This is a genomic window from Streptomyces sp. NPDC048751 (genome assembly GCF_043198595.1).
Taxonomy (GTDB): Bacteria; Actinomycetota; Actinomycetes; order Streptomycetales; family Streptomycetaceae; genus Streptomyces.
This window is the reverse complement of sequence record NZ_JBICUX010000001.1, coordinates 1-224,705: the sequence shown is the minus strand read 5'-3', so window position 1 is coordinate 224,705 and position 224,705 is coordinate 1. Positions and strand designations below refer to the sequence as shown.

General features: G+C 71.9%; 197 protein-coding genes and 4 pseudogenes (1 of these 201 running past the window's edge). 69 read left to right on the top strand and 132 right to left on the bottom strand.

Annotated features, from left to right (window positions below):
• From ACGFNV_RS01005 to ACGFNV_RS00995, 3 genes are all read right to left on the bottom strand, one after another.
• Positions 1–254, bottom strand: the beginning of a protein-coding gene (locus tag ACGFNV_RS01005) for a class I SAM-dependent methyltransferase (protein ID WP_393618328.1). Its footprint begins 631 nt before the window's first position; only the first 254 of its 885 coding nucleotides appear in the window; its start codon is at positions 252–254; its stop codon lies off the left edge, out of view.
• Positions 255–426: 172 nt separating this feature from the next.
• On the bottom strand, positions 427–2,148 hold the full coding sequence (locus tag ACGFNV_RS01000) for a glycoside hydrolase family 6 protein (RefSeq protein ID WP_393618327.1): 1,722 nt from the start codon (positions 2,146–2,148) through the stop codon (positions 427–429).
• 88 nt (positions 2,149–2,236) lie between these two features.
• Positions 2,237–3,715, bottom strand: coding sequence for a cellulase family glycosylhydrolase (locus tag ACGFNV_RS00995; protein WP_393618325.1), 1,479 nt, complete (start codon positions 3,713–3,715; stop codon positions 2,237–2,239).
• 253 nt (positions 3,716–3,968) lie between these two features.
• Between ACGFNV_RS00995 and ACGFNV_RS00990 the strand changes: the two genes are divergently transcribed.
• Positions 3,969–6,884 carry a glycoside hydrolase family 48 protein gene (locus ACGFNV_RS00990; protein ID WP_393618323.1) on the top strand — a complete coding sequence of 972 codons (2,916 nt, stop codon included), beginning with the start codon at positions 3,969–3,971 and terminating at the stop codon, positions 6,882–6,884.
• Positions 6,885–7,085: 201 nt separating this feature from the next.
• Positions 7,086–9,755 (top strand): cellulose binding domain-containing protein, encoded by a 2,670-nt coding sequence (locus tag ACGFNV_RS00985; protein ID WP_393618321.1) that lies wholly within the window; start codon positions 7,086–7,088, stop codon positions 9,753–9,755.
• Between the two features lie 66 nt (positions 9,756–9,821).
• Here the strand turns inward: ACGFNV_RS00985 and ACGFNV_RS00980 are convergent, their stop codons facing one another.
• Complete coding sequence (locus ACGFNV_RS00980; RefSeq protein ID WP_393618319.1) at positions 9,822–11,702, bottom strand: rhamnogalacturonan lyase; 1,881 nt, start codon at positions 11,700–11,702, stop codon at positions 9,822–9,824.
• 38 nt (positions 11,703–11,740) lie between these two features.
• Positions 11,741–12,700, bottom strand: coding sequence for a helix-turn-helix transcriptional regulator (locus ACGFNV_RS00975; protein ID WP_393618317.1), 960 nt, complete (start codon positions 12,698–12,700; stop codon positions 11,741–11,743).
• Between the two features lie 39 nt (positions 12,701–12,739).
• On the opposite strand from ACGFNV_RS00975, the gene ACGFNV_RS00970 reads away from it, so the two are divergent.
• Both ACGFNV_RS00970 and ACGFNV_RS00965 read left to right on the top strand, forming a co-directional pair.
• Positions 12,740–13,246: a hypothetical protein gene (locus ACGFNV_RS00970; RefSeq protein WP_393618315.1), complete on the top strand. Its 507-nt coding sequence runs from the start codon at positions 12,740–12,742 to the stop codon at positions 13,244–13,246.
• Entirely contained in the window at positions 13,243–13,725 is a 483-nt protein-coding gene (locus tag ACGFNV_RS00965; RefSeq protein ID WP_393618313.1) for a hypothetical protein, read from the top strand. The genes ACGFNV_RS00970 and ACGFNV_RS00965 overlap by 4 nt, the downstream gene beginning before the upstream one ends.
• Here the strand turns inward: ACGFNV_RS00965 and ACGFNV_RS00960 are convergent.
• Both ACGFNV_RS00960 and ACGFNV_RS00955 read right to left on the bottom strand, forming a co-directional pair.
• Entirely contained in the window at positions 13,688–14,434 is a 747-nt protein-coding gene (locus ACGFNV_RS00960; protein ID WP_393618312.1) for a class I SAM-dependent methyltransferase, read from the bottom strand. The two genes, ACGFNV_RS00965 and ACGFNV_RS00960, sit on opposite strands and share 38 nt — an antisense overlap.
• 28 nt (positions 14,435–14,462) lie before the next feature.
• Complete coding sequence (locus ACGFNV_RS00955; RefSeq protein WP_133925881.1) at positions 14,463–14,768, bottom strand: 4a-hydroxytetrahydrobiopterin dehydratase; 306 nt, start codon at positions 14,766–14,768, stop codon at positions 14,463–14,465.
• 145 nt (positions 14,769–14,913) lie between these two features.
• Between ACGFNV_RS00955 and ACGFNV_RS00950 the strand changes: the two genes are divergently transcribed.
• Positions 14,914–15,771 (top strand): helix-turn-helix domain-containing protein, encoded by an 858-nt coding sequence (locus ACGFNV_RS00950; protein ID WP_393618309.1) that lies wholly within the window; start codon positions 14,914–14,916, stop codon positions 15,769–15,771.
• Here ACGFNV_RS00950 and ACGFNV_RS00945 read toward each other — a convergent pair.
• Positions 15,753–16,178, bottom strand: a complete 426-nt coding sequence (locus ACGFNV_RS00945) for a hypothetical protein (protein ID WP_393618308.1) — start codon at positions 16,176–16,178, stop codon at positions 15,753–15,755. The two genes, ACGFNV_RS00950 and ACGFNV_RS00945, sit on opposite strands and share 19 nt — an antisense overlap.
• Before the next feature lie 273 nt (positions 16,179–16,451).
• Here ACGFNV_RS00945 and ACGFNV_RS00940 point away from each other — a divergent pair, with 273 nt between their 5' ends.
• From ACGFNV_RS00940 to ACGFNV_RS00925, 4 genes are all read left to right on the top strand, one after another.
• The gene (locus tag ACGFNV_RS00940; protein WP_393618306.1) at positions 16,452–17,315 is read left to right on the top strand and encodes a helix-turn-helix domain-containing protein; all 864 of its coding nucleotides are present in this window, start codon (positions 16,452–16,454) and stop codon (positions 17,313–17,315) included.
• Positions 17,316–17,384: 69 nt separating this feature from the next.
• On the top strand, positions 17,385–18,200 hold the full coding sequence (locus ACGFNV_RS00935) for an SAM-dependent methyltransferase (RefSeq protein WP_393618304.1): 816 nt from the start codon (positions 17,385–17,387) through the stop codon (positions 18,198–18,200).
• 179 nt (positions 18,201–18,379) lie between these two features.
• On the top strand, positions 18,380–18,952 hold the full coding sequence (locus ACGFNV_RS00930) for a hypothetical protein (RefSeq protein ID WP_393618302.1): 573 nt from the start codon (positions 18,380–18,382) through the stop codon (positions 18,950–18,952).
• Positions 18,953–18,954: 2 nt separating this feature from the next.
• Positions 18,955–21,231, top strand: a complete 2,277-nt coding sequence (locus ACGFNV_RS00925; RefSeq protein WP_393618301.1) for a M48 family metalloprotease — start codon at positions 18,955–18,957, stop codon at positions 21,229–21,231.
• 51 nt (positions 21,232–21,282) lie between these two features.
• Here the strand turns inward: ACGFNV_RS00925 and dnaK are convergent, their stop codons facing one another.
• From dnaK to ACGFNV_RS00885, 8 genes are all read right to left on the bottom strand, one after another.
• Entirely contained in the window at positions 21,283–23,160 is a 1,878-nt protein-coding gene (dnaK, locus tag ACGFNV_RS00920) for a molecular chaperone DnaK (RefSeq protein WP_393618299.1), read from the bottom strand.
• A 60-nt stretch (positions 23,161–23,220) separates the two neighbouring features.
• On the bottom strand, positions 23,221–23,988 hold the full coding sequence (locus ACGFNV_RS00915; RefSeq protein WP_393618297.1) for a glycerophosphodiester phosphodiesterase family protein: 768 nt from the start codon (positions 23,986–23,988) through the stop codon (positions 23,221–23,223).
• A 3-nt stretch (positions 23,989–23,991) separates the two neighbouring features.
• Positions 23,992–25,380: a hypothetical protein gene (locus tag ACGFNV_RS00910; RefSeq protein WP_393618296.1), complete on the bottom strand. Its 1,389-nt coding sequence runs from the start codon at positions 25,378–25,380 to the stop codon at positions 23,992–23,994.
• Between the two features lie 132 nt (positions 25,381–25,512).
• Positions 25,513–25,938 carry an OsmC family protein gene (locus tag ACGFNV_RS00905; protein ID WP_010983301.1) on the bottom strand — a complete coding sequence of 142 codons (426 nt, stop codon included), beginning with the start codon at positions 25,936–25,938 and terminating at the stop codon, positions 25,513–25,515.
• A 66-nt stretch (positions 25,939–26,004) separates the two neighbouring features.
• A complete protein-coding gene (locus ACGFNV_RS00900) occupies positions 26,005–27,798 on the bottom strand; it encodes a hypothetical protein (RefSeq protein WP_393618294.1) in 1,794 nt (597 codons plus the stop codon).
• Positions 27,795–28,856 carry an ATP-binding protein gene (locus ACGFNV_RS00895; protein ID WP_393618292.1) on the bottom strand — a complete coding sequence of 354 codons (1,062 nt, stop codon included), beginning with the start codon at positions 28,854–28,856 and terminating at the stop codon, positions 27,795–27,797. Before ACGFNV_RS00895 ends, ACGFNV_RS00900 begins: the two co-directional genes overlap by 4 nt.
• 441 nt (positions 28,857–29,297) lie before the next feature.
• Positions 29,298–31,379: a phage holin family protein gene (locus tag ACGFNV_RS00890; protein ID WP_393618291.1), complete on the bottom strand. Its 2,082-nt coding sequence runs from the start codon at positions 31,377–31,379 to the stop codon at positions 29,298–29,300.
• 93 nt (positions 31,380–31,472) lie between these two features.
• Positions 31,473–31,874 carry a hypothetical protein gene (locus tag ACGFNV_RS00885; RefSeq protein ID WP_133925891.1) on the bottom strand — a complete coding sequence of 134 codons (402 nt, stop codon included), beginning with the start codon at positions 31,872–31,874 and terminating at the stop codon, positions 31,473–31,475.
• A gap of 83 nt (positions 31,875–31,957) precedes the next feature.
• Here ACGFNV_RS00885 and ACGFNV_RS00880 point away from each other — a divergent pair, with 83 nt between their 5' ends.
• Positions 31,958–32,731 carry an MBL fold metallo-hydrolase gene (locus ACGFNV_RS00880; protein ID WP_393618289.1) on the top strand — a complete coding sequence of 258 codons (774 nt, stop codon included), beginning with the start codon at positions 31,958–31,960 and terminating at the stop codon, positions 32,729–32,731.
• 35 nt (positions 32,732–32,766) lie between these two features.
• A complete protein-coding gene (locus ACGFNV_RS00875) occupies positions 32,767–33,357 on the top strand; it encodes a DedA family protein (RefSeq protein WP_393619952.1) in 591 nt (196 codons plus the stop codon).
• A 224-nt stretch (positions 33,358–33,581) separates the two neighbouring features.
• Here the strand turns inward: ACGFNV_RS00875 and ACGFNV_RS00870 are convergent, their stop codons facing one another.
• From ACGFNV_RS00870 to ACGFNV_RS00855, 4 genes are all read right to left on the bottom strand, one after another.
• Positions 33,582–34,700, bottom strand: coding sequence for an MBL fold metallo-hydrolase (locus tag ACGFNV_RS00870; protein WP_393618287.1), 1,119 nt, complete (start codon positions 34,698–34,700; stop codon positions 33,582–33,584).
• Positions 34,697–35,944, bottom strand: coding sequence for an aminotransferase class I/II-fold pyridoxal phosphate-dependent enzyme (locus tag ACGFNV_RS00865; protein ID WP_393618285.1), 1,248 nt, complete (start codon positions 35,942–35,944; stop codon positions 34,697–34,699). The genes ACGFNV_RS00870 and ACGFNV_RS00865 overlap by 4 nt, the downstream gene beginning before the upstream one ends.
• Positions 35,945–36,156: 212 nt before the next feature.
• On the bottom strand, positions 36,157–37,005 hold the full coding sequence (locus tag ACGFNV_RS00860) for a hypothetical protein (RefSeq protein WP_393618284.1): 849 nt from the start codon (positions 37,003–37,005) through the stop codon (positions 36,157–36,159).
• Positions 37,006–37,552: 547 nt separating this feature from the next.
• The gene (locus ACGFNV_RS00855) at positions 37,553–38,278 is read right to left on the bottom strand and encodes an ANTAR domain-containing response regulator (protein WP_393618282.1); all 726 of its coding nucleotides are present in this window, start codon (positions 38,276–38,278) and stop codon (positions 37,553–37,555) included.
• A 97-nt stretch (positions 38,279–38,375) separates the two neighbouring features.
• Here ACGFNV_RS00855 and ACGFNV_RS00850 point away from each other — a divergent pair, with 97 nt between their 5' ends.
• Positions 38,376–39,500, top strand: a complete 1,125-nt coding sequence (locus ACGFNV_RS00850; RefSeq protein ID WP_393618281.1) for a GAF domain-containing protein — start codon at positions 38,376–38,378, stop codon at positions 39,498–39,500.
• A gap of 9 nt (positions 39,501–39,509) precedes the next feature.
• Here the strand turns inward: ACGFNV_RS00850 and ACGFNV_RS00845 are convergent, their stop codons facing one another.
• A complete protein-coding gene (locus tag ACGFNV_RS00845) occupies positions 39,510–40,304 on the bottom strand; it encodes an RNA polymerase sigma factor SigF (RefSeq protein ID WP_393618280.1) in 795 nt (264 codons plus the stop codon).
• Positions 40,305–40,557: 253 nt separating this feature from the next.
• Here ACGFNV_RS00845 and ACGFNV_RS00840 point away from each other — a divergent pair, with 253 nt between their 5' ends.
• The gene (locus tag ACGFNV_RS00840; protein ID WP_393618278.1) at positions 40,558–42,360 is read left to right on the top strand and encodes a thiamine pyrophosphate-requiring protein; all 1,803 of its coding nucleotides are present in this window, start codon (positions 40,558–40,560) and stop codon (positions 42,358–42,360) included.
• A gap of 300 nt (positions 42,361–42,660) precedes the next feature.
• On the opposite strand, the gene ACGFNV_RS00835 is transcribed toward ACGFNV_RS00840, so the two are convergent.
• Positions 42,661–42,930, bottom strand: a complete 270-nt coding sequence (locus tag ACGFNV_RS00835) for a hypothetical protein (RefSeq protein ID WP_393618277.1) — start codon at positions 42,928–42,930, stop codon at positions 42,661–42,663.
• Between the two features lie 161 nt (positions 42,931–43,091).
• Positions 43,092–43,715, bottom strand: a complete 624-nt coding sequence (locus ACGFNV_RS00830; RefSeq protein ID WP_393618275.1) for a TetR/AcrR family transcriptional regulator — start codon at positions 43,713–43,715, stop codon at positions 43,092–43,094.
• Between the two features lie 417 nt (positions 43,716–44,132).
• Between ACGFNV_RS00830 and ACGFNV_RS00825 the strand changes: the two genes are divergently transcribed.
• Both ACGFNV_RS00825 and ACGFNV_RS00820 read left to right on the top strand, forming a co-directional pair.
• On the top strand, positions 44,133–45,152 hold the full coding sequence (locus tag ACGFNV_RS00825; protein WP_393619951.1) for an NAD(P)/FAD-dependent oxidoreductase: 1,020 nt from the start codon (positions 44,133–44,135) through the stop codon (positions 45,150–45,152).
• Between the two features lie 94 nt (positions 45,153–45,246).
• Complete coding sequence (locus ACGFNV_RS00820; RefSeq protein ID WP_393618273.1) at positions 45,247–46,878, top strand: MFS transporter; 1,632 nt, start codon at positions 45,247–45,249, stop codon at positions 46,876–46,878.
• A gap of 1,026 nt (positions 46,879–47,904) precedes the next feature.
• Here the strand turns inward: ACGFNV_RS00820 and ACGFNV_RS00815 are convergent.
• On the bottom strand, positions 47,905–48,468 hold the full coding sequence (locus ACGFNV_RS00815) for a hypothetical protein (RefSeq protein ID WP_393618271.1): 564 nt from the start codon (positions 48,466–48,468) through the stop codon (positions 47,905–47,907).
• Between ACGFNV_RS00815 and ACGFNV_RS00810 the strand changes: the two are divergent.
• Positions 48,460–48,714: pseudogene (locus ACGFNV_RS00810) on the top strand (transposase); the annotation flags it as partial. The gene ACGFNV_RS00815 and the pseudogene ACGFNV_RS00810 overlap by 9 nt on opposite strands.
• A gap of 181 nt (positions 48,715–48,895) precedes the next feature.
• Positions 48,896–49,181, top strand: a pseudogene (locus ACGFNV_RS00805) (NAD-binding protein); the annotation flags it as partial.
• A gap of 93 nt (positions 49,182–49,274) precedes the next feature.
• Here the strand turns inward: ACGFNV_RS00805 and ACGFNV_RS00800 are convergent.
• Positions 49,275–49,427, bottom strand: coding sequence for a hypothetical protein (locus tag ACGFNV_RS00800; protein ID WP_393618269.1), 153 nt, complete (start codon positions 49,425–49,427; stop codon positions 49,275–49,277).
• 179 nt (positions 49,428–49,606) lie between these two features.
• Here ACGFNV_RS00800 and ACGFNV_RS00795 point away from each other — a divergent pair, with 179 nt between their 5' ends.
• The 5 genes from ACGFNV_RS00795 to ACGFNV_RS00775 are packed head-to-tail and all read left to right on the top strand — an operon-like array spanning position 49,607 to position 53,762.
• Positions 49,607–50,008 (top strand): DUF2795 domain-containing protein, encoded by a 402-nt coding sequence (locus tag ACGFNV_RS00795; RefSeq protein WP_393618267.1) that lies wholly within the window; start codon positions 49,607–49,609, stop codon positions 50,006–50,008.
• Positions 50,009–50,031: 23 nt separating this feature from the next.
• Complete coding sequence (locus tag ACGFNV_RS00790; protein ID WP_393619949.1) at positions 50,032–50,439, top strand: CBS domain-containing protein; 408 nt, start codon at positions 50,032–50,034, stop codon at positions 50,437–50,439.
• On the top strand, positions 50,436–51,092 hold the full coding sequence (locus tag ACGFNV_RS00785) for a diguanylate cyclase (protein WP_393618265.1): 657 nt from the start codon (positions 50,436–50,438) through the stop codon (positions 51,090–51,092). Before ACGFNV_RS00790 ends, ACGFNV_RS00785 begins: the two co-directional genes overlap by 4 nt.
• Positions 51,093–51,111: 19 nt before the next feature.
• The gene (locus ACGFNV_RS00780) at positions 51,112–51,654 is read left to right on the top strand and encodes a type 1 glutamine amidotransferase domain-containing protein (RefSeq protein WP_393618263.1); all 543 of its coding nucleotides are present in this window, start codon (positions 51,112–51,114) and stop codon (positions 51,652–51,654) included.
• The gene (locus ACGFNV_RS00775) at positions 51,654–53,762 is read left to right on the top strand and encodes a catalase (RefSeq protein ID WP_393618261.1); all 2,109 of its coding nucleotides are present in this window, start codon (positions 51,654–51,656) and stop codon (positions 53,760–53,762) included. The genes ACGFNV_RS00780 and ACGFNV_RS00775 overlap by 1 nt, the downstream gene beginning before the upstream one ends.
• Positions 53,763–53,827: 65 nt before the next feature.
• Here ACGFNV_RS00775 and ACGFNV_RS00770 read toward each other — a convergent pair whose 3' ends face one another.
• On the bottom strand, positions 53,828–54,157 hold the full coding sequence (locus ACGFNV_RS00770) for a DUF6158 family protein (protein WP_393618260.1): 330 nt from the start codon (positions 54,155–54,157) through the stop codon (positions 53,828–53,830).
• A gap of 56 nt (positions 54,158–54,213) precedes the next feature.
• Between ACGFNV_RS00770 and ACGFNV_RS00765 the strand changes: the two genes are divergently transcribed.
• On the top strand, positions 54,214–55,317 hold the full coding sequence (locus ACGFNV_RS00765) for a Vms1/Ankzf1 family peptidyl-tRNA hydrolase (protein ID WP_393618258.1): 1,104 nt from the start codon (positions 54,214–54,216) through the stop codon (positions 55,315–55,317).
• A 117-nt stretch (positions 55,318–55,434) separates the two neighbouring features.
• On the opposite strand, the gene ACGFNV_RS00760 is transcribed toward ACGFNV_RS00765, so the two are convergent.
• Complete coding sequence (locus ACGFNV_RS00760; protein ID WP_393618257.1) at positions 55,435–57,054, bottom strand: ABC-F family ATP-binding cassette domain-containing protein; 1,620 nt, start codon at positions 57,052–57,054, stop codon at positions 55,435–55,437.
• 41 nt (positions 57,055–57,095) lie between these two features.
• Positions 57,096–57,752, bottom strand: a complete 657-nt coding sequence (locus ACGFNV_RS00755) for a histidine phosphatase family protein (RefSeq protein ID WP_393618255.1) — start codon at positions 57,750–57,752, stop codon at positions 57,096–57,098.
• A 92-nt stretch (positions 57,753–57,844) separates the two neighbouring features.
• Here ACGFNV_RS00755 and ACGFNV_RS00750 point away from each other — a divergent pair, with 92 nt between their 5' ends.
• Together ACGFNV_RS00750 and ACGFNV_RS00745 are read left to right on the top strand one after the other, a co-directional pair.
• Positions 57,845–59,338, top strand: a complete 1,494-nt coding sequence (locus ACGFNV_RS00750) for a bifunctional phosphatase PAP2/diacylglycerol kinase family protein (protein ID WP_393618253.1) — start codon at positions 57,845–57,847, stop codon at positions 59,336–59,338.
• A 121-nt stretch (positions 59,339–59,459) separates the two neighbouring features.
• Positions 59,460–60,275 (top strand): class I SAM-dependent methyltransferase, encoded by an 816-nt coding sequence (locus ACGFNV_RS00745; RefSeq protein ID WP_393618252.1) that lies wholly within the window; start codon positions 59,460–59,462, stop codon positions 60,273–60,275.
• Between the two features lie 12 nt (positions 60,276–60,287).
• On the opposite strand, the gene ACGFNV_RS00740 is transcribed toward ACGFNV_RS00745, so the two are convergent.
• The 13 genes from ACGFNV_RS00740 to ACGFNV_RS00680 form a co-directional block, all read right to left on the bottom strand.
• Positions 60,288–60,572, bottom strand: a complete 285-nt coding sequence (locus ACGFNV_RS00740; RefSeq protein ID WP_133925918.1) for a gas vesicle protein K — start codon at positions 60,570–60,572, stop codon at positions 60,288–60,290.
• Position 60,573: 1 nt separating this feature from the next.
• Positions 60,574–60,756, bottom strand: a complete 183-nt coding sequence (locus ACGFNV_RS00735) for a gas vesicle protein (RefSeq protein ID WP_133925919.1) — start codon at positions 60,754–60,756, stop codon at positions 60,574–60,576.
• A complete protein-coding gene (locus tag ACGFNV_RS00730) occupies positions 60,753–61,535 on the bottom strand; it encodes a GvpL/GvpF family gas vesicle protein (protein ID WP_393618250.1) in 783 nt (260 codons plus the stop codon). Before ACGFNV_RS00730 ends, ACGFNV_RS00735 begins: the two co-directional genes overlap by 4 nt.
• Positions 61,532–61,906, bottom strand: a complete 375-nt coding sequence (locus ACGFNV_RS00725) for a gas vesicle protein (RefSeq protein WP_393618248.1) — start codon at positions 61,904–61,906, stop codon at positions 61,532–61,534. The genes ACGFNV_RS00730 and ACGFNV_RS00725 overlap by 4 nt, the downstream gene beginning before the upstream one ends.
• Positions 61,903–63,057: an SRPBCC family protein gene (locus ACGFNV_RS00720; protein WP_393619947.1), complete on the bottom strand. Its 1,155-nt coding sequence runs from the start codon at positions 63,055–63,057 to the stop codon at positions 61,903–61,905. Before ACGFNV_RS00720 ends, ACGFNV_RS00725 begins: the two co-directional genes overlap by 4 nt.
• Positions 63,057–63,731 (bottom strand): DNA primase, encoded by a 675-nt coding sequence (locus ACGFNV_RS00715; RefSeq protein ID WP_393618246.1) that lies wholly within the window; start codon positions 63,729–63,731, stop codon positions 63,057–63,059. The genes ACGFNV_RS00720 and ACGFNV_RS00715 overlap by 1 nt, the downstream gene beginning before the upstream one ends.
• A complete protein-coding gene (locus ACGFNV_RS00710; protein ID WP_393618244.1) occupies positions 63,728–63,991 on the bottom strand; it encodes a gas vesicle protein GvpG in 264 nt (87 codons plus the stop codon). The genes ACGFNV_RS00715 and ACGFNV_RS00710 overlap by 4 nt, the downstream gene beginning before the upstream one ends.
• Positions 63,992–63,997: 6 nt before the next feature.
• On the bottom strand, positions 63,998–64,762 hold the full coding sequence (locus ACGFNV_RS00705; protein ID WP_393618242.1) for a GvpL/GvpF family gas vesicle protein: 765 nt from the start codon (positions 64,760–64,762) through the stop codon (positions 63,998–64,000).
• Positions 64,759–65,196, bottom strand: a complete 438-nt coding sequence (locus ACGFNV_RS00700; RefSeq protein ID WP_133925926.1) for a gas vesicle structural protein GvpA — start codon at positions 65,194–65,196, stop codon at positions 64,759–64,761. Before ACGFNV_RS00700 ends, ACGFNV_RS00705 begins: the two co-directional genes overlap by 4 nt.
• A gap of 58 nt (positions 65,197–65,254) precedes the next feature.
• Positions 65,255–65,653 carry a gas vesicle protein gene (locus ACGFNV_RS00695; RefSeq protein ID WP_393618240.1) on the bottom strand — a complete coding sequence of 133 codons (399 nt, stop codon included), beginning with the start codon at positions 65,651–65,653 and terminating at the stop codon, positions 65,255–65,257.
• A gap of 105 nt (positions 65,654–65,758) precedes the next feature.
• A complete protein-coding gene (gene ligD, locus ACGFNV_RS00690; RefSeq protein ID WP_393618238.1) occupies positions 65,759–66,721 on the bottom strand; it encodes a non-homologous end-joining DNA ligase in 963 nt (320 codons plus the stop codon).
• Positions 66,718–68,577 carry a transketolase gene (locus ACGFNV_RS00685; RefSeq protein ID WP_393618236.1) on the bottom strand — a complete coding sequence of 620 codons (1,860 nt, stop codon included), beginning with the start codon at positions 68,575–68,577 and terminating at the stop codon, positions 66,718–66,720. Before ACGFNV_RS00685 ends, ligD begins: the two co-directional genes overlap by 4 nt.
• Positions 68,574–70,268, bottom strand: coding sequence for an NAD(P)/FAD-dependent oxidoreductase (locus ACGFNV_RS00680; protein WP_393618234.1), 1,695 nt, complete (start codon positions 70,266–70,268; stop codon positions 68,574–68,576). Before ACGFNV_RS00680 ends, ACGFNV_RS00685 begins: the two co-directional genes overlap by 4 nt.
• A gap of 166 nt (positions 70,269–70,434) precedes the next feature.
• Between ACGFNV_RS00680 and ACGFNV_RS00675 the strand changes: the two genes are divergently transcribed.
• Both ACGFNV_RS00675 and ACGFNV_RS00670 read left to right on the top strand, forming a co-directional pair.
• Entirely contained in the window at positions 70,435–71,400 is a 966-nt protein-coding gene (locus ACGFNV_RS00675; RefSeq protein WP_393618233.1) for an LLM class F420-dependent oxidoreductase, read from the top strand.
• A 43-nt stretch (positions 71,401–71,443) separates the two neighbouring features.
• Positions 71,444–72,535: an enolase C-terminal domain-like protein gene (locus ACGFNV_RS00670; protein ID WP_393619945.1), complete on the top strand. Its 1,092-nt coding sequence runs from the start codon at positions 71,444–71,446 to the stop codon at positions 72,533–72,535.
• Positions 72,536–72,571: 36 nt separating this feature from the next.
• Here the strand turns inward: ACGFNV_RS00670 and ACGFNV_RS00665 are convergent, their stop codons facing one another.
• Both ACGFNV_RS00665 and ACGFNV_RS00660 read right to left on the bottom strand, forming a co-directional pair.
• Positions 72,572–73,627, bottom strand: a complete 1,056-nt coding sequence (locus ACGFNV_RS00665) for an SDR family oxidoreductase (protein ID WP_393618231.1) — start codon at positions 73,625–73,627, stop codon at positions 72,572–72,574.
• Between the two features lie 6 nt (positions 73,628–73,633).
• Positions 73,634–74,146, bottom strand: a complete 513-nt coding sequence (locus ACGFNV_RS00660) for a phage holin family protein (RefSeq protein WP_393618230.1) — start codon at positions 74,144–74,146, stop codon at positions 73,634–73,636.
• Positions 74,147–74,256: 110 nt separating this feature from the next.
• On the opposite strand from ACGFNV_RS00660, the gene ACGFNV_RS00655 reads away from it, so the two are divergent.
• Both ACGFNV_RS00655 and ACGFNV_RS00650 read left to right on the top strand, forming a co-directional pair.
• Complete coding sequence (locus ACGFNV_RS00655; RefSeq protein ID WP_393618229.1) at positions 74,257–74,607, top strand: VOC family protein; 351 nt, start codon at positions 74,257–74,259, stop codon at positions 74,605–74,607.
• Positions 74,608–74,745: 138 nt separating this feature from the next.
• Positions 74,746–75,093, top strand: a complete 348-nt coding sequence (locus ACGFNV_RS00650) for a DUF6204 family protein (protein ID WP_393618228.1) — start codon at positions 74,746–74,748, stop codon at positions 75,091–75,093.
• Here the strand turns inward: ACGFNV_RS00650 and ACGFNV_RS00645 are convergent.
• Genes ACGFNV_RS00645 through ACGFNV_RS00625 form a run of 5 tightly spaced genes read right to left on the bottom strand, consistent with a single transcriptional unit; the run spans position 75,071 to position 80,717 of the window.
• Positions 75,071–75,640, bottom strand: a complete 570-nt coding sequence (locus tag ACGFNV_RS00645; RefSeq protein WP_393618227.1) for a GNAT family N-acetyltransferase — start codon at positions 75,638–75,640, stop codon at positions 75,071–75,073. The two genes, ACGFNV_RS00650 and ACGFNV_RS00645, sit on opposite strands and share 23 nt — an antisense overlap.
• A gap of 38 nt (positions 75,641–75,678) precedes the next feature.
• Entirely contained in the window at positions 75,679–76,602 is a 924-nt protein-coding gene (locus ACGFNV_RS00640) for an LD-carboxypeptidase (protein WP_393618225.1), read from the bottom strand.
• Positions 76,603–76,612: 10 nt separating this feature from the next.
• Positions 76,613–78,568 (bottom strand): LpqB family beta-propeller domain-containing protein, encoded by a 1,956-nt coding sequence (locus ACGFNV_RS00635; RefSeq protein WP_393618224.1) that lies wholly within the window; start codon positions 78,566–78,568, stop codon positions 76,613–76,615.
• Between the two features lie 18 nt (positions 78,569–78,586).
• Positions 78,587–79,891 carry a M20/M25/M40 family metallo-hydrolase gene (locus tag ACGFNV_RS00630; protein WP_393618222.1) on the bottom strand — a complete coding sequence of 435 codons (1,305 nt, stop codon included), beginning with the start codon at positions 79,889–79,891 and terminating at the stop codon, positions 78,587–78,589.
• Complete coding sequence (locus tag ACGFNV_RS00625; protein ID WP_393618221.1) at positions 79,884–80,717, bottom strand: M55 family metallopeptidase; 834 nt, start codon at positions 80,715–80,717, stop codon at positions 79,884–79,886. Before ACGFNV_RS00625 ends, ACGFNV_RS00630 begins: the two co-directional genes overlap by 8 nt.
• A 305-nt stretch (positions 80,718–81,022) precedes the next feature.
• Between ACGFNV_RS00625 and ACGFNV_RS00620 the strand changes: the two genes are divergently transcribed.
• A complete protein-coding gene (locus ACGFNV_RS00620; protein ID WP_393618220.1) occupies positions 81,023–81,901 on the top strand; it encodes a sigma-70 family RNA polymerase sigma factor in 879 nt (292 codons plus the stop codon).
• 61 nt (positions 81,902–81,962) lie between these two features.
• Here ACGFNV_RS00620 and ACGFNV_RS00615 read toward each other — a convergent pair whose 3' ends face one another.
• The 5 genes from ACGFNV_RS00615 to ACGFNV_RS00595 all read right to left on the bottom strand — a co-directional run bounded on the left by ACGFNV_RS00615 (position 81,963) and on the right by ACGFNV_RS00595 (position 89,005).
• Positions 81,963–82,304, bottom strand: coding sequence for a DoxX family protein (locus tag ACGFNV_RS00615; protein WP_393618218.1), 342 nt, complete (start codon positions 82,302–82,304; stop codon positions 81,963–81,965).
• A gap of 132 nt (positions 82,305–82,436) precedes the next feature.
• Complete coding sequence (locus ACGFNV_RS00610; RefSeq protein WP_393618216.1) at positions 82,437–83,162, bottom strand: class I SAM-dependent methyltransferase; 726 nt, start codon at positions 83,160–83,162, stop codon at positions 82,437–82,439.
• Positions 83,163–83,351: 189 nt separating this feature from the next.
• Complete coding sequence (locus ACGFNV_RS00605) at positions 83,352–85,772, bottom strand: SpoIIE family protein phosphatase (RefSeq protein WP_393618215.1); 2,421 nt, start codon at positions 85,770–85,772, stop codon at positions 83,352–83,354.
• A 178-nt stretch (positions 85,773–85,950) separates the two neighbouring features.
• Positions 85,951–88,377, bottom strand: coding sequence for an MFS transporter (locus ACGFNV_RS00600; protein ID WP_393618213.1), 2,427 nt, complete (start codon positions 88,375–88,377; stop codon positions 85,951–85,953).
• Between the two features lie 184 nt (positions 88,378–88,561).
• Entirely contained in the window at positions 88,562–89,005 is a 444-nt protein-coding gene (locus ACGFNV_RS00595; protein ID WP_393618212.1) for an SRPBCC family protein, read from the bottom strand.
• A 180-nt stretch (positions 89,006–89,185) separates the two neighbouring features.
• Here ACGFNV_RS00595 and ACGFNV_RS00590 point away from each other — a divergent pair, with 180 nt between their 5' ends.
• From ACGFNV_RS00590 to ACGFNV_RS00575, 4 genes are all read left to right on the top strand, one after another.
• Entirely contained in the window at positions 89,186–90,226 is a 1,041-nt protein-coding gene (locus tag ACGFNV_RS00590) for an Rv2578c family radical SAM protein (RefSeq protein WP_393618210.1), read from the top strand.
• Between the two features lie 187 nt (positions 90,227–90,413).
• A complete protein-coding gene (locus tag ACGFNV_RS00585) occupies positions 90,414–91,994 on the top strand; it encodes an alpha/beta hydrolase (protein ID WP_393618208.1) in 1,581 nt (526 codons plus the stop codon).
• Positions 91,995–92,051: 57 nt separating this feature from the next.
• The gene (locus ACGFNV_RS00580; protein WP_393618207.1) at positions 92,052–92,450 is read left to right on the top strand and encodes a RidA family protein; all 399 of its coding nucleotides are present in this window, start codon (positions 92,052–92,054) and stop codon (positions 92,448–92,450) included.
• A gap of 35 nt (positions 92,451–92,485) precedes the next feature.
• Entirely contained in the window at positions 92,486–92,986 is a 501-nt protein-coding gene (locus ACGFNV_RS00575) for a GNAT family N-acetyltransferase (protein WP_393619943.1), read from the top strand.
• 4 nt (positions 92,987–92,990) lie between these two features.
• Here ACGFNV_RS00575 and ACGFNV_RS00570 read toward each other — a convergent pair whose 3' ends face one another.
• Entirely contained in the window at positions 92,991–93,566 is a 576-nt protein-coding gene (locus ACGFNV_RS00570) for an adenylosuccinate lyase (protein ID WP_393618205.1), read from the bottom strand.
• 401 nt (positions 93,567–93,967) lie between these two features.
• On the opposite strand from ACGFNV_RS00570, the gene ACGFNV_RS00565 reads away from it, so the two are divergent.
• The 9 genes from ACGFNV_RS00565 (at position 93,968) to pssA (ending at position 104,886) form a co-directional block, all read left to right on the top strand.
• The gene (locus tag ACGFNV_RS00565; protein ID WP_393618203.1) at positions 93,968–95,773 is read left to right on the top strand and encodes a 3-hydroxyacyl-CoA dehydrogenase family protein; all 1,806 of its coding nucleotides are present in this window, start codon (positions 93,968–93,970) and stop codon (positions 95,771–95,773) included.
• A gap of 136 nt (positions 95,774–95,909) precedes the next feature.
• Positions 95,910–96,722 (top strand): TetR family transcriptional regulator, encoded by an 813-nt coding sequence (locus tag ACGFNV_RS00560; protein ID WP_393618201.1) that lies wholly within the window; start codon positions 95,910–95,912, stop codon positions 96,720–96,722.
• Between the two features lie 426 nt (positions 96,723–97,148).
• Positions 97,149–98,492: a crotonyl-CoA carboxylase/reductase gene (gene ccrA / locus ACGFNV_RS00555; protein ID WP_393618200.1), complete on the top strand. Its 1,344-nt coding sequence runs from the start codon at positions 97,149–97,151 to the stop codon at positions 98,490–98,492.
• Between the two features lie 17 nt (positions 98,493–98,509).
• A complete protein-coding gene (locus ACGFNV_RS00550) occupies positions 98,510–100,537 on the top strand; it encodes a protein meaA (protein WP_393618198.1) in 2,028 nt (675 codons plus the stop codon).
• Entirely contained in the window at positions 100,534–101,496 is a 963-nt protein-coding gene (locus ACGFNV_RS00545; protein WP_133930709.1) for a CoA ester lyase, read from the top strand. The genes ACGFNV_RS00550 and ACGFNV_RS00545 overlap by 4 nt, the downstream gene beginning before the upstream one ends.
• A gap of 2 nt (positions 101,497–101,498) precedes the next feature.
• On the top strand, positions 101,499–102,011 hold the full coding sequence (locus ACGFNV_RS00540; RefSeq protein WP_393619941.1) for a MaoC family dehydratase: 513 nt from the start codon (positions 101,499–101,501) through the stop codon (positions 102,009–102,011).
• A 2-nt stretch (positions 102,012–102,013) separates the two neighbouring features.
• Positions 102,014–103,219: an acyl-CoA dehydrogenase family protein gene (locus tag ACGFNV_RS00535; protein ID WP_393618197.1), complete on the top strand. Its 1,206-nt coding sequence runs from the start codon at positions 102,014–102,016 to the stop codon at positions 103,217–103,219.
• A 169-nt stretch (positions 103,220–103,388) separates the two neighbouring features.
• Positions 103,389–104,045: a phosphatidylserine decarboxylase gene (locus ACGFNV_RS00530; protein ID WP_393618195.1), complete on the top strand. Its 657-nt coding sequence runs from the start codon at positions 103,389–103,391 to the stop codon at positions 104,043–104,045.
• Positions 104,046–104,067: 22 nt separating this feature from the next.
• Positions 104,068–104,886, top strand: coding sequence for a CDP-diacylglycerol--serine O-phosphatidyltransferase (gene pssA, locus ACGFNV_RS00525; RefSeq protein ID WP_393619939.1), 819 nt, complete (start codon positions 104,068–104,070; stop codon positions 104,884–104,886).
• Between the two features lie 291 nt (positions 104,887–105,177).
• On the opposite strand, the gene ACGFNV_RS00520 is transcribed toward pssA, so the two are convergent.
• Entirely contained in the window at positions 105,178–106,314 is a 1,137-nt protein-coding gene (locus ACGFNV_RS00520; protein WP_393619937.1) for a glycerate kinase, read from the bottom strand.
• 178 nt (positions 106,315–106,492) lie between these two features.
• Between ACGFNV_RS00520 and ACGFNV_RS00515 the strand changes: the two genes are divergently transcribed.
• Positions 106,493–107,566, top strand: coding sequence for an ADP-ribosylglycohydrolase family protein (locus ACGFNV_RS00515; RefSeq protein WP_393618193.1), 1,074 nt, complete (start codon positions 106,493–106,495; stop codon positions 107,564–107,566).
• A gap of 147 nt (positions 107,567–107,713) precedes the next feature.
• The gene (locus ACGFNV_RS00510) at positions 107,714–108,205 is read left to right on the top strand and encodes an NUDIX domain-containing protein (protein WP_393618191.1); all 492 of its coding nucleotides are present in this window, start codon (positions 107,714–107,716) and stop codon (positions 108,203–108,205) included.
• A gap of 33 nt (positions 108,206–108,238) precedes the next feature.
• On the opposite strand, the gene ACGFNV_RS00505 is transcribed toward ACGFNV_RS00510, so the two are convergent.
• Positions 108,239–108,439 (bottom strand): DUF2191 domain-containing protein, encoded by a 201-nt coding sequence (locus ACGFNV_RS00505; protein ID WP_393618190.1) that lies wholly within the window; start codon positions 108,437–108,439, stop codon positions 108,239–108,241.
• A gap of 77 nt (positions 108,440–108,516) precedes the next feature.
• Here ACGFNV_RS00505 and ACGFNV_RS00500 point away from each other — a divergent pair, with 77 nt between their 5' ends.
• A complete protein-coding gene (locus tag ACGFNV_RS00500; RefSeq protein ID WP_393618188.1) occupies positions 108,517–109,254 on the top strand; it encodes an NAD-dependent deacetylase in 738 nt (245 codons plus the stop codon).
• 66 nt (positions 109,255–109,320) lie between these two features.
• Here the strand turns inward: ACGFNV_RS00500 and ACGFNV_RS00495 are convergent, their stop codons facing one another.
• The 5 genes from ACGFNV_RS00495 to ACGFNV_RS00475 all read right to left on the bottom strand — a co-directional run bounded on the left by ACGFNV_RS00495 (position 109,321) and on the right by ACGFNV_RS00475 (position 118,926).
• Positions 109,321–110,901, bottom strand: coding sequence for a carbohydrate-binding protein (locus tag ACGFNV_RS00495; protein ID WP_393618186.1), 1,581 nt, complete (start codon positions 110,899–110,901; stop codon positions 109,321–109,323).
• A gap of 300 nt (positions 110,902–111,201) precedes the next feature.
• A complete protein-coding gene (locus ACGFNV_RS00490; RefSeq protein WP_393618184.1) occupies positions 111,202–111,687 on the bottom strand; it encodes a methylated-DNA--[protein]-cysteine S-methyltransferase in 486 nt (161 codons plus the stop codon).
• A 19-nt stretch (positions 111,688–111,706) separates the two neighbouring features.
• Positions 111,707–113,188: an AlkA N-terminal domain-containing protein gene (locus ACGFNV_RS00485; RefSeq protein WP_393619935.1), complete on the bottom strand. Its 1,482-nt coding sequence runs from the start codon at positions 113,186–113,188 to the stop codon at positions 111,707–111,709.
• A gap of 214 nt (positions 113,189–113,402) precedes the next feature.
• Positions 113,403–114,815: a dihydrolipoyl dehydrogenase gene (gene lpdA / locus ACGFNV_RS00480; RefSeq protein WP_393618182.1), complete on the bottom strand. Its 1,413-nt coding sequence runs from the start codon at positions 114,813–114,815 to the stop codon at positions 113,403–113,405.
• 85 nt (positions 114,816–114,900) lie between these two features.
• Positions 114,901–118,926: a molybdopterin-dependent oxidoreductase gene (locus tag ACGFNV_RS00475; protein ID WP_393619934.1), complete on the bottom strand. Its 4,026-nt coding sequence runs from the start codon at positions 118,924–118,926 to the stop codon at positions 114,901–114,903.
• Between the two features lie 384 nt (positions 118,927–119,310).
• On the opposite strand from ACGFNV_RS00475, the gene ACGFNV_RS00470 reads away from it, so the two are divergent.
• The gene (locus ACGFNV_RS00470) at positions 119,311–120,075 is read left to right on the top strand and encodes a BTAD domain-containing putative transcriptional regulator (RefSeq protein ID WP_393618180.1); all 765 of its coding nucleotides are present in this window, start codon (positions 119,311–119,313) and stop codon (positions 120,073–120,075) included.
• Here the strand turns inward: ACGFNV_RS00470 and ACGFNV_RS00465 are convergent.
• From ACGFNV_RS00465 to ACGFNV_RS00315, 31 genes are all read right to left on the bottom strand, one after another.
• The gene (locus ACGFNV_RS00465) at positions 120,059–121,954 is read right to left on the bottom strand and encodes a DUF4157 domain-containing protein (protein WP_393618178.1); all 1,896 of its coding nucleotides are present in this window, start codon (positions 121,952–121,954) and stop codon (positions 120,059–120,061) included. The genes ACGFNV_RS00470 and ACGFNV_RS00465 overlap by 17 nt on opposite strands.
• A gap of 3 nt (positions 121,955–121,957) precedes the next feature.
• Complete coding sequence (locus ACGFNV_RS00460; protein WP_393618176.1) at positions 121,958–123,268, bottom strand: DUF6519 domain-containing protein; 1,311 nt, start codon at positions 123,266–123,268, stop codon at positions 121,958–121,960.
• A gap of 11 nt (positions 123,269–123,279) precedes the next feature.
• Positions 123,280–125,421 carry a hypothetical protein gene (locus ACGFNV_RS00455; protein WP_393618175.1) on the bottom strand — a complete coding sequence of 714 codons (2,142 nt, stop codon included), beginning with the start codon at positions 125,419–125,421 and terminating at the stop codon, positions 123,280–123,282.
• Positions 125,418–127,997, bottom strand: coding sequence for a putative baseplate assembly protein (locus tag ACGFNV_RS00450; protein WP_393618173.1), 2,580 nt, complete (start codon positions 127,995–127,997; stop codon positions 125,418–125,420). Before ACGFNV_RS00450 ends, ACGFNV_RS00455 begins: the two co-directional genes overlap by 4 nt.
• Positions 127,998–128,003: 6 nt before the next feature.
• Positions 128,004–130,829, bottom strand: coding sequence for a putative baseplate assembly protein (locus ACGFNV_RS00445; protein ID WP_393618172.1), 2,826 nt, complete (start codon positions 130,827–130,829; stop codon positions 128,004–128,006).
• Positions 130,826–131,272 (bottom strand): GPW/gp25 family protein, encoded by a 447-nt coding sequence (locus ACGFNV_RS00440; RefSeq protein ID WP_393618170.1) that lies wholly within the window; start codon positions 131,270–131,272, stop codon positions 130,826–130,828. Before ACGFNV_RS00440 ends, ACGFNV_RS00445 begins: the two co-directional genes overlap by 4 nt.
• Positions 131,269–131,616 (bottom strand): hypothetical protein, encoded by a 348-nt coding sequence (locus ACGFNV_RS00435; protein ID WP_393618168.1) that lies wholly within the window; start codon positions 131,614–131,616, stop codon positions 131,269–131,271. The genes ACGFNV_RS00440 and ACGFNV_RS00435 overlap by 4 nt, the downstream gene beginning before the upstream one ends.
• Before the next feature lie 13 nt (positions 131,617–131,629).
• Entirely contained in the window at positions 131,630–132,220 is a 591-nt protein-coding gene (locus ACGFNV_RS00430) for a phage baseplate assembly protein V (RefSeq protein WP_393618166.1), read from the bottom strand.
• A gap of 31 nt (positions 132,221–132,251) precedes the next feature.
• Entirely contained in the window at positions 132,252–133,358 is a 1,107-nt protein-coding gene (locus ACGFNV_RS00425) for a hypothetical protein (protein WP_393618164.1), read from the bottom strand.
• Entirely contained in the window at positions 133,348–133,665 is a 318-nt protein-coding gene (locus ACGFNV_RS00420; RefSeq protein ID WP_393618163.1) for a LysM peptidoglycan-binding domain-containing protein, read from the bottom strand. The genes ACGFNV_RS00425 and ACGFNV_RS00420 overlap by 11 nt, the downstream gene beginning before the upstream one ends.
• A complete protein-coding gene (locus ACGFNV_RS00415; RefSeq protein ID WP_393618162.1) occupies positions 133,665–134,345 on the bottom strand; it encodes a hypothetical protein in 681 nt (226 codons plus the stop codon). Before ACGFNV_RS00415 ends, ACGFNV_RS00420 begins: the two co-directional genes overlap by 1 nt.
• Positions 134,342–134,683 carry a hypothetical protein gene (locus ACGFNV_RS00410; protein WP_393618160.1) on the bottom strand — a complete coding sequence of 114 codons (342 nt, stop codon included), beginning with the start codon at positions 134,681–134,683 and terminating at the stop codon, positions 134,342–134,344. Before ACGFNV_RS00410 ends, ACGFNV_RS00415 begins: the two co-directional genes overlap by 4 nt.
• Complete coding sequence (locus tag ACGFNV_RS00405; RefSeq protein ID WP_393618158.1) at positions 134,674–136,848, bottom strand: ATP-binding protein; 2,175 nt, start codon at positions 136,846–136,848, stop codon at positions 134,674–134,676. Before ACGFNV_RS00405 ends, ACGFNV_RS00410 begins: the two co-directional genes overlap by 10 nt.
• Positions 136,845–138,041, bottom strand: coding sequence for a DUF4255 domain-containing protein (locus ACGFNV_RS00400; RefSeq protein WP_393618156.1), 1,197 nt, complete (start codon positions 138,039–138,041; stop codon positions 136,845–136,847). The genes ACGFNV_RS00405 and ACGFNV_RS00400 overlap by 4 nt, the downstream gene beginning before the upstream one ends.
• Positions 138,038–138,751 (bottom strand): hypothetical protein, encoded by a 714-nt coding sequence (locus ACGFNV_RS00395; protein WP_393618154.1) that lies wholly within the window; start codon positions 138,749–138,751, stop codon positions 138,038–138,040. Before ACGFNV_RS00395 ends, ACGFNV_RS00400 begins: the two co-directional genes overlap by 4 nt.
• On the bottom strand, positions 138,748–139,446 hold the full coding sequence (locus tag ACGFNV_RS00390; RefSeq protein ID WP_393618152.1) for a hypothetical protein: 699 nt from the start codon (positions 139,444–139,446) through the stop codon (positions 138,748–138,750). Before ACGFNV_RS00390 ends, ACGFNV_RS00395 begins: the two co-directional genes overlap by 4 nt.
• A gap of 29 nt (positions 139,447–139,475) precedes the next feature.
• Entirely contained in the window at positions 139,476–140,006 is a 531-nt protein-coding gene (locus tag ACGFNV_RS00385; RefSeq protein WP_133930736.1) for a phage tail protein, read from the bottom strand.
• Position 140,007: 1 nt separating this feature from the next.
• Positions 140,008–141,504: a phage tail sheath C-terminal domain-containing protein gene (locus ACGFNV_RS00380; RefSeq protein ID WP_393618151.1), complete on the bottom strand. Its 1,497-nt coding sequence runs from the start codon at positions 141,502–141,504 to the stop codon at positions 140,008–140,010.
• 262 nt (positions 141,505–141,766) lie between these two features.
• Complete coding sequence (locus ACGFNV_RS00375; RefSeq protein WP_393618149.1) at positions 141,767–142,276, bottom strand: O-acetyl-ADP-ribose deacetylase; 510 nt, start codon at positions 142,274–142,276, stop codon at positions 141,767–141,769.
• A 27-nt stretch (positions 142,277–142,303) separates the two neighbouring features.
• On the bottom strand, positions 142,304–143,491 hold the full coding sequence (locus ACGFNV_RS00370) for a cytochrome P450 (protein WP_393618147.1): 1,188 nt from the start codon (positions 143,489–143,491) through the stop codon (positions 142,304–142,306).
• The gene (locus ACGFNV_RS00365) at positions 143,488–144,882 is read right to left on the bottom strand and encodes an alkaline phosphatase family protein (protein ID WP_393618145.1); all 1,395 of its coding nucleotides are present in this window, start codon (positions 144,880–144,882) and stop codon (positions 143,488–143,490) included. The genes ACGFNV_RS00370 and ACGFNV_RS00365 overlap by 4 nt, the downstream gene beginning before the upstream one ends.
• On the bottom strand, positions 144,879–146,039 hold the full coding sequence (eboE, locus tag ACGFNV_RS00360; RefSeq protein ID WP_393618143.1) for a metabolite traffic protein EboE: 1,161 nt from the start codon (positions 146,037–146,039) through the stop codon (positions 144,879–144,881). The genes ACGFNV_RS00365 and eboE overlap by 4 nt, the downstream gene beginning before the upstream one ends.
• Before the next feature lie 8 nt (positions 146,040–146,047).
• Positions 146,048–146,902 carry a TatD family hydrolase gene (locus tag ACGFNV_RS00355; RefSeq protein ID WP_393618141.1) on the bottom strand — a complete coding sequence of 285 codons (855 nt, stop codon included), beginning with the start codon at positions 146,900–146,902 and terminating at the stop codon, positions 146,048–146,050.
• A 1-nt stretch (position 146,903) separates the two neighbouring features.
• Positions 146,904–147,701 (bottom strand): EboA domain-containing protein, encoded by a 798-nt coding sequence (locus tag ACGFNV_RS00350; RefSeq protein ID WP_393618139.1) that lies wholly within the window; start codon positions 147,699–147,701, stop codon positions 146,904–146,906.
• A gap of 58 nt (positions 147,702–147,759) precedes the next feature.
• The gene (locus ACGFNV_RS00345) at positions 147,760–148,620 is read right to left on the bottom strand and encodes a sugar phosphate isomerase/epimerase family protein (RefSeq protein ID WP_393618137.1); all 861 of its coding nucleotides are present in this window, start codon (positions 148,618–148,620) and stop codon (positions 147,760–147,762) included.
• A gap of 33 nt (positions 148,621–148,653) precedes the next feature.
• Positions 148,654–149,598 (bottom strand): SCO3242 family prenyltransferase, encoded by a 945-nt coding sequence (locus tag ACGFNV_RS00340; RefSeq protein WP_393618135.1) that lies wholly within the window; start codon positions 149,596–149,598, stop codon positions 148,654–148,656.
• A gap of 125 nt (positions 149,599–149,723) precedes the next feature.
• Positions 149,724–151,136, bottom strand: coding sequence for a phytoene desaturase family protein (locus tag ACGFNV_RS00335; protein ID WP_393618134.1), 1,413 nt, complete (start codon positions 151,134–151,136; stop codon positions 149,724–149,726).
• Between the two features lie 119 nt (positions 151,137–151,255).
• Entirely contained in the window at positions 151,256–152,101 is an 846-nt protein-coding gene (locus ACGFNV_RS00330; RefSeq protein ID WP_393618132.1) for an inositol monophosphatase family protein, read from the bottom strand.
• A gap of 94 nt (positions 152,102–152,195) precedes the next feature.
• Positions 152,196–154,040 carry a gamma-glutamyltransferase family protein gene (locus ACGFNV_RS00325; RefSeq protein WP_393618131.1) on the bottom strand — a complete coding sequence of 615 codons (1,845 nt, stop codon included), beginning with the start codon at positions 154,038–154,040 and terminating at the stop codon, positions 152,196–152,198.
• Between the two features lie 420 nt (positions 154,041–154,460).
• Complete coding sequence (tal, locus tag ACGFNV_RS00320) at positions 154,461–155,576, bottom strand: transaldolase (protein ID WP_393618130.1); 1,116 nt, start codon at positions 155,574–155,576, stop codon at positions 154,461–154,463.
• Positions 155,577–155,672: 96 nt separating this feature from the next.
• Positions 155,673–156,110, bottom strand: a complete 438-nt coding sequence (locus ACGFNV_RS00315) for a hypothetical protein (RefSeq protein WP_393618129.1) — start codon at positions 156,108–156,110, stop codon at positions 155,673–155,675.
• An 84-nt stretch (positions 156,111–156,194) separates the two neighbouring features.
• Here ACGFNV_RS00315 and ACGFNV_RS00310 point away from each other — a divergent pair, with 84 nt between their 5' ends.
• On the top strand, positions 156,195–156,896 hold the full coding sequence (locus ACGFNV_RS00310; protein ID WP_393619932.1) for a helix-turn-helix transcriptional regulator: 702 nt from the start codon (positions 156,195–156,197) through the stop codon (positions 156,894–156,896).
• A 247-nt stretch (positions 156,897–157,143) separates the two neighbouring features.
• Positions 157,144–157,776, top strand: a complete 633-nt coding sequence (locus ACGFNV_RS00305) for an NADPH-dependent F420 reductase (protein ID WP_393618127.1) — start codon at positions 157,144–157,146, stop codon at positions 157,774–157,776.
• Positions 157,777–157,936: 160 nt separating this feature from the next.
• On the opposite strand, the gene ACGFNV_RS00300 is transcribed toward ACGFNV_RS00305, so the two are convergent.
• Both ACGFNV_RS00300 and ACGFNV_RS00295 read right to left on the bottom strand, forming a co-directional pair.
• The gene (locus tag ACGFNV_RS00300) at positions 157,937–159,046 is read right to left on the bottom strand and encodes a CapA family protein (RefSeq protein ID WP_393618126.1); all 1,110 of its coding nucleotides are present in this window, start codon (positions 159,044–159,046) and stop codon (positions 157,937–157,939) included.
• A gap of 14 nt (positions 159,047–159,060) precedes the next feature.
• Entirely contained in the window at positions 159,061–160,386 is a 1,326-nt protein-coding gene (locus tag ACGFNV_RS00295) for a phosphoribosyltransferase family protein (protein WP_393618125.1), read from the bottom strand.
• A 107-nt stretch (positions 160,387–160,493) separates the two neighbouring features.
• Between ACGFNV_RS00295 and polX the strand changes: the two genes are divergently transcribed.
• Together polX and ACGFNV_RS00285 are read left to right on the top strand one after the other, a co-directional pair.
• The gene (polX, locus tag ACGFNV_RS00290; RefSeq protein ID WP_393618124.1) at positions 160,494–162,221 is read left to right on the top strand and encodes a DNA polymerase/3'-5' exonuclease PolX; all 1,728 of its coding nucleotides are present in this window, start codon (positions 160,494–160,496) and stop codon (positions 162,219–162,221) included.
• A 182-nt stretch (positions 162,222–162,403) separates the two neighbouring features.
• Positions 162,404–163,075, top strand: coding sequence for a hypothetical protein (locus tag ACGFNV_RS00285; protein ID WP_393618122.1), 672 nt, complete (start codon positions 162,404–162,406; stop codon positions 163,073–163,075).
• 21 nt (positions 163,076–163,096) lie between these two features.
• Here the strand turns inward: ACGFNV_RS00285 and ACGFNV_RS00280 are convergent, their stop codons facing one another.
• From ACGFNV_RS00280 to ACGFNV_RS00240, 9 genes are all read right to left on the bottom strand, one after another.
• Positions 163,097–164,629, bottom strand: a complete 1,533-nt coding sequence (locus tag ACGFNV_RS00280; protein WP_393618120.1) for an NCS1 family nucleobase:cation symporter-1 — start codon at positions 164,627–164,629, stop codon at positions 163,097–163,099.
• Positions 164,630–164,758: 129 nt separating this feature from the next.
• The gene (locus ACGFNV_RS00275) at positions 164,759–165,778 is read right to left on the bottom strand and encodes a TIGR03842 family LLM class F420-dependent oxidoreductase (protein WP_393618118.1); all 1,020 of its coding nucleotides are present in this window, start codon (positions 165,776–165,778) and stop codon (positions 164,759–164,761) included.
• Positions 165,779–165,789: 11 nt separating this feature from the next.
• Positions 165,790–167,193 (bottom strand): dihydropyrimidinase, encoded by a 1,404-nt coding sequence (gene hydA, locus ACGFNV_RS00270; protein WP_393618116.1) that lies wholly within the window; start codon positions 167,191–167,193, stop codon positions 165,790–165,792.
• A gap of 31 nt (positions 167,194–167,224) precedes the next feature.
• Positions 167,225–168,067, bottom strand: a complete 843-nt coding sequence (locus ACGFNV_RS00265; RefSeq protein WP_393618114.1) for a nitrilase-related carbon-nitrogen hydrolase — start codon at positions 168,065–168,067, stop codon at positions 167,225–167,227.
• A gap of 155 nt (positions 168,068–168,222) precedes the next feature.
• On the bottom strand, positions 168,223–169,812 hold the full coding sequence (locus ACGFNV_RS00260) for a PucR family transcriptional regulator (RefSeq protein WP_393618112.1): 1,590 nt from the start codon (positions 169,810–169,812) through the stop codon (positions 168,223–168,225).
• A 28-nt stretch (positions 169,813–169,840) separates the two neighbouring features.
• Positions 169,841–171,124 (bottom strand): aspartate aminotransferase family protein, encoded by a 1,284-nt coding sequence (locus tag ACGFNV_RS00255; protein WP_393618110.1) that lies wholly within the window; start codon positions 171,122–171,124, stop codon positions 169,841–169,843.
• Positions 171,121–171,963: a nitrilase-related carbon-nitrogen hydrolase gene (locus tag ACGFNV_RS00250; protein WP_393618108.1), complete on the bottom strand. Its 843-nt coding sequence runs from the start codon at positions 171,961–171,963 to the stop codon at positions 171,121–171,123. Before ACGFNV_RS00250 ends, ACGFNV_RS00255 begins: the two co-directional genes overlap by 4 nt.
• Positions 171,964–172,147: 184 nt before the next feature.
• On the bottom strand, positions 172,148–173,683 hold the full coding sequence (locus tag ACGFNV_RS00245; RefSeq protein WP_393618107.1) for a hypothetical protein: 1,536 nt from the start codon (positions 173,681–173,683) through the stop codon (positions 172,148–172,150).
• Between the two features lie 148 nt (positions 173,684–173,831).
• Positions 173,832–174,083, bottom strand: a complete 252-nt coding sequence (locus ACGFNV_RS00240) for a helix-turn-helix domain-containing protein (protein ID WP_393618105.1) — start codon at positions 174,081–174,083, stop codon at positions 173,832–173,834.
• A gap of 32 nt (positions 174,084–174,115) precedes the next feature.
• Between ACGFNV_RS00240 and map the strand changes: the two genes are divergently transcribed.
• The gene (map, locus tag ACGFNV_RS00235) at positions 174,116–174,886 is read left to right on the top strand and encodes a type I methionyl aminopeptidase (protein ID WP_393618103.1); all 771 of its coding nucleotides are present in this window, start codon (positions 174,116–174,118) and stop codon (positions 174,884–174,886) included.
• A 31-nt stretch (positions 174,887–174,917) separates the two neighbouring features.
• On the opposite strand, the gene ACGFNV_RS00230 is transcribed toward map, so the two are convergent.
• Together ACGFNV_RS00230 and ACGFNV_RS00225 are read right to left on the bottom strand one after the other, a co-directional pair.
• Positions 174,918–175,487 carry a hypothetical protein gene (locus tag ACGFNV_RS00230; protein ID WP_393618101.1) on the bottom strand — a complete coding sequence of 190 codons (570 nt, stop codon included), beginning with the start codon at positions 175,485–175,487 and terminating at the stop codon, positions 174,918–174,920.
• A gap of 81 nt (positions 175,488–175,568) precedes the next feature.
• Positions 175,569–175,748, bottom strand: coding sequence for a hypothetical protein (locus ACGFNV_RS00225; RefSeq protein ID WP_393618099.1), 180 nt, complete (start codon positions 175,746–175,748; stop codon positions 175,569–175,571).
• Between the two features lie 236 nt (positions 175,749–175,984).
• On the opposite strand from ACGFNV_RS00225, the gene ACGFNV_RS00220 reads away from it, so the two are divergent.
• Positions 175,985–178,528, top strand: a complete 2,544-nt coding sequence (locus tag ACGFNV_RS00220; RefSeq protein WP_393618098.1) for an ATP-dependent Clp protease ATP-binding subunit — start codon at positions 175,985–175,987, stop codon at positions 178,526–178,528.
• 67 nt (positions 178,529–178,595) lie between these two features.
• Here ACGFNV_RS00220 and ggt read toward each other — a convergent pair whose 3' ends face one another.
• Entirely contained in the window at positions 178,596–180,395 is a 1,800-nt protein-coding gene (ggt, locus tag ACGFNV_RS00215) for a gamma-glutamyltransferase (protein WP_393618096.1), read from the bottom strand.
• 104 nt (positions 180,396–180,499) lie between these two features.
• Here ggt and ACGFNV_RS00210 point away from each other — a divergent pair, with 104 nt between their 5' ends.
• Together ACGFNV_RS00210 and ACGFNV_RS00205 are read left to right on the top strand one after the other, a co-directional pair.
• Complete coding sequence (locus ACGFNV_RS00210; protein ID WP_393618094.1) at positions 180,500–181,261, top strand: hypothetical protein; 762 nt, start codon at positions 180,500–180,502, stop codon at positions 181,259–181,261.
• A 117-nt stretch (positions 181,262–181,378) separates the two neighbouring features.
• A complete protein-coding gene (locus ACGFNV_RS00205; protein ID WP_393618093.1) occupies positions 181,379–182,950 on the top strand; it encodes a CocE/NonD family hydrolase in 1,572 nt (523 codons plus the stop codon).
• 324 nt (positions 182,951–183,274) lie between these two features.
• Here ACGFNV_RS00205 and ACGFNV_RS00200 read toward each other — a convergent pair.
• Positions 183,275–183,459, bottom strand: a pseudogene (locus ACGFNV_RS00200) (amino acid ABC transporter ATP-binding protein); the annotation flags it as partial.
• 129 nt (positions 183,460–183,588) lie between these two features.
• Positions 183,589–183,996 carry a DUF6278 family protein gene (locus tag ACGFNV_RS00195; RefSeq protein ID WP_393618091.1) on the bottom strand — a complete coding sequence of 136 codons (408 nt, stop codon included), beginning with the start codon at positions 183,994–183,996 and terminating at the stop codon, positions 183,589–183,591.
• 164 nt (positions 183,997–184,160) lie between these two features.
• Between ACGFNV_RS00195 and ACGFNV_RS00190 the strand changes: the two are divergent.
• A pseudogene (locus ACGFNV_RS00190) lies at positions 184,161–185,924 on the top strand (SGNH/GDSL hydrolase family protein).
• Between the two features lie 15 nt (positions 185,925–185,939).
• Here ACGFNV_RS00190 and ACGFNV_RS00185 read toward each other — a convergent pair.
• The 8 genes from ACGFNV_RS00185 to ACGFNV_RS00150 form a co-directional block, all read right to left on the bottom strand.
• Positions 185,940–186,719 (bottom strand): exodeoxyribonuclease III, encoded by a 780-nt coding sequence (locus ACGFNV_RS00185; protein ID WP_133930763.1) that lies wholly within the window; start codon positions 186,717–186,719, stop codon positions 185,940–185,942.
• 48 nt (positions 186,720–186,767) lie between these two features.
• Positions 186,768–187,403, bottom strand: coding sequence for an MBL fold metallo-hydrolase (locus ACGFNV_RS00180; protein ID WP_393618088.1), 636 nt, complete (start codon positions 187,401–187,403; stop codon positions 186,768–186,770).
• 72 nt (positions 187,404–187,475) lie between these two features.
• On the bottom strand, positions 187,476–188,777 hold the full coding sequence (pcaC, locus tag ACGFNV_RS00175; RefSeq protein WP_393618086.1) for a 4-carboxymuconolactone decarboxylase: 1,302 nt from the start codon (positions 188,775–188,777) through the stop codon (positions 187,476–187,478).
• A gap of 451 nt (positions 188,778–189,228) precedes the next feature.
• Positions 189,229–191,460: an SWIM zinc finger family protein gene (locus tag ACGFNV_RS00170; protein WP_393619931.1), complete on the bottom strand. Its 2,232-nt coding sequence runs from the start codon at positions 191,458–191,460 to the stop codon at positions 189,229–189,231.
• Between the two features lie 5 nt (positions 191,461–191,465).
• Positions 191,466–194,300, bottom strand: a complete 2,835-nt coding sequence (locus ACGFNV_RS00165; RefSeq protein WP_393618085.1) for a DEAD/DEAH box helicase — start codon at positions 194,298–194,300, stop codon at positions 191,466–191,468.
• Between the two features lie 120 nt (positions 194,301–194,420).
• Positions 194,421–195,002, bottom strand: coding sequence for a sugar kinase (locus ACGFNV_RS00160; protein WP_393618083.1), 582 nt, complete (start codon positions 195,000–195,002; stop codon positions 194,421–194,423).
• A complete protein-coding gene (locus ACGFNV_RS00155) occupies positions 194,999–196,147 on the bottom strand; it encodes an ROK family glucokinase (protein ID WP_393618081.1) in 1,149 nt (382 codons plus the stop codon). The genes ACGFNV_RS00160 and ACGFNV_RS00155 overlap by 4 nt, the downstream gene beginning before the upstream one ends.
• 223 nt (positions 196,148–196,370) lie before the next feature.
• Entirely contained in the window at positions 196,371–197,108 is a 738-nt protein-coding gene (locus tag ACGFNV_RS00150; protein WP_393619929.1) for a GntR family transcriptional regulator, read from the bottom strand.
• Between the two features lie 129 nt (positions 197,109–197,237).
• On the opposite strand from ACGFNV_RS00150, the gene ACGFNV_RS00145 reads away from it, so the two are divergent.
• Positions 197,238–198,242, top strand: coding sequence for a Gfo/Idh/MocA family oxidoreductase (locus ACGFNV_RS00145; RefSeq protein WP_393618080.1), 1,005 nt, complete (start codon positions 197,238–197,240; stop codon positions 198,240–198,242).
• A gap of 37 nt (positions 198,243–198,279) precedes the next feature.
• On the opposite strand, the gene ACGFNV_RS00140 is transcribed toward ACGFNV_RS00145, so the two are convergent.
• The 3 genes from ACGFNV_RS00140 to ACGFNV_RS00130 all read right to left on the bottom strand — a co-directional run bounded on the left by ACGFNV_RS00140 (position 198,280) and on the right by ACGFNV_RS00130 (position 201,520).
• A complete protein-coding gene (locus ACGFNV_RS00140; RefSeq protein WP_393618079.1) occupies positions 198,280–199,464 on the bottom strand; it encodes a cytochrome P450 in 1,185 nt (394 codons plus the stop codon).
• Positions 199,465–199,508: 44 nt separating this feature from the next.
• A complete protein-coding gene (locus tag ACGFNV_RS00135) occupies positions 199,509–200,180 on the bottom strand; it encodes a response regulator (protein ID WP_393618077.1) in 672 nt (223 codons plus the stop codon).
• Between the two features lie 95 nt (positions 200,181–200,275).
• A complete protein-coding gene (locus ACGFNV_RS00130; protein WP_393619928.1) occupies positions 200,276–201,520 on the bottom strand; it encodes a histidine kinase in 1,245 nt (414 codons plus the stop codon).
• A gap of 182 nt (positions 201,521–201,702) precedes the next feature.
• Between ACGFNV_RS00130 and ACGFNV_RS00125 the strand changes: the two genes are divergently transcribed.
• On the top strand, positions 201,703–201,903 hold the full coding sequence (locus tag ACGFNV_RS00125) for a hypothetical protein (protein WP_393618075.1): 201 nt from the start codon (positions 201,703–201,705) through the stop codon (positions 201,901–201,903).
• 64 nt (positions 201,904–201,967) lie between these two features.
• Here ACGFNV_RS00125 and ACGFNV_RS00120 read toward each other — a convergent pair whose 3' ends face one another.
• The 3 genes from ACGFNV_RS00120 to ACGFNV_RS00110 form a co-directional block, all read right to left on the bottom strand.
• Positions 201,968–202,363 carry a ribonuclease domain-containing protein gene (locus ACGFNV_RS00120; RefSeq protein ID WP_393618074.1) on the bottom strand — a complete coding sequence of 132 codons (396 nt, stop codon included), beginning with the start codon at positions 202,361–202,363 and terminating at the stop codon, positions 201,968–201,970.
• Between the two features lie 143 nt (positions 202,364–202,506).
• Entirely contained in the window at positions 202,507–203,133 is a 627-nt protein-coding gene (locus ACGFNV_RS00115) for a dihydrofolate reductase family protein (protein ID WP_393618072.1), read from the bottom strand.
• Between the two features lie 86 nt (positions 203,134–203,219).
• Entirely contained in the window at positions 203,220–204,047 is an 828-nt protein-coding gene (locus ACGFNV_RS00110; protein WP_133930961.1) for an AIM24 family protein, read from the bottom strand.
• A 107-nt stretch (positions 204,048–204,154) separates the two neighbouring features.
• Between ACGFNV_RS00110 and ACGFNV_RS00105 the strand changes: the two genes are divergently transcribed.
• Positions 204,155–204,901 carry an SDR family oxidoreductase gene (locus tag ACGFNV_RS00105; RefSeq protein ID WP_393618070.1) on the top strand — a complete coding sequence of 249 codons (747 nt, stop codon included), beginning with the start codon at positions 204,155–204,157 and terminating at the stop codon, positions 204,899–204,901.
• Between the two features lie 155 nt (positions 204,902–205,056).
• On the opposite strand, the gene alc is transcribed toward ACGFNV_RS00105, so the two are convergent.
• Together alc and allB are read right to left on the bottom strand one after the other, a co-directional pair.
• Entirely contained in the window at positions 205,057–206,172 is a 1,116-nt protein-coding gene (gene alc, locus ACGFNV_RS00100; RefSeq protein WP_393618068.1) for an allantoicase, read from the bottom strand.
• Positions 206,173–206,223: 51 nt separating this feature from the next.
• Positions 206,224–207,564, bottom strand: a complete 1,341-nt coding sequence (gene allB / locus ACGFNV_RS00095) for an allantoinase AllB (RefSeq protein ID WP_393618067.1) — start codon at positions 207,562–207,564, stop codon at positions 206,224–206,226.
• A gap of 257 nt (positions 207,565–207,821) precedes the next feature.
• On the opposite strand from allB, the gene ACGFNV_RS00090 reads away from it, so the two are divergent.
• Both ACGFNV_RS00090 and ACGFNV_RS00085 read left to right on the top strand, forming a co-directional pair.
• Positions 207,822–208,619: an IclR family transcriptional regulator gene (locus ACGFNV_RS00090; RefSeq protein ID WP_393618065.1), complete on the top strand. Its 798-nt coding sequence runs from the start codon at positions 207,822–207,824 to the stop codon at positions 208,617–208,619.
• A gap of 168 nt (positions 208,620–208,787) precedes the next feature.
• Complete coding sequence (locus ACGFNV_RS00085; protein ID WP_393618064.1) at positions 208,788–209,096, top strand: antibiotic biosynthesis monooxygenase family protein; 309 nt, start codon at positions 208,788–208,790, stop codon at positions 209,094–209,096.
• A 16-nt stretch (positions 209,097–209,112) separates the two neighbouring features.
• On the opposite strand, the gene ACGFNV_RS00080 is transcribed toward ACGFNV_RS00085, so the two are convergent.
• Positions 209,113–209,427 (bottom strand): DUF5955 family protein, encoded by a 315-nt coding sequence (locus tag ACGFNV_RS00080; RefSeq protein WP_393618062.1) that lies wholly within the window; start codon positions 209,425–209,427, stop codon positions 209,113–209,115.
• A 199-nt stretch (positions 209,428–209,626) separates the two neighbouring features.
• Here ACGFNV_RS00080 and ACGFNV_RS00075 point away from each other — a divergent pair, with 199 nt between their 5' ends.
• Complete coding sequence (locus ACGFNV_RS00075; protein ID WP_393618060.1) at positions 209,627–210,238, top strand: NTP transferase domain-containing protein; 612 nt, start codon at positions 209,627–209,629, stop codon at positions 210,236–210,238.
• A gap of 197 nt (positions 210,239–210,435) precedes the next feature.
• Positions 210,436–212,073: a malate synthase A gene (gene aceB, locus ACGFNV_RS00070; protein WP_393618058.1), complete on the top strand. Its 1,638-nt coding sequence runs from the start codon at positions 210,436–210,438 to the stop codon at positions 212,071–212,073.
• A gap of 4 nt (positions 212,074–212,077) precedes the next feature.
• On the opposite strand, the gene ACGFNV_RS00065 is transcribed toward aceB, so the two are convergent.
• A complete protein-coding gene (locus ACGFNV_RS00065) occupies positions 212,078–212,353 on the bottom strand; it encodes a SelT/SelW/SelH family protein (RefSeq protein ID WP_393618056.1) in 276 nt (91 codons plus the stop codon).
• Positions 212,350–213,264, bottom strand: a complete 915-nt coding sequence (locus ACGFNV_RS00060) for a HipA family kinase (RefSeq protein ID WP_393618054.1) — start codon at positions 213,262–213,264, stop codon at positions 212,350–212,352. The genes ACGFNV_RS00065 and ACGFNV_RS00060 overlap by 4 nt, the downstream gene beginning before the upstream one ends.
• 345 nt (positions 213,265–213,609) lie before the next feature.
• Here ACGFNV_RS00060 and ACGFNV_RS00055 point away from each other — a divergent pair, with 345 nt between their 5' ends.
• The 3 genes from ACGFNV_RS00055 (at position 213,610) to ACGFNV_RS00045 (ending at position 215,802) form a co-directional block, all read left to right on the top strand.
• Complete coding sequence (locus tag ACGFNV_RS00055; RefSeq protein ID WP_393618053.1) at positions 213,610–214,107, top strand: winged helix-turn-helix transcriptional regulator; 498 nt, start codon at positions 213,610–213,612, stop codon at positions 214,105–214,107.
• 115 nt (positions 214,108–214,222) lie between these two features.
• A complete protein-coding gene (locus ACGFNV_RS00050; RefSeq protein ID WP_393618051.1) occupies positions 214,223–214,747 on the top strand; it encodes an SRPBCC family protein in 525 nt (174 codons plus the stop codon).
• On the top strand, positions 214,747–215,802 hold the full coding sequence (locus tag ACGFNV_RS00045; RefSeq protein WP_393618049.1) for an LLM class flavin-dependent oxidoreductase: 1,056 nt from the start codon (positions 214,747–214,749) through the stop codon (positions 215,800–215,802). The genes ACGFNV_RS00050 and ACGFNV_RS00045 overlap by 1 nt, the downstream gene beginning before the upstream one ends.
• A 7-nt stretch (positions 215,803–215,809) precedes the next feature.
• On the opposite strand, the gene ACGFNV_RS00040 is transcribed toward ACGFNV_RS00045, so the two are convergent.
• The 3 genes from ACGFNV_RS00040 to ACGFNV_RS00030 all read right to left on the bottom strand — a co-directional run bounded on the left by ACGFNV_RS00040 (position 215,810) and on the right by ACGFNV_RS00030 (position 217,718).
• Positions 215,810–216,640 carry an alpha/beta fold hydrolase gene (locus ACGFNV_RS00040; protein ID WP_393618047.1) on the bottom strand — a complete coding sequence of 277 codons (831 nt, stop codon included), beginning with the start codon at positions 216,638–216,640 and terminating at the stop codon, positions 215,810–215,812.
• An 86-nt stretch (positions 216,641–216,726) separates the two neighbouring features.
• Positions 216,727–217,227, bottom strand: coding sequence for a TetR/AcrR family transcriptional regulator (locus ACGFNV_RS00035; RefSeq protein WP_393618045.1), 501 nt, complete (start codon positions 217,225–217,227; stop codon positions 216,727–216,729).
• A 50-nt stretch (positions 217,228–217,277) separates the two neighbouring features.
• Positions 217,278–217,718 carry a nuclear transport factor 2 family protein gene (locus ACGFNV_RS00030; protein WP_393618043.1) on the bottom strand — a complete coding sequence of 147 codons (441 nt, stop codon included), beginning with the start codon at positions 217,716–217,718 and terminating at the stop codon, positions 217,278–217,280.
• A gap of 114 nt (positions 217,719–217,832) precedes the next feature.
• Between ACGFNV_RS00030 and ACGFNV_RS00025 the strand changes: the two genes are divergently transcribed.
• Positions 217,833–218,723 carry a universal stress protein gene (locus ACGFNV_RS00025; RefSeq protein WP_393618041.1) on the top strand — a complete coding sequence of 297 codons (891 nt, stop codon included), beginning with the start codon at positions 217,833–217,835 and terminating at the stop codon, positions 218,721–218,723.
• An 18-nt stretch (positions 218,724–218,741) separates the two neighbouring features.
• Here ACGFNV_RS00025 and ACGFNV_RS00020 read toward each other — a convergent pair whose 3' ends face one another.
• Positions 218,742–219,767: a 6-phosphofructokinase gene (locus ACGFNV_RS00020; RefSeq protein ID WP_393618039.1), complete on the bottom strand. Its 1,026-nt coding sequence runs from the start codon at positions 219,765–219,767 to the stop codon at positions 218,742–218,744.
• 242 nt (positions 219,768–220,009) lie between these two features.
• Complete coding sequence (locus tag ACGFNV_RS00015; RefSeq protein WP_393618037.1) at positions 220,010–222,049, bottom strand: RICIN domain-containing protein; 2,040 nt, start codon at positions 222,047–222,049, stop codon at positions 220,010–220,012.
• A 552-nt stretch (positions 222,050–222,601) separates the two neighbouring features.
• Here ACGFNV_RS00015 and ACGFNV_RS00010 point away from each other — a divergent pair.
• Together ACGFNV_RS00010 and ACGFNV_RS00005 are read left to right on the top strand one after the other, a co-directional pair.
• On the top strand, positions 222,602–223,915 hold the full coding sequence (locus ACGFNV_RS00010; RefSeq protein WP_393618035.1) for an ABC transporter substrate-binding protein: 1,314 nt from the start codon (positions 222,602–222,604) through the stop codon (positions 223,913–223,915).
• Positions 223,912–224,705 (top strand): carbohydrate ABC transporter permease (locus ACGFNV_RS00005; protein ID WP_393618033.1); only part of this gene is annotated, 794 nt, incomplete at its 3' end. The genes ACGFNV_RS00010 and ACGFNV_RS00005, both read left to right, overlap by 4 nt.

Sequence of the window (224,705 nt, the reverse complement as noted above, 5' to 3'; positions counted from 1 at the left end):
GGCGCGGAGCCGTCCACGGCGACCACGCGGGCACCGGGGAAGACCTCGGCGAACAGACACGAGACGACGCCGGGTCCGCTGCCCGCGTCGACGATCAGTCCCGGCTCGGTCACCTCCTTGCCCAGCCATGCGAGGGCCCGTTCATAGAGGGGTGCGTAGAGCTCGGCCTGGGATTCCAGGTGCGGGGCCATCTCGGCCCAGTCGATGTCGGTGTGGTTGTGGTGGTGGTTGCCGTGGTGGTGGTCGTGCGCCATGGTGGACAGCCTCTCGCTGGGTGTGACGCCAGCCTGCGCCGACGCACCGTGCGAGAGCCACTGCTGTTGCCGGGGCGGCAAAAAACGCCATGGCCCGGGGACGCTGCGCGTGATCCGCCGGGGCCTCGGTCGAGGGGAGTGACCGAGGCCCCGGCGGACCGGGTTCAGCGGATCAGGACAGCGGGGGGTACGCGTTCTGCATCAGCTGCTGGAACTGGGCGGAGAACCATTTCCCGGACAGCGGCGCGTTCGGCAGGGCGCCGGACATGTTGTTGTTGTTGCGCGGGTTGCCCGTGTACGTCGGGTCGCACATGCGGTCGAAGCCCTTGCCCTCGTCGTTCGGGATCGCGCTGCTGGACCCGTCGGACTCCCCCGGGGGCTTCATCCACACATAGGCGTCGATCCCGGGCGCAGGGCTGGCCTTGGGCCTCTCTCCCAGGCCTGCACCGGCCTGGTTGCACCAGTTGCCCGTGTTGTAGCGGCGGTCGTAGCGGCCGCCGTCGACGTAGGTGTCGACGCTGGTCGTCGCCCCGGGGCCGGTGGGCCGGGCGGAGCCGCCCCAGCCGTTGCGGGAGGTGTCGATCAGCATGCCGATGCCGGAGTTGAAGCCGGCCGACACCAGCTGGCTGCGGAAGGCCTGGGCGAAGGACAGCTCGTCGACGTAGCGGTTCCAGTCGACCCACTTCGACTCGCGGACCGACTTGCCGGCCACGGAGTCGTTGATGGTGAAGTTGTTCTCCTTCAGGGCGCTGTAGTTGGCCGTGTTGGTGATGAAGCCGTGGACGTCGTTGACCGTGGCGCCCTCGGTGGTCGCGGCTTCCTTCATCAGGGCGGCAGTGGGGGCGAAGTTGTCGTCCCAGCCGATCCAGCCGTGGTGGCCCGCGTCGATGTAGTTGTAGACGTTGGGCACGTCACCGAGCTTGTTCAGGGCGTAGCCGATGCCCTTCTGGTAGTTGCCGTTGGCCTTCATCACGTCGCACTGCGGGGTGGCGGTGACGCGGCTGCCGGTGTTGGTGACGAGGTTGGGCAGCGAGTCGATCTCGACGGTGGTGACGATCCGCAGCGAGGCGTACTTCGAGTCCGCGAGGATGGCCTTGATCGGGTCGATGTACTGCGTCTTGTACTTGTCGATCTCCGTCGGGCCGAGCTCGCCGTTGGAGGCGAGGGCCGCGCAGTCGCGTCCGGGCAGGTCGTAGATGACCAGCTGGACGACCATCTCTCCGGAGCCCTTCTGCCGCAGGGCCTCGTCGAGGTGGGCGCGCAGACCCATCTTGCCGCCGGTGCCGTTGATCGCGGCGATCCGGTCCAGCCACACGCCGGTGGGCTGGTTGGAGATCCGGCTGCCGCCCGGCTCGGCCGCGGCGTTGGCGGACCACTCGGGGTTCACGTACACCTTGGCGCCGGCGTACGGGTTGTCGACCCGGCTACCGGGGGTGCCGGGGTCCGTCGGGCCCGGGTCGGTCGGGCCGCCGCCGCCGTCGACGTTGCAGGTCACGCCGTCGAGGGTGAAGGTGGCCGGGATGGCGTTGCTGCCGCTGTAGGTGCCCTGGAAGCCGAAGCTGACCGAACCGCCGGTGCCCAGCGTCCCGTTGTAGGTCTCATTGGCCGCGGTGACGGCGGCCCCGCTCTGGCTGATCTTGGAGTTCCAGAAGTTGGTGACCTTCTGGTTGCCGGCGTACGACCACTTCACCGCCCAACTGGACTTGGCGGCACCGTTGTTGGTGACGGTGACGGCGGCGGTGAAGCCGGTGTCCCACTGGTTCTGCACCTTGTAGTCGACGGTGCAGGGGACGGCGGCGATGCCGGTGTCCGAGGGCACGACGGCGAGCGCGGTGCCGGAGGCCCCGGCGACCAGCGCCATCGCGGCGAGCATCGCTGTTCTGGTACGGCTCATGAGTGGGGGTTTCCTTCTCCGTTGCGGGTGTTCATTGCGGGTGGTGAAGGTGGTGAGGGGTGGTACTGACGGTGAGCGTGGTGCGGGTTCATCCGTTCAGGGCGCGCAGGTGGTCGCGCAGCCCGATGCCGAACGACGTGGGGGTTCCGTCGTAGCCGGCGATGAGGGAGGGCCCGGAGGAGCAGTCCCAGGCGTTCCAGGTCCACCCCAGGTAGGACAGGCCGCGGTCGTCGAACCACTTCATGACCCGGTCGATGAAGGAGTGCGCGCAGGTGTTCTCGCCGATCTCCCCCGCGACCAGGGGGACCTGGGCGGCGACGGGCGCCAGCGTGGAGCTCCAACAGCTTTCGTTGGAGCAGGAGTTGAAGTTGTACACGTGCCAGGCGGCGGCGAGGTTGCCCGCCGGGTCGGTGGGCTTGTACGTCAGCCACTGGCTCAGGTCGTTGGAGTACGCGATCCCGCCCGCCAGGATCACGTTCCTGGAGCCGGTGGCCCGTACGGCGTCGACGAGATCCTGCATACCGGCGACCGCGTACCCGATGCCGGGGCAGGTCCCGCCGTCGCGCCAGCACTGCCACGCCTGGGTGGTCGTGGAGGTGGCACGGTCCGGGTAGGGCTCGTTGAACAGGTCGAACACCACGGCCGGGTCGCTCTTGAAGGTGTTGGCCACCGAGGTCCAGAACGACGGCGTGTACTGCATGTCCGGCATCGGCTTCTGGCAGCTGGCGTGCACGTCGGAGCAGCCTGCGGAGTTGCCGGTGTACTGGCCCCAGGTCCAGTGCAGTTCGACCACGGGGGTCATCCCGTGCGCCTTCACCTTCGCCACCAGGTCCTTGACGGCGTTGATGTAGTTCGCCCCGGCGTACTCGGGCTTGATGTTGGACAGCCCGAGCCAGCACTCCTCGTTCAGCGGAATGCGGACCGTGTTCGCCTTCCAGTCCGCGATCGCCTTGATCGCGGTGTCGTCGACCGGCCCGTCCCAGATGCCGCGCCCCTGGACGCACATGAACTCGCCGCCGGAGCGGTTGACGCCGAGCAGGCGACGGGCTTTCCCGCCCGCGTCCACGAGTTTGTTCCCGGAGACGTGCAGCGCGGGCGGCTTGTCACCGGTGTCCGGCGGGTCGGTCGGGGGAGGTGTGGGCGGCGGTTCGGTGTCGACGTTGCACGGGGTGCCGTTCAGTCGGAACGACGTCGGTACGGGGTTGGCGGTGGACTTGGACGCGACGAACCCGCCGCTGACGCTCGCGCCGGTGCCCAGCGAGCCGTTCCAGCTCTCGTTGGACGCGGTCACGGTGGTGCCGGACTGGGACCACTTGGCGCCCCAGCCCTGGGTGAGCTTCTGCCCGCCTGCGAAGTCGAAGCCGAGGCTCCAACCGCTCAGGGCCGCGGCGTTGTTGGTGATCTTCACGGCACCCTGGAAGCCGGTGTCCCACTGGCTGGTGACGGAGTACTCCACCGTGCAGGCGGGGGTGGCGCCCTGGGCCGTGACCACCGGAACGGTCACGCCTCCTATGAGGGCGGCCGCGCCGGCGACGACTGAAAGTACTGAACGCGGGGGGTGTCGCATGAGCGACTCCTTGCAGCTCAGCGCGTTGTGACCAACGCGTCGACTGATGGAATCGCTCCCACTGGTGTCTCGAAGCTAGCGCCAAGCGTCAGTAAAGAACAGGGGCGTCACTGACTTTCCCTCAACTGGTACAGGTCGAATCTTTTCGACTCTTCAAACATCTTGACCCCTCGCACCCTCATCCTCACTATGGGAGCGCTCCCACTGGTTCAAGCCTTGACTTCTCCCCCCCACCGCAAGGAGGAACCAGCACATGCATCCCAGACGCGGACGCCGTACCGCGCGGCGCCTGTGGACCGCCGTCGTGGCGGCCCTGGCCCTCCCGTTGACCATGCTGAGTACGGGATCGACTCCCGCCCGCGCGGCGGCGCTCCAGTGCAGTGTCGACTACAAGACCAATGACTGGGGTTCGGGCTTCACCGCGGACCTGACGCTCACCAACCGGGGCACGGATCCGATCAACGGCTGGACGCTGACGTACGCGTACGCGGGCAACCAGAAGCTGAGCAACGGCTGGAACGGCACCTGGTCGCAGTCCGGGCAGACGGTCACGGTGAAGAACGCGACCTACAACGCGAACATCGCGGCCGGGGCGGCGGTGAGCACGGGCGGGCAGTTCACCTACAGCGGCACCAACACCGCGCCCACCTCCTTCGCGGTCAACGGCACGCCCTGCACCGGCGCGCACCAGCCGCCGATCACCGTGCTGACCAGCCCCGCAGCCGGCGCCGTCTACTCGCAGGGCACCGCGGTCCCGCTCGCGGCCACCGCCGCGGCCGCGGACAGCGCGACCATCAGCAAGGTCGAGTTCTACGACAACACGACCCTGCTGGGCACGGACACGAGCGCGCCGTACACCCTGTCCGCAACCGGCTTGACCGTGGGCAGCCACTCGCTGCTGGCGAAGGCCTACGACAGTCTGGGCGCGTCCGCGGAGTCCACTCCGGTCGGCATCACCGTCGCCTCGGGTCCCGCCGTGGTGGCGTCGCCGACCCAACTGCCCGTGCAGCAGGGCAAGACGGCCACGTACGACGTGAAGCTGTCGACCCAGCCGTCCGCCAACGTGACCGTGACGACCACCCGCACGGGCGGCAACACGGGCCTCACGGTGACCGGCGGCGCGTCGCTCGTCTTCACCCCGTCGAACTGGAGCACCGCGCAGAAGGTGACCATCACCGGCAACGCCACCGGCACCGGCGCGGCGACCTTCGAGTCGACGGCCACCGGCCATGCCAAGGCCACGGTGACGGCGACCCAGATCGCGGCGACCAAGGAGTACGACGCCCGCTTCCTGGAGCTCTACGGCAAGATCACCAACCCGGCGAACGGCTACTTCTCACCCGAGGGAATCCCCTACCACTCGGTGGAGACGCTGATCGTCGAGGCTCCCGACCACGGCCACGAGACCACGTCGGAGGCCTACAGCTACCTGCTGTGGCTGCAGGCGATGTACGGCAAGGTGACGGGCGACTGGACCAAGTTCAACGGCGCCTGGGACATCATGGAGAAGTACATGATCCCCACCCACGCCGACCAGCCGACCAACTCCTTCTACAACGCCTCCAAGCCGGCGACCTACGCGCCCGAGCTGGACACCCCGAACGAGTACCCGGCGAAGCTGGACACCGGGGTCTCGGTCGGCTCGGACCCGATCGCCGGTGAGCTGAAGAGCGCCTACGGCACGGACGACATCTACGGCATGCACTGGCTGCAGGACGTCGACAACGTCTACGGCTACGGCAACGCGCCCGGCAAGTGCGAGGCGGGCCCGTCGGACACCGGCCCGTCGTACATCAACACCTTCCAGCGGGGTGCCGAGGAATCCGTCTGGGAGACGGTCCCGCAGCCGACCTGTGACGCCTTCAAGTACGGCGGCAAGAACGGCTACCTGGACCTGTTCACCGGTGACTCCTCCTACGCCAAGCAGTGGAAGTTCACCAACGCCCCGGACGCCGACGCGCGTGCCGTGCAGGCCGCGTACTGGGCGGACGTCTGGGCCAAGGAGCAGGGCAAGGGCTCCGAGGTCTCCGCGACCGTGGGCAAGGCCGCGAAGATGGGCGACTACCTGCGCTACGCCATGTACGACAAGTACTTCAAGAAGGTCGGCAACTGTGTCGGCCCGAGTGCCTGCCCGGCGGGCACCGGCAAGGACGCCTCGTTCTACCTGCTGTCCTGGTACTACGCCTGGGGCGGCGCGACCGACACCAACGCGGGCTGGGCCTGGCGCATCGGCTCCAGCCACGCCCACGGCGGCTACCAGAACCCGCTCGCCGCGTACGCGCTCAGCAGCTACGCCCCGCTGAAGCCCAAGTCGGCGACCGGACAGGCGGACTGGACCAAGTCCCTCCAGCGGCAGCTGGAGTTCTACCGCTGGCTGCAGTCCGACGAGGGCGCGATCGCGGGCGGCGCGACCAACAGCTGGGCGGGCCGGTACGCGACTCCGCCGGCCGGCAAGTCGACCTTCTACGGCATGTACTACGACCAGCAGCCCGTCTACCACGACCCGCCGTCCAACCAGTGGTTCGGCTTCCAGACGTGGTCGATGGAGCGGGTCGCCGAGTACTACCAGCAGACGGGGAACGCGGCTGCCAAGGCGGTCCTCGACAAGTGGGTCGACTGGGCGCTGTCCAAGACCACGATCAACCCGGACGGCTCCTACCGGATCCCCTCGACGCTGCAGTGGTCGGGCCAGCCCGACACCTGGAACGCCTCGAGTCCCGGCGCCAACAGCGGACTCCACGTCACCGTCGCCGACTACACCGACGACGTCGGTGTGGCCGCCTCGTTCGCCAAGACCCTGACGTACTACGCCGACCGGTCCGGTGACACGGAGGCGAAGACGACGGCGAAGGCGCTGCTGGACGGCATGTGGAAGAACAACCAGGACGCGCTCGGGATCGCCGTGCCGGAGACCCGCGCCGACTACAACCGCTTCGATGACGGCGTGTACGTCCCGAGCGGCTTCAGCGGGAAGATGCCGAACGGCGACACGATCAACTCCTCCTCGACCTTCACCTCGCTCAGGTCGTTCTACAAGAGCGACCCGGCCTGGTCGAAGATCGAGAGCTACCTCGCGGGCGGTGCCGCGCCCTCGTTCACGTACCACCGGTTCTGGGCCCAGGCGGACATCGCCCTGGCAATGGGTTCGTACGCGGAGCTCCTCGAATAGTCCCCGCCGAGCGCTCCGCGGGAACGCGGTGGCCCACTGCCGGCCACCGCGCTTCCCCGGAACCGCTTGAAAGCTCCGCGTGCGCGGCCCCGTCACCGGACGGCGGGGCCACCTGGCCGGGCGGTCCCCACCCGCACTGGGGGCCGCCCGGCCGTCGCACGTTCCGCTCCCCCACGAAGGCACCCAGGAAGGACCCCCACCGTGCGAAGAACCCGCGTCCTCACGGCCGTCCTCGCCCTCGCCGCCGGCCTGCTGGCCGGCACACCCCCCGCACTGGCCTCGGCCACCGACCAGGCGACGATCGCGGCCGAGTCGTACACCTGGAAGAACGCCCGCATCGACGGCGGCGGCTTCGTGCCCGGCATCGTCTTCAACCGCAAGGAGAAGAACCTCGCCTACGCCCGCACCGACATCGGTGGCGCGTACCGCTGGCAGGAGTCGAGCAGGACGTGGACGCCGCTGCTCGACTCGGTCGGCTGGGACGACTGGGGGCACACGGGGGTGGTGAGCCTCGCGTCCGACTCCGCCGACCCGAACAAGGTGTACGCGGCGGTCGGCACGTACACCAACAGCTGGGACCCGAAGAACGGCGCGGTGCTCAGGTCGTCGAACCGGGGCGCCAGCTGGCAGACGGCGAACCTGCCGTTCAAGCTGGGCGGCAACATGCCGGGGCGTGGCATGGGTGAGCGGCTCGCGGTCGACCCGAACAAGAACAGCGTGCTGTATCTGGGCGCGCCCAGCGGCAAGGGCCTGTGGCGGTCGACCGACTCGGGGGCCACCTGGTCGCAGGTGACCAACTTCCCCAACGTCGGCAACTACGTGCAGGATCCGAGCGACACCTCGGGCTACGCCAACGACAACCAGGGCATCGTCTGGGTCACCTTCGACGAGTCCACGGGCACGTCCGGCAACGCCACGAAGACGATCTACGTCGGGGTCGCCGACAAGGACAACGCGGTGTACCGCTCGACCGACGCGGGCGTCACCTGGACGCGGCTCGCCGGCCAGCCGACCGGTTACCTCGCGCACAAGGGCGTACTGGACACGGTCAACGGCTACCTGTACCTCGCGTACAGCGACAAGGGCGGCCCGTACGACGGCGGCAAGGGTCAGCTGTGGCGGTACGCGACCGCGACGGGCACGTGGACGAACATCAGCCCGGTCGCGGAGGCCGACACGTACTACGGCTTCAGCGGGCTGACGGTCGACCGGCAGAAGCCGGGCACGGTGATGGCGACGGCCTACAGCTCCTGGTGGCCGGACACGCAGATCTTCCGCTCGAAGGACAGCGGCGGCACCTGGACGAAGGCGTGGGACTACACGTCGTACCCGACCCGCGCGAACCGCTACACGATGGACGTGTCGTCGTCCCCGTGGCTGACATGGGGCGCGAACCCGTCGCCGCCCGAGCAGACGCCCAAACTGGGCTGGATGACCGAGGCGTTGGAGATCGACCCGTTCAACTCCAACCGGATGATGTACGGCACGGGCGCGACGATCTACGGCACGGAGAACCTCACGAACTGGGACAGCGGCAGCCAGTTCGCCATCAAGCCGATGGTGCAGGGGCTGGAGGAGACCGCGGTCAACGACCTCGCCTCTCCCCCGTCGGGCGCGCCGCTGCTGAGCGCGCTCGGTGACGTCGGCGGGTTCCGGCACACGGACCTGACGAAGGTCCCGTCGATGATGTTCACGTCGCCGAACTTCACCACGACCACGAGTCTGGACTTCGCCGAGACCAACCCCAACACCGTGGTGCGCGTGGGGAATCTGGACTCCGGCCCGCACATCGCGTTCTCCACGGACAACGGCGCCAACTGGTTCGCCGGGACGGACCCTTCGGGGGTCTCGGGCGGCGGGACGGTCGCGGCGGCGTCGGACGGCAGCCGCTTCGTGTGGAGCCCGGCGGGCACGGGGGTGCAGTACGCCACCGGCTTCGGTACGTCGTGGCAGACGTCGAGCGGGATCCCGGCCGGCGCGATCGTCGAGTCGGACCGCGTCGACCCCAAGACCTTCTACGGCTTCAAGTCCGGGAAGTTCTACGTCAGTACGGACGGCGGCGCCACCTTCACGGCGTCCTCGGCGACCGGCCTGCCCGGCGGCGACAGCGTGCGCTTCAAGGCGCTGCCCGGCGGGAAGGGCGACGTGTGGCTGGCGGGGGGTGCGACGGACGGGGCGTACGGGCTGTGGCACTCCACGAACGGCGGCACGTCCTGGACCAAGCTGTCAGGCGTCGAGCAGGCGGACGCGATCGGCTTCGGCAAGGCGGCCGCGGGGGCCGCGTACCAGACCCTCTACACCAGCGCGAAGATCGCCGGTGTCCGGGGGATCTTCCGCTCCACCGACAAGGGTGCGACCTGGATCCGTGTCAACGACGACGCCCACCAGTGGGGTTGGACGGGCGCGGCGATCACGGGTGACCCCCGGGTCTACGGTCGCGTCTACGTCTCGACCAACGGCCGCGGTGTCATCTACGGCGACACGTCGGACACGAGCGGTGGAGGCGACGGTGGCGGAGGCGGAGGCACCGACCCCACCCCGACCCCGACCGGCGCCTGCGCGGTGACGTACAAGATCACCAACCAGTGGTCGGGCGGCTTCCAGGCGGACGTCCAACTCTCCAACACCGGCACGAGCGCCTGGCCCAACTGGTCCCTCACCTGGACCTTCCCCAACGGTCAGACCGTCTCCCAGGCCTGGAACGCCGAAGCCACCCAGTCCGGCTCGACGGCCACCGCCAAGAACGTCGGCTGGAACGGCAACGTGGCCGCCGGCTCCTCGGTGAGCTTCGGCTTCACGGGAAGCTGGTCGGGCACGAACACGAAACCGACCGCGTTCAAGCTGGGCGACCAGAGCTGCACGGTGAGCTGACGGGCGCGTACACGAAGGGCGCGTGCCATGGGACGGCACGCGCCCTTCGCTGCTCCGGCTGGGCGATTACGGCGTGTACACCGTCGGCCTCGGGGCCGTCGGCATGTTGTTGCCGATGAAGAAGCTGGGGTGCGGGGGCTGGTTGTACGCCGTGTTCTGCCAGGCGATGCCGGTGCGGTACATCGTGTCGTGCAGGAGGGTCGTGATCCTGGTGGTGGTCTCGATCGGCGTGGAGTAGACGCGCAGGGCCGTGTTGTCCGACGTGGGCCAGACGACCTCCTCGCGCCAGTCGCCGAGGATGTCTCCGGAGAGGGACGGGGTGGCTTTGGTGCTGTTGTTGGAGTGGACGGAGGAGCCGGTCAGCAGGCGGGTGTCGGAGGACGTGCCGTACTTGTCGATGTGGGTGCCGTCGAGGAGTTCGCGGAGGGGGTCGGCGTCCCACCAGGAGAGGAAGTTGACGGAGGACGGTTCGCGGCCCTTCGTGGCCCCGGCCTCGTCGCGGACGGAGCTGTCGGAGGCGGACCACATCTCGGCGCCGTCGTTGCCCGCCCAGATGTCACCGGCGACACCGCGGCCGTTGTCGCAGCAGGCGGCCAGCTTCCAGTTCACGGCGCCGTTCGCGGGGTTGATGTACAGCTCCGCCGGCTGGGAGGACGACTCGGAGACCTTGAAGTACTCCAGACCCGCGTGCCCGGGGTCGAGGTCGCCGAGGTGCTGGGCGTCGCCGTGGCCGGTCCTGGTCGTCCACAGCCCGTTGCCGTTGTCGTCGACCGCCATCGCGCCGTAGACGATCTCGTCCTTGCCGTCGTTGTCGACGTCACCTACGGAGAGGCTGTGCGAGCCCTGACCGTCGTACCCCTTGCCGCTGTTCGTGGACGAGGTGGTGTCGAAGGTCCAGCGGCGGGTGAAGGAACCGTTCCGCCAGTCCCAGGCCGCGATCACCGTGCGCGTGTAGTAGCCGCGCGCCATGATCAGAGAGGGGCGCGCGCCGTCCAGGTACGCCGTTCCCGCCAGGAAGCGGTCCACCCGGTTGCCGTACGAGTCGCCCCAGGACGAGACCGTGCCGCGGGCCGGGACGTAGTCGACGCTCTGCATCGCCTTGCCGGTCTGGCCGTTGAACATCGTCAGGTACTCGGGGCCCGACAGCACGTAGCCGCTGGAGTTGCGGTAGTCGGCGGAGGAGCTGCCGATCACCGCGCCGGTGCCGTCCTTCGTGCCGTCGGCCGTCTTCATGGCGACCTCGGCCTTGCCGTCGCCGTCGTAGTCGTACACCTGGAACTGCGTGTAGTGCGCGCCGGAGCGGATGTTGCGGCCGAGGTCGATACGCCACAGCCGGGTGCCGTCGAGCTTGACGCCGTCGATGATGGTGCTGCCGGTGTAGCCGGACTGGGAGTTGTCCTTGGCGTTGGTGGGCTGCCACTTCAGGACGAAGTCGAGCGCGCCGTCGCCGTCGAGGTCGCCGACCGAGGCGTCGTTCGCCTCGTAGGTGTAGGCGACGCCGTCGGGGGTCGTACCGCCGGCGGGCGGGGTGAGGGGGACGTCCTTGTAGCCGGTGCGGAACTGGACCGCGTGGACGGAGTCGGCCTGCTCCACGCCGTTCACGATCGCGCGGACCGTGTAGTCGGCGGAGTTGGGCGCGCCGGAGTGGAAGTAGTTCGTGGAGCCGGTGATCGGCGTGGAGTTGACCTTCGTACCGGCCCGGTAGACGTTGAAGGACACGTTGTCGGGGTCGGTGCCGAGCCAGCGCCAGCTGACCAGGTTGCCGCTGTCGGTGTGCACGCTGACGACACCGCGGTCGAGCTTCTCCACCTGCCGGGCAGTGGCGGCCTCGGCCGTGCCGGTGCTCAGCGCGGTCAGGCCCGCGCCGGTCAGGGCCGCTACGGCGGTCAGGGCGGCGAGTACGGCGGGGCGGCGTCTGGGGTGCTTGTGGGGGTGCGGGTGCTGCACGGGACGAACCTCCTGGAGGACGGACGGGTTCCGCCCTCTCAGTCGTCGCCGGTGGCATCGGCGTTGCCGTAGATTCCGGCCAGTTCGGCGACCGTCCGGGCGATGCGCTCGCGGAGTTCGGAAGGTGCGAGGACCTCGATGTCCGAGCCCAGACGCAGGAATTCGGCGTGCGCGTGGTCCACGGACTCGATGGGGACGGTGGCCCGGATCCAGCCCTCGCCGTCCTCGGGGACATCCGCCTTCACCGCCCTCGCGAGCCGCACGCCCGGCGCCATCCGCACCAACGCCTCGCCACGGTGCAGGCGTTGGTGGAAGTCGCGCTGGTACGCCGTCCAGTACGCGGCCAGGTCGAAGTCGCTCGGGCGGGCGAACGTCTCGTCGCTGGTGGCGAGTTCGAGGATCTGGTCGACGCGGAAGGTCCGCGGTCCGGGGCCGGCGACCACGTACCAGCGGCCCGCCTTCAAGACCAGCCCGTACGGCTCCAGACGGCGTTCCACGTCGGTGGGCTCACGCCATCTGCGGTAGACGATGTTCAGGGCGCGGTTGTTCCATACGGCGTCGGCGACCGCCGACAGAAACCCCGGCGCCTCCCCGCCCTCGGCGTACCAGCCGGGCGCGTCCAGGTGGAAGCGTCCGCTGATCCGGTCGGCGTGGGCCCGCAGCTCGGGCGGCAGCGCGGCACGGACCTTGAGCTGGGCGGCGGCCAGGACCGAGCCCAGGCCGAGCTCGGCGGCCGCGCCGGGGGCACCGGCCAGGAACAGGGCCTCGGCCTCGTCGGCGGTGAGGCCGGTCAGACGGGTGCGGTAGCCGTCGAGCAGGCGGTAGCCACCGGAGTGGCCCGCGTCGCCGTACAGCGGGACGCCCGCCGCGCCGAGCGCCTCGACGTCCCGGTAGACCGTACGCACCGACACCTCCAGCTCCTCGGCGAGCTGGGCGGCGGTCATCCGGCCCCTGGTCTGGAGCAGGAGCAGGATCGAGACGAGTCGGCTGGACTTCACTGACACAGGATGTCAGTGGACCGCGCTTAGCGTCCCGCCATGACCTTCACGGCCTCCACGCCCTTCACGGCCTTCACAGAGAAACTGTTGACCGTGCCACCGCCCATCGAAGTCGCCGGTCGGCACATCAAGCGCTACCACGTCACCGCCGACCCCGACGGCATCGCTCCCGATGTACAGGATGCTGCCTACAAGATCCTTCCGACGCTGCTGCCGGAGCCGGACGGCACCCCACCGGCGACCTTCGTCGTCCTGCACCGGGGCAGCGACGACGGCGCCTACCTGAACGCGTACAGCTGGACGTGGGACAACGTCCTGCACTTCCGGTTCGCGGCGGCGGGCCAGCCGGTCCTCGGCTGCCCCGACCGCGACCCCACGCACTTCATCAGGCCGGACCGACCGTGGATCGGCTGCGTCTGGGAGCTGCCGCCGATCCTGCACGAGCGGGACGCCTGGGTGCGGCACATGCTCGCGCCCGAAGTCCCGGATTTGAACGCCTACTTGACCGATTCCCTGCCCGAGGGCACCACAGGAGACCGCGCATGAGCAGCCCGCACGACTTCGACTTCTTCCACGGCGACTGGGAGGTCCACCACCGTCGGCGCACCGACTTCCTCGACCCCGACAGCGACTGGGAGGAGTTCCCGTCCACGTCCCGCTGTTGGCCGCTGTTCGACGGGGCCGCGAACGTCGACGAGATCGACATGCCACATCTCGGGTCGAAGGGGCTGACGCTGCGCCTGTTCGACCAGGAGACCCGGCAGTGGTCCCTGAACTGGTCCTCCAGCCGAAGCGGCAGACTGTTCCCGCCGGTGGTCGGCGCCTTCGACGGCGACCGCGGCGAGTTCTACGGCGACGACAGCCACGACGGCAAGGATGTGCGGGCCAGGTTCGTGTGGTCGGGAGTGTCGGACACCTCCGCCCGCTGGGAGCAGGCGTTCTCGCTGGACGGCGGGGAGACCTGGCTGACCAACTGGGTCATGGAATTCACGCGTCCGGCGGCCTTCGGAACGCCCGCAGGGTGAACTCGGGGTCGGGGCGGGGCCGGTCCTGCTCGGGCAGGGCCTGGAGCCGGGCGGCGTACTCCTCGGCGAGGGGCTCGCCGGGTGGCAGGGTGACGAACCAGCCGCGCCGCAGGTCCGCGACGGCCCGGCGCGGGCTGCGACCCTGCCCGCGACCACGGAAGCGGGCCTGCCCGGACGGGACCAGCCCGCAGTCGAGGGCGTACGACTCGACGAGCTCGGACGCGTCGGAGGCCGGGCGGCGCGGGCGCGAGGCGAGCACGGCGTCGATGTCGCTGCCGACGTTGTGCGAGGCGCCCTTGTCGACCGTGGTGATGTACACCCCGCCCGGTCGCAGCACCCGGGCGCACTCGGCGACGACGCGTCGCACGTCCTCCGCCGGTGCCACGAGGTGCAGCAGCCACACGCTGGTCACGGCGTCGAACTCCCCGTCCCGGAAGGGCAGTCGGCGGCTGTCGGCGCGTACGACGGCACCGGGCAGACGGGCGGCGGCATGCCGGACCATCGTCTGCGCGAGGTCGACCCCGGTGACGCGCAGGCCGTCGCGGTCCGCGAGGCGGCGGGTGACGATGCCCGTGCCGCAGGCGATGTCGAGCAGGCTGCGCGCCCGGGGCGGTACGAGGCCCAGGACGGCCTCGGCGGCGGCCGCCGCCCTGGGCTCACCCCCGCGCGAGGCGTCGTAGCGCTCGGCTTCCTCGTCGTAGTCCAACACGTCCGCCCCCCGTCACCGTCTGCCCGTGTCACCGCACTCCGTGCCCGGGAGCCAGCGCCTCCACGCGTCGGGCCAGCTCGAAGTCCTGTTCGGTGACGGCTCCGCCCGCGCTGTGGGTGTTCACGGCGAGGGAGACCGTGTTGTAGCCGAGGGTCAGGTCGGAGTGGTGGCCGAGCTCCTCCTGGACCTGGGCGACATGGATGACCAGGGCGGTCGCCGCGAAGTGGTCGGCGAGACGGTAGGAGCGGGTGATGCGGTCCCCGTCGAGGGTCCAGCCGGGCAGCTCGGCCAGGCGGTCCTCGATCTCCTTCTGCGACAGCGGCTCGGGGGGCATGACGGTGGCTCCCTTCGTGGGTGTCACGTACCTGTCCAGCGTGCCACAGGAGCGGCACCGCGGTCCTGGTCAGGGCCGCCCGGGCCCTCGCGGGCGTACCTCATGCCGGGGCCCTGGCGGGCGTACCTCTTGTACGGTCGTGCGCATGACCACTGTCGCGCCCGTACTCGCTGCCACAGCCGCCACAGCCGCCTCCGCCGCCCCCGTCGACAAGCGCGTGGGCCCACTGCTGCGGGCGTGGCGGGAGCGGCGGCGGGTGAGTCAGCTGGAGCTGGCGCTGCGCGCCGACTCCTCCGCGCGGCACATCAGCTTCATCGAGACGGGCCGCTCCCGGCCGAGCGAGGAGATGGTGCTGCGGCTGGCCGAGCACCTGGACGTCCCCGTCCGGGAGCGCAACGCTCTGCTGCTGGCGGCCGGTTACGCCCCGCACTACCCGGAGACCCCGCTCGACGACCCGGCGCTGGACGCGCTGCGCGCGGGCATGGAGCGGCTGATCCAGGGCTACGAGCCCTACCCGGCGCTGGTGGTCGACGCGACGTACACCGTCGTCGCCGCCAACCGGGGCATCATGATGCTGCTGGACGGCGTACCGGAGTCGCTGCTCACGCCCCCGCTGAACGCGATGCGGCTGACGCTGCACCCGGAGGGGCTCGCGCCGCGCATCCGGAACCTGCGCGAGTGGCGGGGGCATCTGCTCGCCCAGATGGAGCGACAGATCGCCCTGTACCGGTCGGAGCCGCTGCGGGCCCTGTACGAGGAGGTGGCCGCCTATCCGATGCCGGAGCCCGGGCCAGGGGCGACGCCCGCGGACGAGCCTGCCGAGCCGGTCCCTTACTTCGCCCTGCCGATGCAGATCGAGCACGAGGGCCGGACGCTTTCCTTCATCTCGTCCATCTCCACCTTCAACACGCCGATGGACGTGACCGTCGCCGAGCTGGCCATCGAGACGTTCCTCCCGGCCGACCCGGCGACGGTCAAGTACCTTCACTCGCTGGCGACTTGACGTCCTTTCAGAGCGAGGTGCTGGAGCGCCGCGAACCCGGCGACGGTGAGCGCCTGGAGGACCGTCCACACCGCGCCGACCGCGGACGGCGACAGCCAGAACGCGAGCGCGACACAACTGAGCACTGTCCAGGCGATGTTGGCCTCGATCACCACTCGCACCGGCAGTGTGGCGGGGTGGGCGCGGGAGGCGAGCAGGCCGACACCGGCCGCGAACACCGCAAGGAACGCGCCGAGTTCGAGGAGGAGCGCGGAGTCGACGCCGAGGAGGCGGCCGAGGGGGCCGGAGGCGGCGAGGTAGGCGAGGCCGTTCGCGCCGGTCACGACGGCGTCCAGGGCGAGGAAGCGGCGCAGCATGGTCTGCGGCTCGGACGTGCGGGCGAGTGCGGTGAGCTGGGCTGCGGACATGACGAATCACCCTCCGTCGAGGTCGGATCGCTGGCGTCGGGGCCGGGCCCCGGGCCGGAGTGCGCCGGCTCGGAACCCGGTGCCTCTACGATCCCGCCCCGGGGCCGAAGGGTCGATTACCCGCGGGGTAATGCACGGCCGTGGCGGGTCCTACCCCAGGTAAGGGCGCATCTCCCGGCACGCGTGACAAGTTCTTCCCCGCCGTCCTCGTGAGTTGGCGGCCGGAACATGACACACTGGCCCGGATCCTTCGGCGCGTAGGGGAGACGTGGCGTGAGTGAGCGGCGACCGGCGCCCACCGTGGGCCAGGTGGTGCTCGGCAAACGGCTTCAGGAGCTGCGGGAGGCGGCCGGCCTCAAACGCGAGGAGGCGGCACGTGTCCTGCGCGTGGCCCCGGCGACCGTACGGCGGATGGAGATGGCCGAGGTCTCCCTGAAGATCCCGTACCTCCAGGTGCTCCTCGAGGCCTACGGGGTGTCCGAGGCCGAGGCAGCCGCCTTCGTGGCGCTGGCCGAGGACGCGAACAAGCCGGGCTGGTGGCAGCGGTTCCACGATGTGCTGCCGGACTGGTTCAGCCTGTTCGTGAGCCTGGAGGGCGCGGCGCGGATGATCCGCTCCTACGAGCCGCACTTCGTGCCCGGGCTGCTGCAGACGCAGGAGTACGCGCGTGCCGTGCTCGACTCCGGCACCATCGGGCAGACCACTCCGGAGTCGATCGAGCGGCATGTGTCGCTGCGCATCGCCCGGCAGCGGCTGCTGGACGGCCCGAACCCGCCCCACCTGTGGGTGATCATGGACGAGACGGTGCTGCGGCGCCCGGTGAGCATCCGGCCCGAGGTGATGCGGGACCAGTTGGACAAGCTCCTCGAGTACGCCGAGCGTGACCGGATCACTCTGCAGGTCGCCGAGTTCGCGAACGGGCCGCACCCGGGGACGTACGCCCCCTTCTCGCTGTTCCGCTTCGCCGAGCCGGAGCTGCCGGACCTGGTGGTCACCGAGTATCTGACCGGTGCCCTGTACCTGGACTCCCGCGCGGAGGTCTCCACGCACCTGGAGGTCCTGGACCACATGACGACGCACGCCGCGTCCGCCGAGCGCACCAAGAAGCTGCTGCGCGAGTGCCGCGAGACCTTCTGAGCACACGAGGACCTCTGGGGCACGCGAACCTCTGAGCACGCGAGACTTCTGAGCGGGAGACGACACCCCATGACCGGATCCGAGGCCGCGACTCCGCGCATCGACACCACCCGTCCGCATCCGGCCCGGGTGTACGACTGGTGGCTGGGCGGCAGGGACAACTACCCCGTCGACGAGGAACTGGCCCGCAGGATCCTCGCCGTGGACGGGACCGTGCTGCGTGGGGCGCGCGCGAACCGCCGGTTCATGCAGCGGGCCGTGCGGACGGCGGCCGAGGCGGGGATCCGCCAGTTCCTGGACATCGGCACCGGCATACCGACCGAGCCCAACCTGCACCAGGTGGCGCAGCGCGTCGCGCCCGAGTCCAGGGTGGTCTACGCCGACAACGACCCGATCGTGCTGCGACACGCGCAGGCGCTGCTGCACGGCTCGCCCGAGGGCAGCACGGCCTACGCGCACGCCGACATCCGTGACGTCGACACCCTGCTGGCCCGGGCCGCCGAGTCGCTCGACCTCGCCGAGCCGGTCGCGTTGTCGCTGGTGGCGCTGACCCACTACCTGGGCGACGAGCCCGACGGCGACGACGTGTACGGCCTCGTGGGGACGTACGTCGCCGCGCTCGCCCCGGGCAGTCATCTGATCCTGTCCCAGGTCACCCCGGACCTGAACCCGGAGGCCGTCGCGAAGGCGGCCGACCACTTCCGCCACAGCGGTACGCCGTTCCACCCGCGCTCCCTGACCGAGTTCGCGCGCTTCTTCGACGGCCTGGAGCTCCTCGGCCCGGGTCTCATCCCGGTGTCCGGGTGGCGCCCGGACCCGCAGGACGTGGCGCTGCAGGCGGAGGGCATCGTCCCCGTGTACGCGGGTGTGGCCCGCAAGACCTGACTCGCGCCGAACGCGGGACAGGGCGTGGCGCTCGGGTCCATACTCGGGACACGTGGCGACACATGTGCTGATGTCCGGCATGAGCGGAGTCGCGGCGGGGCATCGACACAGCGGGGGGCTGACGCACACTCATGACGACTCCTGAACCGTCCGGCACAGTCGTGTCCACGAGCCCGTTCATGCTCGGAGGCGAGCGTCGCCGGCTCGCACGGGCACTGGCGGAAGCCGTGGTGACCGAAGTGGCCGCCGGGGAACTCCCCCTGTTCGAGCGGCGGGCCCGGAGCCACTTCCGCCCCCGGCTGTGGAGCCGCAGGCCCTTGTCGGTCGACGTCTGGGGCCTGGCGACCGACTCGGTGACACCCGCGGCGCTGTCCGCGGCCGCCGGGGTGCTCGGGGTGATGTCGGCCGAGTTGGTGAGCCGGTTGACCTCGCGGGTCGTGGGCCGGGTGGCGCGCCGTGGTCGGCGGGCCGAGGTCGAGCCGGCCGAGCCCCAGGCGCCGCCGACGCCCGCGCCGTCCGCCGCGGAGCTGGCCCGTTTTCGTGCTGCTGCACTGGCGGGTGCCGAGCGCCATATGACCGGGCAACAGGCCGAGTTGGTCGCCGACTCCGTACTGGCGGCACTCGTGCGGATGCTGGCGAGTGACACGGCCGGCAACCCAGGCGGAGACTCAGGCGGAGACGCAGAGGCAGGCGCCGGCGGAGAGGGAGCCGGAGACGGAGACGGAGACGGTCCAGCGGCGATCGGGGGCTGAACGTGGTCGTACGAGCTCTCCTCTTCTGTGTCGCCCTGATGGCCGCCGCCGTCACGATCGCCTTTCCGGCCACCACCAGTCGGCAGAAGGCCAACTCCGATGCGTACAGCTTGTGTTGGCCGGGTGCGTTCAGGCAGTTCCAGTTGACCCTGCCGATGGCCCCGGTGGAGCGCGAGATCCTGCGCCAGGCGCCGGTCTGGCCTCCGCAACCGATAGCGGAGGAGTACAACCCTGCCCTGAAGCGGTACCTGCGGGAGCACTGCCCCCAGCCTCAGACGCGGCACGCTCCGCGCGTCGGGCTGGCTCTCGGGGTCCTGGGGGGCGGCGGTTTCGTCCTGTACTGGCTCAGCCCCTACCAGCAGATCCTCTTCCGCCGTCTGCTCCGTCTGCGTCCCACACCGCCCGCCGGAGCACCTCGCGGCTACCGGCCCGACCTCGCCGACGCCGTGCTCCGGCTGGCGGACGACGCGGGGGTGACCGTCCACGGTGTGTGGCTGAACGCCTCCGAGTACACCAAGAACGCCGTGGCCTTCGGGCACGTGGGGCGTCGGCACATCGAACTCGCGAGCGGCATGGAGAAGCTGTTCGACGAGGACCCGGACACCTTCCAGGTCGTCGTCCGTCATGAACTCGGCCACATCCGCCACCGCGACCTCGACGCCACCCATGGCGTCACCGCGCTGTGGGGGGCCTTCACCGTCCTGCTCGCGGCCACATTCTGCTTCGCCGTGTCCGGTTACGCCGGCGACGGTGCGTACCTGCTGCGGCTCTCCTTCCATCTCGCCCTGCTCGCCTGCACCTTGTACGCCGCCCGCAACGCCTTCCTCCAGTCACGGGAACTGCACGCCGACGCTTTCGCGGTGACCGCCCGCCCGAACGACAGCCGGCCACAGCAACGGCGCGAGAAACTGGACGCGTTCTTCGTCGATCTGTCCGTACGGCGTCGGCCCACATCCGGGAGGACCCGCGCCGTGTTCGCCAACGGCATGAAGCCTCCGACACCCGGTGCGGTCGAACGCGGGTCGTCCGGCTGGCCGTTCGCCACCCATCCCGCCCTCAGGCGGCGCCGGGCGGCCCTGCGCCACCCTGCCCTTGCCGGTGAACTCACCTTCTGGGAAGCCGCGTTGACCGGCTGCGTCGCCCTGCTGTCCGTCAACCTGCTGCTGGGAGACAGCTTCGACGTCATGCTGACCGGGCTGCAACTGGGCTCGGGGAAGATCGACACCCTCCGCCCCGTCTACACCTGGCTGGCGCTGCCCCTGCTCCTCCCGGCGGGTGCCGTACTGGGCTCCGGTATCCGGCACACGGTCGCCGCGTGGGGCGGTGCCCGGGGAGGGCGCGCCCTGGCGGGACGGCTCGCGCTGCTCGCCCTGGGACTGTGGGCCGGGCTGTGCGCCGGGTGCATGCTCGATCCGGCGCAGACGTTCGGGGACCGGTCCGTGCAGCTCCGCGCGATGTGGTGGAACGAGGTCACCGGCGCCCTCGGGCTCGGCCTCGCGCTGACGGCGGCGCTGACGGTCCTGGCGCTGTCGTTGTTCGCCCTGGTGTGCGACGCCGTGTGCGGGCCACGGGCTGCGTCCTGGTGGGCCGGCGCGTTCGGCCTGCTCACCACCGTGACCTGGTTCCCGACGGCCCTCCCCGGCGGGAACGCGCCGTACCTCCAGGGCGTGGTGGTCGGCGTCGCGCTGCTCAGCGGAGCGCTGCTGCCGCTCCTGCGGCGCCGGGCCGGACGTCCCGCTCCCCCGCCCCTCGGCCCGGACGAGCCGGTGACGCGGACCTCGGTGCCCGGCACGACGGGACCGCGGCTCCTGCTGGCCCACGCCGTCACCGCCGCGGTGACCGTCGGGGTGATCGTCAACGCCGGGGACCTCCTCGTCGACACGCCGGACACACCGCTCGCACTGGTGGTCCGCCTGGGGCTCGTCGGCTACGTCGCCGTCCTCGCCGGAGCGGCCGCCGCGCCGCACGACGCCGAGTTCCGGCTGCGGGTCCGGTACGCCGTCGTCTGCCTGGTCGTGAGTGCCGGGGCGGCCTGCCTGATGTATCTCGGGAGCGCGGTCCTGGGCGTCCTGCCGGTCGTGCTGATCGGCGGGGCGGCGGCCTGGGTGGCGATGGCCGGACGGATCTCGGCGGGCGCCCTGTACGCCTTCCGTCACCGGAAGAGCTCGGCGGCGGCCCCGCTTCCCGCCCCGTCCGACGACGCCTCACAGCCGAGCTCGGCCGGGCCCCGAGGCGAGCGTGGGAAGGGGCCCCGGCACGCCGTGGGCCGGCACCGCTGATCGGCGTCCGGCGGGCCGCGGGACGCGCACGGAGGGGACAGAGCAGACGGTCTACGCCGCCCCGCCCTTCGCCTCCCGGTCCTCGTCGTCGACGATCTCGGCGTCCACCACCGTCTCGTCGTCCTGCCCGCCCTCCTGGTCCTGGCGCGGCGGGGTGCCCTCGGCCGGGGTCTCCTGCTGGGCCTGGGCGTACATCGCCTGGCCCATCTTCTGGCTGACGCCGGCGAGTTTCTCGACGCCGTCGCGAAGGGCGGCCGTGTCGGCGTTCTGCTCCAGGAGCTGCTTGAGCTCGGCGACCGCGGACTCGACCTCCGTCCTGGTCTCGGCGGGGATCTTGTCGGTGTTGTCGCGGAGGAACTTCTCGGTCTGGTAGACGAGTTGCTCGGCCTGGTTGCGGGTCTCGGCGGCCTCCCGGCGCTGCCGGTCCTCCTCGGCGTACTGCTCGGCCTCCCGCATCATGCGGTCGATGTCGTCCTTGGGCAGCGCGGAGCCGCCGGTGACGGTCATCTTCTGTTCGCGGCCGGTCGCCAGATCCTTCGCCGAGACGTGCATGATCCCGTTGGCGTCGATGTCGAAGGCGACCTCGATCTGCGGGACACCGCGCGGGGCGGGCGGCAGGCCGGTGAGGTCGAAGACGCCGAGCTTCTTGTTGTAGGCGGCGATCTCGCGTTCGCCCTGGTAGACCTGGATGCCTACGGAGGGCTGGTTGTCGTCGGCCGTGGTGAAGATCTCCGAACGCCTGGTGGGGATCGTGGTGTTGCGTTCGATGAGCTTCGTCATGATGCCGCCCTTGGTCTCGATGCCGAGGGACAGCGGGGTGACGTCGAGGAGCAGGACGTCCTTGACGTCGCCGCGGATGACGCCCGCCTGGAGGGCCGCGCCGACGGCGACGACCTCGTCGGGGTTGACGCCCTTGTGCGGATCCTTGCCGGTCAACTCCCGTACCAGCTCGGTGACCGCGGGCATCCTGGTCGAGCCGCCGACGAGGATCACGTGGTCGATCGCGGACAGCTTGATGCCCGCGTCCTTGACGGCCTGGTGGAAGGGTGTCTTGCACCGGTCGAGGAGGTCCTCGGTGAGCTCCTGGAACTGGGCGCGCGTCATCTTCTCGTCGAGGTGCAGGGGGCCCTCGGCGGAGGCCGTGATGTAGGGGAGGTTGATGGTGGTCTCGGAGGACGACGACAGTTCGATCTTCGCCTTCTCGGCGCCCTCGCGCAGCCGCTGCAACGCCATCTTGTCGTTGCCGAGGTCGATGCCGTTCTGGCCCTTGAACTTCTTGACCAGGTACTCGACGATCCGCTGGTCCCAGTCGTCGCCGCCGAGGTGGGTGTCGCCGTTGGTGGCCTTGACCTCGATGACGCCGTCACCGATCTCCAGCAGGGACACGTCGAAGGTGCCGCCGCCGAGGTCGAAGACGAGGACGGTCTGCTCCTCGCCCCGGTCGAGGCCGTAGGCGAGGGCGGCGGCGGTCGGCTCGTTGATGATCCTGAGGACCTTCAGGCCGGCGATCTCACCGGCCTCCTTGGTGGCCTGCCGCTGGGTGTCGTCGAAGTAGGCGGGCACGGTGATCACGGCGTCCGTGACGTCCTCGCCGAGGTAGGACTCGGCGTCCCGCTTCAGCTTCTGCAGGACCCGCGCGGACAGCTCCTGGGCGCGGTAGCGGGTGCCGTCCACGTCTCCCTGGTCCGGGAAGCGCCAGTGCGCGTCGCCCATGTGGCGCTTGACCGAGCGGGCGGTGCGGTCGACGTTGGTGACCGCCTGCCGCTTGGCGACCTCGCCGACGAGCACCTCGCCGTTCTTGGCGAACGCCACGACCGACGGTGTGGTCCTGGCCCCCTCCGCGTTCGCGATGACCGTGGGTTCGCCGCCCTCCAGGACGGCCACCACCGAGTTCGTGGTTCCGAGATCGATCCCGACCGGACGTCCCATCGCTGTCCCCTTTGTGAGGAAGTCTCCCGCTCTCCAGCTCAGAACCTGAGTGGGCTCCTGTCAATGGGACACGTTCCCCGCCGCGGGGGTTCGATGCGGCTCGCCACGCAGCTGCACGGCCCGCCGGGGCCGATCGGTGACCAGTACGTCCACGCGCGGGTCGGTGAGGAAGGTCCGCATCGCGGTGTCGTCGTTGACCGTCCACACCATGGTGAACAGGCGGTGGCGGGCCGCCTCGCGCAGCACGTTGGCGCGGGCCAGACGCTGGTGCACGGCGACCCCGTGGGCCCCGCAGGCGCGCAGGCGCCGCACGGGGAACAGTTCGCTCGCCCGGGTGCGGGCCAGCCGGGCGGCCCCCACCTCCTGACGGTCGCGGCCCAGGGACAGGGCGGTGCGGACCTGGGGGAAGGCGCTGGTGATCTCGGCGATCGACCGGTCCTCCAGGGTGGTCGCGACGAACCCTTCGGGGCCGAGCAGGGCGATCGCCCGGTCGATCAGCTCGCGCTCGTGGCCGACCTCCTTCAGGTCGAGGTGGCCGACGAGCCTCCCGGCGATCAGCGCCATGACCTCGTCCACGGTGGGCACCGCGAAACCGGCGCGTTCGCTGAGCTCCGCGTGGGTGATCCGCGCCAGCTCGGGGCCGGTGCCGTTCACGCGGGGGTCGTGGTGGACGACGAAGACACCGTCCCCGGTGCGCCGGATGTCGAACTCGACGTACTCCGCGCCGGAGGCCATCGCGTCCTCGTAGGCCTCCCGGGTGGCCGGGCCGAAGCGTTCGGAGCCGCCGCGGTGGGCGGAGACGGCGGGGCCGTCGTCGCCTCGGGGCACGGGTCACCTCCCGGATGAGGGGCGTGGGGCGGGCACGGGTGCCCGGACGTCGTCGGGGGCTGCCAGGAGTGAGCCGGAGCGCCTGCCGACCCGCCTGAGCAGTATGTAGCCGATCAGGACCAGGACGACGAAGGGCAGCCAGGCCACGACATAGGCCGCGCCGTATTCTCGCAGGTCGAGGATGGAGCGGTGCTCGTCCACGTCGGTGCCGTTGACCCCGAAGAACGCCAGCAGCAGCGTCGGCGGCAGCGCGATCAGCGTGGCGGCGGCGACGAGACCCGAGATCGTACGGTCGCGGCGGTCGTCGCGCTCCGCGAGGGCGGCGTCGAGGGCCGCCGAGCGGGCGTTGATCACGGAGGTCAGTCGCTCGACCATGCGGGCGGAGTTGTCGAGGCTGTCGCGGACGCCGAGCGCGTCGCGCAGGGAGGACTGGAAGCCCTCCATGACCATCTCCGGGATCAGCAGGCTGTCGACGTAGGCCTCCACTCCGAAGGCGAGGTCGAGTTGCAGTTCGTTGACGCCGGCCGACAGCCGGGAGATGAGGGTGCGCACCTCGGACGGGGAGTCCGTCGGCGCCTGCTGGTTGGCGCGCATCATCCCGAACGCGGCCAGCCGGGTGCGCTGCAGGACGGCCAGGGCGGAGACCATGCCGAGCGCGACCAGGGCCAGGCCGTTCTCCACGTGCGGGGCCCAGCCCGCCTGGACGGAGACGCCCCGGCCGTGCGCGGAGACGGTCACGCCGTGGTTCCTCATGTGCGGCGGGACGATCACGCCGGCGTGGGGAGTGCCGTTGCTGGGCAGTCTGCCCCGGTAGATCATCTCGCTGAGCGGGGCGGACAGCCGGGGGTCGTCGTGGTCGCCCGCGCCGAGCAGGTCGCGCGCCAAGCGGCCGCCGGGGAAGACGACTTGGTGGACGTTCTGCCCGAACGCGAGCGGTTCCCGCAGGCCGAGCCGCTCGGTCAGCACCTCGAGCAATGGCCGGCCCGCGAGGGTGAGGTCGGCGCGGTGGAAGCAGGTGGCCGCGAGCCACGGGGCGAGGGCGTCGGACGGGGTCTCGTCGGCGAAGTCGCAGTCCACGAGCAGGGTCGCGTCGCCGCGCGGCGTGGTGACGACCAGGACCCGCGCCCCGGCCAGGTCCAGTCCGCGCGCGCCGCTCGGCAGCCCGAGCTCCTGCGGGGAGACCTGTTCGGTCAGGATCGGTACGGGCAACAGCGGTTCGCTGGAGCGCAGATGGGGGGTGAAGCGGCCGAAGTCGAAGCCGTCGACGAGGCGTCCGGGCGCTCCGGGTCCCGGTAGGACCCGGCCTGCCAGGCTGAACAGCAGCAGGATGCGGGTGCGTTCGCGGACGGCGGAGTCGAGCACCCGGCCGTTGTCGGAGGTTCCCGGCAGCATTCCCATCCTTCCGACGCCTGTTCCGCCGTATCGGCGCAGGGCGTTATACCCCGCCCCCCGTCGCCGAACCGGCGGGCACGCGGGCCGCCCCCGGGGGGCGGCCCGCAGTGGCGTGCGGTGGGTCGCGCCGGGTCAGGCGAGCTTGGCCGACAGGGTGATCGTGGTGCCGGTGAGGGCCTGGCTGACCGGGCAGTTCTTCTTGGCGTCCTCGGCGGCGGCGACGAACGCGTCGTTGTCGAGGCCGGGGACCGTGCCCTCCACGGTCAGGTGGATGCCGGTGATGCCCTCGCCCGGCTGGAAGGTGACGTCCGCGGACGTGACCAGCTTGGTGGGCGGGGTGCCGGCACCGGCGAGGCCGTGCGAGAGGGCCATGGAGAAGCAGCTGGAGTGGGCGGCGGCGATCAGCTCCTCGGGGCTGGTCTTGCCGTTCGCCTGCTCGGCGCGCGACGGCCACGACACCGGCTGCTGGCCGATGCCGGAGGAGTCGAAGGTGACGACGCCGTTGCCCTCGAGCAGGTTGCCTTCCCAGACGGTGTGTGCGGAGCGCGTGGTTGCCACGGTTCTTCCTTTCACGTGGGTTTCCCGTCGGACGGGTTTCCGTGCCCCATCCGATCACACTCCCGCTCACCGCACATGGAAGACCGGTCCCTGCGGGGTGAACGGCAGGCGACGGCCCTGCGGAATCAGGTAGGCGTGCTCGCGCCGCACCCGTAGGACGTCGCACCAGCCGTCCGTGATGATCAGGACGGGTGCGCCGGGCGGAAAGTCGTCCGCCCGGCGCAGCAGGTCGACCCCGGGCTGCAGGACCGTGCCGCCGCGGCCGTGCACCCGTACCCGGCCGGCGATCTCCGTGACCGGGACGTACCCGGCGTCGTACGGGGCGGCGTCGCAGAAGACGACCCGGGCGGCCGGTACGTCGCGGGCCTCGGCGTAGGAGGCGATGGCGCCCAGGGCCTTGCCCAGGAGGGTGCGGTCCATGGAGCCGGAGGTGTCGAGGACGACGCCGAAGGTGCAGCGGGCGATCTCCTCGGGCGGGAAGTGGCGGCCCGCGCGGGGGATGTCGGGGGTGGCGGACTGGCGGCGGGAGGGGCGGGCGTACGACCTGACGGGCTCGGGGCGGGGCACGAACTCGTCGAACCAGCGGGCGAGGCGGGCGTCCCAGTCCAGCGGCGGGTGGTTGAGGGCCCGGATCTCCTCGACGAGGCCGCCGGGGAGGAAGCCGCGGTCCTGCTGTTCATGCAGGTCCATGCCGTGGGCGAGGCCGCGGCGGTAGAACCCGTCGAGGTCCACGTAGTCGCAGGGCGGGCCGAGCGGGGCGCCCAGGACGTCTCCGACGCCCTTGCCGCGCAGGGTGGCCAGGCGGCGCATCCGACGCAGGTCGCCGACGATGCGGTCGTAGACCTCCTCCGCGGAGAGGTCCTTGAGGTCCGGGTCGTACAGCACTCCGTCGGGCATCGTGCCGATCTGCATCTCGCGCAGCCAGCCGTTGATGACGTAGTCGCAGGCGACGTTGAACAGGTACGGGTCGCGGGGGCCGCAGCGGTCGCCGTGGCGCAGGGCGGCGTGCAGCATCTCGTGGGCGAGGACGAAGCGCCACTCCTCGTCCTCGAACCCCCGCAGCGGGTTGATGTAGATCTCGCCGGCCTCCGCGTTGACGGCGGCGACGGCGATGCCGTGGGCGTGGGCGAGTTCGGCGTCGGCGACGAGCTTGATGCCGGCCGCGATGCCGCCGAGCAGCGGGTAGGAGGAGACGAACCAGCTCAGGGCCTTCTCCCAGGGGCGCTGAGCGGTCTCCTCGGCGTCGAGGGAGTCGCGCCGGCCGGCCGCCATGTCCATCGCCGCGGAGACGGTCCGGGTCAGGGCGGTGGCGAAGGCCAGCTGCCAGTCCTTGGGCTGCTGCCACCGGCTCAGCGTCAGAAGGAGCTGGTCGGCCTCCGCGCCCGCCGTACCGCAGTGCTCGTACGCCGCCGGCAGCCCGTCGCGTCGCCAGCGCGCGGCGAGCTGTTCCTCGTCGCCGTCGGGGTAGGACGGCGGCAGCCCGTCCGGGGCGCGGCCGACGGGGAAGGTCAGCAGGAAGCGGTTGACGACGACGCAGCGGGCGGCACGGTCGTAGCGGTCGGGCTGGACGCGCTCTCCCTTGACCTGCGGGACGTGCCCGAAGCCGAGGTGGAGCACGGCGTGGGCGAGGGACCAGGCCCAGACGGCGGGGTCGGCGAGGCGGGTGGGGTGGGCGTGCAGGTAGCCGTCGGAGTCGACGCGGACGAGTCCGTCGCGGGGCGCGGTCCCGCACTCCTCGCGGCAGGTGCCGAAGGCGACCGCGTCGAGGGCCGGGTTGGCGCGCACCAGCTTCAGCCCCGCTTGGAAGGCCTCGGTCGCCCTGTCCGGCTTCTTGGCTCCCTTGCCGCGGGTGCGGCTCATCGCCGCGCCTCGACCAGCCGGGGCATGTCCCGGGCCGCCTCGACCAGGAACCAGGCGGGCAGCACCGGGTTTCCGTCGGCGTCGGAGGCGATGACCGTCTGGGCGACCTCGACGGAGATCTCCGCGAGCTGCACCAGCAGGGACTTGGCGCGGTGCGCGGTCTGCCGTCCGTTCGCCGACATGTGGTTCTTGTCGGCGGGCAGTTCCTTGACGAGCCGGCCGCGGAAGGACTCGGCGAGGTAGTAGAGCAGGTCGCGGTCCTCGACACGGTGCGGCCAGCGGGCGTCGCCCCGGATGACGGCCTCGATGCCGTACTGGCTGCGCACGATCTTGACGTAGCCGCAGAAGGCGGTCGCGTGCGTGGGGGTCAGGGTGCCGTGTGCGAGGACCTTCAGGGTCTGCTCGTCGAGGTCCCGGCCGAAGGAGTGCAGGGCGTCGGAGAGCATGTGCCAGGAGCGGGGCGTGGAGAACGGCTCCTCGGTCTTGGGCGGCTTGGACCACAGGTGGTCGGGCCGGTCGGTGAGGTGGTCGACGATCCAGGGGTGGATGCCGTGGTCTGCGGCCCAGGCCAGCCAGTCCTTGGCGGAGGCCTCCAGGTGGACGTGGGTGAGGCGGTTGACCAGGGCGGAGGCGATCGGGCGGGCGAGGGCGTTGTCGGTGGCCCGGTTGCCCGCGCCGATGACGATGGAGCCCCTGGGCAGCTCGTAGGTGCCGATACGGCGGTCCAGGATCAGCGAGTAGAACGCCTTCTGCACGTCCGGCGCGGCCGCGTTGAGCTCGTCCAGGAACAGGCAGTACGGCTCGTCGCGGGCGATCGCCTCCGGCGGGCAGAACACCGACCGTCCGTCGCGGATCTGCGGGACGCCCATCAGGTCCTCGGGCGCGAGCTGCGTGCCGAGCAGACTCACGCACTCCAGTCCCAGCGACTCGGCGAACGCCCGCACCAGGGAGGACTTGCCGATGCCGGGGGCACCCCAGACGAACACCGGCCGCACGGTGGCGAGGCCGAGCAGCAGGTCGGGTATGCGGGAGGGCGTGACGGTGACGGCTGCCTGCACGCAGGGGCTCCTGGGGGTTCGAAAGGGACGCGCAGGGGCGCGGTGTCCGGTACGAACAGTGTGGGCGCGGTGATCTGCGGGCGCAGCCGAATTTCGGCGGGCCGGCGGGTCGGTCAAGTGGCCCGGCGGCGGTGGAGGCGCGGTGGTCCGTGGGCGCAGCCCGATCTCGGCGGGCCGGGCGGGCCTGTCACGTGGCCCGGCGGTGGTTCTCGCGGCCCCCTGGGCTCTGGCCGCCCGACAGTCCTCGCGGGCCCGAGCCCAGGCGGCCCGGCAGACCTCGCCGCGCGGAGGCCGGACCTCGCGGCCCCGAGACCAGACCACCCGCCAGACCCCGCCGCCCTCAGGCCGGGCCACCCACCAGACCCCGCCGCCCCAAGACCAGACCCACCAGACCTCCCCCGCTGACGCCAGACCACCCAGCAGACCTCGCGGGTCTTGTGCTCAGGCCGCCCGGCGGTCCTCGTGGGCCTTGAGTCGGGGTTCCGCGCCGTTGGACTCGTCCAGCCAGCGGCGCAGGACCTGGTGGACCTGTTCGGCGCCGACGAGGGGCTCGCCGTTCGGGTCGGGTGCGGACAGGGCGAGCGGGGACAGGAGGAACGGTCTGGCCTGGGGGCCGCCGAGGCCGCCGTGGGAGCCGATCTGCTCCTCGAAGGCGAGGACCTCGCCGTCGGCCGGGTCGTGGAAGGAGTTGACCATGATGTCGGCGGCGTGCGGGAAGGAATGGGTGCGGCGCACGGCGTCGGCGGCGCCGGGGCCGAAGTCGGCGAGCGGTCCGGGGTGTTCGTCGCTGAGTTCGTGCAGCGGTATCTCGGCGCCGCGCGCGCCGAGCACGATCCCGCCGTGTTCCTCGCTGCGCACGAGCAGGAACCCGATGCCGGGGTGGTTGGCGAGCGTGGTCAGCAGGGCGGGGTGGCGGGCGTCGATCTCCTCCTTGGTCATCCGGTGCGGCACGTCCGGGAAGGAGACCAGGCCGAGGTTGCCGGAGGCCAGCACGACCGGCTCGGAGTCGCGGCTCGCGGGGTGCTGGTGGGCCCGGCCCTCCTCGACGGGCCGGCGCAGCGCCGCGCGTACGGCGGCGCGGGCCTCGGCCCCGCTGCGGGTGCGGTCGGCCTTGCGGGGCACGGGCAGGCCACAGCCGGCCCGGACCAGGTCGCCGAGGGTGAGGCCGTAGCGGGCGCGGAAGGTCTCACCGGGGCTTTGTCCGTGATCGGACAGGACGACGATGCGGTAGCGGCGGGGTGCGTGCTCGGTGACGTTCTCGATGAGCGCGAGGGACCGGTCGAGGCGTTCGAGGACCTTCTCGGCGTCCCGGCTGCGCGGCCCGGAGTGGTGGGCGACCTCGTCGTAGGCGACGAGGTCGGCGTAGACGGCGGTCCGTCCGGCGAGCAGGTCGCCCATGACGGCGGCGACGACGACGTCACGTTCGACGACGGTCGCGAAGGCGCGGACGAAGGGGTAGAGCCCGCCGCGTCCGACGCGCGGGCGCTGTCGGCGCAGGCGGGCCCGGACGGACTGGCCCATCTCGCGGCAGACCTCGGCGATGAAGGACAGGGCGGTGCGCACGGCGTTGGCCGGATCGCTGAAGTAGGCGAAGTAGCCCGCCCGGGAGCGGTTCTCCCGGCTGCGTCTGCGGCCGGCTATGGACAGCACGAGGGCCTGTTCCCCGGCGCCGCCGCTGAAGAGGTTGCCGCGGCTGGCGCCGTCGACGGCGAGGAGTCCGTCGTCGCCGGTGCGTTCGACGGCGCGGCGCTGGAGTTCGGCGGCGCTGGTCGGGCGGTTGCTGACCATCACCTCACCGGTGTCCTTCTCGTACCAGCGGAAGGCGGGGATGTCGTGGTTGCTGCCGTGCAGTATGCCGAGCTGGCTGGCGCCGGTCTGGCTGGACCAGTCGGTGCGCCACGAGGTGAGCCGGTGTGTGGGGACGGGCGCGGTGCCGTCGCCGAGCCACCGGGCCACGGTGGGCATGAGTCCCTTGGCGACCGCGTCCAGGAGGACGTCGTGGCCGACGCCGTCGAGCTGCACGAAGACGGTGCCGGGGCAGCTGGGGCAGGGCGGCCCGCCCCTGCGGCGGCGGTCGGCGAGGCGGTAGAGCCGGCGGCGGTAGGCGTCGTCGTCACGGACGGCCAGCGCGGCACCGGTCGCGGAGGCGACGGCGGACATCACGGCGGCGACGATGACGGCGGTCTCGGGGGCGGCCTCGCTGTCGCCGGAGGGGTTGAGTCTCAGCGCGAGCAGGAGCAGCGAGCCGTTGAGGAAGAAGACCAGCGCACCGAGGACGAGGGCCGGAACGAGCAGCAGGAGCCGTACGAGGAGGGGCCAGACCAGCGCGGACAGCAGGCCGAAGACACCGGCGCCGATACCCGCGGTGACGGCCAGTTCGGTAGCGCTGTCGTCGGAGGCGGACTGGAGCTGGAAGTCGGGCAGGATGCCCGCGAGCACGAGCATCGTGACCGTGGAGACCGCCCACACCGCGATGCTCCGCCCCACCTGACTGACGGCCCGCCGCCAACGCCCCTCACGCACGCCCAGCACACCTCACGTCCCGGCCCCGCCGCCCGCGGGGGCTCGGTGTCCACCCTGTCACATGCTCGCGAACGGACCGGCGGGCGTTCGGCCCTATCTCCCGTCGTACCCGGCCGTCGGCATCGACAGCCTGCGGTGCACCCGTGCCTTCATCTGCGCGTCGTACGACGGTTCCGCGCGGCCCACGGTCTCGACGCGCACCCCGCGCCGGGCGCACTCGGCGGTGAACTCCTCGACGGAGGACAGGGCGCTCTCCAGGACGCGGCGGCTGGGGGCGACGAAGAGGTCGACGCCCGGCCGGATGCCGTCCCACAGCACGCAGTGGTCGGGGCGCAGCCCGCGCACCAGCAGTTCCCGGCTGACGACGTAGCCCCGCTCGGCGGCCCAGCGGGCGCACATCGCGTGCTGGCTGCGGGAGTCCACCAGGAAGGGGTCGTCGTCCAGCTCCTCCAGCGGCGTCAGACTCGCGATCGCCGTGACACGAACCGATCCCATGGCGTCCCCCTCACCTCCGGGTTTCGCCGCCGACCCTACTCCTGCCCGTAGGCTTCGGGGAGTCGCGCGAAGGAGGCAAAGAGGTGCCTGTGGAGGTCACGTGGTGGGGACACGCCACCTGCACCGTGCAGGATTCGAACATACGGGTCCTCACCGACCCTCTGTTCGTACGTCGGCTGGCCCACCTGCGGCGCCGCCGGGGCGCGCTGCCCCCGCCCCACGCCTGGAACGCGGACGTGGCGCTCGTCTCGCACCTGCACGCCGACCACCTCCATGTGCCCTCCCTTGCGCGCCTTGCGCCGGGTACGCGCCTCCTCGTGCCCCGGGGCGCACGGCGCGCCGTGCCGGGCCTGCGTCGACTCACGCGGCTGCACGTGACCGAGGTGGCTCCCGGGGACGTGACCCGGGTCGGCGATCTGGCCGTACGGGCCGTGCCCGCCCTGCACGACGGGCGGCGGCTGCCCGTCGGCCCGCACCGCTCCCCCGCCCTCGGGTACGTCATCGAGGGGGAGGCGCGGACGTACTTCGCCGGGGACACGGGTCTGTTCGACGACATGGCCGAGGCGGTCGGGCCGGTCGACGCGGCGCTGCTGCCGGTGGGTGGCTGGGGGCCGTACCTCGGCGAGGGGCATCTCGACGCGGGGCGCGCCGCACAGGCGCTGGCCCGGCTGGCGCCGCGCAGTGCGGTGCCGGTGCACTACGGCACGTACTGGCCGATCGGGATGGACGCCGTGCGCCCCCACGAGTTCCACGCGCCGGGCGAGGAGTTCGTGCGCCTGGCGGCCCAGCGCGCGCCGCGGGTCGAGGTGCACCGGCTCGGGCACGGGGAGAGCGTACGGCTGGAGGTCACGCGGTGACCTGGCTGGTCGCCGCCGTCCCGGCGGTCGTGCCGATGGAGTCGACCCAGCAGGCGTTCGGCTATCCGACGCTGTTCCTGCTGGTCTTGGCCGGGGCACTGGTGCCGGTGGTGCCGACGGGGGCGCTGGTGAGTTCGGCGGCCGTGGTCGCCTTCCACCAGACGGCGCCGTTCTCACTGCTGCTGGTGTTCCTGACGGCGTCGCTGGCCGCGTTCCTCGGGGACGCGGCGCTGTACTGGCTGGGGCGGCGCGGGATGGGGTCGAAGAACGGCTCGCGGTGGCTGGAGGCGATCCGGTCCCGGGCGCCGGAGGACCGGCTGACGCAGGCCCAGGAGAAGCTGGCCGGTCACGGCGTGGCGGTGCTGGTGCTGTCCCGGCTGGTACCGGCGGGACGCATCCCGGTGATGCTGGCCTGCCTGATGGCGAAGTGGCCGCTGCGCCGCTTCGCCCGCGGCAACCTGCCGGCCTGCCTGGCCTGGGCCGTGACGTACCAGCTGATCGGCATCCTCGGCGGCTCGCTGTTCAGCGAGCCGTGGGAGGGCGTGCTGGCCGCGATCGCCCTGACGCTCCTCATCAGCGCCATCCCGAGTGTGTGGCGGCGAGTACGGGGGACACGGGCCGCCTGAGGGCCGATTTGGCGCACGGGCGCGGTACGTCTATGATCGATCTTGAGCGCACCGCAGAACTCCTGCGAAAGCGCCTCGCGTTGGTGGTCCAAGGAAAGACGCCCCGCTTCCTGCGGGGAAATGCAGGTGCAAGGCCTGCCCGGCGCTCCAGTAAGGCCCCGCCCCGGTTCTCCGGGGCGGGGCCTCTTGCGTGCGCCCGCCAGGACCTGTCCGGCGGACCGGTCCTATTCCAGGACGCGGGAGCCGCCCACCGGCAGGTCCCAGAGGTTCTCGCGGGGCAGGCCCGCCGCTTCCCAGGCCGCTCGGACGCGGGTGAGGGGTTCGAGGACGGGTTCGGCGGACAGGACGAAGGTGCCCCAGTGCATGGGGGCCATACGGCGGGCGCCGAGGTCCTGGGCGGCGCGGACGGCCTCCTCCGGGTCGCAGTGCACGTCGCTGAGCCACCAGCGGGGGTCGTAGGCACCGATGGGGAGCAGGGCGAGGTCGATGCCGGGGTAGCGGCTGCCGATGCGGGAGAACCAGTGGCCGTAGCCCGTGTCGCCCGCGAAGTGGACGCGGTGGCCGTCGGGAGCGGTGAGCACCCAGCCGCCCCACAGGCTGCGACAGGTGTCGGTCAAGGACCGCTTGGACCAGTGGTGGGCGGGGACGAAGTCGAAGCGGACGCCGTCCAGTTCGGCCGCCTCCCACCAGTCCAGTTCCGTGACCCTGGTGAACCGGCGCCGACGGAACCAGCGGCCGAGGCCGGCCGGCACGAACACCGGGGTGTCACGCGGGAGTCGGCGCAGCGTGGGGGCGTCCAGGTGGTCGTAGTGGTTGTGACTGATGACGACCGCGTCGACCGGTGGCAGCGCGTCCCAGGGGACGCCGACGGGGGTGATGCGGGCCGGGGTGCCGAGGATGCGACGGGACCAGACCGGGTCGGTCAGGACGGTCAGGCCGCCGATCTGCACCACCCAACTGGCGTGCCCCGCCCAGCTGACGGCGAGGGTGTCCGCGTCGACACGTGGCACCGGGGCGGGTGCGACGGGCAGCCTCGGGATGTCGGCGAGGCCCTCCTTCCCGGGCCGGACGGCGCCCTCGCGGGCGAAGCGGGCGAGGGCCTTGAGGCCGGGCAGCGGGGCGGTCAGCCGGTCGTGGAACGACCGCGGCCACACCCGGCGTTCACCGAGCGCTCGGGGGGCGGCGAGGGGCGGGGCAGTGGGCTCGAAGAGTGACGTGGCCGGGTGGGGGCCGGGGTCGGCGCCGAGGGGGCTCGGGCCCGTGGTGGTCGGGCTCGCGGGGGTCGTAGTGGCCGGGGTCGTGGTGGTCGGGCTCGTGGTGGTCGACTCGGACTGCTGCGTCATCGAGGAGGCTCCCGTCGCTGAGCGTCGTCGCGGAGATCGTCGAAGACCGACCTCAGGGTGATCAACGCGCGTTGCACGTGTGGCAGTTCCAACGGTGAGGGGGAAGTGAGGCATTCCGCGCGCTCCTCGGGCGTGGCGCCCAGCAGCGGGCCGGTGGCCAGCCGGACGCGCAGCGCCTCGAGGTCGTCGCCGAAACGGTGGCCGCCCGGGGCCGGCATGCCGAGCCGGGCGGCGAGGTGGTCCTCCAGGTCCTGCGCGTCGCCCACGCCCCGCGCGGAGAGCGCGGCGCGCAGCGGGCCGAGGTCGACGTAGAGGTGGCGCCCGGCCCGAGGGGGCAGGGACAGGGCCCCGGCCGCGACCACCGCGTGGTGCGCGGCGGCGGCCACGCGCGCGTGCAGGCGTACGGCGGCGGCCACGCGCGCGGTGACGGGCTCGGGCTCGCCGAGGGCGTGTCCGGCCGCCACGGCCACCGGGGCGGCGACGCGGGCGCCGAGCGCGGTGAGCACGTCGAGCACACGCGCGTGCAGACCCGCGCCGGTGGGGCCGGTGGGAAAGCGCGCGACGGCGGCGGGCCAGCCGGAGGGGAGCAGCGCGCCGGCCAGGTCGGTGACGACGGTGACCTGGTCGGGCAGCATCTCGGCGGGGCTGAGCAGGACGGTGTCCTGCGGGGCGTGCACGGTGTCGCGCCAGGTCTCGTCGCTGACCAGGTGCAGGCCCTCCCCCGCGGCGGCCTCCACGGCCTCGTGCAACACCTCGGGGGGCGCCACGGTGGCCGTGGGGTCGTCGGCGACGGACAGCACGAGCAGCCGCGGGTCGCCCCCTTCGTCACGCACGCGGCGCACGGTCTCCAGGAGCGCGAACGGGTCGGGGACGCCGCCGCACTCCGCGGGTGTCGCCACGTGGAAGACGGGTCTGCCCAGCAGGCGCGCGTACGGCGCCCACCAGGCGGCGCAGGGGCGGGGCACCAGGACGTCGCCGCCGAGCGCGGCGGTCAGCGCGACGAGCAGGGCCGGGGCGCCGGGGGCGGCCGCGGCACGGTCGGGGCCGCAGGTCAGGCCGCGGCGCTCCCAGTAGCCGCACGCGGCCTCCAGCAGGGCGCGCCCGCCACCGACCGGCTCGCTCGCGGGACGGGCGGCGGCCGCGGCGAGGACCGCGGCGAGTTCGGGCAGGACCGGCAGTCCGTCCTCGGGGAGCGGTGGGCCGTAGCGGACGGGTCCGTGCCCCCCCGGGTCCGTCCGCCGCATGGGTACCTCCGCGTCGCTGGTGCCCGTGCCGTAGGCGTCGGGCGTGTGCTTTTGTGCCGCCTCTCCTGTGCCGCCGGTCGCCTGTTGGTGCGTATGACGCCGACGTGCCCTCGGCGTCTGAGTACCCCGGGTTCCCCCACCCCATGGCCACCCGCGCGGGTTGCGCTGATCACAGCGGCCGATGCTCCTTGTCCACCGCTGCCGGTAAGGGCTCAGCGGCCGGCGGGGTCCCGGTGGCGCACCCGGTGCACGGCGGCGCCGGCCGCTCCGGTGATCAGCAGCCCACCGAGGACCAGGGCGGGCATCGAGCCCCCGAGAGAGCCGCCTTCTCCGGCCCGCACACCGCGCTGGATGACCGCGGCGGCGCAGTCGCGGGGGGCCTTGGGGCCGTAGGACGGGGACTCGTGGGGCTGGGTGGCGCGGGGTGGGGGGCAGGGTTTCGCGGGGGCGGTGGGGCAGGTGGAGGCGGCGGGGTCGGTGCCGTGGGGTGGCGGGCAGGGCTTGGTGGTGGGGGTGAGGCATTCGAGGGCCGTGTCGGTCGCCTCGGTGGGCTCGGTGGTCTCTGTGGTCTCGGTCGTCCCGGTCGCCTCGCTGCCGTACGGCTCGGTGCAGGGCTTGACGGGGGCGGGGGTGGGGGCGGAGCCGATGGCTCCCCGGGACACGTCCAGCGTCGCGCTCCAGGGCTGGCCCTGTCCGCCGGGCGGCGCGGGGCAGGTGCCGTCGACGGTCCACGCGGGGTCCCCCTCGGTGCCCTCCTCGCCCTCCTCGGGAGCGATGCGGCCGGTACCGGTGTAGGCGGGCCCGGACAGCTCGTCGTCGTCACCCGGGACGTGCTTCAGCTCGATCGTGCCCCCGTCGAAGGCCCCCGAAGTGGCCTCCAGCGTTTCAGGAGCGGGCCCGCCGAGGGGGTCGCAAGAGAGCGAGACGCTGACGTCGCCGCCGGCGGAGACGGTGCTCGGGCTGACCTCCACGTCGGGGTCGGCGGACACGACCGGCGCGGCGGTCACCAGGGCCCCCACCACCAGGGCGGCGACGGACAGGGCGCGGGAGGTGCGGCGCATGAGACGAACTCCTTCGACCAACCATCACAGGACCCGAGCTTCGCGCCCCACAGCCATCACAGCCCGACCACCGCGACCCCGCGCGCGACCGGACACCATTCGCGGGACGAGGGCGGCCGAACGAGTGAGATCCGGGGAGCGCGGTGGTGAGCCATCAAGGCCGGCGGAGGGGGTGCGGATCCCGGGCGGGGCGCCCAGGAGCGTCGTCCCGGGCGCCCCACCGCACCGCGGGACACCGGGCGGCTAACGAGCGGGAGGGCCCGACCCGGCGCGGCCGCGCGATCGGCGCCGACCGCGGACGGCCAACCACCCCGCTCGGTGATCGCTGGGCAGCGTGGGCGTGGCGGGCCCGATAGGCGCCCTGGCCGCGACAAGCACAGGTGCGTGCCCTGCTGCGGCAAGCCCGGTGGGCCATGGGGGCACCCCGGCCGGTGGGTGCCGGGGGCACGCGGGTCCGGCGGACGCCGTGGGCTTCGCGAGTGCGGCAAACACTGTGGGCACGCGGGTCTGACGAGCGCCGTGAGCTGACCCACCACCCCGCCCCACCTCAGTTCAGCAACGCCGCCAAGTCCCGCTCCATCCCCCTCCCCCGTCTGCCCACCACCGCCGACGCGACGTCGAACAGTTTGCGGTTGGAGTCCTGCGACACGCGGCGCAGGACTCCGAAGGCGGTGTCGGGGTCGCAGCCGAGGGCGTGCATGACGATGCCGCAGGCCTGGTCGACGACGGGGCGGGAGCGGAGGGCCGTGCCGAGTTGGTCGAGCTCGGTGAGGGCGGCGCGGTAGGAGCGGTCGCGGATGAGGCAGGTCGCGGTGACGTCACCGAGCGCTCGCGCGGGCCCGTGCGGTACGTGCGTGAGCGCGCCGGGGCGGAAGCTGTAGAGGCTGAGGGTGATCGTGAGGTCCCGGCGCCGGAAGGGAAGCGTGACGCTCGAGCGGACCCCGGAGTCGAGCGCCACGGCGCGGTAGTCCGGCCAGCGCTCGTCGCGCAGCAGATCCTCGCTGTCGACGGGCGCCCCGCGGTCGAGCGCGGCCGGGATCGGCCCCTCGCCGCTGCGCAGTTGGACGGCGACGAGCGCGCCGAGGTCGGGATGGGTGACGGTGGCGTGCCGCTCTGGGCTGCCCTCGGCCACCATGCTGCTCGCCCCGCAGCACTCGGCGGTGCAGCGCACGGCCTGTTCGACGAGTTCCGACAACCGCCGCCCCGGCAGGGCCGACTCGGGGGACTCGGTCCTCTCGGTCCCCCACCGGCCAGGCCCTTCCCTGTCCGACATGCCGCGCCCCTCCTCTCCAGCGCTCTGCGCACCACCCCCGTCGCTCTTCCCGCGCCTTCCCGACACCCCTCGAAGGAAACCGGGTTAAGTTCGTCGCATGACGCAGACGGACGAATTCGGTGACGAACTCGCGGACTTCGTACGACGGGTCGCGGAACTGAAGGCGGCACGGTCGGTGCAGGCGGGTGACCTGCCGACCGTTCTCGACGCGGCGATCTTCGAACTCGACCACGTGGCGGGCCAGTTGTGGCCGCAGTACGAGCGGTTGTCCACGGTTGGCACGCGCCGCACCGCTCCCCCCGACCGTCAGGAGCAGCAGTTGTTGCGGGCGGTGTTCCAACGCGTACCCGTGCCCGTCGCGCTGGTGGACCGCGAGACGGTCGTGCGCCGGCTGAACCCCGCCGCGACCGCCCTCACCCAGGCCCGCGCGGGTTATGCGACGGGCCGCCCGCTGACGGGGCTCCTGGCTCACGCCGACCGCGCGGCGTTCCGTTCGCAGACCGCCGCCGTGGCGCGCGGCGAGGGCGACCGCAGTCTCACCGTCCGCCTGCAGCAACGCCCGTCCGTGCCGGTGCACGCCACCCTCGCCGCGGTGCATCCGCCCGGCGAGCCCCGTGCCGCGGTCCTCGTGGTGCTCCAGCCCGCCGGACGCCAGGCACCGACCACACCCGAAGCACCGCCCATCCAGGCCCCTGATCTGGGGGAGGCCACCCGTCACGCGGCCCTGATGGACCTCCTGGACGCGATGACCACGGCCCTGCTGACTACTGCTGGGACCGGCGACCCGGAAGCGGTCCTGGACGGAGCGGCCCGCGTCCTGCACGGCCGTTTCGCCGACTGGGTCGTCGCCGACGCGGGATCCCCCCTCGGGCTCTCCCGCACGGCGACGTTCGCCCCTTCGGAGCAGGAGGCGGCGGCCCTGGGAGCCCAGGATCCGGCCGACAGCCCCCTGGTCCTCGAAACGGCCGGCAGCGGTATCACGTCCCTGCAGATCCGCCCCGAGGACCCCAAGGCGTTCGGCCAGGACGCGGCCGGAACCCCGCTTCTGGTGGCGGCCGACGTGACGTCCCTCGTGTGCATCCCGCTCAAGGCCGAGGGGCGTGTCCTGGGCGTGCTGACCCTGTTCCGCTGCGGCCCCCGCCCGCCGTTCTCGCTGGCGGAGGCCCAGGCCCTGGACACCATCGCCCGCCACATCTCACTGGCGCTCACCAGATCGAGGTGACCGGGACGCTCAGGCCACGTCCCGCATCACCTGGTCCCGCAGCCGGTCGCAGCACCGGCTGATCAGCCGGGACACGTGCATCTGCGAGATGCCCAACTCCTCAGCGATCTTGCTCTGGGTCATGTCGCCGAAGAACCGCATGTAGAGGATCGTCCGCTCCCGCTCGGGCAGCGCGGCGAGCCGCGGCTTGACGGCCTCCCGGTCCACGACGGTGTCCAGCGCCGGATCGGCGGAGCCGAGCGCGTCGCTGAGGGAGTATCCGTCCTCGCTGCCCGGCAGTTCCGCGTCGAGGGACAGCGCGGTGAAGCTCTCCAGCGCCTCCAGACCGGCCTTGACGTCCTCCTCGCTCATGTCCGCGTGCGCGGCGATCTCGGCGATGCTGGGACGGCGGTCGGTGACGGACTGGGACAGTTCCTGGCAGGCGAACCGCACGCGGTTGCGCAGGTCCTGGACCCGGCGCGGCACGTGCAGGGTCCACATGTGGTCGCGGAAGTGCCGCTTGATCTCACCGGTAACGGTGGGCACGGCGTAGCTCTCGAACGCGTTGCCGCGCTCGGGGTCGTAGCGGTCGACGGCCTTGACGAGGCCGAGGAAGGCGACCTGGCGCAGGTCCTCGTAGCTCTCGCCGCGGCTGCGGAAGCGTCCGGCCAGCCGTTCGGCCATGGGCAGCCAGGCTTCGATGATCTGGTCCCGGAGGGTGTCGCGCTGCTGACCCGGGGGGAGCGTGGCGAGCTGGCGGAACGCCTCCGAGGTGTCGGGGGCGTCGTCGTGGGGGTGCTGCTTCACGCTCGCTCGGTTTCGCATGGTGCGTCGCATCTCCCTATGAGGGTGCTCTGGGTGGACGGTCAGCGTGGGAGCGCGCGCGGCCCGGACAGCTCGACCGGGGGCTGCAGAAAGCGCTGCAAAACGCCGCTTTCCCACGGACGTGCCTCCTGTCCGAAGCACTGGTTCCGCGCCTGCCCCCCGCCCCTGTCCGCAAACACCCCCGTAGGTTTTCGGTTCGCGGCGGGGGTGACTCGGGACGTGCCAGGACGTACGTCACGACCGGGAGGTCCGTATGAGCACGAAGGTGTCCGACCACATCCTCGAACGTCTGCGCGAGTGGGGTGTGGAGAGTGTCTTCGGCTATCCGGGTGACGGCATCAACGGGCTGCTCGCGGCCTGGGGCCGGGCCGAGAACCAGCCGCGTTTCATCCAGTCGCGCCACGAGGAGATGTCCGCGTTCGAGGCGGTCGGCTACGCCAAGTTCAGCGGCCGTCTGGGGGTGTGCACGGCGACGTCCGGGCCCGGCGCGATCCACCTCCTCAACGGTCTGTACGACGCGAAGCTGGACCACGTCCCGGTGCTCGCCATCGTCGGCCAGACGCATCGCACGGCGATGGGCGGCTCGTACCAGCAGGAGGTGGACCTGCACACGCTGTTCAAGGACGTCGCCTCCGACTTCGTGGAGACGGTGACGGTCCCCGAGCAGCTGCCGAACGTCCTGGACCGCGCCATCCGCACCGCGTACGCGCGCCGCTCCCCCACCGCGATCATCATCCCCGGCGACGTGCAGGAGCTGGACTACGCGCCGCCCACGCACGAGTTCAAGATGGTGCCGTCCAGCCTGAACAGCAGCCGGTGGACCGCCCTGCCGGACGAGGAGTCCCTGGAGCGGGCGGCGGAGATCCTCAACTCCGGTGACAAGGTGGCGATCCTGGTCGGCCAGGGCGCGGCCGGCGCGCGGCAGGAGGTGGAGCAGCTCGCCGAACTCCTCGGCGCGGGCGTCGCGAAGGCGCTGCTCGGCAAGGACACCCTGAGCGACGAACTGCCGTACGTCACCGGCTCGATCGGCCTGCTGGGCACCCGCCCGTCGTACGAGCTGATGCGCGACTGCGACACCCTGCTGACCATCGGCTCGTCCTTCCCGTACACGCAGTTCATGCCGGAGTTCGGCAAGGCGCGTGGGGTGCAGATCGACATCGATCCGCACATGATCGGGATGCGGTACCCGTACGAGGTGAATCTGGTCGGCGACGCGCAGGCGACGCTGAGGCGGCTGATCCCGATGGTCCGGGGCGAGGGGCGCGGCCGCGAGTGGTACGACACCGTGTGCGACAACGTACGGCGCTGGCACGAGGTGATGGAGCGGCGGGCCGAGCAGTCGGCCCACCCGATCAACCCGGAGTACGTGGCGCGCGCCCTGGATCCGCTGCTGCCGGGGAACGCGATCGTCACCTCGGACTCGGGGTCGGTTGCGAACTGGTACGCGCGGCACCTGACGATGCGGCCCGGCATGCGCGGCTCGCTCTCGGGGACGCTGGCGACGATGGGATGCGGGGTGCCGTACGCGATCGGGGCGAAGTTCGCCCACCCGGACCGGCCGGTGGTCGCGCTGGTCGGGGACGGCGCGATGCAGATGAACGGGCTGGCGGAGCTGATCACGGCGGCGAAGTACCGGGACCTGTGGGAGGATCCGCGGCTGGTGTTCGCCGTGTGGAACAACCACGACCTCAACCAGGTCACCTGGGAGATGCGGGCCATGGAGGGCGCCCCGTCCTTCCTGCCGTCGCAGGAGCTCCCGGACGTGCAGTACGCGGCGTTCGCCCGCTCCCTCGGGCTGACCGGGGTGCGGGTGGAGAAGCCGGAGGACGTCGAGGCGGGCTGGCGCACCGCGCTGGAGTCGGACGGCCCGGCGGTCGTGGAGTTCCTCACCGACCCGGCGGTGCCGCCGATCCCGCCGCACGCGTCCTGGGACCAGATGGAGGCCACGGCCGCGTCGATCCTGAAGGGCGACGCGGACCGGGCCTCGATGGTGAAGCAGGGACTCAAGGCGAAGGTGCAGGAGTTCCTGCCGGGACGGGAGAAGAAGCAGAAGTAGGGCTGTTGAACGGCACTGAATAGTTCAGTTGCGCACGAAACAGTTCAGTGGGCAGTTCAAACAGTTCAGTGGGCAGTTCAGTAGCGCAGTGAACTGTTCGGTGCCATACCTGTCGGCGTGGCGGTTTCCATTTCCCTTGATCTGCCCACGAAGACGTTCTCCGCATCAAAGCCGCCACGGGACTCACGCCGGAGACACAGCGCCGGATGACGTGGACACGCTTTGCCGACAGCGCCCTCCCTGAGAAAGTGCGCACGGCGCGCTGCCCGAACAAAAGGATCGCCGTCAAGAGCAACTGGATCAATCCTGGTGAACCAACCAGATGACGAGGCTCTGCCACATGATGTGCTCCAAGCCGGCTGTCCCCATGATGGTTCGGGGCTCGACGAAGTCTCGGCTCCGTAAGACCGAGATCGCGTACATCATGTGGAATCGCAGGGACGTGAGTCTGTCCGGGTCGAGGGAGGCGGCGATCGCCAGGCGCAGGAAGTCGCCGAGCGATTCGTGATCTTGGTCGTACCACCAGCCATCGCTGTTCGAGCGTGCCGGGTCGCAGTGGCGGCTCGCCACTGCTCCCAGACCACCGCCCACCCCGCATACCCCCGGAACACCACAGCACGCGCCAACACACGAGGTCACGACGGCGCGTAAACCTACGGGCCGTGACTCCGCGGCGTCGAAGTGGGCCGACCGCATCAGATGCCTGTGCGACGAGGCCGGCCGTGCCCTTCTCAGCGGTGGCGCGGGCGAGGCAGCAAGGCGAACGCGCTCTCGGCAATCGAGGTCAGGCGGGCGGGACTGTGGCCGTACGCGCCTACGACATCGCTCCCGCGGATGACGGTCAGCAGAAGGTACGCGAGGTCGTCGGGATCCGCGTCGGGGTCGATGTCGCCGTTGCGCTGCGCCGCTCGCACGCACTCGGCCACCGCCGTCGCGACCACGGAGAAGCAGTCGTTGGCCAGGCGTTTCACCTCGGCGTCGGAGGCGCCGATCTCCAGGGCCATCTTGGCAGCGAAGCAGGCCGCCCCCGCCCGGTCAGAGGCGGGGGGTACGTCGGCGGCGAGTGGCACCCCGTGGACGGCGCGGAGCAAGTACGCGTGCAGTCGTTCCAGGGCGCCCTCGTCCGGTCCGGCGAGCATCTTCCGCGGACCCTGCCCCAGCCGGGCGAAGTAGCCGGCCATCGCCTCCAGCAGCACGCCGTGCTTGCCGTCGAACGCGGCATAGAGGCTGCCGCGGCCCAGGCCGGTGGCGGCGCTGATGTCGTCGACGCTCGTGCCGTTGTAGCCCGAGGCGCGGAACTGCCGCTCGGCGGCATGGAGGACGTGGTCGCGGTCGAAGCTTCGTGGTCTCGCCATACATAGAAGGTAAAGCCGACCTGCCGTACTTGACAACTCAGTACAGAACTACCTAGGTTTCGGACTGTTCAGTAAACAACCACCCTGAGCTCACCGGACAGGGTGCGTGCACGCCTGGCGCGACGGAGAGCGGCCCATGCCTTTGCACTCCTCCGCGCCGCCCGGCATTGCGACGTCTTCCAGGCCGGCAAGGCCCGGTCTGATCCTCGCGATCCTGGCGACGGCGAGTTTCATCGCCGGACTGGATCTGTACATCACGAACGTCGGGCTGTCCTCGGCGCGGGGCACTTCCTGCACCTCGAACAGCCCAAGACGGTCGCCGACCACATCCTGGGCTTCCTGAACAGCTGCCCCCTGCAACCACCCGGAACTCGAAGGGTTGACCGAACCATGACTGACAAGGAAAGGCAGGAGGCCATGGCTGTGACGACTCCTCCGTACGAGAGCGACGCACTGGCCGAGGGGACCGTCGACGCGGTGGTGATCGGCGGGGGCGCCGCGGGGCTGAACGGTGCACTGATCCTCGCCCGCTCCCGCCGCTCGGTCGTCGTGATCGACAGCGGCTCCCCGCGCAACGCGCCCGCGGAGGCCGTGCACGGCCTCATCGCCCTGGACGGCACCCCGCCGCCCGAGATCCTTCGACGGGGCCGGGAGCAGGTGCGCCAGTACGGCGGACGCGTCGTGTTCGGCCAGGTGGTCTCGGCCGAGTCCGCCGCCCCGTCGGCGGACGGGGACCTTCGGTTCACCGTCACCCTTGCCGACGGCCGCCGCATCACCGCCCGCCGCATCCTGGTGGCCACCGGCCTCACGGATGTGCTGCCACAGGTGCCCGGGCTCGCCGAGCACTGGGGGCACAGTGTGGTGCACTGCCCGTACTGCCACGGCTGGGAGGTGCGCGATGAGCCCATCGGCATCCTCGCCACCGGCGCGGCCTCCATCGGCCACGCGTATCTGTTCCGTCAGCTGACCGAGGACCTGACCTACTTCACCCACGGCACCGACCTGGACGAGGACAGCCGCGCCCGCTTCGCCGCCCGCGGCATCCGCGTCATCGACACCCCGGTCACCGAGATCGTCAACGACGAGAACGGTGCCCTCGCCGGAGTGCGCCTGGCCGACGGCCAGGTCGTGGCCCGCCGCGTCCTCGCGGTCGGCCCGCAGATGCAGGCCCGAACCCAGGGCCTGGAAGGTCTGGGCCTGCCGGTGCAGGACCTGCCGAACATGGGCCGCGGTTTCGCCTCCGGCATGGCCGGCACCACCGAGGTGCCGGGTGTGTGGGTGGCCGGCAACGTCACCGATCCGGTCGCCCAGGTCGGGGCCTCCGCAGCGGCCGGCGCACTGGCCGGCGCCGACATCAACAAGATGCTGGCCATCGCGGACACCGACGCGGCCCTCCAGGGGATCGCCGAGGCAAGCCCCAAAGCGGCCACACGATGATCTCGAAGCCCTGAGATCTCAGCCCGTCGCCCGCTCGCCTCACGGGCAATTGAGTGATTCCGCTCGTCCGCCCCGTCCCCCTCAGGAGCTACTGATGCCCTTCCTTGCGAACACCCCCGTGGAAAAAATGACCGGGCCTTACGCGCGGCGCTGGTGGGCGCTGCTCGTGCTGTGCCTGAGCCTGCTGATCACGGTGATGGCGAACACGTCACTGATCGTCGCCGCCCCCGACATGACCACCGACCTGGGCCTGAGCAGCAGTGATCTGCAGTGGGTCGTCGACAGCTACACCGTTCCGTACGCGGCGCTGATGCTGGTGCTGGGCGCGATCGGCGACAAGTACAGCCGGCGTGGCGCGCTGGTGCTGGGTCTGCTGATCTTCGCCGGCGGTTCGGTGATGGGGAGCATGGTCGACGAGACCTCGCTGGTCATCGTGGCCCGCGCGATCATGGGTTTCGGTGCTGCGGTCGTGATGCCGGCCACGCTGTCCCTGGTGGTCGCGACCTTCCCCCGGAGCGAGCGGACCAAGGCCATCACCGCCTGGGCCGCGACCTCCGGGGTGGCGGTGGCCGTCGGCCCGCTGGTCTCCGGCTGGCTGCTTGAGGACCACGCCTGGGGCTCGACCTTCCTGATCAACGTGCCGATCGCCCTCCTCGCCGTGTTCGGCGCGCTCGCCCTGGTACCGCCGTCCAAGGCGCAGGGCATGGGCCGGATCGACTACGTCGGTGGTCTGCTGTCGATCGTCACCGTCGGCTCCCTGATCTACGCCGCCATCGAGGGCCCGCACTTCGGCTGGGGCGCCGGCCCCGTCACCGCCGCCGTGGTCGCCGGTGTCGGTCTGCTCGCCTTCGTCGCCTGGGAGCTGCGGCACCCGCGCCCGATGCTGGACGTCCGAAAGTTCGCGCTGCGGCCCTTCAGCGGCTCGATGCTCGCGGTGATGTTCTTCTTCTTCGGCATGTTCGCCGTGCTCTACTACTCGACGCAATTCCTGCAGTTCGTCCTCGGCTACGACGCCCTGGACACGGGCCTGCGGCTGCTGCCGCTGGGCGGTGCGGTGTTCCTCGGGTCCGCGCTGACCGGGATGCTCACCCCGAAGCTGGGCGTGAAGCCGATGGTGGTGACCGGCCTGGCCATCGGCACGGCGGGCATGTTCCTGCTCACCCAGATCGACAAGGGGTCGACGTACGGGGACTTCCTGGTGCCGCTGATGATGCTGGGCCTCGCGCTCGGACTGGCCATCTCCCCGGCGACCGACACGATCATGGGTTCCTTCCCCGAGTCCGAGCTGGGCGTCGGCGGCGGTGTCAACGACACCGCGCTCGAGCTGGGCGGGGCGCTGGGCATCGCGGTGCTGGGCTCGCTGCTGGGCACGGCCTACCGGGACGAGCTGACCGACCTGGTGGGCAACCGGCTCCCGGCGGAGGCGATGGAGACCGCCAAGGACTCGGTCGGCGCCGGCCTGGCCGTCGCGGAGCGGGTCGCGCAGGATCCCTCCGCCGGGCCCCAGCAGGCCCAGGCCGCCGTGGACGCCGTCCACCAGGCCTTCGCCCACGGAGTCGCCCAGACCAGCCTCATCGGCGGGATCATCATGGCCGCCGGAACACTGATCGTCCTCGCGGTCCTGCCGGGCCGGCGCGGCTTCGCGAAGCAGAGCGCCGAGCCGGGGGCCGGGACGACGGCGAGCGAGGCGGCGACTGTGCAGGAGCACACCGGGTCCACCCGCTAGATCGCCGACGGGGCGTCCACTGGATCGCCGGGGACGCGCCCGCCGGAGCGCCGGGCACCGCCTCCGCCGGATCGCCCGCCAGGCGCGTCGAGCAGGAGCCCGGCGGCGCGAGACGCGCAGGGCGCGGGCGCGGTCCACGGCCACGCGGATCCTCTGCCGGAACACCTCACCGTCCTTGGCCTCCGGGCCGCCCCGGGGCTCTCCTCCGGGGCGGCCCGGAGGCCGAGGGCCGTGAGGTGACAGCGGCGGTCGCCGCAGACGCCGCCCTGCGCCGACAGGCGACCGCCGCTACGCCGCCCTCCGCTATGCCGCACCCGCCGCTGCTCGCACGCACGCGGCGGCGTCGTGCCACCGCCCAGCGGCCCTGCTCGCCCAACGTGCGGGAATACCGGCTGTGCACCCGCGCCGACTCGCGACCGCAGTCCGGACACGCCACCGTCAATTCGCGGGTACGAGCAGCGATGCGGACCGTGCCGCCCGCCACCCACACCTGTTCCACCCGCACCGTGTCCAGGTGCGGAGACACCGTTCGTACGGGGTCGTCACACTCGCTGACACTGCCGCTATCTGTGACGGGGGGTCACCGGCGCACGGTGACACATCCCGGCTTCACGAAAATCTTGCCAGGGCCACGTCACCTGTACGCCGACACCCCGACCTGCTTGGACACCGTCAGCACCGCCGCGGTATTTGGTCGGGTACTCGGCACGGTGCTACAGCACCAGCCGGACGGCTCGGGCCCTCAGCTCGGGATCCACCTTCTTCGGCATGACATGCATCCTTCCAACTCAGAAAGATGCGGCGTCAAACCGGCCCCTACCTGGTCCACGCCGAGTCTCCATCAGAGCGTGGCCCTGCGGTCTTCTGCTGTTCACCTCGGCGAGGACTTCGCCGGCATCTACGGGCCCGAAACACCCGCACGCAGTTGGAGGCCGCGCTCAAGCCGGCCGGTCACAAGCGGGGCATCCCGGCCGAGGCCGAGCGGCTCCGTGGGTGTCTTCCGCGCCGACTAGAGCTGTCCCGCAACTACTGATCGGGGCGGACGCCCCGGACATGTGCGATCACGTCTGGTTGGCCCAGGCTGGCACGGTTGATCCGGCCTGGGCCTCGGATCACGCCGTCTGCGGCCAGTCGTTTCCGCAGTGCGTCGGGTGCCAGAGGGGTCTCGAAGCCCTCACTGAGGCCTCGCCCCGTATCTGCGTACTCGTAGCGGACCGCGTACATCCTTCCCGCGTGATGCCATTCGCAGCGGACCAGAGGGCGCGCGAGGACTGACTCGAACCACTCTGCTGCTCTGTTCGCCAGCTCTGTAGGTCCGCCTGCGGCTTCGAAGGTGAACTCACTCGCGGTCTGCAGGATGGTGAAGTCCTGGTTGTGGAGTTTGCCACCACGGACGACGGAGCCGTCGAAGTGGGCGCCCACTGTCAGAACTCCCCGGTTGCGTTGCGGGTCACTGATGTCCAGATAGACGATCAGCTGGCCGTTGGAGGTGTTCGTCGATGGCAGCACGACAGTATCGAGCGGGTCCACCAGCCAGGAGCCCGCTCGTTCGGCCAGAACGTCCACGAACGAGCGTTGCGCATCGACCACCTCGGGCCCATGCTCGCTGTTCAGCCCCGCAAGCGGTTCGCCAAGGACACGGTGCTGATCGTGGACGGCACTCTCGTGCCCACCCGCGATCACACCGTGGCCGCGCAGTCGAAGAACTACCGCTACTCCACCAATCACCAGGTTGTCATCGACGCCGCGACCCGCCTGATCGTCGTGGTCGGACGGCCTCTGTCCGGAAACCGCAACGACTGCAAACCATGGGAGGAATCCGGCGCCAAAGCCGCCTCGGCGTGGGCGCGCGCCTTGTAGGCCGTGGCCGGGGCGGACGCCTCAGGGGTGCCGCACGGCCCACGGCCGGGCCGTTCAGCCACCGGCCGCGACCGCGGGCGGCGGCGGTCGACCGTCTCGTCTCCGCGGGCGGGCGCGGTGCGGGAGGCGTCGCGGAGGCGGTGGCCGACGCCACGTCGGCCCGCACGGCGCCGGGCATACCCTCAAGGCCGCGAACCACCTGGTCGTCGCCGTCAACATCCAGTGGCCGGCCGAGGCCGTCGTCTTCCTGGAGAAGGCGGGAGCCGATCTCACGGCCGCGCTGAGGGTCCTCGGCTGAGGGTCGCGGAGGCCTGGCCGGCTCAAGCGTCCTGAGCCGCAAGAAGGACAATCCGCTGGACCGGCACCGCACCCCCGGCTCCCGCGTCGACCTCCCTCACAAGGACCTGGGCATCGTCACCGCCACGGCCCGCGACACCGGTGCCGATGGCAGGTACCCGTACGCGCACTGAACCGACCGGTGCGGTTCAGCAACCGGGGTCGCGCGACCGCCCCGACGACCGCGTGTTCATCACCGTTCATTCAGCGGTGGGCCGCGCCAGGGACGGCGCGGGAGGCGTCGCCTCCTCCCCGGCGGGTTTCTCGGCCGGCAGCAGCATCTCCTCGTAGCGGCCCAGTGCCAGCACGACGCCGAGCATCAGGACCGGTGTGATCATGGCGAGCAGCTCCATCGTCCGTCCTTCCCCAGGAGGTCCGTGGGGGGGTGTGAGCCGGGTCTCCCTCGATCGGTCCGGCAAACCCCGGGTTGCGTCCGTACGGGGGACACCGTGCCGATCCGGCCGGTAATCCCGGTGTCGGCGTCCACTCCTCGGGTACGCGGTGGCCCACCCCCGAAGCTCTGGAGGGAGAAATGCAGCGAGGCAGCGACCGGCTGAGCGTCCACCGGGACGAGGAGATGAAGCACGAACTGCAGGGGCTGCTCAGGTCTGGGCACCCCACGCGGACGGAGGAGTGGCACGACCCTGAGCCGACCGCCGACGACGATCCGGAGGTGTGGCGCGGCCCCGTGGCGCCGGGGAGCTCGCACGCCTCCCTGGAGTCGGTGCGTCTGGAGCTGGCCCGTGTGCTGGGCCGCAGCTCCTTCCCGGCGAGCCCGGGCGAGCTGACCGGCGTCCTGCGCAGCAAGAACGCTCCGGACGAGATGGTCGACGCGGTGCGGGACCTGCCGCGTTCGGCGCGCTACCCCAATGTCCAGGCCCTGGCGGAGGCGCTCACGGCGTCCGGCCGGGGCGGGCAGGAGGGCTCGCGGTGAGGACGGAGTCCGTGCGCGACGTCATGACCCCGGGCGTGATCACCGTGCGTCCGGGCGCCTCGCTCGTCGAGGCGGCCCAGCTGATGCGGGCGCGGGACATCGGCGACGTCCTCGTCGCCGACGACTGGCGGGTCGTCGGGGTGCTCACCGACCGTGACATCACGGTGCGCGCGGTGGCCGAGGGCGTCGACCCGCTGGCGGTGTCCGCGGAGGCCGTGTGCAGCCCGCACCCGGTCGTGGTCGGCCCGGACGACTCCGCGGCCGCGGCGGTGCAGCTGATGCGGCAGCACGCGGTACGGCGGTTGCCGGTCATCGAGGACGGCCGGCCCGTCGGCATCGTCAGCCTGGGCGACCTGGCACTGGCGCGGGACCCGGACTCGGCGCTCGCCGACATCAGCCGGGCCGGCGCGGACAGCCGGGGCCGCGCATGAGGCGGGACCAGGCCGCCGAGATCGCGGCGACCGGCACCAAGGTCGACGTCGGCGACGCCACGACGCGCTATCTGCTCTACGGGCTGCTGCCCAGCTGGTTCGTGCCGGGGCTCGCCGACTGGGCGATGCACCGGCGCACCCGGATCGAGGAGACGGCGGGGACGAAGGAGTCCCTGATCCACTCGCTGATGATGGCGGAGGTCGGTCTCCCGATCGCGCTCACCCTGCGCTACGAGGTCAACCCCCTGCTGCTGTCGTTGCAGCTGGCGGGGGCCGCGACGCACGAGGCGACCGCGCTGTGGGACGTACGCACGGCCGTGCGGAGCGAGCGCGAGGTCAAGCCGATCGAGCAGCACATCCACAGTTTCCTGGAGTCGCTGCCGTTCGCCGCCCTGGCCTCGCTGATGTGCCTGCACGCCGACCAGGTGAAGTCGCTGGCGCGCGGCGGACGGGGCGATCGGGACGCATGGCGTCTGGTGCCGCGTCGACGGCCGCTGTCGCCCGGGTATCTCGCGGGGATCGCGGTGGCGATCGGCACGTGTGTGGCCCTGCCGTACGGCGAGGAGCTGCTGCGTTGCCTGCGCGCCGCGCGCAGCAAGAAGAAGCACGCCAAGGACGACGCGGCCCGTTGGCGTGCACCGCAAGGCCGATGACCGAAAGGACGTGAAGAACATGCGCATCGCATTCCTGGTGGCCCCCGAGGGCGTCGAACAGGTCGAACTCACCGATCCCTGGCACGCCGCGAAGGACGCGGGCCACCAACCGGTGCTGGTGTCCACGCAGCCGGGCGAGATCCAGGCCTTCAACCACCTGGACAAGGCGGACACGTTCCCCGTGGACGAGGTCGTCGGCGAGGCGTCGGCCGAGTCGTTCGGCGGGCTGGTGCTGCCGGGCGGGGTGGCGAACCCGGACTTCCTGCGCGCCGACGAGAAGGCCGTCGCGTTCGTGCAGGCCTTCTTCGAGCAGGGCCGCCCGGTCGCCGCGATCTGCCACGCCCCGTGGACGCTGGTCGAGGCGGACGTCGTACGGGGCCGGGTGCTGACCTCGTGGCCGAGCCTCAAGACGGACATCCGCAACGCGGGCGGCTCCTGGGTGGACGAGCAGGTGCAGATCTGCGACCACGGGCCGAACAAGCTGGTCACCAGCCGCAAGCCGGACGACCTGAAGGCGTTCTGCGAGGCGTTCCTCGACGTCTTCGCACGGGAGGGCGCTTGATGACTGCTCCGGACGAGCACAAGCAGGAGCAACGCGAGGACCACCGGGCGGCCGATCCGGCCGGCGGGCCGCTGACCACCGACCAGGGTGTGGTGGTCGACCACACCGACGACTCGCTGGCCGCCGGCGAGCGTGGCCCGACGCTGATGGAGGACTTCCACTTCCGGGAGAAGCTCACCCGCTTCGACCACGAGCGGATCCCGGAACGGGTGGTGCACGCCCGGGGCGCGGGTGCGTACGGCTACTTCGAACCGTACGAGTCCTGCGCGGAGTTCACCCGTGCCGCCTTCCTCCAGGACCCCTCGGTGCGCACGCCGGTGTTCGTGCGGTTCTCCACGGTGCAGGGGCCGAAGGGCTCGGCGGACACCGTGCGGGACGTGCGCGGCTTCGCGACCAAGTTCTACACCTCGGAGGGCAATTACGACCTGGTCGGGAACAACTTCCCGGTCTTCTTCATCCAGGACGGCATCAAGTTCCCCGACTTCGTGCACGCGGTGAAGCCGGAGCCGCACAACGACATCCCCACCGGTGCGTCCGCGCACGACTCGCTGTGGGACTTCGTGTCGCTCCAGCCGGAGACGCTGCACGCGATCATGTGGCTGATGTCGGACCGGGCGATCCCGCGCAGCTACCGCATGATGCAGGGCTTCGGCGTGCACACCTTCCGCTTCGTGAACGCGGAGGGGAAGGGCACGTTCGTGAAGTTCCACTGGAAGCCCAAGCTGGGTGTGCACTCGCTGGTGTGGGACGAGGCACAGGAGTGTCAGGGCCGCGACCCGGACTTCAACCGGCGTGACCTGTGGGACGCGATCGAGGCCGGTGAGTATCCGGAGTGGGAGCTCGGCGTCCAACTGGTGCCGGAGGAGGACGAGTTCTCCTTCGACTTCGACCTGCTCGACGCGACGAAGATCATCCCGGAGGAGCAGGTGCCGGTGCGGCCGATCGGCCGGATGGTGCTGAACCGCAACCCGGAGAACTTCTTCGCGGAGACCGAGCAGGTCGCCTTCCACACCGCGAACGTGGTGCCCGGCATCGACTTCACCAATGACCCGCTGCTCCAGGCCCGCAACTTCTCCTACCTGGACACGCAGCTGATCCGGCTGGGCGGCCCCAACTTCGCCCAGCTGCCCGTGAACCGGCCGGTGGCGCCGGTCCGCAACAACCAGCGCGACGGCTACCACCAGAGCACGATCCACCGGGGCACGAACTACTTCCCCAACTCCCTGGGCGGTGGCTGCCCGGCGCACGCGGGCGGCGACCCCGAGGCCTACCGGCACTACGCCGAGCGGGTCGACGGCCGCAAGATCAGGCAGCGCAGCGAGAGCTTCAAGGACCACCACAGCCAGGCGGCGCTGTTCTGGAACAGCATGGCGGACTGGGAGAAGCAGCACATCGTCGAGGCGTTCCGCTTCGAGCTGGGCAAGGTCGACGCACGGACGGTACGGGCCCGTACGGTCGAGGAACTGGCCAAGGTGGACGGTGAGTTGGCCGCCGCGGTGGCCCGGGGCGTCGGGGTGCCGGAGCCCTCCGGGAGTCAGGCGGCGCACAAGCTCGCCTCCCCCGCCCTCAGTCTGGACGCGGAGTCACTGCACGGGGACGGCTCCATCCGTACCCGGCAGATCGCGGTGCTCGTCAGCGACGGGGTGGACGCCGAACAGGTCACCTCGGTGCGCGAGGCGCTGGCCGCGGAGGGGGCGATCGTGGAGGCGCTGGCGGACACGGACGGCACCGTGACGGGCGCCGACGGTGAGACGTATGCCGTCGACCGCGCGCTGCCGACCGTCGCCTCCGTGCTCTACGACGCCGTCCTGGTGCCCGGCGGTCCGGTGGACACTCCGCCGACGGCGGTCGATCCGGACGCCATGCGCTTCGTACGGGACGCCTACCGGCACGGCAAGCCGGTGGCGGCGCTCGGCTCCGGTGTGCGTGTGGTGGCGGCGCTGGAGCCCGAGGGGCTCGCAGTGTCGACCGAGTTCCACCGGGCGGTGAGCGACCGGGGTGTCGTGACGGACACCTCGCCGGGGGCGGCGAGCGCGGAGTTCATCCAGGCGTTCGTGGACGCGATCGCCCAGCACCGGCACTGGGACCGGCCGCCGGTGCGCGGCTGACCACGGGCACCACCACGACGGCCATCGGGCCACACCGGCTCGTACGGCGTGCGGCCCCGGCGGGATCACTTCCCGCCGGGGCCGTTCGTCGCTCCCTGACCGCCGGTGCCCCGGCCCCATTTGCCCACCAGTTCGTGCTGTTCCCTGCCGCGTTCGCGGGCGCCCTCGCGGGTGCGGCCCTGGGCTACGAAGCGGCGCGGGTTGCGGCGCAGGTACTCGCCCTCCAGTTGCGCCATGCGCTCGTTGTGGGCCCGCAACGCGTCGTTCGAGCCGTGCAGGAGGGTGTCGTGGCGTGTGCGGTGGATCGTCTCCAGCTCTTTCATGAGCTGCTGGTCGTCCAGCCGGTCGGGGTCGACTCCGGTCATCGCGATGTCCCGCTCGTCGTGTTCGTTCATGCTCTTCGGGTACCCGCCCGGGAGCACTACCCACGAGCGGCATCCGGGAGGGAGCCATGGATCTCGCTTTTCTGCATCCACTGTACGAACAATCCGGCCCTTGGGCCTCTGTATACGTCGACACCTCCCACCACACGGAGAGCACCCCCCACGAACGACATCTCACCGCCGCCGCGCTGGCCCGGGAACTGGCCGACCAGGGCGCCGACGACGCCACCTGCCGGGCGGTGCAGGACGCCGTGGAGGAACTGCGGCACTCCCCCGAGCCACACGGGCGGGCCCTGTTCGCCCGGGCGGGCCAGGTGGTCCTGGACCCGCCGCTGGCCAAGGCCCCCCAGGGCAGCTGGGCGCAGTGGGCGCCGCTGCCCAGGGTCACCCCGCTGCTGGACCTGGCCGACCAGGAACCGATCTGCGTGGTGGCCTACGTCGACCGCAGGGGCGCCGACTTCGAGCTGCGCAGCGCGCTGGGCAGCCAGAAGGCCGGGTCGGTCACCGGACGGCAGTGGCCCGTGCACCGCACGTCCACGACCGACTGGTCGGAGCGGCACTTCCAGCTGAAGGTGGAGAACACCTGGGAGCACAACGCGGTGGAGATCGCCGACGCGCTCACCGTCTGCCAGGAGGAGACGCGGGCCGACCTGCTGATCCTGGTCGGCGACGACCGTGAGCGACGGTCCGTGCACGATCGGCTGCCGCAGCGGCTGCACGACCGCGTGGTCGAGCTGACCCACGGCACCGGCAGCAGGCTCCTCGACGAGGAGGTGGAGCAGGCCCGCGCCGAGCATGTGCGCCGGCGGACAGAGGCCGAACTGGAGCGGTTCCTGGCCGCCCGCGCCCCGGACGCCGAGGGGCAGGCCGGTGCGGTGGAGGGCGTGCCCGCGCTGGTCGAGGCGGCGCGTGAGCACCGTATCGACGAGTTGTTGATCCGCACGGACGGCCCGGACGCGCACCGGGAGGTGTGGATCGGGGAAGAACCGGACCAGCTCGCCGTACGCCGTACGGAGCTGAAGGCCCTCGGCGAGCAGAACTCCTGGGCGGCCCGCGCGGACGACGCGCTGGTGCGGTCCGCTGTGGCCACGGATGCCCAGGCCCTCGCGGTGCCCACGGCGGCCGAGGAGGCGCCGGTGGGCGGCCTGGGGGCGCTGCTGCGCTGGAAGTAATGGTGCCCAGCGTGCCCGGCCGCGGGTTCGTCGTGGCTGGTCGCGCCCGCGCGGCGGAGCCGCATATGTGCACCGCCCGCGCCCCTGCAGGGGCGCGGGCGGTGCAGGGCGAAGGTGCTAGCGGGCCCGTTCCACGCGGCGTTCGTCCCACACCGGCTCCGGGGTTTCCCGGACCCGGCCGTCGCTGCCGAAGACCAGGTAGCGGTCGAAGGAGCGGGCGAACCAGCGGTCGTGGGTGACGGCGAGGACCGTGCCCTCGAAGGCCTCCAGGCCCTCCTGGAGTGCCTCGGCGGACTCCAGGTCGAGGTTGTCGGTCGGCTCGTCGAGGAGCAGGGCGGTGACCCCCTGGAGTTCGAGCAGCAGGATCTGGAAGCGGGCCTGCTGGCCGCCGGAGAGGCGGTCGAAGCTCTGCTCGGCCTGCTGGGTCAGCTCGTAGCGGCGCAGCCGGGACATGGCCGCGCCCCGGTCCTGGGCGTGTTCCTTCCAGAGGATGTCGAGGAGGGTGCGGCCCTCCAGCTCGGGGTGCGCGTGGGTCTGGGCGAAGTGCCCGGGCACGACGCGCGCCCCGAGCTTCCACTGTCCCGTGTGCGCCACGTCGTCGCCGGCGAGCAGACGCAGGAAGTGCGACTTGCCGGAGCCGTTGGAGCCGAGGACGGCGACGCGTTCGCCGTAGAAGACCTCCAGGTCGAAGGGTTTCATCAGGCCGGTCAGCTCGAGGCTCTCGCAGGTGACGGCGCGGACGCCGGTGCGGCCGCCCTTGAGGCGCATCTTGATGTCCTGCTCGCGCGGCGGTTCCGGCGGCGGTCCGGCCTCCTCGAACTTGCGCAGGCGGGTCTGCGCCGCCGCGTAGCGGGACGCCATGTCCGGGCTGATGGAGGCCGCCTGACGGAGGTTCAGCACCAGCTTCTTCAGCTGCGCGTGCTTCTCGTCCCAGCGCTTGCGCAACTCCTCGAAGCGGGCGAAGCGTTCCCGGCGGGCGTCGTGGAAGGTGGCGAAGCCACCGCCGTGCACCCAGGCGTCGGCACCGGCGGGGCCGGGTTCCACCGAGACGATCTTCTCGGCGGCGCGGGCGAGGAGTTCGCGGTCGTGGGAGACGAACAGGACCGTCTTGCGGGTCTCCTTCAGCCGCTCCTCCAGCCACCGCTTGCCGGGCACGTCGAGGTAGTTGTCGGGCTCGTCGAGCAGCAGCACCTCGTCGGTGCCGCGCAGCAGCGCCTCCAGCACCAGCCGCTTCTGCTCACCGCCGGAGAGGGTGCGGACCTCCCGGAACTGCGCCTTGTCGTACGGCACCCCGAGCGCGGCCATGGTGCACATGTCCCACAGCGTCTCCGCCTCGTACCCGCGTGCCTCGGCCCAGTCGGACAGCGCCTGCGCGTACCGCATCTGGGCGGCCTCGTCGTCGACGGTCATGATGGCGTGCTCGGCCTCGTCGACGGCCTTCGCGGCCTCGCGGATGCGGGGCGGCGCGACGGACGCGAGCAGGTCGCGCACGGTCGTCTCGTCCCGTACGGATCCCACGAACTGGCGCATCACGCCGAGCCCGCCGCTCACGGTGACGGTGCCGCCGTGCGGTTTCAGTTCGCCGGAGATCAGGCGCAGCAGGGTCGTCTTGCCGGCGCCGTTGGGTCCGACGAGCGCCACGACGGCGCCTTCGCCCACCCGGAACGACACATCGCCGAGCAGGGCCCTCCCGTCGGGGAGGTAGTACTCGAGGTGCGCGGCTTCCAGATGTCCCATGAAACGCATTCTGAAGGCGCCGGGACCGGCCGGGCAAACTCTTATCGGCTGGTGTCCAGCGGCCGTCCCGCCGGGCCGCCCTCGCCTGCGGGGGCGACGGTCGCACCGGCCCACGACAGGGCCTTCCAGCCGTCGGACGGCGAGCCCTCCAGGACCACGACGCCGGTGTTGTCGAGGCGGTGGGCGGCGGCGAAGGGCACGTCGACGTTGTCCGCGCGGGCGGCCGACCACATGCGGATCGCCGCGCCGTGGCTGACCATGGCGACCGTGGTGGCCCCGCTCGCGGCGGCCTCCGCGACGACGGAGTCGTAGCGCGCGAGGACCTCGGCGCCGCTCTCCCCGCCCGGCATCCGCAGCGCGGTGTCCCCGGCCGCCCAGGCGAACACGGTCCGCATGTAGAGCTCGCCCCGCTCCGACTCGCCGGGCTGCATCTCCAGGTCGCCCGCGGAGATCTCCCTGATGCCGTCGCGGACGAGGACGTCGAGGCCGCGGGCGGCGGCCAGCGGGGCGGCGGTGAGCTGGGTGCGGATCAGGGTGGAGGCGTAGAGGGCCTCGATGTCCTCACCGGCGAGGGCCTCGGGGAGCTTCGCGGCCTGCTGTTCGCCGAGGGTGGTCAGGCCCGGGCCGGGCACGGCGGTGTCCAGGAGGTAGTCCACGTTCGTGGGGGTCTGGCCGTGGCGGACGAGCAGCAGGCGCATGCGGTGTTCCTCCGTGCGGTCGACGCTCCGGGCATGACGCGGGGACGTGAAGCCCGGACAAGGAGTGGCCGCTTCAGGGTACCCGCGACGCCATGAGCCCTGATGTCGACCTCACCGTCCCGAAACCCGGACCGCACCCCTTTCGTCACCGCCTGCTCGCCCTGGACAACCAGGTGTTCGAGTTCGCCGCCGAGCGCCGCTGGCCCGGTGCCGAGCGCGTGCTGCCACGGCTGAGCCGGAGCGCGAACCACGGGGTGCTCTGGTTCGCGACGGCGGCCGCGATGGCGGCGGTCCGCACGCCCCGGGCCCGTCGGGCGGCCGCCCGCGGGCTCGCCTCCCTCAGCCTGGCCTCGCTCACCATCAACACCCTCGGCAAGCGCTCGGTGCGCCGCCCCCGGCCCGTCCTGGACCCGGTGCCGATGGCGCGCCGGCTGAGGCGGCAGCCGATCACCACGTCGTTCCCCTCGGGGCACTCGGCGTCGGCGGCGGCCTTCGCGGCCGGTGTGGCCCTGGAGTCCCCGGCCTGGGGCGCGGTGGTGGCTCCGGTGGCGTTCTCGGTGGCGATGTCCCGTGTCTACACGGGCGTGCACTTCCCGAGCGACGTCCTCACGGGGGCCGCTCTGGGCGCGGGCGCCGCGTTCGCCGTACGGGCCCTGGTGCCGACCCGTGCCCAGGCCGCCCCGCCGGCCCGGCCCCGCACCGAGGTGCCGGCGCTGCCCGACGGAGCGGGTCTGGTGGTCGTCGCCAACACCGGCGCGGGCACCGCCGACCGGGTGCGGGCGCTGCGCGACGCGCTGCCGCTGGCGGAGGTCGTGGAGTGCGAACCACGGGACGTGCGGGCCGAGTTGGAGAAGGCGGCGGCCCGTGCCCGGGTGCTCGGTGCGTGCGGGGGCGACGGCACGGTGAACACGGCCGCCGAGGTCGCCCTGCGCACCGGGCTGCCGCTGGCCGTCGTGCCGGGCGGCACCCTCAACCACTTCGCCCTCGACCTGAGCGTGGAGGACGTGCGGGACCTGGCCCGGGCCGTGCGGGGCGGCGAGGGCGTGCGGGTGGACGTGGGCCGGTTCACCTGCGGGGCCCGGCAGGGCGTCTTCCTCAACACGTGCAGCCTGGGCGTGTATCCGGAGCTGGTGCGCGAGCGGGAGCGCTGGTCGGGGCGGATCGGGGGCTGGCCGGCCGGGGTACTGGCGGCGCTGCGGGTGCTGCGCGCCGACCGTCATCCGCTGGAGGCCGAAGTGGGCGGCCGCGCCCACCCGTTGTGGCTGCTGTTCGCGGGCAACGGCACGTACCACCGCATGGGTCTCGCCCCCGGTCGCCGGATCGATCTGGCGGACGGGAAGCTCGACGTCCGGGTGGTGCACGGCGGGCGCCGGCCCGCGCTGCGGCTGTTCGCGGCCGCCGTCGCGGGTCCGCTGACCCGCTCCCCCGTGCACGCGGCGGTCCAGGTCGGCCGGCTCCGGCTCAACGACGTGGCGCCCGGCACTCTCCTCGCGCACGACGGCGAAGTCACCGAGGTGCGGGGCGAGGTGACGCTGGAGAAGCTGCCGCAGGCGCTGACGGTGTACCGGCCCCTCCCCCGGGGCTGACATTTCGTCAGTCCATATCGCGAAACAAATGGTCTCAGCATGCGGCCACCAGCGTACCGTGGAGCAGTCGCCCCGGGCTCCCCGGAGTCCGGGGTCCCGGTACGAGGAGAAGGGCACAGCCATGCCGGAAGCGCGGGAGACCGCCGTCTACACGCACGGGCACCACGAGTCCGTACTGCGGTCGCACACCTGGCGGACGGCCGCCAACTCGGCGGCCTACCTGCTCGGCTCGCTCAAGCCCCACATGAAGATCCTGGACGTCGGCTGCGGCCCGGGCACCATCACGGCCGACCTGGCCGCCCTGGTGCCCGAGGGACACGTCACCGGCGTCGACCGAGCGGAGGGGATCCTCGACCGGGCGCGGGCCACGGCCGAAGAACGCGGCCTGACGAACGTCGGCTTCGCGGTCGCCGACGTCCACGCCCTGGACTTCCCCGACGACACGTTCTGCGTGGTCCACGCCCACCAGGTGCTCCAGCACGTCGGCGACCCGGTGCGGGCGCTGCGCGAGATGCGGCGGGTCACCAGGCCCGGCGGGATCGTCGCGGTCCGCGACTCGGACTACGCGGCGATGACCTGGTACCCGGAGTCGACGGGCATGGACGACTGGCTGGACCTGTACCGCCGGGTGGCCCGCGCCAACGGCGGCGAACCCGACGCCGGACGCCGGCTGAGGTCATGGGCGCTGGCGGCCGGGTTCACCGACGTCACGGCCACCTCCAGCACCTGGACGTTCGCCACGGCCGAGGAGCGGGAGTGGTGGAGCGGGCTGTGGGCCGACCGCACTCTGGCGTCGGAGTACGCGCGGCGGGCCACGGAGGGCGGGCACGCGAGCGAGGAGCGGCTGCGGGCCGTGTCGCGGGCCTGGCGGGAGTGGGGGCGGCACGATGACGGCTGGTTCAGCGTCCTGCACGGAGAGGTCCTCTGCCGGAAGTAGCCCTTACGAGCCTCATTCCCGGGGGAGCAGGGGCCCGAGCGGCCCGAGGTCCAGGTTCAGGTCCTCGGGCCGCAGGCCGTAGCGCTCGCGCAGCTCGGTCATGCGGTCGTCGAGCAGCATCAGCGTGAGCCCGATCCGCTCCTCCTGCTCCTCGGACAGGTCGCCCGTGTCGAACCGGCGCAGCGCCTGCCGTTCCATCAGCTGACGCAGCAGCTCCACGACGGTGAGGACGAGTTTGACGAGATCGCGCTCCACCGTGTCGGGTTCGAGGTCCAGTCGGTTGCGGCGCTCGGTCATGTCAATCCCCCCACGGCGACGGCACCTGCTCGTTCACCGAGCTGATCAGCGCGTTCAGGTCGATGCGGACGAGGTCGACGTCCGCGATGCGCAGGGTGATGTCCCCCGTGATGACGACGCCGCCGGCCAGCAGCCGGTCGAGCAGGTCCACGAGGGCGACCTCACGGCGTTCGACGACGGTCACTCTTGCGCGCCTTCCGTGACTTCTCCCGCGAAGGAGTACGCGGCCCAGGGACCGGTGAGTTCCACGCGCAGCCCGGAGGCCTCGGCCCTCGGGTCGTCCTTGGTGCGGTCCACCAGTTCCACGAACTCCTCGGAATACCGCCGCGGCACCAGATAGGCGGCGTTGAGCACGTTCCGCCCGGAGGCCCCGGACAGAGCGGCGTTCTGCGGTGCGTGCAGCTTGGCCGCCTCGGCGTACGCGGACAGCGTCTCGTGCAGGCGGGTCGCGAACTCCTCCGCCTTCTGCCACTGGTCCTCGTGCGCCCGCGCGCGCTGCCTGCGCTGCAGCAGGTAGTCCCGGCCCGAGGCCGCCTTCCCGGCCGGCTGCTCGGCCGGCTCGGACTCCGGTTCGGCGTACACCTTGACGCCCCACTCGACCCGTCCCTCCAGCCGGTCGAGGGTGCGCCGGAACTCCTCCTCGCGCGCCTCGATCATCACCCGGACGCCGCTGTCGTCCCGGAAGACTGTGCCGAGCCGCAGCGGCAGCGGGGTGGTGACGACGGTGAGGGCGTCGATCACGCCCTGGTGGGCCCTGGCGGTCTCGGACAGCCAGTCGAGGTCCTCCAGATGGGCGTGGAGCGGCTCCTCCGCGAAGTCGCGCTCGGGCACATGGCTGACCACGGCGATCAGTCCGTGGTGGGGCAGCAGCTTGGGCGGGGCGCCGGCCACGCCCGTCAGCTCGGCCTGCAGCGGCGCACCGAGGGGGCGGCAGACGGCGTACACGTACCGCAGTCCCGTCATGGGGCCTCCTTCTTCTCGGCCGTCTCGGTCTCCTCGGCCTTGTCGGCCCTCTCGGTGCGGCCGGCCTCCAACTGGTCCAGCCGGGCGAGGCGCTCACGCAGTTCGGCGTTCTCGCGGGCGAGTTCGTCGCGGCGGGCGCGGGAGGACAGCGCGGGGTCGGTCTCCCACCAGTCGATGCCCATCTCCTTCGCCTTGTCTACGGAGGCGACGATGAGCCTGAGCTTGACGGTGAGGAGTTCGATGTCGAGCAGGTTGATGCGGATGTCGCCCGCGATGACGATCCCCTTGTCGAGCACGCGCTCCAGGATGTCGGCGAGATTGGAGCCGCTGCTCGGACCGTAGGGGTCCGGCATTCTGCTGGGCATGCTCATCGCCGGCTCCCGGCGTCGGCGTACTCGTCCTCATCCTCGGACTCGTACTCCTCCTCCGGCTCTTCCCCTTCTTCCGCTTCTTCCGTCTCTTCCGCTTCTCCCTCCGGCGCCTCTTCCTCGTCGTACTCGTCGGTCTCCTCGCTCTCGTCCTCCGCGTAGGGGCCTTCCTCCTCCTCGCCCTCGTACTCCTCCTCGTCCTCCTCGGGTGCTTCCTCGTCCCGGGCCTCGGAGTCCTCCTGCTCCTCTTCCTCCGCCGCCAGGGCGTCCTCGTGGCTCTGGACGACCTCGCCGTCGCGGATCTCGCCGCGCCAGCCTTCCTCCGCCTCGCCCTTGAGCGTGATGTGGCGGGCGAAGTTCTTCAGGTCGAGCCGGGCACGGCGTCCCTGGGCGCGCCAGATGTTGCCGGTCTTCTCGAAGAACCCCGAGGGGTAGTACTCGATGACCAGCAGGACGCGGGTGAGGCTGTCGGCGAGCCGGTGGAAGGAGACGACGCCGCGCGTGGTGCCCTTGGCGCCCTCCGACGTCCAGCAGATCCGGTCGTCGGGGATCTGCTCGGTGGTCTTGCCCTTCCAGCTGCGGTTGGACCAGAACACCTTCAGCTGCCAGTCGGACTGGGTGTCGTCGGCGCGGTTCGCGCTCTTGACGCCCTTGGCGAAGGTGCTGAAGTCCTGGTACTGGGTCCACTGGTCGTAGGCGGTCCGCAGGTCCACGCCGACGTCCACGGACTCCATGATGACGGTCGGTTTCTGGCCCCCGCCGCCCTTGCGCTTGCCCTTGCCGCCGCCGCCGAGATTCTTGAGCGCGCCCATCGCCTTGTCCTTCATGTGGGAGGCGCCGGTCTCCGCCGCCGCGCGCAGCGGCCCCTTGCCCTCTACGAGCTTGCGGCCGCCGTCGAGGGCGAGCTTGGCGAAGCCCGGGCTCTTGCCCTCGGCGATGTCGTTGAGCTTGACCGTGGTCTCGCCGAGTTTGCGACCCGCGCCGACCAGCACCCGCTGGGCCTGCGCGGCGAGGTACTCCTGCACCTCCGCCTTGAGCCGGTCGGCCGCCTCGCTCTGGGCGAGGCCGGTGAGCGGGTTGTTCGTCGCCGCGCCGGTCGCCTTTCCGGTGGCCTTGCCGGCCGCGTTCTGTGCGTTTCCGAGGGTCTCGGTCATCATTCACCACCGCCCTTCGGCAGTCGCCCGCCGGCCCGGCGGGCTCCGCCGCGTGCCGCCGCGGTCTTCCTGCCGGCCGTCTTCTTCGCGGTGGTCTTCTTGGCCGCCGCCTTCTTGGCCGGGGCCTTGCCCGCCGCCGACTTCTTCGCGGGAGCCTTCTTCGCGGGCGCCTTCTTGGCGGCCTTCTTCGCCGCCTCCTCGCGCGGCGGCTCCGGCTCCTCCTCGTCCTCCTCCGGCTCCTCCTCGTCCTCGGCGGTCGCCTCCTCCTCCTGCGGTTCCTCGTCCTCCTCGGTCTCGTCCTCGGCCGTCGCCTCCTCCGGCTCCTCCTCGTCCTCGGAGTCCTGCGCGCCCGGCACCACGCCCGCCAGCTGGTCACGGACCTGGCCGGTACGGCCGTGCAGCCGGTCGGCGAGCGCGGTCATCTGCCGTTCGACCATGGCGCCCGATGCCGCTTTGCCGACCCCGCTCAGGTCCTGCTTCAGCTGGTCGCCGATCTCCTTGAACTGCGGGTTGTTCGCCAGTTGCTGGGAGACCAGGTCCGCGATGCCCTTCGGGGTCAGGTTCAGCTTCTTGCCGGCCACGAGGGAACCCACCGCCATGGCCAGCTTCATCTTCTTGGTACGTCCGAGAACGTATCCGGCCCCTATCGCGAGGCCCAGTCCCATTCGGTTCATCGTGCCGTCCCCTCGCCTGTTCCCGCGCCACCGCCCAAGCCGACCTCCAGCCGGTCGAGCAACTCGTCCTCCTGGCGGTCGAACTCGTCCTCGTCGATCTCGCCGGCTTCCAACCGCTCTTCCAGGCGGGCGAGTTCAGCCCGGACGGTGGCGGGGTCGTAGTAGATCCGTTCCGCCTCGCTCAGCACCTGTCTGATCGCCCAGGCGCTGCCGCGCACCGGTGCGAAGGGCAGCAGCAGCACCTCCGAGATCAGCCCCATGGCCACTCACTCCTCCGCGGTGTCCGCGCCGGCCGTGGTGCCCGCGGGCTCGGCGGGGCCGGGCTCGACGAAGCTGTACGGGGGCAGCGGACCGTTGACCTTCAGTTCGAGGTGGGGGTGGCCCTTGCGGAGCTGCTCCACCGCGGCGAGGAAGTTCTCGGCGGTGTCGCGCTCCACCAGGAACGACACGTTGGCGAGCCAGCCCGTGGACTCGGGGCCGACGCTCACCGCGGCGGCGGCCGGCTCCAGGGTGTGCTGCACGTCGACCGCGTCGTCGGCCTCGCGGGCCTTGACCGCGGACGCCACCATCTCGCCGAGCCGCAGCCGGTCCTCGTAGGTGCCGCCGCCCGCCTTGCGGTTGGCCTCCGCCAGGGACCGCAGTTCCGGGCTCTCCGACATCACGCGGTGCAGCACGGCCTGCTCGTCGTGGGTGGCCTTGACGTTGTACTCGACCTTGCCGTCCAGCGTGCGCAGGCGCTCCAGGTAGTGCTCGGCGCGTTCGCCCAGCACTCCGGTGACCGTGCCGTCGTCCGGGGCGACGCTGCCGAACCGCATGGGCAGCACGCAGCCGCCCCCGCCCGCCTCGGCGAGCACGTTCTGGTGGGCCAGCAGTTCCTTGCGCTTGGGCCGCAGCCCCTCGGGGGCGTCACTGACGACGGCCGCCAGCTCACCCTCCTTCAGGATGCGCACGGGGAGCTCGCTCACCCCGCCCATGCCCTCGGGCAGCGACGGGTGGGAAGCGGCTGTGATGCCGTAGACGTACGTGCTCACTCCTCGTCCTCCTTCCGGCGCGACGCCGTGGACTTGCGGGTCCGCGGCCTGGACTCCGACCTGGACTCGGTCTGGCCCTCCTCACGTGCCTGCTTGAAGGCGCCGGATATGGTCTCGGCGGCACCGGACAGCGCCCCCTTGGACTTGCCGCGCGCACCGGACTCGGTGATCTCGCCGACGAGGTCGGGCAGGCCCGGGTCCTTGCGGGGGCCGGCCTCCAGGTCGAGACGGTTGCACGCCTCGGCGAAGCGCAGGTAGGTGTCGACGCTGGCCACGACGACCCGTACGTCGATCTTCAGGATCTCGATGCCGACGAGGGAGACTCGCACGAACGCGTCAATGACCAGCCCCCTGTCGAGGACGAGCTCCAGAACGTCGTAGAGGCCGCTGGAGCCGCCTCCGCCGCCGGTCTGCTGTGCCGGGACTACGGTCATGCCGACCGTGCCTCCTTCTCTGTGGTCTCGTGAACGGTTGGTGTCGCGGGCGGGCGGCCTAGCGGCCGCCGGGCCGATGTGAGTCGGCCCGCCCGCGTTCGTAGCGGCGAACGCGCCGGTAGCCGGTGAGCTGGCCCTCCGGGTCGAGTTCCACCTGGTAGCTCGCCATCAGGCTCATCGTGTCGGGCACGCGTTCCAGCTCCAGGACCTCGACCTCCAGCGACCAGCCGTCCTCCGTCTGCTCGAAGGACGACACGCTCTCGGCGGTCATGCCCGTCAGCTCCGCGAGCTGGGCGCGCGCCTCCCGCAGCACCTCCATGGGCCTGGGCCGGTCGTCCGCCACGGGCTTTTCCTTACGTTCGGGGTTCCCTGAATCACGGGGTTCACCACGCCGTTCGTCATGACTTCGGCGATTTCGTGAATCCTGTGTCTGTGCTGTGCTCTTTGTGTTCGACATGGCCACCTCTTCCTTCGGGTGGCCGCTTGGCCATTGGCCAAACCTTCAGGAGGGCATGCGTCGGAGACGGGACGCGTTCGAGACACGTCCCGCCCGGTAGGTGGTTCAGCCACGCAATTTGTTGAGCCTGCGGCGCGCCGGTCCCAGGGCCCGGCCGGCCCGCATCACATCGGCCCAGGGGTTGGTGCGGGCCTGGTCGACGGCGTCGGCGACGCTGAAGCTGCGCGCGTCGAGCTCCGGGTCGTCCAGCTGGGACCAGGTGATGGGGGTGGCCACGGGTGCGCCGGGCCGGGGGCGCACGGTGAAGGGCGCGACCGCGGTCTGCGCGTAGGCGTTGCGCTGCACGTCGAGGTAGAGCCGCTCGCCGCGCTCCTTCTTGCGGGCGGCCGTGGTGAGCCGGTCGGGGTGTGCGGCGGCGAGGGTGTCGGCGGTGTCCCGGGCGAACGCGCGCACCTCGTCGAAGTCGTGGCGGCCGTTGAGGGGCACCACGACGTGCAGTCCGCGCGATCCGGTGGTCATCGGCGCCGAGGGCAGACCCAGCTCGTCGAGCAGCTCGCGCAGCAGCCGGGCCGCCTCCCGCACCGCCGGGAAGTCGTCCCCGGCCGGGTCGAGGTCGAAGACCAGCCGGTCGGGCCGGTCGGTGGGGGTCCCCCCGCTCGAGCGAAGTCGAGAGTGGGGGATGTCGACGCGGGACAGCCAGCGGTGCAGGGTGAGGCCGGCCTGGTCGGCGAGGTGGACGAGGGTGGCGGTGTCGTCGCAGACGGTGTGACAGACCGTCCCGCCCTCCTTGGCCACCTCGACACGGGTGATCCACTCCGGGTAGCTCTCCGGGGTGTTCTTCTGCATGAAGCCGGGGCCGTCGATGCCGTCCGGATGCCGCTCCACCATCAGCGGGCGGCCCCGCAGGTGCGGCAGCATGAACGGGGCGACGGCCCGGTAGTAGTCGACGAGGTCGCCCTTGGTGTACTCCTTTGCGCCCCCGCCGCCGGGGAAGAGCACCTTGTCGGGCCGGTGCACCTGCACCGAGCGGCGGCCCGCCCGTACGGTCCGCGTGGCGCCGTCGCTCACGGCACGATCGCCTGCTCCACCAGCAGCCGGCCGGCCGCCGCGATCGACTCGGCGTCGATGCCCGCGGCGTGCAGCTGCTCGTCCGGGGACGCCGAGCCCGGCATCGTACGGACGGCGAGCCGCACCAGGCGCGGTACGGGGCGCCCGTCGAGGAACGCGTCGAGCACGGCGTCCCCGATGCCGCCCTCCTCATGGTGGTCCTCCACGGTGAGCAGGCAGCCGGTGTCCTCGGCCGCCTTGCGCAGGGTGGCCCGGTCGACGGGCTTGACCGAGTACAGGTCGACGACCCGCACCCGGATGCCCTCGCGCTCCAGCGTGTCCGCGGCGGCCAGCGCCTCGTGCAGGGTGACGCCCGCCGCGACGACGGTCAGCCGGTCCTGGTCGGAGGAGCGCAGCACCTTGCTGCCGCCTATCGGGAACTCCTCCTCGGGGCCGTAGATCACCGGGCTCTCGCCGCGCGAGGTGCGCAGGTACCGGATGCCCTCCAGGTTCGCCATCGCCTCGACCAGGTGGGCGGTCTGGTTGGCGTCACAGGGGTACAGCACGGTCGAGCCGTGCACCGCGCGGAACATCGCCAGGTCCTCCAGGCCCATCTGCGAAGGCCCGTCCTGGCCGATGGCGACGCCCGCGTGGGAGCCGACCAGGTTGATGCCGGCACCGCTGATGGAGGCCATGCGCACGAAGTCGTACGCGCGTGTGAAGAACGCCGCGAACGTCGAGGCGTACGGCACCCAGCCGCGCGTCGACAGGCCCACGGCACTCGCGACGAGCTGCTGCTCGGCGATGTAGCACTCGAAGTAGCGCTCGGGGTGTTCCTTGGCGAAGAACTCCGCGCGGGTGGAGTCGCCGACCTCGCCGTCCAGGGCGACGACGTCGCCGCGTCCGCTGCCGAGCGCGGCGAGCGCCTGGCCGAAGGCGTCGCGGGTGGCGACACCCTTCTCGGAGTCCCCCTTGTCGAAGCGGGGCAGCTCCACGTGCCCGCTGCGGACCGCATGCAGCAGGCGGGCCGCCGGGGGCTCGTGCACCTGGACGCGGATGTCGCGGACCCCGCCGAGCTCCTCGATCGCGTCGTCCGCGTTCTTCAGCGGCTTGCCGTGCAGGCCCTCGCGGTCCTCGGTGTCGGCCACGCCCTTGCCCTTGAGGGTGCGGGCGAGGATCGCCGTCGGCTGGCCCTTGGTGGACGCGGCCTCGCCGTACGCGCGGTCGACGGCGTCGACGTCGTGGCCGTCGATCTCGACGGTGTGCCAGCCGAACGCCTGGAAGCGGCGGGCGTAGGCGTCGAGGTCGTGGCCGTGCCGGGTCGGGCCGCGCTGGCCGAGCCGGTTGACGTCGACGATCACGGTGAGGTTGTCGAGGTGTTCGTGGCCCGCGTGCTCGGCGGCCTCCCACACGGAGCCCTCGGCGAGCTCGCTGTCGCCGCACATCACCCACACCCGGTAGCCGGCCCGGTCCAGCCGCTTGCCGGCCAGCGCGATACCGACGCCGAGGGGGAGGCCCTGGCCGAGCGAGCCGGTGGCCGTCTCGACCCACGGCAGCCGCTGCGGGGTGGGGTGCCCTTCGAGGCGGCTGCCCAGCTTGCGGTACGTGGTCAGCAGCTCGTCCTCGTCGATGGCGCCGGCCGCCTTGTACGCGGAGTACAGCAGCGGCGAGGCGTGCCCCTTGGAGAGGACGAAGCGGTCGTTGGCGGGGTGCGCCGGGCGGTCGAAGTCGTAGCGGAAGTGGTTCGCGAGCAGAACGGCCATCAGGTCCGCGGCGGACATCGAGGACGTCGGATGCCCGGACCCGGCCGCCGCGGCCGCCCGCACACTGTCCACGCGCAACTGCTGTCCCAGTTCTACGAGTTCACCGGTGTTCATGAGTCTCCTTCCGCTTCCGCGGGGGTGTCGTTTCGCTTCACGGGGCCGGGGACGGTCTCCTCGGCGGGATCGTGGTGAGATCGGTTCTTCGCGGGCTCCCCGCCCGGCTGGGCCTTCGCCGGCTCACCACCGGGCTGGTTCTTGGCCGGCTCGCCACCCGGCTGCCCCTTCGCGGGCTCACCGTTGCCGTCCGGCTCGCGCGTATCGGCCTCCGTCGCCGCGCCCGGCCCCGTCCGCGTCTTCCTCTGCCGTTGCTTTCCCTGCTTGCCGTGCTTGTCCTGCTTCTCCGGCTTCTCCTGCTTCTCCTGCTTCTGCGACTGCTCCTGCTTGCGCGGCTGCTCGCGCTGCTCCTGTCCCTCTCGGCTTCGGCGTTCCCGGCCCTCCGGGCCACCCGGCACCCGCGCCAGCTCGGGTGACGACGTGTCGAGCGGGACCGACCAGGACCGTACGAGGCCCAGCTGGACGGCCTGGCGGGGCAGGACCGCGTCCAGGAGCCAGTCCGCGACGACGCGGACGCGGTTGCCGGGCATGGCCGCGAGGTGGTATCCGCGGGTGACCAGGCCGGCCGCCGGGCCGGAGAGGGCGACGCCGAGCGGGTTGGCGGCGGCCTTCACCCCGCCGAGGTCGACGACGAACCCCATGTCGCTGTGGCGGTAGGGCCGCCGCTCCCCCACACCGAGGGAGGCGGCCACGTTCTGGGCGCACACCTTGCCGTGCCGCCAGGCGTGCTGCCCGGTCATCGGCGTGTACTGGCCCGGCTGGTCCAGGTCGGGCACCGCGGCCGCGTCCCCGCACGCGAACACCTCCGGCCGCCCCGGCACCTGGAGGTAGGGGTCGACGAGCAGCCGCCCGCGTTCCATGGGCAGCCCCAGGGACTCCGCGAGCGGATCGGGCCGTACGCCCACGCACCACACGACCGTGCGGGTCGGGACGAACTCGCCGTCGGTCAGCAGCACCCCGTCGTGCGTGGCCTCCTTCACCGAGGTCCCCATCCGCACGTCGACGCCCCGCTCCCGCAGCACGCCGTCGGCGGTGCGCGAGAGCCTCTCGTCCAGCTCCGGCAGCACGCGGGGCGCGATGTCCAGCAGCATCCAGCGCGGCCGTATGCCCTGCCGCATCGGGTGCCTGCGGACCTGCGCGTCGGTGAACAGCTTCCCGTGCGCGGCGACCTCGGTCCCGGTGTAGCCCGCGCCGACCACGACGAAGGTGCACCGCGCGGCGCAGCTCTCGGGGTCGTCGGAGGCGGCGGCGAGCTCCACCTGCCGGGTCACGTGGTCGCGCAGGTACAGCGCCTCGGGCAGTCCGCGGAAGCCGTGCGCGTGCTCGGCGACCCCGGGGATCGGCAGCAGCTTGTTGACGCTGCCCGCGGCGATCACGAGCCGATCGTATTCCAGCGTGCCCTCGTCGCCCTCGGGATCGGTGTATTGCACGGTGCGCCCGTCGAGGTCGATGCGGTCGGCCTCGCCGAGCACCAGCCGTACGTGGGGCAGAGTGCCGGAGAGGGAGACGGTGACCCGGCGCGGTTCGAGGATGCCGGCGGCCACCTGGGGCAGCAGGGGCAGGTACAGGAAGTAGTCCGTCGGGTTCAGCACGGTGATGTCGGCCTTGCCGCGGGACATCCGCGCCAGGGTGCGGGCCGTGCGGTACCCGGCGAAGCCGGCACCGACGATCAGGATGCGCGGTCGACTCACGGTTCGCCTCCGGCGGTGGGCGCGTACGAGGGCGTACGGCAGTGGCACGTACGAGGTGTTCCGCGTCCCCCTGGCCAGGGCACCCAAACGTCCGCCGGTTTCCCGACCGGCCGCCGGGTACTCGGACGGCGTCCCACTGACCCGCCCTGTCGCGGAGGTACCTTCCATGCCCGAGTACGGCTATTTCCTGTCCTGCGAGGAGTTCGGCCCCGCGGATCTCGTCGAGCAGGCGAGGATGGCCGAGCAGGCCGGATTCCAGTCGCTGTGGATCTCCGACCACTACCACCCGTGGAACGACGCGCAGGGGCAGAGCCCGTTCGTGTGGTCGGTGATCGGGGCGATCTCGGAGGCGGTGTCGCTGCCGATCGAGACGGCGGTCACCTGCCCGACGGTCCGGATCCACCCGGCGGTGGTGGCGCAGGCCGCCGCGACCAGCGCGGTGATGACGAACGGCCGTTTCCGCCTGGGCGTGGGGTCGGGCGAGGCACTGAACGAGCACATCCTCGGCGATGCGTGGCCGCCGGCGACCGTCCGCCTGGAGATGCTGGAGGAGTCGATCCAGATCATGCGCCGGCTGTTCACCGGCGAGGAGGTCACCCACCACGGCACCCACTACACGGTGGAGAACGCCCGCCTGTACACGGTCCCCGACGAGCCCGTCCCGATCGACATCTCCGGCTTCGGCCCGGCGGCGACCTCGCTCGCGGCCCGTATCGGCGACGGCTACATCACGATGATGCCCGAGGAGTCGATGGTGGAGCAGTTCCGCAAGGGCGGCGGGGGCACCAAGCCGGTGATCGGCGGGACGAAGGTCTGCTACGGCACCGACCGCGACGAGGCCCTGCGGACCGTGCGGCGGCTGTGGTTCAACCAGTTCCTGCCCGGTGAGATGGGCCAGATCCTGCCCTCGCCGAAGCACTTCGAGCAGCTCGCGCCGCTGGTCACCGAGGAGATGGTCCGCGAGAAGGCGGTGTGCGGGGACGACGTCGACGAGCACGTCGCCGCGCTGAACGCCTTCGCGGACGCGGGCTTCGACCGGGTCTACGTCAACCAGATCGGCTCCGACCAGCGCGGCTTCTTCGACTTCTACCGTACGAAGGTGCTGCCGCAGCTTCAGCCGAACGGGCACTGAGGAGCAGGAGGGCACCGGCATGACGCTCGGTTCGACGCTCGGCCTGAAACTCCACCGTCCCGCCGTGTCGGTGTACACGGTGCCCACGGACGCCCCCGAGGCGGACGGCACACTGGCCTGGGACTCCACGACCGTGGTCCTCGCCGAGGTGACGGCGGGCGACGCGACGGGCACGGGCTGGACGTACGGCCCGGCGGCGGTCGGGGAGTTCCTGGAGGAGCACGTCGCGCCGCTGGTCGAGGGCCGGGACGCCCTGGACGTGCCCGCGGTGCACGAGGCGCTGTGCCGGTCGGTGCGCAACGCGGGCCGACCGGGCATCGCCGCCTGCGCGATCTCGGCCCTCGACATCGCCCTCTGGGACCTCAAGGCCCGTCTCCTGGAACTCCCGCTGGCCCGTCTGCTGGGCGTGGCCCGCGAGGAGGTCCCGGTGTACGGCAGCGGCGGCTTCACGACCTACCACGACACGCATCTGGCGGCCCAACTGGGCGGCTGGGTGCACGGTCAGCACATCCCCCGCGTGAAGATCAAGATCGGTGAGGACTGGGGGCGCTCGGTCGAGCGCGATCTGGCCCGGGTCCACGCGGCCCGCGAGGTGATCGGCCCCGAGGCGGAGCTGTACGTCGACGCCAACGGCGCGTACACCCGCAAACAGGCCGTCCGGGTCGGTCACGCCCTCGCCGAGCAGGGGGTGGGCTGGTTCGAGGAGCCGGTGTCCTCCGACGACCTGACGGGGCTGCGCCTGGTCCGGGACGCGCTGGTCTGCGACGTCACGGCCGGGGAGTACGGCTACGACCTGCCCTACTTCGCCCGCATGATCGCGGCCGGCGCGGTGGACTGCCTCCAGGTCGACGCGACCCGCTGCGGCGGCCTGACGGAGTACCTCCGCGCGGCCGCCCTCGCCCAGTCCCACGGCCTGGAGATCTCCGCCCACTGCGCCCCCCACGCCCACGCCGCCGCGTCCGCCGTCCTCCCCAACGTCCGCCACCTCGAGTGGTTCCACGACCACGTCCGCATCGAGTCCCTCTTCTTCGACGGCGCCCTGGACCCGACGGGCGGAACGGTACGGCCCGTGGAGGGCCTGGGCCACGGACTGACGCTGAGGACGGAGGACGTGGAGGAGTACAGGGTGGCGTAGACGTGGGGCCGTACAAGGGGCTACGGGTGACGGGAGTTACGTCCGCCGCAAGGGCGCCCGGCCGCGGCGGCGCAGCCCGGCGGTCACCGCGGCGCCCAGCCCGCCGACCAGCAGGCCCATGCCCACACGCCCCCGGTTCAGCGAGGCCCACTCCTGGGGGCTCCCGGACGCGGACTCCCCGTCGAAGCGCCCGTGCGCCCCGAAGTCGTGCCCGTGCGGCCCGTCTGCGGGGCTCCACAGGTTCCCGGGCCCCTCGTGGCTTCCGTCCTCCTGCTGTGCCTCGAACCCGGTCCGCCCCAGATACCGGTCCAGGATGCCGGGCGCCACCGCGTTGGCGATGAGCGTGGCGGCCGTGGAACCGCCGACCCAGTACTCCCGCCGACGCCCGTGCGCGGCGGCGTGCACGATCGCACGCGCCGCGACCTCCGGCTGGTACACCGGGGCCACGGGCCGCGCCCGCCCCGGCATCCGGTTCAACACCCACTCGAACTGGGGAGTGTTGACCGCCGGCAGCTGCACCATCGTCGTACGGACCCGGCTCTTCGTGTGCAGCAACTCGCACCGCAGCGACTCGTTGAAGCCCTGGATCGCGTGCTTGGCCCCGCAGTACGCCGACTGCAGCGGCACCCCGCGGTACGCCAGCGCGGAGCCGACCTGCACGATGGTGCCCCGGTCGCGCGGCAGCATGTGCCGCAGCGCGGCCCGCGTGCCGAAGACGTAGCCCAGGTACGTCACTTCGGTCACCCGGCGGAACTCGTCCGGGTTGATCTCGGTGAAGGGCGCGAAGACCCCGGCGAAGGCGTTGTTGACCCACACGTCGATACGGCCGAACGCGTCGACCACCTGCTGGGCCGCGTCGTCGACCGCCTTGGCGTCGGCCATGTCGACGGTGACGACGAGCGCCTCACCCCCGGCCCGCTGCACCTCGTCGGCCGTCGCGGCGAGGCCCTCGCGTCCTCGGGCCAGGAGGGCGACCCGGTCGCCCCGCGCGGCGAACGCCAGAGCCGTCGCCCGGCCGACGCCTCCGCTGGCGCCGGTCACCACTACGGCCCTGCGCCCCTTCGTCAGCGGCCGTGTCACAGACGTGGGCATGCGGCATCACGCCCCGTGCTGCGGCGACTCGGGGTCGATGTCGTCCTGGCGGGGCGCAGCGGACCCGTACCTGCCGGGGGTGCCGGGGGCGTTGCCGGGCGCGACGGACGGCATCGGCGGGTACGGCATGCCGAGTCCGCTCGGGGGCGCGACCGGCGGGGTGCCGCCGATGGTGCGTCCGTGGTCGGCCGCGTGCTCGCTCTCGTGCCCGGGCGCCGGCCGGGACGCGTGCGGGTGGGCGGCGCCGCGCAGCACGTAGGCCGCCACGCCCAGGATCCCCGCGGTGATCAGGGCGGCCGCCCAGTCCGGCAGGCCGATGGCCAGGGCGAGTCCCACGGCGAGGGCGAGGGCCGCGCCCGCGTACAGGGCAACCGCTCCGGAGGCCGCGTACAGCATGGCCTTGCGGCGCTGCCTGCGGGTCTGCTCGCGCAGTTCCTCGCGGATGGTCTCGCGCGCCACCTGCGCCAGTTCGTCGACCAGATGCTTGTCCAGATGCTCCAGGTGATCCATGCGGTCCATGGGCGCCGGGTACCCCCCGTGACGGCCGCGTAACGCCGGTCAGGACGATCGCGGTACCCGGAATCGCAGGCCACGATCTCCTCCTCCGGCGGACCAACTAGGCTCCTCCCATGGACATTCTGGGAGCCACGCTGCGCATCTGCGTAGACGACCTCGAGTCCGCGATCCCCTTCTACGAACGGCTCGTGGGCAGCGAGGCCCTCCGCTTCGAACGCGGCGGCGTGCAGGTCGCCGCGCTCGGTTTCTTCCTCCTGATGAGCGGACCGGAGGCCGAGCTGGAGGTGCTGCGCAAGGTCGCCGCGACGATCGCCGTGTCGGACGTCGACGAGGCGCACAAGACCCTCACCGAACTGGGCGCCGACGTCATCGCGGGCCCGGTCCCCACGCCGGTGGGCCGCAACCTGATCGCCCGCCACCCGGACGGCACGATCTACGAGTACGTCGACAGACGCCGCGCCTAGTCGTTCCCTGCGCAGGCAGGGCCGCAGCCCCTCCAGGTTCGTCAGGTCCTCCTGGGGGCGTGGGAGGTGCCCCCCACGGCGCGTCGCCGTAGAGTCTGGCCTTCAACGGGAAACCCAGCATGTATGGAGGACGGACACGTGAGCGAGCGGCACACCTACCGGGTGATCGTCCGGGGGACCTGGGACGGCCTCACCGAACAGGCCCGCGCCCGGCTGCTCGCCGAGGCCGGGGACCACGGGCTGACCAGCATGCGGTTCACCGAGGAGGGCTCGCTGTCGTACGAGCCGTCGCCGCTGAAGCACTTCTCGATGCGGTACGTCGTCGTGTCGGACGCGTCGGACGGCGAGGAGATGGCCGCCGCGATCGCGGAGGACCGGGCCGAGACCACCCTGAGGGGGCTCGGGTACGGCTTCGGCGAGCTGAAGTCGACCGTCACGGACCTCGACACCATGAAGATCAACTTCAAGCCCGCATCTCGGCGGTGACGGCCCACCGCTCGTGATCCCGCCAGGCACCGTCGATCCAGAGCATGTTCGGCGAGTAGCCCTCCAGCCGGAAGCCGCACGAACGGGCGAGGGCGATCGAGCCCGCGTTGCCGGGCTGCGCGTTGATCTCCAGCCGGTGCAGCCGCATCGGCCCGAACGCGTACCCCACCACGAGGTCGAGCCCCTCGCGCATCAGCCCGCGCCCGGCGGCGTGCGCGAAGGCTCCGTAACCGAGGGCTCCGCTGAGGAAGGCGCCCTCGACGATGTTGTTGATGTTGACGAACCCGGCGATGGACCCGGTGGTGGAGCCGGAGCCCTCACCGGCGTCCTTCTCGCACACGAGGAACCCGGCCTTCGTCGGGTCCTCGATCAGCCGTTCCGCGTAGGCGGCGTACGCGGAGGCGGTGTCCGGCGGGAAGAGCCAGGGCCGGTGCAGGTCCTTGCTCTCCCGGACGCGGGCGACGAACTCGGCGCCGTCCTCGTGGGTGAAGTGGCGTATGCCCACGCGGGGGCCCTCGGCGAGGTAACGGGAGGCGATGTGCGGCATCCGGCCACCCTACGGGGAACCTGCCGCGGATCTCGGGCTCACCGCAGTGCCGGTTCGTCGAGTGTGACCGTGGCCGCCTCCGCGTCCAGTTCGGCGGCGACCCCGAACGGGATCGTGAGCGCCCCTTCGCAGTGCCCGAAGCCGAACTCCTCGACGACGGGGACGCCCAGTCCGCCGAGCCGCTCGGCCAGCAGGGCGCGCACCCGGTCGTACGGGTCGCACCGCTCCCACGAGCCGAGCAGCACCCCCCGCACCCCGTCCAGCCAGCCCGCGCGCAGGAGTTGGGTGAGGTAGCGGTCCAGGCGGTACGTCTCCTCGCCCACGTCCTCCAGGCAGAGCAGCCCGCCGTCCGCCGAGGCGCGGGCGTGCGGGGTGCCCCGTTCGGCGGCGAGCAGGCACAGACAGCCGCCGAGGAGGACGCCTCGCGCCCGGCCTGGCAGCAGGGCCCGGCCGCCCGAGGAGATGACCCGTACCGTCTCGGGGGCGAGGAGCGTGGCGCGCAGGTGTTCCTGGGCCCGCGCGTTCTTCAGGAAGTCGACGCCCGCCGCCATCGGCCCGTGCAGGGTGACCAGGCCGAGCCGCACGGCGAACGCCTCGTGCAGCGCGGTGACGTCGCTGAAGCCGACCAGCACCTTCGGTCCGGCCGCCCGCAGCGCGTCCCAGTCGAGCAGGTCGACGATCCGCTGCGCTCCGTATCCGCCCCGCGCGCACAGCACCGCGTCGACGGCGGGGTCGCACCATGCGCCCTGGAAGTCGGCGGCCCGGTCGGCGTCCGTGCCCGCCAGATACGGGAACTCCCCGTGCCGGTCCAGGACATGGGGGGCCACGACCGGGTCGAGGTCCCAGCCGCGCAGCACGTCGAGCCCCGCCTGCAGCCGCTCCTCGGGCACGGGCCCGCTGGGCGCGACGACGGCGACCCGGGCGCCGGGGGCGAGTCGGGGCGGGCGGACGAGTTCCTTCATCCGGGTTCCTTCACGAGGTCAGCTCCAATGTCGTGATGCCGGGCACATCGAGCCCGAACACCTGGGCGTACAGCGAGAGTTCGGCCTCCAGCGCGCGCACCATGGTCTCGGCGCGCCGGAAGCCGTGGCCCTCTCCTTCGAAGGCGAGGTAGGCGTGCGGCACGCCCCGCCCGGACAGGCGGTCGAGGAACCGCTCGCACTGGGCGGGCGGGCAGATGACGTCGTCCAGGCCCTGGAGCAGCAGGAAGGGCGCGGTGACGCGGTCCGCGTGCTCGACGGGCGAGCGGTCGGCGTACCGTCCGGGCACCAGGTCCGGCGGCCCGACCAGGGTGTCCAGGTACCGCGACTCGAAGTCGTGGGTGCCTCCCGCGGCCCAGCCGGCGAGGTCCAGGACCGGATAGATGATCGTGCCGCAGGCGTAGACGTCCGTCGTGACGAGGGAGGCCGCCGCGGTCCATCCGCCCGCGCTGCCGCCGCGGATCGCGAGCCGGGCCCGGTCGGCGGTGCCCTCGTCGGCGAGGGCGAGCGCGACGGCCGCGCAGTCCTCGACGTCGACGACGCCCCACTGCTCCCGCAACTGGTCCCGGTAGGCGCGACCGTGCCCGGTGGAGCCGCCGTAGTTGACCTCGGCGACACCGATGCCGCGGGAGGTGAAGTAGGCGATCTCCAGGTCGAGGACGAGCGGGGCGCGGCCGGTGGGCCCGCCGTGGGCCCACACGACGTACGGCGGCAGCTCGTGGCTGGGCGCCGCGCAGCCGGGGTGGTGGGGCGGGTAGACGTGGGCGTGGATCTGGCGTCCAGCGGGGCCGGTGAAGGTGCGGATCTGCGGCTCGGGGTAGTACACCGGGTCGACGGCGTCGTCGTGGGCGGCACCGACGACGCGGGCGTGGCCGGTGCGGGCGTCGAGCTCCACCACCTCGTACCCGCTGCGCGGACCGGCGCCGACGCCGAGGACCCGGTCCCCGTGCGCCGCGAGGGCGGGCGCGAACTCGGTCCAGGGGCCCGCCGCGTCGACGACCTCTCCGGTCTCCGGGTCGAGGATGCCGAGCGCGGTGGCGCCGCGGCCGTGCACGACGGCGATCAGTCCGCACTCCAGCGGGGCGAACCAGCGGTACCCGAGCTTCCACAACGGTCCGCCGAACTCCTCCTCGCGGGGGCACACCGGCTCGTGGTCGCGGTAGAGGTTCCACCAGCCCGTTCGGTCGGCTGCGTACAGGAGTCGGCCGTCTGCCGACCAGTCGACCTGTGCGACGGACTCCTCCGGCCCGCCGGCCACCGTGCGCGGCTCGCGCAGCCGGCCGTCCTCGTCCACCTCGGCGACGACCAGCTCCGTGCCGTCCCACGGCATGCGCGGATGGTCCCAGGCGAGCCAGGCGGCCCGCCGCCCGTCCGGCGACAGCCGCACCCCGGTGACGAACCGGTGCCGGTCGTCCGTGAGTTCGCGTACGGCGTCCCGCTCCCGCGCGGCCGAGCCGTCCAACGGAACCGCCGCGATCACCCGGCGTACGTCGGTGGGGCCGTCGCCGGTGAACTCCTCCAGCACACACCACACTTCACCGTGCTCGGGGCGCAGCAGGGGTTCCGCCCAGCGCAGTCCGCCGCCCACCGGCGACACGGGGGTGAGGGGTTGGGGCTCGCCGTCGGCCTCGTACCGGTAGAGCCGCTGGTCGGCGTGGTTCACGAAGACCACGAGCGGCGGGCCGTCGTCCCGCGAGGCCCCGGCCCAGGGGTGTCCGCCGTACTCGATGACACGGCTGCGCACGTTCCACGGGGCAGGCAGCACCGACTCCTCACGGCCGTCAGCGCGTCGCCGTACGAGGGTGCGGCGGCCGCCCTCCGTCGGCCGCGGTTCGGTCCACCAGGCCTCGTCGCCGACGAAGCCCACGTACTCGGGTTGCCCGTCGTGCGCGGCGGCGAGGGCCGCGTCGACGGGCGAGGGCCACGATCCGTACGCCAGGGTCCGCATGTTCTCCCCCGCTCCCCTTCAGGCCGTCCGCAGGAGGCGGTCGAGGACGTCGACGCCGAAGTGGAGCGCCTCGACGGGGACGCGCTCGTCGACGCCGTGGAAGAGGGCCTGGTAGTCGTAGCCCTCCGGGAGCTTCAGCGGGGCGAACCCGTAGCCGGTGATGCCGAGTTGGGAGAACTGCTTGGCGTCGGTGCCGCCGGACATGCAGTACGGCACGACGTGCCCCTCGGGCGCGAACTCCTGGACGGCGGCCCTCATCCTGGCGTAGAGCGGGGCGTCGACCGGCGCCTGGAGCGCGACCGAGTGATGGCGGAACTCCCAGTCGACGTCGGGGCCGGTGAGTTCGTCGAGGGTGGCGCGGAACTCGTCCTCGACGCCCCGGAGATACCGTCCGTCGACGTACGCGACGGCCTCCCCCGGGATCACATTGAGCTTGTAACCGGCTTCCAGCATGGTCGGGTTGGCGCTGTTGCGGACCGTCGCCTCGACGAGGGAGGCCGCCGGGCCGAGCTTGCGCAGCAGCGCATCGACGTCGTCGAGTCCGCCCTCGATGCCGTAGAGCGCGGCGAGTTCGGTGAGTGCGGCGCTGACGGTGGGGGTGAGCCGCAGCGGCCATTCGTACGCGCCGATGCGGGTGACGGCGGCGGCCAGCCGCGTCACGGCGTTCTCCCGGTTGACCTTCGAGCCGTGCCCGGCGCGCCCGCGCGCGGTGAGCTTCAGCCAGCCGGTGCCGCGCTCCCCCGCCGCGATGGGGTAGATCTCGCGCCCGGCGCCGTCGTGGAAGGTGAACGCGCCGGACTCGCCGATCGCCTCCGTACAGCCCTCGAACAGTTCCGCGTGCCGGCGGGCCAGGAAGTCGGCACCGTCCTCGGCGCTGGCCTCCTCGTCGGCGGTGAAGGCGAGGACGAGGTCGCGCCGGGGCCGTACACCCTGCCGCGCCCAGGCGCGCACCACGGCCAGGATCATCGCGTCCATGTTCTTCATGTCGACCGCGCCCCGGCCCCACACCACCCCGTCGCGGACCTCGCCGGAGAACGGGTCAACGCTCCAGTCCCCCGCCTCCGCGGGCACCACGTCGAGGTGACCGTGCACCAACAACGCCGCCGCCGAGGGATCGGTCCCCTCGATCCGGGCGACGACGTTGGTCCGCCCCGGGGCACGCTCGAGGAGCGTCGGCTCCACTCCCGCCTCGGCCAGCCGCTCGGCCGCGTACTCGGCTGCCGGCCGCTCCCGGCAGTCCCCGCCGCCCCGGTTGCTGGTGTCGATGCGAATCAGCTCCGAGGTGAACCGGACGACCTCGTCCCTCGCCTGTGCGTCAGCCATACTCCTCCTCCACCGCCGCCGCCACGATCGTGGTGACCGCCTTGAACGTCCGGATCCCCTCGTACATGGTGCCGCTGGTGTACGCCACCTTCCGCTCCCCGACACGGCTCACACCCGGCACGACGGTCGCGGCGAGCGCCAGATGCTCCGCGTCGAACTCCACGACGACCGTGAACGGCCCGCCCCGCACCGGTTCATGACGCACCGCCAGCTCCGCCGCCGCCTTCGCCGCCGCCCGGATGTCCGCGGCGGTCCGGCCCGGCGTCCGGCACACGGCCGCGTACCGCGACACATGGTCCTTGACCGCCACCTTCAACGCCTCCGGCGCATACCCGAGCGCGTCCTCGCAGGCCACGTCGTCCCCGGTCACCAGCACCACCGGCACCCCGTACTCGGCCACGACCCGCGCGTTCAGCAGCCCCTCACTCGCCCGTACGTCGTTCAGCCACACCCCGGTGATGGAGTTCGCGAGGTAGGTGTGCGCGAGCACGCCCTCCATCCCGGCACCGGCGTGGTACCCCACGAACGCGATGCCATCCACGTCCCCGTGCTGCACACCCTCCACCATGGACAGCGCCTTGTGCCGCCCGGTCAGCATCTCCACCCGCTCGTCCAGCTCTTCCAGCAGCAGGTTCCGCATCGTCCAGTGCGCCTCGTTGACGAGCACCTCATCCGCGCCACCGTCGAAGAACCCCAGCACCGCGGCGTTCACATCCGACGTGAACATCCTCCGACACCGCTGCCACTCCGCCGTCCCCGGCAACACATCGGCGGGCCAGGTGACGCCGGTGGCGCCTTCCATGTCGGCGCTGATGAGGATCTTCATGAAACGTCACGTTACGCGTCGCCGGGTACACCTGCCACGAAGAGGCGGGAGGCCGGCCGCATTCCCGCACAGCGCCTTCCGCGGCCTTCGGCGGCACGACCGGCAGCCGCGGATGCACCGTAAGGGTCGGAGCAGGCCCTGTGCCTGCGGTGACGACGCCCCTGCGGGCCTGAGCATCGAAACGGCGAGCGGTGATCGGCGGGAGCTACGATCGCGACGTGCCCCGAGCCGCGCGCACAACGGGGAGATCGCCGGCGCCCTCCGCGTGACGCGCCGGCACCCGCCGTGAACGGAGTACGCGACCGATGACCACGTACGCGCTGTCCGCCGAACGCTTCGAAGCCGACCGGCCGCATCTGCGGGCGGTGGCCTACCGGATGCTCGGCTCGCTGAGTGAGGCCGAGGACGCCGTGCAGGAGGCGTGGCTGCGGGCCGATGTCGCCGGGGTGGAGAACCTCAGTGGGTGGCTGACCACCGTGGTGGGGCGGGTGTGTCTGAACATGTTGCGTTCGCGTCGGGCGCGCCAGGAGGAGCCGCTCGACCTGCGGGTGACCGATCGGGCCGCGGGTCCGGGGGACGGTGGTGATCCGGAGGAGGAGGCGCTGCTGGCCGACTCCGTCGGGGTGGCGTTGCTGGTCGTTCTCGACACGCTCGGGCCGGCCGAGCGGCTGGCGTTCGTTCTCCACGACCTGTTCGCGGTGCCGTTCGACGACATCGCCCCGCTGATCGAGAGGACTCCGGCCGCGACGAGGCAGTTGGCGAGCCGGGCCCGCCGACGGGTGCGGGGCAGCGCTCCCGCGTCGGCCGCCGTCGACATGGCCCGGCAGCGCGAGGTGGTGGGGGCGTTCCTGGCGGCCACGCGGGGCGGGGACTTCGAGGCTTTGGTGTCGCTGTTGCACCCCGATGTCGTCCTGACCGCCGACCGGTTCGTCGTCCCCACTCCCGAGCCGATCGTGGTCGGCGGCGGCCGGGCGGTCGCCGAGGGCGCGATGGCCGCCATGGGCCGGGCCCGCTTCACCGGGCTCGCGCTGCTCGACGGGCGGGTCGGCCTGGCGATGGCGGCGCAGGGGCGCCTGCGTCTGGTCCTGGCCTTCACCGTCACCGCGGACGGCATCACGGGGATCGACGTCGTGGCGGACCGGGAGCGGTTGGAGGGGATCGAGGTCGCGGTGCTCGCCGCCTGACGAAGCAAGCGAGGGGGGCCGGCACGTCCGCCGGTCCCCCTCCTGCACGTTCACCGGTCGCTCAGAAGCCGAGGACCAGCGACGCGGCCACCGGCGCCGCGTACAGCAGCGGGAACGGCACGTGGGAGAACCAGCGTGCCCGCAGCACGGTCACGACGGCGCCGAGGAAGTACAGCACCAGACCGATCCCGGCCAGCACGCCGACCACCGGCACGAACAGGCCCGCGAGCAGACCGGCGGCCCCGGCGGCCTTGGCGGCGCCGAGCCAGGGCCACCAGGCGCGCGGGACGCCGTAGTCGGCCAGCGGCTTCACCGTCCACTCGGCGTGGAAGAAGACCGAGGCGGCCGAGAAACCGGCCATGACGGCGCCCAGGACGGTGACGACGACGTAGGTGGTGGACATGGCAGCAGCTCCTCATCGGGTCGCGACCGGGGCGCTGTGCCACGGGCCGCTTCATCGGCTTCCTTCACTGCCCTGACACTCCGCGCCGCGGGAGTGTGACAGCCGGAGCGACCCTTGTTGATGTGACGGCAGTCACACTGCTCGGGCCGCCACCAGCCACGTCGACGGCAGCACGATCCGGGTGCCGTCCGGCTCGTACTCCGTGGTCGTCAGGGGCAGTTCACCGCTCGCCACGACGGTGAGCCCGGCCGCGCGCAGGAGGTCGGGCACCGCGTCGTCGGCCACCTCGCCAGGGCTTATGCCGTGCCTCAGGATGGGCGCCAGTTTGGCCGGGGGGCCGTCCGGCCGTTGCGCCAGTTCCAGGAGGACGGGACGGGCGTCCTGGGACGGCTCCACGAGGAAGGCCCTGCCGCGCTCGCCGACGAGTGTGGCGATCCCGTCGACCAGCGGCTGCCGGTCCTCGGGTTCGCACTGGTGGAGTACGCCCCTCATGTACACGTTGGCGTCGCCGAGTTCGGCGTGCAGTGTCTCGGTCTCGTTCTTCTCCGCCGCGTCCAGCAGCCGGTACGTCGCCTGCCCGGCCGGGTCGGCGCGGCGGGCGTGGTCGAGGGCCTCGGCGACCAGCTCGGTGCCGACCACGTGCGGGAAGCGGTCGGCGAGGAAGCGCGTCTGGGTGCCGTTGCCGCAGCCGAGGTCCACCAACGGCAGCGTGGGATCGGTCAGCAGGGGTTCGAAGAGCGCGAGGTGGGGGCCTACGGTCAAGGTGGGCTCCGCGTCCCAGAACACGGCGCCCGGTTCGTCGGTGGCCTCCCTCCAGAAACCCTCCCATGCCTGCCGGTACCGGCTCGTCACGCTCATGACCACTCCCCAGGGTCGGCGCCGATCCGTCGTGAGTGACGGGCCAGTACGGTCTACCGCCGCCCGGGTACGGCGACAAGCGTGGTGCGCATTCCTTCACGCGGCGTTCGAGCCGTGTACGCGGAAACACCCACTTCCCGCGCCGTGTTCAGGGCGCGGACGGGGAAGACCTGCGCCGCCGGGCCCCGCTCAGCGGCGCGGCAGGGTCAGTTCGAACCACACGGTCTTGCCCGCGCCCCTGCGGCTCGTGCCCCATGCGCGGGCCAGCGTGCTCACCACGCGCAGCCCCCGCCCGAACTCGTCCCCGGGCCCGGCACTCAACAGCGTCGGCAGCTCGTGGTTGTCGTCGTCCACCTCGCACAGCAGCGTGTCGCCGCGCACGAGGCGCAGTTCGACGGGGCGGGCGTGGGAGTGGCGCAGGGCGTTGGTGACCAGTTCGCCGACGAGGAGCCCGGCGTTGTCGGCGATCCTGGCGAGGCCCCAGTCGTGGAGCTGTTCGCGCACCGCCGCGCGGGCCCGGCCGACCTCGGCCGGGTCGAGGGCCAGCCGCCATTCCGCCACGTCGTCGGGCTCGATGCCGTTCAGGCGGGCCATCAGCAGGGCCACGTCGTCCTTGCGGCCGCCCTGGATGTTGAGGGCTCGGATGATCGTGTCGCAGGCGGCGTCCATGGAGGCGGCCGGGTGGGCGGCCGACTCGCACAGCGCGGCCAGGCCCACGCCGATGTCCTCGCCGCGCACCTCCACGAGACCGTCGGTGCACATCACCAGCCGGTCGCCGGGCTCCACGCGCACGCGTACCGCCTCGAAGGGCACCCCACCGACCCCGATGGGCGCGCCGGTCGGCAGGTCCAGCAGCTCGCTGCGGCCGTCCTCGGCGCGGACCAGGACCGGTGGGATGTGGCCCGCGTTGGCGAGGTGCAGCTCGCCCGCGATCGGGTCGTACACGGCGTACAGGCAGGTCGCGAGGTAGGTGTCGCCGAGGCGCTGGGCGAGGTCGTCGAGGTTGCGCAGCAGTTGGGCGGGCGGCAGGTCGAGGGCGGCCATGGTCTGTACGGCCGTACGCAACTGGCCCATCATCGCGGCCGAGTTGAGGCCGTGGCCCATGACGTCGCCGACGACGAGGGCGGTGCGGGCGCCGGGTAGTTTCACCGAGTCGAACCAGTCGCCGCCGACGCGTCCCAGCAGCGTGCCCGGCAGGTAGCGGGTGGCGATGTCGCAGCCCGCCATGCGCGGCGGGATGTGCGGCAGCATGCTGTCCTGGAGGGTCTCGGCGACGGACTCCTGGTGGGTGTACATGCGCGCGTTGTCGAGCACGAGCCCCGCGCGGGCGGCGAGTTCGGCGCCGGTGACACGGTCCATGTCGTTGAACTCGACGCGCTCGGGGTGGCGCAGCAGGATCATGAAGCCGAGGACGACGTCACGGGCCTTCAGCGGTACGACCAGCATGGAGCGGCCCGTGATGAGCGGCCGGATGTCGCGCTTCTCGAACTGCGAGGCGATGGCGTGCCCCATCTGCTCGCTGATGCGCGGGACGAGGACGGGCTCGCCGGTGGTCATGCACTGGAAGAACGGCGTGTGCGCGGGGAACGGCATGGCCTCGCCGACGGGTACGACGTCGTCCCAGCGGCCGGGTTCGTCGGTGTGCTCGACGGCGACCCGGTGCCACATCGTGGTCGTGTCCGGCGCGCCCTCGGGGAAGCCCTCCCCCGCGACGACCTGTTCGCGCAGATAGGTGCCGGCGACGTCGGTGAAGCGTGGGACGACGGCCTGGCTGACCTCGATGATCGTCCGGGAGAGGTCGAGCGAGGTGCCGATCCTGCCGCTGACCTCGTTGAGGAACTCCAGGCGTTCGCGGACGGCCGCGTACTCGAGGTCCTCGCTCTCGTCGGCGACGTCGTCCGGCACGGGCCGTCCCTCGGCCGCGGCCCGGGCGGCCCGCTCCCGGCGCGCCTTACGCTCGGCCCGTCGCGCCACGCCCCAGTCCGGGGTGACGGGGACCCGGTCGTTCTGGCTGAACTCCAGGACGGGGTAGCCGAGTTCGAGGACCTGCGCGACGATGCGGGCGCTCTCCTCGACGCTCATGCTGGGCAGGATCTCGGACAGCCCGCGCGCCAGTTCCCCGGCTCCGGGGAAGTCGGTGTGCAGGGCGAATCCGGGCGCGATCCGCTCCACGGCCACGCCCTCGGGTTCACCGGCCCGCAGCCCCGCCGCGTCCGCGGCCAGTACGAGCAGCCGCCCCCGGCCGGGGCCGACCAGCGGGTAGGCCCACCACAGCACGTCCACGCGGCCGCGGTCCTGCTCGGGCGCGGTGAGGCGGGCGCGGCCGGCCGCGGGATAGGACAGCCGGCCGTCGAGGGAGGACTCGAGGTCGGGCCCGAGGCCGTCGTAGGCGGCGAAGGACCCGTACGAGACTTCGTCCTCCTGCTCGGGGAGCGCGCCGGAGACGGGGAGCAGGTCGAGGGCGGGCCGCCCGACGGCGTCCTCCTTGGCGGCGCCGAAGAGGCGGCGCGCTCCCGTGCTCCAGTGGGAGACGAGGCCCTCACGGTCGACCACGACCACGGCCAGCGGGACGCGCCCAGGAGGTGCATCCCTGTCGATGCCACGGTCCATGGCCCAGACCCTCCCCAGAGCTCCGCAAGATCTGCCCCCGCGCGACCACGTTACGACCGGGTCCGTTCGCCATGTGCGGCATTTCTGGAATTGGTTCCACCCGGTGCGCTCCGGCGCACGGACCCGCGCGCGGGGCGCGATACGTGGCGCGACAGGCGGCGCGACACGGGACGCGATCTCACTCCTCGTGCCCCAGGTGGAGGTCGCGTTCCGTGGGTCCGCCGCCCGCCACCTGGAGCACGGTGGCCACGGGCGGGTAGCCGGTCGCGATCACCGTGTACTCGCCGGAGGCGAGGTCGGCGAACCGGAACGTTCCGTCGGCGCCGGTGGTGAGGCTGTCCACGACGTTCCCGGTCAGGTCCAGCAGCGTCACACGCGCGTCCTCGACGGGACGCCCGCCGCCGGCGCGCACGGTGCCGCGCAGGACGGCGCCTCCGACGAGTTCGACGTCCTGGTAAGTCTCCCGGGAGGCCCGTACGGTGACGGGCAGCGCGGCCGGGCGGAACGCGGGCGCGCTCGCGGCGAGGGTGTACTCGCCCGCCACCAGTTCGGGGATGGCGTACCCGCCCTCGCGCCCGGCGCGGGTGGTGGCGACGACCTCGCCGTGGACGTCGGTGAGGGTGATCGCGGCGTCCGGCACGGGCGTGCCCTCCGTGGTCCGCACGCTGCCGCTGAGGCGTCCGGCGCCGCCGCCCAGGACGATGTCCAGTTCGACGGGGCGTTCCCCGAGGGTCACCGAGATCGCCTGCGGCTGGTGACCGCCCGCGGCGGCGATGAGCACGTACGCCCCCGCTGCGGGCGTGGGCAGCGTGTACCGCCCGTCCTCACCGCTCGCCGCCCGCCCGATCTGCTGTCCGGCGACGTCGATGAGCGTGAGGGCCGCGCGCGGTACGACGGTCCCGTCGGAGTGCTGCACCATCCCGCGGACGGGGGCGGTGGCGTACGGCGAACGAGTGGACGGGACAGGGGCGTTCGCGCCGGTCACCCGCCCGTTCTCCGCGTCGGCGGCGGGGGCGTCGTGGGGCAGGAGCGCTTTCTCCTTGAGGAAGCAGGCGACGAGCAGGCCGACGACCAGCACCGGCACGAGGTAGAGGAAGATCCGGGGCATGGCGTCGGCGTACGCGTGGACGTAGGCGTCGCGCAGCCGAGGGGGCAGCGCGTGCACGAGCTGCGGGGTGAGCGCCTGGGGGTCGGGCAGCCCGGCGCCCGCGCGCGCGGGCAGCCGCTCCTCCAACGCGTCGGCTAGGCGTCCGGCGAAGAGGGTGCCGAAGATCGCCGCGCCGACGCTGCCGCCGATCTGCCGGAAGTAGTTGTTGGCGCTGGTGGCGGTGCCGAGGTCGGCGACGCGCACGGAGTTCTGCACGGCGAGGACCAGCACCGGCATCACCATGCCGATGCCGGCGCCGAGGACGGCCATCCACACGCTGTACTGGAGTCGTGGGGTGTCGGCCCCGAGGCGGGACAACAGCCACATGCCGAGGGCGGAGAGGGCGCTGCCGAGGACCGGGTAGATCCGGTAGCGGCCGGTGTGGCTGATGAGTTGGCCGCAGACGACCGAGGCGCCGACGATGCCGCCCGTCATGGGCAGCATGAGCAGCCCGGACTCGGTGGCACTCGCCCCGTCGACCATCTGCAGGTAGGTCGGCAGATAGCTCGCGGCCCCGAACAGCGCGACGCCGACGGCCAGGCCCACCAGGCCGGTGACGTTGAAGACGGAGTCCCTGAACAGCCTGAGCGGCATGAGGGGTTCGGTCGCGCGGTGCTCGGCGACGAGGAAGAGGACGGTCGCGACGGCCGCCCCGGCGCCGAGTCCGAGGACGACGCGGGAGTCCCACGCGTACTCGGTGCCGCCCCAACTGGTCAGCAGGACCATGCAGGTGGAGGCCGCGGCGAGCAACAGCGCGCCCAGCACGTCGATCCGGGCCCTGCCGCGCGGCTTGGGGAGCTTGAGCGCGACGGCGACGACGGCCAGGGTCAACAGGCCGAAGGGGACGTTGAAGTAGAAGCACCACCTCCAGGAGAGGTGGTCCGTGAAGTAGCCGCCGAGGAGGGGCCCGACCACGGAGGCGACGCCGAACGCGGCGACGGTCAGCCCCAGGAACCGGCCGCGCCGGCGCGGCGGGACGATGTCGGCGATGATCGCCTGCACACCGATCATGAGCCCGCCCGCACCGACGCCCTGGACCGCGCGGAAGGCGATCAGCTGGTCCATGGTCCGCGCGCGGCCCGCGAGGGCGGAGCCGACCACGAAGACGACGATCGCGAACTGGAAGACGCCCTTGCGGCCGAGGAGGTCACCGAGCTTGCCGTAGATCGGCAGTCCGACGGTGGCCGTGAGCAGGTAGGCGGTGATCGCCCAGGACATCCGGTCCAGGCCGTGCAGTTCACCGACGATCTTGGGGAGGGCGGTGGCGACGATCATCTGCTCCAGGGCGGCCAGGAGCAGCGCGAGCATCAGCGCGAGGAAGACCACCAGCACGCGCCGTGGGCTCAGTCGCGTCTCGGTGGCCGTGGCCGGGGGCGGGTCTTCGAGGGCTCCTGTCGACGCCGGTTCGTCCTGGGCCTCTTCCCGCAGCTCGCCGTGCACCAGAGTGGTTCCGCCCATGTGCCGCTCCCCTCGTCGCGCCTGCCGCACAAGTCCCGCGTAGGGCGACAACCACGAGTGAGCGCTTCGGGTTACGGCACGACGGCAAGCCCCCCGGAAGATCCACTCGAACCGGTGAGGGGATCAACACCCGGGGGGCGCTTACCGCTTGGGAAGCCGGTGGGTAGTGCTCGCGAAGCCGGGGCTACTTCTCGACCTCGGTCGCGAGGTTGGCGAGGATCGCGTCGTAGATCCGGCCGAGGCCCTTGGGGGCGAAGGTCTTCTCGAAGAAGCCGCCGATGCCGCCGGCGCCCTTCCAGGTGGTGGTCACCAGGACGCGGGAGGCGCCCTCGCCGGCCGGGGTGACCCGCCAGACGGTGACCATGGAGGAGTTGCGGTCCTTCTCGACGAGCTCGCCGTCGGTGGGCTCGGAGACCTCCAGGAGGCAGTCGCGGACGCGCTTGCTGGTGGCCTGGAGCTTCCAGTGGACGAGGGTGCCCTCGCCGTCACCGCCCTCGCGCACCTCGTACTCGCTGAAGTGTTCGGGCAGCAGCCTCGCGCGGGTGCCGCTGTAGTCGGCGAGGGTGTCGAACACCTTCTCCGGGTCCGCCGCGACGACCCGCTCGGTAGTGGCCTCGACCTGCGCCATCGGATTCCTCCAGGGACCTGAATTCTCGGGGTTGGGGCAAGCCAACCACCCCGCTCCCCGGCGGCCAAATCGGGGTCCCGGATGCGACCGGTGGGGCTCCGTACGGCGACCGGGAGTGGCGCCCGCACGATCATGGGAACACATGTTCTATTGTGGGGGCAGCGCTACCGAGGAGGCGTCATGCGCTGGGAGAACCTCACAGTGGAACCGGGCGAGCACGGCAGGGCCGACGCCGCGCTGTTCGGCGCGGACGCGGTGACCACCCGTACCTTCGACACCCCGGAGTTCCGTGGCATCACCTTCCACGAGATCCGGGCCCGCTCGATCATCAACCGGGTGCCGGGCGCCTCGCGCATGCCCTTCGAGTGGACCGTGAACCCCTATCGCGGCTGCACGCACGCGTGCGTGTACTGCTTCGCCCGCAAGACGCACAGCTACCTCGACCTCGACACGGGCATCGGCTTCGACACCCAGATCGTGGTCAAGGTGAACGCGCCGGAGGTGCTGCGCCGCCAGCTCGCCTCCAGCCGCTGGCGGGGCGATCACATCGCGATGGGCACCAATGTCGACTGCTACCAGCGCGCCGAGGGCCGCTACCGGCTGATGCCGGGCATCCTGGCCGCCCTGCGCGACCACGCCAACCCCTTTTCGATCCTGACCAAGGGCACGCTGATCCTGCGCGACCTCGACCTGCTGACGCAGGCCGCCGAGGTGACGGACGTCGGCATCTCCGTCTCGGTCGGGTTCACCGACACCGAGCTGTGGCGCACCGTCGAGCCGGGCACACCGGCCCCGGAGCGCCGCCTGGACGTCGTACGGACCCTCGGCGAGCACGGCATCGGCTGCGGCGTGCTGATGGCGCCGGTGATCCCTTTCCTGAGCGACCAGCCGGCGCAACTGCGCGAGACCGTGCGGGCGATCGCCGCCTCCGGGGCCACCTCCGTCACCCCGCTGGTGCTGCACCTGCGCCCCGGGGCCCGCGAGTGGTTCATGGCCTGGCTCGGGCAGCACCATCCCTACCTGGTGCGCCGTTACGAGCGGCTGTACGCGGAGGGCGCCTACGCCCCGAAGTGGTACCAGCGCCGGATCACCCGTCAGGTCCACGACCTGGCACAGGAGTACGGCATCGGGCCCGCGCGCGCGGGAATGCCACGACGGATCCGGCCGCCGGAGCCGGAGCCGCCCGCCACGCCCGAAGCGACCCAGCTGACGCTGATCTGAGGGCGTTCAAGACGTCAGAGCGTTCGAGACGTCAGAGCGCCCGATACGTGAGAGCGTTCGAGCGCATCCGGCGGAGCAATTGGGTCAAGTATTGACATAACACGTTCTTCCGGGCGTGCTTCCCGGGACGATGCGGCGAGGACCGTGACCTTCGCGGTCCGACATCCCTCCGTCCTGGGAGGACTGCATGAGGAAACGCGCAGCAGCGCTGTGCGGTGCCGCCGTGGTGGTGGCCGGTGTGTTCACGGCCGTGCCCGCCGACGCGCGTCCGTCGTATCCCGCACCCCTGGCGCCCGCCGCGGAACTCGGCTGGAAGAACTGCGCCACGACCGCCTATCCGAGGCTCCAGTGCGCGTCGCTGAAGGTGCCGCTCGACCACGCCGACCCGCGCGGGCAGCGGATCACGCTCGCGCTGTCCCGCGTGCCCCACACCGCGAAGACGTACCAGGGCCCGCTGCTGGTCAACCCCGGCGGCCCCGGCGGCAGCGGCCGCACGCTCGCCGGATTCGTCGCCTCCGCGCTGCCCAAGGCGGTGGCGGCCCAGTACGACGTCGTCGGCTTCGACCCGCGCGGGGTGGGCGCCAGCACACCCGCCCTGGACTGCGTCCCCGGTCACTTCGGCCCGGTCCGCCCCGACTCCGTGCCGAGCACACCGGCGATCGAACAGGCGAACCTCACGCGCGCGAAGTCCTTCGCCGACGCCTGCGCCACCAAGTACGCGCGCGTGCTGCCCCACATCGACACGGTCAGCGCCGTCCGTGACATGGACTCCATCCGCGCGGCGCTCGGCTCGACACGGCTCAACTACCTGGGCTACTCGTACGGCACCTACCTCGGCGCGGTCTACGCCAAGCTGTTCCCGGAGCGGGTGCGCCGACTCGTCCTGGACTCGATCGTCGACCCGGCCGGTGTCTGGTACGAGGACAACCTCGCGCAGGACTACGCCTTCAACGACCGCCACCGCGCGTTGATGGCGTGGATCGCCAAGCACCACACGGCCTACCGGCTCGGCACGGATCCGGACCAGGTCGAGGCCAGGTGGTACGCGATGCGCGCGTCCCTCGCGAAGAAGCCGGCCGACGGCAGGGTGGGCGCGACGGAGCTGGAGGACACCTTCATGCCCGGCGGCTACTACAACGGCTACTGGCCCTACCTCGCCCAGGCGTTCGCCGCGTTCGTCAACGACAAGGACGCCGATCCGCTCGTCGAGGCGTACGAGCGCCTCGGCGCGGTCGACTCCGCCGGGGACAACGGGTACAGCGTCTACACCTCGGTGCAGTGCCGGGACGCCGACTGGCCGCGGTCCTGGGAGCGGTGGCGCGCGGACAACTGGGCGGTGTACGAGAAGGCGCCGTTCGTGACCTGGAACAACGCCTGGTACAACGCGTCGTGCGCGTTCTGGCCGACGCGCTCCCAGCACCCGGTGAACGTGGCCAACGGCGGGCTGTCGTCGCCGGCCCTGCTGTTCCAGGCGACGAACGACGCGGCCACCCCGTTCGAGGGCGGCGCGACGGTCCACTCCCTGCTGGGCGGCTCCAGCCTCGTGGTCGAGGAGGGCGGCGGCAACCACGGCGTCACGCTCAGCGGGAACAGCTGCCTGGACCGGCATCTGGCGGCGTATCTGACCGACGGCACGGTGCCGCGCGGCAGCGGCGAGGCCGACGCGGTGTGCCCGGCGCTGCCCGATCCGCAGCCGCTGAGCAGGAAGGCGGCGCCGACGTCGTCCCGCGGCTCGACGCTGCACGGGCTGCTCGGCTTCCGCAGCTAGGACATCCTCTGACGGCCCGTCGGGGGCGATGTCGGACCCATGGTCCACCATGGACGCATGAGTGAGCTGACCAGGATCCCCGCCCCCGAGGGCGTCGCCGCCGCCGCGCAGTACAGCCACGTCGTCATCGGCTCCGGCCGCTTCGTGGCGACAGCGGGGCAGCTCCCCCTCGACGAACACGGCAGGCTGGTCGGCGAGGGGGACCCGGAGGAGCAGGCCCGGCAGGTCTTCGCCAACCTCGGGCGCTGCCTGGCGGCCGCCGGCGCGAGCTTCGACGACGTCGTCAAACTCACCTACTTCGTCACGGACATGGCCGACATGCCGGCCATCCGCACGGCCCGCGTCGCGCACATACCCGACGACCGTCTCCCGGCCGCCTCGGCCGTGCAGGTCGCCGCGCTGGTCCGGCCGGACGTCCTGATGGAGATCGAGGCGTTCGCGGTGGTGCCGGAGTGAGCCGGCCGGCCGTGACCGGCCTCCGGGTGCGGGACATGACGCTCGCCGACTGCGACCGGGTCTCCGAGATCCGCGTGCGGGGCTGGCAGACCGCCTACCAGGGCCTCATGCCACAGTCGTACCTCGACGTGCTCAGCACGACGCGGGACGCCGAGCGGCGCCGGGCCGGGTTCGGGCAGGGCGACGGCAGCGTGGTGAACCTCGTCGCAGAGCATGACGGCGAGGTCATCGGCTGGGCCGCCCACGGCCCGTACCGCGACGGCGAAACGCGCACGGAGGACGCCGAGTTGTACGCACTCTACGTCGACCCCGACCGTCTGGGCAGCGGTGTGGGCCGGGGCCTTCTCAGGGAGTCGCTACGCCAGTGCGCGGCCCTCGGACACGAGCGGATGTACCTGTGGGTCGTCAAGGGGAACACCCGCGCGCGCCGGTTCTACGAGCGCGGGGGTTTCCGGGCGGACGGCACCGAGGAGCCGTTCGAGGTGGACGGCGTCGCGGTGCCCGAGGTCCGCCACGCCCGGCCGTTGCCGGCCTGACGGCTCACCGCTGCTTCGGGATCCGCGCCAGCGCGTGGACCGCCGCCTCGGCCAGCGCCGGGTGGGCGAGCGCCTCGTTCAGGACCGGACGGGCGCGGGCGTCGCCCAGCGCACCCAGTCCCTCCACACACGCCAGCGCCACCTTGCGGTAGGGGTCGTGCGGGCGCAGCCGCCGCCCCAGGGTGGTGATCAGCGCCGGCACGGACTCCGGTGCGCGCAACTCGGTCAGGAGCCGGACCGGGTGCAGGGCGTAGGCGACGCGCAGTTCGTTGGTGGCGAGGGCGGCGGCCGCGCGGGCGGTGCGGGGGTCGCCGAGCCGGGCGAGGGCGTAAGCCGCGGAGGCGCAGCGCGGCGGGTCACGGTGGTTGAGGAGCAGGACGAGGGCCTCGAAGGCCCGCCGGTCACCCGCGAGCCCGAGCCGGAACGCGGCCAGTTCCCTGGCCCAGAGCGGCTGTCCGGGCTCCGTGAGCACTCCCGCCAGTTCGTCGTGATCCTCGGTGGCCACCAGCCGCTCGTACGCGGCCGTCCCGCCTGACTCGCGCCGTAAGCGCTCCGTGAGCGATCGCAACTCTACGTCCATGAGACGAGCCTAGGCGGGGTGACCGGGTGCGCGGGACCCACATCACAAAGTCGGGGGGTGGCGCGCTCGTTACCCGCCGGTTAAGCTCAGACGAGCGAGTTACCCACTCGCAGCCCTCCTCGCGGTGGCCTGGTGACGCAGCCGCCGTGAGAGCAGTCGGTTCGGTACCTCGTGTACCGCAGTTCGACCCGGCCACGGGACAGGGCCGGTCGGTTCCGCCGTTCCTCGGACGTGTGCACGTCCACGGCGACGGCACCGGGCGTGTGCGCTCGCAGCCCGGCATCACACCCGCACTCCTTCCGCACCTTGGTGCGCCCTCGGTTCCGGTCTCCTCGGCCGGCTCTCCCCCGGCGCACCCGGGCGCGTCCCCAGTCGTCACCCTCATTCTCTGGAGTCCCGCGATGGCCACTCCCCTGCACGACACCTCTCTGTCCCCGTTCACGACCATTGCCGTCGTCGGCCTCGGCACGATGGGCACCGGTATCGCCGAGGTCCTCACCCGGGCCGGCCGCGAGGTCATCGGCATCGACATCAGCGAGGCCCAGGCCGCGAGGTCCCTCGCCGCCCTGGAGGCCGCGACCGCCCGCGCCGTGAAGCGCGGGAGGCTGACCGAGCAGGAGCGCACGGACGCCCTCGCCCGCTTCCGCACCTCCACCGACCTGCGCGCGGCCGCCGACGCCGACCTCGTCATCGAGGTGGCCCCGGAGTCGTACGAGATCAAGCAGCAGATCTTCCGCGAGCTGGACGGGATCGTGCGCCCGGAGACGATCCTGGCGACCGGCACCAACGCGCTGTCCGTCACGCGGCTGGCCGCCGACTCGGCCCACCCGGAGCGGGTGCTCGGGCTGCACTTCTTCAACCCGGCGCCGGCGATGAAGCTGGTCGAGGTCGTCTCGTCCGTGCTGACCGCGCCCCAGGCCGTCGCCACGGTCACCGACCTGGCCGTCGGCCTCGGCAAGGAACCCGTCGCGGTCGGCGACCGGCCCGGATTCGTCGCCGACGGACTGCTGTTCGGCTACCTCAACCAGGCCGCCGCGATGTACGAGGCGAAGTACGCCTCCCGCGAGGACATCGACGCCGCGATGCGGCTCGGCTGCGGACTGCCCATGGGCCCGCTCGCACTGCTCGACCTGATCGGCGTCGACACGGCCCGTACCGTCCTCGATGCCATGTACGCCGAGTCCCGCGACCGGCTGCACGCCCCCGCCCCCATCCTCAAGCAGCTCAGCGAGGCCGGCCTGACGGGCCGCAAGTCGGGCCGCGGCTTCTACACCTACGACGCACCCGGCAGCGCCACCGTCGTGCGGGACGCGCTGACCCCGCTCGACGGCGCGGACCTCACCCCGGGCCGCCCCGTGCGCCTGGTCGGTGTCGCGGGCTCGGGCACCATGGCGTCGGGCATCGTGGAGGTGTTCGCCAAGGCCGGCTACGACGTCGTCGTCGCCGCCCGCAGCGAGGAGAAGGCGCAGACCGCCAAGGCCCGGATCGGCAAGTCGCTGGCCCGCTCCGTCGACAAGGGCCGGATGACCGCCGAGGCGGCCGCGCAGACCCTGGACCGGATCACCACGGCGGGCTCCTACGACGCCTTCGCCGACGTCGACCTGGCCGTCGAGGCCGTCGCCGAGGACCTGGACGTCAAGCGGCAGTTGTTCGCGACGCTGGACAAGGTGTGCAAGCCGGGCGCGGTCCTGGCGACCACCACGTCCTCGCTGCCCGTCGTCGCCTGTGCCCGGGCCACCTCGCGCCCGCAGGACGTCATCGGCATGCACTTCTTCAACCCCGCGCCGGCGATGAAGCTGGTCGAGGTGGTCCGCACGGTACTGACGGGCGACGACGTCCACGCCACGGTCCGCGAGGTGTGCGTCCGGATCAAGAAGCACGCCGTCGACTGCGGCGACCGGGCGGGCTTCATCGTGAACGCCCTGCTGTTCCCGTACCTCAACAACGCGATCAAGATGGTGCAGGAGCACTACGCCTCGCTCGACGACATCGACGCCGCGATGAAACTGGGCGGCGGCTACCCGATGGGGCCGTTCGAACTCCTGGACGTCGTCGGCCTCGACGTCTCCCTGGCCATCGAGAAGGTCCTGCACCGCGAGTTCAGGGACCCCGGCCTCGCCCCGGCGCCGCTCCTGGAGCACCTGGTGGCCGCGGGCTGCCTCGGCCGCAAGACGGGCCGCGGCTTCCGCGAATATGCCCGGCGCTGAGCGTCCGGCGGACCGGTTCGCGTCCACGGCGGACTGGGGCGGACTGCTCGGCGCGGCAGGCGGACCCCCGCCCCGAGAGGGCGGGGGAAACGCCCGACCTGCGCACCGAGCTGCGCACATGCAGTACGTTCAGGTCATGTCCCAGCCCGCGAAGTCCTCACGTACACCAGCCACGCCCGACGCGCCGGAGAGTGCCGCGGGCAGTCGCGCGGCCGCCCAACGGCTCAGGATGCGCCGGGAGCTGGCGGCCGCCGCGATGGAGCTCTTCGCGACCAAGGGCTACGAGGCGACCACCGTCGACGAGATCGCGGCCGCGGCGGGCGTCGCCCGCCGCACCTTCTTCCGCCACTTCCGGTCCAAGGAAGAGGCGATCTTCCCCGACCACGACGACACGCTGATCCGTGCCGAGGCCGTGCTCAACGCGGCGCCAGCGCACGAGCATCCGCTCGACACGGTGTGCCGGGGGATCAAGGAAGTCATGAAGATGTACGCGGCCCGGCCGGAGATCTCGGTCGCCCGCTACAAGCTCACCCGTGAGGTGCCCACGCTGCGCGAGGCGGAGATCGCGTCGGTGGCCCGCTACGAGCGCCTCTTCACCCGCTACCTCCTCGGCCACTTCGACGAGCACGCCCACGACGACGACGCCAACGACGACCCGCTGCTGGCCGAGGTCGCCGCGTCCGCCGTCGTCACCGCCCACAACCACGTCCTGCGGCGCTGGCTGCGCGCCGGGGGCCAAGGGGACGTGGAGGCGCAGCTGGACCACGCCTTCGCGATCGTGCGGAAGACGTTCGGGACGGGCATCGGGGCCGGGCGGGACACCACGGCCCGGCCCGCGCCGGCCGCCACGACGACGCACGGCGAGGTCCTGGTGACGGTCGCGCGCACCGACGCCCCTCTCGACGAGGTCATGCGCACCATCGAGCAGGCCCTGAAGGAACATTCCTAGACATTCCCCTGCACCACACCCGGCGACGCGCCGACGGTGGCACCCAGTGCCGCCGTCGGTGCGTTTCTCTTTGCCCCCTCTACACCTACCCGACAGTAGCTTTGATCGATCATCGCTCATTTGTTACGTAAAGATTTCACCTGAGAGCAATTTCTGGCACCCAGTGCCTTGCGAGGTGACACGGCGTGCCATACGTTGAAGGTGTCCGGGCGGCCGGCGTGCAGAGACCTTTCGTACGCCGGCTGTCCCCGCAAGCCCCTCAGGGCCTGCGCGCCCGGGCGCCTGCGTCACAGGCAACCTCCCGCGCCACAAAGCGCTGCCGAACAGCACCATCCGCCGAACCGACGGCACTTCCCCAACCCTCAGCAGCACCGACGTAACCCTCAGCACCCCTCCCTCAGGGTGCGTACCGCCGGAGGCAACACCGTGACCGTGAACGAGATCCTGGACGCGATCCAGTCCCCCGACTCGACGTCGGCCGACTTCGCCGCCCTGCCGCTCCCCGAGTCGTACCGGGCGATCACCGTGCACAAGGACGAGACGGAGATGTTCGCGGGCATGCAGACCCGCGACAAGGACCCGCGCAAGTCGCTGCACCTGGACGAGGTGCCGCTGCCCGAGCTGGGCCCGGGCGAGGCCCTGGTGGCCGTCATGGCCTCCTCGGTCAACTACAACTCCGTGTGGACCTCGATCTTCGAGCCGCTGTCGACCTTCGGGTTCCTGGAGCGCTACGGCCGCACCAACGAGCTCGCCAAGCGGCACGACCTGCCGTACCACATCATCGGCTCCGACCTCGCGGGCGTCGTCCTGCGCACCGGCCCGGGCGTCAACGCCTGGAAGCCCGGCGACGAGGTCGTCGCGCACTGCCTCTCCGTCGAGCTGGAGTCGTCCGACGGCCACAACGACACGATGCTCGACCCGGAGCAGCGCATCTGGGGCTTCGAGACCAACTTCGGCGGCCTCGCCGAGATCGCCCTGGTCAAGTCCAACCAGCTGATGCCGAAGCCGGACCACCTGTCGTGGGAGGAGGCCGCCGCCCCCGGCCTGGTCAACTCCACCGCCTACCGGCAGCTCGTCTCCCGCAACGGCGCCGGCATGAAGCAGGGCGACAACGTGCTCATCTGGGGCGCCAGCGGCGGCCTGGGCTCCTACGCCACGCAGTTCGCGCTGGCCGGTGGCGCCAACCCGATCTGTGTCGTCTCCAGCGCGCAGAAGGCGGAGATCTGCCGCTCGATGGGCGCCGAGGCGATCATCGACCGCAACGCCGAGGGTTACAAGTTCTGGAAGGACGAGAACACCCAGGACCCCAAGGAGTGGAAGCGCTTCGGCAAGCGCATCCGCGAGCTCACCGGCGGCGAGGACATCGACATCGTCTTCGAGCACCCCGGCCGCGAGACCTTCGGCGCGAGCGTCTACGTCACCCGCAAGGGCGGCACCATCACCACCTGCGCCTCGACCTCGGGCTACATGCACGAGTACGACAACCGCTACCTGTGGATGTCCCTGAAGCGGATCATCGGCTCGCACTTCGCCAACTACCGCGAGGCCTGGGAGGCCAACCGCCTCATCGCCAAGGGCAAGATCCACCCGACGCTCTCCAAGGTCTACTCCCTCGAGGACACCGGCCAGGCCGCCCACGACGTGCACCGCAACGTCCATCAGGGCAAGGTCGGCGTGCTCTGCCTGGCCCCCGAGGAGGGCCTGGGCGTGCGCGACACCGAGAAGCGCGCGCAGCACATCGATGCCATCAACCGCTTCCGCAACATCTGAGACACCCGGGAGCACAGATGACTGAGCGTCAGAAGGACCGGCCGTGGCTCATGCGCACGTACGCCGGTCACTCCACGGCCGAGGCGTCCAACGAGCTGTACCGGCGCAACCTCGCCAAGGGTCAGACGGGTCTGTCGGTGGCGTTCGACCTGCCGACGCAGACCGGCTACGACTCCGACCACATCCTCGCCCGCGGCGAGGTCGGCCGGGTCGGCGTGCCGGTGGCCCATCTCGGTGACATGCGCCGGCTGTTCCAGGACATCCCCCTGGAGCAGATGAACACCTCGATGACCATCAACGCCACCGCCATGTGGCTGCTGGCGCTCTACCAGGTCGTCGCCGAGGAGCAGGGCGCGGACATCACCAAGCTCCAGGGCACGACCCAGAACGACATCGTCAAGGAGTACCTGTCCCGGGGGACGCACGTGTTCCCGCCGGGGCCGAGCCTCCGCCTGACGACGGACATGATCGCGTACACGGTCTCCCGCATGCCGAAGTGGAACCCGATCAACATCTGCAGCTACCACCTGCAGGAGGCGGGCGCCACGCCGGTCCAGGAGATCGCGTACGCGATGTCCACCGCGATCGCCGTCCTCGACGCGGTGCGCGACAGCGGCCAGGTGCCGCAGGAGCGCATGGGTGACGTCGTCGGCCGTATCTCCTTCTTCGTGAACGCGGGCGTCCGCTTCGTCGAGGAGATGTGCAAGATGCGGGCTTTCGGCCGCATCTGGGACCGCGTCACCCGTGAGCGGTACGGCATCGAGGACCCCAAGCACCGCCGCTTCCGCTACGGCGTCCAGGTCAACTCCCTGGGCCTGACGGAGGCGCAGCCGGAGAACAACGTCCAGCGCATCGTGCTGGAGATGCTGGCCGTCACCCTCTCCAAGGACGCACGCGCGCGTGCCGTGCAGCTGCCGGCCTGGAACGAGGCACTCGGCCTGCCGAGGCCCTGGGACCAGCAGTGGTCGCTGCGCATTCAGCAGGTCCTCGCGTACGAGAGCGACCTGCTGGAGTACGACGACATCTTCGAGGGCTCGAAGGTGATCGAGGCCAAGGTGGGCGAGCTCGTCGAGGAGTCCCTCGCGGAGATCGAGCGGATCCAGGAGATGGGCGGCGCGATGGCCGCCGTCGAGTCGGGCTACCTCAAGTCGCAGCTGGTCGCCTCGCACGCCGAGCGCCGGGCCCGTATCGAGTCCGGCCAGGAGAAGATCATCGGCGTCAACGCCTTCGAGGGCACCGAGCCGAACCCGCTGACGGCCGACCTGGACACCGCGATCCAGACGGTCGACCCGGCGGTCGAGGCCCGGGTCATCGCCTCCCTCCAGAACTGGCGCGACACCCGCTACCAGCCGCCTTTCAACCACCCGCGTCCCTGCAAGGCGCTGGAGAGGCTGAAGGAGGCCGCCAAGGGCACCGACAACCTCATGGAGGCCACCCTGGAGTGCGCCCGCGCCGGCGTCACGACCGGCGAGTGGGCCGGGGCGCTGCGTGAGGTGTTCGGCGAGTTCCGGGCACCGACCGGAGTCTCGTCGGCGCCGGTGGCGATCCCCGCCGAGGAGGGCTCGGCCCTGTCCGAGGTGCGCCGAAAGGTGGATCTGACGGCCAAGGAGCTGGGCGTCGGCAAGCTGCGCTTCCTGGTCGGCAAGCCCGGCCTGGACGGGCACTCCAACGGCGCCGAGCAGATCGCCGTGCGGGCCCGCGACGCCGGGTTCGAGGTGGTCTACCAGGGCATACGGCTCACCCCTGAGCAGATCGTCGACGCGGCCCTCGCCGAGGACGTGCACGCGGTCGGCCTGTCGATCCTGTCCGGGTCGCACTCCCAGCTGGTTCCTGACGTGCTGGAACGCCTCCGTGTGGCCGGTGCCACAGATATACCGGTGATCGCCGGTGGCATCATCCCCAACGGGGACGCAGAGCAACTCAGGTCCGCCGGAGTTGCCGCGGTCTTCACCCCGAAGGACTTCGACATCACCGGAATCATCGGCCGCATCGTCGACGAGATCCGGAAAGCGAACAAGCTCGACCCCCTGGAGGTCCCCGCATGACCACGGTCAACCGCCTTCGCCCCCGGCGTTCCTGCCTGGCGGTGCCGGGCTCGAACCCCCGCTTCCTGGAGAAGGCGCAGGGCCTCCCGGCCGACCAGGTCTTCCTGGACCTCGAGGACGCGTGCGCGCCGCTCGCCAAGCCCGAGGCGCGGCACACCATCGTCAAGTTCCTCAACGAGGGCGACTGGACGGGCAAGACGCGGGTCGTGCGCGTCAACGACTGGACGACCGAGTGGACGTACCGCGACGTCGTGACGGTGGTCGAGGGAGCCGGCCAGAACCTCGACTGCATCATGCTGCCGAAGGTGCAGGACGCGCAGCAGATCGTCGCGCTGGACCTCCTCCTCACCCAGATCGAGAAGACCATGGGCTTCGAGGTCGGCAAGATCGGCATCGAGGCCCAGATCGAGAACGCGCAGGGCCTGAACAACGTCAACGAGATCGCGACGGCGTCCCAGCGCGTCGAGACGATCATCTTCGGCCCGGCCGACTTCATGGCGTCGATCAACATGAAGTCGCTGGTCGTGGGCGAGCAGCCGCCCGGCTACCCGGCGGACGCCTACCACTACATCCTGATGAAGATCCTCATGGCCGCCCGCGCCAACAACCTCCAGGCGATCGACGGTCCCTACCTGCAGATCCGCAACATCGACGGCTACCGCGAGGTCGCGCAGCGTGCCGCCGCCCTCGGCTTCGACGGCAAGTGGGTGCTGCACCCGGGCCAGGTCGAGGCGTCCAACGAGATCTTCTCGCCCTCCCAGGAGGACTACGACCACGCCGAGCTGATCCTGGACGCGTACGACTACTACACATCCGAGGCGGGCGGCAAGAAGGGCTCGGCGATGCTCGGCGACGAGATGATCGACGAGGCCAGCCGCAAGATGGCCCTGGTCATCTCCGGCAAGGGACGCGCCGCCGGCATGCAGCGCACCAGCAAGTTCGAGATTCCGGAGGCGTGAGCATGCAGTTCGGGCGCACCTACGAGGAGTTCGAGGTCGGGGCGGTCTACAAGCACTGGCCGGGCAAGACGGTCACGGAGTACGACGACCACCTGTTCTGTCTGCTCACCATGAACCACCACCCGCTCCACATGGACAGCAACTACGCGGAGCAGACGACGGACTTCGGCAAGAACGTCGTCGTCGGGAACTACATCTACTCCCTGCTGCTCGGCATGTCCGTGCCGGACGTCTCGGGCAAGGCGATCGCCAACCTGGAGATCGAGTCGCTGAGGCACGTGGCGCCGACCTTCCACGGCGACACGATCTACGGCGAGACGACCGTGCTCGACAAGTGGCCGTCGAAGTCGAAGAACGACCGCGGGATCGTCCACGTGGAGACGAAGGGCTACAAGCAGGACGGCACGCTGGTCTGCGTGTTCCGCCGCAAGGTGATGGTGCCGACCGAGACGTACATCAAGGAGCGCGGCGGCGAGCAGCCCGGCCGCCCCGAGCTCAAGGAGCAGGAGAAGTAGCCATGGCGCGACTCGCCCAGACCGCCGGTCTGACGGACGTCCAGCAGGAGATCCTGTCCACTGTCCGGGACTTCGTGGACAAGGAGATCCTCCCGGTCGCGACCGAGCTGGAGCACCGCGACGAGTACCCTCAGCAGATCGTCGACGGGCTGAAGGAGTTGGGCCTGTTCGGCCTGATGATCCCCGAGGAGTACGGGGGTCTGGGCGAGTCGCTCCTGACCTACGCGCTGTGCGTGGAGGAGATCGCCCGTGGCTGGATGTCGGTGTCCGGCATCATCAACACGCACTTCATCGTGGCGTACATGCTCAAGCAGCACGGCACGCAGGAGCAGAAGGACCACTTCCTGCCGAGGATGGCGGCCGGCGACATCCGGGGCGCGTTCTCGATGTCGGAGCCGGGCCTGGGCTCGGACGTGTCCGCGATCACGTCGAAGGCGGTGAAGGACGGCGAGGAGTACGTCCTGAACGGTCAGAAGATGTGGCTGACGAACGGCGGAACGTCCTCGCTCGTGGCCGTCCTGGTGCGAAGTGACGAAGGACACGCCGAGGGCACGGCACCCCACAAGTCGATGACGACCTTCCTCGTGGAGAAGGAGCCCGGCTTCGGCGAGGTCCGCCCCGGACTGACCATCCCCGGCAAGATCGACAAGATGGGGTACAAGGGCGTCGACACCACCGAGCTGATCATGGACGGTCTGCGGATTCCCGCAAACCGCGTGCTCGGAGGGGTGACGGGCCGAGGTTTTTACCAAATGATGGACGGCGTGGAGGTCGGCCGCGTCAACGTGGCGGCGCGCGGCTGCGGCGTCGCGCAGCGTGCGTTCGAGCTGGGCGTCCGGTACGCCCAGCAGCGTCACACGTTCGGCAAGCCGATCGCCCAGCACCAGGCGATCCAGTTCAAGCTGGCCGAGATGGCTACCAAGGTCGAGGCCGCGCATGCGATGATGGTGAACGCGGCACGCAAAAAGGACTCCGGAGAACGAAACGACCTTGAGGCTGGGATGGCGAAGTACCTCGCGTCCGAGTACTGCAAGGAGGTCGTGGAGGATGCCTTCCGGATCCACGGCGGCTACGGCTTCTCCAAGGAGTACGAGATCGAGCGCCTCTACCGTGAGGCTCCGATGCTGCTGATCGGTGAAGGTACCGCCGAGATCCAGAAAATGATCATCGGACGCAGGCTGCTCGAGGAGTACCGTTTCCAAGGCTAGATGTCTGGGTTCGGGGTGTTTTCTTCGAGAAGAAGATCACACCCCGTCAACACTGCTCAGATGCCGACTCGGCTTCCTGACTTACCCAGTTGCGGCCTTGAACCGCTACGATCGCTGAAAGCCGCCGTCCCCCGTCAGAGTGCGGCATCATCCGCTACGAAGGTCATCCATGCCCCACAGCCAAACCTCTGCACCTCGCGACAGCCGAGCCGGTGTACGCCTTGCGCGCGGAGCATCGCCGTGGCTTCTCCCGACCGTCACCACCGCAGCCGTCAGCCTGCTCCGCGCCCGCCGCTCGGGTGTCGCCAAGGCCGTCGCCGTACCCGCCACCGCTCTCGCGGCGGGCATGCTGTGGTTCTTCCGTGACCCGGAGCGCGAGATCGCGCCGGGACGGGTCATCTCTCCCGCAGACGGTGTGGTGCAGAGCATCATGCCGTGGAAGGACGGCCGCACCCGCGTCGCCATCTTCATGAGCCCGCTCAACGTGCACGTCAACCGCGCGCCCCTCTCCGGCACCGTGACGTCCGTCGAGCACATCCCCGGCGGGTTCGTACCGGCGTTCAACAAGGAGAGCGAGAACAACGAGCGCGTCGTCTGGCACTTCGACACCGAGCTCGGTGACATCGAGATGATCCAGATCGCCGGTGCCGTGGCCCGCCGCATCGTCCCCTACATCCCGGAGGGTACGAAGGTCGAGCAGGGTGACCGTATCGGGCTGATCCGCTTCGGCTCGCGCGTGGACATCTACCTGCCCGAGGGCGTGGAGATCGCGGTCGAGGTGGGACAGAAGACTGTGGCTGGGGTGACTCGCATTGACCGTGATTGATCCGCAGACCCAGGCGGGCTGGGTGCCCGAGGCCGACGAGGTGGACGAAGAGGAGGAGATGCCCCTCTCTCTTCGGCTGTCGATAGCGGACACCCTGACGCTCGGCAACGCCACGTGCGGCTTCATGGCGGTGTACTTCACCACCACCGGCATCCTGATCCCGGACCTCACCGGCAGCCAGGAGTCCGGCATGGCGCGCAACAGCGCGGCCACGGCCGTCATCCTGATGCTGTGCGCGGCGGTCTTCGACCTGTTCGACGGCCTGGTGGCGCGCAAGCTGCGCTCCTCCCCCATGGGCGCCGAGCTGGACAACCTCTCCGACCTGATCAGCTTCGGCCTCGCGCCGGCGTACTTCGTCCTCGTCTACGGCATGGTGGCGGACGGCGCGTACCAGCGGGTCGCGGCGGTCGGGGCGATCGTGGTGCTGCTGGCGGTGGTGCTACGGCTTGCCCGCTTCTCGTGCGTGACGGTGAAGGACGGCACGTTCCAGGGCATGCCATCCCCCTTCGGGGCTTTGACGGTCGTCTCGATCATCCTGCTCGAGCTGCCCTTCGTGGCGACACTCCTGGCCATTCTGGGGACGGCCTGGCTGATGGTGAGCCGCGTGGAGTACCCGAAGCCGCGGGGCCGCCTCGCGGTGGCGATGCTCTCCTGGATCGTCCTGTCGATGGGCCTCCTGGCCGCCTGGGCCTTCGACGCCCCCGGCGGCCAGCTCCTCCTCCAGACGGGCTGCGCCCTGCAGCTGGTCATGGGCGCGGTGATCCCCCTGTTCGCCACGGCTCGCCGAGTGAACAACTTCCGCGACAACCGGCGCGAGGCGCGGGCGGCGCAGCTGCCGTAGCGCTCCGCCGAGTGGGGCCCCGGACCTGGGTTGGGTCCGGGGCCCTTCTGTTTGCCACCCGGCGTCGGTGGGCCGCTCTGCTGGGGGCTCCGCCCCCCAGACCCCAGGCCTGCCGCCCACCCACCACCCGACTCGGTTCGTTAAAAGGTGCACCTCTCGACCCACCGCAAACGGGTGGTGGGTGGGCAAGGCCGGGGGTCCAGGGGGCGGAGCCCCCTGGCGGGGGCGAAGGGGCGGAGCCCCCTGGGGATGGGACGGGTAGGGGCGGCGGGGGCGAGGGAAACCCCCGCCTCAGCCCAGCAGGTCCCGCGCGATCCGCTCGGCGACCCGCTCGAGGATCGGCCCCGCGTCCGCGATGCACTTCGCCACGTCCGGCTCGACCTCGGTCAACGGGTACGCCCGCCGGATCCCCGCCCGCTCCAGCGCCGCAGGCGTCAGCGCGAGCCGGCCGCACACCGCGACGACCTCCCGCCCCGCGGCCCGCGCCGCCGCCGCGACCCCCGCGGGAGCCTTGCCGTGCAGGGTCTGCTCGTCCAGGGAACCCTCACCGGTGATCACCAGTTCCGCACGCGCCAGCGCCGGCGCGAAGCCGAGCACGTCGAGCATGACCTCGATACCGGCCCGGAAACGCGCGCCGAGGAGCAGTGCCCCGTACCCGATGCCGCCCGCGGCCCCCGCACCCGGCGCGGCCGCGTACTCCGTCGCCTTCGGGCCGACAGCCGTCTCCAGCACCCGCGCGTAGTGGGCGAGCGCCGCGTCCAGCGCCTCCACGTCGTCCGGGGCGGCGCCCTTCTGCGGTCCGTACACCGCGGGTGCGCCCTTCGGGCCGGTCAGCGGGTTGTCGACGTCGCTCGCGAGGATCAGCTCCACGGCGGACAGCCGTGGGTCGAGGTCCGACAGATCGGCCGAGGCCAGATCGGCGAGGCCGCCGCCGCCCGGCGCCACCGGCTCCCCGTCGGCGTCCAGGAACCGCGCCCCCAGCGCGGACAGCATGCCCGCGCCGCCGTCCGTGGTGGCACTGCCGCCGACCCCGAACACGATCGTCCGCGCCCCGGCGTCCAGCGCGGCCCGCAGCAGCTCGCCCGAGCCGTACGTCGACGCCGTCAGCGGCGCGAAGACGCCCGCCGGCAGCCGCTGCAGCCCGCTGGCCTCCGCCATCTCGACGACGGCCGTGTCGCCGCGCAGCGCGAACGCCGCCGTGACCTCGTGTCCGACGGGGCCGGCGACCCGTACCTCCCGCCGCTCGAACCCCGCCGCGACCGCCGCGACCACGGTGCCGTCCCCGCCGTCGGCGACGGGCAGCGCCTCGACCTCGACGTCCGGTACGACCCGGCGCAGTCCCGCCGTCACCCGCTCCGCGACCTGTACGGCCGTCAGCGAACCCTTGAACTTGTCCGCGGCAACGAGCACCCTGCGGGTGCCGCGCACAGCAGCGTCCGACACGTTGCAATCCCCTTGCTCTCCGGGCCCGTCGCACGTCAGGGCCAGTCGCGCCGCTGTGACCTTAACCGCCGGACGCGCTCGCCGTCATGCCCTGCCCGCACCTCGGGAATCTCATCCCGCGCCGGCCCGCGCGGCCGCGTCCGGAAACGGGTACACCTCTTCTATGACCCCTGTCGGCACTGAGCCAGAGCTCGCCGACCGCGTCCTCGGGGGCTGGCTGGGCCGGATCGCGGGCAACATGCTCGGCAAACCGGTCGAGCAGGGCGACCTGTGGACGCGGGACCTCATCGACCGCTACCTGCGGCAGGCCGACGCCCTGCCCCTCACCGACTACCTGCCCGAGCCGATCGCCGGGGGCGACGGCTTCGAGCTGCGGCCCGAATGGCGCCAGTGCGTACGCGGCCGCATCCACGGCAGCTGCCGCGACGACGACATCGACTACGCCATCCTCGGCCTCGACCTCCTGGAGACCCACGGCTTCGAGTTCAGCACCGAGCAGGTCGGCGACCTGTGGCTGCTGCGGCTGCCGTACCTGCAGACGTTCACCGCGGAACGGGCCGCGTACCGCAACCTCGCCAACGGGCTGAAGCCGCCGCTGACGGCGACGTACGACAATCCGTACCAGGAGTGGATCGGTGCCCTGATCCGCGCCGACATCCACGGCTGGACCTCCCCCGGCGTCCCTCGCCGCGCCGCCTCGCTCGCGCGGCGGGACGCGGTGCTGTCCCACACCGGCAACGGCGTGTACGGCGCGATGTGGGCGGCGGCGCTGATCGCGGCGGCGTTCACGGCGCGCACGGTACGCCAGGCGGTCGACGAGGCGCTGACGGTGATCCCGGCGAGCAGTCGCCTGGCCCGGATCGTGCGCCGGGTCTCCTCCCTGCACGACGCCAGGATGTCCTGGGAGGACACCCTCACCACGATCGCCGAGGAGACCGCGGGGCTCGGCTGGATCCACACCGTCCCGAACGCCGCCGTCCTCACCGCCGGCCTCCTCTACGGCGACGGCGACTTCACGCGGACGATCGCGCTGACCGTCCGCGGCGGCCTGGACACCGACTCCAACGGCGCGACGGCGGGTTCCGTGGCCGGCGTCATGACCGGCGCGGACGTCATCCCGCCCCAGTGGAAGGACCCGCTGGAGGACACCGTCCGCAGCGCGGTCTTCGGCTTCGACGGCGTACGGATCAGCGAACTGGCGGAACGGACGCTACGGCTGACGCGGACGGAGGCCTGAGGCCTGAGGCCTGAGGCCGAACCTGCCGTGGACCGGCGCGCAAGGCGCTGCGCACGGCGTGTACGGCGAGGTGGCGTGCTCCGCGCGCTGCGACCGGTCGGGGTGAGGACGTGACGCCGTACCGGTGCGGCTGGCTACCCTTCCTGAATGACCACTCTTGACTACGCCACGTACATCGCCTCCCTCCCCCGCATCCTCGCCGGGGCCGCCGCGCTCTTCCGCGACGCGGAGGGACGGGTGCTGCTCGTCGAGCCCAACTACCGGGAGGGCTGGGCGCTGCCGGGCGGCACGGTCGAGTCCGACGACGGGGAGAGCCCGCGGCAGGGTGCCCGCCGCGAGACCGCCGAGGAGATCGGTCTCGACCGGGAGCTCGGGCGGCTCCTCGCGGTGGACTGGGTGCCCGGCACGGGCCGCCCACCGCTGGTGGCGTACCTGTACGACGGTGGAGTCCTCGGCGAGGACGACTTCAAGGCGATCCGTCTTCAGGAGGAGGAACTGCTGTCCTGGCGCCTGGTCGCGCGCGAGGACCTCCCCGAGCACCTCCCCGGCGCCACCGGCCGCCGCGTCCTGGCCGCCCTCGACGTCCTCACGGAGGGCTCGGGCACGGCGGAACTGGAGAACGGCCACCGGGTCGGCTGACGCCGGGGCCGGGGGCCGGAGGAGGACAGGCCCTTATCCCTCGGGGTCTCTGGGCTTGGCCTCCACCTCACGCAGCGCCTCGTCCCGCGCGGCGACCCGCGCCTCCGTCCGGTGTCCGCGCTCGATGTAGTCGCGCACGACGAGTTCCACGGCGTCCTGCGGGTTGCCCACCCCCGACAGCACCATGACCTCCACGACGAGCGCGGCATCGAGCGAAACGGTGACCTTGGCCATGCGGCGACGCTAGCACCGTGCCGCGCACGCGGATATCCGTTCGCCGTAACCGGATTCAGCGTCCTAACCTCGGTGACATGAGCGGACCCCTCGTCGCCGTCCTCAGTGGCGCCGGCATCTCCACCGACTCCGGCATCCCCGACTACCGAGGGCCCAACGGGCTGTGGCGGCGGGATCCGGAGGCCGAAAAGCTGGTGACGTACGAGTACTACATGGGCGATCCGGAGATCCGGCGGCGCTCGTGGCAGATGCGGCGCAAGAACCGGACGCTGAAGGCGGAGCCGAACGCCGCGCACCGGGCCGTGGCCGAGCTCGAACGCACCGGGGTGCCGGTCCGGGTCATCACCCAGAACGTGGACGGGCTGCACCAGCTCGCCGGGATGCCCGAACGCAAGGTGCTCGAGCTGCACGGCACCGCGCGGAGCGTGGTGTGCACGCAGTGCCATGCCCGGGGGCCCATGGAGGACGCCCTCGCGCGGGTCGAGGCCGGGGAGGACGATCCGGCGTGCCTGAAGTGCGGGGGCATCCTCAAGTCGGCGACCGTGATGTTCGGCGAGCGGCTCGACCCCGAGGTGCTCGGGCAGGCCGTGGCCATCACCAAGGCCTGCCAGATCTTCATCGCCGTGGGCAGCAGCCTCCAGGTCCAGCCCGCCGCCGGCCTCGCCGGTGTCGCCGCCGACCACGGGGCCCGGCTCATCATCGTCAACGCCGAGCCGACTCCGTACGACGACCGCGCCGACGAGATCGTACGGGAGCCGATCGGCACCGCCCTGCCCGAACTGCTGGGCCGACTCGGCACGGAGGCCGAGGCCTGAGGCCCGGCCCCTCCTGGGCTGGGCCCACCGGCCAACCGGTGGGCCCAGGAAGGACGGATCCGGTCGCTACAGCGTCACCACCTTGCCGCCGAAGGCCACCACCAGGTGGCCGTCCGAGGCGAAGGACCAGGTCAGGGCGCCGGAGTAGGAGGAGCAGCGGGAGCCGTTCGTGCCGGACCAGAACTGGTTGGAGCTGTCGGCGTCTCCCACGGTCTTGTCGTTGGAGCCGCTGACGGCGAACCGGCACGAGGTGTTGCCGCGGAACACCGAAGTGCCCGCGTCCCAGGAGAAGTTGCGCTGCGCGTTGTCGACGCTCACGTTGCTCGACACGGCCATCTTGCCGGGGTTGCTGTTGTACGTGAACCCGTGCTTGCCGTTGCGGTAGGCGACGCTGTGCTGGACGACGTGGTTGACCGCGATGTCGTCGCCGCCGAGCTTGTAGCCGTTGCGGTCGCCGTTGGAGTTCACGGTGCCGTCGGAGAGGGTGCCGTTGTTGTAGGAGAGGGAGTACTCGACGGTCACCGGACCGATGGCACCGGTGTCGGTCTTGGTGTAGAGGTCCCAGCCGTCGTCGATGTTGTTGTGGGAGACGGCGTAGCGGAAGACGTTCCCGGTGCCGGTGGTGAGCTTGGCGGCGAAGCCGTCGGCGTCCTCACCGTCGGAGTCGGCGTTGTCGTGCGACTCCGCGCTCAGGATCAGGTTGTTGGACGGCCACTGGCTGCTCGGGGTGGTGGAGGCGATCCGGCCGAGCTGGAGGCCCGTGTCGCGGTTGAAGCGGGTCACCGTGCGCTCGATGACGTTGTTGCTGCCGCCGACGTAGATGCCGTTGTCACCGGCACGCTCGACGACCAGTCCCTTCACGTGCCAGTACGAGGCGTTCAGCTGGAGCCCCCGGTTCGAGGGACTCTCGCTCTGTGCCGAGAAGTTGAGCACCGGCGTCTCACCCGGGTAGGCGGACAGGGTGGTGCGGGCGGCTGAACTGCCGTCGTTGTCCTGCGGGATGGTGACCGTCGAGGAGTACGCGTACGTCCCGCCGCGCAGGTAGATGGTTCCGCCGGGGGTGATGCGGCTGATCGCCGAGGTGAGCGTCGTCGGCGCCGATTGGGTGCCGGCCGCGCCGTCGGTGCCGTTCGGCGCCACGTACAGCGCGGAGCTCGACGGCGGCGGTGTGGTGGTGCCGCTCACCTCGGCGTCCAGGTAGTCGACGTTGGGCAGGCCGGCTGAGGTCGTGGGAGTCAGCCGGATGGTGTTGCTGCCCGAAGTCACCGGCACCGAGAGCGTCCTGGTCGCCCAGGTGCCCCACGCGCCGGTGCCCTCGAAGGACGTCGTCGTGACCGTGGTGCCGTTCACGACGACGCTCGCGGACCGGGCGGTGGTGGTCCCGTTGGCGAACCGGACGTTGAGGGTCGCCGTGCCCGCCGCGGAGGCGTTCACGGTGAACTGCGCGTAGCCGCTGAGCGCGTTGTCGCCGTTGCAGAATCCGGTGCCGGAGTATCCGGCCCAGTCGGAGTCGATGGTGCCGGTGCAGACCGCCGGGGAGCTCTCGGCCTCGTAACGGGTGGACGCGGCCTGCGCGGTGTTTCCGGACAGCGCGACGAGCGTGCCGGCCAGCAGGCTGACGCACGCGATGACGGATCTCCGTTGCATCGTTTGTCTCCAGGTTGGCGGGCCCGTCCGACGAACGTCGGTGCCGAGCCCTTCTCTGCGGGTGGTTCCGGGTGCGACGATCCGGTTCGACCGTGATTCGACAGGCTGAACAGGCCGGAGGGCCGGAGACCGCATCCGGTGAGGAGAAAGCGCTTTCCCGGACGCTAGAGCTCCCGCCGTGAACGCGTCAATAGACGTGTACGTGATCCTTATTCATGGACATGAACCTGAGAGGTGTCGCCCCCCTCACATGAACGACGACGGGCCCCCGGTTTCCGGGGGCCCGTGTGTGACGCTCGCTCAGAACAAGGAGGTTCCGCGCTCGAAGTCCAGCAGGCGCTGCTTGCGGTCCAGGCCGCCGCCGTAGCCGGTGAGGCTGCCGCTCGCGCCGATGACGCGGTGGCAGGGGACGATGATGCCGACGGGGTTGCGGCCGTTGGCGAGGCCGACCGCGCGGGAGGCCTTGGGGTTGCCGAGGGCCTCGGCGAGTTCACCGTAGGAACGGGTCTCGCCGTAGGGGATCTTGCGCAGCTGGTCCCAGACGCCGCGTTGGAACGAGGTGCCGTTGAGGCGCAGTTCGACGGTGAACTCCTTCAACTCGCCCGCGAAGTACGCCTCGAGTTGTTCCTCTGTCTCGGCGAAGAGGGCGGTGTCGGCCCGGACGCCGAAGCTCTCCTCGGTCGGGCGGTGGCGCTGTTCGGTCATGTAGAGGCCGCAGAGGACGCCGTCGTCGGCGACGAGGGTGAGGGGGCCGTACGGGCTGTCGATGACGGTGTGCTGCTTCATGATGGTCCTTCGGTTTTCCTTACACGGGCAGGAAGTTGATGGGGTGGCTGTCCGTCGCCCACAGATACTGGACCGCGTACGCCCGCCACGGGCGCCACGCCGCCGCGCGGGCGGTGAGGGCCGCGGGGGTGGACGGCAGACCCAGCTCCTGTGCGGCACGGCGGATGCCGAGGTCGGTGGGGAGGAAGGCGTCGGGGTCGCCGAGGCCGCGCATCGCGATGACGTCGACCGTCCAGGGGCCGAAGCCGGGCAGCGCCAGCAACTGGGCACGGGTTTCCGACCAGTTGCTGTCCGGGCCCAAATGGAGTGTCCCGTCGGCCAGTTGGTCGACCAGGGTGGTGAAGGTCGTACGGCGGGTGCGGGGCATCGCCAGTGATTCCGGGTCCACCGCCGCCAGTGCCTCGGGGGTGGGGAAGAGGTGGGTGAGTCCGCCCTCGGGGTCCTCCACCGGGTCGCCGTGGGCGGTGACCAGGCGGGCAGCGTGCGTACGGGCGGCCGCGGTGGAGACCTGCTGGCCGAGTACGGCGCGCACGGCGAACTCCGCCTCGTCGACCGTACGCGGCACGCGGCGGCCGGGCGCCTTGTCCACCAGCGGCGCGAGGAGCGGATCCGTGCGCAGCTGGTCGTCGATCGCGACCGGATCGGCGTCCAGGTCGAGCATCCGGCGGCAACGGCTGATGGCGACGGTCAGGTCCCGGAGGTCACTGAGGGTGAGACGGCAGGCGATGTGGTCGGGCTTCGGCGTCAGCGCGACGATGCCGTGGCCGTACGGCAACCGGAGCGTGCGCCGGTACGCGCCGTCCCGCCACTCCTCGACCCCCGGTACGGCCGTCGCCGCGAGGTGACCGAAGAGGTTGTCGGGGTTGAGGGGTGCGCGGAAGGGGAGGCGGAGGGTCAGCGCGCCCGGGGTGGCGGCCTGGGCGTTCTTGGCGTTGCTCTTCGGGGTCCGCTCGCGCAGCTCGCTCGGGGACAGGGCGAAGACCTCGCGCACGGTGTCGTTGAAGGTGCGGATCGAGGAGAAGCCGGCGGCGAAGGCGATCTCCGCCATGGGCAGCGGGGTCGTCTCGACGAGCAGGCGGGCCGTCTGGGCGCGCTGGGCGCGGGCGAGCGCGAGCGGGCCCGCGCCGAGTTCGGCGAGCAGTTGGCGTTCGACCTGCCGGGTGCTGTAGCCGAGGCGGCCGGCGAGGCCGGGGACGCCCTCGCGGTCCACGACGCCGTCGGCGATCAGCCGCATGGCCCGGGCCACGAGGTCGGCCCGCTGGTTCCACTCCGGGGAGCCCGGGCTGGTGTCCGGCCGGCAGCGCTTGCAGGCCCGGAATCCGGCCTGCTGGCAGGCGGCCGCGCTCGGGTAGAACGTCATGTTCTCCGGCTTGGGCGGAACGACCGGGCAGCTGGGCCGGCAGTAGATCCGGGTGGTCAGGACGGCTGTGAAGAACCAGCCGTCGAAGCGCGCGTCCTTGGACTGGACAGCGCGCACACAGTGCTCCCTGTCGGTGTGCATCCCGTTCTGCATGGGTCCAGCATCGTCCACCCACCCGGCCGGGGCTGGCGGAAATCCGACATCAAGCTGGGCTGTCCTGGGCCTGCGCGGATCGCCGTCGCCGCGGTGGCCGCGCGGGGCCGGCGCCGGGCCGCCGCGGACCCACGCGGCAGCCGCAGCCCGGTCAACCCCACGATCAGGTCGAGATCGTCCGCCGCCGCGCCCTGGAGTACGGTCACATGTTGATCATGTGGCCTGCCAGGCCGTGGACCGCCTCCTTGACCGCCTCGCCCAGGGTCGGGTGGGCGTGGATGTTGCGGGCGACCTCGTGGACGGTGAGGTCCCACTGCTGGGCCAGGGTCAGTTCCGGCAGCAGCTCGGTCACGTCGGGCCCGATCAGGTGGCCGCCGAGGAGTTCGCCGTACTTCGTGTCGCTGATCAGCTTCACGAAGCCGGTGACGTCGCCGAGGCCGTGGGCCTTGCCGTTGGCGGTGAAGGGGAACTTGGCGACCTTGACGTCATGGCCGAGTTCGCGGGCCTGGGCTTCGGTGTAGCCGAAGCTGGCGATCTGGGGCTGGCAGTAGGTGGCGCGGGGGATCATGACGTAGTCGAGCTCCATCGTCTCCGCGTCCGCGATCGTTTCCGCGGCGACCACGCCCATCGCCTCCGCGGCGTGCGCGAGCATCAGCTTCGCGGTGACGTCGCCGATGGCGTAGATGTGCGGGACGGAGGTACGGCAGCGGGCGTCGACGTCGATCGCGCCGCGCTCGGTGACCCGTACACCGGTGTTCTCCAGGCCGAAGCCGGTGACGTTCGGGGCGAAGCCGATGGCCTGGAGGACCTTGTCGGCCTCCAGGATCTGCTGGGTGCCGTCCTTGCCGGTGACGGTGACGCGGACCTGGGGCCCGGACTCGTCGATCGACTCGACGCGGGTGGAGGTGAGGACGTCGATGCCCAGGCGGCGGTACTGCTTGGCGAGTTCGGCGGAGACCTCCGCGTCCTCAAGGGGGGCGACGCGGTCCAGGAACTCCACGACGGTGACCTTCACGCCGTAGTTGTGCAGGACGTAGGCGAACTCGATACCGATGGCGCCGGCGCCCGCGATGACGATCGACTGCGGGAGGTCCTCGGCGAGGATCTGCTCCTCGTACGTCACCACGCGGGCCGTGCGCCGGGTGCCCGGCAGCAGCCTGGGCGTGGCGCCGGTGGCGATGACGCAGTGGTCGAAGCCGATGGCGCGGGTGTTGCCGTCGTAGTCGGTCACCTGGAGGGTGTGCGGGTCGAGGAAGGTGCCGCGGCCGTCGAACTCGGTGATCTTGTTCTTCTTCATCAGGTAGTGGACGCCCTTGACGCGGCCGTCGGCGACCTTGCGGCTGCGGCGGTAGGCCTCGCCGTAGTCGAAGGAGACCTGGCCGTCGACCTTGATGCCGAAGGTCTTCGCCTCACGGGTGACGATGTGCGCGAGCTCGGCGTTGCGCAGGAGGGCCTTGGTGGGGATGCAGCCCACGTTCAGACAGACGCCGCCCCAGTACTTCTCCTCGATGACGGCGACGCGTTTGCCCAGCTGGGCGGCGCGGATGGCGGCGACGTAGCCGCCGGGGCCCGCTCCGAGTACCACGACGTCGAAGCGCTCGTCCTGCTCGACCATGAAGAGGTGCCTTTCCGTGGGGTCCGCCGTGCGTCCGTCCCCGTGATTGTTCCGCTGTGGTCCCGTCGGCGCCACCAGGAAACGATCAGTACACGTCCCGCACGTACCGCTTCTCCGTGGCGAGCTGCTTCACGTACGCCGTCGCGTCCTGCTCGCTCAGGCCGCCGTGGACGACGGCGATGTCGCGCAGGGCCCGGTCGACGTCCTTGGCCATGCGGGAGGCGTCGCCGCAGACGTAGAAGTGGGCGCCGTCCTGGAGCCAGGACCACAGGTGGGAGCCGTGTTCGCGCATACGGTCCTGGACGTAGACCTTGGCGCGCTGGTCGCGGGAGAAGGCGGTGTCCAGGCGGGTGAGGGTGCCCTCGGTGAGGTGGGCGGTGAGGTCGTCCTCGTAGTAGAAGTCGGTGGCGCGGTGCTGTTCGCCGAAGAAGAGCCAGTTGGGGGCGCGGTGGCCACGGGCCCGGCGTTCGTCGAGGAAGCCGACGAAGGGCGCGACGCCGGTGCCGGGGCCGACCATCACCATCGGGGTGGTCGGGTCGGCGGGCGGGCGGAAGTGCGGGGAGCGCTGGACGTGGACCGGTACTTCGGTGCCGGGTTCGGCGTCGGCGAGGAACGGGGAGCAGACACCCTGGCGGGGGTGGCCGGCCAGGTTCTCGTAGCGGACGACGCTGACCGTCAGGGAGACCAGGTGGGGGTCGGTGAGCGGGCTGGAGGATATGGAGTACAGGCGGGGCTGCAGGCGGCCCAGGGCGTCGGCCCACTCCTGCGCGTCGGCCCGTACGCCGAACTCGGCGACGACGTCGACGGCCTGTCGGCCCCAGGACCACTTGGCCAGCTCGCCCTTGTTGTCGGGGCGCAGCAGTTTGCGCAGCTCGCGCGGGTCGTGGGCGCGGTCGGCGACGAAGCGCAGCAGGTCGGGGCTGAGGCGGGTGATGTCGAGGTGGCGCAGCAGGGCGTCGCCGAACGGGGTCTCACCCACGCCGTCGACGCGCACCGGCGCGTCCACGTGCAGGCCGGTCACGGCGAGCCACTCGGTGACGAGGCCGGCGGCGTTGAGGGGCCGCACGCCGAGGGCGTCGCCCGCTTCGTAGACGAGGGGTTCCTCGCTGTCGCGGGTGTCGAAGGTGAAGCGGCGGACCTCCTTGTCCGCGCCGGGCAGGCTGAGCAGCCGGTTGCCGGTGAGGCGGGCGGTGACGGGGGCGGGCCGCTTGGAGCGGGCGGCCTTGGGCGCGTCGGGCGCGGGCCGCGGGCTGTCGCGGAGGGCGGTGAGCACGTCGTCGAGCCAGGCGTGGGCGCTGGTCTCGTAGTCGGGTTCGCAGTCGGTACGAGGTGCCAGCCGGACCGCGCCCAGTTCGTCGAGGCGCTGGTCGAGGCGGCGGCCGTGGCCGCAGAAGTCGTCGTACGAGGAGTCCCCGAAGGCGAGGACGGCGTAGCGGCGTCCGTCCAGGCGTTGGGCGTCGGGGGCGGCCAGGGTGTCCCAGAAGCCGGTGCCGTTGTCGGGGGCGTCGCCGTCGCCGAAGGTGCTGGTGATGAGGAGCAGGTCGGCGTCGGAGGGCAGGGTGGCGGGGTCGGCCTGGTCCATGGCGACGAGGGCGGCGGTGTGGCCTTTGGAGGTGAGGCGTTCGGCGGTGGCGGCCGCGAACTCCTCGGCGTTGCCGGTCTGTGAGGCCCAGAGGATCACGACGTGGCGGCGGGCCGCCTGCTGTGGGGCGGGTGGGGTGGTGGCGGCCCTGGAGTACATGCCGGCGAGGGTGCCGTTGACCCACAGGGCGTGGTCGGGGCTGAAGGGGGCGTCGGGCGGCAGGACCGGTACGCCGGGGGCGCCGGCGGGGATGCCGGCGAGGAAGCCGACGAGGTACTGGCGTTCGGTCTCGCTCAGGACCGGCGGCGGGGTGGGTTCGAGGCCGAAGGCGGCGGCCGCTGAGGGCAGGACGGCGGCGGGCTGGAGGGCGGCGGGCTCGACGACCACGGGCGCGGGGGGCGCGGACACGGGCGTGGGCTCCACGGCCGGTGTCGACACGGTGACCGGTGTGGCCACCTTGGTCAGCGACACCGCGCACACCTTCAGCTCGGGCTGGAAGGACAGCAGGTCGACGGCGTCGCTGGTCACCGCGTTGACGCTGAGGTACTCGCCGAAGAGGTCGTTCCAGTGGAAGGGCGCGAAGCAGGACCCGGGCCGTACGCGGTCGGTGACGACGGCGGGCAGGACGGCCCGGCCGCGCCGGGAGGCGACCTCGACCGAGTCGCCGTCGGTGATGCCGAGGCCGGAGGCGTCCTGGGGGTGGATCTCCACGAAGGGGCCGGGGTTGAGCTTGTTGAGCTTGGCCACCTTGGCGGTCTTGGTCAGGGTGTGCCACTGGTGCTGGAGGCGGCCCGTGTTGAGCACGAACCTGTAGTCGTCGTCCGGCATCTCGGCGGGCGGGAGGTGCGGGCGGGCGTGGAAGGCGGCACGGCCGCTGGGGGTGGGGAAGCTGAGCGCGCCGTCGTCGTCGACGTAGCGGATCGGATTGCGATCGGGGCCGTCGGCGGTGGGGGCGGGCCACTGGACGGGGGTGGCGCGCAGGCGGTCGTAGGTCACGCCGCGCAGGTCGTAGCCGGTCTTGGGGTTCCAGGCACCCTTGATCTCCTCGAAGACCTGCTCGGCGCTGTCGTAGGAGAAGGCCTTCTCGAAGCCCATCTCGCGGGCGACGGCGGCGATGATCCGCCAGTCGGCCATCGCCTCGCCTGGCGGGTCGGCGGCGGGCCGGGCGAGGGTGAGGTTGCGCTCGCTGTTGATGAGGACGCCCTCGGTCTCGGTCCACAGGGCGGCGGGCAGGACGACGTCGGCGTAGGCGTTGGTCTCGGTGTCGGCGAAGACGTCCTGGGTGATGACGAACTCGGCCGCCTCGAGGCCCTCGATCACGGTCTTGCGGTTGGCGACGGAGGCGACGGGGTTGGTGCAGATGATCCAGCAGGCCTTGATGTCGCCGTCGGCCATCTTCTGGAACATCTCGACGGTGCCCTTGCCGACGCCGTCGGCGCGGAGGGTGTCGGGGGGCAGGTCCCACAGTTCCTCGACGAAGGCGCGCTCGGCGTCGACGAGGACGGAGCGCTGGCCGGGCAGGCCGGGGCCCATGTAGCCCATCTCGCGGCCGCCCATGGCGTTGGGCTGGCCGGTGAGGGAGAAGGGGCCGCTGCCGGGGCGGCAGATCGCGCCGGTCGCCAGGTGGAGGTTGACCAGGGCGTTGGTGTTCCAGGTGCCGTGGGTGGACTGGTTGAGGCCCATCGTCCAGCAGCTGGTCCACTCCCCCGCCTCGCCGATCAGCCGGGCGGCCTCGCGCAGGTCGGCCTCCGGGATGCCGGTGATCTCGGCAACCGTCGCGGGCGGGTAGTCGGCGAGGAACTCGGGCATCGCCTCCCAGCCCTCGGTGTGGGCGGCGACGAAGTCGGGGTCGGTGTGGCCGTTCTCGTGCAGCAGGTGCAGCAGGCCGTTGAGCAGGGCGAGGTCGGTACCGGGCCTGACCTGGAGGAACAGGTCGGCCTTCTCGGCGGTGGCGGTACGGCGCGGGTCGACGACGATCAGTTTGGCGCCCGCCGACTTCACGCGGTCCATCATGCGCAGGAAGAGGATCGGATGGCAGTCGGCCATGTTCGAGCCGATGACGAGGAAGAGGTCCGCGTGGTCGAAGTCCTGGTACGAGCCGGGCGGGCCGTCCGCGCCGAGGGACAGCTTGTATCCGGTGCCGGCGCTTGCCATGCACAGCCGGGAGTTCGACTCGATCTGGTTGGTGCGCAGGAAGCCCTTGGCCAGCTTGTTCGCGAGGTACTGCGCCTCGAGGCTCATCTGGCCGGAGACGTAGAGGGCGACCGCGTCGGGACCGTGCTCGTCGATGATGGCGCGCAGACGGCGGGCGGTCTCGGTGATCGCCGCGTCGACGGGGGCGGGCTCCGGCTCCTCGCCCCGGTCGGACCGCACGAGGGCGCCGGTCAGCCGGCCCGGGGCGGCGAGCAGGTCGGCGGTGGTGGCGCCCTTGGTGCACAGCCGGCCGAAGTTCGCGGGGTGCTCCTTGTCGCCGGACGCCTTCAGGACGCTGCGGCGGCCGTCGGGGCCCGTGGTGATGTCGAGGACCATGCCGCAGCCCACCCCGCAGTACGAGCAGACCGTCCGCACCTTCGAAGTGCGGTCGTTCCGCGAGTGCGAGTCCGGCGCGGTCACGGGCATCCCCCTTCGCAATGTTCGCCATGGTTCGACCGTTCATGACCCTACGGACGGCTCATTACGCCGGTGTCTCTTTGATCGATCATGCGGAGTTAAGGGGGACGCACAGGTCGGGCACGGCCGGTGTGAGCAGGGCTGGGGTGCATGGTGCGTGAGGAACGTCACGCGTACCCCACAAGAATGATCTCCGTGGGTATTTGGTCTCTCTTGTCAGGGTTTGGCGTACGGTGAAGTTCCTGACGACTGTGGGCAGTTGTGGGGCGTCGCTCGCCCGCACACCACGCCGGGGAGGGTGCCATGGCCGTCGACGGCAGGACGGTGTCGTACGAGCGTGTCGGCGGCCTCGCCACGAGTGAGCGTCCGTCGGCGCCCCGGCTGGGTCTGCTCGGCCGGTTCACCCTCGACTACGGCACGACGGCGGTCGACGTCGGTGTCGCCGCGCAGCGGCTGCTCGCCTACCTCGGCCTGCGCCGGCACGGGACGCGTACGGTCGTCGCCGGCACGCTGTGGCCCGACGCGACGGAGGAACGCGCCCACGGCAGCCTGCGTACGGCGCTGTGGCGGCTGCACCGGGGGCGGGAGCCGCTGGTGCGCAGCGAGGGGGACACCCTGGCGCTCGCCGAAACGGTCAGCGTCGACACCCGCGCCCTGACGGACTCGGCCCTGCACCTCCTCGACCCGCGCTCGGCCGACCCGGCACTCGCCCGGCACCTGCTGTTCGCCGGGGACCTGCTGCCCGGCTGGGACGACGACTGGGTCCTCTTCGAACGCGAGCGCCTGCGCCAGCTCCGGCTGCACGCCCTCGACGCGCTGGCCCACCACCACCTCGCGCGGGGCCGGCCCGCACTCGCTCTCGAGGCCGCCCTCGAGAGCGTCCGCGCCGAGCCCCTCCGTGAGAGCGCCCACCGCGCGGTCGTCGCCGTCCACCTCGCCGAGCACAACGTGCTGGAGGCGATCCGCCACTACCGCGCGTTCCGGTCCCTGCTGGAGCAGGAGCTGGGCCTGGCGCCCTCGGCGGGGTTCACGGCCATGCTGCCGGCGTGTCTCAGGGAGAGGGCTTGACGTTCTCCAGGGGCAGTGGCACCCGCTGCTCCGGGGTCAGCCCGAGATCCCTGAACAGTTCCTGTTCCAGGCGCCATGCGAGGGCGTTCCTGACCCGCTGTTCCAGACCGGGGATCTGCTGGATCGCGTCGAGCATCTCCGCGTACAGCTCGGCCACGGTGACATCCTCCGCCCCGGCGCGGCGCAGCTTACGGGCCCACTCCAGCCAGTGCCGGTCGAAGGCGGCGTGCACGTCGCGCCTGAGCAGCACGGTGTCGGCCGCGGAGCGGCTGTAGTTCTTCACGGCCCTGAGGAACGCGGTGGGCCCGATGTGCGCCGACTGCACCTCGCTGCCCGAAACCCCGTACTGCGCCCGCACTTTGGGGGCACCGGAGTGGGGCTGCAGCGCGGCGTCCGCCTTGCCGGGCGCGCCCTCCTTCCCGACCAGTCCGGCCTCCTGGGCGTCCTTGACCGCGTTCCTGACGCCCGGGCCCGAGCCCTTCGTCCCCGGCCCGAGTTCCTGGCCGAGTTCGCCGAAGACCTCGGGGCCCCGGGCGCCCTCCGTCTCCTTCAACAGGGGTCCCTGCGACGGAGGCGTCGCGACCGTGTACGTCGCGGCCGCCTGCTGCACCCTCGACACGGCGACGGCCTCCTGCGCGGCCGTGGCGGGCACCCAGACCCGCACGCCCTGCGGGGTGACGGCCTCGGCGTAGCCGGTGGGCGGGCTGCCCCCACCGGGACGACCGCCGCCCTTGCCGACGGCCCTGCTGAGCAGCGCCATGGCCAGACCCACTCCGCCGGCCGCGATGGCACGGGACAACGCCTCGCCCGCCGTGCGGAGTTGAGCCTCGTCCGTGGCGTTGACGGCCATGAAGAACCGGACGATGTCCGACACCACGTCGAAGACCACACGTCCCAGGAAGACCGCCGAGAGGGTGATCGACGTCAGCGCGAGGGCGTCGGCGACCCAGCCGACCGGTGTCACCTGCGATCCGATGTAGACGGCGGCGAAGGCCGCCATCATGGCGAGGGACTGCCAGGTGAACAGGCCCTCCAGCTGGGCGCGGGCGTCATCGGCGAGATGCGGTTTCGCGTACTCCCAGGCACGCGTCAGTTTGGCGGGGGTGCTCAGCGAGGCCACGTCGGCCTGCCGCTGCGGCGGGGAGCCCTGCTGGGCCCCGCTCTGTTCCATGGTCTCGATCTGCCGGATCACCGGATTGCCCGGAGTCGGGTCCAGCACGCCGGACGCCCTACGCAGCTCGGCCCGGGTGTCGGAGTGCAGCGCGGTCAGTTCCGTCTGCCGCTGCTGCGGGCTCATCTCTCCCAGCAGGCGCGCCGCGGTGGGCCACTCCCCCCGGCTCACCGCGTCCCGGAAGGCGACGAGGGTGCCCGCCACGGGGGCCGCTCCGGGTGTCTCCTGCCGTTGCAGCACCGGCGCGGTCGTCCGGGTCCGTACGGGGATCACCGCGCCCGGAGCGGTCCCGCCGGACCAGGCCGCGGCCCAGGCGCGGGCCTCCCGCTCCCCGGGGCTGTCCGGGGAGGCCACGGTGGGCGGGCCCGCCGTTCCCCCGCCGCCCGTGCCGGGCAGCGCGCCCCGCTGCTGGTCGACGTGCGTCAGTTCGTGGGCGATCAGGCGGTCGCCGGCCGGTGTGCCCGGCGCGTAGCGGCCCGTGGCGAACAGGATGTGCGAGCCGGTCGTGCAGGCCTCGGCGCTCAGGTCCCGCGAGGCGGCCGCCGCGGCCGCGTCCGTGTGCACCCTGACGTGCCCGAGGTCGTGTCCGAACCTCGGTTCCATCGCGGCCCGTGTCCGTGACTCCAGCGGGCGGCCCGCGTCGAGGCCGCCCGGCGGGCGGGCCGCCTGCGGCGACGTGGTCCGGTGGACGCGTGCGTGATGCGCCACCGCCTACACCCCCTCCGTCAGGGGCACCCCGAACGCCGTCCGCAACCCTGTGACGTCCCTGCCGGTCAGCACTGCCAAGGGGGCGTAGTGGTAGGGGACGCCATGGGGCGGGGTGCCGTGCGGGTGGGGCCAGAGGGCGCCGGGGAGGGTGCGGCGGGCGGGGAAGGTCCAGTAGTCGCCGGTGCGGTAGCGGTGGGCGGTGGCGCGGCCGGGGGCGCGTTCGAAGCGGACCTCGATGCCGTGTTCCAGGGGGATCCAGTCACCCTCGACGAGGGGCAGCGCGCCGTCGGGGGACGGGGTCTCGCGGGTGTGGTCCCAGCGGCGGAGGTAGGGGTGGCGGGCGCGGTTCGGCGGTGTGGCGGGGGGCCTGTCCAGGGTGACGGTGAGGGTGTCGGGGTCGACGTCCTCCACTCGGTGGAGGCGGGGGGCCGGTTCCGGCAGGCCGAGTTCGGCGCGGAGCGAGACGGTGTCGTCGACCAGCTCGACCCACTGTCCGGGTTGCAGCGCGCTGTGCCAGTCCCGGCCGAGGGTGGTCAGGCGGAGCGTCCGCTCCGCGCCGTCCAGGACCGGGTAGGTGACCGAGCCGTTGTCCCGGGACCAGACGAAGCTCGCGCCCTCACGTGCTGTGCCGCCGTGTCGGATCTCGACGCGGTAGAGCTGGTTCTCGCCCGTGTAGGGGGCGTCGGACGTGAGGGCGCAGGGATCGCCCGAGCCGCCGCGGGCACCGTCACTGTCGCCGTCGCGGGTGGTGCGGACGTGGAGGACTCCGGTGTGGCTCGGCGCGCGCTGCGCGTCGAGCCACTCCAGGGGGTCCTCGTCCGCGCCCAGCGCCCTGGCCCTCACCTGCCACACCACCTGGGCGCGGCTGCCGGAGTCGGGGTGGTGCGGGCCGAGCGCGGGTTCGTGCAGGGCGGGGTCCTCCACTTCGGTGATGTGGCGCTCGAACACCTTGAGGTAGACGAGGCAGCGGTCGGGAGGCAGCCGGTCGGCGTCCCGGTCCGGGTCGATGAACGCGTACGGCTGGTCGGTGTAGTTCACGTCGGCGGGGTTGTCGACGCGGATGCCGTCGACGTAGTAGCTGCCCGCCCCGATGACGAAGTCACCGGCGCGCACCCTGCTGATCTGGAAGCCGCAGCCGTTCTGCGGCCCGGCGTGCGGTCCGACGAGGTCGGCCATGGCCGAGCGCAGGGCGTGCAGCAGGATGGCGGTCTGTTCGTTGCGGTTGGCGTCCAGGCCGACGCGGCCCTGGAGGTCGAAGACGGTGGAGTAGTTGCGGTCGGGCGAGAAGGTGATGTTCGAGAAGTCGCCGTGCACGGCGGGCCCCCCTAGGTCGCGGTGATGACGGCTGCCTCGGCACCCAGCGGCACGTACTCGGCGAGACGGCCGAGGAGGCTGCCCAGGCGTTGTGGCTGGTACAGGTCGTGGAAGGCACCCATCTCGGCGCCGTCCCCGGCGCCGGTGGCGATGCGTGGATCGCAGGCCGCGTGCAGTTGGCCGTAGCCGGGGTGGCCGTAGCGCGTGCTGGTGAAGTGCGGTCGTACGGCGGGCGCTTCGGGCGTCGGCAGGCAGGCGTGACGGGGCGGGCCCGGGTGGCCGGGCGGCGCGTAGGAGTGGCTCAGGCAGCCGGTGCCGCGGCGACGGGTGTGCAGGCAGCCGGTGATGATGCTGTCGGTGCCGAGGGCGAGGAGGTCGACGCGGACAGCGCCGAGGACGGTGCAGCGGCGCAGGGTGAGTGCCACGTGTGCGAAGCGGTCCTCGGGGGCCGTCAGGGCGGGCAGTTCGCGGTCGGTGGCGTCGACGATCGAGTCGAGGATCTCGACGGTCAGCGGGTCGCCGCGGGTCTCGTCCTGGTCGACGACGACACTGCCGATGATCGAGTGTTCCACCCTCAACCGGGCCGTGGTGCCGCGCAGTTCGACGGACGGCTCCTCGCCGCGGCGGGGGCGGCAGTCGTGGTCCAGCTCCCAGCCGGGGACGAGGGTGCAGTGGCGTACGACGACCTCCCCGATCTGCCCGACCACGTCGAGGCTGCGGCCGGTGACCACGAGGCCGTCGAGGACCAGCCGGGGCCTGCGGGCGGCCGGTGGCGGGCAGTCGGCGGGCGTGCCGGGCGGCGGATGTTTCCGTGTGGCGCGGACGGTGAGGGCGTCGAAACGGTTGGCGCTCTGGTTCAGCAGCCGGATCACGGGCCGCTGCCGGGGCGCGGCCCGCAGTTCGAGGCGGTCGTCGGGGTCGAGGTCGATGCGCAGGGCCTCGGTGTAGTCGGCGGAGTCGCGGATCTCGATCAGTACGTCGTGCAGGGCCGGGTTCCTCGGCCTGCCCTCCTTCTCCGCCGCCTGCGCGTCGGCCTCCTTGTCGTCGCGCCAGCGCCGCAGTGCGGCGGTGACGGAGCCCAGGCCACCCGGTCCGCCGACCGTGTACACCCTGCGCCCGCCCACGGGGGTCACCGGCCGTGCGTAGGCGCCGCCGCCCATGGCGTCGCTGAAGCCGTAGTGCCAGCTCACCCACACCCCGTCCTCGGGCGCTTCGTCGGGCGGGAAGGCGATCCGGCCGAGGACGGGGTCCACGGCGACCCGGCCGGGGCGGGGCCGGTAGCGCCAGTCGGTGAGGTCGGCGACGACGATCCGGTCGGCCGGTACGGGACGGTCGGGGTCGTCCCGCCAGATCCGCAGGCTGCGGCCGGGCCCGTAGAACTCGGTCGGCGCGGCCGCGAACTCCTCCCGGCCCAGGGGACGCGGCACCTCGCCCGTCGCCGTGTCCGGGCCCGCCGGGACGAACAACGGGGTGTCGATGCCGAGGACGTTGACCAGGTAGCGGCTGTAGCGCTGGTCGATGCAGAACGCGGGCGCGTGGACGACCGGGAAGGCCCGCAGTCGCCACACGAAGAGCGCCAGACTCGGGATGTTGTGCAGGCCGCGGGTCGTGGTGCTGTTCGGCCGTCGTACGTCGACCAGGTGCGGGGCCTCGTCGAAGGGCCCGCCGAGCCGGGCGCAGGCGAGGGTGTCGCGCACGTGGAGGGTGGCGGGCCGGTCGGCGCGTACGTGCCGGGTGTGCTGGGCGCGGACCAGGCGCGGGTACAGCTCGACCGCGCGGGCGGGCCAGCCGGAGCTGTCGAGCGCGACCGCTTCGAGGGCGGCGAGGGTGCCCTTGCGGCGCCGGTTGGCGACGGCGTCGGCGACGTCCCGGCGCGGGGCGAGCGCGCGGACCGCCCCGGCGGGGAGGGCGGGGGGCGTGCGGATGCCGACGAGGGCGCCGATGTACGGCACCACCCAGTCCTCGCAGGTCTCGACGAACCAGTTGGCGTACCAGGTGTCGAGGTCGTCCTCGACGACCCGGACCTGTTCCTCGACGACCCTGAGCAGCGCCCTCAGCGGATGGTCCCGCTCCTCGTCGCGGATGCGGTGGATGGCGGGCAGCAGCTCGTACAGGCGGTCGACGGGCAACGGGGGTGGCATGGCGGGGCTCACGGGGTCGCCTCCAGGTGCAGCACGGTGAAGCGGGGCAGGTCGGGTGCCGCGACGACGAGGTCCGCGGGCAGGATCCCGGTGCCGCCGACGCGGGCCGGGCGGGCCGGGACGTGGGCCGCGAGGCCGGTGACGGCGTCCGCGTCGGCAGGCGCGGTGCCGCGGGTGGCACCGAACCGCCGTACGTCGACGAACACCACCCCCGGCACGCCCTGGAGCGCCGCGACGGCCTCCGCCAGATACGCCCGCTGCCCCAACTCCCTCGCGTCGAAGCCGAAGACGCGCCCGAGGGCGTCCTTCAGGTGGGGCTCCAGGAGTGCGGCGGTCCGGTCGGGCTCGATGCCGACACGGGCCTCGACGACCAGGTTGAGGCGAGCGCGCGGCGCGACCGCGGCCGGGATGCCGGGGTCGCCGTACCGGCGGAACGCGGCGAGCAGGGAGGCGAGGACACCGGAGTCGGGCTCCACGGGGGCGTCGTCCACGCCGGCGACGGTGACGTGGACGAGTTCGCGCCCGTCGACGGCGAGCCGGTCGGCGACGGCCTTGCCGATGCCCGCGCGGGCGAGCGTGAAGTCGGCGTAGTCGCGCAGCCCGACCAGGCGGTCCATGGCGAGCGTCGGCAGCGGGGCCCGGCCGCGCAGCGCCGTGTCGGTGTCGGCGTCCGTACCGCCGCTCGTGGGCAGCGGGTTGGTGACGGCGGCGATCCCGAGGGGCTTGGTCAGCGGCTGGCTGAGCTGCCCCGCCCGCAGGTTGCCCGCGCGCCCGAGGCCGACCCGGTAACGGGCGGCGACGTTGGCGGTGCCGGTGGGCAGCCGTGCCCCGTGCCGGCCGTCGCCGAAGGTGACGGTGGCGGTGCCGGTGTCGTCGGTGCGCAGTTCGTAGGCGTGCTCCTCGGCCCCGGCGCGCGCGATCTCGGCCGTCTCGTGCCAGGTCGACTCGCCCACCCTGACGGTGAGCCGGGCCTGCTCGCCGTCGGCGTCGGGGGCGGCGGTGTACGTCAGCGGATGCTGCCCGAGCGTGAAGCGCTGCCCGGGCCGGGACGCGTCGCCGCTGCCGAGCGCGGGCTCCTCCTTCGTCTCGCCGTGGGTGGCGGGTACGGCGTTGCCCCACACGGTGACGGTGTCGCGGCGGTAGGCGCGGCGCAGCGGGGCGGCGAGGCGCAGGACGGTGTACGGCACGGCGCCGGGTCGGTGGGCGTCGGTGACCGGCTCGGCGGACAGGACGCGGGCGGCCTCGCCGGTGGGTTCGGTGCCGTCGTCGGGAATGCCGGTGACGAGGACCGTACGGGACGGGGGCAGTCCGGCGACGACCCGGTCGAGGTCGATGCGGTCGCCCTCGACGGGGTCGGTGACCGGTTCGTCGGCCAGGGCGAGCGCTTCGGGCTGGGCGTGGACGGTGAAGTGGCGGTGGGCTGTCAGCAGCATGCCGTCCACCCAGGTGAACCAGGCCTGGTCCAGGGTGAGTTCGGTGATGCGGGCGGAGATTCCGTAGGCGGCGAGGCCGGTGCTGCGGACGGCGCTCACATGGAAGGGCCGGTCGTCGTCGTCCGGGGAGTCGAGGACGATCCAGCCGCCGGAGAGGATCCTGGGGTGGTCGCCGTCCAGCGGGAGCCGGAGCATGTCGTCCCCCACCTCGTACAGCGACTTGTCCAGCGGCCATTCCTCGAAGTCGGGGTCGGCGGCGGCCTCGATGCCGATGACGACGGCCTTCCTCTTCAGCGGCGCGGCCGCCCCGAAGGGCGCGGCCCGCACCCGCAGCGCTTCGAGCCGTACGAACCGGGGCTCCGGTTCGCCGTCGCCGTCGCCCTCGAACAGCGTGAGCACCTCCCGCAGCACCAGGGCCGTCCGCCCGGTCTCCGTGTCCGCGTGGACGAACTCCACGAACCGCACGACCGGAAGGTCACCGTCGTCGAAGTGGAACAGCAGCCGGTCGCCCGGCGCCACGCCCGTGCTCAGCCCGTCGGCGTACACCACCCGCAGCCGCCCCGCGCTCGCCCTGGTCAGCAGCGACGGCCGCCGCAGCCGGGGCCGGAGTTCCGCCCAGGAGGGCCGTGCCACCAGATCCTCGTCGGTCTCGAAGAGGACGGATTCCTGGCCCGGGTCCGGCACGCTGCGCACCTGTGACCCGGCCGGGACGGTCACCGGCACGTCCGCCGGGTCGGGGTCCAGGGTGTAGGCGAGCCGGCCGTCGGCCGCGAGGCCGGGGCGCGGGCGGTAGCCGACCAGTCGGCCCAGTTCGACGAGGGAGCGGCGTTCGGTGGCGGTCCCGAGGTAGCCCTCGTCGGCGATGCGCTCCTGGTAGAACGTCAGCACGTCGGCCACGCAGGCCCACGCGTCCAGGAGGGCCAGGGCGGGGTCGGACGGGTCGCGGGTGGTGAGCGCGGCGAGTTCGGGGTGCGCGGAACCTGCCAGCGACCGGGTCATCGCCGCGAGGAACGCGGCGTGCGTGCCCACCCGGGCGCGCAGGGCCGACGCGCCCGGTGGATGGTCCGTGGGCAGCGGGGTCGGGGTCTGAGTGACGCAACCACAAGGGCCCACGGCACGGCCGCAGCCGCAACTGCCGTCATCGGTGGCGCACATGGGCGTTCACCGTCCTCCCACCAGATCGATGACCAACGTCCCGTCGGACGGCGGCGAGGGGATCTCCAGCGGCCCGAACGCCAGCACCCCGTCCGCGGGCACCGCAGGGACCGCGACCTCGGCGCGGCCCAGCCGCAGTACCCTCGCCGACAGCACGCCCCGTACCGCCATCGCCTCGGTGACCAGTCGGGCGGTGTACAGGTCGCTGCCGAAGGTGAGCCGGTCGGGATGGAACAGCCGGGCCAGCCGTGCGCGTACCTTCCGCTCCACGGCGGCGCGCCGCGCGTCGGCCGCCAGGCACAGCAGCAGCCCTGCCTCGACCGGGACCAGGCGCGGCGGGTCCACCCGCAGGTCGTGCCCGATCCGCCGGACGTCCTCCAGCCGGGTGCGCACCGCCTCCAGGAGCGCCGTCGGCGGCCCGGTCCGCCCCAGCGGGTCGACCGCGACGTCCGCCTCGTACCAACTCCCGGCCCAGGCCAGGTCGGTGGCCGCCCGCTGCACTCCGGGCACCTCGCCCGCGAGGACGGCGTAGTCGTCGGCGGTGACCGCCCGCCGCAGACCGCGCCGGTACCCGGTGGGGCCGAGCAGCCGTGCCTCGGCGACCGGTTCCGGCGCGGTACCGCCGGTCGCCGGCAGCGGATTGCGTACGGCGGTGACGAGCGCGTCGGTCGCGGCGCCGACGACGACGTGCACGACCGTGTCGACGCCGGTGTTGCCCGCGGGGCCGTTCCCGACGCGTGGCCTCGCCCGGAACTCCTGCCCGGGTGACACGGCCCGGCCGAGCCGTCCGTCGCCGAAGCGCAGCCCGGTGGTGCCGTCGTCCTCGGCCTCGGCCACCACGTGCGGGTCGTCGGGCCCGCTGTCCAGCAGGTCGGCGCGTTCCGTCCACTGTTCGCCGCCGGAGGTGAGGGCCAGCTGGGGCAGGGCCGCACGGGGGTCCTGGGTGAGCGCGGCCGACGCCGGTCCGGCGACGCGCGGGTCGGCCGGGTCGAGGCCGGCGGCGAGGGCGGCGCCCCAGGCCGCGGTGACCTCGGCGGCGGTGTCCGCGTCGAGGGGGACACCGTCCCGGGCACGGGCGGCGAGGCGGGCGAGGCGGTCGGTGCGGCGGGCCGTCAGGGCGGCGGAGCGGGAGCGCAGCAGGACCAGGGCGGCCCGCCGCCCCGCGGTGTCGCGCGCCCGCTCCAGGCCGGACTCGGTGACGGCCTGTCTGCCCCACAGCGTGCGGGCCAGCGCCAGGTCGTCCGGGCGCAGCGGGCCGCCCGCCGAGACGCGCCGGTACAGCTCCGCCACGGCGTCGGCCGCCCGGCCCGGGATCGCCGCGAGCAGCCGGGCCTGTGCGGCGGCCGCCCGGGCCGGGTCGGGGTAGGGGGCCCGCCGGGTGAGCGGTCCGGCGTCCAGGCGGGGTAGCCACCGCGGCGGCGGCTCGTCCCGCTGCGGGCGGCCGAGTCCCGCGCACCGCACGGGCCCGGGGGGCGGGGTGGGCGCGGTGAGCCGTACGGGAGATGCGGCGCTGTCGCCGTGGTCGACCAGTACGACGTTTCCGCGGGCCACGGTGACGTCCTCGAAGAGGCAACAGCCGTCGCCGCCCACGGCGGCCAGGCACAGGGGGAACGCGAGGGCGTCCTCCTCGGCCCAGGTCACCCGCAGCAACGGCTGCCCGTGCACGGGGTCCGTGGTCTTCTCCACGGCGGTCAGCCGCACCGCCTGCCGATGACGCGGGTCGGCGTCCCCCGGCACGCCCGTGGCGGGACCCCGTACCTCCTCCAGGATCAGGACGTCACCGGGGGCCAGGTCGAGTCGGCGCCGCGTCTTCTCCTTGGCCGGAGCCGGAGCCGCGGCCGCGGCCGGTGCCGGGTCGACGAGGGTGGCGGAGGTGGCCCCGGCGGGCAGCACGCACTCCTCGCCGTCCCAGGTCCACAGCCGGATCCGGTTGTGGGCGGGCCGCAGCACCAGGTCCGCGGGCAGGACGGGTTCGTAGCGCTCGAAGCCGGTGGTGAGGGTGCGCAGGTCCGCCTCCGGAAGGAGCGGCGGACGGCCGGGCAGGGCGGTGGCGAACCAGTACGTACCGGCGCGCAGGACGGCGCGTTCGGCGACCTCCAGGTGCACCCAGGTGCGGGCGTTGCAGCCGTCGTGCAGGCGGTGGTCGACCAGCCGCAGATGGCGGCGGACCGAGGTGCGCAGCCGCGCGGTGTGCAGGTAGGCCTCGGTGGCGACGGCGTCCTGACGGTACGACAGCCGGTCGCCGACGTGGGCGAGGAGTTCGACGAGGGTGACGCCGAGGTCGGGCACCTCCCGGTCGGTCCACTGCGGTGCCGTCAGCGCGAGCCGGTCCAGGATCAGACGGCGGAAGCTCGCGTAGTCCTTGGCGAGGTAGTCGAACGCCGGGACGGGCAGAAGCACGCCGTCTTCGTCGCCGGGCGTGCACGCGGCCTCCTCGGCGAAGGTGAACGGGGCGCCGCTGTGCCGGGGGTCGAGGCCGGGGTAGGGGGCGTCCGGGTGGTTCGGGTCGACGAGGGTGAGCGTGTAAGGGGAGCTGTCGCCGAGGCGGTCCAGGGTCACCAGCAGCGTGGCGCGCCGGGTCTCGGGCGGGCAGCCCTCCACCCGTACGGTCAGCGCGCGCACGGCACACCCCGGCCCCTCGATCCGCACGGCCCTCGGCTCCGGCAGCGGATCGGGCGCCGCACCGAGCATCAGCACGCGCAGGGTGCGGGTGGCACGGTCGACGTCCACGGCGACGACGGCCCCGAGCCCGGCCGCCCGGATCCGGTCGGCGCGTTCACCGGGCAGGCAGGGACGCGGATCGGCCGTGCCGGTCCACCGCACCTCGGTCATCCGCCGGTCCCCCGTTCCAGTACGGCCGTCGCCTGCCGGCCGGTCGCGAGCAGGACGTAGGACACCGTGATGCGCAGCGTGCCCTCCTCCGTCTCGACGTCGACCCGGTCGACCTGGACGAGGTCGGCCAGCCAGCGCTGCAGGGCGGCCTGGAGGGAGTACTCGACGGCTCCGGCCAGTTCCTGGCTGCCCGGGGCGAAGACGAGTCGGAGGACGCCGGATCCGAAGTCGGGCCGGTTGACGCGCTCGCCGGGGACGGTGAACAGCACCTGCTCGATCAGGTCGCGGACCCGGTCCTCGTCGCTCGTCGCGGCGGAGCGGCCCTGGGTGTCGATGTGGAAGGGGAAGTCGAGGTGGGCGTGGGAGCGGAGGGAGGGGTCCGGGTGGGCGCGGGGAGGGACGGTGGGGTCCGGGTGGGCGCGGGAGCCGGGGTGCGTGGTCATGTCGCCACCACCCGCTGCTGGACCGCCGACACCACGGGTGGCCCCTGCGGTGCCTGCGCGGCGGACAGGCACAGCCCCGCGCCCGGCCCGGTGGGCTCCAGGACGACCGGTCGGCCCTGGACGAAGACCCGGGTGGAGGCGGCGGGGGTGAAGTCGACCTTGACGCAGGGGCTCGGCGGCTGGGCCGAGGACAGTGCGCAGGACGGGGCGACCACGTTCAGGTCGGCCGTCGTCACCACGGGCGTGCCGCCCGCCAGCACCTGCTGCTGGCCGGGGGTCAGGGTGACCTGTCCCTGGTGGGCGCAGGTCAGGGTCGCGGCCGTGGAGAGGGCGAATCCCGGCATGACTCACCTCCGCTCACGCCGTCTTCACGACGAGCGCGCCGTTGTTGATGTTGACGAGGCCGATGATGTTGATGTTCGCCGCGGTGATCGTCACACCCGCCTTGTCGAGGGTGATCGAGGCGGTCGGCGACTGGAGCAGCACCCCGTTGCCCTTCATGGGCGCGACCGGCGCGTCGCTGACCGCGATCCTGCTCTTGGCGGTGGTCTCCACGAGGAAGGCAGGGGAGCCGGGCTGGAGGGTGTTGGCGGTGACCGGGACCTCGGCACGGCTGCCCCAGAAGAAGCCGGTCCAGATGGGGTGGTCGGGGTCTCCGCCCTCGAACTCCACCCACACGCCCGCCCGTTGGGCCGGCACGACGAACGCCCCCGACTGCAGCCCGCTCATGGGGACGCAGGGCATCGCCCAGCTCGTCGGGAACAGCCCGAACACGTCCGGCACGCTCACCAGCAGCCGGCCCATGCCCAGCGGGTCGGTGTTCTGCACCACCGCGCCCCGGTACTTGCCGTAGAAGCGCCGGGCGCCCGGCGCCTCGGCCTCCTCGCGCTGCGCGGGGCCGAGGAGGCCCGGCGAATCCACGTAGCCGATGTCGTCCATGCGTGTCATGCGGCACGCCTCCTTGCGGTCACCGGCGCGCTCACAGCGGCCGGAACGCGTTGCGGGTCAGGGTGAACTGCTGGTTGTAGGAACCTCGTTGGAGCGAGTGCGTGACGCTGTTGACGTAGTACGTGCCGTCGTACGCCTCGCCCGCCCCGTGCACCGGCACGGGCCGCCGGGGCCGCAGGGGCTGCCCGTAGCGCAGGACGTCGAGGCTGCCCTGCCCGGAGATCACCTCGTAGCTGTCGGCGGCGCGGGCCAGCGCCACACCCGCGGCCTGTGCGGGGGTCAGCTTCGACAGGCCGCGGATCGGGGCGACTTTCAGCGGGCGCGGTCTGCGGCGGCCCATGGGCGGGCTGAGCGGGGTGACGTCCGGGACCGGCACGGGGACGGGGAACCTGGTGTCGGGGTCCTGGAGGAGGACGACGTACTGGGTGGCGGAGAAGCCGTCGAAGGAGAAGGACAGGCTGTCGACGTTGGTTGCGGTGTCGCAGTTGACGAGCAGCGGTTCCTGCGGCGGGCCGAGGCGGTTCGGGGGTTCCCAGTGGGCGACGTTGACGCCGGGGGCGGGGCCGGGCGCCACGAAGAAGTGGTGGCCGGCCTGGGCGGCGAGCTGTCTGACGTAGGCGAGGTCGGTGCCCTGGTGGCTCGGCACCTCGCGCAGCGGGTTGGGTGGCACCGCGAGCACGCTGGGCACGATCGCCGGAACCAGGCCGTACATCGGGTATTTGGCGCAGATCACCGCGACCCGCGCCTCCGGGGGCAGGCAGGGGTACTTGAGGCCGGTCTGGTCGACGACGTCCATCATCCGTGAGACGTCCTCGCCGGTGAGGGTGAGCGTGGACCGGCCCGGCTCGGCGGCGGGGCCGAGTTCGTGGCGGGTGACCACGCCGTCCATGAGGACGGTGCTGCGGCCGCGCACGGTGAGCACGATCTGGGCGCGGGCGGGCGGGTCCAGCGCGCCCTGCGGGAGGAGTTCGGTCAGCAGCCGGGCCCGTTTGGCGGTGGCGAACCGCAGTCGGAACCCGCCGGACCGGCCGACGCCCTCGGTCACCTGGACCGACAGCAGCGCGTCCACCACCTCGCGGGGCACCGGCTCGGCGAGCACCGGGCCGAGCCGCAGCGACAGCAGGAGTTCAGAAGCCATGGACGCTCCCACCGGCCGCCGCGGGCAGCGCGATCAGCAGCCGTCGGCCGGGGCGGGCGGTCAACTCGACTGGATCCAGTGCGGGGTTGGCGTCGGCCAGCTGCCAGAACAGTTCCGGGTCACCGAACGCGGCGGCGGCCACCCGGTCGAGCCGGTCCCCCTCGCCGACCGTGTGGAATCCCACCGGGGTCAGCTCGGCCGGGTCGGGCAGGAACCTGCGGCGGACGTACGGGACCGGTTCGCCGCCGTCGGGCGGCACGTACAGGGCGGTCTCGCTGCCGTGGTAGCGGCTGGCGGGGCTGAACATCAACTGCCTCCCGGTGCCGTGCCGAGGCCGATCGTGCCCAGGCGGGCCGAGCGGTGCAGGGCCGCCAGCTGCTCGCGGCGCCGCTGGTGGCCGACGTACAGGGCGCCGCCGGGGTGGGCGAAGCCGAGGTCGTCGACGGTGAGGACGCGCAGGCCGAGGGCGACCTTGGCGCGGATAGGACGGAGGTTGGAGTCGAACGCCTCCTCGGTGACGGTGAACTCGGTGAGCCTGACCGGCACCACCCGGTCCCGGCTCCACACGAACACCGTCAGCGGTGCCTCCGTCGGCGCGATCTCGAAGGCGCCGTCGCGGGCCGCCGTGTCCTGGGCGAGCAGCGCCCGGGCGGTCGGGTTCACCAGCAGCTCCAGCGCGGCCAGCACCGGCAGCAGCCCGTACCGCGCCACCGCGTCCGCGTCCGGATCGGCCGGGTCCTCCAACTGGGCCGCGGCGTCGAACTCGACATCCACCTTCACCGTCTCGTGTGCGGGCCCCTTCAGCCGCAGCGCCTCACTACGGTCCCCCGCCTCCGCGCCCGCGCCCTGCGGCTGGAGGGTGCGGGTGACCGTGTCGGGGTTGTACTGCAAGGCGATGATCCGCAGGACCGCTCCGGTGGCGGGGTCGAGGAGGACGAGCGCGCCGCGCGGGACGACGGGCGTGTCGGGGCGGTAGGAGGAGGTCATCGGGGCGCTCCCCCCTGAGCCGCGGGAGCGGTGCCGGTCCCGGAGTCGCTCCTCGTCACACCGGTGTCCCGGGTCATCTCCCCCACCGCGGCGGCCGCCGCCCGCGCGATCGCGTCGACGCCGGGTGAGTCCGCGGTGACCCGCAGCCGGTCGACGGCGGTACGGCTGCCCGTCGGGGCGTCGCCCGTACGGCCGTCCGCCGCCGCGGGGAGCCGCGCTCGCAGGGCCTCCGTCAGCAGCGCGGCGATCCGTGCCGGGGAGTGGCCCGCCGCCGCGTCCGCGTCCAGGACCACCCGGTCGATGCGCAGCGCGATCCGTACCGTTCGCCTCATCGCCATGCCACCTCCTCGGCGAGGGCCGCCGGGAGCGGCAGGTCGAGCTTGCGGAACTCCGCGCGGGCCGCGTCCCGTACCGTCGCGGTGTCGACCGGCCGGCCGGCGGCCGCGGCGCGGAAGGCCGCGCCGAGCGCGATGGCCTGGATGGCCGCGCCGGTCGTCGGCAGGTCCGCGAAGGGCCGCAGGTCGAGGTCCGGGGACAGCGGTACGCCCGCCGGGAACGCCGCCGCCCACAGCCGGCGCCGCTCGGGCGGGCCCGGCACGGGGAAGTCCACGACGAACCGCAGCCGCCGCAGGAAGGCGGGGTCCAGCGCGCCGCGCAGATTGGTGGCGAGGACGGCCACCCCGCGGTAGGCCTCCATGCGCTGCAACAGGTAGCTCACCTCGATGTTGGCGTACCGGTCGTGGCTGTCGTGCACCTCGCTGCGCCGCCCGAACAGCGCGTCGGCCTCGTCGAACAGCAGCAGCGAGCCGCCTCCCTCGGCGGCGTCGAAGACCCGGCGCAGGTTCTTCTCCGTCTCGCCGATGTACTTGCTGACCACGGCCGACAGGTCGATCCGGTAGTGGTCCAGGCCGAGTTCGTGCGCGAGGACCTCGGAGGCGAAGGTCTTGCCGGTGCCGCTGGGTCCGGCGAACAGGGCGGTCACGCCCTGTCCTCGGCTCATCCGTTCCTCGAATCCCCAGTCGGCGAAGACCGTGGCGGCGTGCCGCACCTGGGTGGCCATGCGCCGCAGTACGTCCATCTGGTCGTCGGGCAGCACCAGGTCCGCCCAGCGGGCCCGGGGCACGGTGCGCCGCGCGAGGGATTCGAGGCGCGGCCGTGAGGCGTCCCTGCAGGCCGCCCACAGCCGGGGCGCGGGGTCGGCGTCGGCCGGGCCGTCGGCGTGGGCGGCGCCGATGCGGTGCAGGGCGGGCAGTCCCAGGCGGAACTGCCCGGCCAGCGCGGCCGGTACGCCGTCCGGGTCGAGGCCGGTGACCGCGGCCCACAGGGCGCGCTGCTCGTCCGGCGGCGGCACGCTCACGTCGACGACGGCCCCGGGTGGCTCGGTCACCGGCCACACCTCCCGGGCGGCCAGCAGGACGGGCCCGCCGGTGCGGGACAGGAAGCGGTGCACGGCCGCCGTCAGGGCCGCGTCGTCCGGGTCGGCGTCGGTGGCGTCGAGGAGCAGCGCCACCGGCAGCAGCCGGCTCTCCCGGTGCCACAGCAGGGCCGCCGCGTCCGGGTCCGTCCCGGCGTGCACCAGCAGCTTCGCGGGCAGCCGGTACACCTCGCGGCGCAGCCGCGCGCAGGCCCTTACGGCGACGAGGGTGCCGCTCTCGGGGTCGTCGCAGACGAGCTGGACGACCGGGAACCGGCTGCCGGGGGCCGCGGACGTGAGCGCGGCCGCCACCGCGGCCACCGTCCGGAGTGCGGAGGCCGGGGAGGGCAGTCCCGGGGCCGGGTCGGCGACGGGTTCGACGACCGTGAGGAGCCGTTCGTCGAGGTCGTTGAGGCCGCGGATGAGGTTGGCGATGCGGTCGTCGGCCCGCAGGGGCGCGGTGAGCAGCGGCTGGGCGGGCCCCCGTACGGCCTCGGCGAGCCGCCAGCGGCGCAGGGGCCGCCGGGGCGACTGGACGTCCCAGCGGGCGTCGTCGAAGAGCCGCAGGGCGAGGGCGAAGGTCGGCGCCGTGGCCGTCGGGTCGCCCTGGGCGGCGGCGATGGTGGCGCCGAGGGCGGGGTCCAGGGCCGGGGCGGAGGCCAGCAGCAGTACGTCCCGTTCGAAGTCGGTCAGTCCGAAGCGGTCGGCGAGCGCCACCAGGGCGGGTGGGCCGGTGTGTTCGGGGCGGGCCGCGTCCTGTCGTTCGGCGGCGAGCCGGTCGGCCCCAGCACCGGCCCGGGACGGCTCGGGCCCGGCGGGAGCGGGCGGCAGCGCGGCGGCCGGCCTGCCGCGTCGCGGCCAGTGTCGGCCGTTGTCCGGGGCCGTCACCCGCCGCGGCGCCGCCTCCTCGTGCCCGAGCCGCGCCGGCACGTCGAGGCGGGCCCGCAGCCACGCCAGTGAGGCCGACAGGTAACGGTTGTTGGCCTCCTCCCAGCGGAGGTCGGCGGGCAGGCCGAGGCCGATGTGCCCGTCGTGGCCGTCGGTGTTCTTGGAACGCGCGGGAGGCCGGTCGGGGTTTCCGCTGCTCATGGGATCGTCACCTCCACGGTCGGCCCGGTCAGGAACCTTCCGGTGGTGCGGTCGGCGATCTCGCTGTCGACGCCGTCGACGCGGAGTCGTACCCGGGTTCGGCCGGGCGGCAGGACGGCGGTGACCGACAGGGCGGTGGTGCCGGCGGTGAGCAGGTCCACGGCCAGTTGGTGGGCCCCGACGAGGACGGCGGCCCGCTGGCCGGGGAGGACCGGCGCGGCGGCGGTGACGGTGACCTCCGTACGGGCGGGGGTGCCGCCGGCCGCGGTGGCGGCGAGGGCGGTGACGCGCGGGCGGACGCCGAGGACGATCTCGTTGGTGTGCGGGCCGGCGCCGGCGGCCGGGGCGAGGCCGACCGACCAGGGTCCGGCGGGCAGCGCGGTGGCGGGCAGCGGCAGGGCGATCTCGCCGGCCCCGGCGGCGGGCGCGGGCAGGGCCACCTCGGCGGACCTGTTCACCGTCAGGTGCCGCAGCCGCGCGGTGAGCGGGACGGCGGGCAGGTTCTCCACGACCAGCGTGACCGTGTCGCCGGGCAGCGCGCCGACCTGCCCGGGAACCGCGTGGCGGACGGCGAGCAGGGCGGGCGCGAGCGAAGCCGGCTCCGGCCGGACGACCGGGGAGCGGTCGTCGGCGCCCCGGCGCAGCACGGGCAGCGGGGAACCGCCGGGCCGGGTGCTGTCGACGAGGACGACGGTGACCTGGTAGGCGGACGACATCCGGAACGGTGTCCCGAACGCCGTCCACATGGTGGCGATGTCCTCCTGACTGAGCGTCTCCTGGGTGATGCGCACGCGTTCGCTCTGGAGGTGCAGGTCGCTCTGCGGCAGACGTACGGCCGTCGCCCGGCGGATCTCGTCGGCCGACAGGACCGGTGTGTCGTGCAGCGCCAGCATCGCCGCGCCCAGCAGTTCGTGGGCCGTGCCCTCGTCGGTGCTGTAGGCGGCGAGGAGGTAGTGCAGGACCAGCGGCAGCAGCGGCCGGGGCGACTCCCCGGGCGGTGAGCCGGGCGGATCGGCGTTGCGGAAGGCGGGGTCGAGGTCCGCCCGGTACAGGAAGAGGTTCACATGGTCGCCGCTGACCGCGTCGGGCGCGCGGTCGGGCGGGGCGACGGTGATCTCGGGTCCGCCGAGCCGTTCGAACAGCCGGGTGCGCAGGGTGGCCGTCACGGCGGCGATGGCGAGGGAGTTGCTCATCCCAGCTCCCCCCGCGCCCGGCGCCGCAGGTAGCTCTCCAGCACCTTGGCGTGGTTCTCCCGCGCCCCGGCGGACGGCGGGCGCGGCGCGGGCGTGGCGGGCGGTGTGCGGATGTCGAGCCGCCCGATGGACACCTCGACGACCACCGTCGGTTCCGCTTCCCCCGCCACGGTGTTCGCGTCGGACTCGGGGGCGGTCGCCGGGACGGTGGGCACCGTGCCGACGCGCAGGCGCGGGTGCTCGGGGACCACGGTGACCGGCGCGGGTTCCGGCACGACTTCCGGGGACGCCCCCTCCCCTTGCCTCGGCGGTGCAGCCGCAGCGGGCGAAGGCGACACCGCGGCCACCGTCACGGCGACAGGAGCGGCCGACATCTGCTGACGTCCCGCCACTTCTTGTCGTACGACGGCGCAGTGGTCGCCCGCCCCAGAGCTGGAGGGTGTCGGCCGTTCCCCCCTCTCCGCCAGGGCCACGGTGTCCCCCGGTTCCCCTGCCCCCGTCTTCCCCGCGGCCGCCGTCTCGCGCGGTGCGCCTGCCTGGGCCGCCGGTTGCTCCAGGGTCGCCTCGTCCGGCTCACCGGCAATGGCCGGGGGCGACGCATCGACCGCACCGTCCGCGGGCCGGTGTTCGTAGCGGGCTGCGGGGCGGGGGCGCAGACCGGGGAGTGGGGCGCTGCTGCGGCCGAGGAGGCGGGTCAGGGGGCCGTTCACGCGCCCACCAGCCCCAGGTAGCAGCGGCGGCGCCAGGGGGTGAGGGCGAGGACGTCCGCCTCCGACCAGCCGTAGGCCCGGGCCAGGTCGTGCACCTCGTGGAGGGTGCGCCGGCCCCAGGCGTCCAGCTCCGCCCACAGGAAGGCGACGATGTCGAAGGTCTCCTCCCAGGTGTGCGCGCAGTCGGGGCAGCCGAGGTCGATCCGCAGGTCGAGGAGGGGGTCCGCGGCGGTCCAGGCCGCGGCGACCGCGGCGACGGGAGCGGTCGGGGCGCAGCGGTGTGCGAGGGCCTCGTCGGGGGCGGGCGGGCCCGCGTCCAGTACGGCGGCCAGGTCCGCGCTGGTCGGCATGCGGGCCGGGACGTCCCGGCCGTCGACGCGTACGGTCACCGTGTCGGGGACCTGCTGACCGGACACGGGCCCGGGCAGCGCGGCGAGCAGGTCCCGCTGGTCGAAGGCGACGTCGACGTCCGTGCCGCACCCGGGGCAGCGGGACACCGCCTCGACGCCGGTGCCGAACAGGGCGGCGCGGAAGGCGAACAGGGCCCGGTCGCGCAGGCCCACCGGCACGTCGGCGGCCGCGGCCCGGGTGGTGCCCCGGGCGACGGCGAGCAGGGCCAGGCCGCGGCGCAGCGGGTCGCGGCCCCAGCCCGCCTCCCAGGCGTCCAGCAGTTCGGTGGCGCTCACTGAGGTCATCCGGTCCTCCCCCGTACTCCGGTGGCCCGTCAGAAGTCCGGCTCGGTGGGCTCGGTGACGCTCACGTCCCGGATCCAGCCCTCGTTCTCCAGCTTCAGGTGCTGGATGGCGACCGCGTTGGCGTTGGCGTCGAGGTCGGGCAGCGCCTGGTACTCGGAGACCCAGCAGCGGAACACCTGGTAGGCGAGCACCTTCTGGCCGGCCTCGTTGTAGACCTCGATGATCAGGTCCTTGCGGAAGCCGGCGAGGGCCACCTCACGGTCGCGCTGGTCGGGCGCGGCCTGCGCGTTGGCGTAGTTCCAGACCTTGTTCGCCCACAGTTCGAACTCCGGGTCGTGGGTGACCCCGCGCTCCAGGGTGATCGCCTCGTACTTGGTACGGCCGGGCGACTTGCGGGTGCTGGAGTGGTCGCCGCCGTCGCGGTGCTCCACCACCTCGGTGGTCCGTTTGAGGGCGCTGACCTTGCTGATCCCGGCGACGTAGCGGTTGTCCCACTTCACCCGGAACTTGAAGTTCTTGTAGGGGTCCAGGCGGGTGGTGTTGGCGGTGAACTGGGCCATCTCAACTCTCCTGGCCGGTGGCGGAGTCGCGCTTCTGCTGGATGCGGATCAGGACGAACTCCACGGGCGCCAGGGGCTGGAAGCCCACGTCGATGGTGACGATGCCGCGGTCGATGTCGTCCTGGAGGTTGTTCGTGGCGTCGCAGCGCACGAAGTACGCCTCCTTCGGCGTGCGGCCCTGGAAGGCGCCCTGCCGGAACAGCCGGTTCATGAACGCCCCGACGTTGAGCCGGATCGCGGACCACAGGGGTTCGTCGTTGGGTTCGAACACGACCCACTTCGTGCCGATGAACAGCGATTCCTCGATGTGCAGGGCGACCCGGCGGACCGGGAGGTAGCGCCAGGGGTCGCCGAGTGCCTCGGCACCGCGGCAGGTGCGGGTGCCCCAGACGACGTTGCCGTACACGGGGAACGTGCGCAGACAGTTGACGCCGAGTTTGTTGAGGGCGCCGTTCTGCGCGTCCGTCAGCCGGTGCGCGAGGGAGCGCACCCCGAGGAGTCCGCCGTCGTCGATGCCGGCCGGGGCCTTCCAGAAGCCGCGCCGGGTGTCGGTGCGGGCGATGACTCCGGCGACGGTGCCGGCCGGCCCGACCCTGCGGTCCGGGCCGCCCAGCGGGTCCGAGATGACCAGCTCCGGGAAGAACACCGTGGCGTTGCGTCCCGTCACCCCGCCCACCGGCGGGCCGGCCTGGGCGCCCTCCCTCGCCTTGTCAGGGCTGGCCCAGGCGAACGGGGGGTCGAGCAGCAGCACGGCCCGCCGCTCCACGCACAGTCGCGCGGCGGCGTCGACGACGGGCGCCCACCGGGTGTCGCGGTCGTCCTCGCCCTGCGCAGGCTTCACCAACTGGGCAGGGACCACGAGGAGGTTGAAGATGTCGACGTCCGCCAGGGCGGCGAGGCCGGTGAGGACGTCCGCGGGGTCGAGGGTGGTGTCCTGGACCTGGCTGAACGCCTTGTTCCGGGTCGCGTCGGGCCGTCGGTCGAAGGACTGGGGCAGGACCGGTTCGACGAGCTGTGAGGTGGCGAGCGCCCGGTCCAGACGCCGGGACGCGAGCTGGGGGTCGATGGAGACGAGGAACGTCTCCGTCGTCCGTCCGTCGGTGATCTTCAGGGTGTAGGCGGTGGTCCGGTCGGGGTCGTGGGTCACATCCGCCTTGAGGGCGTTACCGGCCGAACCGGCCGCCCTGGCCCGGAGCTTCACGCCGTTGTCGAGGTCGACCTCGGAATGGGCCGGCGTGCCGCCGACCCGTACCACGATCGCCTTGCTGCCGCCGTTGAGGAAGAACTGGTAGACCGCGTAACTCAGGTCGCTGCCGGACCACAGCCCGCCGAACCTGTCCTCGTAGTCGGGCCAGCTCTCCACCGTCGTGGGCGTCTGCTCCCCCGTCAGGGTCAGTCCCACGAACGCCGTCACCGACGTCTCGGCGCCGGCGATCGGCCGGACCGGACTCTCGATCTCCTCGATGTAGACACCGGGATAGGAGAATTGCGTCGCCATAGCCCCTCAGGCCTCCCTCACCCGACGACTTCCGGCCGCCGGAGGTGCGTCGCATGGTGCCCGGGGCCCAGTCACCGGGTCGTCACCCGCCCGTCACGGGTCGGCCGGTGGCCTGCCGGTGTCACCCGTTGTGGCGCTGGTGAGGGCGCCGCACGGGCCGGCCGGAGCCAGGTCGGGACCGCTGCCGTGGTCCGCGGCGCTGGTGTCCCATCCGCAGGGCCGCCCCCGCGCCCGGCGGGGGCGGCCCGCGGCCTGAGTCACGTCAGTGGACGTGCCGGGCGAACGCGTCGTGCGCCCGTTCGTCGAAGACGACGAACCTGACCTCTTCGACGGCGGTCGGTGTGGCCCGTACGGTCTCCACCGCGATCCGGGCGCCGTCGTCCATCGGCCAGCCGTACACGCCGGTGGAGATCGCGGGGAACGCGACCGTGCGGGCGTGGAGTTCGTCGGCGATCCGCAGCGACTCCCGGTAGCAGGAGGCGAGTTGTTCGGAGCGGTCGTCGGTGGCGGACCAGACCGGGCCGACGGTGTGGATGACCCACTGTGCGTCCAGTTCCCCGGCGGTCGTGGCGACCGCCTGCCCGGTGGGAAGGCCCTTGCCGTACTTCGAGGCGCGGAGTTCGCGGCAGGCGTCGAGGATCGCGGGGCCGCCGCGCCGGTGGATGGCGCCGTCGACGCCTCCGCCGCCGAGCAGCGAGGAGTTCGCCGCGTTGACGATGGCGTCGACGGACTGCCGGGTGATGTCGCCCTGGACGAGGGTGATGGTGGTCATGGGGCTTCTATACCAGCCCCGGTCGCGTCACCAGGTGACAGGCAGTGACCGCAGGCCGTGGATGGCGGACGTGGAGCGGGGCAGGGTGTCGGCCGGTTCCGTGAGCCGGAGACCGGGAAGTCGGTCGAAGAGGGCGGGCAGGCCGATCTGGAGTTCGGCGCGGGCGAGGGACTGGCCGACGCACTGGTGGAGTCCGTGGCCGAAGGCCAGGTGTCCGGACGCGTCCTCGCGGTGGATGTCGAAGGCGTCCGGGTCAGTGAAGACGCCCGGGTCCCGGTTGGCGGCCTGGAGCGCCACCACGACCCCGTCCCCGGCCCGGATCGGGGTGCCGCCCAGGTCGACGTCCTGCGTGGCGATCCGCCGCATCCCCGAGTGGGCCACGGTGAGGTACCGCAGCAGTTCCTCGACCGCGTCCGGCCACCGGTCGGGCTCCGCGCGCAGGGCGGCCAGCTGCTCAGGGTGGCGCAGCAGGGCGACGACCGCCAGCGGGAACATGTTCGCGGTGGTCTCGTGGCCCGCTACGAGCAGCAGGGCCGCCACCCCCACCGCCTCCTCCGCGGTCGCCTCGCCGGTGGCCACCCGTTCGGTGGCGAGCCGGGAGATCAGGTCGTCGGCGGGTTCGCGGGTGCGGGTGGCGAGCAGGTCGCCGAGGTAGCCGTAGAGGGCCTGACGGGCCGCCAGCATGTCCTGGGGGCGGGCGGAGGCGAAGGCGGTGAGGGTGCGTACCTGCTGCTGGAAGAAGGCGTGGTCCTCGTACGGCACTCCGAGCAGCTCGCAGATCACCCGCGTGGGCTGCGGCAGGGCGTACGCCTCGACGAGGTCGGCCTCGGTGGCGCCGTCGGCGGTCATCGTGTCGAGGAGTTCGGCGCAGATGCGGGCGACGGCGGGGCGCAGCCGTTCGATACGGCGGAAGGTGAAGTCGGGGACCACCATGCGCCGTAGGCGGGTGTGGTCGGGCGGGTCCATGAGGAAGAACTGTCCGGGGCCGGGCGGGGGTACTCGCGGGCTCAGTCCGGGGAAGCCGTCGCGGGTGGCGTCGGCGCTGAAGCGGGGGTCGTCGAGGACCGCGCGGGCGTCCTCGTGGCGGGTGATCAGCCAGGGGCTGTTGTCGCCCCAGACGGTCACCCGGCGGATGGGCTCGGCCGCCTGCCACTTGGCGTACTCGGGTGCCGGGTCGAGCAGCGGGCGTTCGGTGGGCAGTGGGGGGAAGGTCATGCCGACCTCTCCTTCAGTCCGGCGAGGGTGAGCAGCAGGGACTTGACCTCGGTCGCCGCGTACGCGTCGCGGGCGGGTGACGGTTCCGAGCACAGGAGTACGGGGCCGTGGTCGGGGTCGTCCGGGAGGCGGCCGTGGCTGCCGCTGACGCCGGTGGGGTCCAGCGGGACGGTGCGGATGCGGTAGCGGAAGCCGGCCTTCTTGCGCAGGACCGAGCCCACCGCGCGGAGTTTCACCGCCGGGACGCTGTCGTCGTAGAGCAGTTCGGCGGGGTCGTAGCCGGGTTTGCGGTGGATCTCGACCTGGCGGGCGAAGTCCGGGGCACGTTCGTCGTCGAGCCAGTAGTAGTACGTGAACCAGGCGTCGGGGTCGGCGATCGCGACGAGTTCGCCGGAGCGTTCGTGGTCCAGGCCCTGAGCCCTCTTGCCCTCTTCGTCCAACAGCCGGTCCACACCGTCCAGTTCGCGGATCACCTTGGCGACCGTCTCGGTGTCGGCCGGGTCCCGTACGTAGACGTGGGCGATCTGGTGGTCGGCGACGGCGAAGGCGCGGGAGGTCCAGGGGTCGAGGTACTCCATGCCGTCCTGGGTGTGGACCTGGAGCAGTCCGGCGCGGCGCAGGGCGCGGTTGATGTCGACGGGGCGGGAGGCGGGGGCGATGCCGTACTCGCTGAGGGCGACGACGGTGGCTCCCTCGCGCACGAAGTGGTCGATCAACGGGCGCAGGGCGTCGTCGAGTTGGCGGGCGGCCCGGGCGGTGGCGGGCGAGTCGGGGCCGGAGCGCTGGGGTTCGTAGTCGAGGTGCGGGACGTAGACGAGGGTGAGGTCGGGCTGGTGCTCGTCGAAGATCTGGCGGGCGGCGCCGAGGATCCACTGGGTGGAGGGCATTCCGGCGTTCGGTCCCCAGTAGGTGAAGAGGGGGAACGGGCCGAGGCGGTCGGTGAGTTCGGTGTGCAGGGACGGCGGCCAGGTGTAGCAGTCGGGTTCCTTGCGGCCGTCGGAGTAGTAGACGGGGCGCGGGGTGACGGTCCAGTCGACGTCGGCGCCCATGGCGTACCACCAGCACACGTTGGCGACCTTGAAGTCGGGCTCGGATCTGCGGGCGGTCTCCCAGATCTTCTCGCCGCCGACGAGGGCGTTGTGCTGTCGCCACAGCAGGACCTCGCCGAGGTCGCGGAAGTACCAGCCGTTGCCCACCGCGCCGTGCACGGCGGGGAGTTCGCCGGTGAGGAGGGTGGACTGGACGGTGCAGGTGACGGCGGGCAGGACGGTGTCGAGGCGGGCCCGGAAGCCACGTTCGCCGAGGGCGGCGACGGCGGGCATGTGGTGCAGCAGGTTCGGGGTGAGTCCGACGATGTCAAGCACGACGACCCGGCGGCGGTCGGTGGTCATGAGAGGTGCTCCTCCTTGAGGCCGAGTCCGGTCAACCGGTCGCGGGCCCAGGCGAGTTCGGCGGCGATGCCGCCAGGGAGGTCGGTGGGGGGTTCGGGGAGGACGGACCAGGTGTAGGTCTCGACGTCGATGTGGTCGCAGGCGGCGGTTGCGCCGCCGAGGAGTCCCGCGAGGACGTCGGTGAGGGGGCCGGTCGTCGTCCGCAGCGGTGGTTCGGGGGCGGCGTGCAGGGGGGCGTGGAAGTGGACCCGCCAGGCTCCGCCGTCCGTGGGCAGTCCCCCGTCGAGTGCCTCGCCCAGGTCGTCGACGCCGAGTACCGCGCCGTCGCGCACGGTGCGGGTCTGGTGCAGGAACCTCGGTTCGGCGAGCCTGCGCAGGGCCGCCCGGGCCGCGGGGTCGGCCGGGTCGGTGGCCTCGACGGCGCAGGACGCCTGGAGTTTCACGACGGGCAGCCCGGCGTCCGCGAGCCGCCGCAGCGCCCGGGCGGGGTCCTCGAACTGTACGGCGAGATGGCAGGCGTCGAGGCAGACGCCGAGCCGTTCGGGGTCGAGGCCGCCGAGTTCCCGTACCGCCTGGGCGGTGGTCTCCACCACGCAGCCGGGCTCGGGTTCGAAGCCGACGCGGATACGGCGGCCGGTGTCGGCCTCGACGGCGGCGAGCCCGGCGGCCAGCCGGTCCAGGGCGCGGCGAGCGGTGTCGGCGCGTTCGGCGGGCCAGGGCTCGCGCCAGCCGAGCGGCAGCGTGGAGACGCTTCCGCGGGCGGCGTCCTCGGGCAGCAGTGCGGCGAGGACGCGGGCGCAGTCGAGGGTGTGGCGCAGCCGGGCCTCGTCGGCCCAGTCGGGGAGGTAGACGTCCTTCTTGACGACCTCGCGGTGGAACCCGGCGTACGGGAAGGCGTTCAGGGTGACGGTCTCCAGGCCGCGCGCCCCGAGTTCGTTCTTCAGCCGCCTCAACGCCGCTGCGTCGGCGCCGAGTTCGGTGACGACGTCCCGGGCCAGCCACAGCCCGATGCCGAGCCGGCCGACGCCGAGCCGCTCGCGCACGGGCTCGGCGTACCGGGCGAGTTGGGAGATGACTCCGTCCAGGTCTTCCGCCTGGTGGACGTTGGAGCAGTAGCCGAGGTGGACGGCGGTGCCGTCGGAGTGCCGGAAGCGCATGCGACCGCTCACTCTCCCCCGCGTCGGACGGAGTTGCCCCGGAAGGTGGAGGCGTCGTCCGGCTTGGGCTCGTCGAGGTCGAGCCGCCCGCTCTGGCCGTAGAAAGCGACGGGGTTGCGCCACATCACCTGGTCCACGGTGTCGTCGTCGAAGCCGGCGGCGAGCATCGCGTCGGCGGTCCTGCGGGTCTTGAGCGGGTCCGAACGGCCCCAGTCTGCGGCCGAGTTGACGAGGACCCGCGCTGTGCCGTGCTCCTTGAGGATCTCGACCATCCGGTCCTCGCTCATCTTGGTCCGCGGGTAGATGGAGAAGCCGGCCCAGCAGCCGCTGTCGAGGACCATGCCGACGGTGAGTTCGTTGAGGTGGTCGAGGACGACCAGTTCGGGGGCGATGCCCGACTCCCGTACGACGTCCAGGGTGCGTCGGGTTCCGGCGGCCTTGTCGCGGTGCGGGGTGTGCACGAGGGCGGGCAGGCCGTGGTCGACGGCGAGTTGGAGCTGGCGGGCGAGCGCCTCGTCCTCCTCGGGGGTCATGGAGTCGTAGCCGATCTCCCCGACGGCGACGACCCGGTCCTTGGCGAGGTAGCGGTCGAGCTCGTCCAGCACGGGCCGGCAGCGCGGGTCGTTGGCCTCCTTGGGGTTGAGGGCGATCGTGCAGAAGTGCTGGACGCCGAACTGCGCTGCCCGGTAGGGCTCCCAGCCGAGCAGCGCGTCGAAGTAGTCGTAGAAACTCTCCGGGGAGGTGCGGGGCTGCCCCAGCCAGAAGGCCGGTTCGACGACGGCGCGCACTCCGGCCGCGTACATGGCCTCGTAGTCGTCGGTGGTACGGGACGTCATGTGGATGTGCGGGTCGAAGATGCGCATCTCAGGCCTCTTCCTTGGGTTTTTCGGGTACGGCGAGGGCCGCGAGGGCCCGCGCGGCGGCCTCGGGGCGGGTGGGGGCGAGGTCGCGGGCCCGGGTGGCGAGGGTGGTGGCGACGGCCGGGAAGGCGCGCACGAGAGGCCAGACGTCGGGCGGTACGTCGCGCCCGGCGGCGATCCGCTCATGGGCGAAGTCGACGAGCATACGGGCGAGTTCGTGGTCGGCGCGGACGTCCAGGCCCGCCACGTGGTCCAGGGGGATCTCACAGAAGAGGCACTTGAGGACGGCCTGACGGTACTCGGCAGCAGGGAGCCGAGCGGCCCCGTACGGGCCGAGGGCACTCTCGATGACGGTGGTGTCGTTGCCGCGCAGGGCCTCGCGCAGGAGAACCAGGACTAGGTCCTCTCCCCCGGTGTCGGCCCCGGTGTCGACCGCGTCTGCCGCGTCTGCCGCGTCTGCCGCGTCGAGAAGCGGCAACGCCCGCAGCACCGCCCGCTGTTCGGCCGGGTCGCCGTGCCGGTACAGGCCCTTCACCTCGTCGGCGAGGGCCCGGCCGCGCAGGGGCAGTGCGGTGAGCAGCGCGGCCCTGGCCGCTTCGTCGGCCGTCCAGTGGGCGTCGAGGCGGGCCTGCCCGCAGTGTCTTCGTGCGGCCGGGAACAGGGCGCGGATCGCGGTCGGCCGGGCGGCGACGCGCGCGAGGGCGTCGCCGAGCCAGGCGTGGGCCGACGGGGACAGCGGGCCGGATCGGAGCAAGGGGCGCGGATCGGTGAGTGTCGGCGGGAGCGGGCGTGCGTGGGGCATGGGGGGCCTCCTGACGAGGCGGGAGGAGTGGTGGGGGTGGGTGAGGGCTGTGCGCGGCTCACGCCGTCGCGGCGCGCAGGAACTCGATGGAACGGCGGGCGACGTCGGGCGCGTCGAGGGCGCCGCCCTGGATCTCGACGGAGACCAGCCCACGGTGCCCGAGGTCGCGCAGGGCGGCCAGCACCGGCGGGAAGTCGATCTCCCCGGTGCCGAACTCGAGGTGCTGGTGGACACCGCGCCGCATGTCCTCGATCTGCACGTTGCGCAGACGCGGCGCGGCCTGCCGTACGCACTCCAGGACGGATCGGTCCTCCACGCAGTGTGCGTGCCCGATGTCCAGGGTGATCCCGAACAGCTCGTGTCCGTCGACGAGTTCGGCGAGGCGCAGGCAGCGTTCGACGGTGTCGACGCACATGTACGGCTCGGGCTCGAAGGCCAGGGCCACGCCGTACTTCTCGGCCGTCTCCAGCACGGTCCCGACTCCGGTCGCGAGCCGTTTGAAGGCGTCCGCTTCCGGCAGCCCGTCCGGCGCGGGTCCGCTGCACAGGTGGACGGTCGGCGATCCGAGGTCGGCGGCGATGCGTACGGCCCTGCGCAGCAGGTCGATGCGGAGTTCGGCGCCGTCCGACATCAGCGTGGGCTGGTGTTTGCCCCAGGGGTCGAGCAGATGGGGTGCGCCGGTCTCGACGGTGACGGCGAGTCCGTGGCGGGCGAGCCGCCGGGACAGCGCGGTGACGCGGCGGGTCAGGTCCTCGGCGTACGGGTCGAGGTGGACGTGGTCGAGGGTCAGGGCGACACCGTCGTAGCCGAGGTCGGCGAGGATCGTGAGGACGTCGGCGAGCCGGTGGTGGGTGAAGCCGTTGGTGCCGTAGCCGAACTTGAGGGGGCCGGACTCGACGGGCCTGGGCGGTGGTTCCATGCTGACGTTCCTCACACAGCGGTTCAGGGCGGTTCAGGTGGGTGATATGCGCCGGGCCAGGCGTCGCGCCAGGGGGTGGGCGACACCGAGGACGGTCGCCGTGGCCGGTGCGCCGGCGCGTGCGGTCAGCGCGGCCTGCAGGGGCATCAGCGCGAGGATTCCGGCACCGACGGCCCGGCGGACGTTCTCACCGGACGGCTCGCGGGCGGCCCGGAGTTGGGCCGTTCCGTAGGCGCCGAGGCAGGTGAGGGCGGCGGCAGCGGTGACGGCGGCGGCAGGGCGGGCGGTGCGGTCGTGCCGTGCCCGGCGCAGGGCGGGGGCGACGGTCGCGAGGGTCGTGGCCGCGGACACGGCGAGGGTGGTGGCGGGCAGCCGGGCGGGGGCGCCCGAGATCTCGTGCCGGCTGAGGGCGGTCAGCGTGTACGTGTGCGCGCCGACCAGCGCGGCGGCCCCGGCGCCCCTGCGTACCGCGGTGCCCGTGCCGGTCGGGGCCGTCAGCGCGCCCGCGAGGACGTCCAGGGCCCGCGCCCCCGCCATCGCCGCGGGGCCGGCCGGGGTGGACTTGAGCCCCAGGTCGTACGCCCAGACCAGGCCGGCGAGCGGGAGCGCTCCCAGCAGCCCGCGCCGGCCGCCCGCGAGGGCGGCGACTCCCAGCCCGGCGGCGGTCAGACCGCCCGCGACGGCGAGGGCGGTTCGGCGGGGTACGCGGCCGGAGGGCACGGGGCGCTCGGGGCGCTCGACCGCGTCGACCGTGGCGTCGGCGTAGTCGTTGAGGGCCATTCCGGCCCAGTAGAGGCAGACGGAGGAGGTCGTCACGCCCAGCGTGCGAGCCGTCAGAGGGGCTCCGGCTGCCGCTGCTCCCGCGAGGACGTCACCGGGGACGCTCAGTGCGGCCGGTGCCCGAACGAGGTGGGCGAGGTCGGATAGGCGCACGTCAGCGGGCCTGTCGGAGCGGGACACCGCTTTCCGATCTTTCATGGCCGCACACTACTCACCCAAGTTGAACATTCACACTGTCCTCACACCGAAATCACAGTGTCAAAGCCAACATCAACTTTTCTTCCGAAAGCCGCAGATGCGGTGTACACGCGGCCAGTTGGGCCCTACGGCCGTTGCCGCAGCCTCCGCCAGACGGCCTTCGCCGCGTTGTGGCCGGACATGCCGTGCACGCCCGGTCCCGGTGGGGTGGCCGAGGAGCAGATGAAGACGGCCGGGTGCGGGGTGGCGTACGGGGTCAGGGACAGCTTGGGGCGGAGCATGACCTGGAGTCCGCGGACCGCACCGGTGCCGATGTCGCCGCCGACGTAGTTGGCGTTGCGGGCGGCCAGTTGGGGCGGGCCCGCGGTGGCGCGGGCGAGGACACGGTCGCGGAACCCGGGCGCGAAGCGCTCCAGTTGGCGTTCCATGGCGTCGGTGAGGTCGCCGGTCCAGCCGTTGGGGACGTGGCCGTACGCCCAGAAGACGTGCTTGCCCTCCGGGGCGCGGGTCGGGTCGACGAGGCTGGGCTGGACCGTGATCATGAACGGCCGGTCGGGGGCGCGGCCCTCGACGGACGCGGCGCGCAGGGCCGTACTGATCTCCTGGCTGGTGGGGCCGATCTGCACGGTGCCCGCCCTGCGTGCCTCCGGCGCGGTCCACGGCACGGGTCCGTCGAGGGCGTAGTCGACCTTGAACACCCCGGAGCCGTACCGGTAGCCCTCGTAGAAGCGGCCGAAGCCGGCGATGCGGGCCAGTGCGGTGGGCGAGGTGTCGAAGACGTAGGCGCGGGCGGGCGGCAGGTCGTCGAGGCGTTTGACCTCGTAGTCGGTGTGGATCGAGCCGCCGAGGTCCTTCAGGTGGGCGGCGAGGGCGTCGGAGACGGCCTGGGAGCCGCCGCGGGCCACGGGCCAGCCGCGGGCGTGTGCGGCGAGGGCGAAGACCAGGCCGATGGCGCCGGTGGCGGTGCCCGAGAGCGGAGCCATGACATGCGCGACGAGGCCGGAGAACAGGGCCTTGGCCCGTTCGTCGCGGAAGCGGCGCATCAGCCAGGTCGAGGGGGGCAGCCCGACGAGCCCGAAGCGGGCCAGCGTCACCGGGTCGCGGGGCAACGCGGTCGACGGCAGGGACATGAAGTCGCGGACGAGGGCGTCCCACCGGGGCAGGAACGGCTCGACCAGCCTGCGGTACGCGCCCGCGTCACGGGGCCCGAACGAGGCGGCCGTCTCACCGACCGAGCGGGACAGCACGGCGGCGGTACCGTCGGGGAAGGGGTGGGCCATGGGCAGCTCGGCGTGCAGCCACTCAAGGCCGTAGCGCTCCAGGGGCAGGGCACGGAACGCGGGTGAGTTGATGCCGAGCGGGTGGGCCGCGGAGCACGGGTCGTGGTGGAAGCCCGGCAGGGTGAGCTCCTCGGTGCGGGCACCCCCGCCCACGGTGTCCCTGGCCTCGAAGAGGGCCACGGAGAACCCGCGGCGGGCCAGCTCCACGGCGGCGGTCAGTCCGTTCGGCCCCGCACCCACCACGACAGCATCGAGCATCGACGGCACCTTCGGACCCCTTCGTCAGCCGATGGCCAGGGGATCAGGATATGCCGGTGGACCGACAGCCCTCGCGGCGCGGGTGGGTCGGCCGGGTGACGACGGGGCCGCGCGGCGGATCAGGCTCCGGCCGCCAGCAGCCCCGCCACCCGCCGTGCCGTGGCCGCGTCCCGTGCCGCCGTGAAGGGCAGCGTGTTGCCGCCGGTGATGCGGAACGGCTCGCCGGTGAGGGTCAGGTGGGCGCCGCCCGCCTCCTCGACGAGGAGGATGCCCGCCGCGTGGTCCCAGGCGAACTCCCAGGAGAAGGCGGTGGCGTCCAACTCGCCCCGGGCGACGGCGAGATACTCCAGGCCCGCGGAGCCGCAGGGGCGGGGCGCGACGCCGTCCGTCCACAGGCCGAGGAGAGCGTGCTTCTCCGCTTCGGTGGTGTAGTCGGGGTGGGAGGTGGCCACCGTCAGGTCCCGGCCGGGGGCCGGCGGGCCGGCGAACAGCCGCTCGCCCTCGAAGAAGGCGCCGCCGCCCCGTACGGCCTTGGCCAGTTGGTCGCGGGCGGGCGCGTACGTCCAGGAGGCGAGCAGGACGCCGCGCCGGGCGAGCGCGACCAGGGTGCAGAAGCCGTCGTCGCCGTTCACGAACTGCCGGGTCCCGTCGACGGGGTCGACGATCCACACGGGCGCGTCGCCCTGGAGCGCCTCGTAGGTGGCCGGGTCGGCGGCCACCGCCTCCTCGCCGACCACGACGGAGCCCGGCAGCAGGGCTCCGAGCACCTCGGTGAGGTACAGCTCGGCCCGGCGGTCGGCGTCCGTCACCAGGTCGTGCGGGCCGTTCTTCTCGTCGACCTCGTGCGCGGCGAGCCTGCGGAAGCGCGGCATGATCTCGGCCGCGGCGGCCTTGCGGACCGCTTCCTCCACGTCGACCGAGTGGTGGGCGAGAAACTCGTCGATGGTTTCCGTGTCTTGGATCATGCCCTCCATGAGAGCACGCGCCACTGACAATCCGCCCCCGCCGGGTGTACTTCGGGTGGAATCGCCGTGAACACCCCACTCCGGAACGTCCGCTTCACCGGCCCACCGCGTACCCCTGCATGCCTCGCGGGTTCGCCGCCGCCGACAGGATCCCGGTCCGGGGATCCCGGGCGACCGCGCAGAGCCGGCCCTCGGACCAGGGCGGTCCGACGGTCACCTCGTGGCCCCGGCGCTTCAGCTCGGCGCCGATGCCGGGGTCCATGCGGGCCTCCACGGTGACGCTGCCCGGTCGCATGCCGCGGGGGTAGAAGGAGCCGGGGAAGCTGTCGTTGTGCCAGTTCGGGGCGTCGATCGCGCCCTGGAGGTCGAGGCCGCCGCGCACGGACCCGCGCAGGGCGACCGCCAGGAAGAAGTGCAGCTGCCACTGGTCCTGCTGGTCCCCGCCGGGCGTACCGAACGCCATGACCGGCACTCCGTCGCGCAGGGCGAGGGAGGGGGTGAGCGTGGTGCGGGGGCGGCGGCCGGGCGTCAGCGTGTTCGGCAGGCCCTCCTCCAGCCAGGTCATCTGCAGCCGCGTACCGAGCGGGAAGCCCAGTTCGGGAACGACCGGGTTGGACTGGAGCCAGCCACCGCTGGGCGTGGCGGCGACCATGTTGCCCCAGCGGTCGACGACGTCGAGGTGGCAGGTGTCGCCCCGGGTGCTCCCGTCACCGAGCACGGCAGCGTCACTCAGGTCCGGTTCGCCCGGCACCGGCGAGGCCGGATGCTTGGCGACCGTCGGCTCCCCCACCCCCATCGGGCTGAAGCCGGGCTCGTCGGAGAGGACCACGCGCGTGTGGGCGCTGAGGCGTGGCGTCCGGCCGCCGGGGCTTCCGGGCCGCAGCTCGTGGGAGGCCGTGTCACCGACGAGCCTGCGCCGCCGCGCGTTGTACTCCGCCGAGAGCAGCTCGTCCAGCGGCACCTCGGCCGCGTCCCCGTACCAGGCCTCCCGGTCGGCCATGGCGAGCTTGCAGCCCTCGACGAGGAGATGGACGTAGTCAGCGGATCCGTACGGCGGCAGTTCGGGCGGGAGCAGCGCGAGCTGTTGGAGGAGGACGGGACCCTGGCTCCAGGGGCCGGCCTTGCACACGGTCCAGCCGTTCCAGTCGTACGTCGCCGGTGCCTCGTAGCCGGCGGACCAGCCGGCGAGGTCGGCGGCGGTGAGCGTGCCGGTGTGGCGTTCGCCGCTGGTGTCCAGGGTGGGCCGGCCCGCCTGCCGCACCAGGGCCTCGGCGACGAAGCCGGTCCGCCACACCTCCCGCGCGGCCTCGATCTGCGCCTCCCGGTCCCCCGCCCCGGCCACCTCGGCGAGCAGGCGCTCCCAGGTCGCGGCGAGGGCGGGGTTGCGCAGCAGCTCACCCGGGCGGGGCGACTTCCCGCCGGGCAGGTACACCTCGGCCGACGAGGTCCACTCCGTCTCGAACAGCTCACGGACCGTCTCGACGGTCGCGCCGACGTTGTCCACGGGCGCGTGCCCGTGTTCGGCGTACCCGACGGCGTACTTCAGGACATCGGCGAGTGACTTGGTGCCGTGGTCGCGCAGCAGGAGCATCCAGGCGTCGAAGGCGCCCGGAACGGCCGCGGCGAGCGGGCCGGTGCCGGGTACGAGATCCAGTCCGAGCCCCTTGTAGTGGGCGACGGTCGCCCCGGCCGGCGCCACGCCCTGCCCGCACAGCACCCGCACCTCGCCGCCCGCCGGGGCGAGCAGGATCGGCACCTCGCCCGCGGGCCCGTTCAGGTGCGGCTCCACGACGTGCAGCACGAAGGCGCCCGCCACGGCCGCGTCGTAGGCGTTGCCGCCGTCCTCCAGGACGGCCATGGCGGACTGCGAGGCGAGCCAGTGGGTGGAGGACACCATGCCGAAGGATCCTTGCAGCGTGGGTCGGGTGGTGAACTGCATCTCTCACCTGGGTGCTCGCGTGCGTCAGCCGACCCGCCCAGTGGTTCAGCCCCCTCTGGGGAGTGGGGAGTTGGAACTCGGCTGCGGTCGGCTCGATCAGGCAGCAGAGTACCGAGGCGCTGCCCGGCAGCCATACCACCCCAATGCGCCGAGCCGCACTTCAGATCGCTCGCGACCGCGCCCGACGTCACCACGCCTCTGCACGACCATCACGCGGGGTGGCCTGTCAGCCGGGGCTGAGGGGCGAGTGCCTGGCGCGGTAGGCGCGTGGTCCCATTCCGTAGTGGTTCTTGAACGCCCTGGTGAAATGGGAAGCGGCGGACTCACCGAGTCCCCCGCCGCCTTGGCACCAGCCAGGCCGGCTCCCACGATCGTGTACGCCGTGTTCGCGGCCACGTCCTCTCCTCTGCTCCGTTGGCTCTAGGCTGCTGCGCGCCCGGGCCGCAGTCGGGTGTCCAGTTGCTCGTACAGTTCGTTGCCGGAGGCCGTGAACGTGCCGATGCCCTCCTCCTCCAGCACACGCACCACGTCGTCGTAGGACACCCCGAGCGTCTCCAGGTCATCCAGGACCTGTTGGGCTGCCGCATACGTGCCATGGATGGTGTCTCCTTGGATGCGGCCGTGGTCCGCGACCGCGCGCAGTGTCTGCTCCGGCATGGTGCTGACCACCCCTGGGGCCACCAGTTCGTCGACGTAGCGCGTGTCGGCGTAGGCGGGGTCCTTCACTCCGGTGGAGGCCCACAGCGGGCGTTGCGGGCGCATCCCGGCCGCCGTGAGGGCCTTCCATGGGGCTGATGCGCACGCCCGCTCGAAGCGCTGGTAGGCCAGGCGGGCGTTGGCGATCGCGGCCCGTCCGCGCAGCTCACCGGCCTTCGGTGTGCCGATCTCGTCCAGTCGGCTGTCGACCTCGGTGTCCACCCGGCTGACGAAGAACGAGGCCACGGACGCGATGGAGGCGAGGTCACGCCCCGCCGCGTGTGCCCTGCCCATGCCGTCCAGGAAGGCGCGGAGCACCTGGTCGTAACGATCCAGGGAGAAGATCAGCGTCACGTTGATGCTGATGCCCTCGGCGAGCGCCGCGCCGATCGCCTCAAGGCCCTGCTGTGTGGCGGGGATCTTCACGAACAGGTTCGGCCGGTCCACCAGCCACCACAGGGCCCGGGCCTCGGCGACCGTGGCCGCCGTGTCGTGGGCGACGCGCGGGTCCACCTCGAGCGACACCCGCCCGTCGACCCCGCCGCTCGCCTCGTACACCGGGCGCAGCACGTCGCAGGCCCAGCGCACGTCGAACGCGGTCAGCAGCCTGACGGCCTCTTCCACGCGAACCCCGCGCCGGGCAAGATCAGCGACCTGCTCGTCGTAGCGGTCACCCGAGCGCATCGCCTTGGCGAAGATCGTCGGGTTGCTGGTGATGCCCACCACCCGCTGTTCGCTCACCAAGCCGGCCAGCCTGCCACCGGCGAGTCGCTCGCGGCTCAGATCGTCCAGCCAGACCGACACCCCTTGGGCGGCCAGCCGGTCCAGGTTCTCACTCATGACCTTCTCCCTTCCGGCTTCGGGCCCGGCGGGCGGGTGAGCCGGTGGAGGGGCCCACCCACCGCCGCGTCACCTGCTTGCGGCTGCTGCCTGCCGTCAGTGGGACTGCCGCTCGCCGTGGTAGCGCTGGGCGAGCCGGGCGAGGGCGACCGCGCCGAGCAGGAGACCGAAGTCGCGCAGCGCGATGTCGTAGTGGCCGGGGATGGTCAGCAGGTTGACGATGATGCCCGCGAGCCATCCGGCCACGAGCCAGCCCCCGAAGCGTGGGGCGAGAGCGACGGCGATGCCCGCGACGATCTCGATGACACCGACGGCGTACATGGCCGCCTGCGCGCTGCCCGGAACGATGTCGTTGATCCACGGCGCGAGGTAGGTGGGCCAGTCCACGAGCAGGTTGGCGAACTTGTCCAGCCCGAACAGGATCGGCGCCACGGTGAAGCCGGTGCGCAGGATGAGGAACGCCTGGTAGCCGGGGTCGGTGAGTGCGACTCGCCGGGGCGCTGTGGAGGTGGTGGGTGTGGTGGTGGACGCCATGACGCCCCCCCTTCTATCGACAACTCTCACTAACGATAGAAGCGCGCGAATCTTCTTTAGTCAACGGCTATGGGTTTTACACTGGTGTTCGTGGACCACCCGAAAGAAGCACCCCGCCCCGATGTCTCCGCCGTCGCCGCGCTCGACGAGCCGACTCGCAGGAGGCTGTACGACCACGTCGTGCGCCGGCCGGGACCGGTCAGCCGCGACGAAGCCGCCGAGGCCCTCGGCCTCGCCCGGCAGACCGCTGCCTTCCACCTGGACCGCCTGGCGGACGAATCACTGCTCGACGTCGTCTACGAGCGGCGCAGCGGACGCACCGGCCCGGGAGCCGGCCGACCGGCCAAGCTCTACAAGCGCTCCACCAAACAGGTCACCGTCAACCTGCCCGAGCGGCAATACGAACTGGCCGGACGGCTCTTCGCCCAGGCCATGGAGGAATCCGAAACCACCGGCGAACCGGTCCGCGCCGTCCTGCACCGCAAAGCCCACACCCTCGGCACCCAGCTCGCCGGGCAGGGCGGTACGGGCGTGATCGACCTGCTGGAGCGGTACGGGTTCGAGCCTCGCCAGGACGGTGACGCGATCGTGCTGGGCAACTGCCCCTTCCACGCGCTCGCCCGCGAGCACACCCAGACCGTCTGCGGCATGAACCTCCACCTGCTCCACGGCGTCCTCGAAGGCCTCGCCGAGAACAGCCTCCGGGCATGCCTGGCCCCGAGTCCCGGCCACTGCTGCGTCCGCCTGGAGCCGTCTTCCGCCCCGCCCGCGAGCACCGGTGCCTGACGTGCGATTCGCCGCCCGAGTGGACTGCTTTCCCGTGAGGGAAACTGGCCCGCAGAGCCCCCGGGACACTCACGGTGCTTGGCGGATCCTCACTCACCGGCCCTCTCGTTTGCCTGGGGTAGACCGCGGTACTCAGCCAATGTCCGCAGTTCGGGCTGCGGCCAGGTGATCATCTTTGGTCCTTGTGAGGGGTTCGACGGCGGGTGCCGGTCGAAAGTCCTGTGTCACACCTGGCAAGGAGTTCATCATGCGTATTGCGATCATTGGTGCCGGCAACGTCGGTGGTGGTCTGGCCGCGGCGGCTGTCCCAGCGGGCCACGAGGTGACCGTTACGGCCGCACACCGCGATCACGCGGCGAAGGTGGCCGAGCAGACCGGTGCCGTGGAGGCGGCCGGCCCAGCGGAGGCCGCCCGGGATGCGGACGTGGTGGTGCTGGCCGTGCCGGCCGGAGCCGCCTCCGAGGTGTTGAGCCAACTGGGTGAGGCTGCCGTCGCGGGCACGGTGATCGTGGATGCCACCAACCCACTCAACGACACCTATAGCGACTTGACCACCTCTGGTGTCAGCCATGCCGAGCGTCTGACCGCTGCCGCACCCCAGGCGAAGCTGGTCAAGGCGTTCAACACGATCCTGGCCTCGCGGCTGGGCAACCCCAGCGAGGGCGACCAGCCGCTGGACGGCTTCTTCGCGGGCGACGACGAGGGCGCCAAGACCACAGTGGCGCAGCTGTTGGCCTCGCTCGGTTTCCGGCCGATCGACGCCGGAGGTCTTCGCATGGCCCGCTCGCTGGAAGAGCTGGGATTCTTGAACATCAGCCTCAACGCTCGCAACGACTGGCCATGGCAGAGCGGATGGAAGCTCGTCGGCCCCACCGCCTGACCCACCCGGCCATACCGGCGGGGGTGCGGACGCCGCGCAGGTTCCCCGCGCCGGTGTCTCGCCCGACGCTGGGCGGTCTCTGCGACGATCTGACGGACCTTCCTCTCGGTTCGACCGCCAGCGCCTACCGCAGGTACGAGTCAGGCGTGCATTCCGCGCTTCACGAGCGGAGGGTGAGCGTGCCGTCCGGCCCGTGGTCGACGTGTGTGCCGTGGGCGCGGCCGACCCGGTCGAGGGTGGCGCGCAGCCACTCGGTGTCCTCGGGGGAGGCGTGCTCGAGCCGCATCCGCCGCGCCTGGAAGGGCACCATCCGCACCCCGGCCGGTGTGCCGGTGCCGGGCTGTGCCGGGTCGAGCGTGACGAGGTGCAGCAGCCGCAGGTCGTCGCGGTACCGCTCGTAGCCGCCGATCCCCTCGTAGTCGTCGACGAAGTCGCCGCAGCCGTACAGGACGAGCTTTCCCCGGTACCTCTCCAGCGGGCGCGGGTGGTGGGAGGAGTGTCCGTGCACCACGTCCGCTCCGCCGTCGACGAGGGCGCGGGCGAAGCGGACTTCGTCACGGGACACGCCGTAGCCCCAGTTGGCACCCCAGTGGACCGACACCACCACGATGTCGCCGGTCCGCCTCAACTGCCCTATCCGGCAGGTGAGTTCGGCCGCAGCGGCGGCGGACGGCCCGGGCACGAGATCCACGCCCCCGCGCCGGTCGGTCGCGGCCCACTCCTGCGGGATGCCGCTGGACGGCATCCCGCAGGAGAAGACCAGTACGCGGCCGCCTCCGGGCACCGGGACGACGGCCGGCCGCCGTGCCTGCCGCGCGTCGTGTCCCGCGCCCGCCGCCCTGAGCCCGGCGGCCGCCAGGGCGGTGAGCGTCTCGTCGAGGCCGGGGTGCCCGAAGTCGAGGACGTGGTTGTTGGCGAGCGTGCACACGTCGGGGCGGGCGGCGGCCAGGCACGGCAGGTTGGCGGGGTTCATGCGGTAGTGGACCTCCTTGTCGGGCGCGAAGGAGCCGTCCCGCGTCACGCTGGTCTCCAGGTTGACGATCCGGACGTCGGGCGCGGCCCGGTCGAGGACCTCCAGTGCCTCGCCCCAGGGCCAGGAGTAGCCCACCGGCCGCGGGATCGGCCCGTTCGCCGCCTCGGCCAGTTCGACGTAGGCGTGGGCGTCGTGTACGTACGTCTCGCTCAGGACGGGGTCGCCCGGGTGCGGGAGGATCTGGTCGACGCCCCGGCCCAGCATCACGTCACCGCAGAGGGCCAGGGTGACGCTCATGATCGCGGGCCGGGTCAGGCCGCCGCGTGGGGAGCCGGCGCCATGTGGTCGGTGAACCAGTCCCGGGCCAGGTCGGTGACCTGCTCCAGGGCGCCGGGTTCGGCGAAGAGGTGGGTGGCGCCGGGGACGACCGCGAGCCGGTTCTCGCAGTGCAGCCGGGACTGTGCCTCCTGGTTCAGCTCCAGCACCTGCCGGTCCAGCCCTCCCACGATCAGCAGCGTGGGCGCCGTCACCGCCGGCAGCCGGGGCGCCGCCAGGTCGGGCCTGCCGCCCCGGGAGACGATCGCGGCGATCCGCGCGCCCGGCTCGGCGGCCGCGCCGAGCGCCGCGGCCGCGCCGGTGCTGGCGCCGAAGTACCCGACGGGGAGCCCTTCGGTCTCCGGCCGGGCACGCAGCCAGCGGGTGGCGTCGACCAGGCGCCGGGCCAGCAGGACGGTGTCGAAGACGTTGGCCCGGTCGGTCTCCTCCTCCTCGGTGAGCAGGTCGAACAGCAGGGTGCCGAGCCCGGCCCGGTTCAGTCCGGTGGCGACGAACCGGTTGCGGGGGCTGTTGCGGCCGCTGCCGCTGCCGTGGGCGAAGACCACGATCCCGGGCGCGCCCTCGGGCACCGTCAGCTGCCCGGGCAGCACCGTCGCACCGGCCCGCACCAGCACGTCCACCTCCGGGTCCTCGGGCAGGGCGGTGGTGCGCTCCGCGCGCACCGGGCGGGCGACGGACGCTTCGAGACAGGCGACGACCTCATGGTCGCCGGTCTGGGTGAAGTCGTCGTAGTACGGGCCGATCGCGAAGAAGCCCCACGGGGTGTGCAGGCACACCAGTTCGTCGGCGTCGTTGCCGAGCCGCTCGGTCCAGTCCGGCGGTGCCACCGGGACCGCCAGCACGATCCGCACCGCGCCCCGGGCACGGGCGATCCAGCAGGCGGCGCGCGCCGTCGATCCCGTGGCCACGCCGTCGTCGACCACGACGGCCGTGCTCCCCCGGAGCCCGAGCGGGGCCCTGCTGCCCCGATAGCGCCGGGCGCGACTCTCCAGAACGCCCCGCTCACGCTCCTCGACCTGCGCCAGCTCGTCCGGGGTGACGCCCGCACCGCGCATCACGTCCTCGTTGATCACACGAGCGCCGCCCTCACCGATCGCGCCCATTCCCAGCTCCGGCTGCGACGGCACCCCCAGCTTGCGCACCAGGCAGACGTCCAGGGGCGCGTCCAGCGCCCGAGCGACCTCGGCGGCCACGGGAACGCCTCCGCGGGGCAGTCCCAGCACGACCACCCCGGTGCCCTCGAGGTGCCTCAGCCGGGCGGCCAGCTGCCGGCCGGCGTCACGACGATCGGTGAAGTACACGGCCCGGCCCTCCTCGCACGGTCCCGCACCTCCATCCTCGCCCCTGGGGAAGGGAAGCGCAGCATCGCGCGCAGCGCGCCGGCCGCGCGGTTCCTAGACTGGAAGGCATGGTCCGGCCCAACGACGAGGTCGAGGCGCTCCTGCAGGAGTACGCGGACCTCATCGCCGTCACCGGAGGCGACGCGTTCAAGGCCCGCGCCTACGAGAAGGCCGCGCGCGCGATCGGCGGGCACCCCGCCGACGTCTCCCGCCTCGATGTCGCGGGCCTCCGGGAGATCCCGAACGTGGGCAGGTCGATAGCCGAGAAGGTCGTCGAGTACTTCCGTACCGGCAACATCGCGGCGGTCGAGGAGCGCCGGGCCGAGATCCCCGCCGGGGTACGGCAGCTGATGACCATCCCCACCCTCGGCCCGAAGAAGGCGATGGCGCTCTACGAGGACCTGCGCATCTCCTCGGTGGGCGAGCTGACCGACGCCATCAAGGAGGAGCGGCTGCGCGACCTCAAGGGCTTCGGGGAGCGGACCGAGGAGAACATCCTGCACGGCATCGCCCTCATGCGGCAGGCCGGCGAGCGGATCCTGCTGAGCACCGCCACGGAGGCCGCCGAGGAGATCGTCGCGGCGCTCTCCGGGATCAAGGGCTGTGAGAACTGCGCCCCCGCCGGATCGCTGCGCCGTGTGAAGGAGACCGTCGGCGACCTCGACGTCCTGGTCGCCGCCGGCCGGTCGGAGCCCTTCATGGACGCGCTCACCGAACTGCCCTCCACCGCCGAGGTGATCGCACACGGCCGGAAGAAGACCTCGGTCCGTACCGTGCAGGGCGTCCAGGTCGACCTGCGGGTGGTGCCGCCGGAGTCGTGGGGCGCCGCGTTGCAGTACTTCACCGGTTCGAAGGCGCACAACATCCGCACCCGCACCATCGCCGTCCGCCTCGGGCTGAAGCTCTCCGAGTACGGCCTGTTCGAAGTCGAGGGCGGCAGGCGGGTCGCCTCCCGGTCCGAGGACGAGGTGTACGCCAGGCTCGGCCTGCCGTGGATCCCGCCCACGTTGCGCGAGGACCGGGGGGAGATCGAGGCGGGTCTGCGCGACGAACTGCCCGAGGTGGTGACGGAGGGGGACATCAAGGGTGATCTGCACACCCACACCGACCTCACCGACGGCCTCGCCCCGTTGGAGGAGATGGTGGCGGCGGCCGCCGAGCGGGGGTACGCGTACTACGCCGTCACCGACCACGCGCCCAACATGTACATGCAGCGCATGACCGACGCGAAGATCCTCGCGCAGCGTGAGCACGTGCGGTCACTGGACGGCGAACACCACGGGATGCGGCTGCTGCACGGCACCGAGCTCAACATCGGCCCCGAGGGCGAGGTGGACTGGCCCGACGAGTTCCTCCGGGGCTTCGACCTGTGCGTGGCCTCGGTGCACTCCCACTTCGGCATCGGCCGTGCGGCGATGACCCGGCGGATCGTGCGGGCCTGCGAGAACCCCCACGTCAACGTCATCGGCCACCCCACCACCCGTCTGATCGGCAGACGGCCGGGCATCGACGCCGACCTCGACGAGGTGTTCGCCGCCTGCGCCCGCACGGGTACCGCGCTGGAGATCAACGCCCAGCCCGACCGGCTCGACCTGAGCGACGAGGACATCCTCCGCGCCAGGAGCGTCGGGGCGAAGTTCGCCGTCGACAGCGACGCCCACTCCCTGCGCCACCTCGCCTACCTGCGCTACGGGATCGGCCTGGCGCAGCGCGGATGGCTCACCCCGGACGACGTGATCAACACCTGGCCACTGCGGAGGCTGCGCCGGTTCCTGCGCAAGGAACGGTCCGACTGACAGCTTGAACCCACAAGTAACGCGCCGGACATAACGGGACACATGACTTATCGTCAACCGACCTCCGTCACCGCGCCGGTACGGAGCGAGTTCGCACTTCCAACCCACCGGTAGTCATGTGAAACTGTCGTCCCGTCCGCAGTGCGGACCCCTTCCGCACCGTCCCCCACGAAAAGTGCGCCGTGCGTTCTCTCCCCCTGCCGCTCACCCTGACCGCGCGCCTGTCCCCCGTCGTCGTGCTCGCCTGCGCGGGCTGGGCGCTGACGTCCGGCCCGCTCGCCCAGGCGCCGGCCGCCGAACACAAGGCGGAGGGCAGGACGGCCAAACAGTCGTCGGCCTCGGCGCCGTCGACGTCCGCCGAGACCAAGACGTACGCCGCGGCCCCCGCACCCTGTGCCAGTGTGGCCGCGAGCACGGTGAAGTCCCTCGTGCCGGGGGCCAAGGCGGGCGGCAAGGAGATCCCCTCGACGGACACGAACGTGCGCCGCACCTGCTCGTGGAACGCGCTCCAGGGGTACGACTACCGCTGGCTCGACGTCTCCTTCGAGATCACCGACTCGGACGCCGACGCGACGCAGTCCTACACGGACCGCGTGAAGGAGAAGAGCGGCGGCGGCGACGTCCCCGGGCTCGGCGACTCCGCGTACTCCGTCGTGAACCTCACCACCGAGGACAAGCAGCAGACGCGCGAGGGCACGGTCCTGGTCCGCGCCTCCAACGCGCTGGTGATCATCACCTACAACGGCAGTGACTTCGAGTCGAAGAAGGCACCCAGCACGGATGTGATCAACAAGGGTGCCATCAAGGCCGCGAAGGACGCGGTGGCCGCGCTGGAGGGCGGCCGGACGAACTGACCGCCCTCCCCCGGGCACGCGTCACACCTCGGCGGCCTCCCGCCCCCGGCCCCGCAGCAGCATCAGCGCCACGTACAGCACCATCGAGGTGCCCAGGCCCACCGCCCAGCCGTAGTCGGCGAGCGGCTCCAGAGCGGGAACGGGCCGGCCGTCGATCAGCGGCTTGAAGCTGGCGCCGCCGACGGCCAGCACACCGCCGACCAGGAAGGCGACGACGGCCCGCCAGTTCCAGCCGCTGTCGTACCAGTAGCGGCCACCCGTGCGGTACAGGTCCGTCAGGTCCAGCCGGCCCCGGCGCAGGATCCAGTAGTCGGCGATGAGGATGCCGGCGACCGTGCCGAGCAGACCGCCGACCAGGCCGAGCCAGGTGAAGATGTAGCCCTGCGGGTCGGAGTACAGCTTCCACGGGAAGATCAGCACCCCGAGGACGCAGGTGGCGAGCGCGCCGGTCCGGAAACTGATCCTGCGGGGCGCGACGTTGGAGAAGTCGAAGGCCGGCGAGACGAGGTTGGCCGCGATGTTCACCGACAGCGTCGCCACCAGCACGGTCACCAGCGCGAAGAGCAGGCCCACGACGTTGTCCGTCTTCGCGGCGAGCTGTACCGGGTCCCAGATCGTCTCGCCGTACACGGCCTGCGAACCGGAGGTGACCATCACCGACAGCAGCGCGAACAGCGTCATGGTGGTCGGCAGGCCGAGCGCCTGCCCCCAGGTCTGCGCCCTCTGGCTCTTGCCGTAACGGGTGAAATCCGGAATGTTCAGGCTCAATGTGGACCAAAAGCCGATCATGCCCATGAGGGAGGGCCAGAACAGCTTCCAGAAGTCGCCGCCCCAGCCGAGCTTGGAGGGCTGGTCCAGCAGCGGGCCGAAGCCGCCCGCCTTGTTGCTCATCCAGATCAGCATCACGAACGCGCCGACGAGCACGAAGGGCGCCGCCCAGTTCTCGAAGCGGCGGATGGTCTCCATGCCCCGGTAGATGATCGCGACCTGGAGCACCCAGAAGATCGCGAACGACAGCCACATCGTCCACGCGTAGCCGCCGATCTTGCCGACGTCGGTCCAGCCGCTGCCGATCAGCTTCCCGGCGAGGAAGTAGATCGCCTCACCGCCGATCCAGGTCTGGATGCCGAACCAGCCGCACGCCACCAACGCCCTTACGACGGCGGGGAGGTTGGCGCCGCGAATGCCGAAGGAAGCGCGGGCGAAGACCGGGAAGGGGATGCCGTACTTCGGCCCGGCGTGCCCGGTGAGCAGCATCGGGACCAGCACGATCACATTGGCCAGCGCGATCGTCAGCACGGCCTGCTTCCAGTCCATACCGACCGCGATCAGACCGGAGGCCAGGGTCCACGAGGCCGTGTTGTGGGCCATGCCGACCCACAGCGCGGAGAAGTTGTACGTGGTCCAGGTGCGCTTCTCGACGGGGACCGGCAGCAGGTCCTCGTTGGCGTACGGGCCGCTGGGCAGCGGCGAACCAGGAGCGATCTCCACCCGGCCGTCGGCGAGGGTGACTTGTCTGGACGGCGGTATGGCCGTGGGAGCGGTGTCGGTCATGGGCAGGCCAATCAAACGAGGGGCGGATCCGGAAAGGCCGTGCGGGTCTCCGGTTCCCTTCCCGCCGGGGAGGACGGGCAGGGAAGAACTGGAGTGGGGGGTGGGGAGGTGTCGATCCTGGTGTGAGGGTCAGCCGTTGACGGCGGGGATCACCGTCGTGCCGTACGCGTCGATGACCTTCTCCTGCGCGTCGTGCATGTCGTAGACGGCGAACTGGTCGACGCCCAGCTCACGCAGGGCGTTCAGCTTCTCGATGTGCTTCTCGACCGGTCCGACGAGACAGAACCGGTCGACGATCTCGTCCGGCACGAACTGGGTGTCCGGGTTGTCGGCGCGCCCGTGGTGGGAGTAGTCGTACCCCTCACGGGCCTTGATGTAGTCGGTGAGTTCGTCGGGGACGGCGGCGGAGTGCTCGCCGTACTTCGACACCAGGTCGGCGACATGGTTGCCGACCATCCCGCCGAACCAGCGGCACTGCTCGCGCGCGTGGGCGAGCGCCTCGGGCGAGTCGTCGTCGGTGACGTACGCGGGGGCGGCGACGCAGATCTTCACCTCGGACGGGTCGCGTCCGGCGGCGACGGCCGCGTCCTTGACCGCCTTCACCATGTACTCGGTGAGGTAGAGGTCGGCGAGCTGGAGGATGAAGCCGTCGGCCTCCTCGCCCGTCATCTTCAGGGCCTTGGGGCCGTACGCGGCCATCCACACCGGGAGTTCGGCGCCGTCCTTGATCCACGGGAACCTGATCACCGTGCCGCCGAGGTCGGCCTCGCCCCCGCTGCCGAGGGCCCGGATGACCTTCATCGCCTCGCTGATGCGGGCCAGCGTGTTGGGCTTGCGGCCCGCGACGCGCATCGCGGAGTCACCGCGGCCGATGCCGCAGACGGTGCGGTTGCCGAACATGTCGTTGAGGGTGGCGAAGGTGGAGGCGGTGACCTCCCAGGTGCGGGTGCCCGGGTTGGTGACCATCGGGCCGACCGTCAACGTCGTGGTGTTGGCCAGGATCTGACTGTAGATCACGAACGGCTCCTGCCACAGTACGGCGGAGTCGAACGTCCAGCCGTACGTGAAGCCGTTCTGCTCGGCACGCCGCATCAGGCTGACGACCCGCGAGGCCGGCGGGTCGGTCTGCAGGACTAGTCCGAAATCCATGAGCGCCGCTCCTAGTTGAGGTACTGACAGGTGGACCGCGGGGTGAAGACGCCGTGACCCGCGCGCCCGGTGTACTCCCGCTCGGTGATGACGGGTTCGCCACGCGAGAGCACCGTCTCGACACGGCCGGTGACGCTCTTGCCCTCGTACGCCGAGTAGTCGACGTTCATGTGGTGGGTCACGGCGGACAGGACCTGCTCGGCGTTCGGGTCGTAGATCACGACGTCGGCGTCCGCGCCCGGCGCGATGGTGCCCTTCTTCGGGTACATGCCGAACATGCGGGCCGGGGTGGCGCAGGCGATCTCGATCCAGCGGCGGCGCGAGATGTGCCCGTCGACGACGGCCTGGTGGAGCAGGTCCATTCGGTTCTCGACGCCCGGCAGACCGTTGGGGATCTTGGAGAAGTCGCCCCGGCCGAGCTCCTTCTGGCCCACGAAGCAGAAGGGGCAGTGGTCGGTGGAGACCACCTGGAGGTCGTTGGTGCGCAGGCCCCGCCACAGCGCGGCCTGGTGCTCCTTCGGCCTGAGCGGGGTGGAGCACACGTACTTGGCGCCCTCGAAGTCGGGTTCGGCGAGGTTGTCGGTCGACAGGAACAGGTATTGCGGGCAGGTCTCGCCGAAGACGTTCAGCCCCTCGTCGCGCGCCCTGGCCAGCTCGGCGACCGCCTCCTGCGCCGAGACGTGCACGACGTACAGGGGCGCGCCCGCGACCTGCGCGAGCTTGATGGCGCGGTGGGTGGCCTCGGCCTCGAGGAGGGCCTTGCGGACCTCGCCGTGGTAGCGCGGGTCGGTCTCGCCGCGGGCCAGCGCCTGCTCCACGAGCACGTCGATGGCGATGCCGTTCTCGGCGTGCATCATGATCAGACCGCCGTTCTCGGCGGAGCGCTGCATGGCGCGCAGGATCTGGCCGTCGTCGCTGTAGAAGACACCGGGATAGGCCATGAACTGCTTGAAGGAGGTCACCCCTTCCTCGACGAGGTGGTCCATCTCCTTGAGCGTCCCCTGGTTCACGTCGGAGACGATCATGTGGAAGCCGTAGTCGATGGCGCAGTTGCCCTCGGCCTTGGCGTGCCAGGCGTCCAGGCCCTCGCGCAGGGTGTGGCCGACGCTCTGCACCGCGAAGTCGACGATGGTCGTCGTGCCGCCCCAGGCGGCGGCCCGGGTGCCGGTCTCGAAGGTGTCGGAGGCGAAGGTGCCGCCGAACGGCAGCTCCATGTGGGTGTGGGCGTCGACGCCGCCGGGGATGACGTACTTCCCGGTGGCGTCGATGGTCCGCTCAGCAGTGAACGATTCCGCTGCCGGCGTGCCGGAGGCGGCGAGGGCGGCGATGCGGCCGTCCTCGATGAGGACGTCGGCGTGGATCTCGTCGGACGCGGTGATGACGAGGCCACCGCGGATGACGGTACGGCTGCTCATGTTCCCTCTCCTGCCAGGGTGGTTGGTTCGGTCAGGGTGCCGTCAGAGGGCCGTATGCCTCCGGGCGGCGGTCGCGGTAGAACTGCCAGCGGTCGCGGACCTCGCGGAGCTTGGCCAGGTCCAGGTCGCGGACGACGAGCTCGGTCTCCTTGTCGCTCGCCACCTCGCCGACGAACTGGGCCTCCGGGTCGACGAAGTAGCTCGTCCCGTAGAAGTCGTTGTCGCCCAGGTCCTCGACGCCGACCCGGTTGATCGCGCCGACGAAGTACTCGTTGGCGACGGCCGCCGCGGGCTGCTCCAGCTGCCACAGGTAGCGCGACAGGCCGCGCGAGGTGGCCGAGGGGTTGAAGACGATCTCGGCGCCCGCGAGACCGAGCGCCCGCCAGCCCTCCGGGAAGTGGCGGTCGTAGCAGATGTAGACGCCGATCTTGCCGACGGCGGTCTCGAAGACGGGCCAGCCGACGTTCCCCGGACGGAAGTAGAACTTCTCCCAGAAGCCGGGGACCTGCGGGATGTGGTGCTTGCGGTACTTGCCGAGGTACGAGCCGTCCGCGTCGATCACGGCCGCGGTGTTGTAGAGGACTCCGGGCTGCTCCTCCTCGTACATCGGCAGGATCAGGACGATGCCCAGTTCCCTGGCGAGCGCCTGGAAGCGCTGGACGATGGGGCCGTCGGGGATCTGCTCCGCGTACTCGTAGAACGCCTTGTCCTGGACCTGGCAGAAGTAGGGGCCGTAGAACAGCTCCTGGAAGCACAGGACCTGAGCACCCTGCGCGGCCGCGTCGCGGGCCGCCTGCTCGTGCACCTGGATCATCGATTCCTTGTCGCCGGTCCAGGCGGTCTGGAAGAGGGCGGCACGGATCACTTGGCTCATCGGGACCTCCGGTCGCTGGGTGTGCGAGAAGGCTAGGAAGTCCGCGAGCAGGCTTTGAGTTGCACCGTGTCACGTCTGCGGGCGTGTGGCGTGCCACGGTGTCACGCCTTCGCCGTCCCATGTTTCACCGCCGTTTTCCCAGGTCGTTCCATGTTTCACCCCTGTTGCGCGTCATGCGCGAGGAGGGCGATGTGCACCGACGCCGCCTGCTCGAAGTCGTCGAGGTCGACGCCGAGCCGGGCCTGTATCGCCTCCAGCCGGCGGTACAGAGCGGGGCGGGAGACGTGGTGGAGCTGAGCGGTGCGGGACTTGTTGCGGCCGGTGGCGAGGTAGGTCCGCAGGACGGACAGCAGGTCCTCTTCGGCGGCGCGGAGCAGCCCGTCCAGCTCGCGCTCCGCGAAGGACTGCACGTGCGGGTCGTCCCGCAGCAGCCGGATCAGGCCGCGCAGATGGACGTCCCGGAGCCGTACGACGGCCGGGAGGTCGAGCGCGGCCGAGGAGTCGGCCACGGCGTCCGCGACGTGCTGTGCCTCGCGCAGCCCGGCGGGCACGTCGTCCCAGGCGGTACGGGCGTCGGCGGCGGCGACCGTGCGGACGGCACCGGTCTCGGTGCGCAGCCGGGCCGCGAAGTGCGCCACCAGCGCCTGGGCGTCCTGGTCGCGGGCGAGGCTGAGCAGCACGGCGGTCGCCCCGTCGGCCAGCTCGGCGACGAGCCCGGACAGCCCCAGCATCCGCAGGACGCGGTCGAGCCCGGCGGGGTCGCTGTCGCGCACGACCAGCGGGACGAAGGTGCGCCGGTTGACGGGCAGTCCGGCGGCCCTCGCGCGGGGCAGCAGCTGCCTGGCCGGTACGACCCCGGAGACCAGGTCGGTCAGCAGGCTCTGCGCGGACTGCTCCTCCCAGGTGTGGGCGGAGTTGCCGCCGAGCATGCGGTGCAGGACGAGGGCCTCGGCGGCACGGTCGGCGAGGAGTCGTCCCGTGGCGGTGTCGCCGCGGTATCCGCACAGCATGATCTGCCCCCACCGCTCTCCGCGTCCGGCCAGTTCCGCCCGGATCCAGCCGTCGCCCTCGTTGCCGCCGGCCTGCCGGGCGATGCGTTCCCAGTCGCGCAGGACGTCGTCCACCGCGGGCCGCTCCCCCGCGGTGGCGAGGACGCGGTGGGCGAGGTTGGTGACGACGACGGGGCAGGCGCTGTGCTGGGCGACCTCGTCGAGGAGGCGTTGCAGCGGTGCGCCCGCGGTGATGAGCCCGGTGAGCGCCGTGCGGACGGACTCGGAGAGGCTGACCGCGGCGAACTTGCGCCGGACCAGGCGGGCCTGGACCTCCTCCGTCAGCACGGCGAAGGGGAAGGGCCGGTGCAGCACGATCATGGGCAGCCCGCACCGCTCGGCGGCCCGGCGCATCACCTCCGGCGGGGAGGGGAAGGCGCGGCCCAGTCCGAGGACGACGGCCGCGGCCTCCGCGCGGTGCAGCGACTGCACGTACTCGACCTGCTTGGTCTCGTCCCCGGCGAGCAGCACCCCGGTGGTGAGCACCATCTCGCCGCCGCTGAGCATCACACCGACGTCGGGTGCCTCGGCGACGTGCACCCAGCGCACCGGCCGGTCCAGCTGGCCGGCGCCGGCCACCACCTCGGGCTCCCCGGCCAGAACCCGTTCCAGGGTGAGGACCTGGCGGACCGACAGGACGGGCTCCAGGGGTTCCGTGGGCTCCAGCGGATCCAGGGGCTCCAGGGTGGCGGTCATGGCACTCTTCCCTTGCTGAGCTCTGTGACTACGAGGTGCTCCGCAGAGCGTGTTCGAGGATCGCGGCGCCCTCCTCGGCCTCCGCGACGGTGAGGGACAGCGGTGGGGCGATACGCAGGGCGCTGGTGTTGTGGCCGCCGCCCTTGCCGATCAGCAGGCCGCCCTCGCGGGCCGCCTCCAGCACCGCGGCCGCGCGCTCGGGGTCGGCGTCGTCGGTGCCGGGCCTGACCAGCTCGACGCCGAGCATCAGTCCCCGGCCGCGCACCTCCCGTACGCCCGGCACCTGGGCGGCGACCGCCCGCAGCCGCTCGATCAGGAGTCCGCCGACCCGGCGGGCGTTGCCCTGGAGGTCGTGCTCCAGCAGGTAGGCGAGGTTGGCGAGGCCGGCGACCATGGTGACCTGGGTGCCGCCGAACGTCGAGATGCTGTTGGCGTCCAGGCAGTTCATGATGTCGGAGCGGGCGATCACGCCGCCGATGGAGGTGCCGTTGCCGATGCCCTTGGCGAAGGTGACGATGTCCGGCGGGCCGCTGCGCCCGTGGGCCTGCCAGCCCCAGAAGTGCTCGCCGGTGCGTCCCCAGCCGGTCTGCACCTCGTCGGCGATCCACAGGATGCCGCGTTCCTGGAGCACCTCGCGGAAGGCGGCGTACAGGCCGTCCGGGGGTGAGGTGAATCCGCCGACGCCCTGAATGGGTTCGGCGATCAGGGCGGCGGGCGGGCGGGTGTGGCCGAGCAGGTCCCTGAGGTCTTCGACGCAGGCGGCGATGAAGGCGTTGTCGTCGAGGTCGGCGTAGGGGCCGCGGGTGCGCACGCCGCCGTGGACGTAGAGCGTCTGCAGGGGTGACAGGGAGGTCGGGGACCAGCCGCGGTTGCCGGTGATGCCGACCGCGCTGAAGGAGCGGCCGTGGTAGCTGTTGCGCATGGCCAGGATCGTGTTGCTGCGGCGGTACGTCGTCGCCAGCAGCAGCGCCGTGTCGTTGGCCTCGGTGCCGGAGGTGGTGAAGAAGACACGCGCGTCGGGGATGCCGCTCAACTGGGCGATCCGCTCGGCGAGTTCGACCATCGGCCGGTTGAGGTACAGGGTCGACGAGTGGATGATCCGCCCGGCCTGCTCGCTGACCGCCTTGGTCACCTCGGGCAGGGCGTGCGCGGTCATGGTGGTGAGGATGCCGCCGAAGAAGTCGAGGTACCTGTTGCCGTCGGCGTCCCAGACGTGGCGGCCCTCGCCGTGCGTGATCTCCAGCGGGTCCTCGTAGTAGAGGGCGAGCCAGTCCGGCAGGACGTTGCGGTGGCGGGCGTGGAGGTCGCTCACGGCTGCACCAGCCCTTCGTAGGCGTCGGGGCGGCGGTCGCGGTAGAAGGCCCACGTCTGCCGCACTTCCTCGATGAGGTCGAAGTCGAGGTCGCGGACGAGGAGTTGCTCCGTACTGTCGCTGGCCACGTCCCCCACGAACTGGCCCCGTGGGTCGACGAAGTAGCTCGTGCCGTAGAAGTCGTTGTCGCCGTACTCCTCGACGCCGACCCGGTTGATCGCGGCGATGAAGTACTCGTTGGCGACGGCCGCGGCGGGCTGTTCCAGGCGCCAGAGGTGGGAGGAGAGTCCGCGGTGGGTGGCGGAGGGGTTGTAGACGAGCTGGGCGCCGTTGATGCCGAGTTGCCGCCACCCTTCCGGGAAGTGACGGTCGTAGCAGATGTAGACCCCGACCTTCCCGACGGCGGTGTCGAAGACGGGCCAGCCGATGTTGCCCGGGCGGAAGTAGTACTTCTCCCAGAAGCCCTTGACCTGGGGGATGTGGTGCTTGCGGTACTTGCCGAGGTAGGAGCCGTCGGCGTCGATCACGGCCGCGGTGTTGTAGTAGAAGCCCGACTGCTCGATCTCGAACACCGGCACGACGACGACCATGCCGGTCTCCCGGGCGAGCTCCTGCATACGACGCACCGTGGGCCCGTCCGGGACCGGCTCGGCCCAGCGGTAGTGCTCGGCGTCCTGGACCTGGCAGAAGTAGGGCGCGTTGAAGACTTCCTGGAACCCGATGACCTTGGCGCCCTGCCGGGCCGCCTCGCGGGCGTGCTCCTCGTGTTTCGCCACCATGGACGCGGTGTCGCCGGTCCAGGTGGCCTGTACCAGAGCGGCGCGTACGACGTTGGCCATGAGCTGCTCCTTCGACGGGACGCCAGAGCCTCTACGCCCGTAGAAAGCGGGCCGTAGAGGCACGAACGTAAGCCTCACCGGCAGCCTTGCCAAGACCATCGCCGTTAACCCGCTGAGTCCATCCCGTTTCGCACTCCTGTGGGTGAGTGGCGGTACGGGTGAGGGGGGTGTGGCGGGTGGGGCGTCAGGCGGTGTGGCCGGCGACCCGGAGGGCGTGGACGAGGTCCCAGTGGCGTTCGTCCGAGACGCCGCGGGCGGCCTCGACGAGCAACGGAACGAGGGTCCGCGGGTCGGCGTCGACGCTGCGGGCGGCCTCCTCGGGGGTGCGCACGCGGACGTACGCGTCGAGCAGCGCGCGTACCTCACGCTGGCGCCCCTGCACGGCGAGCCCCAGCACGGCCTCCCCTATCTCCGGCGCGGGCCGGGCGACGCCCTGCCGCAGGATCTGCTCCCCGTCTGCCGTGCGTCCGGCCGCGGACAGCGCGTCCGCCGCGGCGACGAGCCGGTCGGCGGGCAGCGAGGCGGCCTCCCAGAGCAGCGTGGCCCAGTCCGCACCCAGCCCGGCGTGCTGGAGCTCGGCCGCGAGCAGCGGGAAGCGAGCGGCCGGCCAGTGCGCGATCTCCACGAGCAGTGCGTGCGCCTCACCGCTGCGGCTCTCCGCCCGTAGCCGCACCAGCCTCTCCACCGTCTCGGCCGTGTCCCGCCGCGCGGTACCGTCCCCCACCGCATCGCCCTGCCGCTCCGGCAGCACATCCGCCTCGGCCGCCCCCGCGAACCTGGCCCCGCGCGGGGTACGTCCGTTGGTGGCAGCGGGCGCGGGCAGCGACGGCACGTCGGTCGGCGCCACGGCAGCGGGGGCGACGACGTCCTCCTCGACCATCCCGGCGAAGCGGGCACTGCCCCGTCGGCGCTTGCGCTGCTTGGGGATGGGGGCGGGGGTGGGGGTCGGGGCGGTGGCCGGGGGGTCCGCCTCGACGGGGGCGGCAACGGGGGCGGTGTCGGAGGCGAGTTTGCCGGCCGCGGCCGACTGCGGGGCGCCCGGGCCGCCGCCGACCGCACTGGCCTCACTGGGCCGGGGCGCGTACTGATCGTGGGTGCCGGTGTCCGAGGCTCCATAGCCGTATTGGTCCGTCACCGGCTCACGCCCGTCACCCGAACGCGCCGCGCTCCCCCGCCGTATCACCTGCGCGTCCCGGATCTGCCCGGCGCCCGCCCGTCGGTCCAACTCCGCCATGCGAGAGCGCAGTTCGGTACAGCGGGCGGTTGCCCGCTCATGGTCGTCGCGGGCCCAGGCGAGGTCGAGGCGGATGGCGTCGGCCTCCTCCCGCGTGGCGGCCGCCGCGAGCATGTGACCGAGGTGGGCCTGCCGTTCGGCCGCGTACCGCTGCTCGCGGAGCATGACGTCGAGCCGGTCTCCGAGGGCGTCACGGCCACCGGGCCGGGCGTCGTAAGCGATGAGCGCGGCGACGCGCAGGGAGCGAGCCCGCTCCTGCTCCTCGGCGGCGACCCGGGGCCCGTACGCCACGGCGAGGTCCTGGAACAACGCCTCCATGACGTCCCAGGGCGGCACTTCGCGCCCTGCGAGGCAGGCTTGCATGCCCTCGGGGTCGCGCTGCCAGAAGACCCCGCACCAGCCGCCGCCCTGATCCAGGCGCGCCAGCAGCCCATCCAGGTAGTTCGCGAACTCCCGCACCTGTCCCGGGAGTTGATCCACAGTCATCGCTCAACTCCCGCCAGACCGAACTCTCCGGTTCGTAGGCAACACCAGCCGTGTTACGGCACGGTCACGAGCGCTTTTCAACGAGTGAGCGGGCGCCTCCTTGCGCGATCTTGACCATTGCGCGCAGACGGATCGAGTGGCAGCCGCCTCACGCCACGACCAGGGCGCACTGCCCGGCCAGCTCGTCCATCGACAGTCCGAGGGCACGCGCGAGCGCCGCCACGGTGAAGAACGCCGGTGTCGGAGCACGCCCGGTCTCGATCTTGCGCAGGGTCTCCGCGGAGATGCCCGCGCTCGCCGCGATCTCGGCCATGCTGCGGTCGCCGCGCGACTCGCGGAGCAGCCGACCGAGCCGCTCGCCGCGTTCATGCTCTTCGGGAGTGAGAGGGGTACGCACCATGCCACCATTCTAATACCGGTATAGTAATTGGCATGGTGGAACTGAAGACAGACACATCGATCGACGCCATGTACGAGGCGGGCCAGGTCGTCGCCAGAGCGCTGACGGCCGTACGTGAGGCCGCTGACGTGGGCGTATCCCTGCTGGAGCTGGACGACGTGGCACGCGAGGTACTGCGCGCCGCGGACGCGAGCTCACCGTTCCTCGGCTATCGGCCCTCCTTCGCGCCCACCGCGTTCCCGGCCGTCCTGTGCACCTCGGTGAACGACGCGATCGTGCACGGCATCCCGACCCGCTACCGACTGCGCGACGGCGACCTCCTCTCCGCCGACTTCGGTGCCAAGCTCGGCGGCTGGGTCGGCGACTCGGCGATCAGCTTCACCGTCGGCCGCCCGCGCCCCGCCGACCTGCGCCTGATCGAGACCGCCGAGCGCGCGCTCGCGGCCGGCATCGAGGCAGCCGTCGTGGGGAACCGCATCGGCGACATCGCCCACGCCATCGGCACGGTCTGCCGGGCCGCCGGCTACGGCATCCCCGACGGCTTCGGCGGCCACGGCATCGGCCGCCACATGCACGAGGACCCCGGCGTCCCCAACGAGGGCCGTCCCGGCCGCGGCCTCCCCCTCCGCCCCGGCATGGTCCTCGCCATCGAACCCATGCTGATCGCCGGCGGCACCGACGGCTATCACGCGGCCCCCGACGGCTGGACCCTCAAGACGAACGACGGCTCCCGGGCGGCCCACGCGGAACACACGGTGGCGATCACGGAGTCAGGACCGAGGATCCTTACCGAGCGACGGTAGACCGGTACCGCCAGGGGCACGGCTGCGTCACTTACTGCAAAGCGGACTTCAGCGCTGAAGCAGCGGACCCTGAATTCGTGGAAGGAATCTTCCAGTGGAATGAGACGCCGTTGCCGTCGACGTAGACCAGGGTGCCACCCTTCTCTGCCGCTGCGATGTCGAACGCGACAGAGTCGGCCTGGTAGGTCTTGGGGGAGACGTCCGGAGCACCCTCGCTGAAACCAACGGGAGCGATCCTCCCCGCCCCTTCGCTGTTCCCTGCCTTGAGGGTCTTTCCGTCAGGTGTCTTCCACCGGAAGCCGCCCTTGCCGGCTGTGGTCCTCACCGAGGTCTTGGAACGGTTCTCGGCTTCGAACCTGACGACAGCGAAGAGACCATGCTCCGGGGTCTCAGCGCCGGCCTTGTCGACGTAGACGACGGCATCCGGAGTGATCTGCGCGGTGCCCCTGCCACCGACTCCGGCCGTGTCGGCGCTCTGCCCGAATTCGAGCTCGGTACGCGGACCCGGCGGCGAATCACTCCTGTCATCTCCGTCGGAACAGGCAGTGAGACTCAGGCAGCAGGCTGCCACGAGCGCGGCTGCTCTGACGATGTGGCGCATGATCCCCCCCGGGTAGAAGCAGACGTAGTATGCAGAGACTGCGCCACGCGGGCAAGTCGGATGGATCATGGCAGTTGGCGGTCAGGCGCCGGGACGCGAGGACGGTTCGGCGTCGCCTGCGTGGGCAGCGAGCAGGGCGGCGCTCACCGGCTGGGTGCCGTCCTGAACCGGAGCCCCGGGCCCACGGCACAGCTCCGCCGTCCCGCCGAGGCCGTCCAGGAAGATCCGCACGGCCGCGTGACCGGACGGCGGCCCGCTCACGCGGCACACGGGGCAGGGATCGGCATGCCGGCGTCGAGGTGTCACTGTGCGGCTCGGCCGCGCGGGTGCCACAGACCACAACGAACCCGCACCCACCACACACCCCCAAGTCGCCGACATGCCCAACCCCCCTCTTCATGCCAAGGTGAGTAAACGGACCCCACCGGTGTAGCCCGGCACGGAAAGGGCACCCGTCGGCACCGCAACGCAAACGCAAGTCGATCGAACGGAACGCCATGACCAGCGGCTTCACCAGCCCGGAGGGCTACGGCGACCCCTTCGGCGAATTCCTGGCCCGCTTCTTCGGCGGCCCCCGCCCCGGCCCCCGTCAGATCAACATCGGCCAGCTCCTCAGCCAGCCCGCCAGGGAGCTCGTACGCGGCGCCGCCCAGTACGCCGCCGAGCACGGCAGTCGCGACCTGGACACGGAGCACCTGCTGCGGGCCGCCCTCGCCGCCGAGCCGACGCGCAGTCTGCTCAGTCGGGCGGGCGCGGACCCGGACTCGATGGCGACGGAGATCGACCAGCGGTCCGGGCCGTCCCAGCACCCGCCGGGCGAGGTTCCGCCGCCCACCTCGCTGTCCCTGACGCCGGCCGCCAAGCGCGCCCTGCTGGACGCGCACGACCTGGCCCGCTCGAAGGGCGCCGGTTACATCGGCCCGGAGCACGTGCTGAGCGCCCTGGCGTCGAACCCGGACTCCGCGGCCGGGCACATCCTGAACTCGGCCCGGTTCGCGCCCACCGGCCTGCCGCCCGAGGCGCCGGAGGCCCCGCAGGCGCGGGCCGAGCGGCAGCGGCCCACGGGGACGCCGACGCTCGACAAGTACGGGCGCGACCTGACCGACCTGGCCCGCCAGGGCGGCATAGACCCGGTGATCGGGCGGGACGACGAGATCGAGCAGACGATCGAGGTGCTCTCCCGGCGCGGCAAGAACAACCCGGTGCTCATCGGTGACGCGGGCGTCGGCAAGACCGCCATCGTGGAGGGGCTCGCCCAGCGGATCGCCGACGGCGACGTGCCGGACGTCCTGACCGGCCGCCGTGTGGTCGCCCTGGACCTGACGGGCGTGGTCGCCGGTACCCGCTTCCGCGGTGACTTCGAGGAGCGGCTGAACAACATCGTCGGTGAGATCCGCGCCCACTCCGACCAGCTGATCGTCTTCATCGACGAGCTGCACACCGTCGTCGGCGCCGGGGGCGGCGGCGAGGGCGGGGCGATGGACGCGAGCAACATCCTCAAGCCGGCCCTGGCCCGCGGCGAGCTGCACATCGTCGGCGCCACCACGCTGGAGGAGTACCGCAAGATCGAGAAGGACGCGGCGCTGGCCCGCCGCTTCCAGCCGATCCTGGTGCCCGAGCCGTCCGTCGGGGACGCGCTGGAGATCCTGCGCGGTCTGCGCGACCGCTACGAGGCCCACCACCAGGTCCGCTACAGCGACGAGGCGCTGGTGGCCGCCGTGGAGCTGTCCGACCGCTATCTCACCGACCGGCGCCTGCCGGACAAGGCGATCGACCTGATCGACCAGGCCGGGGCGCGGGTGCGGCTGGGCGCCCGTACGAAGGGCACGGACGTACGGGCGATGGAGCGCGAGCTGGAGCAGCTCGCGCGGGACAAGGACCAGGCGGCCGCGGACGAGCAGTACGAGCAGGCGTCGCAGCTGCGCGACCGGATCGTGGAGCTGAAGGAGCGGATCGCCCGGGCGGCTCACCACGACGAGGCCGACGAGGGGATGGACCTGCAGGTGACCGCGGAGGCCATCGCCGAGGTGGTCTCCCGGCAGACCGGCGTCCCCGTCAGCCGTCTCACCCAGGAGGAGAAGGAACGCCTGCTCGAGCTGGAGCAACACCTGCACGAGCGGGTGGTGGGCCAGGACGAGGCGGTCGCGGTGGTCGCCGACGCGGTGCTGCGCTCCCGTGCGGGGCTCGCCAGCCCGGACCGGCCCATCGGCAGCTTCCTCTTCCTCGGCCCGACCGGCGTCGGCAAGACGGAACTGGCCCGCGCGCTCGCGGAGGCGCTGTTCAGCAGCGAGGACCGCATGGTGCGCCTGGACATGAGCGAGTACCAGGAGCGGCACACCGTCAGCCGCCTGGTCGGCGCCCCGCCCGGGTACGTCGGGCACGAGGAGGCCGGGCAGCTCACCGAGGTGGTGCGCAGGCACCCGTACTCGCTGCTGCTGCTCGACGAGGTGGAGAAGGCGCACCCGGACGTCTTCAACATCCTGCTCCAGGTCCTCGACGACGGACGGCTCACCGACTCCCAGGGCCGCACGGTGGACTTCACCAACACCGTCATCGTCATGACCAGCAACCTCGGTTCGGAGGCGATCACCCGGCGCGGCGCCGGCATAGGGTTCGGCTCGGGTGGCGCCGAGGCCGACGAGGAGGCGCGGCGGGAGCAGATCCTGCGGCCGCTGCGGGAGCACTTCCGGCCGGAGTTCCTCAACCGCATCGACGAGATCGTGGTGTTCCGCCAGCTCACCGGCGGACAACTGCGGCAGATCACCGACCTCTTGCTGGAGAAGACCCGGCGGCTGCTGCACGCTCAGGGTGTCACGGTCGAGTTCACCGACGCGGCCGTGGACTGGCTCGCCGAGCGCGGCTACCAGCCGGAATACGGCGCCCGTCCGCTGCGCCGCACCATCCAGCGCGAGGTCGACAACCAGATGTCCCGGCTGCTGCTCGACGGACGCCTGTCGGAGGGCGGCCGAGTGACGGTGGACGTGGAGGACACCCGCCTCGCCTTCCGCACGGGCGACGTGCAGCCGGCGCCCGAGCTGTGACGCCCTGAAGGGCGGGTGCTCCTCGGGGAGCGCCCGCCCTTCACGATGATCCACCCGTCACGATGACCTACGGGGCCGGACTCACCACCATCGCCGAGCCGCCGCCCCGCCGTACCTTCTCGGCGGCCGCCAGCCACTTCCCGTCCGGCAGTCGCTGCACGCCGGTCGTGGCCCCGATCTCGGGGTTCAGCTTGAAGGAGTGCCCGATCGCCTCCAACTGCTTCTGCAACTCGCTGCCGTAGAGGCCGGGTTCGAGCTCGGTCTGGGCCGCGTTGCGCTGGCTGGCGCGCGGTGCGGCGATCGCGTCGACGAGCGGGAGCTTGCGGTCGAGGAACTGGGTCAGGGTCTGCAGCACGGTGGTGATGATGGTCGCGCCACCGGGCGAACCCAGCGCCACCACGGGCTTGTCGTGCCGGTCGAGCACGATCGTCGGCGAGATCGACGAGCGCGGCCTCTTGCCCGGACCGGGCAGGTTGGGGTCGTGGACGGCCGGGTTGGCCGGGGCGAAGGAGAAGTCGGTCAGCTCGTTGTTGAGGATGAACCCGCGGCCGGGCACGGTGATGCCGCTGCCGCCGGTCTGCTCGATGGTGAGGGTGTAGGCGACGACGTTGCCCCACTTGTCGGCGACCGTGAGGTGCGTGGTGTTCTCGCCCTCGTACGTCGTGGGCGCCGCCGTGCCGCCCGTCGAGCAGGCCGCCGGACGGCGCGGGTCGCCGGGCGCGAGGGGGCTGGTGAGGACGGCGTCGTCCTTGATGAGGCACGCCCGCGAGTCGGCGTACTTCTGTGACAGCAGTTCCTTCGTCGGTACGTCCTCGAAGGCGGGGTCGCCGACCCAGCGCCCGCGGTCGGCGAACGCGATGCGGCTGGCCTCGATGTAGCGGTGCAGGTACTGGACCTCGGTCGCCTTCGAAAGGTCCGTCTTCTCCAGGATGTTGAGCGCCTCGCCGACGGTGGTTCCGCCGGAGGAGGAGGGCGCGATGGAGTAGACGCCGAGGCCGCGGTACGAGGTCTTCGTGGGCGCCTGGAGCTTGGCGCGGTAGGCCGCCAGGTCCTTGTCGGACAGCTTGCCCGGGCGGGCGTTCCAGCCGGAGCCCGGGTCCACCGGGGGATGGTTCACGGTGTCGACGATGTCGTCGCCCAGCTTGCCGCGGTAGATCGCGCCGATGCCCTTCCGGCCCAACTCGGCGTAGGTGCGGGCCAGATCGGGGTTCTTGAAGGTGGAGCCGACGACGGGGAGCCGGCCGCCGGGCAGGAACAGCTTCGCGGTGTCGGGGAAGTAGCGGAACCGGGTCTCGTTGGCGGCCGTCTGCGAGCGGAAGGTGTCGTCGACGGTGAAGCCGTCGCGGGCGATCCGCTCGGCGGGCTGGAGGACCGTGCCGAGCTTTCTGCTGCCCCACTGGTCGAGTGCCGTCTGCCAGGTGGCGGGCGTGCCCGGGGTGCCGACGCTGAGGCCGCTGCTGACGGCGTCGGCGAAGGCGAGGGGCTTGCCGTTCTCGACGAAGAGGTCGGAGCCGGCGGTCAGCGGGGCGGTCTCCCGGCCGTCGATGGTGTGCACCGTACGGGACTTGGCGTTGTAGTAGACGAAGTAGCCGCCTCCGCCGATGCCGGAGGAGTAGGGCTCGGTGACGCCGAGCGCGGCGGCGGTGGCGACGGCCGCGTCGACGGCGTTGCCGCCCTTCCTGAGGACCTCGATGCCGGCGGCTGAGGCGTCCGCGTCGACGCTGGCCACGGCTCCGCCGTAGCCGACGGCCACGGGAACCTTCTGAGCGGGTGTGCTCGGGGCGGCGGGTGGCGCTGTCGCCCCCACCGACACCACGGCGGCCGAGACCGCCAGGACCGACAGCTTGCGTGCGACAGGGCGACGCATCCGCACCTCCAGTGAGGGACCGTCCGCGCAGCTTAATCCAACGCCCCGGACCCGTCAGGTATCTCGAACACGGGTTTGCGGCGCGCCCGCTACCATGCGCGCCCATGAACGACGACGTGCGCAACATCGCCCTGGGCGTGATAGCCGCCGGTGTCAGTGCCGCGCTCGGTTGGCTGGCCCGCACCTACCTGTGGAAGCGGAAGCTGCGGCGCAAGCAGGCCTTCTTCGGGCTGCCGGACAACTCCGAGTCGCTGCTCGTGGTGAACCGGGAGGCGGGCGGCGCCGAGCTGTCGGTGATGCGGCACGACGTGTTCGCCCTGCTGGAGCTCGCCGCGCTCATCAAGGACTGCAACGCCCACGCCCAGGTCGTCGGCCACGACACGGCCCGTCAGGGCTTCGGCGAACGCACGGAGTTCTGCGTGGGCGGGCCGTCGTCAAATCGCCGCATGCTGGCGCACCTGTCATCGCTGCTGCCGGGCGTCCGGGTGAACATCGGCACCGAGCCCGGGCCGGATCGCGGCGCCTTCCAGATCGGCGACGAGCGTTATCGGATGGAGCCGGGCGGCACCGAGTACGTGCTGCTGGCCCGGCTCACCATGGGTCAGCGCCGTGACGAGCGGCCGGTGTTCCTGTTCTGCGGGCAGAGCGCGATCACCAACCAGGCGGCGACCCGCTATCTCGCCCGCAACCACGAGCGGCTGGCCCGCAAGCACGGCAACGGCTCCTTCGCGCTGCTGCTGAAGGTCGTCAACTCACAGGCGTACGGCCCCGACGTCGTCGAACTCGTCGCCGACGTGACCCGGGCGGCCCAGGCGCCCCTGCCGGAACCGTCCCCCGCTCCACGCACCTCACACCGCGCCTCCTGAATACCTGCACAGGCCAACAATCGTTACTCGCACGTAACTTACCGACGGGTTACCTGCGGTAAAGAACCCCGGTTACCGTCTGGTCACTTTGCACTGACACGAGTGAGGAGTGACCCCGTGGGACACCAGCACCGCAAGGCCCTGCGTACGACCGCCGTGGGCGCCGTCTCCGCGACCCTGGTCGCCGGAGGCGTCCTCGGCCTCGCCCCCGCCGCCCAGGCGGCGGGCACCAGTGTGCGCTTCGTGGACATCGCGGGCGCCGGCGGCACCGTTCTCAAGGCGAACGTCGTCACGCCCGCCGGAGCGGACGGCTCACGCCGCTACCCGTTGGTCGTACTCCCCACGAGCTGGGGCCTGCCCCAGGTCGAATACCTCGCCCAGGCCCAGCAGCTCGCCGACTCCGGGTATGTCGTCCTCACGTACAACGTGCGCGGTTTCTGGCAGTCCGGCGGCGAGATAGAAGTCGCGGGCCCGCCCGACACGGCGGACGCCTCCAAGGTCATCGACTGGGCGCTCGCCCACACCCCCGCCGACGCCCGGCACATCGGCATGGCGGGAGTCTCCTACGGTGCCGGCATCAGCCTGCTCGCCGCCGCGCACGACAAGCGGATCAAGGCGGTCGCCGCGCTCAGCGGCTGGGCCGACCTCATCGGCTCGATCTACTCCGGCCGCACCCAGCACGTCCAGGCCGCCGGACTGCTCGACGGCGCGAGCCTCGTCACCGGCCGCCAGAGCGCCGAACTCCGGCAGATCTTCGACGACTTCTACGCCTCCGACCTGACGCACGAACAGGACATCGTCGACTGGGGGAAGAAACGTTCTGCCGCCACCTACGTGGACCAGCTCAACGCCAACGGCGCCGCCGTCATGCTGGCCAACGCCTGGGGCGACACGATCTTCCCGCCCAACCAGTACGCCGACTTCTACGAGAAGCTGACCGGCCCGAAGAGACTGGAGTTCCGCCCCGGCGACCACGCGACCGCCGAACTGACCGGACTCCTCGGCCTGCCGAACGACGTGTGGAGCGACACCCGGCGCTGGCTCGACCACTACCTCAAGGGCACCGACAACGGCGTCGACCGCGAACTGCCGGTGCGGCTCAAGTCCCGCACCTCGGGCGGCTACGAGGGCTACCCGGACTGGAAGTCGGTCGGCGCCACCAGCCGCAAGATCGACCTGGCGGGCACGACCACCATCCACACCAACGTCGACTCGGGAGCCGACGGCGGGGTCGTCTTCCTGTCCAGCATCCTCGACCAGGCGGCCCAACTGCCCCCGGTGGCCTCGATCCCGCTGCTCCCCCGCCGCTGGGCCGCCGTCTGGCAGTCGGAGAAATACACCACCGCCCGACAAGTGCGGGGCACGGCCCAGTTGCACACCACGGTCACTCCGACCAAGGAGAGCGGCACCCTCGTCGCATACCTGTACGACGTGGGGCCGCTCGGCCTCGGCAAGCTGGTCAGCAACGCGCCGTACACCTTCCACGGGCGTACACCCGGGAAGCCGTTCGGTCTCGACCTGGAGCTGTACTCCACGGCCTACGACGTCCCGGCAGGGCATCGACTCGCCCTGGTGGTCGACACGGTCGACCCGCTCTACATCGAGCACAACCCGTCCGGCGCGCAGCTGACCTTCTCCTCGCCGGCGAACGACCCGTCGTACGTGTCGATTCCGCTGCGCGAGCAGTGATCTCCGGCTGCCGCCGGTCGGGCCTGGCTCCGTGAGCTGCCACCCCCCTACGGTCTCGGGGCCGTGGGGGGACTTCCCCAACCGGCAGCGGCGTCCCGGTTTCGGCCACGGGCATGAACGCCACATCGTAGTCGAGGACCGACACGAAGGTTTTCCCGGTGGGGCGAACTCCGTGTTCGGGGATCAACGTTCGGGGATCGGTGTTCGGGGTCAGTGTTCGGGATCAGTGTTTGAGGATCTTGGAGAGGAGGTCCTTGGCGCGGTCGGTGTTCGGGTGGATGAAGAACTCCTCGGGGATGATGACGACCATCGTCATGCCCTCGACTTGCGGCCCCGGACCTTGACCTGACCCAACGACACGTTCTGCGCGACCGTCTTGCGGGCGAAGGGGTTGAACGCCTGGAAGACCATGCCGACCTCGGCGCGCAGCGATTGACGTCCCGCAGGACATGCAACTCCCCGAAGTACTTGTTGACGTCACGCAGCTCGATCAACGGATCGCCGACCATACGCAGCCCTACTCACTCTCAGCAGCTGTGTCGTGGTTGCCGCAAACTATCCAGACCTGAGTGACGGAAATGCCCGACACGCACCTTTTGTTCATTAGCCGTATTTACGAGGGAACCCGGGCCAGAGGTTCACGATTCGGCCACTTCGGCGTACAGCTGCGACAGCTCGGGCGCCCCGCTGACGGCCCACTCATGACCGGAGGCCACGACGTCGAACTCACGGCCGGATGAGAGCCGTACGACCGGCTGGCCGTCGTCGCGGATCTCCCAGACGGCACCCGGCACGGTACGCACGATCACGGTGCCGAGGTACAGCCCCGCGTCGTTGCCGAGCCAGGACAAGGTCTCCTCGTCGCTCCTCCAGCGCGGCACCAGCTGGTCCAGCGCCTCCAACGAGGCGGCGGAGTCGTCGAGTCGGACACCGCTCTCCGCCGCCTGGGAGCGCAGCAGGTCGCACTCGGCAAGGAGTTCGGCGATGCCCTCGGGATCGAAGGAGCCGGGCTTCTCACTCCGGTGGCCCAGAAAGGGGATCTTCATACCCCCAGCGTGTCATTCGTACCGGCGTACGCACCACAGGCGCGCGGGCGGTCATTTCGGGGCGATTTCACGTCGGATCCACGCATGGTTCGTTGACCTGTCCCGGCCGCCTGCCTAGCTTCGGTGCTTCTTGCGTCCCACCGGCGTGCGGGAGGTGTCGACAGGTGCACCGATCTGTCCGGGGTCCGGCGGTGGTCCTCACCCTGGTGGCCACGGCCCTGGTGCCGGCCTCCTCCACGCCGGCCACCGCCCAGGACCACTCCGCCCCGCTCCCGCTGGAGCGCCTGTTCGACAACACCGCCGTCAGCGACGACGCCGATCCCGACGAGGCGGACTTCGACGGCTCGGGCGCCTCCCTGTCCGCGGCCGACCTCACCGCCGCGGGCTGGACGCCCGGCCGCACGCTCACCGTGCAGGGCGCCCGGCTGACCTGGCCCCGGCGGGCGCCGGGCGAGCCGGACAACGTCCGGGCCGACGGCCAGGCCGTACGCCTGGCCGGGCGCGGCGACGCCCTCGCGTTCCTGGTGGCGGGCACGGGCGGGGCGGAGGCGAGCGGGGCGGGCACGGTCGCGTACGCCGACGGCGGCCACTCCTCCTACCGGCTCGCCGCGCCCGACTGGCGCACCGGACCGCTCGCCACCAAGGCGGTGGCCCTTCCGCACGTCAACACCCCGGATGGGCAACTCGCCGAGAAGGCGCGGCTGTACATGGTCACGGTGCCGCTCACGCGGGGCCGCGAGGTGACCTCCGTACGGCTGCCGCGCGCGGCCGGTCTGCATGTGTTCGCGCTGTCGGTGCGGACCAGGGCGCGGGGCTGGACGGGCAGCTGGGCGACCTCGACGTCCGGGCAGCCGGCCGTCGGGCCGTCGACGGACCGCACGCTACGGCTGGTCGTGCACACGTCGGTGGGCGGGCCACGGGTGCGGCTGCGGTTCGACAACACTTTCGCGTCGGCGCCGGTACGGATCGGGAGTGCGACGGTGGCGGTGCAGGCCGTGGGCGCGACGGCGCGGGAGACACCCGTGCCGCTGTCCTTCGGCAGGTCGCCGGGGACCGAGATCCCGGCGGGGGCGTAGGCGTTCAGCGATCCGCTGGGCTTCCCGGTGCCCCCGGGGGCCGGCCTGCTGGTGAGCTTCCACCTGCCCGGCACGGTGACGGCGGCGCCCGCGCACCGGCTCGCGGTGCAGCGGTCGTACGTCAGCGAGACGGGCGACCACACGGCCGACCCGTCGGCCACCGCCTACACCTCGGCGCTCACCGGTTGGCCGCTGCTGACCGGGGTGGACGTGGGCGGCGGGCCGGGATCCGTGGTGCTGCTCGGCGACTCGATCACCGACGGCGACAAGTCCACGACGGACGCGAACCGGCGGTGGCCGGACGTGCTGGCGGCACGGTTGCTGGAGCAGAACGCGGTGCCCCGCTACGGAGTCCTCAACCAGGGCATCTCGGGCAACCGCGTGGTGACCGACCGCTATCCCGGGGACGGGGTCTCCACCGACCAGGCCGGGGTGAGCGCGCTGCACCGCCTCGACCGGGATGTGTTCGCCCAGACCTCGGCGCGTACGGCGGTGGTGTTCGAGGGGATCAACGATCTGCTGTCGGGCAGGTCGGCCGCGGAGGTCGTAGCCGGGCTCCGTGAGATCGCCGACCGGACCCACGCCCGGGAGTTGCGGCTGCTGGCGGCGACGCTCCTGCCCTGCGAGGGCTGGGCGGGGTGCACGCCCGCCGTGGAGGCGCGGCGGCTCGCCGTCAACGCCTGGATCCGGGACGCCGGTCTGTTCGACGGTGTCCTGGACTTCGACGCGGTGGTACGCGACCCCGACCACCCCACGCGGATGCTGCCGGCCTACGACAGCGGTGACCATCTGCATCCGGGGGACGCGGGGTACGCGGCGCTGGCCCGGGCGGTGGACCTGCGGCTGCTGTGACCGTGCCCCGCGCGGTCACACGTCCAGGTCGACGACCACCGGCGCGTGGTCCGAGGCACCCTTGCCCTTGCGCTCCTCGCGGTCCACGTACGCGTCCTTGACCGCCTTCGCGAACGGCTCGTTGCCGTACACCAGGTCGATGCGCATACCGCGGTTCTTGGGGAAGCAGAGCTGGCGGTAGTCCCAGTACGTGAACGGGTGCTCGTACTTGAGGGGGCGCGGGACCACGTCGGACAGGCCGGTCTCGCGCAGGGACGCCAGGGCGGCACGCTCGGCCGGGGTGACATGGGTGAGTCCCTCGAACGCGGCCACGTCGTGGACGTCGTCGTCCGTCGGCGCCACGTTGTAGTCGCCCATGACCGCGAAGGGGCGGCTGCCGCCCGCGTCGCCCGCGACGGCGGCCTTCAGCGCCTCGAACCACTGGAGCTTGTACGCGTAGTGGGGGTGGTCCACCTCGCGACCGTTCGGCACGTACACCGACCAGACGCGGACCGGGCCGCAGGTCGCGGAGATCGCGCGCGGCTCCGGCGCCCCGTCGTACCCGGGGTCGCCGGGCAGGCCCTTGACCACGTCGTCGACGCCGACGCGGGAGAGCACCGCCACGCCGTTCCACCGGCCGGTCGCGTGGACCGCCGCCTCGTAGCCCAGCTCGCGCAGCTGGTCGAACGGGAACTGCTCCTCCGCGACCTTGGCCTCCTGCAGACAGAGCACGTCCGTGTTGCTGCTCTCCAGCCAGGCCAGCAGCCTCGGGAGGCGAGCGGTGATCGAGTTCACGTTCCAGGTCGCGATGCGCATGCCTCACAACCTACCGGGCGGGTCCGACAACGCGTCCCGCCCGGTTGGTCACACCTGCGCCGAGGCCCCGGGCGCCAGCCGCAGGTGCTCGGAGCCGCCGAGGGCGCCGATCTGGTTGTCGTAGATCGGGCGGGCGAGGTCGGTGAGGAGGGCGTCGTGGATGTCGTAGGCTCGTTGCGGCTTGACCTCGCGGACGTAGTCGATGACCTCGGAGATCTTGCTCCAGGGGGCCATGACCGGCAGCATCAGCGTCTCGACGGCGTGGTCGGGGACGGTGAGGGCGTCGCCCGGGTGGAAGACGCGGCCGCCGTCGACGAGGAAGCCGACGTTGGTGATGCGCGGGAGGTCCGGGTGGATGACGGCGTGGAGCTCGCCGTGGACCTGGATGTCGAAGCCCGCGGCGGTGAAGGTGTCGCCGTGGCCGACGGTGTGGACGCGTCCCGGGAACGCCGCGGAGATCTTCTCCGCGACCGACCTCAGGGTCCAGATCCCCGCGGCCGGGTTGGCCTCCATGGCGGCCCGCAGCCGCTCCTCGTTGAAGTGGTCGGGGTGCTCGTGCGTGACGAGGATCGCGTCGGCGCCGAGGGCCGCGTCCTCCTCGCTGAAGGCCCCGGGGTCCAGGACGAGCGTCCGTCCGTCCTTCTCCAGGCGGACACAGGCGTGCGACATCTTCGTGAGCTTCATGGGTCCATCCTGCCTCTCGTCCCGCGCGAACGGGCAGCGCAGGCAGGTGCTCTTGCCACCCGCCTCAGACGATCATTCGGTGGGGGTGGTCTCCTCGCGGATGACCTGCTGGGCCACCTTGAACGCGCTGTTGGCCGCGGGCACCCCGCAGTAGACCGCGGCCTGGAGCAGAACTTCCTTGATCTCGGCCGGTGTCAGTCCGTTGCGCAGGGCGGCCCTGGTGTGGAAGCCGAGTTCCTCGAGGTGGCCGCCCGCGATCAGGGCGGTGAGGGTGACGCAGCTGCGGGAGCGCCGGTCGAGGCCGGGGCGGTCCCAGATCTCACCCCAGGCGTAGCGGGTGATGAACTCCTGGAAGTCGCCCGAGAAGTCGTCGGCCTGTGCGAGTGCCCGGTCGACGTGTGCGTCCCCGAGCACCTCGCGCCGCACCTTGAGCCCGGCGTCGTACGGGTCGGGCCGCCCCATCACCTGCGGCGGTACGACGACGGCCGGGGCGATCTCGGCGATGGGCGCGGGCTGCGGGGGCGCGGCGGACAGGACCGGCTTGACCGGGGCCGCGGGGATCGCCATCTGGCCGGTGGTCGACTCGAAGGCGGGCTGCCAGGCGGTGGAGAAGTGCCGGACCAGGAGGTCGGTGACGGCGGCGGGCTGCTCCACCGGCACGAGATGGGAGGCGCCGGGGACGACGGCGAGCCGGGCGTCCGGGATGCCGGCGACCAGCGTACGGGCCTCGGCGGGGCCGGTCACCTGGTCGTCGGAGCCGACGAGGACGAGGGTCGGCACGCCGACGCGGGAGAGTTCGGACCGTACGTCGAACGCGGCGAGCGCCTCGCAGGCGGCGATGTAGCAGCCGGGGTCGGTGGTGCGGACCATCTGCACGGCCCAGTCGGTGATCGCGGGCTGGGCGGCGGAGAAGCCGCTGGTGAACCAGCGGTCGGGCGAGGTGCGGGCGATCGGGTCGAGCCCGTTCGTACGGACGATCACGCCGCGCTGCCGGAACTCGTCGGCCGTGCCGAAGCGGGGCGAGGCGGCGATCAGTGCGAGGGAGGCGAGGCGCTCGGGGTGGCGCAGGGCCAGCTCGACGCCGACGGCGCCGCCCAGGGCGCAGCCCGCGTAGCCGAAGCGGTGCACGCCGAGGCTGTCGAGGGTGACGAGGAGTCGTGCGGTGAGGTCGCCGACCGAGCCCGCGGGGTACGCCGGTGCGCCACCGTGCCCCGGCAGGTCGAACCGGAAGACCCGCCACTGCTTGGCCAGCTCCGGGACCTGCCGGTCCCACATGTGCCACGTCGTCCCGAGCGAGGGGCCCAGGATGAGGACCGGGGCGTCTTCGGGCCCGTCGAAGCGGTACTGAAGGGCGGGGGTGCTCGTCTCACTCACCGCTCCAAGCTAGCGTCTGTTTCCGACCCCCGGTCCCATGGGCCCCCAGACCTCACACCCGGCTCCCGCACATCACCGACGAACCCTTACAGCGTCTTCACCGGTGAGGACGAGGTGGGCGTGGGAGAGGGCGTGCGGGGGTGGGGTGCCGCGTGGCGCGGGGACGGGTGGGGGCGCGTGGTGGTGCGCGGTGGTGTCGGTGGGGGCGCGGGGGCCTGAGTGGGGGGCACGGGCGAGCGGGCGCGGGGTGAGGGCACCGGGGGGCGTGGGCGAGCGGGTGCGGGGTGGGGGCACCAGGGGGCGGGCGGGGCAGGAGCCCACCGGAGCACAGGTGGCCGGGCGCGCTGGGTGCCCCTCTGCGCGGTGGGGCAGGGTGGGCGCCCGGCGCGGTGGGACGGGGGGTCGCCGGGCGTGGCCCTCGTCGTTTGCGAGCGAGAGTGTGCGTGAAGGGTCAGAAGTCGGTGGGGGTGCCCAGGCCTGTCAGGGCGCCCACCGGGTCGGGGTCGGGGGTGCCTCGGGGCCACCAGTCGTCGTGGGCCGGTTCCGACTCGTAGGCGTACCACAGGCCGTCGCGGCCGAGGCGGAGCTGGACGTGGCCCCGGGGGTGGGTGAGGCGGTTGCGCCAGGGGCGGAAGGCGGGGAGGTCGGCGGCCAGGAGGAGCGGGCGGGCGCGGTCGAAGCGGCCGGCCGGCGGGTCCCACGGCTCCTCCAGGACGGCGAGGCCGTCGAGCCCGCCCTGCCGCCAGGCGGCGACCGCCCGCGCCAGCTCCGACGGGCTGCGGCCGGTCGCGGAGGCGAGCGAGGAGTACAGGGAGCGCGTCGCCGCGGTGAGCCCGGAACCGGGGCGGGCCGCAGCGATCCGTACCGCGTCCTGCCACAGGGTCAGCTCGCCGGCCTCGTCCCGTCCGGTGCTGAGCAGGGCGTGCGCCCGGGCGGCGGCGTCGGTCGCCAGCTGGTCCAGCGCGAAGGGATCCGGGCCGCCCGGCGCCGCCGGGTACGCCGGTGGCTGCTCCGGGTGCGGGGGCACCGGCAAGGGAGAGGGCAGCGGCGGGAGTCGGCGCTCGGCGAGCGCCTCGGTCGCGCGTACGCCGGGCAGTGGCGCCGGTTCCCGCTCCTGCGCGGCGCGGGCCGCGCGGGTGGCGTTGCGGCGGGACAGGGCGTCGAGCACCTCGCGTTCCCCGCGCCCACGCAGCAGAAGCAGGACGAAGGGGTCGGCGTCGAGCAGGCGCGCGGTCTGGTAGCAGAGGGCGGCGGCGTGCTTGCACGGGTGGCCGCGGTCGGGGCAGCTGCAGTGCGGGTCGAGGTCTCCGGCGCCGGGCAGCAACGGCACTCCGCAGTCGGCGAGAGACTCGGGCATCTCCTTGTCCAGCAGCGCGGCGATGTGCCCCGGCCGCTCCACCGCCGCCTCCAGGAACCGCTCCCAGTCCGCGTCCCCGAGCGTCCGCAGCCGCACCTGTACCCGGTACGGGCGAGGACGGCTGCCCTGCACGTACGCGAGCACGAGCCCCGGTGTGACCGTGATGGCGTCCACATGCCCCTGCTCGGCGTAACCCCGCCCCCGCGCCAGCCGCTTGACGTCCAGCGCGCCCTCCTCCAGCGCCGAGACCCATGCGTTGCCCCACCAGGTCTCGGCGAAGCGGGCGTCCTCACCGTCCGACACGCGGGCCGCGAAGGCCGGGAAGGTACGACGGTGGTCGCCGTCCCGGGCGGGGGCGGCCATGGAACGGGGCTGCCGCGGGGCGGGGTCGGGGTCCGTCGCGGGTGGGGACGGAGGCATGGGCCGGGGTGCAGAGGAGGGGGAAGTGGACGGGAGCGGCGTCGAGGTCCCGTCGCCGGCCTCGGCAGAGCTCCTGTCGTGCGCCTCGGAAGTCGAACTCCGCTGCGTCTGGGTCCCCTCGGTCCCAGGAGAGTTCTCTGCCTCCCCCGGCTCCTCCTCCGCATCCGACGGCATCCGGAACGCACCCGCGAGCAGACTCCGCAGGTCGCGGGCGGCAGGGCCACCGCCATGGCCACCGGGGTCCCGGTCACGGCTCTGGGCACCGGCGGTTCGGTCAGGCCTCACACGCCGGTGGCGGGCCTCGGCCGCCTCCGCACGGGACGACCGTCGGGGGCCCGTCTCGGCTTCCTCCCGGGCCTGGCGGGCCTCGGTGCGAGCAGCACGCAGCGCCTGCCGGGCGACGTCCCCGGGACGCCCACCCCGCTCGGGCAGGGCAGGCACGGCACGCGCGGCGGGCTCTGCCGGGGGCATGGCGGACTCGGCGGGCTGTGTGGGTTCGGCAGGTCCTGCGGGCGTGGCAGGTCCTGCGGGCGTGGCAGGTGCTGCCGGTGTGGCAGGCACGGCACGGTCGCCGGTTCCCCCTTCGTCCACGCCGGCCGAGTCCTCGTCCCCCGCCCCGCGCCGCCCCGCGAGCGCCCGCCGCAGTGCCTCCCGGGCCGCGTCCGCGGGGCGGACCGCATCAGCACCGCGGGGCCCGTCGCCGGTCCGGCCCGCCTCAGCGGGTCGGACCTCACCTTCCCGCGCCGCTCTCAGCGCTCGCCGCGCCGCGTCCGCGGGCCTGTCGGTCGCAGGCTCACCGGCAACCCCCTCATCGGCACCCGCGCCCGTCTCAACAGCACGCGCGCTCGTCTCATCGGCACCCGCGCCCGTCCCCTCGACCCCCGTCTCGTCCCGCCCGTCGGACATCTCGCTCACGCCTCCCTCCGCAGCCTCACGAGGTCGGTCAGTTCACGGTCCGTCAGTTCGGTGAGGGCCGACTCGCCCGAGCCGAGGATCGCGTCGGCGAGGGCGCGCTTGGACGCCAGCATCTCGGCGATGCGGTCCTCGACCGTGCCCTCGGTGATGAGGCGGTGGACCTGGACGGGCTGGGTCTGGCCGATGCGGTAGGCACGGTCGGTGGCCTGTTCCTCGACGGCGGGGTTCCACCAGCGGTCGAAGTGGACGACGTGTCCCGCGCGGGTGAGGTTCAGGCCGGTGCCGGCGGCTTTCAGGGACAGGACCAGGACCGGGGTCGTGCCGTTCTGGAAGCGGTCCACCATCCGTTCGCGTTCCGGTACGGGCGTGCCGCCGTGCAGCAGCTCGACCGGTACCGCGCGGACGGCCAGGTGGGAGGTGATCAGGCGGGCCATCCCGACGTACTGCGTGAAGACCAGCGCGGAGCCGTCCTCGGCCAGCAGGGTGTCCAACAGCTCGTCGAGCAGCGCGAGTTTGCCGGAGCGGGCGGCGAGACCGTCACCGGCGGCCGCTTCCTGCTTGAGGTACAGCGCCGGGTGGTCGCAGATCTGCTTCAGCGCGCCCAGCAGCTTGAGGACCAGGCCCCGGCGGGCGATGCCGTCCGCCGTCTCGATGGCCAGCATCGACTCGCGCACCACCGCCTCGTACAGCGCGGCCTGTTCGCGGGTGAGCGGGACCGGGTGGTCCGTCTCCGTCTTCGGCGGCAGCTCGGGGACGATCCCTGGGTCGGACTTCTTCCGGCGGAGCAGGAAGGGGCGCACCAGGCGGGCCAGGCGCTCCACCGCCTCCGTGTCCTCACCGGTCTCCACCGCGCGCGCGTGCCGGGCGCGGAACGACTTCAGGGGGCCGAGGAGTCCCGGGGTCGTCCAGTCCAGCAGCGCCCAGAGTTCCGACAGGTTGTTCTCGACCGGGGTGCCGGTCAGGGCCACGCGCGCGGGGGCGGGGATCGTGCGCAGGGCTTTCGCCGTCGCCGAGTAGGGGTTCTTGACGTGCTGGGCCTCGTCCGCGACGACCATGCCCCAGGTCTGCGCCGCCAGTGTCGGTGCGGCCGAACGCATCGTGCCGTACGTCGTGAGGACGAAGCCGCCGGTCAGGCCGTCGAGGGTGCGTTCCGGACCGTGGAAGCGGCGGACGGGGACGCCGGGCGCGAAACGGGTGATCTCCCGCTGCCAGTTGCCGAGCAGGGAGGCTGGGCAGACCACCAGCGTCGGTTCACCGCCGGCTCGTTTCAGGTGCAGGGCGATCAGTGTGATCGTCTTGCCGAGGCCCATGTCGTCGGCGAGGCAGCCGCCGAGGCCGAGGGAGGTCATGAGGTCGAGCCAGGCCAGTCCGCGGAGTTGGTAGTCACGCAGGGTCGCGTGCAGGCCTGCGGGCGGCTCGGCGGGCCGCAGTCCGGCGGTCAGTCGGTCGCGCAGGGCGGCCAACGCACCGACGGGGACCGCCTCGACCGGCTCCCCGTCGACCTCGGCGGTGCCGGTGAGCGCCACGGACAGCGCGTCGACCGGGTCGAGCAGCCCGAGTTCACGTTTGCGGGCCTTGCGCACGAGGGCCGGGTCGACCAGGACCCACTGGTCGCGGAGGCGGACGACCGGTCGGTGGGCCTCCGCGAGGGCGTCCATCTCGGCCTCGCTGAGCGGGTCGCCGCCGAGCGCCAACTGCCAGCGGAACTGCAGCAGTTCCTCGCTCTCGAAGAAGCCGGTGCCATCGGTCGCCGAGCCCGGCGCGGGTCGAACGACCGCCGCCGCGCTCAGGTCGTGCGCGAGGTCCCGCGGCCAGTGGACGGCGACTCCGGCGGCCGCGAGCCGGGTGGCCGCCACGCCGAGCAGATCGCTCAGCTCCTCCTCGGTCAGGGCCAGGACGTCGGGCGCGTCCTGGTCGGCGAGCCGGGCCAGCGGTGACCAGACCCGGGCCGCGCGCCGCACGGCGAGGGCCGCGTCCACGCGCGCGCGGGGACCGAACGCGGTGTCCGCCTCGCCCGCCCACAGCGCCGCCGCGTCGGCCACCAGGGTGGGGTCGGCGAGGCTGTGGACCTGGACGATCGCCGCGCCGGCGGCCCGTACGGCACCGGCCTCGTCGAACAGGTCGTACGCCGAGAGGTCCAGGCGCAGCGAGATCCGCACGCCTGCGTCCATGCCGGCGGCGACTTCGGCGGCCCACTCGTGGGCGTCGGGCAGGCGGTGGGGGCGGCGGTCGGCGAAGGGCTTTCCGGCGGAGTAGGGCGCGGCGGGGGTGCGGGGCAGGGTGTCCGCGACCGCGTCCAGGAAGGCGCGCATCAGCGCTTCCGGCTGCGGCAGGCGCAGGGGGCCGGGACCGGGCAGCGGGACGGCATGGCCCTCGTACGGCAGGGCCGCGGCGACCGCGCGGAGGTGGGCGATGTCGTCCGGATCGAGGGGGCCCGCGCGCCAGGCGTCGTGTCCGGTGGCGGTGAGGCCGGGCAGCAGCCGGCCGCGCGCGGCGAGCCGCAGGGCGTGCAGCGCGGCCGCGCCCCAGCAGGCGGTGGCGGGGTGGGCGGCGGGGTCGCGGGGGGCGCGGACGAGCAGCGGGAGCGCCTCGGCGAGGGACAGGGACAGGGCGGGGGTGGTCCGGCGTCGCGCTCCGGCGCCATGGCGTCGTACGACGGTGAGCTCGGTGGGCGTGGCGGGCAGGTCGCCGCCCTCGGGGTCCCAGAACGCGACCCGTCCGTCGCGCGGGAGGGGCGCGGGCAGGAAGACGGCCGCGAGACCCACGGGGACCGGCTCCCCCGCTCCCTCGGACACCCCTGCCCTCCCGGTCACCGATGCGGTGTCGGTCATATGCTCTGTTCACCTCCCGCCCTCGAGTCGGATCAGTTGTCTTCGACTCTACGGGCGGGGTCTGACAATCGGTCCCGGCGACCGCTCAGGGGCCGACCGGCCGCTCCGGAACCGGCCCGGTCAAGGAACTGTCCGTGAGACGACGTAGATCATCGGGCGGTCGGGGTCGGCGAGGTTCACCACGACGTCCTGGGTGGGTGCCGGGTTCTTCTGGTGGTGGGCGAGGCCCCACCACGGGCCGGGGCCGGTGAACTTCCAGCCGGTGACCTTCTGGTCGCGGTGGCCGATGGCGATGTCGTCCTGCTTCAGCCGGGTCCGGTCGGTGCCGAGGGCCTGCAGGAAGACGTCCAGGTTGGGAGCGGTGGTCTGGAACTGGACGTAGAGACGGCTGGTCTTCCAGTTGTTCGTCTCGTAGTAGGCGACCCTCTTGGAGGGGTGCGGGATCGGCACGTTGTAGAGGCGGCGCTGGACCGTCGAGGGCCAGCCCGCGGTCAGGCCGGTCGCCGAGTACTTCGCCTCCTTGTCCTTGCCGCTGTCGCGGCTCTGGTTGGCGGAGATCACCAGGTAGCCGGCCGGGACACCGATGAGCAGCACGATGATCAGCAGGGTGATGGCCCTGCGGCGGATCATGTGGCGGCGGTCCTCGGCCGGCTCGGGCGGCTCGTCCGGGGGCGTGGCCTGGCGGGGCAGCGAGGCCGTCATGCCGTGTCCCGGGTACGGCGGACGGCCTCCGCGTACCGCTCGTAGCGCTCGTACCGCTCCACCCGGCGCCGCTTGGCGCGCCGGAAGCGCCGGGCCACGAGACGTGCGAGGTCCGCGGCGCCGACCATGCCGGCCTCGGGGCCGAGCTGGGCGCGGACGATACGGGCCTCGGGGCGGTAGCCGCGCCCGGTGAGGTGACGCTTGAAGGCGTCCCGCGCGGGGCCGATCAGCAGGTCGTCGGCGGCCGACACACCGCCGCCGATGACGAAGCAGGAGGGGTCGAGGGCGGCCGCCAGGTTCGCGATGCCGACGCCGAGCCACTGGCCGATGTCCTGGAGCAGTTCGACGCACATGGCGTCGCCGTCACGGGCCAGTTCGGTGATCATCGGACCGGTGATGTCGGCGATGTTGCCCTTGACGTGCTCGATGATCCCGTACGCCACCGGGGAGTCGGCGGCGGCCAGTTCCCTGGCCTCCCTGACCAGTGCGTTGCCCGAGCTGTACTGCTCCCAGCACCCGCGGTTGCCGCACGGGCAGCGGTGGCCGCCGGGGACGACCTGCATATGGCCGAACTCCCCCGCGACGCCGTACTTGCCGCGCTTGACCTGGCCGTCCTCGAGGATCGCGCCGCCGATACCGGTGCCGAGCGTGATCATGACGAGGTGGTCCTCGCCGCGGCCGGCGCCGAAGCGCCACTCGGCCCAGGCGGCGGTGTTGGCGTCGTTGTCGACGAGGACGGGGACCGCGAGGCGCCCTGCGATGCGGTCGCGCAGCGGCTCGTTGCGCCAGGACAGGTGGGGGGCGAACAGGACGCGGTTGCGGTCGGCGTCGACCCAGCCCGCGGCGCCGATCCCGACGGCGTGCACGTCGTGCCGGTCGGACAGGTCCAGGACCAGCTCGACGATGGTGTCCTCGACGACCTTGGGGCTCTTGGACTTGTCCGGGGTCTCCGTGCGGACCTTCTCCAGGATGTTCCCGTCGGCGTCGACGACGCCCGCCATCACCTTCGTGCCGCCGATGTCGATGCCGACCGTGGGCACGCGGGGTGCGGTCAGGTGCGAGCGGCGCTCCCGGGTGCCGACCGTGCGGAGTGCGGGGGCGCGCCGGGAGCCGATGGGGGCGCTGAGGTCGCGGTAGGTGCTCATCGGGGCTGATTCTGCCTCACGGTGGTGCGGAGTGCGGTGCCGGGGAGCGGCGGGGTGGTGCCTGTCCTGTGCCGGGTGCGGGTCGTTCGTGGCTGGTCGCGCCGTTCCCCGCGCCCCTACCCGGCGTGTCGCGATTCGTGCCCCACAACGCCGATCCCGTTGCCGTCTGCGGAGTCCTTTCCGGATCGCATTGTCCGGACAATGCGACGAAGATGCGGAAGCCTCAGGGGCGTACCAGGAGCTGGAACTCGAACGAGTAGCGGCTCGGGCGATAGGTGTGGTCGCCGAACTCGACGGCGCGGCCCGTGTCGTCGAAGGTGGTGCGCTGCATGGTGAGGAGGGGTGCGCCCTCCGGTTCGGCGAGGCGTTCCGCCTCGGCGGCGGTGGCGGCGCGGGCGCCGATGGACTGGCGGGCGCTGTGGAGGGTGATGCCGGCGGCTCGCATCAGCCGGTACAGGCCGGTGGCCTCCAGTTGCGCGGTGTCCATGTCGAACAGGCCGGTCGGCAGGTGGTTGCACAGGTACGCCATCGGCTCGCCGTGGGCGAGACGCAGCCGTTCCACGCGGTGTACGTCGCTGTCCTCGGCCACGCCGAGTGCGGCGGCGACCTCCGCGGTCGCCGGGACGACGGTGTTGACGAGGACCCTGGTGGCCGGGCGCTGTCCGGCCGCCTCCAGGTCGTCGTAGAGGCTGCTGAGCTCCAGGGGGCGCTTGACCTGGCTGTGCACGACCTGCGTACCGACCCCTCGGCGGCGCACCAGGAGGCCCTTGTCGACGAGGGACTGAATGGCCTGGCGGACGGTCGGCCGGGACAGGCCGAGCCGTGCGGCGAGCTCGATCTCGTTGCCGAGCAGGCTGCCGGGGGTCAGCGTGCCGTGCTCGATCGCGGCCTCCAGCTGCTGGGACAGCTGGAAGTACAACGGCACGGGAGAGCTCCGGTCCACACGGAGCTCGAGCTGCACGGTCGGGTCCACTTCTGGTTTCGGCACGGGCCGAGCGTAGCTCCGCGGCCGGTTGACGGGAAGTTGTGTAGTTCGATTGTCCGGACATACGCATTGACATCGCCGGGGCTCCGTGGCCACTTTGTTTTCATGCGCATCGGGGTTATCGGTACAGGTCGCATCGGCGCGATTCATGCCAACACACTCAGCCGCCACCGTGAGGTCGGTTCCCTGATCCTCACGGACGCGGACCCGTCGCGGGCGCAGGAGCTCGCGGGGCGGCTCGGGGAGACGGCGGCGCCGGGCGTGGACGAGATCTTCAGGTGGGGCGTGGACGCGGTGGTGATCACCACGGCCACCGAGGCACACGCCGAGCTGATCGGTCGGGCGGCCCGGTCGGGGCTGCCTGTGTTCTGCGAGAAACCCATCGCGCTCGACCTGTCGGGGACCTTACAGGCGATCGCCGAGGTGGAGACGGCCGGAACGATCCTTCAGATGGGGTTCCAGCGGCGCTTCGACACGGGCTACACGGGGGCGCGGGACGCGGTGCGGTCGGGGCGGCTGGGCCGGTTGCACACGGTCCGGGCGGTGTCGTCGGACCAGACGCCGCCCGCGGCCGCCTGGCTGCCGCTGTCCGGCGGGCTGTTCCGGGACACGCTGATCCACGACTTCGACATGCTGCGCTGGGTGACCGGGCGCGAGGTGGTGGACGCGTACGCCGCGGGGTCCGACGCGGGGCCGCCGATGTTCCGCGAGGCGGGGGACGTCGACACGGCGGCGGCGGTCCTCACCCTCGACGACGGCACGCTCGCCACGGCCACGGCGACGCGGCTGAACGGGGCGGGCTACGACGTGCGCATGGAGCTGGCCGGGGAGCTCGACCAGATCGTCGTGGGGCTCGACGACCGTACGCCGATCGCCTCCACGGAGCCGACGGGGCCACCCGCCGCCGACAAGCCGTGGGGCGGCTTCCTGGAGCGGTTCGCTCCCGCCTACGAGGCCGAGCTGGCGGCGTTCGTCGAGGTGGTGCGGGGTGAGCGGGCGAACCCGTGTGATGGGCGTGAGGCATTGCAGGCCCTGAGGATCGCCGACGCCTGCGACACGTCGCGCAGGGAGCGCAGACCCGTGGCTCTGTCCGAGGTGCCGGGCGGCTGAGCGGACCCGGCGTTCCGAGGTGTCGCGCTGCCTGCCCCTACCAGCGCACCGGCAGGCTCCGCATCCCCCGCATCAGCATGCCCGGCAGCCACTCCCCGGGTGGGCCGTCGAGGGTGAGGGTGGGGAAGCGCTCGAGGAGGGTGCGGATCGCGGCGCGGGCTTCGAGGCGGGCCAGAGGGGCGCCGAGGCAGTAGTGGATGCCGTGGCCGAAGGCGAGGTGGGCCCGGGTGTCGCGGTGGATGTCGAAGTGGGCGGGATCGGGGTAGCGGGCGGGGTCGCGGTCGGCTGCGGCGAGGCCGATCATGACCGCCTCGCCCTGGCCGATGGTTGTGCCGCCGATCTCCAGGGGTTCGGCGGCGTACCGGAACGTCGCGTTCTCCACCGGCCCCTCGTAGCGCAGCATTTCTTCGACCGCGCCGTCGAGCAGGGTCATGTCGGCGCGCAGCGCGGCGAGTTGGTCGGGGTGGGTGAGCAGGGCGTGGACGCCGTTGGCGATGAGGTTGACCGTGGTCTCGAAGCCCGCGATGAGCAGGATGAAGGCCATCCCTCGCAGCTCCCCCGGCGAGAGTCGGTCGCCGTCCTCCGCCGTGGTGCGGATCAGGTCGCTCAGCAGGTCGTCGCTCGCACCGGCGCGGCGCTTGTCCTCGATCAGTTCGGTGAGGTACGCGGCGAGGCGGACGAACGCGTCGTGCTCGCTGTCCGCGCTGGTGGGCGCGACGGCCTCCGTCGTCAGTTCGCGGAACGCCCTGCGGTCCAGCTCGGGGACGCCGAGCAGCTCGCAGATCACGGTGAGGGGCAGCGGGTAGGCGAACGACTCCACGAGGTCGGCGCGGCCCTGCGGCAGCATCGCGTCGAGCAGGTCGTCGGTGATCCGCTGGATCCGGGGCCGCAGCTCCTCCACCCGGCGTGGGGTGAACGCGCGCGAGACGAGGGCGCGCAGCCGTGTGTGCTGGGGCGGGTCGGCGACCAGGAGGTACTTGCCGATCAGCTGCTCGTCGAGGAAGACCACGCCGATGCGGCTGCCGTCCTTGGACAGGCGGGGGTCGGCGAGCGCGGCCCGGGCCTCCTCGTGTCCGACGACCAGCCAGGTCTCGTGGTGCGCGTCGGGCGGAGGCAGCCGCACCCGGTGCACCGGGCCGCGCTCCCTCAGCCGCTCGTACACCCCGTGCGGGTTCTGCTGGAATCCGGCGCCGAACTCCCCCAGGTCGATCACGTCCGCCATGACGTCCCCCCTCCCGTTACCGTGCCAACGCGCGACGTCGGCGCTCAGTGCCCGTCGTCGTCCAGGAGTTCCGCGTCGTAGGCCAACAGGGCGATCTGCACCCGGTTGTTGAGGTCGAGCTTGGCCAGGATGCGGGAGACGTGGGTCTTGACCGTGGCGACGCTCATGTACAGGCCGGTGGCGATCTCGGCGTTGGACAGGCCCCGGCCGACGGCGACGGCGACCTCGCGTTCGCGGTCGTTGAGGGTGGCGATCCGCTCACGCGCGCGTGCGTGGCGCGTGTCGGCGGCGGTACCGGCCGCGTGCCGCATCAACTGGCGGGTCACGGTGGGCGACAATACGGGGTCGCCGACCGCGACCCGGCGTACCGCGTCGAGGATCTCGGCGGGCGGAGTGTCCTTGAGGACGAATCCGGCGGCACCCGCGCGCAAGGCGCGCAGCACCTGTTCGTCGGCGTGGAAGGTGGTGAGGACGACGACCTGCGGGGCGTCCTCGCGGCGCCGCAGCAGTTCCGTGGCCGTCAGACCGTCCACCGTGGGCATCCGGATGTCCATCAGGACGACGTCCGGGCGGGTGCGGTCGACCAGCGCCTCGACCTCGCCGCCGTCCGCGGCCTCGCCGACGATCTCGATGTCCTCGGCGCCGCCCATCATGAAGGCCAGGCCGGTCCGCACGAGGGGGTCGTCGTCGACGAGGAGGAGTCTGATGACAGTCATGGGGCTTACGTAACCACGGGGCGCGGGGCAGGGGTTGACGCTCGTACCGGGTTCGTCGAGAGGGCCGGGGATCAGGGAGTCGTCGGCCTCCCCGCTCATCCCCACGGCAGCCACGTCCGCACCGCGAAACCCCCGTCCTCCTGCGGCCCGTGGGTCAGGCGGCCCCCGGCCAGCGTCGCCCGTTCCGTCAGGCCGATCAGGCCCTGGCCGGAGCCGGGGACGGCAGGGACCTCGCCCTCGGGGGCCGGGTTGTGGACCGACAGGGTGAGGCCCTCGCCCGGGGCGCCGGTGACGGAGACCGTGACCTCCGTGCCGGGGGCGTGCTTGCGGGCGTTGGTGAGGGCCTCCTGGGCGATGCGGTAGGCGGTGCGGCCCACGGAGGCGGGGACGGCGGCGGGGTCGGTGACGCGGCCGTCCAGGACGACTTTCATCCCGGCCTCACGGGACTCGGCAACCAGCGCGTCCAACGCGGCGAGGGTGGGCTGGGGGCGGCCCGCGTCCTCCGAGTCGCCCGCGCGCAGCACGCCGATGATCTCCCGGAGATCCTGGAGGGCCTCGTGGGCGCTCTCCCGGATCACGCCGGCCGCCCGCGCGATCTCCTCGCGGGGCGCGTCCGGCCGGAACTCCAGCCCGCCCGCGTGCACGCTGAGCAGGGTCAGCCGGTGCGCGAGCACGTCGTGCATCTCCCGGGCGATGGCCTCGCGGGCCAGCCGCTGGGCCTGCTCGGCGCGCAACCGCGCCTCCGTCTCGGCGCGCCGCGTCCGGTCCCGCAGGCTCAGCAGGAGCTGCCGTTTGGACCGTACGAGCATGCCCCAGCCGATGACGGCGACGGTGAGCAGCACGGCGAAGGCGACCACGACCCGGAACGGCGCGTCGGGGTCGGGGCGCAGGTGGTAGAAGAGCGGCAGCAGGGCCAAGGAGGCGCCGCCGATCCAGGCCACGTACCGCAGCGGCCGGTGCACGGCGAGGGTGAAGAGGGCGACCAGGCAGGCGCCGCCCGAGGTGCTCGACAGGAAGCCGACGGGGACCGTCGCGAGCGCGAGGCCGACCGGCCAGCGGCGGCGCAGCCACACCGCGGCGCAGGCCAGAGCGCCCAGGTACTGGTCGGCGACGGCCCAGGCCTGCGGGAGGTTCGTCTCGTGCTTCACGGTCTCCGCGGCCGCGAGGCCGATGGCGATGGCCAGGAAGAAGCAGGAGAAGTCGACCATCCAGTCGCGCGCGGTGCGCCGTGGCCGCCCCGAGCGTCCCGTGTCGGGGTCGAACTCGTGGACCACCGCGGACGGAAACAGCCATCGACGCCCAGCGAACGCCGGCGGGGCCCCCGCCGGCCTGTCACCCATCACGGTCGACCAATCTATGCGGGAGGCGTTCCCTCCGCCCTGGTCCGACGGGGATCACCGACCAAAGTCGCGATACCGCAGACTTTCGGCGCGCCGACCCCGGCCCGAGGGGGACTTCCGCCGGGCGTGCCTCGCCCCGCGGCCGTTGTGCGTGAGGGGTCCGCGGGGCGAGGGTTCTGCTCATGAAACAGGTGCTGGAGGTAATCGGGTTCATCGCCTTCGTGCAGGGCGTGATGGGCCTGTTGCACGAGTTCACCCACTGGGACGTGGGTCTTCTGCAACGACTGGACTTCCTCGACGGTTACGGCGTCTTCGCGAGCGTCGTGCTGATCGTGCTGGCGTGCGCGCTGTTCGCCGTGGCCGAGAGCCGTAAGCCCCAGTAGGGCCGTGAGCCTGAGTCAGCGCCGTGAGCCCGAGTGGGCCGTGAGCCCCGCTTGAGCCGAAGCCTCAGCAGTCGTAGTCGACCAGGTCGAACGTGGCGTAGTGGTCGGCGGTGTAGTAGTCCTCCTCGTTCCGCTGACCGGTGACGATGCGGCGCGCGCCGCGCGTGGAGGAGCCCGGCGTCTTGACCGTGTACTCGTGGTAGTAGCTGGAGGACTGCCTGGGCAGGACGCGTTCCCGGTTCTGGAAGACGCTCCCGTCCTGCGAGTACGGGTAGGGGCCGCCCTGTTGGATCAGTTCCAGGGTGTCGTACGCCTGGGAGGGCAGGTCGCCGTAGCAGACGCTGCCGACGGCCGTGGTGGCCGCGCCCGCGGTGGGGGCGGAGACGGTGCCGCCCACGAGGAGGGCGGTCAGGAGGGCGGCTGCGCCGCCGATGCGGGAGATGCGTGGGGGGAATCTCATGGGCCTCATGATGACGCGCGTAGACGATGGCATGTCAATGACAAGAGGGAAGGATTCTCCCGGCAAGTCCGGTGAGTTTTCGGGGAGTTAACCTGCGGGCCGGGGACACGGCCGGAGCGGACGCGGCCACGGCCCACGGGGGGTCAGGCCGTCTCCGGCAGTGCGTAGGAGCCGTACTCCGGGCGGCCCGCCAGGTCGTACGACTGGATGGAGACGCCCGCGCCGGTGACGCGGCCGGCGGTGTGGCGGAAGGCGGTCGGGAGGGCGCCCTCCGCGAAGAGGCGGTGGCCGGCGCCGAGGACGACCGGGAAGGTCAGCAGGTGGACGGTGTCGACAAGGTCGAGGGCGAGCAGCGAGCGGGCGAGGGCGCCGCTGCCATGCACCTGGAGTTCGCCGTCGGTGCGCTGCTTGAGGGCGGTGACCTCCTGGGCGAGGTCGCCGGCGATCACGGTCGTGTGGGCCCAGTCGGGGTCGGTGAGGGTGCTCGAGGCGACGTACTTCGGCAGGCCGTTCAGCTTCGAGGCGATCGGGTCGGCCGGGTCGGTCATCTTCGGCCAGTAGGAGGCGAAGATGTCGTAGGTGCGGCGGCCGAGGAGGAACGCGCCGACGCGGTCGAAGACCTCGGTGACGAACCGGCCGAAGTCCTCGTCGCCGTACGGGACGCTCCAGCCGCCGTGCTCGAAGCCTCCTGTGGTGTCCTCGTCGGGGCCGCCGGGGGCCTGGTAGACACCGTCGAGGGTGACGAAGGTGGTGAGGACGAGCTTGCCCATGGCGGGTGCCTGCCTTCCGGGGGGTGGGGTCGCTGGACGACACCTGTCATCAGCTCAGACCCCACCGGCGCCCGCAACTCGTCGACTCAGCCCGCGTTGGTCGAGAACAGTCCGCCCGTCGGGCCCTGCTTGTCACCGCCCTGGGCCTTCTTCAGAGCGTTGGCGAGGCTCTCGATGGTGAGGGACTGGAGGATCACGCTGCCGTTGCCCTCCAGGGTGGCCAGGGACAGGCCCTCGCCGCCGAACACGGCGTTCATGAGGCCCTGGCGGTTGAGGCCGCCGACGCGCTGGACGCCGTACTGGATGCCCTCCTCGAAGGCGACGACACAGCCGGTGTCGACCTCGATGCGGCCGCCGAAGTCGGCCGGGTTGAGGTCGATGAAGTTGCCCGCCCCGGCGATGATCACCGTGCCGCGGCCGGTGAACTTCTCCAGGACGAAGCCCTCGCCGCCCTTCATGCCGGTGCGGCCGCCCTGGAAGGCGATGCCGAAGTCGACAGTGGACTCGGCGGCGACGAAGGCGTCCTTCTCGGCGAACCACGCGCGCGTGCCGTCGAGCTCCAGGGCGCGCATCTCGCCGGGGAGCACGCCCGCGAAGCCGACGGTGCCCTCGCCGCCCTGGGCGGTGAAGTACTGGAACGCCAGCGACTCGCCCGCGAGGGCGCGCTGGCCCACCTGCATGGCGGTGCCCATGGCCTGGCGCAGCATGCCGCCCATGCCGCCGCCGCTGCCCGAGCCGCCGCCCTGGGGCTGACCACCGCCGCTGCCGGACGGGCCGGACAGGCGGGTCTCCATGGTCACGTTCACCGTCTTGAACAGGAACTTCCCGGCCTCGCAGTACACGGTCTGGCCGGGGTTCAGGTTGACGACGGCCATCTGCATGGCATTGCCGACGATTTCTTGCTGAAGAGTCACGACGGGAGAACGCCGGAGGTGGAGGGAAGAGTTCCGAGTTCCGGGGGCCCGAGGTCGACGTCCGTTCGCCGCCAGCGCTGCGGGGCACCGGCCGCTGTGATGGACCCATGACAACGACCTACGGAACCCTGAACGGCAAGGTGGCCCTGGTGACCGGCGGCAGCCGCGGCATCGGTGCGGCGACGGCTCTGCGGCTGGCCCGGGAGGGTGCGGACGTGGCGGTGACCTACGTGAACGGCAAGGAGGCTGCCGCGGACGTCGTACGGGCCGTCGAGGACCTCGGACGGCGGGCGGTCGCCCTGCGGGCGGACTCCGCGGACGCGGCGGAGGCGGCGGGCGCGGTGGGCTTGGCGGCGGAGGCGCTGGGCGGGCTCGACGTGCTGGTGAACAACGCGGGTGTCGGCCTGCTCGGCCCCATGGAGAGCCTGTCGCTCGCCGACGTCGACCGGGTGCTCGCCGTGAACGTCCGGGGAGTGTTCCTGACCTCCCGGGCCGCGGCCGCCCGCATGACCGCCGGCGGCCGGATCATCACGATCGCCAGCTGCATGACGCAGCGCGTCCCGGGTCCCGGCGGCACGCTCTACGCGATGAGCAAGTCGGCCCTCGTCGGGCTGACGAAGGCACTGGCCCGCGAGCTGGGGGCACGCGGGATCACGGCGAATGTCGTGCACCCCGGGCCGATCGACACGGACATGAACCCCGCCGACGGGCCGTTCGCGGCGGGCCAGGCGGCGATGACGGCGGTGGGGCGGTTCGGTACGGGTGAGGAGGTGGCGGCGACGGTGGCTCATCTGGCGGGGGCGGCGTATGTGACGGGAGCGGAGTTCGCCGTGGACGGGGGGCACGCGGCGTGAGCGTCTCGCCGCCGTAGGGGGTTTAGCCCCCGCCGCCCCTGCCCTTCCCGTCTCCGGGGGCTGCCACCCCCGGCCCCCCGCTTCGGCCCTGGACGGGCCTCGTCCTCAAGCGCCGGACGGGCTGAGTGGCCGGCGTTGCAGGGGCGGAGCCCTTCTCAGCCGCCCAGCTCCTGGTGCCGTGCCGCGAGGCGGCTCGCGCCCTCCTCCGTCAGGGAACCGAACAGGCGCAGTCGGGAGATGCCTCCGTCCGGATATATGTCCACGCGCGCGTGCGTGCCCACGGCCGGGGCCGGGAGGACGAAGCGGTGGTTGGTGTCGGGCTGGAGGCGGGTGCGGGGCAGGACCTCGCGCCATTCGCCGTCCTCGCCGTCCTTCACCGACACCGCCGCCCAGCCCGCGCTGTTGCCCTTCAGGTAGGCGGTGTCGATCTCCAGGGCCCGGATCTGGGACTGGGCGGCGAGTCGGTAGCGGATCCAGTCGTTGCCCTGGTCGCGGCGGCGGCGGGTCTCCCAGCCGTCGTCCATCTTGCGGGAGCGGCCGGGCTGGATGGTGTTGCTCGCCGGGGAGTAGAAGAGGTTGGAGGCGTCCTCGACCCGGCCACCGTTCTCCAGGGCGACCACGTCGAAGGTGCCGAGCACCGCCAGCCACGCCGGGTCCGGGACGACCTCGCCGTACACGCGCAGGCGGGCGATGCCGCCGTCGGGGTGCTGGTTGACGCGCAGGTGGGTGAAGCGCTGTTCGACGGAGACCGCGAAGCCGTTCGCCGCGTGGCCGCCGACCGGGGTGCGCGGGACCAGCGTGGTCCACTTCACGTCGTCGCCGAGGAGTTCCTCCGGGGAGGGGGAGCCGGGCACCGACGTGCCCTCGATCGACACCGCCTGCGGGTAGTTGCCGCGGAAGTGGGCCGTGTCGACGACGATCCCGCGGACGACACCGGGCGCGCCGAGGCGGACCAGGGCCCAGTCGTGGTCCTCGGACGTCGGCCAGGGGTGGTCGGCGGAGGCGCCCCGGCGGCGACGGGTCTCCCAGCCGTCCATGATCTTGCCCTTGTGCCCGAAGTGCTCGGGGTCGAACTCGGCGCGCCCGGGCAGCAGCAGATTCTCGCGCTGGGCGAAGAACTCGTCGTTGGCGGCGATGACACCGGCGCCGAGCTGCCGGTCGGCGAGGTTGGTGTGCCGGGTGAAGGGGAAGTCGGCGGTGCGGTGGTCCGCGTAGGGGTCGCCGCCTCCGTAGGGGCTCGCGTCGCCGGTGAAACGAGGTATCGCCGTCACAGTGATCAGGGCTGCCTTTCAGGAGTCGGCCGGTGCGGGTGGGGCGGGTGGTCAGTGGGGCCTGGTGAGCAGTCGTCCCTTCGGTTCGGTGAACTCGCCGTCCGCGACGATGCGTTCGCCGCGCAGCCAGGTGGACCTCACGACGCCGTGCAGGGTCCGGCCGGCGTACGCGGTGACGCGGTTGCGGTGCTGGAGGGCCGTCGGGTCCACGGTGAAGGTCTCGTCGGGGGCGAGGACGGCGAAGTCGGCGTCGTGGCCGGGCGCGATGGCGCCCTTGCGTGCGTGGAGTCCCACGAGCCGGGCCGTGCGGGTCGACATCCAGCGGACCACGTCCTCCAGTCCGTGGCCCCGCCGGCGTGCCTCGGTCCACACCGCCGACAGGCTGAGCTGGAGGCCCGAGATGCCGCCCCAGGCCGTCGCGAAGTCGTCGGTCTTGAGGTCGGCCGTCGACGGGGAGTGGTCGGTGACCACGCAGTCGATGGTGCCGTCCGCGAGGGCCTGCCAGAGGAGGTCCTGGTTGGCGGCCTCGCGGATGGGCGGACAGCACTTGAACTCGCTGGCGCCGTCCGGGACTTCCTCGGCGGTGAGGGTCAGGTAGTGGGGGCAGGTCTCGACCGTGATGCGGACGCCCTCCGCCTTGGCGGCGGCGATCAGCGGCAGCGCGTCGCTGGAAGACAGATGCAGGACGTGCACGCGCGCGTGGAGGCGTTTCGCCTGGGCGATGAGCCCCTCGATGGCGGAGTCCTCGGCGTGGCGCGGGCGGCTGGCGAGGAAGTCGGCGTACTTGGGGCCGCCCTGCTGCGGGGCGGCGTCGAGGTGGTGGGGGTCCTCGGCGTGCACGATGAGCAGACCGTCGAAGCCGGCGATCTCCGCGAGACACTGGGCGAGCGGGTCCTGGTCGAGGTGCGGGAACTCGTCCACGCCGGACGGCGACAGGAACGCCTTGAAGCCGAAGACCCCGGCGTCGTGCAGCGGGCGCAGGTCCTTGACGTTGTCGGGCAGCGCGCCGCCCCAGAAGCCGACGTCGATGTGCGCCTTGGCGGCGGCGACCTCCTGCTTGGTACGCAGGTGGGCGACCGTGGTCGTCGGCGGGAGGGAGTTGAGCGGCATGTCGACGAGGGTGGTGATGCCGCCGGCCGCGGCCGCGCGGGTGGCGGTCCAGAAGCCCTCCCACTCGGTGCGGCCCGGGTCGTTGACGTGGACGTGGGTGTCGACCAGGCCGGGCAGCAGGACGTCGTCGCCGAAGTCCTCCAGGCGGGCGCCCTCCGGTACGGGCGCGTCGTGGGGCAGTACGGACGTGATCCTGCCGTCGGACACGGCGACCGAGGCGGCGCGCGTCCCTTCGGGAGTGATGACGCGCGTCGAACGCAGCACCAGTTCAGCGTCGGACACCCGGGCCCCTCTCTGCCGCCGTTGACTCCGCTCACTTCCGCGTAACGGAATTCAACTTTCTGTTGAAGGAGTCTTCACTCCCGCCGAGGCACCGTCAAGGGCACACTTCTTCACAGTGCACCTCAGGAGCCCATCCTGTAGGTTTCCACAAGACGGAATGAAGATTCCGGCAAGCAGAACGTAGCTACGCACAAGCGGGGAGTCAACCGACTGCCGGGTAGGCTTCTGCCTCCTGCCAGTCCCGAAAGGAACGCGCCGTGCCGACGTCCAGCGCCAGCACCACCGACTCCGCCCGGTCCGCCGGCGGCGGGGTCCAGTCCCTCGAGCGCGCCTTCGACCTGCTCGAGCGGATGGCGGATGCGGGCGGCGAGGTGGGGCTGAGCGAACTGTCGGTGAGCAGCGGCCTCCCCCTGCCCACCATCCACCGCCTGATGCGCACCCTCGTGGCCTGCGGTTACGTCCGCCAGCAGCCCAACCGCCGGTATGCGCTCGGCCCGCGCCTGATCCGCCTCGGGGAGTCCGCCTCCCGGCTGCTCGGCACCTGGGCCCGCCCCTACCTCGCCCGTCTGGTCGACGAGACCGGCGAGACGGCGAACATGGCGCTGCTCGACGGGGACGAGATCGTGTACGTGGCGCAGGTGCCCTCGAAGCACTCGATGCGCATGTTCACCGAGGTCGGCCGGCGCGTCCTGCCGCACTCCACGGGCGTCGGCAAGGCGCTGCTCGCCGGCTTCCCGGACGACGAAGTACGCGCCCTGCTCGGCCGCACCGGCATGCCCGCCGCGACGGAGAAGACCATCACCACCCCGGACGGCTTCCTGGCCGCGCTCCAGGACGTGCGGCGCCTCGGCTACGCGGTCGACGACAACGAGCAGGAGATCGGCGTGCGCTGCCTCGCGGTCTCCGTGCCCGACTCCCCCACCGCCGCGGCCATCTCCATCTCCGGCCCGGCGGGCCGGGTCACGGAGACGGCGACGGACCGTATCGTGCCGGTGCTGCAGCAGGTGGCGATGGAACTCTCGGACGCGCTGGCGAACACCACACCACCCGCCTGACGCCTCTCCGGCGGACCGGGGCGTCTCCGGCGGTACGGCGAGGCGTGGCCACCAGAGAGCAGTGCGGGCAGTATCCGGTGACGACCCGTTCGGCTCTTTCCGGGGGGCGGGGCGGGCAGGTGGTTCCTAGCCTGTGGCCAGAGGCCGGCTACGGAGTGAGGTGCGCCCATGTTGCGGGAGAGCGAGACATGGTCCTCGGGAAACTGGCACGTCAAGGCGGGGCAGGGCGAGGAGTTCGTCGGGCGCTGGCAGAAGTTCCTCACCTGGACCAAGGAGAACCACGACGGATTCCTCGGCGCCCGCCTGATCCGCAACCTCGGCAGCCCCCAGTCCTTCGTGTCGTTCGCCGCCTGGGAGAGCCGCGAGTCGCTGCGCGCCTGGCAGAGTTCGCCCGGGTTCACCGAGCGGCTCGACGCCTGCCGCGCCCTGTGCGAGGACATGCAGACCGGCGGCTACGAGCTGGCCTGCGCCGTCTGACCCGCCCGGCGACCGCTCAGCGGCGCGGCGGCTCCCCGAACAGCTCCACCGCGCTGCGCACGTTCCCGAGACTCGTCGACAGCGCGCTCACCGAGCCGATCGCGCCGGCGATCAGAAGCAGCGAGCGGCGCAGCCGGGGGATCTCCGGGATGCCGTGGGTCGCCATCGCGGCGAGGGCGGCGAGCTCGTCCTCCGCTATGGCCCGGTCGGGGAAGTCGGCCGGATGTGCGGCGAGTTCACGGCGCAGGCGGGACACGGCGGTCCGCAGCCCGGCCACCCTCGGATCCTCGTCGCTGCCGGTCACTGGCCTCTGCCCCAAGCTCCGCAACACAGCTCTCCCCCCAGGAAACGCCGTCGAGCACGTGCCTCGTGATCCCCGTCCCCGCCTCCGCCGAACACCCCGTGGCGTCGGTCGGGCACCGGGGGACGCGGGTCAGTAAACGCCACCCGAGCCGGGTACGCCACCGCGCGGACCGAAATTCAGCCCCCGGAAAGCGTGCGGCCGCCGCAAGGTCAGGTATGCAGGACGCATGACACAAAAGGAAGACCCGGCCGCCGGGTTTGTCGCCGGGCTGGTCCTCGCCGCGGGCGGCGGACGGCGGCTCGGCGGACGCCCCAAGGCGCTCCTCGGGCATCGGGGGCGGCCGCTCGTCGAGTACGCGGTGGGGGTGCTGCGCACGGCGGGATGTGCGCGCGTGCACGTGGTCCTGGGGGCGGCCGCGGACGCCGTACGGGAGCGCGCGGCGCTCGACGGGTGCGTGCTCGTGGAGAACCCGGAGTGGGAGCGGGGCATGGGGTCGTCGCTGCGGGCGGGGCTCACGTCGCTCGCCGGGACGGGCGCGCGGGCGGCGCTGGTCTCGCTCGTCGACCAGCCGGGCATCGGGCCGGAGGCGGTGGCCAGGGTGCTGGCCGCGTACCGGGACGACAGATCACTGGTGTCGGCCGGGTACGACGGAGCGCGCGGGCATCCCGTGCTGCTGGGCGCCGCCCACTGGGCGGGCGTCGCGGCGAGCGCGGCCGGCGACCGGGGGGCACGCGCCTACCTGAGGGCCCATGAGGACGCGATCACGCTGGTCGAGTGCGGAGACGTGGCGCGCCCCTACGACATCGACACGGAGACCGATCTCGCCCACCTCGAGTGAGCGGCCTGGCACCGAGCGCCACGTTTCCTCGACCCGAAGAATCTTGATGTCAACAAAACATTGAACTTCCACCATGAGGAAACTACTATCCACTGTTCAGAAGCACCCGAAGGTCGCAGGCGCTTCCCGCCCCACCCGGGTCGACTGGCACCCGGTGCCGAAGCCCGCACGCAGCTCGCTGAAGGAAGTGACAGCTCATGTCCGCACCAGCGCCGTCCCCGCTGGCCATCGTCGACGCCGAGCCCCTGCCGCGACAGGAGGAGGTGCTCACCGAAGCGGCCCTCGCCTTCGTGGCCGAGCTGCACCGGCGGTTCACCCCGCACCGTGACGAACTCCTCGCCCGCCGCGCGGAGCGCCGCGCCGAGATCGCCCGCACGTCCACGCTCGACTTCCTGCCGGAGACCGCCGCGATCCGCGCCGACGACTCCTGGAAGGTGGCCCCCTCCCCCGCGGCCCTCGACGACCGCCGGGTGGAGATCACCGGCCCCACCGACCGCAAGATGACCATCAACGCCCTCAACTCGGGTGCCAAGGTGTGGCTCGCGGACTTCGAGGACGCCTCCGCGCCGACGTGGGAGAACGTGGTCCTCGGCCAGCTCAACCTGATCGACGCCTACACCCGGAACATCGACTTCACCGACCCCAGGTCCGGCAAGTCGTACGCTCTGCGCCCCGCCGACGAGCTCGCCACCGTCGTCATGCGCCCGCGCGGCTGGCACCTCGGCGAGCGGCACCTGGTCGACGCCGACGGCACTCAAGTCCCCGGCGCCCTCGTCGACTTCGGCCTGTACTTCTTCCACAACGCGAGGCGTCTGCTCGACCTGGGCAAGGGCCCGTACTTCTACCTCCCGAAGACCGAGTCGCACCTCGAAGCCCGCCTGTGGAACGAGGTGTTCGTCTTCGCCCAGGACCACCTCGGCATCCCGCAGGGCACCGTCCGCGCCACCGTGCTCATCGAGACCATCACGGCCGCGTACGAGATGGAGGAGATCCTCTACGAACTCCGCGACCACGCCTCCGGGTTGAACGCGGGACGCTGGGACTACCTGTTCTCCATCGTCAAGAACTTCCGTGACGGCGGCGCCAAGTTCGTCCTGCCGGACCGCAACGCGGTCACGATGACCGCCCCGTTCATGCGGGCGTACACCGAACTCCTCGTCCGCACCTGCCACAAGCGCGGTGCGCACGCCATCGGCGGCATGGCCGCGTTCATCCCCTCACGCCGGGACGCGGAGGTCAACAAGGTCGCCTTCGAGAAGGTCCGCGCCGACAAGGACCGTGAGGCGAACGACGGTTTCGACGGCTCCTGGGTCGCCCACCCCGACCTGGTCCCGATCGCCATGGAGTCCTTCGACCGGGTCCTCGGCGACAAGCCCAACCAGAAGGACCGGCTGCGCGAGGACGTCGACGTCAAGGCCGCCGACCTGATCGCCGTCGACTCCCTGGACGCCAGGCCGACGTACAACGGGCTCGTCAACGCCGTGCAGGTCGGCATCCGTTACATCGAGGCCTGGCTGCGCGGCCTGGGCGCCGTCGCGATCTTCAACCTGATGGAGGACGCGGCCACCGCCGAGATCTCCCGCTCGCAGATCTGGCAGTGGATCAACGCGGGCGTGGAGTTCGAGGACCCCACCGGTACCACGGTGAAGGTCACGCCCGAGCTGGCCCGCCAGGTCGCCGCCGAGGAGCTCGCCGACATCAGGGCCGAGATCGGCGAGGAGGCCTTCACGGCCGACCACTGGCAGCAGGCCCACGACCTGCTGCTGCAGGTCGCTCTCGACGAGGACTACGCGGACTTCCTCACGCTGCCGGCGTACGAGCAGCTGCGCGGCTGAAGCCTCACCGGTCCGAGTGGCCCAGGGACTTCCCCGGGGCCACTCGGTCGCGTACGGCCTTCTTCACCGCCGTCGGCTCCGGGAACCCCTGCTCCCGCCGGTCCCAGACGACCTCGCCGTTCACGCGGACGACGAAGACCCCGCCCCGGCCCGGCTTGAGGGCCAGGTCCGTCAGCTCGGCCTCGAAGGTCGTGAGGAGTTCCTGGGCGAGCCAGGCGGCACGGGGCAGCCAGCGGCACTGGGTGCAGTACTCGATCTCAACGCGCTGGACGTCCGTCATCCGAGGTGCACCGACCAATCCTGTTCCGCCGCCGGCTTGCCGTGCAGGTCGGGGACGCGTTTGAGCCACTTGGGGCGGCCCTGCTGCGTCTTCGCCGCGCGCTGGGCCTCCTCGGCGGCGAGTTCCTCCCGGGTGGGGAAGTCCGTGGGGAGCCACTGCTCGGACGCCCGCACGCGCGCGTGGAGGTAGTCCACGTACGCGCTGCGGGCCTCGTCCGGGGTCGCGAAGCCGGGCTCGTCGGCCAGCCAGGCGTCCGGGACCTCGGCCACGATCGACCGCAGCAGCTCCTCGGTCACCTTCGGCGCCAGCTCGGCGTCAGCGGCTCGTACGTCCGGGCCGTAGTGGCCCATGGCGTGGTGGCGGAAGTCGTACGCCTTCGCCGGGTCGGAGGCGTCCCAGCGGTGGTGGAAGACCAGGGCGGCGCCGTGGTCGATCAGCCACAGGCGCGCCGGCACGGTTCCGAACGTCGGCCAGATCATCAGGTTGGAGCTGTGGACCGTACGGTCGACGTTGACGGTCAGGGCGTCCAGCCAGACGATCCTGCCCGCCTCCAGCGGGTCCACGCGGAAGGTCTTGGCGACCTCCGGAGTGAAGTCCTTCGCGCCCGGCAGGTAGTCCATGCCGAGGTTGACCCCGGCGCTCGCCCCGTGGAGTTCCCGGACCTCCTGGTGGGGCTCGCTGTCCGCGATCGCCGGGTCGAAGTGCACGAGGACCAGCTCGGGAAACCGCAGCCCGAGGGCGCGCGCCAGCTCACCGACGATCACCTCGGCGACCAGCGCCTTGCGGCCCTGCGCGGAGCCCGTGAACTTCACGACGTACGTGCCGAGGTCGTCGGCCTCGACGACTCCGGGGACGGAGCCGCCGGAGCGCAGGGGCTCGATATAGCGGGTTGCGGCGACCTCTCTCAACATTTCTGAAGACCCTGTCGCTCATTCGCCTTGCATTTCACGGCCACCTCCAAGGCGCTGCAATCCGGAGAAACGTCCACGCTCAGCCCCGGGGAGAATCCGGGGAGTTTCGAGTGGCACGCTCGTCTCCCTCCACAGCAGTTCGCCGCTGGCGGCGCGCCCCCTGCTTCCGGCCTCCGGCATGAAGTGAGCATAGTAACCAAGAGTGACAGCCGGGGGGAGTGCCCAAGCCATTCGACTTGGACCGGCGGAGCAGGGTGAGGCCGAACGTCGACGCGTCCGTTGAGGCCATGACTGAGCGACGCAACCTGCTGGGTTTCTTTTCGAGACGGACCGTATGCTGGCGTCATGAGGCGTACATCCTTCGCGCATTGGCCCTGCTCGATCGCTCGGACCATGGACCTGCTGGGTGACTGGTGGACGCCCCTGGTGCTGCGGGAGGCCGGATACGGGATCAAGCGCTTTGACGAGTTCCAGGAGTCGCTGGGGATCGCTCGCAACACGCTGACCGACCGGCTGCGACGGCTCGTGGACGAGGGCTTGATGGAGAAGCGGCCCTACCAGACCGAGCCGGTCCGGTACGACTACGTACTCACGGAGAAGGGGCGTGACTTCCACAAGGTGTTGCTGGCCATGAACCACTGGGGGGATCGCTGGCTGTCCGGTGAGGAAGGTCCACCGGTGGTGATGTATCACGACGTCTGCGGCCAGGAGAGCCACGCCGAAGTGGTGTGCGCCGCCTGCGGTGAGCCGATGACCGCCGACAACACGCACGCCCGGCTGGGGCCGGGCTATCCGCCGCGCCTGGCCGAGCGGCCGGATGTGCGGGAGCGGTTCGCCCGCTGAATCAGCCCTGCCCGAAGAACGCCACCTCCCTTGACAAGTGAGTCTTTTTAAACAACTTTGATGGTCAGGGCTGTATCTTCCTGAAGGTTGTCGTACTGATGAGGAGGTCCGGATCTTGGAGTGGACGGGCGCGCTCTATGCGGACAAGCCGAATGTCGAGGTGCCGATCTGGATTGCTGCCCCGCCCGAACGGGTGTGGGAGCTGGTGTCCGACATCGAACTGATGCCGAGCCTGAGTTCGGAACTGCAGTCGGTGGAGTGGCTGGACGGACGGACAGGACCTGCGCTGGGGGCCCGTTTCGTGGGCCGGAGCAAGCACGAGGCGTTCGGCGAGTGGGCCACCACGTCCCACATCGTCGAGTACGAGCCCCTGAGGGTGTTCGCCTGGGCGGTGGCGGATCCGCAGTTCCCGTCAGCGATCTGGCGGTTCACGCTGGAGCCGCGGGACGACGGCACGTTGCTGAGGCAGTGGATGCAGATGGGGCCGGGCCGCTCGGGCCTGTCCGTCGCCATCGACCGTATGCCGGAGAAGGAGCAGAAGATCGTCTTCGTGCGCATGCGTGAGTTCGAGAGCAACATCGCCACCACGCTTGAGGCGATCAGGAAGCTGGCCGAAGAGCCTGGAAAGGCGCGTGTGTGATGCGTACGTCGACCACGATCGAGGCTTCCGCGAACTGGCCGGAGACGGTCGACTTCGTCGTGGAGGCGGAGAAACTCGGCATGGACATCTGCTGGGTCGCGGAGGCCTGGGGTGCCGAGGCGCCGTCGCCGCTGGGCTACCTCGCCGCGAAGACCGAGCGCATGCTGCTCGGCTCGGCCATCATTCAGCTCGCCACCCGCACACCGATGGCCATCGCCCGGGCCGCGATCACCCTGTCGAACCTCTCCGAGGGTCGCTTTCTGCTGGGGCTGGGCCCGTCCGGGCCACAGGTGATCGAAGGTCTGCACGGGGTGCCGTTCGCCCGGCCGCTGTCCCGGATGCGCGAGACGGTCGAGATCGTGCGGCAGGCCACCTCGGGGGAGAAAGTCTCCTACACGGGGCGTGAGTTCCAACTCCCGCTGCCGGGCGGGGAAGCGAAGCCCATGCGGCTGTCGATGCGCGCCGAGCACGACGTCCCGATCTACCTGGCGACCCTCTCGCCGAAGATGCTGCACCTGACCGGGGAGATCGCGGACGGCTGGCTGGGCACCAGTTTCGTGCCCGAGGGTGCCAAGGAGGCGTACTTCGACCACTTGGACGCGGGGCTCGCCGCATCGGGTCGTTCCCGCACCGACTTGGACATCTGCCAGGGCGCCGAGGTGGCGTTCGCCGAGGACGAGGACGCGCTGCACGCGATGGTGGCCGGCCGCAAGAAGGAGCTGGCGTTCAGCCTCGGCGGCATGGGCTCAGCGACGACGAACTTCTACAACAGCGCCTACAGCCGCCAGGGTTGGGCCGAGGTCGCGGCCGAGGTCCGGGAGCGCTGGCAGTCCGGAGACCGCGACGGCGCGGCCGGTCTCGTGACTGACGAGATGGTGCTGGCCACCACGCTGATCGGCACCGAGGACATGGTGCGGGCGCGGCTGCGGGTGTGGCGCGACGCCGGTGTCGACACCGTCCGCTTCTACCCCGCCGGCGAGACCCTGGACGCACGGCTCACCAACCTCGGCCGGGCCATCGACCTGGTCCGCGACATCGAGGGCGAGACTGGATGAGAGCGGGCTAATTCTCGTTCAGGTGGTCGACTATCAGGCTGGTGAGGACTTCGGGAACCTCGTCCGGGACCCAATGACCGACGCCGTGCAAGGCGTGGAACGAGTAGGAGCCGCTCACCCATTGCTCGGTGGCATGAGCTGTGGTCGCCCCGAACGCGACGTCCTCGGCGCCCCAGACGTAGAGCGTGGGCACCTGAATCTTCCCTACCGCGGCGTCGGGCCGGTCCGCCCGGTAGTAGTTGAGGGCCGCGCTCAGTGCACCAGGCTCGGACAGACGCTCTACGTACGCGTCGACCTGACGGCCGGGAACCTTGCCCTGATAGAGGGAACGCAGTAGCGCCGCGTCGTCCGCCAGGAAGCGGGCCTCTGTCTCGGGACTCCGCCAGTCCTGCTGGTACTGGAAGCGCCGGCGCTGGTCGTCGTCGGCGCGCAGTGCCTCGCTCAACGCACCGGGATGCGGCGTCGACACAGCGGTGAGCGTGCGCAGTCGCTCGGCGTGCCGGGCCGCGGTCCACCAGGCGACGGCACCGCCCCAGTCGTGACCGACGAGGTCGAAGCGGTCCCAGTCGAGTGCGTCGGCCACCGCCAGTACGTCTCCGACCAGTTCGCTCACCCCGTACGCGTCGGCACGCATGGGGCGCACACCTGGCGAATAGCCACGGGTATCGGGCGCGACTGCGCGGAAGCCCCGGTCACCCAGTGCGGTCAGCTGCTCCTCCCAGATGGTGGCGCTCTGGGGAAAGCCGTGCAGGAGCAGGACGGGCCGGCCGTCGGCGGGTCCCGCTGCGATCGCGTCGAAGGTGCCTGAAGCCGACGTGATCTGGAGGTGTTCTGTCATGATGCATCCTTTTCGGGAAAGTGGGCTCCCATTGGCGCAACAGTTCCGCCGCAGGGGCGCGCCTGCGTGCCGATCATGCTTGCGCCTCACCGCTCGTCGGCAGGTGGATCCGTGAGGCCGATGATCCAGGCGCCCCACTCCGTGTCGGCGCGCCGTTCAGGCAGGTCCAGCACCGTGGAGACCGTCAGGACGAGTCCGGTGGCGAAGAAGGAGCGCACCTGCATCGGATCGGCTTCCGTCAGACGGGTGACGGTCTGCTGGAGGTCGAGCTGGCGTCGCCGTACCGACTCCTGCACTGACGTGTCGCCCGCCGCGGCGTAGGCCTGCAACATGATGAGCCCGACGGTGGGCCGGCTCTGCAGGAGATGCCGGTAGGCGTCGCCGAGCGCGCCGAGCGTCGGTTCGGCGCTCTCGAACGTGGACTCGATCCGGTCGTAGGTCGCGTGAACGACCTGAAGGAACAGTTCCCGCTTCGAGCCGAACATCTGCACGATCCGGGGGTGCGAGATCCCGACTCGTGCGGCGATCGCCTCGATGCCCGCGCCCGACAGTCCCTTCAGGGCGAACTCCGCGTCAGCCGCCTCCATGATCTCCGCTCGCCGCACGGCAGCGGGTTTACGAGAGCGGACCGGCTCGGTCACTTCCCGGTTTCCGCTCGGCTGAGCTGGCTCAGCACGAAGCGGTAGTCGTACAGGCACCGGTAGGCGTGGATCAGGCCGTCCTCGCCCAGTTCGAGACGGTCGTCACCGTGGAACTCCACGCGCTGATCGGTGCCGGCGAGGGTCCCTGAGAAGCGCCACGCCACCAGCACGGCCCGCCGCGTCACTTCCCCGTACAGCCCCATGCGGGTGAACGAGTAGTCGGGGAAGGTGTGCGCCATCTGTGTCACGAAGTCGCGGATGCTGTCGGGGCCGTGCGCCGTCTCGCCCAGCGCCGGCTCGTCATACACCAGATCTGCGGCGCACAGCGCCGCCGCAGCGTCGCCGTCGTGCTCGTTCCAGGCCTTCTCCCATCGATCGCAGAACGCCTCAAGGGCGCTGATGTCTGTTGCGGCCGCTTCGGCCAGGATCGAAGTCATGCTTCTAACTTACATGTTAGTAAGAAACGCGCAACGATCGGTCGGCCCCGGAGGCCGCTCCATGGAACAGTGGAGGACGAGGCAAAGGGGTCGCGGCGGGCGAAGGAGGACGAAATGGGTCGCCCTGTGCTGGCGGGTGTCGATGGATCCGAACACAGCCTGGCGGCGGCCGACTGGGCCGCGCGGGAAGCGGTGCTGCGCGGCGTTCCCCTGCGCCTCCTGCACGCCTCTCCACCGCTTCCGGGTGACGCCGTCCCGGCCCCGGCCAGGGAAAGGCTGCACCAGCTGGGTGAGCATGTGCTCCAGCAGGTGATCGCCGATCTGGGCGCCCGCCACCCCGATCTGCGGGTGCGGGGCGAGCAGACCGCCGAAGCTCCTGCCGTGGCACTCCTCGCCGCGGCGCACTGCGCCGGACTTCTCGTGGTCGGCGCACGAGGCACGGGGGGCTTCGCGGGTCTGACGGTCGGCTCGGTGGCCCTTCGGATGACGGCGGCCGCCGACTGCCCCCTCGTAGTGGTGCCCGAACCCCAGGTCGGCGGCTTCGGGAACGGGATGCGAAGGCATGACGCCGACGCCCAGGTCGTGATGGGTTTCGACGCGCACCGTCCGGTCGGGGAGGTGGCGGACTTCGCGTTCGCGGCGGCTGAGGCACGCGACGTGCTCCTGCGGGCGGTACAGGCATGGGCCCTTCCCGCCGAAGCCGTGGCGGCCGGAACGCTGTTCGTGACCGAGGAGGACCGCGCCACCTGGGAGGACCAAGAGGTTCTGCGTCTGTCGGACGCGCTGCACAAGTGGCGGGAGACGTATCCAGAGGTGACGGTCCGCACCGACGTCGTCCTGCTCCACCCCGCGCAGGCGCTCCTGAATGCGTCCCGGGGAGCGGGCCTGCTGGTGGTGGGCCGTCGCACCGGCCCGCAAAGAGGCGAGGGCCGGCTGGGGCCGGTCACCCACGCCGTACTGCACCACTCCTCGTGCCCGGTGGCAGTCGTACCGTACGCCGAGTGACGGCGGAGGAACGCGGGGTCAACCGAAGAACACCTCGAACTCGTCGTACAGCGACGCGTCGACCACCCTGGTCTTCGTCTCGGCGTCGGGGATCGGGACCCGGACGATCCGGGTCCCGTGCAGGGCCACCATCCTGCCGAAGTCGCCCTCTTTGACCGCGTCGACGGCGTGCAGCCCGAAGCGTGTGGCCAGCCACCGGTCGAAGGCGCTCGGAGTCCCGCCGCGCTGGATGTGGCCGAGGACCGTCGTGCGGGCGTCCGTGCCCGTGCGCTGGGAGATCTCCTGGGCCAGCCACTCGCCGATGCCGGACAGCCGCACATGGCCGTACTCGTCCAGCGACCGATCCTTGAGGACCATCCGCCCCTCCTTGGGCACGGCGCCCTCGGCAGCGACGACGATCGGCGCGTAGTTGAACTTGAATCGGCTCTGCACCCACGCGCAGACCTGGTCGATGTCGAACGGCCGCTCCGGGACGAGGATCACGTTGGCGCCGCCGGCGACACCGGCGTGCAGGGCGATCCACCCGGAGTGCCGTCCCATCACCTCCACCACCAGGGTGCGCATGTGCGACTCGGCGGTGGTGTGGAGGCGGTCGATGGCTTCGGTCGCGATACCCACGGCCGTGTTGAAGCCGAAGGTGTAGTCGGTGCCGGGCACGTCGTTGTCGATCGTCTTCGGCACGCCGACCAGCCGGATCCCCTGACGGCTCAACTCGGCCGCCGCACCGAGCGTGTCCTCGCCGCCGATCACGACGAGCGCGTCGATGTGGTGGGCGGCAAGGGTGTCCTGGATGCGCCGGACCCCGTTCTCGTGCTTGAACGGGTTGGTGCGGGAGGAACCGAGGATGGTGCCGCCGCGCGGGAGGATCCCCCGCACGCTGGGGATGTCGAGCGGCACCACTACGTTCTGGAGCGCGCCGAGCCAGCCGTCGCGCAGGCCTACGAAATCGAAGCCGTACTCCTGGACGCCTTTCCGGACGACGCTGCGGATCACGGCGTTGAGACCGGGGCAGTCACCCCCGCCGGTCAGCACTCCCACCCTCATGGCGTCCTCCCCTCTCGGGTGAGACTCTTACTTCATCTTGAGCGACGGCGCCCACGACTGCGACTCGTTCCGCGAGCGGCACCCGGCGGCCCACCGTTCCATGGTGAGGGGGCGGGCCGGCTGGCGGTGCCGTCGTCCGGCGCTTAACCGCGCTGCCGTGCCGGGCCCGCAGCGCGCCCCCACGTGGCAAGGGGGCGAGCCCGGCAGCCACCTGCCGGGCTCGCCGATCGAGTGCCGTCGGGTCAGTTGATACGGACGATCTTCCAGAGCTGGTCGTCGACGCTGAGGCCGTTCCACTGGATGACGGCCCCACCGTCGGCGGTGGAGGACTGGGCGATACCGGCGACGAGGGTGCTGTTCACGTTCCGGAGTCGGTAGTAGCCCTCGCCCGCGTCGACGAGAGTCCACTTCTGGGAGTCGGCGCCGGAGGCGGTGTTCTGGACGACGGCCGCGCCTGCCGTGCCGGCGGAGTTGCGGATGTCGAGGTTGAGGTTGCTGTTGACGTTCTTGATGGTCCAGGCCCCGTTGCCCGCGGACTGGAAGGTGAACAGCTGGCAGTTGCAGGCGGAGTTGCGCCACTGGTCGGCCGCGGTACCGGAGGTGGTGGAGGCGTTGGGGATGTCGAGGTACTTGCCGCTGTTCTTGTTGACGAGGATGTACTGACCGGTGCCGAGGGGCGGCAGGGCGGTCTGAGTGAGGTTCCAGCGCTGACAGGCGCAGCCGGTGCCGCTCCACTGGCCGGCCGCGGTAGAGGCGTTGGGGATCTCGAGGTACTTGCCGGTGACGCGGTTGGTGACGGTGTAGCCGCCCGCGGGGTGCGGCGCGACGGCCCACTCGTGGTCGAGGGTGCCGTTGTCGTCCCACTGGAGGATCCTGGCGCCGTCGGCGGTGGACTGGTTCTCCACCCCCAGGACCTTCCCGCCGGCCACGTTGAAGATCTTGAAGTAGCCGGAGGGCTGCTGGACGAACCGCCACTGCTGATCGGTGGCGTTGGTGGTGTTCTGCTGGGTGGCGTAGGTGCCGTTGTTGGTCGAGCCGCCCGCGATGGTGAGCTTCAGGCCGCTGTTCGCGTTGGAGACGGTGTAGGTCGCGCCGTCGGAGATCCCGCCGCCCAGGTCGATGACGCTGTACTGGACGGGGTTCAGGGTGCTCACCCCGGCGCGGCCGCCGGTGAACACCATCAGACTGTGCCCGTCGGCCAGGGGGAGCAGGCCCCGGCTGTAGCCGCGGGGGACGTTGGCAAGGATGCGGGTCCAGGCGTTCGGGTCGCCGTTCTGGGTGTTCAGGAACAGGTCTTGCACGGTGTCGCCGCTGACGACGAGGGTGCCGTTCGGACCCCCGGTGGGCAGCCAGGTGACGTAGGGAGCCCCGCTCGGAACGGTGCCGTCGGTGGCTCGCAGCACCTGGTCGGTGGCGGCACCGAACGCCTCGGGGTCGGAGGAGATCTTGTAGTACACGGAGCAGCCGCCCTCGGGCGCACCGCAGTACTCGTGGGTCATCACGTAGTTGCCGTTGGGCAGCCGGGTGACCACGGGCATGCCCGGCCGGTCCGCGTAGGTCGGCTTCGACACGTCGTCCACGACCGGGCCCCAGGTGCGGAGGTCCGTGGAGACCTGGTGCACGATCTCCTGCCCGTGCGCGGTGTCACGCTGGTCGGAGTAGTAGACGATCAGCCGGTCTCCGGAGAGCAGGAAGAAGGGCTCCCACACCGGGGTGTGGCCGTTGCTGGATATCGCCTCGCCGCCGGTGGCGATGTTGGTGACGAAGGCCCAGGTCTGTCCGCGGTCGGTGCTGGCGTACAGGTCGATCTTCGTCCCCGCCCGGTCGGCCGGGACGGAGTCGCCGGCGGCCAGGATCGTTCCGGCCGGGAAACCGCCCATGGCCCGGGGAAGTTCGAACAGCTCGGGCTCCCAGCGCATGCCCCAGCCGTTCTGGGTGTCCTCGACATCGGAGATCTTCGTCCAGGAGGTGCCGTTGTCGGTGCTGCGGTAGACGGGGAAGACCGGAGTGCCGTTGGTGTACTGCTCGAAGGTGGCGAGGAGGGTGCCGTTCGCCGAGCCGTTGTGCTGCAGGCGCAGTCCCCGCGGGTAGAGCGAGCCGGGGGCGGGGGCGTCGGACGGCGGGGTGTACAGGGTCCGGGCGGGGGCGGAGAGGGCCTGTGCCCTGCCCGCGGCGGGCAGCACCAGCGTCGCCGCGGCGACGATCAGGGCGAGCATCAGGAACAGGTGCGCGGTGGGACGCGGAACGGCGCCGGGTCTGGCGCCTGGCTGCGCAGGGGACATGTGCGGCTCCGATGACGGGGGACGGGTGTTTTCGGTGCGGTGGTGCGGAGGACCGCCCGGCTTCGGTGGGGCGGTGGGGTGTATTCCCTGCATCGAACGAGTTCAACGGCATGACCACGCGGTCTGACCGCGCGATCTGATCGCGCGGTCATGTCTACGCAGCAGAGGGGCGCACGTCAAGAGCTCCGACAGCCCCACTTCCCTGCGGCGGCCGTTCAGAGCGGGTCGTCGGCAGTACGTCGCGAGCGAGCCCCTCCAGGACATCCCCGCCGGTGACGGCGTAACCGACCGGGCGACACCCAGACATTCCGACGAGGTAGGCGAGGCCGGTCCGACCGGAGGGCGAGCACTCCCGCCCGACACAAGTCATGCGACGCAGAGCCTTGACAGTGGCCCCACGAAACGTTCACTCTTCCTGGCAGCCACCGATCGACCTTGTTCGATCACGTTTGTTTCTGGTCGCTTTGGCGGCCGCCTCCGTGACTCTCTCCACCCACACCCCTTCAGGCCGCCGTGCCAAGCCTGGGTACGGCCGCCCCCTCTGGAGCCGAAATGCACCTTTCTCCTCACGGCAGACCCCTGCCCTCCCCCAGTCGTCGCAGCCTGCTGCGCGGTGTCGGCGGCGCCGCACTTCTCGCGGGGGCGGGCATACCCCTGCTGAGCGCCTGCGGCGGCAGCGGCACGGCCTCCGACTCGAAGACCGTCTCCCTCGGCTCGAACTCCTCGGACGCGGTGCCGAAGAAGGCGTTCGCGGAGATCTACGCGGCCTTCACCAAGCAGTCCGGGATCAAGGTCGACGTCAACACCAAGGACCACAACACGTTCCAGGAGCAGATCAACTCCTACCTCCAGGGCACCCCGGACGACGTGTTCACCTGGTTCGCCGGCTACCGGATGCAGTTCTTCGCCAACAAGGGCCTCGCCACCCCGATCGACGACGTGTGGCTCAGGATCGGCGGCAACTTCCCCGGTGCGATGCAGAAGCTCAGCAAGGGCGCGGACGACAAGTACTACTTCGTGCCCCTGACCACGTACCCCTGGGCGGTCTTCTACCGCAAGAGCGTCTTCCAGGAGAAGGGCTACAAGGTCCCCACCACGTGGGACGAGCTGGTCGCGCTGTGCAAGCGGATGAAGAAGGACGGCCTGGTCCCGATCGCGTTCGGCGACAAGGACATGTGGCCGGCGATGGGCACCTTCGACCAGATCAACTTCCGCACCAACGGCTACGACTTCCACGTCGACCTGATGGCCGGCAAGGCGGCCTGGACGGACCCCAAGGTCCGCAAGGTCTTCGACCAGTGGACCGAGATCCTGCCCTACCACCAGGACGGCGCCGTGGGCCGCACCTGGCAGGACGCGGCGCAGACGCTGGTGTCGAAGAAGGCGGGCATGTACGTGCTGGGCACGTTCGTGGCGCAGCAGTTCACCAACAAGGCCGACCTGGACGACCTGGACTTCTTCGCCTTCCCGGAGATCGACCCGCAGTTCGGGCAGGACACCGTCGAGGCCCCGACCGACGGCTTCATGCTGAGCAAGGCCCCCAAGAACAAGGAGGCCGCCTTCAAGCTGCTGGAGTTCCTGGGCACCCCCGAGGCCGAGCAGATCTACCTCAAGGCCGACCCGAGTGTGGTGGCCGCCTCCTCCAAGGCCGACACCTCCTCGTACACGCCGCTGCAGAAGAAGGCGTACGACATGATCGCGGGCGCGAAGAGCCTGACGCAGTTCATGGACCGTGACTCCCGGCCGGACTTCACCTCGACGGTGATGCAGCCCGCGCTGCAGAAGTTCATCCGCGACCCCAAGGGCATCGACAGCCTGCTGTCGTCCATCGAGCGCCAGAAGAAGCAGATATTCGCCTCCTCATGACCACTGAGACCACGTACAAGACGCCGGAGGCGGTCACCGTGCCGCCTCCGGGCCGACGCGCCCACGCCTCCCACAAGAGGTCGCAGGGGCACCAACGCCTTCTCACCCGCCGCGACCGGCTCACCCTGACCCTGATGGCCGGCGTCCCGACGCTCCTGCACGTCGCTCTGGTGTGGATCACGGCGCTGGCTTCCATCGCCCTCGCCTTCACCACCTGGGACGGCATCGGCTTCGACTCCATCAAGTGGGTCGGGCTGCAGAACTTCCGCGACCTGTTCACCAGCAACCCGCAGTTCTGGCCCGCCGTCGAGCACAACGTCATCTGGTTCGTCGTGCTCATCTTGATCCCGACCCCGCTCGGGCTGTTCCTCGCGATCCAGCTCGACAAGAAGATCCGCTTCAGCCGCGTCTACCAGACCGCGTTCTTCCTCCCGGTCGTCGTCTCGCTCGCGGTCACCGGATTCGTCTGGCAGCTCGTCTACAACCCCGACACCGGCCTGATCAACAGCCTCATCGGCGCCAACAAACCCGGCCACTACATCGACTGGATCGGCGACCCCCACCTCAACCTGTGGGCCATCCTCGTCGCCGCCTCCTGGCGCCACACCGGCTACATGATGATCCTCTACCTCGCCGGCCTCAAAGGCGTCGACCCGGCCCTGCGCGAGGCGTCCTCCCTGGACGGCGCCAACGAATGGCAGACGTTCAAGAACGTCATCTTCCCCACCCTGCGCCCCACCAACACCGTCGTCCTGGTCGTCACCATCATCGAAGCCCTGCGCGCCTTCGA

Excerpts from the sequence above, each read along its gene's own strand:
- ACGFNV_RS01000 (WP_393618327.1), bottom strand. The coding sequence starts at position 2,148 with ATGAGCCGTACCAGAACAGCGATGCTCGCCGCGATGGCGCTGGTCGCC.
- ACGFNV_RS00995 (WP_393618325.1), bottom strand. The coding sequence starts at position 3,715 with ATGCGACACCCCCCGCGTTCAGTACTTTCAGTCGTCGCCGGCGCGGCC.
- ACGFNV_RS00990 (WP_393618323.1), top strand. The coding sequence starts at position 3,969 with ATGCATCCCAGACGCGGACGCCGTACCGCGCGGCGCCTGTGGACCGCC.
- ACGFNV_RS00970 (WP_393618315.1), top strand. The coding sequence starts at position 12,740 with ATGACCTTCACGGCCTCCACGCCCTTCACGGCCTTCACAGAGAAACTG.
- ACGFNV_RS00965 (WP_393618313.1), top strand. The coding sequence starts at position 13,243 with ATGAGCAGCCCGCACGACTTCGACTTCTTCCACGGCGACTGGGAGGTC.
- ACGFNV_RS00955 (WP_133925881.1), bottom strand. The coding sequence starts at position 14,768 with ATGCCCCCCGAGCCGCTGTCGCAGAAGGAGATCGAGGACCGCCTGGCC.
- ACGFNV_RS00950 (WP_393618309.1), top strand. The coding sequence starts at position 14,914 with ATGACCACTGTCGCGCCCGTACTCGCTGCCACAGCCGCCACAGCCGCC.
- ACGFNV_RS00945 (WP_393618308.1), bottom strand. The coding sequence starts at position 16,178 with ATGTCCGCAGCCCAGCTCACCGCACTCGCCCGCACGTCCGAGCCGCAG.
- ACGFNV_RS00935 (WP_393618304.1), top strand. The coding sequence starts at position 17,385 with ATGACCGGATCCGAGGCCGCGACTCCGCGCATCGACACCACCCGTCCG.
- ACGFNV_RS00930 (WP_393618302.1), top strand. The coding sequence starts at position 18,380 with ATGCTCGGAGGCGAGCGTCGCCGGCTCGCACGGGCACTGGCGGAAGCC.
- dnaK (WP_393618299.1), bottom strand. The coding sequence starts at position 23,160 with ATGGGACGTCCGGTCGGGATCGATCTCGGAACCACGAACTCGGTGGTG.
- ACGFNV_RS00910 (WP_393618296.1), bottom strand. The coding sequence starts at position 25,380 with ATGCTGCCGGGAACCTCCGACAACGGCCGGGTGCTCGACTCCGCCGTC.
- ACGFNV_RS00900 (WP_393618294.1), bottom strand. The coding sequence starts at position 27,798 with ATGAGCCGCACCCGCGGCAAGGGAGCCAAGAAGCCGGACAGGGCGACC.
- ACGFNV_RS00885 (WP_133925891.1), bottom strand. The coding sequence starts at position 31,874 with ATGGGATCGGTTCGTGTCACGGCGATCGCGAGTCTGACGCCGCTGGAG.
- ACGFNV_RS00875 (WP_393619952.1), top strand. The coding sequence starts at position 32,767 with ATGGAGTCGACCCAGCAGGCGTTCGGCTATCCGACGCTGTTCCTGCTG.
- ACGFNV_RS00870 (WP_393618287.1), bottom strand. The coding sequence starts at position 34,700 with ATGACGCAGCAGTCCGAGTCGACCACCACGAGCCCGACCACCACGACC.
- ACGFNV_RS00865 (WP_393618285.1), bottom strand. The coding sequence starts at position 35,944 with ATGCGGCGGACGGACCCGGGGGGGCACGGACCCGTCCGCTACGGCCCA.
- ACGFNV_RS00860 (WP_393618284.1), bottom strand. The coding sequence starts at position 37,005 with ATGCGCCGCACCTCCCGCGCCCTGTCCGTCGCCGCCCTGGTGGTGGGG.
- ACGFNV_RS00855 (WP_393618282.1), bottom strand. The coding sequence starts at position 38,278 with ATGTCGGACAGGGAAGGGCCTGGCCGGTGGGGGACCGAGAGGACCGAG.
- ACGFNV_RS00850 (WP_393618281.1), top strand. The coding sequence starts at position 38,376 with ATGACGCAGACGGACGAATTCGGTGACGAACTCGCGGACTTCGTACGA.
- ACGFNV_RS00845 (WP_393618280.1), bottom strand. The coding sequence starts at position 40,304 with ATGCGAAACCGAGCGAGCGTGAAGCAGCACCCCCACGACGACGCCCCC.
- ACGFNV_RS00840 (WP_393618278.1), top strand. The coding sequence starts at position 40,558 with ATGAGCACGAAGGTGTCCGACCACATCCTCGAACGTCTGCGCGAGTGG.
- ACGFNV_RS00830 (WP_393618275.1), bottom strand. The coding sequence starts at position 43,715 with ATGGCGAGACCACGAAGCTTCGACCGCGACCACGTCCTCCATGCCGCC.
- ACGFNV_RS00825 (WP_393619951.1), top strand. The coding sequence starts at position 44,133 with ATGGCTGTGACGACTCCTCCGTACGAGAGCGACGCACTGGCCGAGGGG.
- ACGFNV_RS00820 (WP_393618273.1), top strand. The coding sequence starts at position 45,247 with ATGCCCTTCCTTGCGAACACCCCCGTGGAAAAAATGACCGGGCCTTAC.
- ACGFNV_RS00800 (WP_393618269.1), bottom strand. The coding sequence starts at position 49,427 with ATGGAGCTGCTCGCCATGATCACACCGGTCCTGATGCTCGGCGTCGTG.
- ACGFNV_RS00795 (WP_393618267.1), top strand. The coding sequence starts at position 49,607 with ATGCAGCGAGGCAGCGACCGGCTGAGCGTCCACCGGGACGAGGAGATG.
- ACGFNV_RS00790 (WP_393619949.1), top strand. The coding sequence starts at position 50,032 with ATGACCCCGGGCGTGATCACCGTGCGTCCGGGCGCCTCGCTCGTCGAG.
- ACGFNV_RS00785 (WP_393618265.1), top strand. The coding sequence starts at position 50,436 with ATGAGGCGGGACCAGGCCGCCGAGATCGCGGCGACCGGCACCAAGGTC.
- ACGFNV_RS00780 (WP_393618263.1), top strand. The coding sequence starts at position 51,112 with ATGCGCATCGCATTCCTGGTGGCCCCCGAGGGCGTCGAACAGGTCGAA.
- ACGFNV_RS00775 (WP_393618261.1), top strand. The coding sequence starts at position 51,654 with ATGACTGCTCCGGACGAGCACAAGCAGGAGCAACGCGAGGACCACCGG.
- ACGFNV_RS00770 (WP_393618260.1), bottom strand. The coding sequence starts at position 54,157 with ATGAACGAACACGACGAGCGGGACATCGCGATGACCGGAGTCGACCCC.
- ACGFNV_RS00765 (WP_393618258.1), top strand. The coding sequence starts at position 54,214 with ATGGATCTCGCTTTTCTGCATCCACTGTACGAACAATCCGGCCCTTGG.
- ACGFNV_RS00760 (WP_393618257.1), bottom strand. The coding sequence starts at position 57,054 with ATGGGACATCTGGAAGCCGCGCACCTCGAGTACTACCTCCCCGACGGG.
- ACGFNV_RS00755 (WP_393618255.1), bottom strand. The coding sequence starts at position 57,752 with ATGCGCCTGCTGCTCGTCCGCCACGGCCAGACCCCCACGAACGTGGAC.
- ACGFNV_RS00750 (WP_393618253.1), top strand. The coding sequence starts at position 57,845 with ATGAGCCCTGATGTCGACCTCACCGTCCCGAAACCCGGACCGCACCCC.
- ACGFNV_RS00745 (WP_393618252.1), top strand. The coding sequence starts at position 59,460 with ATGCCGGAAGCGCGGGAGACCGCCGTCTACACGCACGGGCACCACGAG.
- ACGFNV_RS00740 (WP_133925918.1), bottom strand. The coding sequence starts at position 60,572 with ATGACCGAGCGCCGCAACCGACTGGACCTCGAACCCGACACGGTGGAG.
- ACGFNV_RS00730 (WP_393618250.1), bottom strand. The coding sequence starts at position 61,535 with ATGACGGGACTGCGGTACGTGTACGCCGTCTGCCGCCCCCTCGGTGCG.
- ACGFNV_RS00725 (WP_393618248.1), bottom strand. The coding sequence starts at position 61,906 with ATGAGCATGCCCAGCAGAATGCCGGACCCCTACGGTCCGAGCAGCGGC.
- ACGFNV_RS00720 (WP_393619947.1), bottom strand. The coding sequence starts at position 63,057 with ATGACCGAGACCCTCGGAAACGCACAGAACGCGGCCGGCAAGGCCACC.
- ACGFNV_RS00715 (WP_393618246.1), bottom strand. The coding sequence starts at position 63,731 with ATGAACCGAATGGGACTGGGCCTCGCGATAGGGGCCGGATACGTTCTC.
- ACGFNV_RS00710 (WP_393618244.1), bottom strand. The coding sequence starts at position 63,991 with ATGGGGCTGATCTCGGAGGTGCTGCTGCTGCCCTTCGCACCGGTGCGC.
- ACGFNV_RS00700 (WP_133925926.1), bottom strand. The coding sequence starts at position 65,196 with ATGACCGTAGTCCCGGCACAGCAGACCGGCGGCGGAGGCGGCTCCAGC.
- ACGFNV_RS00695 (WP_393618240.1), bottom strand. The coding sequence starts at position 65,653 with ATGTCGAACACAAAGAGCACAGCACAGACACAGGATTCACGAAATCGC.
- ACGFNV_RS00685 (WP_393618236.1), bottom strand. The coding sequence starts at position 68,577 with ATGAACACCGGTGAACTCGTAGAACTGGGACAGCAGTTGCGCGTGGAC.
- ACGFNV_RS00675 (WP_393618233.1), top strand. The coding sequence starts at position 70,435 with ATGCCCGAGTACGGCTATTTCCTGTCCTGCGAGGAGTTCGGCCCCGCG.
- ACGFNV_RS00665 (WP_393618231.1), bottom strand. The coding sequence starts at position 73,627 with ATGCCCACGTCTGTGACACGGCCGCTGACGAAGGGGCGCAGGGCCGTA.
- ACGFNV_RS00660 (WP_393618230.1), bottom strand. The coding sequence starts at position 74,146 with ATGGACCGCATGGATCACCTGGAGCATCTGGACAAGCATCTGGTCGAC.
- ACGFNV_RS00655 (WP_393618229.1), top strand. The coding sequence starts at position 74,257 with ATGGACATTCTGGGAGCCACGCTGCGCATCTGCGTAGACGACCTCGAG.
- ACGFNV_RS00645 (WP_393618227.1), bottom strand. The coding sequence starts at position 75,640 with ATGCCGCACATCGCCTCCCGTTACCTCGCCGAGGGCCCCCGCGTGGGC.
- ACGFNV_RS00640 (WP_393618225.1), bottom strand. The coding sequence starts at position 76,602 with ATGAAGGAACTCGTCCGCCCGCCCCGACTCGCCCCCGGCGCCCGGGTC.
- ACGFNV_RS00635 (WP_393618224.1), bottom strand. The coding sequence starts at position 78,568 with ATGCGGACCCTGGCGTACGGATCGTGGCCCTCGCCCGTCGACGCGGCC.
- ACGFNV_RS00630 (WP_393618222.1), bottom strand. The coding sequence starts at position 79,891 with ATGGCTGACGCACAGGCGAGGGACGAGGTCGTCCGGTTCACCTCGGAG.
- ACGFNV_RS00625 (WP_393618221.1), bottom strand. The coding sequence starts at position 80,717 with ATGAAGATCCTCATCAGCGCCGACATGGAAGGCGCCACCGGCGTCACC.
- ACGFNV_RS00620 (WP_393618220.1), top strand. The coding sequence starts at position 81,023 with ATGACCACGTACGCGCTGTCCGCCGAACGCTTCGAAGCCGACCGGCCG.
- ACGFNV_RS00615 (WP_393618218.1), bottom strand. The coding sequence starts at position 82,304 with ATGTCCACCACCTACGTCGTCGTCACCGTCCTGGGCGCCGTCATGGCC.
- ACGFNV_RS00610 (WP_393618216.1), bottom strand. The coding sequence starts at position 83,162 with ATGAGCGTGACGAGCCGGTACCGGCAGGCATGGGAGGGTTTCTGGAGG.
- ACGFNV_RS00605 (WP_393618215.1), bottom strand. The coding sequence starts at position 85,772 with ATGGACCGTGGCATCGACAGGGATGCACCTCCTGGGCGCGTCCCGCTG.
- ACGFNV_RS00600 (WP_393618213.1), bottom strand. The coding sequence starts at position 88,377 with ATGGGCGGAACCACTCTGGTGCACGGCGAGCTGCGGGAAGAGGCCCAG.
- ACGFNV_RS00595 (WP_393618212.1), bottom strand. The coding sequence starts at position 89,005 with ATGGCGCAGGTCGAGGCCACTACCGAGCGGGTCGTCGCGGCGGACCCG.
- ACGFNV_RS00590 (WP_393618210.1), top strand. The coding sequence starts at position 89,186 with ATGCGCTGGGAGAACCTCACAGTGGAACCGGGCGAGCACGGCAGGGCC.
- ACGFNV_RS00585 (WP_393618208.1), top strand. The coding sequence starts at position 90,414 with ATGAGGAAACGCGCAGCAGCGCTGTGCGGTGCCGCCGTGGTGGTGGCC.
- ACGFNV_RS00580 (WP_393618207.1), top strand. The coding sequence starts at position 92,052 with ATGAGTGAGCTGACCAGGATCCCCGCCCCCGAGGGCGTCGCCGCCGCC.
- ACGFNV_RS00575 (WP_393619943.1), top strand. The coding sequence starts at position 92,486 with ATGACGCTCGCCGACTGCGACCGGGTCTCCGAGATCCGCGTGCGGGGC.
- ACGFNV_RS00570 (WP_393618205.1), bottom strand. The coding sequence starts at position 93,566 with ATGGACGTAGAGTTGCGATCGCTCACGGAGCGCTTACGGCGCGAGTCA.
- ACGFNV_RS00565 (WP_393618203.1), top strand. The coding sequence starts at position 93,968 with ATGGCCACTCCCCTGCACGACACCTCTCTGTCCCCGTTCACGACCATT.
- ACGFNV_RS00560 (WP_393618201.1), top strand. The coding sequence starts at position 95,910 with ATGTCCCAGCCCGCGAAGTCCTCACGTACACCAGCCACGCCCGACGCG.
- ACGFNV_RS00550 (WP_393618198.1), top strand. The coding sequence starts at position 98,510 with ATGACTGAGCGTCAGAAGGACCGGCCGTGGCTCATGCGCACGTACGCC.
- ACGFNV_RS00545 (WP_133930709.1), top strand. The coding sequence starts at position 100,534 with ATGACCACGGTCAACCGCCTTCGCCCCCGGCGTTCCTGCCTGGCGGTG.
- ACGFNV_RS00540 (WP_393619941.1), top strand. The coding sequence starts at position 101,499 with ATGCAGTTCGGGCGCACCTACGAGGAGTTCGAGGTCGGGGCGGTCTAC.
- ACGFNV_RS00535 (WP_393618197.1), top strand. The coding sequence starts at position 102,014 with ATGGCGCGACTCGCCCAGACCGCCGGTCTGACGGACGTCCAGCAGGAG.
- ACGFNV_RS00530 (WP_393618195.1), top strand. The coding sequence starts at position 103,389 with ATGCCCCACAGCCAAACCTCTGCACCTCGCGACAGCCGAGCCGGTGTA.
- ACGFNV_RS00515 (WP_393618193.1), top strand. The coding sequence starts at position 106,493 with ATGACCCCTGTCGGCACTGAGCCAGAGCTCGCCGACCGCGTCCTCGGG.
- ACGFNV_RS00510 (WP_393618191.1), top strand. The coding sequence starts at position 107,714 with ATGACCACTCTTGACTACGCCACGTACATCGCCTCCCTCCCCCGCATC.
- ACGFNV_RS00505 (WP_393618190.1), bottom strand. The coding sequence starts at position 108,439 with ATGGCCAAGGTCACCGTTTCGCTCGATGCCGCGCTCGTCGTGGAGGTC.
- ACGFNV_RS00500 (WP_393618188.1), top strand. The coding sequence starts at position 108,517 with ATGAGCGGACCCCTCGTCGCCGTCCTCAGTGGCGCCGGCATCTCCACC.
- ACGFNV_RS00495 (WP_393618186.1), bottom strand. The coding sequence starts at position 110,901 with ATGCAACGGAGATCCGTCATCGCGTGCGTCAGCCTGCTGGCCGGCACG.
- ACGFNV_RS00490 (WP_393618184.1), bottom strand. The coding sequence starts at position 111,687 with ATGAAGCAGCACACCGTCATCGACAGCCCGTACGGCCCCCTCACCCTC.
- ACGFNV_RS00485 (WP_393619935.1), bottom strand. The coding sequence starts at position 113,188 with ATGCACACCGACAGGGAGCACTGTGTGCGCGCTGTCCAGTCCAAGGAC.
- lpdA (WP_393618182.1), bottom strand. The coding sequence starts at position 114,815 with ATGGTCGAGCAGGACGAGCGCTTCGACGTCGTGGTACTCGGAGCGGGC.
- ACGFNV_RS00475 (WP_393619934.1), bottom strand. The coding sequence starts at position 118,926 with ATGGTCCTCGACATCACCACGGGCCCCGACGGCCGCCGCAGCGTCCTG.
- ACGFNV_RS00470 (WP_393618180.1), top strand. The coding sequence starts at position 119,311 with ATGGCCGTCGACGGCAGGACGGTGTCGTACGAGCGTGTCGGCGGCCTC.
- ACGFNV_RS00450 (WP_393618173.1), bottom strand. The coding sequence starts at position 127,997 with ATGTGCGCCACCGATGACGGCAGTTGCGGCTGCGGCCGTGCCGTGGGC.
- ACGFNV_RS00445 (WP_393618172.1), bottom strand. The coding sequence starts at position 130,829 with ATGACCGAGGTGCGGTGGACCGGCACGGCCGATCCGCGTCCCTGCCTG.
- ACGFNV_RS00440 (WP_393618170.1), bottom strand. The coding sequence starts at position 131,272 with ATGACCACGCACCCCGGCTCCCGCGCCCACCCGGACCCCACCGTCCCT.
- ACGFNV_RS00435 (WP_393618168.1), bottom strand. The coding sequence starts at position 131,616 with ATGCCGGGATTCGCCCTCTCCACGGCCGCGACCCTGACCTGCGCCCAC.
- ACGFNV_RS00430 (WP_393618166.1), bottom strand. The coding sequence starts at position 132,220 with ATGACACGCATGGACGACATCGGCTACGTGGATTCGCCGGGCCTCCTC.
- ACGFNV_RS00425 (WP_393618164.1), bottom strand. The coding sequence starts at position 133,358 with ATGGCTTCTGAACTCCTGCTGTCGCTGCGGCTCGGCCCGGTGCTCGCC.
- ACGFNV_RS00420 (WP_393618163.1), bottom strand. The coding sequence starts at position 133,665 with ATGTTCAGCCCCGCCAGCCGCTACCACGGCAGCGAGACCGCCCTGTAC.
- ACGFNV_RS00415 (WP_393618162.1), bottom strand. The coding sequence starts at position 134,345 with ATGACCTCCTCCTACCGCCCCGACACGCCCGTCGTCCCGCGCGGCGCG.
- ACGFNV_RS00410 (WP_393618160.1), bottom strand. The coding sequence starts at position 134,683 with ATGGCGATGAGGCGAACGGTACGGATCGCGCTGCGCATCGACCGGGTG.
- ACGFNV_RS00405 (WP_393618158.1), bottom strand. The coding sequence starts at position 136,848 with ATGAGCAGCGGAAACCCCGACCGGCCTCCCGCGCGTTCCAAGAACACC.
- ACGFNV_RS00400 (WP_393618156.1), bottom strand. The coding sequence starts at position 138,041 with ATGAGCAACTCCCTCGCCATCGCCGCCGTGACGGCCACCCTGCGCACC.
- ACGFNV_RS00390 (WP_393618152.1), bottom strand. The coding sequence starts at position 139,446 with ATGACCTCAGTGAGCGCCACCGAACTGCTGGACGCCTGGGAGGCGGGC.
- ACGFNV_RS00385 (WP_133930736.1), bottom strand. The coding sequence starts at position 140,006 with ATGGCCCAGTTCACCGCCAACACCACCCGCCTGGACCCCTACAAGAAC.
- ACGFNV_RS00380 (WP_393618151.1), bottom strand. The coding sequence starts at position 141,504 with ATGGCGACGCAATTCTCCTATCCCGGTGTCTACATCGAGGAGATCGAG.
- ACGFNV_RS00375 (WP_393618149.1), bottom strand. The coding sequence starts at position 142,276 with ATGACCACCATCACCCTCGTCCAGGGCGACATCACCCGGCAGTCCGTC.
- ACGFNV_RS00370 (WP_393618147.1), bottom strand. The coding sequence starts at position 143,491 with ATGACCTTCCCCCCACTGCCCACCGAACGCCCGCTGCTCGACCCGGCA.
- ACGFNV_RS00365 (WP_393618145.1), bottom strand. The coding sequence starts at position 144,882 with ATGACCACCGACCGCCGCCGGGTCGTCGTGCTTGACATCGTCGGACTC.
- eboE (WP_393618143.1), bottom strand. The coding sequence starts at position 146,039 with ATGCGCTTCCGGCACTCCGACGGCACCGCCGTCCACCTCGGCTACTGC.
- ACGFNV_RS00355 (WP_393618141.1), bottom strand. The coding sequence starts at position 146,902 with ATGCGCATCTTCGACCCGCACATCCACATGACGTCCCGTACCACCGAC.
- ACGFNV_RS00350 (WP_393618139.1), bottom strand. The coding sequence starts at position 147,701 with ATGCCCCACGCACGCCCGCTCCCGCCGACACTCACCGATCCGCGCCCC.
- ACGFNV_RS00345 (WP_393618137.1), bottom strand. The coding sequence starts at position 148,620 with ATGGAACCACCGCCCAGGCCCGTCGAGTCCGGCCCCCTCAAGTTCGGC.
- ACGFNV_RS00340 (WP_393618135.1), bottom strand. The coding sequence starts at position 149,598 with ATGAAAGATCGGAAAGCGGTGTCCCGCTCCGACAGGCCCGCTGACGTG.
- ACGFNV_RS00335 (WP_393618134.1), bottom strand. The coding sequence starts at position 151,136 with ATGCTCGATGCTGTCGTGGTGGGTGCGGGGCCGAACGGACTGACCGCC.
- ACGFNV_RS00330 (WP_393618132.1), bottom strand. The coding sequence starts at position 152,101 with ATGATCCAAGACACGGAAACCATCGACGAGTTTCTCGCCCACCACTCG.
- ACGFNV_RS00325 (WP_393618131.1), bottom strand. The coding sequence starts at position 154,040 with ATGCAGTTCACCACCCGACCCACGCTGCAAGGATCCTTCGGCATGGTG.
- tal (WP_393618130.1), bottom strand. The coding sequence starts at position 155,576 with ATGAGTGAGAACCTGGACCGGCTGGCCGCCCAAGGGGTGTCGGTCTGG.
- ACGFNV_RS00315 (WP_393618129.1), bottom strand. The coding sequence starts at position 156,110 with ATGGCGTCCACCACCACACCCACCACCTCCACAGCGCCCCGGCGAGTC.
- ACGFNV_RS00305 (WP_393618127.1), top strand. The coding sequence starts at position 157,144 with ATGCGTATTGCGATCATTGGTGCCGGCAACGTCGGTGGTGGTCTGGCC.
- ACGFNV_RS00300 (WP_393618126.1), bottom strand. The coding sequence starts at position 159,046 with ATGAGCGTCACCCTGGCCCTCTGCGGTGACGTGATGCTGGGCCGGGGC.
- polX (WP_393618124.1), top strand. The coding sequence starts at position 160,494 with ATGGTCCGGCCCAACGACGAGGTCGAGGCGCTCCTGCAGGAGTACGCG.
- ACGFNV_RS00280 (WP_393618120.1), bottom strand. The coding sequence starts at position 164,629 with ATGACCGACACCGCTCCCACGGCCATACCGCCGTCCAGACAAGTCACC.
- ACGFNV_RS00275 (WP_393618118.1), bottom strand. The coding sequence starts at position 165,778 with ATGGATTTCGGACTAGTCCTGCAGACCGACCCGCCGGCCTCGCGGGTC.
- hydA (WP_393618116.1), bottom strand. The coding sequence starts at position 167,193 with ATGAGCAGCCGTACCGTCATCCGCGGTGGCCTCGTCATCACCGCGTCC.
- ACGFNV_RS00265 (WP_393618114.1), bottom strand. The coding sequence starts at position 168,067 with ATGAGCCAAGTGATCCGTGCCGCCCTCTTCCAGACCGCCTGGACCGGC.
- ACGFNV_RS00260 (WP_393618112.1), bottom strand. The coding sequence starts at position 169,812 with ATGACCGCCACCCTGGAGCCCCTGGATCCGCTGGAGCCCACGGAACCC.
- ACGFNV_RS00250 (WP_393618108.1), bottom strand. The coding sequence starts at position 171,963 with ATGGCCAACGTCGTACGCGCCGCTCTGGTACAGGCCACCTGGACCGGC.
- ACGFNV_RS00245 (WP_393618107.1), bottom strand. The coding sequence starts at position 173,683 with ATGACTGTGGATCAACTCCCGGGACAGGTGCGGGAGTTCGCGAACTAC.
- ACGFNV_RS00240 (WP_393618105.1), bottom strand. The coding sequence starts at position 174,083 with ATGGTGCGTACCCCTCTCACTCCCGAAGAGCATGAACGCGGCGAGCGG.
- map (WP_393618103.1), top strand. The coding sequence starts at position 174,116 with ATGGTGGAACTGAAGACAGACACATCGATCGACGCCATGTACGAGGCG.
- ACGFNV_RS00230 (WP_393618101.1), bottom strand. The coding sequence starts at position 175,487 with ATGCGCCACATCGTCAGAGCAGCCGCGCTCGTGGCAGCCTGCTGCCTG.
- ACGFNV_RS00220 (WP_393618098.1), top strand. The coding sequence starts at position 175,985 with ATGACCAGCGGCTTCACCAGCCCGGAGGGCTACGGCGACCCCTTCGGC.
- ggt (WP_393618096.1), bottom strand. The coding sequence starts at position 180,395 with ATGCGTCGCCCTGTCGCACGCAAGCTGTCGGTCCTGGCGGTCTCGGCC.
- ACGFNV_RS00210 (WP_393618094.1), top strand. The coding sequence starts at position 180,500 with ATGAACGACGACGTGCGCAACATCGCCCTGGGCGTGATAGCCGCCGGT.
- ACGFNV_RS00195 (WP_393618091.1), bottom strand. The coding sequence starts at position 183,996 with ATGAAGATCCCCTTTCTGGGCCACCGGAGTGAGAAGCCCGGCTCCTTC.
- ACGFNV_RS00185 (WP_133930763.1), bottom strand. The coding sequence starts at position 186,719 with ATGCGCATCGCGACCTGGAACGTGAACTCGATCACCGCTCGCCTCCCG.
- ACGFNV_RS00180 (WP_393618088.1), bottom strand. The coding sequence starts at position 187,403 with ATGAAGCTCACGAAGATGTCGCACGCCTGTGTCCGCCTGGAGAAGGAC.
- ACGFNV_RS00170 (WP_393619931.1), bottom strand. The coding sequence starts at position 191,460 with ATGTCCGACGGGCGGGACGAGACGGGGGTCGAGGGGACGGGCGCGGGT.
- ACGFNV_RS00165 (WP_393618085.1), bottom strand. The coding sequence starts at position 194,300 with ATGACCGACACCGCATCGGTGACCGGGAGGGCAGGGGTGTCCGAGGGA.
- ACGFNV_RS00160 (WP_393618083.1), bottom strand. The coding sequence starts at position 195,002 with ATGACGGCCTCGCTGCCCCGCCAGGCCACGCCCCCGGACGAGCCGCCC.
- ACGFNV_RS00155 (WP_393618081.1), bottom strand. The coding sequence starts at position 196,147 with ATGAGCACCTACCGCGACCTCAGCGCCCCCATCGGCTCCCGGCGCGCC.
- ACGFNV_RS00145 (WP_393618080.1), top strand. The coding sequence starts at position 197,238 with ATGCGCATCGGGGTTATCGGTACAGGTCGCATCGGCGCGATTCATGCC.
- ACGFNV_RS00140 (WP_393618079.1), bottom strand. The coding sequence starts at position 199,464 with ATGGCGGACGTGATCGACCTGGGGGAGTTCGGCGCCGGATTCCAGCAG.
- ACGFNV_RS00135 (WP_393618077.1), bottom strand. The coding sequence starts at position 200,180 with ATGACTGTCATCAGACTCCTCCTCGTCGACGACGACCCCCTCGTGCGG.
- ACGFNV_RS00130 (WP_393619928.1), bottom strand. The coding sequence starts at position 201,520 with ATGGGTGACAGGCCGGCGGGGGCCCCGCCGGCGTTCGCTGGGCGTCGA.
- ACGFNV_RS00125 (WP_393618075.1), top strand. The coding sequence starts at position 201,703 with ATGAAACAGGTGCTGGAGGTAATCGGGTTCATCGCCTTCGTGCAGGGC.
- ACGFNV_RS00120 (WP_393618074.1), bottom strand. The coding sequence starts at position 202,363 with ATGAGATTCCCCCCACGCATCTCCCGCATCGGCGGCGCAGCCGCCCTC.
- ACGFNV_RS00115 (WP_393618072.1), bottom strand. The coding sequence starts at position 203,133 with ATGGGCAAGCTCGTCCTCACCACCTTCGTCACCCTCGACGGTGTCTAC.
- ACGFNV_RS00105 (WP_393618070.1), top strand. The coding sequence starts at position 204,155 with ATGACAACGACCTACGGAACCCTGAACGGCAAGGTGGCCCTGGTGACC.
- ACGFNV_RS00085 (WP_393618064.1), top strand. The coding sequence starts at position 208,788 with ATGTTGCGGGAGAGCGAGACATGGTCCTCGGGAAACTGGCACGTCAAG.
- ACGFNV_RS00075 (WP_393618060.1), top strand. The coding sequence starts at position 209,627 with ATGACACAAAAGGAAGACCCGGCCGCCGGGTTTGTCGCCGGGCTGGTC.
- aceB (WP_393618058.1), top strand. The coding sequence starts at position 210,436 with ATGTCCGCACCAGCGCCGTCCCCGCTGGCCATCGTCGACGCCGAGCCC.
- ACGFNV_RS00065 (WP_393618056.1), bottom strand. The coding sequence starts at position 212,353 with ATGACGGACGTCCAGCGCGTTGAGATCGAGTACTGCACCCAGTGCCGC.
- ACGFNV_RS00060 (WP_393618054.1), bottom strand. The coding sequence starts at position 213,264 with ATGTTGAGAGAGGTCGCCGCAACCCGCTATATCGAGCCCCTGCGCTCC.
- ACGFNV_RS00055 (WP_393618053.1), top strand. The coding sequence starts at position 213,610 with ATGAGGCGTACATCCTTCGCGCATTGGCCCTGCTCGATCGCTCGGACC.
- ACGFNV_RS00045 (WP_393618049.1), top strand. The coding sequence starts at position 214,747 with ATGCGTACGTCGACCACGATCGAGGCTTCCGCGAACTGGCCGGAGACG.
- ACGFNV_RS00040 (WP_393618047.1), bottom strand. The coding sequence starts at position 216,640 with ATGACAGAACACCTCCAGATCACGTCGGCTTCAGGCACCTTCGACGCG.
- ACGFNV_RS00035 (WP_393618045.1), bottom strand. The coding sequence starts at position 217,227 with ATGGAGGCGGCTGACGCGGAGTTCGCCCTGAAGGGACTGTCGGGCGCG.
- ACGFNV_RS00030 (WP_393618043.1), bottom strand. The coding sequence starts at position 217,718 with ATGACTTCGATCCTGGCCGAAGCGGCCGCAACAGACATCAGCGCCCTT.
- ACGFNV_RS00025 (WP_393618041.1), top strand. The coding sequence starts at position 217,833 with ATGGGTCGCCCTGTGCTGGCGGGTGTCGATGGATCCGAACACAGCCTG.
- ACGFNV_RS00020 (WP_393618039.1), bottom strand. The coding sequence starts at position 219,767 with ATGAGGGTGGGAGTGCTGACCGGCGGGGGTGACTGCCCCGGTCTCAAC.
- ACGFNV_RS00015 (WP_393618037.1), bottom strand. The coding sequence starts at position 222,049 with ATGTCCCCTGCGCAGCCAGGCGCCAGACCCGGCGCCGTTCCGCGTCCC.
- ACGFNV_RS00010 (WP_393618035.1), top strand. The coding sequence starts at position 222,602 with ATGCACCTTTCTCCTCACGGCAGACCCCTGCCCTCCCCCAGTCGTCGC.